We start from the raw sequence: 176,131 nt of genomic DNA on the forward strand, positions 1-176,131 counted from the left end.
GTCCGATGCTGGTGACTTCACCGCTGTCGTCGACGCGCACGGGCACGGCTTCCACGTACAGGATCGGCATGCGGGCTCGCGCCAGCTCGAGCTCGTCGGGAGTCAGCCAGCCGGGCGTGGTTTCGGTCGTGTCAGGCATTGCCCGATCGTACGGTCAACACCCCGGCATCGGCCGCGTGTCTCACCAGGTCAGACGCAAGTCACACCCAGGACATGTGATCGGCCGCCCGCTCGGTCCGCTTTCCCGCACCGGCGAAATCAGGTCGGTGACGGGAAGGCGACGGTCGGGGAACGGGACGGGACGGACGATGCCGGGGAACGGGACCGGAAGGCGACGGTCGGGGAACGGGAGGGTCAGGTGACGATGCGGTACCGGTGCTCCGGACGCCCCGTCGCCCCGTACCGGAGCTCCAGCCGCACCATGCCCTCCTTGACGAGGTAGGACAGGTACCGCTGGGCCGTCGCCCGGGAGACCCCGGTGAGTTCGGCCGCCTCGGCCGCCGACACGGGACCGCGGGCGGAGAGCAGCGCCTGGTGGACGAGGGTCAGGGTGGGCGCGGAGTGCCCCTTGGCCGGCACCCGCGGGACGGCCGGCGGCCGGGTGGCGCTGAACAGGGCGTCCACATCGGCCTGCTCGGTCTCGGCGGCCGGCCCCAGCGCGTGCACCCGGTGCTGGAGTTCGCGGTAGGCGGTCAGGCGCCCGCAGAGGTCGGGCGAGCCGAAGGGCTTGACGAGGTATCCCACGGCGCCCAGTTTCATGGCGGTGCGGACCGACTCGATGTCCCGGTCCGCTGTGATCATGAACGCGTCCGGCCGGGAGCCGCCCTCGTCGCCGGTGAGCCGGCGCAGCACATCAAGACCGCTGCCGTCCGGCAGGAAGATGTCGAGCAGCAGCAGGTCCGGATGCAGGGTGCGCACCGCCTCCAGGGCGTCGGCCACCGTCGCCGCCTCGCCGACCACCTCGAAGCCCTGGACCCGGCTCACGTACTCGCTGTGGATGTGGCTCACCCGGAAGTCGTCGTCCACGACCAGGGTTCGGATCATCAGCGGTCGCCTCCCACCGGCAACGCCGTTGTGAACAGTGCGCCCTGCGGTGCGGGGGCCGTCTCCGGCAGCGGCAGGACGACGGTGAAGACCGCGCCCGGGCCCTCGCTGACCGAGACGGTGCCACCGTGCCGCTGCACCAGCCGGTGCACCAGGGCGAGCCCCAGGCCGCGCCGGGCGGTGCCCCGCTCGGGCCGGGTCGACCAGCCGTCCTCGAAGATCGCCTCGGTGGCGCCCGGCGGGACCCCCGGCCCGGTGTCCGCCACCCGCACGGTCACATGGTCGGGGGCCTCGGTGAGGGTGAGCCGCACCTGGCGGCCGCCCGCCGGGGGCGGCCCGTCCGCCGCGGCGTCGACCGCGTTGTCCAGCAGGTTGCCGACGATCGTCAGCAGCCGGCGCAGATGGGGTGAGTCCTGGCCGAGCGCGGAGTCGTCGTCGAGCACGATCCGCACGCCGCGTTCGGCGGCGACCGTGGTCTTCGCCACGACCAGTCCGACCATCAGCGTGTTCCCGATCCGTCTGCGCACCGACTCGGTCAGCGCCTGCCCGGCGCCGGCCGACCCGACGGCGAACTCGTAGGCCGCGTCGTGGTCGCCGATGTCCAGCAGCCCGGCCAGCGTGTGCATCCGGTTGGTGAACTCGTGCTGCTGGGCCCGCAGCGCGTCGGTGAGACCCCGTACCGAGTCCAGCTCGCGCAGGAGTCCGATCAGCTCGGTGCGGTCGCGCACGGTGACCACCGCGCCGAGTTCGCGGCCGCGCAGCGTGACCGGCATGCGGTTGACGACGAGGCAGTGCTCGTCGGTCAGGACGCTGACGTCGGTGCCGCTCAGGGTGCCGTCCAGGGCACGCCGCAACCGGCCGTCGGGCAGCACCTCCTCGAGCCTGCTGCCGAGCGCGGTGCCGAGCCCGAGCAGCCGCCGGGCCTCGTCGTTCACCACGGTGACCCTGCCGTCGGGGTCGAAGGCGACCACACCCTCCCGGATGCCGTGCAGCATCGCCTCGCGGTCCTGGAAGAGTCCGGCGATCTCCTCCAGTTCCAGGCCGAAGGTGGTCCGCTTCAGCCGCCGCGCCAGCAGATACGCGGCCGCCGAACCGAGCGCGGTGGCGATCGCCGCGTACAGGCCGAAGGTCGGCAGCTCACGCCACAGCTCCCCCAGCACGTACCGCTCCGGGAGCCCAGCCGACACCTCGCCGACCAGCTTGCCGGACGGCCCGTACAGAGGAGCCTTGGCGTTGGCGGACCGCCCGGTGGCGCCCTGGTCGCTGCCGACGCGCGGACGGCCGTCCAGCACCTCGATGGGCTCGTGCACCGGCTCCCCGATGAGCTGCGGCATGGGGTGCGAGTGACGGATGCCGTGCAGGTCGAGCACGACGACGTACGACGCCCCGGAGGCCTTCCGGATGCGCTCGGCGGCGGTCTGCACCACGCCGTTGTCGGTGCCGTTCGCCATCGCCTGACGGATCTGCGGCTCGGCGGCCGTGGTCCGCGCGATGGCCAGCGCCCGCTGCTCGTAGGAACGGTCGAGCTCGCCCCGCTGTGCGAAGGCGGACAGCACGAAGCCGATCACGCCGGTGAGACCGAGGATGAACAGCTGGTTGGCGAGGATCCGGGCGGAGAGCTTCCCTCTGCCGCCGCGGGTGATCCAGGTACGGATAGGCATCACAGACGCCTCTTTGCCCCTGTCGTACGTCGTGCCGGGTCCGGCCCCTGCGCCGGACCCGCGTGGCGCGATTGTGCCTGATGGCCGAAATCCTGCCCAGCCCCGTTTCACTGAGCAGAACGAGCAGAACCCCGGGTTACGCGGCTATCGCGGGATACCTGTGAAACAGCGACGTAACACCGGGTGGCCTCTAGCGTCTGCCTTCACCCGCTCCCGACGAGGTGCGGAACTCGACCCGACGAGGTGTGGAACCCGCCCCTCGAGGCGTGGAAGGAGACGGCCCCCCATGGCTTCGCGAAACGATGTCGCGAAGAGCCCGATCACCGGTACGGCGACCGCAGGCGCAGCAGCGCGTGAGGATGCGCGCATCGAGATCTCCGGGCTCACCAAGCGATTCCTGACCCCTGCCGGTGAGGTGTTCACGGCGCTGCAAGACGTGTCGTTCACCGTGGAGCCGGGCCAGTTCTGCGCGGTGGTCGGCCCCACCGGCTGCGGCAAGTCGACCACCTTGAGCATGGTGTCCGGGCTCGACCGGCCCAGCGAGGGCTCGGTCAAGGTGGGCGGTCGTGAGGTGGACGGCATCACCGACGGCGTCAGCTTCATGTTCCAGGCCGACGCCCTGCTGCCCTGGAAGACCGTCCTCGGCAATGTGCTGATGGGTCCGGTCTTCCGTGGCGTGCCCAAGCAGCGGGCCCAGGAGCAGGCTCGTGACTGGCTGCGCCGGGTCGGCCTCTCGGGCTTCGAGGACCGCTACCCGCACCAGCTCTCCGGCGGTATGCGCAAGCGCGTGGCGATGGCCGCGGCCCTGATCAACGAACCCAAGATCCTGATCATGGACGAGCCGTTCGGCGCCCTCGACGTGCAGACCAAGGCGATCATGTCGACCGAGCTGCTGGCCCTGTGGGAGCAGATCCGACCGTCCGTCGTCTTCATCACCCACGACCTCGACGAGGCCGTGGCACTCGCCGACCGCGTCGTCGTCATGACGTCGAGCCCCGGATCGGTCAAGGCGGTCTTCGACATCGACCTGCCGCGCCCGCGCGGCTCGGTCCAGGAGATCCGCTTCGAGCCCCGCTTCATCGAACTGCAGCACCAGATCTGGGACACGCTGCGCGAGGAGGTGGAGCGCGCCTACGCACGCACCGCAGGAGGTAAGGCATGACCACGACGTCCACCGCTCCCGCCGCTCCGGTCAGCGGCGGTCAGGTATCGGCCGCTGCCGCCGCCAGAAGCGCCGTACGACGCCGCGTCGCGCTGGTCTGGGCGGGCCGCATCGGCCTTGCGGTCGTCGTCATCGGCGGCTGGCAGGCGTTCACCACGTGGGGGATCGTCGACCCGTTCTTCTTCGGGCAGCCGTCGGGCATCGCCAAGCGGCTGGCCGACCTCTTCCAGCACGGCACGGAGTTCGGGTCCTTCTACTCGAACATCTGGACAACGATCCAGGAGGCGCTCGTCGGCTTCGCCCTCGGGTCCCTCACCGGGGTGATCTTCGGTGTGGCGCTGGGCCAGAGCCGCTTCCTCTCCGACGTGCTCGGCCCCTACATCAAGATGGTCAACGCGATCCCGCGCATCGTCCTCGGCTCGATCTTCATCGTCGCCTTCGGCATCGGCGTGACCCCGAAGATCCTGCTCGCCGCGGTCCTGGTGTTCTTCATCGTCTTCTTCAACGCCTTCCAGGGCGTCCGCGAGGTCGACCGCAACATCCTCGCCAACGCCAAGGTGCTCGGCGCCTCGCAGATGCAGATAATCCGCCACGTCATCGTGCCGTCCGCGCTCACCTGGATCATCGCCAGCCTGCACAGCGCCTTCGGCTTCGCCATCGTCGGCGCGCTGGTCGGCGAGGTGCTGGGCGCACAGAGCGGCCTCGGCCTGGTCATCAAGACCGCCCAGAACAACTTCGACCCCGACGGCGTGTTCGCGACGATGCTCGTCATCTCGGTCATCGTGCTCGGTGCCGAGTGGCTGATCGGCAAGCTCGAGCACCGGCTGCTGTCCTGGCGCCCCCCGGCCCCGTCCGAGGCGTCGAACGCCCTCTGAGTCCGTCCCCGCCCCCTCCCTCCGCTCGTCCCTGTCCCACCCAGAAAAGGAAAGTGGCCAGCCATGTCACGACGATCCGCCACCGTCACCGCCTCCCTCCTCACCGTCCTCGCCCTCGGCACGGCCACCGCCTGTTCCAGCGGCTCCCACAGCGGCTCCCAGAGCGTCGGCAGCTCCGGCGGCGTGCCCACGGTGAAGCTCATGGTCGGCGGTATCGACAAGCAGATCTACCTGCCCTACCAACTCGCCCAGAGCCTCGGTTTCTACAAGAGGTACGGCGTGAATGTCGAGCTGAGCACCGAGCAGGACGGCGGTGTCGGCGCCGAGGAGGCCATGGCCTCGGGGCAGGTGGACATGGCGGGCGCCTGGTACAACCACACGATCGAGTTCCAGGCGAAGGGCAAGGCGGTCGAGGACGTGGTCCAGCTCTCCGGCGCGCCGGGTGAGCGTGAGATGTGCACCAAGAAGTCGGGCGTCACCTCGGCCGCCGACTTCAAGGGCAAGACCCTCGGCGTCACCGACCTGGGTTCGGGCACCGACACCCTCACCCAGTTCCTGGCCGCCAAGAAGGGCGTCAAGACCAGCGACTTCCACCGGATCGGGGTCGGCGCCGGCTCCACCGCCATCGCCGCGCTGCAGAACGGCAAGGTGGACTGTGTGATGACGACACAGCCGACGGTCGCCGCGATCGAGAAGAAGGGCGTCGGTGCCTCCGCGATCGACCTGGCCACCACGCAGGGCGCCACGGCGGCGATGGGCGGTGCCTTCCCCGCGGCCAGTGTGCTCGCCCGCACCGACTGGGTGAACCAGAACAAGGCCACCGTGCAGAAGGTCGTCGACGCGCTCGTGGCCACCATGCATTGGATCAACACGCACAGCGCGGCCGACATCGCCGACAAGCTGCCTCAGTCGTTCGTGCAGAACCAGCTCGTGACCAAAGCCGACTACATCGCGGCCCTGACCGAAGACAAGGGCCAGTTCCTCCCGGACGGCATCATGCCGGCCGGCGGTCCGAAGACCTCACTGGCGACGGAGAAGTTGGTCGGCAACGTGAAGGGGTCGGTGGACCTCAGCAAGACGTTCACCAACGAGTTCGCCGTCCAGGCCAACAAGACCGAGGGCTTCAAGACCACCACGACCCCCGCGGGGGCGGACGGCTGAGCCTCCGGCACTGATACGACGTCGCCCCGCCTGTCCGCACCAGCGGCAGGCGGGGCGGTGCCATGTCACACGGCGGCCGAGTCGCTCCGCACATCGCGTCGCGAGACCGCCAGATAGGCGACGAAGCCGAGGATGGCGACCGTCCAGGAGAGGGTCACCGGGCCGAGGCCCCAGTCCAGGCCGCCGCGGTTGTACGGGAGGGCCATCCAGTCGGCGAGCGACGCGCCGAGGGGGCGGGTGACGACGTACGCGGACCAGAACGCGGCCACCGCGCCCAGCAGTCCCGCGCGGTGGGCGACCGCCGGCACAGAGATGGCGACGGCGTACAGAGCGACGGACCCCAGGTAGCCGAGGCCGATCGTGGCGCTCAGGTCGCCCGCGGCCGTGCCGAGCGCGAACGTGGCGAGCACGGCAGCCCAGTAAAACGTCTCGCGGCGCCGGGTGGAGATGCTGTGGATGGACAGGGTCCGCTCGCTCGCGTACCACAGGGCGAACACGGCGGCCAGCGCCACCAGGAACAGCGGCGTCGAGAGGGTGTAGGGCACGCCGAGACCCACGTGCAGGACGTCGGCGGCCATCGTGCCGAACACGCTGACCATGACAATGGCCGTCCAGTAGACCCAGGCCACGTACCGGCGGACCGCGAACTGCAGGACCAGGGACCCGAGGAAGGCGACGGTGCCGAGACCGACCGCCGGGATCGGGCCGAGCAGACGGGCCAGGTAGTCGGAGGCGGTCTCGCCCATTCCGGTGGTCAGAACCTTGATGATCCAGAAGTAGACGGTGACTTCCGGGACCTTGTTCGCCATCCCGCGTATGCGGGCGCGGGGATGGGCGGGGGGTCGGTCGTCAAGGACGTGCTCTGTGCTCATGGCAGGCACGATGACATGGGGAACTGCTGATTCCACAGGGCCCTTTGCCATTGTTTTGGATCTTCTGGTGCAGGCGTTGCCGAACAGGCCGGAAACCGTCGAGCCGCCCCTCCCGATAGGGAAGAGCGGCTGCGGTGTGGTGCCACCCGCTGCGGCTCATGCCACGCACGGGCAGCCGCTACAGAGGTCGGCCGATCACGCCGGAGGCCGGGGGAGAAGCTCGACGAAGGTGGTGCACGTCCCGAGCGGTTCCGTCGCTGGGCAACTGGCCTCGAACACTCTGCCGTTCGCAGTCAGCACGGTGACGTACACCACGTTGGCGCGACTCGACAGTGTCGCGTCGATCACGTTGCTCGGTCCTACCGGTTGCCAACCGCCGATGACGACCGGGTTTCCGCTCGGCGGAGTCTCCCGGACCGTCAGGACGTACGTCTGCCCGTTACAGATGACCGAGACGAACTTGTCAGGATCTTGAACTGTCGAGTCGATGTCGAAGCACCCCGAGCCCGGCACGGGCGGCTTCGGCTTCGGACACTTGTCCTTGTCGTGGTCGCCGCTGGGCATGCCCGTACGGTGCTCGCAGTCGTCGCCGCCGAGCGCTGTGTTCCTGTGCGCTGTGTCGCCGTGTCCGACAGCCGCGGCGGGAGTGGCGAGTCCGACCGCCATGACGAGCGCGAGCGAGGCGAGCTTGCCGGCCTTCCTGTACCTCTGACGCACCATCGGGCTGAGGGAGAAAGGCGTCCTGCCTTCAGGACTCATGTATGTGCTCCTTGCTTGAACGGTCCCGGGTGGTTCCCCGAATCCGGAAGGAGCTTGGCCCGCCCACGCGGCGGCCCTCGGCACACCCTGCCGTACGGGCCCGTATATCAGCAAGTCGGACCACCGGAAGTGCCCCGGTTGGGGGAGCCGCTCCGCGAAACGCGTCTCTCTCACACTGCGGACTCCCCTCTTGACGCGGGCCGCGGCCGGATCGACACTCCAAGGAGATTTCCTAGTGGACAGGTAGGGAAACATGGGGCGCCTGAGGCCGGTCATCAGCCGTGTTCGTCGCACGCGCCGGCAGTCCCTCCTGCTGACCTCCCGCCGTCACATCGATCTGCTGCGCGTCTGCAGCGCGAGCAGCCGCCGGCGCTGAGACCGGCGGAGCCACGCCGCGCCACCCCGCGCCCCCGCCATCCCGCGCCCCCGCCATCCCGCGCCGGGGAGCGCCGCCTGCCCGCGGGCCACCGCCCCCGCACCCTCGCGTCCCAGAACCCCGGGAGAGACATGTCCGCCCATGCCCTGACCGCACTCCCGTCCGCACAGCCGGTCCCCGCCTTCCGTGGCCGGATCGGCTGCGACGCGCGCAGCGGCCACTACGCCGTGCCGCGCCGCTACCGTCTCCACCTGTCCCTGGCGTGTCCGCACTGTCTGCGGATAGCCATCACGCACAGCCTGCTCGGCCTCGACGACGTCTGTCCCGTCACGCTGCTGCCCGCGGTGCCCGACGGACCCGGCGGCGAGTACTCCGCGCTGCGTCCGCTGTACGAGGCCAGTGCCCACCGCTACCCCGGAGCCGCCCTGGCACCGGTGCTCAGCGACGACTGGTCGGGCCGGATCGTCAGCACCCACGCCCCGGACATCATGCGCGACCTGGCGCGGCACTTCGGCACGGACCGCCCCGCGCTGTATCCGCAGGGGGCGAACGCCGAGATCGAGGGCGTCCAGCGGCTGTGCGAGCAGGGCATCGACGCGGCCGCCCAGCGCGCCGGACGCGTCGACGCCGACACGGAGGAACGGGAGGCCGCGCTCACCTCGCTGTTGTGCACCCTGCGGTCACTGGAGGGACGGCTCGCCCGTCAGGAGTACCTGCTCGGTGACCGGCTCACCGCAGCGGACGTGGAGTTGTGGGTCAGTCTGGTGCAGCTCGACACCGTGCACCGCTGGCACCTGGACGCCGCCGCGGTGCACCGCATCGCCGACCACCCGCACCTGTGGGCGTACGCCCGCCGACTGGCCGCCCACCCGGCCTTCGGTCCGCACCTCGACCACGCCGGTATCGCCCGGCGGCATCACGCGCACTGTCGGGGACTGGAAGCCGCGGGCGCCGCGGTGCAGATCCTGGACTGGGCCTCGCACGTCCCCAACGGCGCGTGCAGCGGGACGAGTTGAGAGGGAGAACGGCGCCGCTGGGTAAGTATCACCTGGTGGACGGACGTTGACATCGCTTGCGGCGCCTGTATTGACTTACGGCCACAAAGGTCATGAGCGTCAGCGACAAGCCCTGGCTGGCTGACCGGCAACCCTCGCACCGCGGTGGGGTGCCCCAGGTGACGACCCGACCGGATGACGTTTCGGTAAGCGCGTGGCCCCCCGGGCCGGAAAACGACGGAGACAGTGATGTACGCAGCCTCCAGGACAGCCGCAGTGCGGCTGCGTGGCTGCGTCCTGCTGTGCGCCAACCGTTCCGTCGACCTGCTCCGCGTCAACAGCGCGCTGTGTACCACCCCGGGCTCTGCCCGCTGTCGCGGCTGACGGCCTTCTGAATCCCTGACGCGCACCGCCGCCGCGGTGTGCCCTCGTTCCGTCCCACCCCCGGTGCACTCACGCTTCACCAGCCTCGTCACGCCGCGGCCCGCGCCGCCGGGCGGTGCCGTGGCGAGCCGCCCGGGGCGTCCGACTCCGCTGGAGCCTGTCATGAGTGAACCCCCCGGAGCTGCCGTGTCCCTCGCCCCGGCGCCGCCCGACGAATACACCGCGGTCAAGCCCCCCGCGATCCAGCGGGTACTGCCCCTGCGGCGGCCGGGCCGCTGGATCGCCACGGCGATCGTGCTGGTCCTCGTGGCCCAGTTCGTCCACGGCCTGGTGTCCAACCCGTTCTACCAGTGGAACCGCTTCGCCTACTGGTTCCTGCGTCCCACCCTCCTCGACGGGCTGCTCATCACGCTCGAAGTCACCGCGCTCAGTGCTGTGTTGGGCCTGCTCGGCGGAATCGTGCTCGCACTGGCCCGGCTCTCGAAGAGCCCGGTCCTGCGCGCGGTCAGCTGGACGTACGTGTGGGCGCTGCGCTCCATACCGCTGATCGTGGTGCTGATCTTCCTCTACAACTTCAGCGCCCTGTACAAGACGCTGAGCGTCGGCGTGCCCTTCGGCCCGGCCTTCTTCAGCTTCGACGAGTCCAAGCTCGCCACCGACATGGTCGTCGCCGTCGTCGGACTGAGCCTGAACGAGGCGGCGTACGCGGCGGAGGTGGTCCGTGGCGGCATCCTCTCGGTCGACCAGGGCCAGCACGAGGCGGCCGCCGCGCTCGGCCTGCCGAAGGGCCACCAGTTCAGGCGGATCGTTTTTCCGCAGGCCCTCAGGTCCATCACCCCGAACTACGTCAACCAGCTGATCGGCCTGATCAAGAGCACCTCACTGGTGTTCTATGTGTCGCTGCTCGACCTGTTCGGCTCCGCGCAGACCATGGGCAGCACCTACCCCGGCGACATCGTGCCGCTGCTGCTGGTCGTCACCGTCTGGTACCTGATCCTGACGAGCCTCGTGTCCGTCGTCCAGTTCTACGTCGAGCGGTACTACGCCCGCGGTGCCACCCGCGCACTGCTGCCGACCCCGTTGCAGAAGCTCCGCACCGGTCTCGCCGAGCTGCGGGCCCGTGCGCGCAGGGAGGCCGCCGTATGACCACCGACACGCTTCAGACCCGCCCCGCCGCCATCCAGGTGCACGACGTGCACAAGGCGTTCGGCGCCCACCAGGTGTTGCAAGGCGTGGAGTTGACCGTGCGGCCGGGCGAGGTGACCGTGATCCTCGGCCCGTCCGGCTCCGGCAAGTCCACCCTGCTGCGGGTGATCAACCACCTGGAGAAGCCCGACCGCGGCTATGTCAGCGTCGGCGGCGAACCCATCGGCGTGCGCCGGCACGGAGCCCATCTCAAGGAGCTGAGCGAGCGGGTCATCCTGGGCCAGCGCAGCCGCATCGGGTTCGTCTTCCAGAACTTCAACCTCTTCCCGCACCTGACCGTGCTGGAGAACGTGACAGCGGCGCCGGTGGCGACCGGCAAGCTGACCAAGCAGGAGGCCCGGGACCTCGCCCTCGACCTGCTCGGCCGGGTCGGACTCGCCGACAGGACCGGCGCCTACCCGCGGCAGCTGTCCGGCGGCCAGCAGCAGCGCGTCGCCATCGCCCGCGCGCTCGCCCTGCGGCCCGGCGTCATCCTCTTCGACGAACCCACCTCCGCCCTCGACCCCGAGCTCGTCGGCGAGGTGCTGGCCGTGATCAAGGACCTGGCCGGCGGCGGCACGACGCTGGTCATCGTCACCCATGAGATCGGCTTCGCCCGCGAATGCGCCGACCGGGTGATCTTCATGGACGACGGCCGGATCGTCGAACAGGGGCCGCCCGCCGATGTCCTGGACAACCCCAAGCACGAGCGGACCCGGGACTTCCTGAGCAAGGTGCTCTGAACCCGCCGGTTCCGCGTTCCTCCCCACAGCCTCCCCCCACGCCCACGCCCACGCCCACACCTCCACCGCTCACCGGCCTCAATGGGCTCGCGAAGCCGCTGGCCGACGCCGTCAACCACCTGATCAAGAACGGCCAGTACGCCAGGTGGCTCGCCGCCTGGAACCTCTCCAACGAGGCCGTCGCCAAGTCCGAGGTCAACCCGCCCGGGCTGCCGCTCGACAACTCCTGACCGAAGGGATTCCCGGAGTGCGGAACAGACGGCGGAGCGGGGCTGTTGTCGTCGACGACGAGCTGCGCGCCACGACGGCCGTACGGACGGAGGTGCAGGACGTGACCCGTACCGTGCACGCTCGCGTCCTGAACCCGTCCCGCCGTCCGCTTCTGCACTCCCGGGCCCACATCGATCTGCTGCGCGTGGCCGGCGCGCTCTGTTGCTCCTGACCGTCCCCAGCCCTCGGCCGGGGTACCCCCCATCTAGCCGCGCCCGCCCTCCGCCGCGCGCGCTCGCGTCGGCCGGCCATCTCGTACGGACTTCAGGAAGGCACCCACTCGTGTCCTCGACTTCCCCTTCCCCCTTGCACCTTGCCGTCGCCCTGGACGGCACCGGCTGGCATCCCGCCTCCTGGCGCGAGCCCGTGGCCCGGCCCCGGGACCTGTTCACGGCCGGATACTGGACCGACCTGATCACCGAGGCCGAAGGCGGTCTGCTCGACTTCGTGACCATCGAGGACGGGCTCGGACCCCAGTCCTCCCACTTCCTCGACCCGGACGAGCGCACCGACCAGGTCCGCGGACGCCTGGACGCCGTGCTCATCGCCTCCCGTGTCGCGCCACTGACCCGGCACATAGGGCTGGTGCCGACCGTGGTGGCCACCCACACGGAGCCGTTCCATATCTCCAAGGCGATCGCCACTCTGGACTACGTCAGCACGGGCCGTGCGGGCCTGCGCGTACAGATCACCGCGCGTCCGAACGAGGCCGCGCACTTCGGCCGCCGCACGATCCCGAGGATCGACGCCTACGACAGCCCCGGCGCCCAGGGCGTCGTGACCGACCTGTTCGACGAGACCGCCGACTACGTCGAGGTCGTCCGGCGCCTGTGGGACAGCTGGGAGGACGACGCCGAGATCCGGGACGTCGCCACCGGCCGCTTCATCGACCGGGACAAGCTGCACTACATCGACTTCGAGGGCAGATTCTTCAGCGTCAAGGGACCGTCCATCACGCCCCGACCGCCGCAGGGCCAGCCGATCGTCACCGCTCTCGCCCACCAGACCGTCCCCTACCGGCTGGTGGCCCGCCAGGCGGACGTCGGCTACGTCACCCCGTACGACGCCGACCAGGCCCGGGCGATCGTCGCCGAGATCCGCGCCGAGCAGGAGACGGCGGGCCGTGCCGAGGAGCCGTTGCACGTCTTCGGCGACCTCGTGGTCTTCCTGGACGACGACCCGGCCAGGGCCGCGGCCCGCAAGCAGCGCCTGGACGATCTCGCCGGACACGAGTACACCAGCGACGCCCGCGTCTTCACCGGCACCCCCGCTCAACTCGCCGATCTGCTGGAGGAGTTGCGGTCCGGAGGGCTGACCGGCTTCCGGCTGCGCCCCGCGGTCGTCGGCCATGACCTCCCGGCCATCACCCGGGGCCTGGTCCCCGAGCTCCAGCGCCGTGACGCCTTCCGCCGCGCCTACGAGTCCGACACCCTGCGCGGACTGCTCGGGCTCGCCCGCCCCGCCAACCGCTACTCCGCAGCCGTCACCGCCTGAGCCGGAGGGACCGCAGACCATGAGCAAGCCGCTGAAGCAGATCCATCTGGCCGCCCACTTCCCGGGCGTCAACAACACCACCGTGTGGAGCGACCCGGAGGCCGGCAGCCACATCGAGTTCAGCTCCTTCGTCCACTTCGCGCGCACCGCCGAGCGGGCCAAGTTCGACTTCCTGTTCCTCGCCGAAGGCCTGCGCCTGCGCGAACAGGGCGGGAAGATCTACGACCTGGACGTCGTGGGCCGCCCCGACACCTTCACCGTGCTCGCCGCCCTGGCCGCCGTCACCGACCGGCTCGGCCTGACCGGCACCATCAACTCCACGTTCAACGAGCCCTATGAGGTGGCCCGCCAGTTCGCCAGCCTCGACCATCTCTCCGGCGGACGCTCGGCGTGGAACGTCGTCACCTCCTGGGACGCCTTCACCGGCGAGAACTTCCGCCGCGGCGGCTTCCTGCCACAGGAGGACCGCTACTCCCGGGCCAAGGAGTTCCTGGCCACCGCGAACGAACTCTTCGACTCCTGGCACGGCGACGAGATCCTCGCCGACCGGGCCACCGGCACCTTCCTGCGGGACGCCAAGGCCGGCGCCTTCGTCCACCAGGGAGAGCACTTCGACATCCACGGCCGGTTCAACGTCCCGCGCAGCCCGCAGGGCCGCCCGGTCGTCTTCCAGGCGGGCGACTCCGAGGAGGGCCGCGAGTTCGCCGCGTCCAGCGCCGACGCCATCTTCAGCCGGCACGCCACCCTGGAGGCGGGCCAGGCCTTCTACGCGGACGTCAAGGGCCGTCTTGCCAAGTACGGTCGCGGACACGACCAGTTGCTCATCCTGCCCGCCGCGACCTTCGTCCTCGGCGACACGGACGCGGAGGCCGAGGATCTGGCCCGCGAGGTGCGCCGGCAACAGGTCAGCGGTGCGACGGCGATCAAGCACCTGGAGTTCGTCTGGAACCGGGACCTGTCGGCGTACGATCCGGACGGCCCGCTGCCCGACATCGACCCGAACGTGAGCGAGGAGCACATCTCCCGCGGCCGTGCGCAGGTGCGCATGTACCGCGACCCGCTGGCCACCGCCCGCGAGTGGCGGGAGCTCGCCGCCGCCAACAACTGGTCCATCCGCGACCTCGTCATCCACACCGGAAACCGGCAGACCTTCGTCGGCTCCCCGTCCACGGTCGCGAAGACCATCAACGAGTTCGTGCAGGCCGATGCCTCCGACGGCTTCATCCTGGTCCCGCACATCACCCCGGGCGGCCTGGATCCGTTCGCCGACAAGGTCGTCCCGCTCCTGCAGGAGCAGGGAGTCTTCCGCACCGACTACGAGGGCACGACCCTGCGCGACCACCTGGGGCTCGCCCACCCCGACACCGGGGCGCCCAGGGAGCGGGCGGCGTCGTAAGCGTGCCGCCCCGCGGGTCACTCCGTCCACCACGCGCGACCGCCCCGGCCGGATCGGATCCGGTCGGGGCGGTCGTCACGCGGACAGGGCTGCCGTCCTACGCGAGCGACGCCAGTGCCTCGTTCCAGGTCGCCGACGGGCGCATGACCTCGGCGGCCTTCGCCGGGTCGGGCTGGTAGTAGCCGCCGATGTCGGCCGGCTTGCCCTGGACGGCGATCAGCTCCTCGACGATCTTCTGCTCATTGGCGGCGAGCGTCTCGGCGAGCGGCTGGAAGGCCTTGGCCAGCTCGGCGTCGTCGGTCTGCCTGGCCAGCTCCTGCGCCCAGTACAGGGACAGGTAGAAGTGGCTGCCGCGGTTGTCGATGCCGCCGACGCGACGGGTCGGGGACTTGTCCTCGTTGAGGAAGGTCGCCGTGGCGCGGTCGAGGGTGTCGGCCAGCACCTGGGCACGGGCGTTGCCCGTGACCTTCGCGTACTGCTCGAAGGACGGCACCAGGGCGAAGAACTCACCGAGGGAGTCCCAGCGCAGGTAGTTCTCCTTGACCAGCTGCTGGACGTGCTTCGGGGCGGAGCCGCCGGCGCCCGTCTCGAACAGGCCGCCGCCCGCCATCAGCGGGACGACCGACAGCATCTTGGCGCTGGTGCCCAGCTCCAGGATCGGGAACAGGTCGGTCAGGTAGTCGCGCAGCACGTTGCCGGTGACGGAGATGGTGTTCTCGCCGCGGCGGATGCGCTCCACCGACAGCTTGGTCGCCTCCACGGGGGACAGGATCCGGATGTCCAGGCCCTCGGTGTCGTGCTCGGGCAGGTACTGCTCGACCTTGGCGATCAGGTTCGCGTCGTGGGCGCGGGTCTCGTCCAGCCAGAAGACGGCCGGGTCGCCGGTGGCGCGGGCGCGGGTGACGGCCAGCTTGACCCAGTCCTTGATCGGGGCGTCCTTGGTCTGGCAGGCGCGGAAGATGTCACCGGCGGAGACGGTCTGCTCGATGACCACGTCGCCGTTGCCGTCGACCAGGCGGACCGTGCCCGTGGCCGGGATCTCGAAGGTCTTGTCGTGGCTGCCGTACTCCTCGGCCTTCTGCGCCATGAGGCCGACGTTCGGAACCGAGCCCATGGTGGCCGGGTCGTAGGCGCCGTTGGCACGGCAGTCCTCGATGACGGCCTGGTAGACGCCCGCGTAGCTGGAGTCCGGCAGCACCGCGAGGGTGTCGTGCTCCTGGCCGTCCGGGCCCCACATGTGGCCGGAGGTGCGGATCATGGCCGGCATGGAGGCGTCGACGATCACGTCGGACGGGACGTGCAGGTTGGTGATGCCCTTGTCGGAGTCGACCATGGCCAGGTCCGGGCCCTCGGCGAGCTCGGCGTCGAAGGAGGCCTTGATCTCCTCGCCGTTCGGCAGGGCCTGGAGGCCCTTGAAGATGCCGCCCAGACCGTCGTTCGGGGTCAGACCGGCCGCGGCGAACGTCTCGCCGTACTTCGCGAACGTCTTCGGGAAGAAGGCGCGCACCACGTGACCGAAGATGATCGGGTCGGAGACCTTCATCATCGTGGCCTTCAGGTGAACGGAGAACAGGACGCCCTCCTCCTTGGCCTTGGCGACCTGCGCCGTGAGGAACTCGCGCAGGGCGCCGACGCGCATCACGGAGGCGTCGACGACCTCGCCCTCGAGGACCGGCACGGACTCGCGCAGCACGGTGGTCGAGCCGTCGTCGCCCTTCAGCTCGATGCGCAGCGAACCGGGCTCGGAGATCACCACGGACTTCTCCGTGGAGCGGAAGTCGTCCACGCCCATCGTCGCCACGTTCGTCTTGGACTCGGAGGTCCAGGCGCCCATGCGGTGCGGGTGGGTCTTGGCGTAGTTCTTGACCGAGGCGGGGGCCCGGCGGTCGGAGTTGCCCTCGCGCAGGACCGGGTTCACGGCGGAGCCCTTGACCTTGTCGTAACGGGCGCGGATCTCCCGCTCCTCGTCGGTCTTCGGCTCGTCCGGGTACTCCGGCAGCGCGTAGCCCTTCCCCTGCAGCTCGGCGATGGCCGCCTTCAGCTGGGGTACGGACGCCGAGATGTTCGGCAGCTTGATGATGTTGGCCGCGGGGGTCTTGGCCAGCTCGCCCAGCTCCGCGAGGTGGTCGCCGATCCGCTGGTCCTCGGTCAGGTACTCCGGGAAGACCGCGAGGATGCGCCCGGCCAGCGAGATGTCGCGGGTCTCGACGGCGACACCCGCCTTCCCGGCGTAGGCCTTGACCACCGGCAGGAAGGAATACGTCGCCAGGGCCGGGGCCTCGTCAGTGTGCGTGTAGATGATGGTCGAGTCAGTCACCGGGTGCTCCGCTCCACGTCTGCAACATTGCTCGACATCAAGATATCTCGTGCGCGGCCCCCGCTCGACAGTGGCCTGCGCCACGGACGCCCCCGGTGTCCGATCAGGAGGCCCCCGCCACCTCGCGTTCGATCCACCGGCAGATCACGTCCACCACATAGGCGTGCTCCGCGCGGCTCAGTTCCCGCCCCTTGGGGATCCCGTGCCAGCGCTGAAGGCAGGTGCGGCAGCAGGTCGCGGTCGCGTGCTGGGCGACGAAGACCGGGTGGCCCCGGTAGGGGGTCTGCTTGCCGTCCTTGTACGGTTCGGCCGGCGCCAGACGCCCCGCGACGAGGTCGTAGGCGTGCCACCGGATCGTGGAGGGGCCCTTGAGTCGGGCGGTGGCCAGGTCGCGCCCGCGCAGGTGGAACTTCGCGCGGAACGGATGGCGCGCGACGGCGTCCAGCTTCTGGTCGAGCGAGCGGGCCGTCGAAGCCGGAGTCGGGGTGTCGGGGTCTGGCGAGGACATCATGCTCTTTCGAGCATAGAGCCGCGGCTTCCCCGACTCCGGCCCGGCCGGGCCTAACCGGCCTCCGACACCCTGTCCTCGCCGCTGCGCTGCGGAGGGATGACGGCCGAGCCCTGCTGGAGCGCCACCGTCCGCGTCGGCGCCGGAATGCGGATGCCCTCGGCCCGGTACCGCTGGTGCAGGCGCTTGATGAACTCGTGCTTGATCCGGTACTGGTCGCTGAACTCGCCGACGCCCAGGATCACCGTGAAGCCGATCCGGGAGTCGCCGAAGGTGTGGAAGCGGACGGCAGGCTCATGGTCCGGGACCGCTCCGGTGATCTCCGTCATCACCTCGGCGACGACCTCGGTGGTGACCTTCTCGACGTGCTCCAGATCACTGTCGTAGGCGACGCCGACCTGGACGAGCACGGTCAGCCGCTGCTCGGGACGGGTGTAGTTGGTCATGTTCGTCTTGGCGAGCTGACCGTTGGGGATCACGACCAGGTTGTTCGAGAGCTGGCGCACGGTCGTCTGCCGCCAGTTGATGTCCACCACATAACCCTCCTCGCCGCTGCTCAGCCGGATGTAGTCGCCGGGCTGGACGGTCTTGGAGGCGAGGATGTGGACGCCCGCGAACAGGTTGGCGAGGGTGTCCTGCAGGGCCAGTGCGACCGCCAGACCGCCGACACCCAGGGCGGTGAGCAGCGGCGCGATGGAGATGCCCAGGGTCTGCAGCACCACAAGGAAGCCGATGGCCAGGACCAGGATCCGCGTGATGTTGACGAAGATCGTGGCGGATCCCGCGACTCCGGAACGGGACTGCGTGACCGTCCGCACCAGGCCCGCGACCACCCGCGCGGCGGAGAGGGTGACCACGAAGATGAGCAGCACGGTCAGGGTCTGGTTCACGTGATGCTGGACCGTCCGCGTCAGCGGCAGTACCGCGGCCGCGGCCGCCGCGCCGCCCGCGATCGCCGCCCACGGCACCACCGTGCGCAGCGCGTCCACGATCACATCGTCACCGCTCCAGCGGGTGCGCTTGGCATGCTTGGCCAGCCAGCGCAGCAGCGTGCGCGACAGGAACGCCGTCAGGAAGCCCGCGGCCAGGGCGATCCCGCCGATGATGAGGTCGTCCAGCGTCACGGCGCGGTTCACCGGTCACCTCCCGCACGAAAGGAAAGGCCCCCGGGCCGGAAGTGCTGAATCGTCACCTTGCCACCTGCTCGAATCACGGATTGCACGATCGTGTCCGGACAGATGTTCACTGTCCGGAGTGAGGATTCATCCTGCCGCATCACGGTGACGTCCCCTCACCGGGACGTCGGGAAGCGGCCATTGGCCTCGCGACGTGCGCGCGGTGTCACATGTCCGAGAACGATCCGTGCCGCCCCGCCCCGGCCGCGAACCGCGCCGCGCCCTGAAGGCCCTGGGCCAGTACGTCCACGCCGTGCCGGAGTTCGGCACGCAGGGCCGCCCGCTCGTCCAGCCCTTCCTGGTCGAGCACCGAGGCCCGGTCGCCGCGCAGGCAGGCCTGGGGGAAACGGGCGATCGCGGCGGCGAGCTCCTCCGCCTCGGCGCGGGCACGCCCCGTCGGTACGACCCGGTTGGCGAGGCCCATCTCCTGCGCCTCCCGGGCCGGGACCGGACGGCCGGTGAGGATCATGTCCATCGCCCGGCTGGTGCCGATCAGCCGCGGCAGCCGGACCGTCCCGCCGTCGATGAGCGGCACGCCCCAGCGGCGGCAGAACACCCCGAACACCGCGTCCTCCTCGGCCACCCGCAGGTCGCACCAGAGCGCCAGTTCGAGACCTCCGGCCACGGCGTGCCCCGCGACCGCCGCGATCACCGGCTTGGACAGCCGCAGCCGGGTCGGGCCCATCGGACCGTCACCGTCCTCGGTGACCCGGTTGCCGCGCCCGGTGCCGACCGCCTTGAGATCGGCGCCCGCGCAGAACGTCCCGCCCTCGCCCCACAGCACCGCCACCCGCGCCACCTCGTCCGCCTCGAACTTGCGGAACGCGGCGGCCAGTTCGGTGGCCGTCGGTCCGTCGACCGCGTTGCGGGCCTCGGGGCGGGAGAGGACGACCGTGAAGACGTGTCCCTGACGTTCGACGCGGACCGGCATCGACTGCCCCTTTCGGACGGCTCCTGGGAGGACGGGAGAGGCTCCCGAGGTTACTCCCGGGTACGGCCGGCGTCCCTCGGTCAGATCAGCAGAGTTGGGCCGCCGTCCCCGGTCAGATCACACGAGAACGGCCGACGCCCTTCGGCCAGCACCCGGGCTCGGCCGATGTCCCCCGGTCAGATCACCCTCAGCCGCACCAGCGCCCCCAGGGTCAGCGCCCCCGGCAGCAGCGGCAGCCACACCGTGATGATGCGGTACGCCAGAACCACCGCCGTCGCCACGGCCACCGGACCGCCCGCCGCGACCAGGGCCACGACCAGGGCCGCCTCCACCGAACCGATGCCGCCCGGGGTGGGCACCACGGCGACCGCGACCGTCGCCGCCAGATATGCCACCACCATGTGCACGGGCGCCACCGGGAGCGACAGCGCCCGCCCCACCGCGGCGAGCCCGGCCGCCTGCAGGGTGGGAAAGGCCAGCGAGCCACCCCACAGGGCGAGAGCCCGGGCGGGACGGGTGTGCACCGAGCGGGCCTCGCAGAGCGCGGTACGCAGGAAGGACCACACCGCCGTCCGTACCCTCCGCACCAGCAGCAGCACCGCCACCGCCCCGCACACCACCCCGGCCGCCGCGAGCAGGAGCGGCCCGGTCGCCGAGGCGGGTACCAGACCGCCGAGGTGGAGGGCGTCCGGGAAGGCGACCAGCAGCACCAGCAGCAGGCCGACCCGGGTGACGGACTCGGCGAGCAGGTACAGCGCGAGCGCCGCCGAGGAGCGGGCGAGCGGCACCCCGCACACCGTCATGAACCGCAGGTTGACCGCGCCGGCGCCGAGACCCGTGGGCAGCAGGTGGTTGGCGGCGCCCGCCGCGAACTGGGTGGCGAGCAGCCGGCGCAGAGGCAGCCGCTGCACCACCGCGCCCTGCCGGGTGAGGGCGGCCGCGACCCAGGTGAGAGAGGTGGCGCCGGCGGCGGCCACCAGCCACGGCCACTCGGCTGCCCGAAGATGGCCGAAGCCCTCCGCCAGCACCGAGCGGTGCCGCACCGCGACCACCGTCACAAGGACGAGCGGGAGCAGGCAGAGCACCTGGCGGACCGGAACACGTCTGGGGAGTCCCTGGGGGAGACGCAGGACAGTCACACCGGCAGAGGGTCTCCGCACCGCACCAACGCGAGGTTGCGTGCGCGAGGACAGCGGCTGACACGCCGGGCAAGGCACGGGAGAGCCCGCGTGCCGCTCATTGACCTCAACGAAGCTCGAGGTTCTACCGTCATTCCCATGAGCATGGAGACCACCGCCTGGCAGCAGCTGCACAGCGTCATGACCGCGCAAGCGGAGCACCGCCCCCTCGCCCGCGCCACACTGCGCCGCATCGGCGCCTTCGCCCGCCCGCACCGGCGCCGCATCGCGCATTTCGTCGTGGTGAGTGTGCTGACCGCACTGCTCGCCGTCGCCACGCCCGTGCTCGCCGGCCGCGTCGTCGACGCGATCGTGTCGCACGGCGACCGCGGCACGGTCGTGCGGCTGTCGACACTCATCGCCCTCATCGCGCTCGCCGAGGCGGCGCTCGGGATCCTCGGCCGCTGGCTCTCGGCCACGCTCGGCGAGGGTCTCATCCTCGATCTGCGGACGGCTGTGTTCGATCATGTGCAGCGCATGCCGGTCGCGTTCTTCACACGTACTCGTACGGGGGCGCTCGTCAGTCGTCTCAACAACGACGTCATCGGCGCCCAGCGGGCCTTCAGCAACACGCTGTCCGGGGTCGTCGGCAACGTGGTCACGCTGCTGCTCACGCTCGCCGTGATGCTGACCCTGTCCTGGCAGATAACCCTGCTCGCGCTGGTGCTGCTGCCGGTCTTCGTGGTCCCGGCCCGGCGGACGGGCCGCCGCATGGCCCGGTTGCAGCGGGAGGCCGCGGGTCTGAACGCGGCCATGGGCACCCGGATGACCGAGCGGTTCTCCGCGCCGGGCGCGACGCTGGTGAAGCTCTTCGGGCGGCCCGCGGAGGAGTCCGCCGAGTTCGCGGCGCGGGCCCGACGGGTGCGGGACATCGGGGTGCGTACGGCGATGGCGCAGTCCGCGTTCATCACCGCACTCACCCTCGTCTCGGCCCTGGCGCTCGCGCTCGTCTACGGCCTCGGCGGCTGGTTCGCCCTGCGCGGTTCGCTTCAGGCGGGGGCGGTCGTCTCCCTCGCCCTGCTCCTCACCAGGCTGTACGCGCCGCTCACCTCTCTCGCCGGGGCGCGCGTCGAGGTCATGAGCGCCCTCGTCAGCTTCGAGCGCGTCTTCGAGGTGCTGGACCTCGAGCCGCTCATCGAGGACCGGCCGGACGCCCGGAAGGTCCCGGACGGACCGGTGGCGGTGGAGTTCGAGGGTGTCCGCTTCGCCTACCCGGCGGCCGACAAGGTCTCCCTCGCCTCCCTGGAGGAGGTGGCGACCCTGGACACGCGGGGCGGCGCCGACGTCCTGCACGGGATCTCCTTCCGCGCCGAACCCGGCCAGACCGTCGCCCTCGTCGGCTCCTCCGGCGCCGGCAAGTCGACCATCGCCGCCCTGCTGCCCCGGCTCTACGACGTGGACGAGGGCGCCGTCCGCGTCGGCGGCGTGGACGTCCGCGACCTCGGCGCCGCGTCGCTGCGCGCGACCCTCGGCATGGTCACACAGGACGGGCACCTGTTCCACGACACGGTCCGCGCCAACCTGGTGCTGGCCCGCCCCGAGGCCACGGAGGATGAGCTGTGGGACGTGCTGTGCCGGGCCCGCCTCGAGGACCTCGTACGCTCCCTGCCCGACGGGCTCGACACCGTCGTCGGCGAGCGTGGCTACCGCCTCTCCGGCGGCGAGCGCCAGCGTCTGACCATCGCGCGCCTGCTGCTGGCCCGGCAGCGTGTCGTCATCCTCGACGAGGCCACCGCCCACCTGGACAACACCTCCGAGGCGGCCGTCCAGGAGGCCCTGACGGAGGCCCTTCAGGGCCGTACCGCCGTCGTCATCGCCCACCGCCTGTCCACCGTGCGGGCCGCCGACCTGATCCTCGTGGTCGAGTCCGGGCGGATCGTGGAGCGGGGCACGCACGAGCAGCTCCTCGCGGCGGGCGGCCGGTACACCGAGCTGTACCGGACCCAGTTCGAGAGGGCGGTCCCGCCGATGGAGCCGCGGACCGGGACGCGGACGGAGACAGCGGCGCAGACCCGGCCGGAAACCGCGGCGGAAGCCGTGGCCTAGGACCGGCGGGGTTCCAGGGGCGGTGCCGGGAGCCGTCGCGGTGGGCATCCGGCCCGCCGTGACCGTAGCGTGAAGGGGCGGCCACCAGGGGAGGGGCGGGAAGGGAGACGGTGACGATGCCGGACATCGACTACGCGGCCCTGTTCGCCGCCACACCGAGCCCCTACCTGGTGCTGGGAACCGACCTGGTCATCGTGGAGGTCAACCAGGCGTACCTGGACGCGACCAGGCGGACCCGCGAGGACCTGATCGGACGGCACGTCTTCGACGCCTTCCCCGACAACCCGGACGACCCCGACGCCGACGGGGTGCGGAACCTGAACGCCTCGCTGCACCGGGTCCTGATCACCAGGCAGTCCGACACCATGGCGCTGCAGAAGTACGACATCCCCATCATGGGCCGCCCCGGGGTCTTCGAGGAGCGGTGGTGGTCCCCGATCAACACGCCGATCCTCCGGTCGGACGGCAGCGTCGGCTCGATCATCCACCGGGTGGAGGACGTGACCGCGTACGTCCAGACCCACGGTGCGCGTCACTGGGGGATGTCGGACAAGCTCACCGAGCGCGAGGCGCTGGAGGCCGAGCTGTACGCACGGGCGCGCGAGCTGCAGCGGCTGAACGAGGAGCTGCGCCAGGCGCACCGGCGGGAGCGCGTGGTGGCCCTCACCCTGCAGGAGGCCATGCTCCAGGCCCCCGACCTCGCCCACCACGAGAACGTCGCCGTGCGCTACCTGCCCGCCACCGGATCGCTGAACGTGTGCGGCGACTGGTACGACCTGGTCGACCTGCCCGACGACCGCTTCGCGGTGGCCGTCGGCGATGTCGTCGGCCACGGCCTGGAGGCCGCCGCGGTCATGGGCATGCTCCGCAGCGCGCTCAGCGCGGCCACCCGTGCCCTGGAGCGGCCCGCCCAGGCCCTGGAGGTGCTGGGCCTGTACGCCCGCTCCGTCGAGGGCGCGCTCAACACCACCGCCGTCAAGGTGATGGTCGAGCCCCGCAGCCAGCTGCTCATCTACAGCAGCGCGGGTCACCCGCCTCCGGTCCTGGTCCATCAGGACGGCTCCTGCGAGTTGCTGGACCGGGCCACCGACCCACCGCTGGGCGCCCGGCCCCAGCATGTGCCCCGGCCGCAGGCCGGCCAGACCTACCTCCCCGGCGACACGCTCGTCCTCTACACCGACGGACTGATCGAACGCCGCGACCAGAGCATAGAAGCGGGCCTGAACCGCCTGAAGGACGTCCTGTGCCGCCAGTGCTCCCTCAGTCCGGAACGCCTCGCCGACGCCCTGCTGGCCCGGCTGGGCGTGGCCGGCGGGGCCCGCGACGACATCGCCCTGGTCGTCGTCCGGCTGTGACCCTCCGGCCCAGAACCTGGCGGATGCGGCGCCGAGGGCCCTGTGTCGAGAAGTGAGGACCGGGTACTCAGACGGGCACGGAAGGGCTGCCCGGGAGCGACGGCACCGGGCACTGCCCGGGACGGCAATGGAGTGGCCATGACACAGCACGGGGATCACGCGACCCCTGCCCGGCGATCGGAGGTGCGCGAACTGCGTCCGGCGACGACGAATTCCGAACGGTCCGGCGCGGAGCCGGGCGAGCGGCAGCAACTGCCGCACGACCGTCACCAGGCGATCCTCGAGGCGACCAAACGGGTCGGCGCCGTGCTCAAGAGCAAGGGGCACACTTTCGCGCTGGCCGGAAGCGTGGCCGTCTACGCCCACGGCGGCAGCCAGAACCTGCAGCACGACGCCGACTTCTGCGTGCGGCCCGAGGACGCCGAAGCGGTGGCGGACACGCTGAGCGAAGCCGGTCTGACCGTCTACCGTCCGCCGGAGGACTGGCTGCTCAAGGCCAAGTGCTTCGACCAGGACATCGACGTCATCTTCGAGTTGGCGCACCGGCCCGTCACCACGGACATGCTCTCCCGTGCGCAGGAGCTCTCCGTCGCCTCGGTGCGCATGCCCGTGCTCTCTCCCACGGACCTGCTGTGGAGTCTGATCGCCGCCTTCTCCGAGCACCACTGCGACTTCGGCGCGGTGCTGCCCGTCGCCCGCGCGCTGCGCGAGAAGGTCGACTGGGAGCGGGTGCGGCAGGACTGTGGCGACGAACCCATGCCCGCCGCCTTCTTCTTCCTCCTCGAACGCCTGAACGTCATCGCCCCGCGCAAGGAGGCACCATGACCCAGCACGGCTCAGAGCAGGCACCACCCGGTGCCGCACCCGCTCTGAACACGGAGTACCGCGTCGCCCACCTCCTGGAGCACCTGGCCGGGGGGCACCCCGGTGAGCTGGGGGTCCGGGTCGAGGTGCGCGGCGAGGCGGTGCTGCTGACCGGCACGGTCGCCTCCGCCCAGTGCCGTGACGAAATCCTCGGCATGGTCCGCGAGGAACTGGCCGGCATCCCGGTCCACTACGACATCGTCGTCGCGGACACCTCGTCCCCCGACCATGCGGAGGAGCTCACATGATCCGCGTGGCAGCCGTCGGGGACATCCACATGGGGGCCGACAGCCGGGGAGTGCTGCGGCCGGCGTTCGAGTCCCTGCCCGAGTGCGCAGACCTGCTGCTGCTGGCCGGGGACCTCACCCGCCACGGGACGCCGGAGGAGGCCCGCGTGGTGGCCGGGGAGATCCAGGACCTCGCCGTCCCCGTCGTGGCCGTGCTCGGCAACCACGACCACCACGACGAGCGTCCGGACGAGGTCACCGCCATCCTCCGGGAGGCCGGGGCGTGGGTCCTCGAGGGAGAGGGAGCCGTCGTGGAGGCCGGGGGCTCGCGCGTCGGCGTGGCCGGCACCAAGGGGTTCTGCGGCGGATTCGTCGGCCGCAGCGCCGGGGAGTTCGGTGAGCCGCTGATGAAGGAGTTCGTGCGGACCTCGCGCCGCTCGGCCGACGCCCTGCGCAAGGCGCTGGAGGAGCTGGACGGGCAGGGCTGCGACGCCCGGATCGCCCTCACCCACTATTCGCCCGTGCCGGAGACACTGGCCGGCGAACCCCTGGAGATCTATCCGTTCCTCGGGACCTATCTGCTGGCCGAGGCGATCGACACGGCCGGCGCGGACCTCGCGGTCCACGGACACGCGCACGCCGGCACGGAACACGGCATGACCACCGGCGGCGTCAAGGTGCGCAATGTCGCCCAGCCGGTCATCGGGCGTGCCTTCCGCGTCTACCACCTGCGGACGCGGGAACCGGTAGGCGCCGGCGCCGCCGGCTGAGCACCGGCCCGGGGCCTCTCTGCCTGCCGTCCGGGGGCTGCGCGACACCCCCGGACCGGCAGTGGCGCCGGCAGTCCCGCCGGGGCGTCGGGCGCCACCGACGTGCCGTGCTACGCCTTCGGCCGGCGGGCCGTCGTCCGCGTCACGGTCTCCGGTCTCTTGTGGGAATCGGTCGCCATCTCCTCGGAGTCGAGTATGTGTTCCCCATACAGATCGTGCAGCCAGTTGGCCTGGTAGATGGTGTCGAGATAGCGCTCGCCGAGGTCCGGAGCGATGGCGACCGCGGTGAGGTCCCGGGTGTCGTGCCGGGACAGCCAGTCCAGGGCGCCGCTGACCACCGTCCCGGTGGAGCCGCCGAACAGGAACCCGCGCCGGGCCAGCCGGTGGCAGGCACGGATGGTGTCCGCCTCCTCGACCCGGATCACCTCGTCGACGTACGACTCGTCGAGCAGCGGCGGGCGCATGCTCATGCCGAGGCCGGGGATCATCCGGCGGCCCGGTTCACCGCCGAAGGCCACCGATCCCACCGCGTCCACCGCGACGATGTGCACCGGGCGGTGCCACTGGCGGAAGTAGCGCGCGCAGCCCATCAGCGTCCCGGTGGTGCCCGCCCCGACGAACAGCACGTCAAGGCGCGGGAACTGGGACGCGATCTCCGGAGCCGTCTTGCGGTAGTGCGCGCGCCAGTTGCCCGGGTTGGTGTACTGGCTGAGCCACACGTACCGGTCGTCGGTGTCGCACAGCGCGCGGACGTACTCGATCCGCGCGCCGAGGAACCCGCCGTTGGCGTCCAGGTCGGAGATGATGTGCACCTTGCTGCCCAGGGCCTCCATCAGCAGCCTGGTCGACAGGTTGCAGCGGGAGTCCGTCACACACAGAAACCGGTAGCCCTTGCTCGCGGCGATCATGCTGAGCGCCACGCCCAGGTTCCCCGACGAGGACTCGACCAGTATCGAATCCGGCGTCAGGAGACCGTCCCTCTCGGCGGCTTCGACCATCTCGGTCGCGGCCTTCAACTTGATCGAACCGGCGAAGTTGAAGCCCTCGCACTTCAGATAGAGGGGGCGGCCGAAGATCGACCGCAGGTCGACGTACAGCTGGCTCTCGTTGAAGGCATGGGGAGCGGAGATGACAGGCACGGTGGCCTCCTGATGCCAGGGCTGAGGGGTGCCTTCAGCCGTAGCGGCGCAGATCGTGGAAGAAGTGGTCGATGAGGTGGAGGTGTCCCGAGCGCGCCACTTCGTCGTAGACGTACTTGCCGACGGCGAGGTCGAGGACGCCGAGTCCGAACGGCGAGAAGATCACCGTCCGGTCGTCCGGCAGGGTCACCCGTCCGGTCATGACGTCGTCGAGGGTGCCGTCCAGGAAGTCGCGGCCGCCCGTGAGCTGCTCGGTCAGATGGGGTGAGGTGTCGGCTTTCAGACAGTGCTCGACGTCATCGACGACGTTGGCGGACGCGAGCAGGACCTCGGGGGCGAGGTCGCGCAGGGACACGTGCAGCACCAGGGGGTGGTGCGAGAACCAGGCCGGGTCGGTGACGTGGGGCTTACCGGCGACGGTGGCGAAGACGACCAGGTCGCTGGAGCGGATCAGCGCCTCGGCGCTGTCGTGGAACGTGACCTCGCCGGTCGCGTCCGCCTGCTCCAGGTAACCGCGGAAGCCGGCCGCGCTGTCGGCGGACAGGTCGTACAGGCCGATCGTGTCGAAGGCCCAGCCGGTGCCCGCCAGGAAGGTGTGGATGTAGCGGGCGATCAGGCCGGTGCCGAAGAAGCCGACCCGCCTCGGGCGGGACCGGCCGCGGCTGAGCCGGTCGGCCGCCAGCGCCGCGGACGCCGCGGTCCTGGTGGCGCTGATGATGGAACTCTCCAGGCAGGCGAACGGGTAGCCGGTCTCGTGGTCGTTGAGGATGAGCACCGCGGAGGCCCGGGGCAGTCCGGAGGAGACGTTGGCCGGGAAGCTGGAGATCCACTTCATGCCGTCCACACGGTTCGGTCCGCCGATGGAGGCCGGCAGCGCGATGATCCGGGAGGACGGACGGTCGGGGAAGCGCAGGAAGTACGACGGGGGATTGACCGAGTCCCCGGCGCCGTGCAGCCGGTAGGTGGCCTCGACCAGGTCCACGATCTGCTGTTCGCGCCCGTCGAGTGCCTGCCGCACCTGCGCGCCGGGGATCACCGCGAAGGTGGGCGCTGCCGTGTGGTCGGGCGTGGGCTGGGCGGCGGGGGACGACAGAACGGTCATCGCCGGGTCACCTCCGGGCTCGGGCAGCAGTCGGCCAGGCGGCGCGGCTCGGCCATGGCGACCAGCACCTGACGGTCCCCGGTGTAGGCCTCCCTGCTGTGTGCGGTGCGGATGTTGTCGACCAGCATCACGTCGCCCGCCTGCCAGGGCTCCCGACGCGTGTGCTGCTCGTAGATGGTGTTGAGCAGGTCGACGACGTCCTCTCCGATGGGACTGCCGTCGCCGAAGCGGGTGTTGAACGGCAGCCCGTCCTCCCCGTACTCGTCCACCAGGTACTCGCGCACCTCCGGCGCGAGCGTCCATTCGTTGAGGAAGGCGATCTGGTTGAACCAGCAGCGCCGCCCGGTGACCGGGTGCCGCACCACGGCGGCGCGCCGCTGCCGGGTGCGCAGCGAGCCGTCGGGCAGCCAGTCGGTGTCGATGGCGTTCTCGCGGCAGTAACGCTCGATGGCGGTCCGGTCCTCGGTGCCGAACGACTCCGTCAGGGACGCCCCGATCTCGTCGTTGTAGCTGCGGGTGAGCAGCCAGCCCTCACGCTCGAACCGCTCGCTGATCTCGGCGGGCAGTGCCCGCAGTACCTCTTCGGCGTCGGCCACCGCGGTCGCCCCACCCTGAGCGGGCGCGGTCAGGCACGCGAACAGCATCAGGCCGGGGCACTGGAGGGTGTAGCTCAGCTCGTGGTGCATGCACATCGGCTGGTTGGCCGGCCAGGTCGCGGAGGAGTACAGCCGGGGGCCGTGGGTCTGCCGGGGCGCGAAGGCCTCCCGCTCCGTCATCAGTTCCCCGGCCAGCGCGGTGAACACGGCGCCGACGCGTTCCGTCTCCTTCAGCCCCAGGCCGCGGACGAGCAGTGCGCCGTGCTCGGCGACCCGCGTGCGCAGCGCTTCCCGGTTCTCGGCCGCCCAGCTCACCGCGTCACCGGGGGTCTCGACGCACAGGATCGGCGGTTTGCCCGGCTGCAGTGCCACTTCGGGCAGTGAGGCCAGGGACGATGACGACATCTCTGTTCTTCCTTTCGGTTGCCCCGCACGAAGGCCGGGGAGGCAGGGGCTGACGGGGAGGCAGGGACTGACGGGGAGGTAGGGGCTGACGGGGAGGTAGGGGCTGACGGGCAGGTAGGGACTGACGGAGAGACAGGGCTCATGAGGACGACAGCAGTTCGATCGCACTCAGAACGGCGCCTGCCGCCGCGTCCGGGCGGGTGCGCGGGAAGTAGTGGCCGCCGTCGGGCAGTTCCCGCAGTTCCACACGCTCGGCCAGCAGCTGCCAGTCGCGGTACCGGTCGCGGTAGTCCGCCGTGTTCGGGTCGTCGGCGGCGACGACCACGGTGACCGGCGCGGACAGCCGCACGGCGGGCGGGGCTTCCAGAGCGTCGGTGAAGTAGTGGTGCGCGCCGATGCAGTCGTGCCGGTAGGCGGCGCCGACGTGCTCGGCGTGCTGCGCGCTCAGTTCACCGAGTTCGGTGTAGCCGCTGTCCGCGCTCAGCCGGGCGGCGATCTCTGTGTTGCTCCGCCCCGTCAGCTCGGTGACGGCGGCGCGCCGCTCGGCCGCGGTGCCGAGCAGTTGGGCACCGAGGAACACCCGCGCCACGTCCACTCCCCGCTCCCGCAGTCTCCTCGCCGTCTCCAGTGCCAGTGCGGTGCCCGAGGAGTGGCCCCACAGCATGACCCTGGTCAGGCCACGCCCGGCGAGCTCGGCGACGACCTGCTCGGCCACCTCGGCGATCGGTGCGAACGGTTCGCTGGTGGCGGCCAGGTCGTGACCGGGCAGTTCGACGGCGTACACCGCGGGCCCGCCGTCCCCCAGGGCACCGGCCATGGGACGGAAGTTGACCGCGTTGCCGCCCGCGTACGGGAAACAGACCAGGGCGCACTCCGGCACACCGTCCGGCTGCGACAAGGGCTGCAGCAGCTCCGGGCGTTGGGGGGCGGCGGCGCCGTCGAGGAGCGCGGCGAGGTCGGCGAGCACCGGGTGCCGGGTGATGTCCTTCAGGGACACCGCGCGGTCCAGGGCGATGGTGAGCCTGACCGCCGACAGGGACGTGCCGCCGGAGTCGAAGAAGTGGTCCTGGCGGCCGATCCGGTGCTCGGGGACGCCCAGCAGCTCGGCCCAGGTCGCCGCCAGCTTCCGCTCGGTCGGGGTGCGTGGGGCACGGTCCTCCTCCCCGGCCCGGTCGGCGTCCGCGGCCGGCTCGGTCCGTTCGGCGAGCGCGGTCAGGGCCTTCCGGTCGATCTTGCCGTTGGCGGTCAGCGGCAGGCTGTCCTGCCAGTGGAAGGCCGTCGGGACCATGTAGGCGGGCAGTACGGCGCCCAGCGCCTCGCGCAGCGCCTCCGTCTGCTGGCGCCGGCCGGTGTAGAAGGCGATCAGGTGCGTGCTGCCACCGGCCAGTTCCGCGGTGACCACCGCTCCGTCGCGTACCCCGGGCACCCGCAGCAGCGTGTTCTCCACCTCGCCGATCTCGATGCGGAAACCGCGGATCTTGACCTGGTTGTCCCGGCGGCCCAGGAACTCCAGCTTGCCGTCGGGATGCCAGCGCCCCCAGTCACCTCCGAGGTAGAGGCGCTCGCCGGGCCGGTACGGATCCAGCAGGTACGCCTGGCCGGTCCGCTCGGGGTCGTTGACGTACCCCCGCCCCACGCACACCCCGGAGAACGCGATCACCCCGGGCGCGCCCAGCGGCACCAGCGACAGATGCTCGTCGACGACGTAGACGCGTACGTTGCTGACGGGGCGCCCGAGCAGTACCCGTTCGGGCACCCGGTGCAGGACCTCGTGGTTGGTGTCGTCCGAGGTCTCGGTCAGCCCATAGGCGTTGAGCAGCTTGATCCCCGGCTGGATCGCGAACCAGCGCTGCACCAGCTCCCGTTTCAGGGCCTCACCGGTCACCGACACACACGTCAGGTCCGGCAGCTCGCGGGGATGCCGCTCCAGATACGACACCACCACCTCCAGATAGGAGGGCACGACCTGGACCACCCCGACCCGGCCGCGGACCAGGGTGTCGACGAACCGCTCCACATCCACGACCACGTCCTGCTCGACCAGCAGCGTCCGCCCGCCGACCAGTAGCGCGGACAGCAACTGCCACAGCGAGATGTCGAAGCACTGCGGGGCCGTCTGCGCCACCACCCGCCCCTGGCCGATCCCCAGATCCTCGATCTTGGCGTGGAGGTGGTTGAGCATGCCCGCGTGCTCGCACATCGCCCCCTTGGGCTCGCCGGTGGAGCCGGAAGTGAAGTAGATGTACGCCAGCTGGCCGGCGCTCACCTTCACGCCGAGGTCGTCCTCGGCATGCTCCTCCGCGTACGCCGTCTCGACCAGCAGCTTCTCGACGCCCGGCAGTGTGGCGAGGGCCTGGTCGAGGGTGTGGGTGCTGCCGGACTCGGTGAGTACCAGCCGGCAACCGGCACGCGACAACGTCGTCCCGATACGGCCCGCCGGGAAGTGCGGCTCGATCGGCAGGTAGACGCCTCCGGCCTTGAACACCGCCAGCACCGACGCCAGCCAGTCGAGATCGCGTTCGGTGACCACCGCCACGACGTCCTCCCGGCCGAGTCCACGAGCCAGAAGGGCCCGTGCGAGCCGGTTCGCACGCGCGTTCAGCTCCGCGTACGTCCACTGGCGGTCGCCGTGCACCGCGGCCACCGCCTGCGGGTGGGCCCGTACCCGCTGCTCGTACAGCTCGTGCGCCCGGATGTCGGGCAGGGCCCGGTGCGGTCCGGCCAGTCCTTCGAGCTGGTACAGCATCTCCTGCGCCGACAGCAGGCTCTGCCGCGCGTGCCCGGCGTCCGGGTCGGCCGCGATCAGCCGCAGCGCGGTCAGGTGGTAGCCGCCGATCCGGGCCGCGCACTCGGCGTCCAGGACGTCCGTGCGGTACCGCACCCGCACCACCGGCCGCCCGCCCCGGTCACTGAAGCCGACGCCCAGCACCGCGTCGTCGGCCGGCCCGTGCCCGACGCCCGTGGGGTCGAACACCACCTCGTACGACGGCTCGGAGAGCCCCAGCTCCCGGCGCAGCGCGTCCACCGGGAACTCCCGGTGAGCCAGCACCTCGGCCTCGACGCGATGAGCGGAGAGCACCAGTTCGCGCCACGACCCGGGGGCGACCGTCAGACGGCACGGCAGCGGCCCGCCGGCAGCCCCGACGGCGTAGCCCGTCACCACCTCGCGCTCACCCGACAGCGCGGCCAGCACCTTGGCGTGCGCCGCCAGCAGCACCGAACTCACCGGAACCCGCAGCACGTCCGCCAGTGCGCGCACCGCTGCGGCGATGTCGTCCGGCAGCACCGTCTCCTGCTCGGCCGCACCCGCCACCGGCTCCCGCACCCAGCGGGGTACCGCGGTGAAACCGCCGGCGGTCAGCACGCCGCGCCAGTACTCCCGGTCCGCTTCCACGAGCGCTCCCATCGATCGGTCTTCCTGAAGTTCCTCAACTCACAGTCGTGGCGGCGCCGTTCACCGAGGGCGTGCCCGGCGCCGTCGTCGATCCGCTGCCGCCGCCCGGCGCAGGGGACAACTCGACGGCTGGGTTCCCGCCCCACAGGGCGTTCGGGGGGACTTCCTCGCCCTTCATGAGGAAGGAGTCGGGAGCCAGGACGGCGCCGTCGCCCAGCGTCACGCCGTAGTGCACATGGGCGCCGACCCCGAGGGTGCAGCCGGCACCGAGCGCGGAGTGGTCGGACTTGAACGTGCCGTCCTCCTGCGAATGGCACTGGATCTTGGAGCCGGCGTTGAGCGTGCAGTCGTCGCCGATGGCGGCGAGCGTCCGGTCCGTCACATACAGGCCGTCGTCGAAGACCCTGCGCCCGATGCGCACCCCCAGCAGCCGCCAGATCACGTTCTTGAAGGGGGTTCCGTTGAAGACGTTGAGGTGTGCCGACGGCACCTTCCACAGGCGCTCCTGGTACCAGAAATCCCGGTCGTAGATGGAGCACAACTGGGGACGGAGCGGACGGAACAACGTGAAGCAGCGCTCCACCAGGACCCAGTAGAAGGCGGTGAACGCGAGCGTGAGCGCCAGATAACCGGAGATCACCACATAACCCAGCACTCCGTACAGGTCGGCGGAGGCGAGAGCGAACGCCGTGAGCACAAAGGTGTGCAGCCAGCGCACGAACAGGAACAGCGCCATCGAGCGGAGGTTGTAGCGGTTCTTCGCGCCCAGCCGGCGGCGCAGTTCGTCGCCGGTTCTGAGATGGTCGAACCGGGTGTCGCGCTCCACCGTCCGCGGAATCTCGAAACAGGGGGAGCCGAGCAGTCCGACGCCTTCGCGGACCTCTCCGTCGAGCGGGACCATGACCTTCGTGGCGAGCAAACAGTTGTCGCCCGTTCTGGCCCCCGCCGGATACACGATGTTGTTTCCGAGGAAGTTGCGCGCGCCGATCGACGCCCGGGATACCCGGAAGGAGGTGCTGGAGAAGTCCGCATTGAGGATGGACAGCCCGTCGGCCACCATCGTGCCGCTGCCGACCGTTGCCAGGTACGGGGTCTCGTGCTGCACTTCGGTGCCGAAGTTCGACCCGGTCTGCTCGACACGGGACAGGTCGTATCCGAGGCCCAGCAGGTAATGGACGATGTAGGAACTGTCACCGAACAGCCAGGCGAAGAACTTGATGTTCGTCATCCCGGAGATCGTCCGGAACGCGGCGTAGTGGAAGCCGTAGAGCGGATACACCGTGTCGGGCTTGACGGCCAGGTGCAGCAGACGCGGCACGGCGAACAAGGCGGCGAGGCCCACCACGACGAAACCGAAGAACAGCCCCAGTGACAGCAGCAGTGTGTCGACGGCGAACTCCGTCGTCAGGATGCCGACGTCGTCCGGGTTCAGCCGGTCGTCGAGCACGGGGATCCAGGTGAAGAGCATGTACAGACCGCCGACCGCCAGCGGAATGTACAGCAGGAACAGCTGGAGCAGGCTGACGAGGGCGAACCAGGCCCGGCGGGGAGTGCCGCACCGGGCCGGCGCGACCCTGACGTGGTCGATGTCCGTGGGCTGGGCCGGTGACCCGTGACGGCGCTCGCCCGCCGGGACGGTCTGGCCGCGGTACAGGGCGGACGCGTGGCCGAGCTGGGCTCCGTCGCCCATCGACGTGTCGATGTCGAGCACGGTCTTCGAGCCGATGTACACGTCCCGGCCGAGGGTGATGCGGCCGGTCTGGATGCGACCGGCGTGCGCCCGGTAGCAGAGGAGGAAGGCGTCCTTGCGGATCACGGATCCGGCGCCGATCGTGAGCAGGTCGGTGCAGACCGGCACGGACCGGGAGAGGATCGTGACGCCTTTGCCGATCCGTGCGCCGAGCGCCCGCAGGTACATGACGTACAGCGGATTCCCGACGAAGAGAATCATCGGATTGGCGTGGAGCAGCGCCTTGACGACCCAGAAGCGCAGATAGGCCAGGCTCCAGACGGGGAACTCACGGGGTTTCCAGCGACCGATGAGAACCCATTTGGCGACGATCGGGAACGCGCACAGGGCCAGGAAACCGAGACCGCCGAAGACGACCGAGCGAAGATAGACGTCGGCCACGCCCGAACCGTCGGAGACCCAGTCGTAGCCCTTGGCCGCGACGAGTCCGGTGACGAAGGAGTAGCCCAGGAAGAACAGCAACTGGAGTGTGCCGCACAGGACATAGCGCGGCGTACTCCCCGGAGTCGGTGCCGGCATCCGTGCCGGTGGTGTCGTCGGCGTGGGGGAGTCGGCGGGAGCCGGTGCGGCGTCCGTGAGGGCCGCCGCCAGAGAGCGGACCGTGGGGTTCTGGTAGATGTCCTTCATCGAGACGGACGGAAGGTCCGGGCGCTTCCTGACCCGTGCGCAGAATTGCGCCATGACCAACGAATTGGCGCCGAGATCCTCGAAGAAATGACTGTCGGCCGATACGCTTTCGATGTCGACGACCTCGGCCAGAACTTCGGCGAATTTCCTCTCGGTGTCCCTCGCCGGGCCGGCGCCGCCGCGCCGGGCGATCGCGGGTTCGTCCTGACCGAGGACGAGCGCCTCGGCAGACCTGTCTACCATTCAAGCTCCTTGAGGAAATCCGACCACCACCGGCCACGGGTGACCGGTCCGGTGTCTTCCGTGCTCGGCAGTGCCCGGACCGAGCAATCCGGAAGCCACGGTGTCGCGCACTCTTATCTGATCACGGCTCCACGCGCTTCAGTTTGTGTCGGACATACTCAAGTTGCCACTCGTATTCGATCGCGACGAAACGACAGTGGCGCTGAACAGGGCAGTGTTCCTTTTCCGTACCCCGGTGGGGTGAGTGACAAGTCACCCGTATGGGTGTTCACCCTGGCGGGGCGTGGCAGGGGTGGCGAGTGACCGGTCCGATCCGGTTGTGTGCAGGTGATTGCGGGATCGTGACGGCGCCGTCATACGGCCGACCGGGTAGGGTCACGCCGCCGGACATCGGGAGGTATCACCTTGCCGGGCCGCAGCGGTGGTTCGCGGCCCGGGCCCGGCTTGCGGGGTGGCGTGCGGCGGACGTGCGCGCGCAGCTGCTGCTCGATCGCTCCGGTGGCGGCCACGACCCGCATGTAGGTGCGCAGCCCGTCCGGCAGCAGTCCGCCGCCATCCGTCGACGCGTCGGCGGTGAAGAACCGGCACCGCGCCGGGCGGAGTCTCCGCGTCACCCCTCCACCTGCGCCGCTCGCCCGGACCGGTCGGTCACCGTGACCACGGCGACCAGAGCGGCCAGCAGCAGTCCGGCGACGAGGGCCGGTGCCGGGGAGCAGGCGGCCGCCAGGACCGCGACCGCGCAGGCGGGGAACAGAAGCCGTTCGAGTCCACCACGTCGGTGTGGCCGGACATGGACGGCCCACACCGTGATCAGGAAGATCGCCACCGGGACGGTGACGGCCGCACCTGCCGCCGGTGCGGAGACATCGGTGCGCCGCGTCACCAGCTGGGCGTACGCCGCCAGCCCGGCTCCCGAGGCGGTCGCCGAGGCGAAGATCAGGTAGTGGCCGTACGCCCAGGTGAACCTCCTGCGGTGGGCCTGGTGCGTGGTGGCGAGCAGTGTGTGCGCCGGCCGGGTGAAGTACAGCCACCACATGGCGAAGACCATGAGCAGACCGCCCGCCGCCAGGGCGTACAGCGCCCACGCGCTGTGGTGCCGGTCGAACGCGTCCCGTACCGCCGTGGTGGCGGCCGCGACGGACTCACCGAGCACGATGAGGGTGAACAGCTCGTAGCGCTCGGCGATGTGATGCGGGTGCCACGGCGTCATACCGGCGGACTGCGCCCACACCGGGACCGAGACCTCCGCGACGATCATCACGATAATGCCGGGCAGCCGCGCCGGTGCCGGAACCAAGAGCAGCCCCACCCAGCCCGCCTGGCAGGCCGTCACCCCGGTCGCGAACCGCAGAGCGGTCCGCCGCCGGCGCCGATCCGATCGGGCGGCCCGCAGCCACAGAGCGGCCAGCGTCACACGCAGCACCACGTATCCCAGTGTGATGACGCGCAGATCACCGTCCTCGAACGCCCGCGGTACGCCGGCGGCGAGAACGAGGGACCCGGTGATCTGGATGAGCACCGTCAACCGGTAGGGGACGTCGTCCGGGTCGTAGGCGGAGGCGAACCACGTGAAGTTCATCCACGCCCACCAGATCGTGAAGAAGACCAGGGCGAAGCGCAGGCACCCGCCGGTGTAGTCCCCGGCGGTCACCGCCGTGTTCAGGCTGTGGGACGCCTGGGCCACCGCGATGACGAAGCAGAGGTCGAACAGGAGCTCCAGGGATGTGGCGGTCCGGTGCGGCTCACCCGGGTCCCGGCCCGGCATACCGGCGCCCGGCCCCCGCCCCCACCGCATCGGCCGGTGGGCCGAGCGGGGACCGCCACGGGGACCGGAGGCGCCACTCGGCGCCGGGCTCCCGGAGCGGCTCCCACGGCTGTTCATCCCTGTCCTCGTCGCTCGTCGGGCCGGCGCCCGGCGTGGGGCCCAGGACGAGGCCGGCTGCCGCGCCCGGTGCGGTGTGGGCGGTGCGTTCCGTTCAGGAGCGGACCAGGGGGGTGTCGACCAGGTGCTCCGCCAGGAACCAGGCCTGTAGCTCACCGGTGCGGATCACCTGCGACACCAGCAGGTCGTTGGTGCCGTCGTCGCCCAGCTCGGCGGTCCGGGCAGCCGCGTCGTGCGCGTCTGCCAGGATGGTCTCGTGGGCCTCCAGCAGCCGGGACAGCATGGCGGGGACCTCCTCGACGCCGTCCGGCGGACGCGGAATGGAGGTGATCTCCGCGACGTGCCGGGGGTCGCCCACCGCGACGCCGCCCAGGGTCTGGACCCGCTCGGCGATCGTGTCGACGAGCTCCAGCTGTTGCTCCGCGTGCTTGTCCAGCAGCAGGTGCAGCTGGTAGAAGGTCGCGCCGCGCAGCAGCCAGTGGTGCTTCTTGTAGAGGCTGTAGAGGATCTGGGTGTCGGCCAGGGCCTTGTTCAGGCGCTGGCAGGAGTACATGCGCGCGTCGTAGGACAGCGCGACGGGGAACTGCTTGACGGTCCCGAACTCCTGGATGACCTCGCCCTTCTGATGCAGCCACGGCTGGCTGCTCGTGGGATGGGAACCGGTGGTCATGACGTGCCTCCTGCGATGCGGTGCCGTGAATACGCGGCCGACGTTAGAGGCGGGAACGGGGGACGGGTTGCCCGGGAGCGCACGGCGAGGTGCCGCTGAGCGCACCGAGTCCGTGGTGGGACCAGAGGGTAGGGGTGCCGGGTGTCACTCGCTGCCGGCCGTGAGCCTGGCGACGACGCCGTCCAGGTCGATGTGACGGTGCTCGGTGCCCGGCGGCACCATCGTGTCGGTCCGTCGCAGAAAGGCTGTGACCGCACGGATCCCGACCTCGAGGACCGCCGCCCCGGTCCGCGTCCTGAGCAGGATGCGGAGCGTGTCCGGGTGGCACCGGTGCGGCGGGATCACCACCACCTCCCCGATCCCCTCGGACCGGCGAAGACCGTCCGCGAGGAGCGACCGGGCGAACACCCAGTCGACGGAGGAGGCGCCGGGGGTGCCCAGCGACAGGCGCACGGCATACGGGTCGCTCATGTCGTAGCGGAGCTCGGCAGGGAGTGGTACCGGTGGTTCGTCGGCCACGGAGACGATGATCTCGGTCCTGTGGACGACCGACCTGTCGTCCGAGGTACCGGGGAGAGGGTGTCTCATGCCGCCCCCTGTCTACGACTGTGCGTGCGGTTGCGTTCGTCAGCGGGATCTGACGGTTGATGGTGGCGATCACCGTAGGGCAGGGCCGGGGGAGCGGCTTGCCGAGGAGCGCACGGGGTCTGGTCCGAAGAAGAACCCCGTGCGGCACTTCGGTCCGGGCGGTGCGGCGCCCGTCACTCGGCGTCGTGTTCGGGGCTCCGCGCGGCGCGGCGGTGTTCGGTGGTCCAGTAGAGGAGCGCCAGGACCGGCAGGGCCGCACCGAGGGCGGTGACCGCGTCCCAGCCGCCGGCGCGGTAGGCGATCGAGCCGAGCTGGGAGCCGAGGGCGCCACCGAGGAAGAAGGTGGCGATGAAGGCACTGTTCAGACGTGCCCGGGCGTCCGGGTCGAGCTGGTAGACCGTGTGCTGGCCGAGGATCAGGGTGGTCTGGACGGCCATGTCGAGGACGACGGCGGCGAGGGCGATCAGCACGACGCTGTGCCCGCCGAAGCCGGCGAGCGCGAAGGCCAGCGCGGCGGCGGCGAACGCGGCACCGGTCATGCGCCGGGTCAGCCCGTGGTCGGCCCAGTGCCCGGCCAGCGGGGCGATGGCCGCACCGGCGGCTCCGACGAGGGCGAAGATGCCGACGCCGACGGGGGAGTAGTGGAAGCGGGGGCCGGTGAGGACGTAGGAGACGGTGGTCCAGAAGGCGCTGAAGGCGCCGAACATCGCCGCCTGGTACAGGCCGCGGCGCAGCAGCACGGGATGCCTGCGCACGAGTGCGGCGGTGGAGCGCAGCACGTGGTGGTACGGGACGGTCGTGGTGGGGGCGTGTTTGGGCAGCGCGGCACGCAGGGCCACGGCCAGCAGGGCCATCAGGGCTGCGGAGCCGAGGTAGACGACGCGCCAGCCGGCGACGTCGGAGACCAGGCTGCTGAGGGTGCGGGAGAGCAGGATGCCGGTGAGCAGGCCGCTCATCACCCGGCCCACGATCCGCCCCCGGGCGTGGTCCGGGGCGAGGCTCGCGGCGAACGGAACCAGGATCTGGGCGACCACGGACGTGGCACCGCTGATCAGGGAGGCGGCCAGCAGCATCGGGAACCCGGTCGCGAGGCCGGCCGCCACCAGCGCGAGGGTGGTGACCGTCAGCAGGACGGTGATCAGGCCGCGCTTCTCCAGCCGGTCGCCGAGCGGCACCAGGAAGAGCATGCCGATCACATAGCCGATCTGGGTGAGCGTGATCAGTGTGCCCGCGGTGGCCGTGCTGATGTGGAAGACGTCCCGCAGGGACGACAACAGGGGCTGCGCGTAGTACAGGTTGGCCACCGTCATGCCGGAGGCGACGGCCAGCAACGCGATCAGCCAGCCCGGCACACCGTGCGCGGGTGCGGCACTGGTGACCTTGGACGGAGTCCGGAGGCCGGAGGACTGGGACACGGGGACCTTCTTCGGGACGGGGAGCCGGCGGGGCCGGCTCGGAAGGACGCCTGGCGGTGATCGAGCAGCTTCCTCGGTGCTCTCACGGGGGCGTAAGCGTTCGCCCGCTCCTTTTGCTTCCCCATCCGTCGTGATGGTTCCGGATGGCGGTCATCTTGTTCGGAGATGACCGCCCGGGAGGACCGTCGACCACGCCTACCGGTGCCGTACCGGGTGCCCGCTCATGACCGAGACCCGGTTGAAGGCGTTGATGGTGACCGCCACCCAGATCACGGCGGAGATCTGGTCGTCGGTGAGGACCTCCCGGGCGGTGCCGTACGCAACCTCCTGCGCGGTGGTGTCGGCGGGGTCCGTGGTCGCCTCGGCGAGCGCGAGCGCCGCGCGTTCGTCGGGCGTGAACAGTTCGGTGTCCCGCCAGGCCGCCAGCACACCGAGGCGCTGTGGGGTCTCACCCGCGCGCAGGGCGGCGTTCGTGTGTACGTTGAGGCAGTACGCGCAGCCGTTGATCTGCGACACACGCAGATTGACCAGTTCCACGAGCGTCCGGTCGAGCCCCGCCTCGGCGGCGACCGCCCGTACGGCTTCGGAGGTCCGCACCAGCGCCTGATAGGCGGCGGGGCTCTGCTTGTCGATGAAGATCCGCTGGATCGCGGACCCGGTGGGGTGGGTGCTCAACCTGGGACTCCTTCGGGGGCCGCTGAGGCTCCCTGCCTGTTGGTGTGCGCGGTGCCGGCGCCCTATGATCGGGCGTGGTAGTTGAATATAGAACAAAATGGCGGGCTGGAAGGCGGTCCACGGTGAGCAATGTCGAGACGAAACCGATGGAGCTGCGGTGCGGCGCATCGGTGGACGACGAGCGTCCGGCCACGACGCCACGGGTCGACGTACTGACCCCACGCGATGTGCCCCTGGGCGGCCCGCGGGCGATGACCGTGCGGCGCACCCTGCCGCAGCGTGCCCGGACCCTGATCGGGGCCTGGTGCTTCGCGGACCACTACGGGCCCGACGACGTCTCCGAGTCGGGCGGCATGGACGTCGCCCCACATCCCCACACCGGGCTGCAGACGGTGAGCTGGCTGTTCAGCGGCGAGATCGAGCACCGGGACAGCCTGGGCAGCCACGCGTTCGTACGGCCGGGCGAGCTGAACCTCATGACGGGCGGGTACGGCATCAGCCACTCGGAGGTCTCCACCCCGCGGACCACGATCCTGCACGGCGTCCAGCTCTGGGTTGCGCTGCCGGACGAGCACCGCGACACCGCACGGGACTTCCAGCACCACGTCCCCGAGGCCGTACGGATCGACGGGGCCGAGATCAGGGTCTTCCTGGGTTCCCTCGCCGGGGCCACCTCGCCGGTGCGGACCTTCAGCCCCCTGCTCGGCGCCGAGATCGTCCTCGAGCCGCACGCGGCCGTCACGCTCGCCGTGGACCCCGACTTCGAACACGGCCTTCTCGTCGACCAGGGAGACGTCCGTCTCGCCGATGTCCTGCTGCACCGCGCGGAGTTGGGCTATGCGCACCCGGGCACCGACACGCTGACGCTGACGAACGAGTCGGACGACATCGCACGGACGGTGCTGCTCGGCGGAACTCCCTTCGAGGAGGAGATCGTCATGTGGTGGAATTTCATCGGGCGGAACCACGAGGACATTGCCAAGGCCCGGGAGGAATGGCAGAACTCCTCGGACCGCTTCGGCGTCGTGGAAGGATATGCGGGAAACCGTCTTCCCGCCCCCGCCCTGCCGAACGCCGTCATCACGCCGCGCAGAAATCCGCCGCGTCACTGAACCCCACCCTGAAAGGCATCCCATGAGCCAGTCTTCCGCCGCTCCCGTCGTCGAGCGGATAGACGCGAAGAACCGCTACGAGATCCTGGTCGACGGCACGCGCGCCGGGCTGACCGCCTACCGCGACCGCGGTGACCAGCGGGTCTTCTACCACACCGAGGTCGACGACGCCTTCGCCGGCCAGGGCCTGGCCTCCCAGCTGGTCCAGCAGGCGCTCACCGACGTGCGCGCCTCCGGGAAGCGGATCGTGCCCGTCTGCCCCTACGTGGCCAAGTTCCTGAAGAAGCACGAGGAGTTCGCCGACATCACCGACCCGGTGACGCCCGACGTCCTGCGCTGGCTGGACACGGAACTGGGCTGACGCCTCGCGCACCCGGCCCGGCCGCCGCTCACGGCGGCCGGGTGTGCGAGCAGCGCACCGCCTCTGTTCCCACAGTGCACGATGGCGGCCTTCCGCTCGCCTTTCCGTTCCCACCGCGGTCGGTCTCACAGCAGTTGCATTTCCCCGCGTGACGTTCCCCGTGAACGCCACGCTTTCGTGTTTTTTGCGGGAATCGGCCGGGCGAGAGCAGTAATGCAGTCGGCGAACTCGGCGGCTCTCCGTTCTCCCTGCCGACGGCCCCTCCACCCGACGGCCGACGAGGACCGGCACCGGCCAGTCACCGAAGGGTGCGCTACCGGAACCGATCTCGTGCGCTGACGGTCAAGTACCGCTCACCCGCGCTGACTAACGTCGTCCGGGCGCGACGCGGGCACCGCCGTGCCCGCGTACGGCCGCGCCCGCCCCCGAGCAGGAATCCGAGGAGTGCCATGGCCAAGCAGACCATCGCCGAACAGTACGTCGACCTGATGGCCCGGGCCGGTGTTCGCCGTATCTACGGGGTGGTCGGGGACAGCCTGAACCCCGTGGTCGACGCGGTGAGGCGGCACGACGCCGTCGAGTGGGTCCAGGTCCGGCACGAGGAGGTCGCGGCGTTCGCGGCCGGGGCGGAGGCCCAGCTCACCGGCCGGCTGGCCGCCTGCGCGGGCTCCTGTGGACCGGGCAACCTCCATCTGATCAACGGCCTGTACGACGCCCACCGTTCGATGGCGCCGGTGCTCGCCCTGGCCGCCCACATCCCCAGCGGCGAGATCGGCACGGGCTACTTCCAGGAGACGCACCCCGACCGGCTGTTCGCCGAGTGCAGCCACTACTCGGAGCTGATCTCCTCGCCCCGCCAGATGCCGCGTGTGGTGCAGAGCGCGATCCAGCACGCCGTCGGCCGGCGCGGCGTCTCCGTCGTGGCCCTGTCCGGCGACACCGCCGCCGAGGACTCCCCGGACGCCGCACCCGAACTCGCCATGCCCCTGGACCTGCCCGCCATCCGCCCCAGCGATCAGGAGATCACCCGGCTCACCGAGCTGGTGGACGCCGCCGAACGCGTCATGGTGTTCTGCGGGCGCGGAGTCGCGGGCGCCCACGCCGAGGTGATGGCCTTCGCCGAGAAGGTCAAGGCACCGGTGGGGCACGCCCTGCGCGGCAAGGAGCACATCCAGTACGACAACCCGTACGACGTCGGCATGTCCGGGCTGCTCGGCTACGGAGCCGCGTACGAGGCCATGCACGAGTGCGACCTGCTGCTGCTCCTCGGCACCGACTTCCCGTACACCGACTTCCTGCCCCGTCATGTGCGCACCGTCCAGGTCGACGTGCAGCCCGAGCGGCTGGGCCGGCGCACCCAACTCGACTTCGCCGTCTGGGGAGACGTCCGCGAGACCCTGCGGTGCCTGACCCCGGCGGTGCGGGAGAAGCACACGCGCCGGTTCCTCGACCGGATGCTGGAGCGGCACGCCCACGCGCTCGAGGGCGCCGTGAACGCCTACACCCGCAACGTCGACAGACACACCCCCGTCCACCCCGAGTACGTGGCCTCGGTGCTCGACGAAGAGGCCGCCGACGACGCGGTGTTCACCGTGGACACCGGGATGTGCTGTGTGTGGGCGGCGCGTTACCTCACACCGAACGGCCGCCGCCGCATCCTCGGCTCGTTCGTGCACGGCTCGATGGCCAACGCGCTGCCCCAGGCCATCGGCGCACAGTTCCTCGACCGCGGCCGGCAGGTCGTCTCCCTCTCCGGTGACGGCGGGTTCTCCATGCTCATGGGCGACTTCCTCACCCTCGTCCAGTACGGGCTTGCGGTGAAGGTGGTCGTCTTCAACAACTCCTCCCTCGGCATGGTCGACCTGGAGATGATGGTCGACGGACTGCCCCCGCACGCCACGACCTACCCGCACACCGACTACGCGGCGATCGCCACCGCGGCCGGGGCGCGCGGCATCCGGGTGGAGAAGCCCGCCGAGGTGCGCGACGCGCTGCGCGAGGCCTTCGCCCACGACGGACCGGCGCTGGTCGACGTGGTCACCGACCCCGCGGCGCTGGCCGTGCCGCCGAAGATCACCGCCGAGCAGATCAGCGGCTTCGCGCTGTCCGCGAGCCGGACGGTCCTGACCGGGGGCGTCGGACGCATGGTGCACCTGGCCCGGGCCAACCTGCGTAACATTCCCCGCCCGTGACACCGAGGCGCGGGCCCGTTCCGCGCGTCAGGCCCGATCCGGCACGACGGGTCCCGAACCGGCCGCGAAGGCGTGGGTGACCTCCGGCCGGGTGCCCGCAACGAGCAGCGCGCGGGCCCGCTCCTCGTGGCGGCGGTCGGTGACCGTGAGGCGGCTGTGGTGCTGGGCGAGGTGTTCCGCCCAGGAGGCCACCAGGTAGTTCTCGACGAACCGCTCCGGGTCGTGGCCGTCCTGGAAGAGACCCCACTCGAGGGCTCCCGTACGGCGCCTGGACCGGGCGACATGGCTCATCCGGTCCGTGAACTCGGCGCGGTGGTCCGGGGCGGCCCGGTAGACGACCGAGACCAGCACCGGGCCGTCACTCTCTCCGGGTTCGAACACCAGCGGGGAGCGGGCCAGTGGTCGGACAACGAGGGGTCGATGCCCTCCTCGTCGTGCAACGGCCACCGCCGTACGCTGGCCGCGCTCAGCAGCATCAGGGCACCTGCGGCCAGGAGGGCGGCCGTGAGCCCGAGCCAGTCGGCCACCGCGCCCCACAGGGGTGCCGCCAGCGCCTGACCGCCCTGGAAGACCAGGAGGTAGACGGCGAGTCCGCGCGCCCTCACCCACCTGTGCGGGAGGACATGCCCCGCCAGGTGGGTGCGGTCGAGTGAGACGCCAGGAGTCACCGACCGCCGAGTGTCGACTGCGAGCGCACCGGTCGTGGTCCGCCGGCGCACCGGCCCGGGCCGGCGCCGCGTCCGTGCTCCTGTGCGGCGGGGCCGCTGCGGGACGGGCAGCCCTCAGGACTCCGACCGGGTCCAGGGGGCGCCGCCGGCCGAGAGGCGGTGAGTGGCCACGGAGGTGAGCGCGAGGAGCAGCAGGGCCAGGCCCAGGGTGAGCACGAGGTGACCGTGCAGCAGCAGTCCGGTTCCGACGAGGGCGCCGAGGAACATCGCCAGCACGGACAGGATCCGGCGGCCGGGCCGCGGTGCCGCGCCGCCGGCCGGGGTGGAGTCGGCGGCCAGCCCCGTCAGGGTCAGGGTCAGCACGGTCGTGGTGAGGTCCGGGACGCCCAGGCGCCGGGCGACAGCGTTCTGCAGGCCCATGCCGAGCCCGAGGAACACGATCAGTGTGTACTGGACGCCGGTCGTGACCCGGCCGCCGGTGACCGCGGCGACGGCCACGGTGACGGCGACCAGGACCGTCTGCAGGGCGGTCGCCGTCTTCAGCAGATTCCCGCGGTGGGCCGCGAACCTCGTGCCGACCCGGCCGCCGGCGAGCGCGCCGAGGAGGAACGCCGTCAGCGAGACGACGGAGGCGAGTGCGGACAGGTTGGCGGCGCCCGCCAGCGCGAACCCCAGGAACACCACGTTGCCGGTCATGTTGGCGACGAAGACGTGCCCGAGCGCCAGATAGCTCACCGCGTCGACCAGGCCGGTGACCACCGTCAGCGTCAGCATCAGGGGAGGCAGAGGCCCGTGGCGGTCCTCCGCGGGCGGCACGAGCGTGCGGACCGCGTCATTCAGCAGCCTGCGCATAGGGCTTCCTTTCCGGTGCGGTGGGCGTGCGGTGCAGCACCACGCGGGTGAGCAGTCCGCTCACCGGGCCGATCACGACGGCCGGCAGGACCACCCACAACGGCCAGGGCGTGACGCCCAGCGCGTGGTCCAGGGACCAGCGGCCGGGCCCGGTGAGGGTCAGCGCCGCAGCGATGGCGACCAGGACCATCGGGTACTCGTAGCCGTCGTTCTGCACCCACAGGCCGTGGGACCACTTGACCGTGCCCGCGACCGTCATCACGCCCATGGCGGCCATCGCCGCCAGGGGTGTGAGCAGCCCGGCGGTCAGGAACAGGCCGGCCCCGATCTGACTGGCCCCCGCGACGACAGCGGTCAGCAGGCCGCCGCGGAATCCGTCGTGGCGGAACTCCTCGGTTCCGCCGGCCAACCCGTGGCCCCCGAGGTGGAAGCTCACCTTCTGCACTCCATGACCGGCGATGAGGAGTCCCGCCACCAGTCGCAGGAGCAGCAGTCCAGCGTTCATCTCGTCCTGCCCCTTCCTGACTCGGTCCCTGACTGCTTGCGTGCTGAGTGGATCAGCCGGCGGCGTGGGCGCCGATGACGGCCTGCGCGTAGACCATCCCGAGGCCGTAGGCGCCGCCGTGCTCCTTGACCACGTCGCCCACTGCGGCGTACGTCTCGGTGCGAGCCCAGTCGCGCTGGAGCTCCAGGAGCACCTGCACCCAGGTGACCGGGACCGCTCCGGCCTGGATCATGCGCTGCACGGCGTGTTCGTGGGCCTGCGGGGTGACGCCGCCGGAGGCGTCGGTGACGACGTAGACCTCGTAGCCCTGGGCGAGCGCGGAGAGCGTCGGCAGGACGATGCAGACCTCGGTCCACAGACCGGCGATGACGAGCTTCTTGCGGCCGGTCGCCTTGACCGCCTCGACGAAGTTCAGGTCCTCCCAGGCGTTCATCGTGGTGCGGTCGATGCTCTTCTGCTCGGGGAAGACCTCCGCCAGCTGCGGCATGATCGGGCCGGAGAATAACTCGGCGGCCACGGTGCTCAGCACGACCGGGACGTCGAAGGCCTTGGCGGCCTTGGCGAGGCCCACGGTGGAGTTGATGATGGCGGTGCGGTCGCCGCTGCCGGTGCCGAAGAACATCTGCGGCTGGTGGTCCACGAACAGCACCGCGCAGTTGTCCGGGGTGAGCAGGTCGGGGCTGGGGGCCGCGGTGACATCGGCGATGTTGACCATGGGAGTGCCTTTCCGTGAGTGAGACGCGGACGGGCGTCCGTGTCGGGCAGGCGCCGTCCTGGGAACGGGCCGGTGGTGGGGTGGTGTCCCGGGAGGGGCGGCTCGGGGGCCGGGCCCCTCCCGGGAGCTCTAGTGCTGTGGCCGGAAAGGTTCACCGGCTCGCGACGCCCGGCACGGCACCTCGCCGCGTTGTCGCATCGCCCGAGTACATCCGGTACGCGGGCGACGCTCCGCCTTGCGATGCACCGCACCGGACGCCGCGAGCTTTCCGGCAAACCATTCCGGCCACAGCACTAGCCCGCAGTCGACGCGTGCACGCCCTCGATCTGCGCGGCCACGGCCGAAGCGACTGGCCGGGTGTGTACTCGCTCGATCTGATGCGAGCCGATGTGCTCGGCTTCCTGGACGCGCTGGGTCTCGGCACGGTGGAGCTGATCGGGCACTCTCTGGGCGGGGTGGTGGCCTACCTGCTCGCCCAGGACCGGCCGGGGCGGGTGAGCCGGCTCGTCCTGGAGGACGTACCGGTACCGCGCCCCCGTCCGGCCCGACCGCCCCGGCCCGGCCGGACGGCGACCTGACCTTCGACTGGGAGGTCGTGACGGCCGTCAGGCCGCAGCTCGACACCCCGGATCCCCGCCGGCTCCAGCGGCTCGGGAAGGGCCGGCGATCATCAGACGATCGGCGGCCCGGCCGAAGTTCAGCTCCTCGGCGACCGCGAGGAAGTACCGCAGCCGGCGCAGTTCCACGCTCGTCATGCTACGTCGGTGGGAGGCTGCGCCTACCAGCAGGGAGGCAGCCGGTCGTGGCGTCGCCCTGGTGAGGGCCCCAGCATGGGATCACGGAAACGCACCGGGGCGCCGAGTGGCCCCGGCGCGCCCACCCTGCTGGAGAGTGATCATGCGAGAGCCGGGCTTGAACGAACTGCGCCCCAGCCGCTCGGCAGACCCGAGGCACGCGTCATGAGCGTGCGCACCCGGCGTCCCTCGTCCGCCCGACCAGGCACACCCCTGCTCTCGCCCTGGGCCCATGTCGCGCAGGCCGCCGCAGCGCTCGCCGCCGGCATGGGGGTCGGCCGGTTCGTCTACACGCCGATCCTCCCCCTCATGCACAGCCGGGCCGGGCTGTCCGCCGCCGCGGGCGCGAACCTGGCCACCGCCAACTACGTCGGGTACCTCCTCGGTGCCCTGGCCGGCATCCTGGCCCCCGCGCTGGTCCGCTCACCCCTTGCCCTGCGCGGGTCTCTGGTCGCGCTGACCCTCACCCTGGCCGGAATGCCCACCACGCACAGCACCGCCGCGTGGCTCGTACTGCGGCTGCTCGCCGGGATCGCCAGCGCCCTGATCTTCGTCATCGCGGTGAGTTCCCTCCTCGGCCACCTCCGGGACCACCCCGCGCACCTGCCGGGCTGGGCCTTCGGCGGAGTCGGGGCGGGCATCGCCCTGTCCGGGCTCATGGTGCTCGCGCTACGCACCCTCGCCGACTGGCGGGCCGCCTGGTGGGCCGCGGCGGCACTCGCCGCCGTCCTCGCCGCGGTGTCCTGGAACCTGCGTCCCGAAGAGGCTCCGGCGCCCGGCCTCACGCGACCCGGCCGGGAACGCCGGGCAGTCGCCGATGCGGCTCAGCCCGCGGGGACGGCTCCGGCCGCGCGGCCGGGGAGGCGTCCGCACCGCTGGTTCGGCGTGCTCTTCGTCAGCTACACCCTCGAAGGCGTCGGTTACATCGTCGCGGGCACCTTCCTCGTCGCCGCGATCGAGCAGAGCTCACCGGGCTGGGCCGGCAGCGGTGCCTGGGTGCTGGTCGGACTCGCGGCCGTCCCGTCCTCGGCGCTGTGGGCCCGCCTCGGGCGGCGCTGGTCCCGCCCCGGTCTGCTGCTCGCCGCGCTCGTGATCCAGGCGGCCGGCATCGCCCTGCCCGCCCTGCTCGGGTCGGTGGTGGCGGCCCTGGCCTCCGCGGTCCTGTTCGGCGCGACCTTCATCGGCGTCAGCACCCTGGCCCTGGCCACCGGCGCCCACCTGCGGTACCCGCGCTCCGTGGCGCTGCTGACCACCGGGTACTCCGTGGGCCAGATCGTGGGCCCCCTGGCCGTCGCCCCGTTGCTCCACCACGGCTACCGCCAGGCCCTGCTCCTGGCCGCCGTCGTGGTCCTCGCCGCCGCCCTCGCCGCGGGCGTCCTGCGCATCGGCTTCCCGCAGCACCGGGCGGTCGTACGGGGCAGCGCCCCGGGAGACAGGCGCGCCGCGGCGGACCCCGCACCGGCTTCGACGGACCGTCACTGACGCAGCCGCGCTACTGTCGGGCTGTCGGGACGGCCGCTCAACGACTTACCGCCACCGAAGCCACTGACGGGGAGCCGCACATGACCACTGCACGGGACCTGCTGATCGTCGCCCTGGACGCGGCACCCGGCCGTTCCGCCGAACCGGGCGATCTCTCGCTCGCGCTCGCGGGAGCGGAGTTGCTGGACCTCCGGGACGCCCGGGCACTCATGCTGGACGGAGACCTCGTCGTGCCGGGCGATCCGCCGGTGACCGACGACCGCCTGGTGCGGGAGGCCGCGGCGTCACTCGTCCGGCAGACGCCCCATGAATCGGTCGAGGACTGGCTCTGGCGCCGGGGGCGTGATCTGTCCTCGGCGTATCTGGCCGCCTTCGAGGACGAGGGACTGCTCAAGCGGCAGCGCCGCCGCCTGCTGCCGTCCTGGACCGGTGAGGCGGTGCTGGCCGACTCCGCCGCCCGGCGGCGGGCGGCGGACCGATGGGCCGAGGACGAGCCCGTGCTCGCCGCTCTCGCGACGGCCATCGGGATCCGTGAGACACCCGCAGGAGACCTGCCGGACGAGACCGACGAGGCGGTGACGACGGTGCTCGCCGCCGTCGACGACGCGGTGACGGAACTGACGGCCGTACGACAACGACGAGCCATCGAGAAGGCGGCCTTCGACAACATCTGGAGGGGGAACTGACACGGACGCGGGCCGCCCGCCCGTCCGTTACGGGGCCCCGTCGCCGAGCGGCTGGGACAAGGCCGCCTTGACCTGCCTCGTCCGCTCGTCGGCGAGGACCTCGACCCGGTTGTCGGCCAGCGCCCGCATGGTCTGCTCGGCGACGTCCTCGGCGCGGATCTTCGGCGCGTCCGTCCAATTGGCCAGGTCCGTGTCCACGAAGCCCGCGTGCACCCCGACCACCAGGGTGCCCTGGTCCCGCAGCCCCTCGCGCAGCGCGCTGGTCAGCGACCACTGCGCCGCCTTGGAGGCCGCGTAGCCGGGCCAGCCGGGCCGGCTCGCCCAGGACGCCACCGACAGCATGTTCACCAGGGCGCCGCCCCCGTTCCGCGCCAGGACGGGCGCGAAGGCACGGGCGACGGCCCAGGTGCCGAAGAAGTTCACCTCCATCGCCTCACGGGCGCCGTCGAGGGAGCCGTCGAAGAGCTTGGTGCCCCAGCCGCCCACACCGGCGTTGTTGATCACAATGCTGACGTCACCCGCCGCGATGGCGGCCGCGGCGACCTCTTCATGCCGGGTCACATCCAGACGCAGCGGCGTCACGTCCGGGTCCTTCACGCTCTCCGGGTCGCGCGCTGCCGCGTAGACCTTGACGGCGCCGTGGTCGAGCAACGCGCGGGCGAACGCCCTGCCGATGCCGCGGTTCGCGCCCGTGACCAGGGCCACCGATCCGGCGATGTCCATAGCTCCTCCTCATGCCGTGGGACGGGACTCGTACGTCCGCCGACGCGCACCATCGCCCCGGGCCGTCCTTCCCAGGGGAGGGCGTCAACTCGCGGTCAGCGCCGGGTCGTTCGGGTGTTCGCTGAGGGGCGTCGTCTCGACCGTCATCCAGGGTGACAGCGGGAGCGCCTCCAGGACGGCCCCCAGTTCGGTCGTGTCCTCGGCACGCCACAGACCCAGTGCCCGCCCCTGGCCCGGTAGCTGCCACAGTCGTACGAGATGCCCCTGGGCGGCCAGTTCCCGCGCGCGGACCGCCTCGGCTTGCGTGGCCGAGTCGATCACCTGGGCGGGTGTGCCCTCGGCGGCCGAGCGAGTGAAGTGGACCAGGAATTCCCGCCCGCCCGCTCGTCCGGGCGCCGCCGGGGAGGGGTCGTTCGGGTGCGGTGACAGCGGTGCGGCCTCGTCCGTGCGCCACACGCGCAGCGGCATCGAGGCCAGCACCTCCTCCAGCCGGGTGTCGTCCTCGGCGGCGAACAGCCCCAGCGTGCGCCACTCGCCGGGCCGGAGCGGCGGACGCCACAGGCGGAGCAGGTGTCCCTGTGCGGCCAGCTCACGCGAGTGCGCGGCCTCACGGGCGCGGATGTCCGCGACGGCTTCCTCCGGTGTGCCCTCGGGGACGTGGGTGGTCATCGTGACGAGGTATTCCATGGCGTGACTCCCGCTGCGGCTCGCTGTGCCCCCCGCATCACCATCACGCGCGGCGCGGCGACGCGCACCCTTTCCGGGCGCGGTCCGGATCCGGTTCCACACGCCGGCATTACCGGTCAAGGTGGTGACGTAATCCTCATCGGAGTCGCCATTGAGGCCACGGCCGCCTGAGCCGGGGCCCGGCCCGTCGGGGTCACCGGGCGCCGCGTCCCAGAACGCGCTTCGGGCGTACGGGAGCCGAGTCCCGTACGCCCGAAGCCTCCGCCTCAGCGCCTCAGCGCCTCAGCGCCGAGAGGCTCATCCCTCGTCCTTCTCCACCGTCACCTTCTCCGGCCGCGGCGGCGCGAACCCGTTGACCCCGGCCGTCCCCGTGCCGGCCGCGGGCGTGCCGTTCTGGTTCATCGAGGACAGCAACTGGCGGGCGAGCCCCAGGCCGGTGCCGCCCATCGTCAGGGCCTTGGCGAACATGTCGGCCATGCCGTCCGCCCCGTTGAGCAGCACCATGTTGTCGACGTTGCCGAACGCGGACGCGCCCGCCTGGACGATCTCCGGCCACTTCTCGGCGAGTTGCTGCGCCACCACGGCCTCCTGGTTGTCCGCGAGGGCCGCGGCGCGCGCCTTGATGGCCTCCGCCTCCGCAAGGCCCTGGGCGCGGGTCGCCTCCGCCGCGGCCAGACCCTTCGCCTGAGCCGCGGCCGCCTCGGCCTCACCGGTCGCGCGGGTCGCCTCGGCCGCCGCCGCACCGCGCGTCTTGGTCGCCTCGGCCTCCGCCGCCGCGGCCGTCTTGACCCGCGTCGCCTCGGCCGCCGCCGCCAGCTCGGTCTCCTTCGCGTTGGCCTGCGCCGCCGAGATCCGCACGTCACGCTCGGCCTCGGCCAGCGTGCGCTTCTCGTAGGCCTTCGCGTCCGCGGGCTTGCGGACATCGGCCTGGAGCTGCTGCTCGCGCCGGTGCGCCTCCAGCTCCGCGACCCGGGTCTCCTGCACCACGACCTCCTGGCGGGCCGCGGCATCCGCGAGCGGACCGGCCTGCCGCGCCTTCGCGGCCGCCTTGTCCCGCTCGGCCTGGTAACCGGCCTGCAGGATCTCGCTGTCCCGCGTCGCCTCCGCCATCCGCGCGAACGACTGCTGCTCCGCCTCGGTGGCGAGACGGTTCGACTCCGCCTGCGCGATGCGCGCGTCCCGCTGCACCGCAGCCGCGTGCGGCGCCGCCAGGTTCCGGATGTACCCCGTCGGGTCCTCGATCTCGTGGATCTGCAGCGAGTCCACGATCAGACCCAGCTTCTCCATCTCCGTACCGCAGGCGGCCCGGGTCTGCCCGGTCAGCTTCTCCCGGTCACGGATCATGTCCTCGACCGTCAACCCGCCCACGATGGACCGCAGATGACCGGCGAACACGTTGTGCACCCGCTCCGCCATCAGCTTCTGCTGGTCCAGGAAGCGGCGGGCCGCGTTGGCGATCGACACGAAGTCGTCGCCCACCTTGAAGATGACCACGCCCCGCACCTTCAGCGGAATGCCCTGATGGGTCACGCAGTCCACGTGCAGTTCCGTCTCGTTGAGGTCGAGCGACAACTTGCGCACCGCCTGCACGCCCGGCAGGACCAGCGTGCCGCGCCCCGTGACGATGCGGAAGCCCATCCCTTCCTCGAGACCCTCCGTCCGATGCTTCGAACCGGAGATGATCAGTGCTTCGTTGGGCTCCGCGACACGCCACATGAGCTTGAAGATCCCAACGATGACAAACAGCGCGAGGACGACAGCCCCCGCGACGACGCCGATGACCATCGGCATACGCCCCCTTTGCCTGGTGCCGGGTCGGCACCGAACGAAGGCGAGTGTGCGCCTGCGCAAGCCCGGGGTGAAGACACTGACGGAACCTTGTTGCAATCTTGACGCCTGCGCCTCTCACCTGCGGTGGGAGCGGCTCAACTGTCGTACATGGCCTCGACGTAGACGGTTCGGGGCGGCAGATACTCCACCACCATCACCACCGCGCCCCGCTCGATGCGGCCCGTCCCGTCCGCGGGATACGCGAGGAAGTGCTCGGCCCCGCCGCGCACCCGGACCATCACCTCGCCGACCAGTCCGGGCCCGACGGTACCGGTGACACGTCCCATCAAGCCGACCATCGGCGCATCGTCCATGGTCACAGGGTACGGTCCGCACGCTCCTGCGTCGCCGGCGCGTCCAGGGCGACCGCGCACCGCGGCCACCGTCCGTCCCGGCGCCGGTCCGCCTCCAACTGGGCCGCCAGCGACACCCCGAGCAGCGGCCGCCGCACCCCGTCCCTTGTGGGAGGGGTGGTCGGTGCCACGAGCCACCCCGGGAACGCGCGGTGTGAGCGTTCTGCGAAGATGCGGTACGTCATGGTGCAGATACCGAAACAGCCCGTCCCTTCGTCGCCCGCACCACCCGCCGTGCCGACGAGTGCCGATGTGGCACGCCTGGCCGGTGTCTCGCGCGCGACCGTCTCCTACGTCCTCAACAACACCAGCGCCGTACGCATCAGCGAACCAACCCGCCGCCGTGTCCACGAGGCCGCCAAGGAGCTGGGGTACGTCCCGCACGCAGCCGCCCGCTCCCTGCGCGCCGGACACAGCCGCATGGTGCTCATGCCCTCCCCGAACGTGCCGGCGGGCCCGCTGTACAGCCGGTTCCTGAGCGAACTGCAGTGGGCGCTCAGCCGGCTCGACTACACGGTCGTGCAGTACGGCGGCATCGGCCTCGACCGCGACGAGGCGGCCCGTGCCTGGGCGGAACTGCGACCCGTCGCGGTCATCGTGCCCGGCGGCGGCCTCGGCCCGGAGGGCGTCCACGTCCTCAAGCGCTCCGGGGCCCGCGCCGTCGTCACCCTCGGCTCCGAACGCGTCGAGGGCGCGCACGCGCTGCTCCTGGACCAGGACGGGGTGGGGCACAGCGCCGGGGTCCATCTGCTGGCCCGCGGTCGCCGCCGCGTCGGTGTGGTCATGCCCGAGGAGCCCGGTCTGGAGTTCTTCTCCAGGCCCCGGCTCGAAGGTGTGCGGCGCGCCCTGGAGGGCACCGACGCGACCGTCACCGAGCTGCCGCTCGCCTACGAGGAGGACTCCGCCGCCCGGCTGGCCGGGCGCTGGCGCTCCCTGGGCCTGGACTCCGTCTTCGCGTACAACGACGAGTACGCGATGCTCCTGATGCGTGCTCTTCAGGACGAGGGCGTGGACATCCCGGAGGAGACGGCCGTGGTCGGCGCCGACGACCTGATGCTCGGACGGCTGCTGCGCCCGCGGCTGAGCACCGTCCACATCGAACTGCCGTCCGGACGCGACCTCGCCGAGCTGGTCGACCGCGCGGTGCGCGATCCTGGAGGTGTGCCCGAGGTGCACGAGGTGTTCGGGGCACGGATCGTGCACCGCGAATCGAGCTGAGCACGCGGGTCGGGGACCTCCACGCGCGCCGTGCGCCCCGCCCGGTGCCGGATCGGAGAGCCGTCATGCTGCTCGACACGCGGACCTGGCAGCCCCGGCCGCTGACGGGCGCCGAGTACACCGTCACCGAGCCCGCCACCGGTGATGCGCTCGGCGTCGTCACGCTCGCCTCCGAACAGGACGTCGAGACCGCCGCCCGGGCCGCCGTCACCGCCCAGGGCGCCTGGGCGAGGGCCCCCTACAGCGTGCGCGCCGCCGTGCTCCGCCGGGCCGGCGACCTGTTCGCCGCGCACACCGGCGAACTGCGCGACTGGCTCGTCCGCGAGTCCGGCTCCGTCGCGGACAAGGCCGGCTTCGAGCTGCACGTCGCGGCGCAGGAGTGCTACGAGGCGGCGGCCCTCGCCTCCCACCCGGCGGGGCAGGTCCTGCCCTCGGAGGCGCCCCGGCTGTCGTACACGCGCCGTGTCCCCGTCGGTGTGGTGGGCGTGATCGCCCCGTTCAACGCGCCGCTGATCCTCGCGGTCCGCTCCGTCGCACCGGCGCTCGCCCTCGGCAACGCCGTCGCGCTCAAACCCGACCCGCGCACCGCCGTCTGCGGCGGTCTCGCCGTGGCCGCCGTGTTCGCCGAGGCGGGACTGCCCGGGGACCTGCTGCACGTCCTGCCCGGCGGATCCGACGTGGGCCAGGAACTGGTCGCCGACCCGCGCGTCCCGGTGATCTCCTTCACCGGGTCGACCGTCGCCGGTCGCGCGATCGCCGAGGCCGGCGGACACCACCTGAAACGGGTCCACCTGGAGCTCGGCGGCAACTCCGCGCTGATCGTCCTCGAGGACGCCGATCTCGACACCGTCGTCTCCACCGCGGCCTGGGGTTCCTTCTTCCACCAGGGCCAGATCTGCATGACGACCGGTCGCCACCTCGTCCACGCGTCCCTGTACGAGGAGTACGTCGAGCGGCTCGCCGCCAAGGCCGACACGCTCACCGTGGGTGACCCGTTCCGCGAGAAGGTGCACCTCGGCCCCGTCATCGACGCGAGCCAACTCGCCCGGGTCCACGGGCTGGTGGCGGCCAGCACCGCCCGCGGCGCGAAGCTCGTGGCGGGCGGCACGCACCGCGGCCTGTTCTACCGGCCGACGGTGCTGGCCGGAGCCGACGACACGACACCGGCCTACACGGAGGAGGTCTTCGGGCCGGTCGCACCCGTACGCCCCTTCACGACAGCGGAAGAGGCCGTCGCCCTCGCCTCCGCGGGGCCGTACGGCCTCTCCCTGGGCATCGTCACGCGGGACGCCGCGCGCGGCCTCGACCTGGCCGAGCGGATCCCGACGGGCATGGCCCACATCAACGACCAGACCGTGGGCGACGAGGCGGTCGCGCCCTTCGGCGGTCTCGCCGCCTCCGGCACCGGCGCGCGCTTCGGCGGTGAGGCCAATCTCGACGCCTTCACCCACCTGCGCTGGACCACGGTGCGCGGGGAGGTGGCGACGTACCCCTTCTGACCAGCCTGCGGGCAGCCTTCACTCGCCGTTCTGCTCGGCGGTGGCCTGCTGCTCGGCCACCGCCTTGCGGACCTCGTCCATGTCCAGCCTGCGGGCCTGCCCGATCACGTCGTCCAGGGCGGCCTGCGGCAGGGCGCCCGGCTGCGCGAACACGGCGACCCGGTCACGGACGATCATCAGCGTCGGGATCGACTGGATGCCGAACGCCGCCGCGAGTTCGGGCTGCGCCTCGGTGTCCACCTTGCCGAACACCAGGTCGGGGTTCTCGTCGGCGGCCTTCTCGTACACCGGCGCGAACTGACGGCACGGCCCGCACCAGGACGCCCAGAAGTCGATCAGGACGAAGTCGTTGTCCTGGACCGTCTGGTCGAAGTTCTCCTTGGTGAGCTCCACGGTGTTGCTCATGGCGTATCCCTCTTCCTGATGTCGGGCCGAGCCGCTGTCGTCAACTGTCACACTTGGTCACGTATTCCGCGCCCTACCCGTGTGGTCACCGGGCACACCACCCACCAGACTGTCCCCATGACGGAAACGGAATCCATCGCGTACGACGTCGTGGTGCTCGGAGCCGGGCCCGTGGGGGAGAACGTCGCCGACCGCACCCGTGCGGCCGGCCTGTCCACCGCGGTCGTGGAGAGCGAGCTGGTCGGCGGCGAGTGCTCCTACTGGGCGTGCGTCCCCAGCAAGGCACTGCTGCGCCCGGTGATCGCCCGCGCCGACGCCCGCCGCATCCCCGGCCTCGCCCGGCTCGCGCAGGGCCCCCTCGATGCCGCCGCGGTCCTCGCGCACCGGAACTACGAGGTCGGGGACTGGAAGGACGACGGGCAGGTCTCCTGGCTGGACGGCATCGGGGCCGACCTGTACCGGGGCCACGGACGGCTGGACGGGCCGCGCAGGGTCACGGTGACCGGCCCGGACGGCGAGCGGCACGTGCTGACCGCCCGGCACGCGGTGGCTGTGTGCACCGGCAGCGACGCCCAGCTGCCCGACCTGCCCGGGATCGCCGAGGTGAACCCCTGGACCAGCCGTGAGGCGACCAGCGCCCAGTCCGTCCCCGGCCGGCTGATCGTCGTGGGCGGCGGTGTGGTGGCCTCCGAGATGGCCACCGCCTGGCAGGCCCTCGGCTCCCAGGTCACCGTCCTGGTGCGCGGCAAGGGCCTGCTGCCGCGCATGGAGCCGTTCGTCGGGGAGCTGGTCGCGGAGGCGCTCACCGAGGCGGGCGCGGACGTGCGCACCGGCACCTCGGTGGAGTCGGTACGGCGCGAGGGCGACACCGTCGTGGTCGTCACGGACGCCGGCGACCGCCTCGAGGCCGACGAGATCCTCTTCGCCACCGGCCGGACCCCGCGAACCGGCGACATCGGCCTCGACACGGTCGGCCTGGAGCCCGGCTCCTGGCTGCCGGTCGACGACACCCTGCGGGTGTCGGGCAGCGAGTGGCTGTACGCGGTCGGCGACGTCAACCACCGCGCCCTGCTCACCCACCAGGGCAAGTACCAGGCGCGCATCGCGGGCGCGGCGATCGCGGCCCGCGCGGCGCACGTCCCGCTGCTGGAGACGGACCGCTGGGGCGCCCACTCCGCGACCGCCGACCACGCGGCCGTTCCGCAGGTGGTCTTCACCGACCCGGAAGCGACGGCCGTGGGCCTGTCACTGGCCGAGGCGGAGCAGGCGGGCCGCCGGGTGCGCGCCGTGGACGTCGAGTTGTCCTCGGTGGCGGGCGCGAACCTGTTCGCCGACGGCTACCGCGGCCGCGCCCGCATGGTCGTCGACCTGGACAGCGAGACCCTGCTGGGCGTCACGTTCGTCGGCCCCGGCGTCGGCGAACTCATCCACTCCGCGAGCATCGCCGTCGCCGGCGAGGTGCCCATCGACCGTCTGTGGCACGCGGTGCCCTCGTTCCCGACGATCAGCGAGGTGTGGCTGCGGCTGCTGGAGGCCTACCGAGGCTGACACCGCAGGCCTCAGTCGGGCAGCGTGAATCCCAGTTCTCGCGCTGCTTGTTCCGGCGTCGGCCGACCCCACCGCGCCGCCACCGCCTCGTTCGACGACAGCGAGCGCAACTCCGCCCGGTCGAGGTAGAGCGTGCCGTCCAGATGGTCCGTCTCGTGCTGGACGATGCGCGCCGGCCAGCCCGTGAACTCCTCGTCCACGGCGGCCCCGTGCTCGTCCAGCGCCCGCATCCGCACCCGGGCGTGCCGGGCGACCACGGCCTGCCAGCCGGGCACGCTCAGACAGCCCTCGAAGAACGCGGCGCGCCGGGTGCCGACCGCCTCGTACGACGGGTTGACCAGCACCCGGAACGGCTGCGGCACCCGCCCGCGCGCCACCCGGACCTCCTCGGGGACAGGCGCCGGGTCCTCGATGACCGCGATCCGCAACGGCACCCCGACCTGCGGCGCGGCGAGACCCACGCCCGGCGCCGCGTGCATCGTCTCCCGCAGGGCCTCGACGAAGCGGGCCAGCAGGGCGGGGCCCAACTGCCCGTCGAACGGCTCGGCGCCGGAGCGCAGCACCGGATGACCGGCGGCGACGATCGGCAACGGGCCACCGGCGGCGAGCAGTTCCTCGACCTGCTCGGCGAAGGGCCTGGGATCACGTGGAGATGCCATCGCGCCAGCATGCCACGCCCCCGTCGGCGGCCCCGTGTGGCGCACACCACGTACTCCTGCCGGAACTCGGCCCTGCCCCGCTCCGACCTCTGGACCGCCACCGCTGAGAAACGAGCCCTCGGAGAGGCCCTCACGGGCCGCGCAACCGGCGCGGTTGGTTGAACATTTTCCACGAGCTTCGGAGGGGGCGTGTCTATGCGGCCGTGAGTTCGGCCGTCGCGCGCTCGAGCACCAGCGACAGTACGCGTCCGGCCGCCTCCAGGTCCTCCCGCGGGATGTCCGCGTAGAGCCGCGAGGCGATCTCCTGGCCCGCGGCCTGGATGCCGTCGAACCGCTCCCGGCCGCGGTCCGTGAACGAGACCCGGCCGTCCGTGGACACCTGGACAAGCTCCTCGGCGATGAGCTCGTCGACGGCCGTGCGGACGGTCTGCTCATCGGTGACCTTGAGTGCGTCGGCCACCAGGGCCGTGAGCGAGCCTCGCTCGACGTCCCCGCCGTTGTCCGCGAGCGTCCGCAGCGCGGCCGACTGGGTGAAGCCGGTGCCGGTGCGGGCGAGTGCGCGCTCCAGCAGGGCGCGGCTCGCGTAGTGGGTGAGGCCTACCAGCCGGCCGTTGACGAGGGGTCCGGGCTGCGTCATGACTGCTCCTTGTCGAGGTTCGTGGCGGCGGACGGGTCGAGCGGTGCGTCGAGCAGGCTCCGCAACTCGTCCATGAAGTCCTTCGTGCGGGCGCTGTGGGGTCCGCCGAGTGGCTGGAGAAACTGTTCGTGGAGCCGCTGGACGACCTGGATCGCCTGCCGTGCCACCTCCTGCCCGCGGGTGGTGAGCGAGAGCTGCACGGCCCGCGGGTCCGCCGGATCGCGGGTCCGGTCCACGAGGCCGGCCGTCTCCAGGGTGCGAGCGAGTTTCGAGACGTAGAGCGCCTCGAGCCCCGTGTGGTCCGCGAGCTGCCGCTGGCTGGGGCGCCGACCGGTGCGGTGCATGCCCGACAGCGTCGCCACCAGCGAATACTGGGCGTGGGTCAGGCCGAGCGGTGCGACCGCGCGGTCGACGGCCACGCGCCATTTCGTCGACAGTCGCCAGACGAGGAAACCGGGCGTCGCGCCCTCGGATGCCGTACTCATGGGCCATACTGTACATGGCTACTGTAGCCATGGCTACTGTTGTTCCTGTTCCGTGTCCGACGGGCGAGGGAATCGGCGACTGCCGTTCGCCTGGCTACGCGGAGCGTTCGGCGAGCGCTTCCACGGCCGCCGCGACCTGGTGAGGGCTGGAGATCATGATCAGGTGCCGGGCTCCGGGGATGAGCGTGGGCGGGGGTGCGCCGATGCGTCGGGCCGTCTGCTGCGGCGTCTGTGGGCTGAACACGTCGTCCTGCGCGCCGAACACGACCGACTTGGGGAGGGGAACGGCGGCGAGCCGCGCGACCTGGTCGGCGGGCAGGCCGGGCACGCCTTCGCCGAGCATGCTCCACAGAGCGTCCTCGGCACCCGGAACCCGGAGCGGCCGGCGCCACTGATCCAGTCCGGCGGCGTCCAGACGGGGGCAGGCAGGTCCGCACTGGGCGTCGTAGACGGAGCGGACCAGCCGGTCGGCGTTGAGTCCGAGCCGCAGCAGGCTGGTGCGATAGGGGTCGAACAGCAGGTACTTGAGGGCCGGTGGGGGACCGGCGCCGGTGTCCAGGGCGTCCCCGTCCAGCAGCATCACAGCCCCGACCCGTCCCGGGGCGCGCAGAGCGGCCTGGGCGACCACGGCGGCTCCGCTGGAGTGCCCCACCAAGAGGGGGCGCTTGCCCGGTCCAGCGAGGTGCATGGCGTCGAGGAAGCCCAGCAGTTGCCGGGTGAAGTGGTCGACGGTGTAGGGGCCGCGGCGTTCGCTGTAGCCGTCTCCGGTCAGGTCCAGGGCGTACACGCGGTGATGGCGGGCGAGCAGCGGCGCGAGCCGTGACCAGGTGTCCACCTGCTCGAAGGCGCCGTGGACGAGGACGACCGGCGAGCCCGTGCTGCCCCATGTCCGGTAGCGGGTCCGGACGTCGGCCGCCTGGACGTATCGGAGCCCTCCGGGAGGCACGGCACGTCGTGCGGTCACCGCGTTGTAGACGAATGAGGCCGATGTCAGGACAACCAGCAGGACGGCGCAGCTCAGCGCCAGGCGCCGGAACCACCGCCCCAGCCGTCGACGGCGCCGAGGCGGCCCGCCGTCGCCCGTGCCTTCGCGCTGCGGCGGCGCGGGGTCGAGCCGCTCGGCCCGGCGGTCGGTACGCACGTCAGTCTCCTGTCCGCCTGGCGGAAATGCGCGACGGCGGTCGCTGCCGCGGAGGTGCGGACGTTCGACACGTCCACACCTCCGTCCTGGGTGACAGGATCGCGTCCCGCATGACCGGGATCATCCCCCCAGGGGTGGCGATGCGCGTACTGCGGGGGGAGCAGGGAGACCTGTGCGGTGCCTTGCGCAGGGCCGTATCGGCGCGAGCAAGGCGTACTCGGGCGAGCGCGACGGGGCGCAGCCGGTCAGGAAAGACTCCACTGCTGGCTCGTCGCACCCGTGCCCGTCTCCTGCTCCACCGCCGTTCCCTGGGTGGTCGAGGCGCCCGCCACGCCGATGTTCAGGTCGCTGCCCACGCCGGCGAGCATGTAGGTGCTGCCGGTGTAGCTGCCGACCAGGTCGAGGAACCATTGCTGGTTGCTCCCGCCGTTGCAGGTCCACTGCTGCAACTGCAACCCGGTGGTGGCCGACCGGCTCCCCACGTCCAGGCACAGACCGCTCTTCACGCTCTTGAGGGTGTAGACGTTGTCCGCCACCCGCGTGAGAGTCCACTGCTGGTTGGCGCCGCCGTTGGACGGCCACTGGATGATCTGGGCGCCGTTCGCCGTGGAGCCGCTCGACACGTCCATCAGCAGGGAGCTGTTGGCGTTCTTCAGGGTATGGACGCCCTCTGCCGGGATCCCGCTGCCGGGCGACCAGGTGCCGGCGGCGGTGTCCAGGGACCAGGTGGGGTACTGGCCGAGGTTGACCGTCGTCCCGCGGATGGTGAGCGGGAGCCAGATCAGTTTCGAGGCCCCCAGGTTGGAGGGGTCCCAGCGGTCGCCGGCATAGATGTAGGTGGTGCCGGAGGTGCCCTGGACGGTGATGACGTTCGCCGTCTGGCTGCCGTAGGTGCGGGTGCCGGGAGCGGCGAAGTTCCGGAACGCCGACCAGGGTCCTGCCAATGACGTGGCGGTGGCGTAGATGTTGTCGTTCAGGTTCCAGCCCGTCAGGTGGGAACCGAACACGTAGTAGGTGCCGCCCACCTTCACCATGGCGGGCGCCTCGACGCTGCCGCTGCTGCCGCCGCTGCCCAGCACCGCCACCGCGCTGTCCACGGACAGGTAGTCGGCGGACAGCTTGTCGATGCGCAGGCCGTTGTTCCGGTCCTCGCTCAGCAGGTACGCGGTGCCGTCGGTGTCCTGGAACAGCCCCAGGTCACGGCTGAGGTTGCCCAGGGGCCGGAAGCTCCCCCGGTAGGTGTAGGGCCCGCACGGTGTGCTGCTGGTGGCCACCCCGACCTTGGCCTCGGAGTAGTTCGTGCTGTCGATGTGCATGTACATCACGTACGTGCTGGTCGAGGCGTTGTAGATGACCTTGGGCCGCTCCACGATGCGGCTCGGGCCCAGGTCGCCGCCGCTCTGCCTGCTCAGGGCCTGGCCCTGATACGTCCAGTTGGCGAGGTCGGTCGAGGTGTAGCAGGTGATGTCCTGGAACGACGTGTCCGCCGACGTCTCGCCGGTCTTGTCCTCGCCGAAGCCGTACCAGGTGCTGCCCACCTTGATGATGCCGAGGCCGTGCAGCTGAAGCGCGTTCCCGTTCTGGTCGGTGCGTGCGGCACCGGTGGTGAACGACACGGTGGCCGCGTGCGCCTCGGCCGCCGGAAGCAGCAGTGCCGCCACGGCTCCGAGAAGGGTCAGAAAGGCGGCGGCTCTGCGCCGCAACCGGTCGGCGGGTCGACGGGGTGCTCCCTTGGACATGCTTCGCCCCTCTCTTCAGGTGCCAGGCGGGGCCCATGAGAGTCGGGTGCATCAGGCGGCGTCAACAGGCGCGTTCGATTTTGTTGATTCTTGACTGAGAGAGTAAGGGGTGAGGGAGGCTCGGAAGAGGCGAATGTGTCCCGACTGTCCGAGATTTCGGTCAATCGGGAGGTGTGTGCGAAGGGTTGACCTTTCGGTGGGCCAGGCATTAGAAACCTAGTCCATCGTCGGAATCTGTTGCTTGCTGATCGGCTTTGTTCGGTAGTTCGTTTCCCTGTGACGAGGAGCTCCCCATGAACGTTGCCGGACGTCAGGAACCCTCCCGCCGCGGGATCCTCAAGGGCGCCGCCGTCACCGCCGCGGCGGCCGCGCTGGGTGCCGGCGCCGTGTACCCGGCGGAGGCCGCCGACGCCTCGGTCACCGCGACCTCGCTCGACGGCACGACCACCCTCACGATGTCGCTGATCGGCGGTGCGCTCCGGTGGTCTGCCAAGCGCAACGGCACGGCGGTGATCGACACCTCCGCCATGGGCCTGCGGCTGAGTGACGGCACCACCCTCGGCACCGACGCCGTCCTGACGAGCTACCAGCACTGGCACGTCGACACCACCTGGAACCCGGTGTACGGACGCAACGCGACCGTCGCCGACACCTACCAGGAAATGCGCTGGAACCTGCGCGACACCCGCACCTCCGTCAACTTCGGCGTGCAGATCCGAGCCTATGCGTCGGGCGTCGCGTTTCGCTATGTCCTGCTCGACTCGGGCACCGCCACCATCGCCGACGAACAGACGACGTTCGTCTTCCCCGACGGCACGCTCGTCTACAGCGCACGGGACGAGGACCCCTACAACCCGGTCGCGCCCGGTTCCATCCCCTCCACCGGCACCTCCAGCACCGACACCGGTCCGCTGACCGACCTGCCGCTGACCGCCACCCTCTCCAGCGGCCTGATCGCCTGCATCTGCGAGTCCTCCCGGCTCAACTATCCGAGACTGATGCTGAGTTCGGTCGCCGGGCAGGCCAACACCCTGAAGACCTACCTGACGGAGCACACCGCCCGCGGCTCCGGCACGGTGCAGACCACCTCCACGGTCACCACCCCGTTCACCACCCCCTGGCGAGCGGTGGTGATCGGCTCGACCCACGCGGAACTGGTCGACAACGCCGAGCTGGTGCTCAACCTGTCCCCGGCCAACGCCCTCGCCGACACCTCGTGGATCAAGCCGGGCAAGGTCTTCCGCTGCAACCTGACCACGGCAGACGGCACGGCGGGGGTCGACTTCGCCGTCGCCCGAAATCTGCAGTACATCGAGTACGACTCCGGCTGGTACGGCCCCGAGCGCAGCACTACCGACGCCACCAAGTCGATCTCCGCCATCGACCTGCCCACGGTGATCTCCTACGCCACCGGCAAGGGCATCGGCGTCATCCTCTACGTGAACCCCCTCGCCCTGTCCGACGCGGATTCACTCTTCGCCCTCTACCAGAGCTGGGGCGTCTTGGGCGTCAAACTGGGCTTCATCAACGACGGCACCCAGGCGATGACGAACCAGATCACCACCTGGGCCAAGACGGCGGCCAGGCACAAGCTGCTGATCGACACGCACGACGACGTACGGCCGTTCGGCTACGAGCGGACGTACCCCAACTGGATCAGCATGGAGGGTGTGCGGGGCAACGAGCACTTCCCGACCGCCACCCACAACGTCACCCTGCCTTTCGCGCGCAACGTCGGCGGGCCGATGGACTACACCATCTGCTACGGGCAGTCCCGCGACCAGACCACCAACGCCCACCAGATGGCGATGGCGGCCGTCTACTACCAGCCGCTGAACTTCCTGTACTGGTACGACGCCCCGTCCAAGTACGCCAACACCGCCAACTGGCCGGGCCTGCCGTGGTTCGACGCCATTCCCGTCACCTGGGACCAGAGCAGGACGCTGACCGGCTCCATCGGCCAGTACGTCGCGGTCGCCCGCCGCAGCGGCGCCACCTGGTTCCTCGGGGCGATGACCAACGAGACCGCCCGCACCCTGTCGCTCCCGCTGTCCTTCCTCGGCAGCGGCACCTACACGGCGACGATCTACGCCGACGGCACCCCGGGAAGCAGCCCGTACCAGACACCGGTCGTCGTCAGTACGCGGACCGTCACCTCGGCGACCACACTGAGCGTGTCGATGGCCCCCGCGGGCGGCCAGGCCGTCGTGTTGAACCCGAGTTGAGCGGCCCCGGACCGTCGGCGCCTCAGAAGGCCGTATGGGCGAACCAGCGGTCGAGTACCGCGGCCTCTCCCGAGACGTCGAAGGCGTCCTCCTGGTACGACCGTCGCCCGTAGAGCAGCAGCAGGAGGTCCGCCGCCTGCCCCCGCACCGCCGCCCGCGCCTCGGACGGCGCGGACTCGGCCGCTGCGCGGGGCAGCAGGCGGAAACCGCCGGGCTCCAGTCGCACCCGCCACTCCTCGCGGGTTTTGCCGGCAAGGTCCGCGCATTGGAAGGCGATGACCTCGCCGTCGCCGTGCAGCTTGGTCACGGCCGGCGCGAAGAGACCCGCATAGGGCAGGTTGACGAGGAACTCGTCCACACAGTCCGCCGCCAGTACCGCGTCGATCGCCGACTCGAGGCCGACGGCGCGCTCCGCGTCCACCCGGTGCACCAGCGTTTCACACAGCATCCGGCGGGCCCAGAACCGCGCATGCCGGTCCTCACCCCAGGCCCACATCCCCGCCTGAGGATCCGTGGCCCGCAGCACCTCGGCCACTGCGGGCACGCCCGCCGCCACCCAGTCGGCGTACTCCTCCGCCTGGTCCGGCAGCCCGAGCTCCACGTCGCGGCTGCGCGGAGGCTCCTGCACCAGCCGGGTCAGCAGTGCGCAGAACCAGCGCTGCAGCGACCCGACATGCCGGGTGAGTTCGGCCAGCGTCCAGTCGGGGCAGGAGGGCACGGTGGTCCCGGGCTCCGCACCTCTCACCACCTCGGCGAAGCGGAGCGTCTCCCGCTCGATCGCCTGCCGGTAGGTGTCGTAGGGCAGAGGGTGCCCTGCCGGGCTCGTCGTCCCCATGTGCTGCCGCCCCTTCGCTTCCCCAGTCGGATTGCCGGGATCAGTGTGAAGGCTGGAGTCCACTCGAAGGCAAATCCGCGCGGTGTCCGGGCGAGCGACTGACGGGTCCGGATGAGGGTACCGGTCAGGCCGTCAGGTATCGGCAACCGGACGTTCAGTCGGTCTGCGCGGACTGACCCGGGAGCGGGTGCTGGCCACCGGCGCGCGCCTGCTCGACCTCGGCTTCTTCCGCGTGGGAAGCGAGCGCTACGCGGACATGAACAACACCTACGGCGTGACCACGCTGCTGCGCCGGCACGCCAGGGCCTCACGGGGACGCATCGTCTTCAGCTACCCGGCCAAACACGGCAAGGAGCTGATACAGGCGGTGGGGGACGACGCCATACTCCGTGCGCTCACCTCCCTGCGGCGGCGGCGCGGGGGAGGCGACCGGCTGCTGGCCTACTGGGAGCCGCCCAGCTGGCACGAGGTCTCGGGCGACGACCTCAACACCTATCTGAAGGAAGTCAGCGGCGTGGCCGTCACCGCGAAGGACTTCCGTACCTGGCACGCCACCGTCCTGGCCTCCGTCGCCCTGGGGGTCTCCCGGCCCGCGGCCCGCAGCGAGGCCGGGCGACGCCGGGCGATCGCCCGTGCCGTCAGGGAGGTCGCCGACTACCTGGGCAACACGCCGGCAGTCTGCCGCGCCTCCTACATCAACCCCCGCGTGATCGAACTCTTCGAGGAGGGCACCACCATCGCCCCCTGTCTGGACCGGCTCGGTGACGAGGGCGCGTTCGGTGTGCCGGCGACACAAGGGGCGATCGAGAAGGCCGTCATTCACCTGATCAGGACGAGTCGCCCTCCCGTCGGCAGTGGGGCGGACCTGATCTAGTGCTGTGGCCCGGGCCGCCGACCGCTGCAGGCGTTTTGCCAGGTGGTGCACGGGTACTGCGGGCGGGGGTGCCGAACGGGAGGAGTCCGGATGAATCCGCTGTGCGTGGCCCGGGCCCGGGCATGCCGTACGGGCGCGGCCACGGCGGTGACGCTGCCGGCCATCGACCTGGTGCACGTGCCACGGGGCCGGACCCGCAACAAGGAACGGTGACGTGCCGGGCACGCCTGCGCCCCACGTCGGCCGGGGACGCGACGGGCGCGTACGGCTGCGGTTCGAAGGGTGGATCGCGGGGATCGGCACGTCGTCGGGTACGCGGGTGGTGGTGGGGCACTGGGTCCGGTCGCCGTTCGGTCCGTTCAGCGACGTGATGCTCGAGCGGAAGGGCGGACACCGCGTCCTTCTCGCCCCGTCCGCGCAGACGGCGCGCTTCGTCGCCGACACCTACGTCTTCGACGAGGTTCGGGTCGTACCGGTCGGGGTGGAGGCCGGCCGTGGGGAGTGCACGGTCGCGGCCCCACCGCTCGACCTCCGCTTCGTCACCGGCCGGAGAGGCCCCATGGGCCTGCTGCTCAAAGCCGTGCCCGGTCCGCTCGCCGCCCGTCCGGCCTGGGCCGTACTGACGGCCCCGGCGGCCAGGGCGCTGCTGGGGGCGCGGACCCACGGCAGCGCGGGCGCCGGCCGGTACGAGTGGTACGGGGCGAAGGACCTGCGTCCTGTCATCGAGGCCCGCGCCGTCTACGAAGGCGCAGATCTCGGCTCCCTGGTGCCGGTCGAACCCGCCGTGCGGTTCGGGTTCGGCTCGACGCCCCGCAGACCGTGCGTGGTGAGCGTCACGACCACGGTGGCCGTCCCTGAGAACCGGCAGGCGGCTCCCGTACGGTGACCTGGCCGGGAGCCGCCCCACCGGGTCAAGGTGTCGGTGGCGTCTGCGCCCGTCCCGCGCTCGGCGGGCGACACGGCGCCACGTCAAGTCCCTTCGCGCGTAACGGATGAGTGAGGACCGCGAGTGCCGCGAGGTCGCGGTCCTGGCGGCCCTCAGCCCGGTCGCGGACAGATGTGGGGGATATCTCGTCACGATGACGCATCCCCATGTCAGCGTGCCGGAATGACTGGTTCCGAGCGCCTCCGGACGGCCCGCTGCACAGCGGAACGTCCTGGTCTCAGCAGCGACGTACTAAAGTTGACCGCTTGTTTGGAGCTGGACCGGAAGATCCCCAGGCATCCCTGCGGCCCACCAGCGCCCGGAACACTCCGGGAACGACATGTGAGGACCCGATGGCAGCCCTCCGGCAAGGCCCCGCAGTCGTCCTGTCCGACGACGAGATGCGCGCCGAGTTCGGCGACCTCGCGCGCTTCACCGCCGCACCCGCCGCCGCGCCGCGGACGCTCGTGGACATCCTCGACGCCTCCGTGCGGGCGTACCCCGACGAGCCGGCCCTCGACGACGGCCGTCGTTGCCTGACCTACCGCTCCCTCGCCGTCGAGGTCGACAACTTCCGCCGGCGCCTCGCGGACGCGGGGGTCGGTCTCGGCGACCGGGTCGGCGTGCGCGTCCCGTCCGGCACCAACGACCTGTATGTGGCGATCCTGGCCGTGCTCGCCGCGGGTGCCGCCTACGTTCCCGTGGACGCGGAGGACCCGGACGAGCGGGCCGAGTTGGTGTTCGGTGAGGCGCAGGTGCGCGCGGTCGTGGGCGCCGGCCACCGGATCACCGTCAGCGGCACGTCCGACGTCCCCGCCGCCCGCCCCGGCGTCGAGCACGACGCCTGGATCATCTTCACCTCGGGCTCGACCGGGAAACCCAAGGGCGTCGCCGTCAGTCACCGCAGTGCCGCCGCGTTCGTGGACGCCGAGGCCGACCTCTTCCTGACGAAGGAACCGATCGGGCCCGGCGACCGGGTCATGGCGGGCCTCTCCGTGGCTTTCGACGCCTCCTGCGAGGAGATGTGGCTGGCCTGGCGCTACGGGGCCTGCCTGGTGCCCGTACCGCGCGCGCAGGTGCGCAGCGGCGCGGACCTCGGCCCCTGGCTGGTCGAGCAGGAGATCACCGTCGTCTCCACGGTGCCGACGCTGGCCGCGCTCTGGGAGCCGGAGGCCCTGAACGACGTGCGCCTGCTGATCTTCGGCGGCGAGGCCTGCCCGCCCGAGCTGGCACAGCGGCTGGTCACCGAGGGACGCGAGGTCTGGAACACCTACGGGCCGACCGAGGCGACCGTGGTGGCCTGTGCCTCGTTGCTCACCGGCGAGGAGCCGATCCGGATCGGGCTGCCCCTGAACGGTTGGGAACTGGCCGTCGTGGACGACGCCGGGCAGCCGGTGGTGATGGGGGAGAGCGGCCAGTTGGTGATCGGCGGCGTCGGCCTCGCCCGGTACCTCGACGCCGAGAAGGACGCCGAGAAGTACGCGCCTGTCGTCTCCCTCGGCTGGGAACGTGCCTACCGCAGCGGGGACCTCGTCCGGGCCGAGCCGGAGGGCCTGATCTTCCTCGGGCGCGCCGACGAGCAGATCAAGCTCGGCGGGCGGCGGATCGAACTCGGCGAGGTGGACGCGGCCTTGCAGGCCCTGCCCGGGGTGGCCGGCGCCGCCGCGGCCGTACGGACCGCGCGCAGCGGCAACCAGCTCCTCGTCGGCTACGTCGTCACCCAGGAGGGCTGGGACCACACGGCCGCCGTCGAAAGGCTGCGTGCCGAACTGCCCGCCGCGCTCGTCCCGTTGCTCGCACCCGTCGACGACCTGCCGACCCGCACCTCCGGCAAGGTCGACCGGGGCGCGCTGCCCTGGCCGCTTGAGGGCGTGGAAGGCCCCGCCGCCCAGCTGTACGGCACGGAGGCCTGGCTCGCCGAGCAGTGGACCGAGGTCCTCGGCATCCCGGTGACCGGCGCATCCGACGACTTCTTCGCGATCGGCGGGGGCAGCCTGGCCGCCGCCCAGCTCACCACCCGGCTGCGCACCCGCTATCCCAGCGCGGCCGTCCTCGACATCTACCAGCAGCCCAGGCTGCGCGAACTGGCCCGCCACCTGGAGGAGTCGGCACAGGACGACGGGGCGCGGCGCGTGATCGCTCCTGTGCCCGCGCGGGCCGGGGCACTCCAGCTCCTCCTGCTGATCCCCCTGTTCACCGTGCTGGGGCTGCGCTGGACCGTGGCGCTGGCCGCACTCGGCAACGTCCTGCACTGGTTCGGCCCGTATCCGTGGGCGCCGACGACCTCCTGGTGGGCCGTGGCGGCCGGGGCGCTGCTGTTCTTCAGCCCGCCGGGGCGGCTCGCGATCGCCGCGGGCGGCGCCCGGCTGCTGCTGCGGGGTGTCGAGCCCGGCCGGTACGCCCGCGGCGGCGGAGTGCACCTGCGGCTGTGGGCCGCCGAACGGCTCGCCGAGTTCAGTGGGGCCACCTCGCTGACGGGCTCGTGGCTGGAGCGGTACGCCCGGGCCCTGGGCGCCAAGGTCGGTGCGGACGTGGACCTGCACTCGCTGCCACCGGTGACCGGCATGCTCAAGCTGGGCCGGGGCGCCGCCGTCGAGTCCGAGGTGGATCTGGCGGGCCACTGGCTGGACGGCGACCTGCTGGAGATCGGCCCGGTCAAGGTGGGGGCGCACGCCGTGGTCGGCACGCGCAGCATGCTCTTCCCGGGCGCGCGCGTCGGCAAGCGCGCCGAGGTCGCGCCCGGATCGGCCGTCGTCGGGCAGATCCCGACCGGTCAGCGCTGGGCGGGCGCGCCCGCCGTCAAGCTCGGCAGGGCCAAGCACAACTGGCCCAAGGAGCGTCCGCACCGCGGTACGGGGTGGCGGGCGGTGTACGGCGTCACCGGCTTCGCGCTGACGGCCCTGCCGGTGCCGGCGGGGCTGGCCGCGCTCCTGGTGGCGCACCTCTTCGTCGACCCGGCCGCCGGTCTCGGCGCGGCCCTGCGGGGCGCCGCCGTGGCACTGGTGCCCGCGACGCTCGCCTTCGGTCTGACGTACGCGCTGTCGCTTCTGGTCGCCGTACGGCTGACGAGTCTCGGGCTGCGCGAGGGCACACATCCGACGCACAGCCGGACCGGCTGGCAGGCCTGGACGGTCACCCAGCTGATGGACCGCTCGCGCGAGATGCTCTTCCCGCTGTACGCAGGACTGGTCACTCCGGTGTGGCTGCGGCTGCTCGGGATGCGGATCGGGCGGGGCGCCGAGGTGTCGACCGTCCTGGCGCTGCCGAGTCTGACCACGGTCGGCGACGGGGCGTTCCTCGCGGACGACACGCTGACCGCGCCGTACGAGTTGGGCGGCGGCTGGGTGAGGATCGGGCGCGCGGAGATCGGGCGGCGGGCGTTCCTCGGGAACTCCGGGATGACCGCACCGGGCCGCAGCGTGCCGGACGGCGGGCTGGTCGGTGTGCTGTCGGCGACGCCGAAGAAGGCCAAGAAGGGCAGCTCCTACCTGGGCCTGCCGCCGGTGAAACTGCCGCGCGCGGTGTCCGACGGGGACCGGAGCCGCACCTACGAACCGCCGGCCCGGCTGCTGTGGGCGCGCGGGCTGGTGGAGTTGTGCAGGATCGTGCCCGTGTTCTGCTCGGCGGGGCTCGCCGTGCTGACGGCCGCGGCGCTCAGCGCGCTGGGCGGCTGGGCCTGGCTGCTGTGCGGGGCGGTGCTGCTGTGCGCCGGGCTGGTGGCCGGTGCCGTGTCCGTCGTGGCGAAGTGGCTGCTCGTGGGCCGCCACCGGGCCGGGGAGCACCCGCTGTGGAGCTCGTTCGTCTGGCGCAACGAACTGGCGGACACCTTCGTCGAGGTCGTGGCCGTGCCGTGGCTCGCCGGTTCGGTGCCGGGTACGCCGTTGACGACCCTGTGGCTGCGCGGGCTCGGCGCCCGGATCGGCAGGGGAGTGTGGCTGGAGAGCTACTGGCTGCCCGAGACGGACCTGGTGACGCTGGGGGACGGGGCCACGGTCAACCGAGGCTGCGTCCTGCAGACCCACCTCTTCCACGACCGGATCTTGCGGACGGATACTGTGGTTCTCCGTGAGGGCGCCACGCTGGGTCCTGGCGGAATCGTCCTGCCCGGCAGCACGGTCGGGGCCCGTACCACGCTGGGTCCCGCCTCCCTGGTGATGGCGGCGGAGTCCGTGCCCGACGACACCCGCTGGCTGGGCAACCCGATCGAGGCATGGCGTCCCCGGAAGCGAGCGACGTGAACCGTATCGGGCCCAAGGACGGGGCACCGGCACGACGTACGAGCACAGCGCAGGGAGCAGACGCACCAGTGAGCCCTCAGCAGAAGGCGGAAGCAGACCCGTACTTCCCCGACCACGGCGACCCCCGCTACCGGGTGCACCGCTACGAGCTCACACTGGACTACCGCCCCGGCCCCAACCGGCTCGCCGGGGCGGCGCGTCTGAACGCCATCGGGGGCCGGGCCCCGCTCACCGAGTTCCAGCTCAACCTGGCCGACTTCCGCGTCGGCCGGGTCAAGGTCGACGGCCGGGCGGCGCACTACACGCACCGCGGCGGCCGACTGCGCGTCCGCCCGTCCAAGCCGGTCCGGACCGGTGCCGCGTTCACCGTCGAGGTGCACTGGTCCGGCAATCCCAAGCCCGTCAACACCCCCTGGGGCGGCGTCGGCTGGGAGGAACTGCAGGACGGGGCTCTGGTGGCGAGCCAGCCGGTCGGGGCACCCTCGTGGTACCCGTGCAACGACCGCCCGGCGGACAAGGCGTCCTACCAGATCTCGGTCACCACGCCGTCGGCGTACTCGGTGGTGACCGGCGGGCGACTGCTGACCCGCACGACGAAGGCGTCGACGACGACCTGGGTGTACGACCAGCCCGCGCCGACCTCCAGCTATCTCGTCGGGCTGTCGATCGGCAGGTACCAGACCGTGCTGCTGGGCGATCCGGGCGAGGACGGTGTGCCACAGCATGCGCACATCCCGGCGCCCCTGCTCCCGCGGTTCTCCCGGGACTTCGCGCGCCAGCCGGCCATGATGGCCCTGTTCCAGGAGCTGTTCGGTCCCTACCCGTTCGGCGAGTACGCCGTGGTGGTGACCGAGGAGGAACTCGACGTCCCCGTCGAGGCGCAGGGGTTGTCGCTGTTCGGCGCCAACCACGTGGACGGCGCCCGCGGTTCCGAGCGGCTGGTGGCGCACGAGTTGGCGCACCAGTGGTTCGGCAACAGCGTGACCGTCGCCGACTGGCGGCACATCTGGCTCAACGAGGGCTTCGCGAAGTACGCGGAATGGCTCTGGTCGGAGCGGTCCGGAGGACCCACGGCCGATCGACTGGCCGCGACGGCACACCGGAAGCTGTCCTCGCTGCCCCAGGACCTGCGACTCGCCGACCCCGGCCGCAAGCGGATGTTCGACGACCGCCTCTACGAACGGGGCGGCCTGGTGCTGCACGCGGTGCGCTGCGCGCTGGGCGACGAGTCGTTCTTCAGGATGCTGCGCGGCTGGGCCGGCGTGCACCGGGGCGGGACCGTGACGACCGACGCCTTCACCGCCCACGCCGCACGGTTCGCGTCCCGGCCCCTGGACGACCTGTTCCATGCGTGGGTGGAGGAGACGGCGCTGCCGCCGCTGCCGATCCCCGAACACCCGGTGCCGATGCGTCCGTCCTACCCGCCGAGCAACGCCGGCTCCGTCTGAGGCGGGTCGGCCGCCGGCCCTTCAGCCGTCGATGCGGACGACGTCCGGAGCGGCCGAACCGTTGTCCGCGCGTTCAACTCCTTGCCGCTCGACCGGCGTTCGGAGCCTTTCCTGTTTCATCTCTTGACGCTCCTGGTCCAGACCTTTAGATTCACTGACCGCTCACCGTTCCATGAATGCGCTCGACTTTCAGCCTTGTGAACGCAGGGTGGTGCTTCGGGGACGCAGCTCGATGCCGCACAAGCGCAGCCTCGTGCTCCGCCCCCTGCCCACCGCCTCCGAATGGCCGTACCCCGCACGGCCGGACGCCCCCCACCATCAGCCGCGTAGTCGGCACAGGAGGACCCGTGTTCAGCCTCTTGCGCACCACCCGAACGCACCACCGCAGAACCGCTCCCGCCGTCCGCCCCTGGGCGGCCGCCGCCCTGGTCGCTGCATCGGCCGCGTCCCTGCTCACCGCCCTGCCCGCCCAGGCGGTCACCGCCACGTCCACCTCGGCGGCACCTGCCCGAGCCGCTGCCGCGCAGGCCGCGGCCCTGCCGTCCGGCTGGGCGACCGTCGTGAACGCCGGAAGCGGCAAGTGCCTGGACGCCAAAGGCGCCGGAACCGCCAACGGAACCGCCGTGCAGCAGTACAGCTGCAACAGCACCGGCGCCCAGCAGTGGAGTTTCGCTTCCACCAGCGACGGCTACGTGCGCGTCGACAACCGCAACGACGCGAACCAGGTCCTGGACGTGACCGACGTGTCCACCGCCGACAACGCCCTGGTGCAGCTGTGGACGTACGGCGGCGGTGACAACCAGCAGTGGCAGGCCGTCGACGAGGGCGCGGGGGCCTACCACTTCGTCAACCGGCACAGCGGCAAGTGCCTGGACGTCCCCTCCGCGTCGACCGCGGACAGCGTCCAGCTGCAGCAGTACACGTGCAACGGCACCGCGGCCCAACGCTTCCAGGTGACACCCCTCTCCACTTCGCCGAGCGACGTGGACCTCGGCCCCAACGTCGTCGTCTTCGACCCCTCCATGTCGTCCTCGTCCATCCAGAGCAGACTCGACTCGGTCTTCAAGCAGCAGGAGACCAACCAGTTCGGCTCCCAGCGCTATGCCGTGCTGTTCAAGCCGGGCACGTACAGCAACGACGTCAACGTCGGCTTCTACACCCAGGTTCTCGGGCTCGGCCTGTCACCCGACGCCGTCACCGTCAACGGCGCGGTGCACGCCGAGGCCGACTGGTTCCAGGGCAACGCCACTCAGAACTTCTGGCGCGGCGCGGAGAACCTCTCGGTCAACCCGGCCGGCGGCACGGACAGGTGGGCGGTCTCGCAGGCCGCGCCGTACCGGCGGATGCATCTGCGGGGCAACCTCCAGCTGGACGACGGTGGTTGGTCCAGCGGCGGACTCATCGCCGACAGCAAGATCGACGGGCAGGTGCGCTCGGGGAGCCAGCAGCAGTGGCTGACCCGCAACTCGCAGCTCGGGAACTGGACCGGCTCCAACTGGAACATGGTCTTCGTCGGCAGCCAGGGCGTGCCGGCCACCAGCTTCCCCAACCCCCCGTACACCACGGTGGACCAGAGCCCGGTCAGCCGCGAGAAGCCGTTCCTGTACGTGGACGCCTCCGGCGCCTACCGCGTGTTCCTGCCGTCCCTGCGTACCAACTCGACGGTGACCAGCTGGGCGAGCGGCAGCGCTGCCGGAACCTCCCTGTCCCTGGACCAGTTCTTCGTCGTGAAGCCCGGTGCGACCGCCGCACAGATCAACGCGGCGCTGGCAGCCGGCAAGAACCTCCTGGTCACCCCCGGCGTCTACCACCTCGACCAGACGCTGCAGGTGACCCGCCCCGGCACGGTCGTCCTGGGACTGGGCCTCGCCACCTTCGTCCCAGACAACGGCATCACCGCCATGACCGTCGCGGACGTCGACGGCGTCAGGATCGCCGGCCTGCTCTTCGACGCGGGAACGACCACCTCGCGGACGCTGCTGGAGGTCGGGCCGACCGGATCCACCGCCTCTCACGCCGCCGACCCGACGTCCCTGCACGACGTCTACTTCCGGATCGGCGGCGCGGCCGTCGGCAAGGCCACCACCAGCCTCGTGGTCAACAGCGACGACGTCATCGGCGACCACATGTGGCTCTGGCGCGCCGACCACGGCAGCGGCGTGGGCTGGACCAGCAACACCGCGGACACCGGACTCGTCGTGAACGGCGACAACGTCACCATGTACGGCCTGTTCGTCGAGCACTACCAGAAGTACCAGACGATCTGGAACGGCAACGGCGGCCGGACGTACTTCTTCCAGAACGAGATGCCCTACGACCCGCCCAGCCAGGCCGCCTGGATGAACGGTGCGACACAGGGCTACGCGGCCTACAAGGTCGCCGACTCGGTGACCAGCCACCAGGCGTACGGTCTCGGCAGCTACTGCTACTTCAACGCCGACCCGAGCGTGACCGCCGAGCACGCCATCGAGGCGCCGAACAACGCGAACGTCCGCTTCCGGGACATGGTGACCGTCTCCCTTGGCGGCACCGGCACCATCCGCCACATCGTCAACGACCGTGGCGGGCCGTCCAACCCCAGCACGAACGTGGCCGATCTGGTCGCCTATCCGTGAGCCCGGCCTGACCGTACGGCAGCGGTGCCTCCCGTCGTGAGCGTGCGGCGGGAGGCACCACTGCCGTCTGCGGGCGTACCGGACGGCTCGAGGGTGACCGGTTCCGGACGGCGGCCGGTGGCCGATCAGCGGGCCGCGCCTCCCGGACGGCGGCCCCGCGGTTGCGGGCCGCCGCTCGACGCCGTGGACTTAACTGCGTGGGGCGCCCGCAGCCCCGCCGACCGGGTGTGGAGGAGACATGATCGTCGCTGCGGGGGCGGTGGCACCCGGGGGCGGCGCGCCGTGCTGAGTGTGCTGCTCGCCGTCCTGGCGGCGATCGCGAACGCCCTGGCCTCCGTGCTGCAGCGCAAGGCGGCACGCGACCGCCCGGAGAGCGAGAGCCTGAGCTGGCGGCTCGTACGGCACCTGTTGCACCGGCCGGTGTGGTTCGCCGGCGTCCTGTCGATCATCGCCGGATTCCTGCTGCAGGCCGTGGCCTTGGGCAACGGCCAGATCTCCGTGGTGCAGCCGACGCTGGTGCTGGAACTGCCCGCCACCCTGCTGCTGGCATCGCTGGTGTTCAGGAGCCGGCTGGGCGTCCGGGAATGGGGCGCTTCGGTGCTGATGGCCGCCGGCCTGGCCGGGCTGCTGTTCTCCCTGTCCCCCTCGCCGGGCTCGGCCGCCCACGCCACCGCTCTGAGGTGGGCGTTCGCCTCGGGAGTGAACGTGCTCCTGGTAGCCGCCATGGTGGTGTGGGCCCGCCTCACCGGCCCCGGGGCCCGCAAGGCGGCCCTCCTGGGCGTGGCGACCGGGTGCGGCTTCGGGTTCACCGCCGCGCTGATCAAGGGCATGACGGAGACGTTCACCCACGGCATCGGCGCGCTGTTCACCAGCTGGCAGCTCTACGCCATGATCGTGGCCGGCGCCGGCGCGATGTTCCTGCTGCAGTCCGCGATGCACGCCGGACGACTGCTCGCCAGCCAGCCCGGGCTGACGATGTCCGACCCGGTCGTCGCGATCCTGTGGGGCGTCTTCGTCTTCGGCGAAGCGGTCCGGGGCGGCGTCTACACCATCTTGTCGGTCGCGGGGGCAGCCGTCGTGGCCGTCGCCGTGACGCTGCTGACCCGCTCCCCCCTGCTCGCCGGCCAGACCGGTCGCGGAGAAGAAGGGCATCCCCGTGGCGAGGCCGACACGGAGACGGAATAGCGTCCCCGAGCTCTCACCCGAGGCCGGCGAAGGGGTCGCTCGGCTCCCAGGCGGCGGGCAGGACGACGTCGACGCCGGCACGGCGCGCCAGGGGCAGCAGTCGGCTCATGGTGGTGTCGAGGTCGTCGAACAGGTAGGGCAGCGGGCGCAACGGGCGCCCCAGACCGGTGAAGAAGTCGTCCCAGTGGACGAGGACGACACGCCGCGCTCCGGTGGCGGTGACGACCTCGTCCCAGTACGCCTGGAGGAACGCGGCGGGCTGCTTCCCAAGGTTCCCGATGCCCAGATGGACGACGTCGGCCCGGTGGCCGCGCAGGGCGCCGGGCCGGTGGTTGGCGCTGGCGTGCAGCAGCAGTCGGCCGCGGGGATGGGCGACCAGCACGGAGTAGACGGTGCCGGTCTTCCAGGCCCGGGCGCGGGCCGGCGGGACGAGGGGCCGGTCGATGCTGCCCGGGTAGTGGTCACCGGGGCTGTGCAGGGAGGTCAGGAAGGTCAGGTCGAAGGCGCCGTAGGTGAGGGTGTCACCGTCCTCCACGATCCGCAGCGAGCGTGCGGGGACCCCCAGACCGCGCCCGACGTTCGCGGTGGACCGCGACCCGACGAGCTCGGCACCGGTCTCCAGCGCCCACAGCGGGGCGTCGAGGGCGTGGTCGTAGTGGGAATGCGCGCACACCACGGCGGCGAGGGTGTCCACGCCCAGTCGCTCGATGGCCGCGCAGACGAGCCTGCGGTCGGGCGCGATGCGGCCCAATGCCACGCGCAGCAGGCGGGGCCGGGTGACGAACCCGTCCATGAGGACACGGGTCTCACCGTCCGACAGCAGGACGGAGCTGGTGCCGAGGAAGTGGGCGGTCAGTCCGTCGTGCGGGAGTGCGGCACGCTGCAGATACGGCAGGTAGGGCCGCAGGCTGGGGCGGCTGATCGGTGTCTTCACCCGGTCATCCTCGGGCGTGTTCGGCCCCGGGTGCCAGCCCCGGTGCCACTGAGGTCGGGCAACCGGGTAAGGGGACCTTGTGCGGTGAGCGCCCGGGGCGAGATCCGCCCTCACATGGCGCGGTCGCCGAACTGTTCCAGGAGGACGTCGACCGGCGTGGGATCCGTCGCGGCGGACGGGCCGTCGTGGACGTCGTGGAGGGCCTGCTCCGCCCAGATCACCTTGCCCTGGGACGTGTAGCGCGTCCCCCACCGCTGGGCGAACTGCGCCACCAGGAACAGCCCCCGCCCGCCCTCGTCCGTGGTCGCCGCCCGCCGCAGCCGCGGCGAGGTGCTGCTGCCGTCCGCCACCTCGCAGATCAGGCAGCGCCCGTACAGCAGCCGCACGGTCACCGGTGGCGACCCGTGCCGGATCGCGTTCGTGATCAACTCGCTGACGATCAGCTCCGTGGTGAACCCGATCTCCTCCAGCCCCCACTCCCGCAACTTGTCCCTGCACCGCGTCCGGACCGAGGGCACCACCGCCGGGTCCGTCGGCACGCTCCACTCGGCCAGGCACGAGCGTGGGAACAGCCGGGTCTGCGCCACCAGCAGGGCGATGTCGTCGGCGGGTCGCGCCGGCCCCACCGCATCGATCACCGCCTGGCACGCCTCCTCCGGACTGCGCCTTCCGGCAGCGTCCAGCGCCCGGCGCAGCCGATCCAGGCCGACGTCGATGTCACGGGCGCGTTCCTCCACCAGACCGTCGGTGTAGAGCACCAGTTGGGAACCCTCGCTCAAACGCAGCTCGGCGGTTTCGAAGGGGTAGCCGCCCAGGCCGAGCGGTGCCGACGCCGGTACGCCGGGACAGGTGACGGTTCCGTCCGGACGCACCACCACCGGTTCGGGGTGTCCGGCGCGGGCCATCGTGCACGTCCCCGTCACCGGGTCGTAGATCGCGTACAGACACGACGCTCCCGTCACCCCCTCGCCCTCATGGCCGTCAGCGGCCTCGGCGGCGCCCTCCTCGTTGTCCATGCGGGCGACCAGGTCGTCCAGGTTCCCGAGCACCTCGTCCACGGGGAGGTCCAGCGTCGAGAAGTTGTGCACCGCGGTGCGCAGCCGCCCCATCGTCGCCGCCGCGTGCAGTCCGTGACCGACGACATCGCCCATCGCCAGCGCCACACGTGCGCCCGGCAGCGGGATGACGTCGAACCAGTCCCCGCCCACCCCCGTCGCCGCCGGCAGATACCGCCAGGCCACCTCGAGCGCGTCCTGCTCCGGTTGCGCCCGCGGCAGCAGGCTGCGCTGCAACGTCACCGCCATCTCGTGCTCCCGCGTGAACCGCCGGGCGTTGTCGATGGCCACCGCCGCCCGCGCGGCCAGCTCCTCCGCGAAGTACAGGTCGTCCGGCTCGAACGCGGGGGAGTCCTTCGTCCGGTAGAAGTTCGCCACGCCGAGCGGCACGTTCCGCGCCTGCAACGGCATGGTCACCAGCGAATGCAGCCCGAGTTCCAGGGCCGTGCGGGCGCGTTCCGGATCCTGCTCCCGCCAGCCGTGCGCCTGCCGCAGGTCCGGCTCCACCATCCCCCGACCCTCCTGGAGCGCGTGCATCTGCGGGGTCCCCGGCGAGAACGTGATCACCTCGCCGATCCGATACACCGGCATCACCTGCCCGTCCCCGCTGATCGCCGTACGCCGCAGATGCCGCCATCCCTCCGCCGTCGGCTCCCAACCGCGCAGCACGGCATCCAGCAGATCCACGGTGACGAGATCGGCGAACTGCGGCACCGTCACGTCCGCCAGCTCCTGCGCCGTACGCCCCACATCGAGCGTCGTCCCGATCCGCAGCCCCGCCTCGTACAGGAGCTTCAGCCGCTCCCGCGCCACCTCGGCCCGTCCCGAGACCGCAGCCAGCTCCGTGGTGTCCCGCAGCGTCACCACGTTGCCTCCCGGGCCCCCGTGCGGGAACGTGGGCCGCTTGTTGACCGCCAGCAGCCGGTCCTCCGCCAGATACACCTCGTCGGTCACCGCGTCCGGCGAGATCAGCAACCGCGTGATCTGCTCCGGCAGCCCCAGCTCCCGCACCGGGCGTCCCTGCGCGTCGGCCGGCAGGCCCAGCAGCCGCCGCGCCTCGTCGTTGGCCAGCAGCAGCCGCCCGTCGGGGGTGGTGATGAGCACCCCTTCCCGCACCGCGTGCAGCACCGCCTCGTGGTGCTCGTACAGCCGCGTCAGCTCCACCGGGGCCAGGCCGCGGGTCTGCCGCAGCAGCCGCCGCGACGCCAGCGTGGTCCCGGTCGCGGCCAGTGCCAGCGCCGCAGCGCCGCTGCCGACGATGATCGGCAGCTGCGGCATCCACAGGCGTGACACGTTCTTGACCGTGATCCCCGCCGAGACCAGGCCGACGACCGTGCCGTGCGAGTCGTTCACCGGGACCACCGCCTGCACGGCCGTGCCCTTGCCGGCGGGAAGGGGCGGCCCACCGACCTGCTCGATGACGGTACGGCCTTGCAGCGCCGGCTTGATGTCGCCGACGAACTTCTTCCCGATCTCCTTCGGGTAGGGGTACGTATAACGGATCCCCTTCGTGTCCGTGACGACCATGAAATCCACGTCCGCCTTCTTGCGCGCCGCTTCCGCACGCGGCTGCAGGACCGCCGACGGGTCCCGGCTGCGCAGCGCCTCGGCCACACCGGGCGCGTTCGCGAACGACTGCGCCGCGACGACCGACACGCGACGCCCCTGCTGCAGCGCGTCCCGCGCCGCCTGGAGCACCACGCTCGCCATCGCGGCCAGGACCAGCAGCACCACGATCACGATCTGAAGGAGGAACACCTGCCCGGCCGCGCTGTGAGGGTTCAGCACGGAAGCGCGACGCTCATGCGCGCGTCCGGTGGGTGGTGGCCGCGCCTGGGTCCGGTCTCGTCCGAAACGTACCCTCATGTTCCCTTCATAGCACCGCTGCGCGTACCGGGACCGATCGATCTGAAGCCGTCAGCGTTCTCTCTCCCACACCTCGGGGCCACCGCCGTGCCACTCGATCAAGGGCGAGTCGGCCACATCCACCTCGTCCACACCCTCCAGCCCGGCGTGCTGCAGGAAGACCGTCAAGTCATGCAGCGAATAGGCGGTGCCGAGAATCTCACCGTCCGTGCGCACACGCCGGCCGCCGCTCTCGCCCGGCGGGTACACGATCACTCGACGCTCGGCCATGGCACCAGCCTCGCCCCCGGGGGCCCGGCCCGCATGCCGGGCTACTCCGCGCACGGCCCCGGGCCCTGTCGTCCCGGCGTGTCGAGCGGGCGGCCGTGGGCACTGGGAGACGATGGGACTTCCTCGGACAGCCGGGCCGGGGCCGGAGAGGCAGGGGCCGCATGGAGCAGGGGGTCACACCGGAGGGAGTCGGTGACGGGACGGGGGCGGTCGCGTCCGGCGTCGGACACGCGCCCCGGCGAAGCGGCGCCGTCGACACGCGACGGCGCATTCCCCGCACCGACGCCCTGCTGAGCGATCCGCGTCTGGCGGAGGCAGTGGGCCGGCTGGGACCGCGCGTGGTGAAGGCAGCCGTGCGGCAGGCGCAGGAGCAGGCACGCGGCGGCGGCATCCCGCCGGAGCGGGTGCGGGACGCGGCCCTCGCCCTGCTCCCGGGCACCGCCGGCGGGCTGCGCCCGGTGATCAACGCCACCGGGGTGGTGCTGCACACCAACCTCGGCCGGGCGTCGCTGTCGGTCGCCGCCCGGCAGGCGGTGCTGGAGGCAGCCGGGCCCACGGACGTCGAACTGGACCTGTACACCGGCGTCCGGGCCCGCCGCGGTCGCACGACTCTGAAGGCGCTGTGCGACCGGGTGCCCTCCGCCGCCGCGGCGCACGTCGTCAACAACGGAGCCGCCGCGCTGGTCCTCGTAGCGACCGCGCTCGCCGCCGGCAAGGAGATCGTCATCAGCCGGGGGGAGATGGTGGAGATCGGCGACGGCTTCCGGCTCCCGGACCTTCTGGTCTCCACCGGGGCCCGGCTCCGCGAGGTCGGCACCACCAACCGCACGACCGCCGCGGACTACGCCGCCGCGATCGGACCTCAGACGGGGTTCGTGCTGAAGGTGCACCCCTCCAACTTCCGCGTCACCGGTTTCACCCGCGCCGCCGATGTCGGCGAACTGGCGCCGCTGGGCGTCCCGGTGGTCAGCGACATCGGCTCCGGACTGCTCGCCCCCCACCCGCTGCTGCCCGAGGAACCCGACGCGGAGACCCAGTTGCGGGCAGGCGCCGCACTTGTCACCGCGAGCGGCGACAAACTGCTGGGCGGCCCGCAGTGCGGACTTCTTGTCGGCGACGCGGAGTTGGTCCGCACGGTCTCCCGGCACCCCCTGGCCCGCGCCCTGCGCGTGGACAAGCTGACCCTGGCCGCGCTCGAGGCCACGCTCACCGGCCCGCGGACCCCGACCGCCGCCGCCCTGGCCGCCGACCCCGAACAGCTGATGGCCCGCGCCGAGGCGCTCACCGAGGCGCTGAGCGCCGGCGGCATCGACGTACACGCCGTCGACAGTGCGGCGACCGTGGGGGGCGGCGGCGCGCCCGGGGTGTCGCTGCCCAGCGCCGCCCTGTCCCTCCCCGAGTCCTATGCCGCCGCGCTGCGCACCGGCGCCGTTCCCGTCGTCGGGCGTCTGGAGGCGGGGCGCTGTCTGCTCGACCTGCGGACGGTGCCACCGGAGGACGACGAGCGGCTGGCCGGGGCCGTGCGGTCGGCGGCGGGGAGGTAGGCGCCATGCGGGTGCTGGCCACCGCCGGGCATGTCGACCACGGCAAGTCCGCTCTGGTGCGGGCGCTGACCGGGATGGAACCCGATCGCTTCGAGGAGGAGCGGCGCAGGGGGCTCACCCTCGACCTCGGTTTCGTGTGGACCCGGCTCGGCACGGACGGGGAGCATCTGGCCTTCGTGGACGTCCCGGGCCACGAGAAGTTCGTCGCCACCATGCTGGCCGGCGTGGGACCCGTACCCGCCGTGCTGTTCGTCGTGGCAGCCGACCAGGGCTGGCAACCCCAGTCCGAGGAACACCTGGCGATCCTCGACGCGCTCGGGGTACGGCACGCCGTACTCGCGGTGACCCGCAGCGACCTGGCGGACCCCGAGCCCGTGCGCGCCGACGCGGTGAAGCGCCTGGCCGCCACCTCGCTCGGCACCGTGCCGTCGGTGGCGGTCAGCGCGGTGACCGGCACCGGACTGGACGAACTGCGTGCGGAACTGGCCGGGTTGGCGCGATCGCTGCCGGTGCCGCCCGCGGACGCGGACGTGCGCCTGTGGCTGGACCGCGCCTTCACCGTACGCGGCCACGGCACCGTGGTGACCGGCACGCTCGGCGCGGGTACCCTGCGCGCCGGCGACCGGCTCGTGACGGGCGACGGCCCGGCCCTGCTGAAGGTGCGCGGGCTGCAGTGCCTGCACGAGGAACGGTCCGCCGTCAGCGGTGTGGCGCGGGTGGCGGTCAACGTGCACGGCTCCGTGGACGGTGCGCTGCGACGGGGGCAGGTGCTGCTGACACCGGACCGCTGGCTGCTCACCTACCTGATCGACGTACGCGTCACCGGCGAACCGGTCGCCGATCTGCCCCGCACGGTCACCCTCCACATCGGTACGGCCGCCGTCCCTGCGACGGTCCGCCCACTGGGCGAGGACACCGCGCGGCTGACCCTGAACCGGTCCCTGCCCCTGCGCGTCGGGGACCGGGCCGTGCTGCGGGAGCCGGGCGGGCAGCGCATGCCGTGCGGGGTGACCGTGCTCGACGTACGCCCCCCGCGACTGGCCCGGCGTGGCGCGGGACGTTCCAGGGCGGCGGAACTGGCGGCCATGACCGGCCGCCCGGACGGTGCCGCGGAGCTGCGGCGCCGGCGGCTCGTCCGCCGCTCGGAGCTGCTGGCGATGGGAGTGCCGCCGCCCACGGCGCCGGTCGCCGGGGAATGGCTGGTCGACGAGACCCACTGGGCGGCACTGCGGGAGCGCCTGGCCGCCGAGGTGCAGCGGTACGCCGAGGAGCACCCGCTGGAACCGGGCCTGCCCACCGAGGCGGCCCGGCGCCTGCTCGGCCTGCCCGACCGGACGTTGGTGGACGCGCTCGTCGGGACACCGGGTCGGTCCCGGCTGCTGCGCCGCAACGGCCGGCTGTACGGTCCCGGCAGCCTCCGGCCGACCCTGCCCGAGCCCCTCCGGGCCGCCGTCGACGCCGTACGAAGTGAGCTGACGCGGACGCCGTTCCGCGCGCCGGAGGCCGACCGGCTGAAGGAACTCGGGCTCACCCGCAAGGCGGTGGCCGCCGCGGTCTCGGCGGGGGCACTGCTGGCGGTGACCGACGGCATCGTGCTGCTGCCGGGAGCGGACGCCCGGGCCGCCGACGTCCTGCGTCGGCTGCCCCAGCCGTTCACACTCAGCGAGGCCCGCCGGGCCCTGGACACCACGCGCAGGGTGGCCGTGCCGCTCCTGGAACTACTGGACGCGCAGGGACACACCGAGCGGGTGGACGACCAGCGCCGACGCTGCCGGCCCGATCCGGGCAGCGGAGGCGGACGGGAATCGAACCCGCCTGCCCGAGATCCTCGGACACCTCGGTTTTGAAGACCGGGAGGGCCACCAGGCACCCACACGCCTCCACCGCTCGCCAGGCTAGTGCCCCAGGAGACAGGTATGACACCGACCCGCCAAGAGACGGTCCGCCTCACGCAGTTCGCCCATGGCGGCGGCTGCGCCTGCAAGATCCCGCCCGGAGAGCTGGAGGAGGTGGTCGCGGGGCTGACCGTGCCACCGCTCGCCGGGGGCGACACCCCGCTGCTGGTCGGCCTCGCCACCGGCGACGACGCGGCCGTGGTCACCCACCGGGGAACGGCGATCGTCTGCACGGCCGACTTCTTCACCCCGGTCGTGGACGACCCCTACGACTGGGGGCGCATCGCCGCCGCCAACGCCCTGTCCGACGTGTACGCGATGGGCGGCCGCCCCGTGCTCGCCGTGAACCTCCTGGCCTGGCCGCGCGACCGGCTCCCGTTCGACCTGGCCCGCGAGGTGCTGCGCGGTGGACTGGACGTCGCCACCGAGGCGGGCTGCCACGTAGGCGGCGGGCACAGCGTGGACGACCCGGAACCGAAGTACGGCATGGCCGTCACCGGTGTCGCCGACCCCGAGCGGCTGCTGCGCAACGACGCCGGCCGGCCCGGGCTGCCGTTGTCGCTGACCAAGCCCCTGGGCATCGGTGTGCTCAACAACCGGCACAAGGCCACCGGCGAAAGGTTCGAGCAGGCCGTCGCCACGATGGCCGCTCTCAACCGGGACGCGTCCCGGGCCGCCCTCGCCGCCGGAGTCGCCTGTGCCACCGACGTCACCGGCTTCGGCCTCCTCGGCCATCTGCACAAGCTGGCGCGGGCCTCGGGTGTGACCGCCGTGGTCGACACCTCCGCCGTGCCCTACCTCGACGGAGCCCGCGAGGCCGTACGGGACGGATACGTCAGCGGCGGCACCGAACGAAACCTCGAATGGGTGGCGCCCCACACCGACTTCGGGGACACGGACGCCGACACCCGGCTGCTGCTGGCCGACGCGCAGACCTCCGGCGGCCTGCTCGTCGCCGGGGAGGTCCCCGGCGCGCCGGTGATCGGGGAACTCGTGCCGCGCGGCTCGCACTCGGTGGTACTGAAGTGAGCTCCGCGAGGGTGGCTCAGACCTCCGTACCGGTGTGGTCGTCGATGCCGGCCCGGGCCCGGTAGGCGCGCACCAGCTCGACGGCCGCCGGGCCCCTGGGACGGCGGCCGGGCCGGATGTCGACGGCGAACGCCTTCGTCTCCTGGATATGGGTGTTGGGGTCCAGGGACATGTGCACCAGCTCGTTGGCCGCGTCGCCCGTGGTGTAGCCGTTCGGCCCCCAGTGGTAGGGCAGACCGACCTGGTGCAGGGTGCGGCCGTGCACGGTCAAGGGCGGCACCCGGTCGGTCACCAGCACCCGCGCCTCGATGACGTTCCGGGCGCTGACGATCGTCGCCCACCCGGTGTGCTCCAGGCCGCGCTCGGCGGCGAGTTCGGGTGACACCTCGCAGAAGAACTCCGGCTGCAACTCGGCCAGGTAGGGCTGCCAGCGGGACATACCGCCCGCGGTGTGGTGCTCGGTGAGCCGGTAGGTGGTGGCGACGTACGGGAACACCTCCGTGCCCGGCTCGTCGCCGCTGGGCTGGTAGCGGTTGTCCGGGTGCGTCGGCAGCAACTGCCGTACGGGATTGCGCTGCTGGTGGTACAGCAGGTTGGTGAAGGGCGAGTCCTGCGGCTCGTAGTGCGTGGGAAGAGGCCCGTCGGTGAGCCCGGACGGCACGAACAGCCAGGCCTTGCCGTCGGCCTGCATGATGAACGCGTCGGTGCCCGACAGCGCCTCGGCGCCCGTGGCGTCCGGCGGGGGCTGGTGATGAGGGGACTTGTTGTTCGCGAAGTCGGGGATGTCGTGGCCCACCCACAGCGCCTTGTCCTCGTCCCACCACACCAGTGCCTTGCGCTCGCTCCACGGCCTGCCGTCCGGGTCCGCGGAGGCGCGGTTGTACAGGATGCGGCGGTTGGCCGGCCACGCCCAGCCCCACTCGTTCGCCACCCAGTTCTGCTGCTTGCCCGGCTTGCGGCGGGCCGCCTGGTTCACGCCGTCGGCGTAGACCCCGCAGTAGATCCAGCAGCCGCAGGCGGTGGAGCCGTCGTCGCCCAGTTGCTCGTAGGAGGCCAGCGGGTTGCCCTCGGCGTCGTAGCCGTTGATCTCCGCGAGGACCGCCTCCGCCTCCGGTTCGGCGTTCTCTCCCTTGGTGGGGTAGTCCCAGGTCAGGTCCAGCACCGGGCGGTCCATCCCGTCGGCCGACCCGGCGAGCTTCTCCCGGATGATGCGGCCGAGGTGGTAGGTGAACCACAGGTCGCTGCGCGCCTCGCCGGGCGGCTCGACGGCCTGGTGGTGCCACTGCAGCAGACGCTGGGTGTTGGTGAACGTGCCGTCCTTCTCGGTGTGCGCGGCGGCCGGCAGGAAGAACACCTCGGTGCGGATGTCCTCCGTGCGCAGCTCACCCGTCTCGATCTCCGGGCCGTCCTTCCACCAGGTGGCCGACTCGATGAGGGAGAAGTCGCGTACGACGAGCCAGTCGAGGTTGGCCATGCCGAGGCGCTGCATCTTGGAGTTGGCCGAGCCGACCGCCGGGTTCTCGCCCATCAGGAAGTAGCCCTTGCAGGTTCCCTCCAACTGGGCCATCACCGTTTCGTAGGTCGAGTGGGAGCCCGTCAGGCGCGGCAGATAGTCGAAGCAGAAGTCGTTGTCGGGCGTCGCGGCGTCGCCCCAGTAGGCCTTGAGCAGGCTCACCAGGTACGAGCGCATGTTGCCCCAGTAGCCCTTGTGCGCCGCCTCCGCCTCGATGAAGGCGTCGAGGTCCTGGTTGTGGTGCGCGTGCGGCATCGGGATGTAGCCGGGCAGCAGGTTGAACAGGGTGGGGATGTCGGTCGAACCCTGGATGGAGGCGTGTCCGCGCAGGGCGAGGATGCCTCCGCCCGGACGGCCGATGTTGCCGAGCAGGCTCTGCAGCACGGCGGCCGTGCGGATGTACTGGGCACCGACGGTGTGCTGCGTCCAGCCGACCGCGTAGGCGAAGGCGGTGGTCCGCTCGCGTCCGGAGTTCTCCGTCACGAGTTCGCACACCTGGCGGAACAGGTCCTGCGGCACTCCGCAGATCCGCTCGACCATCTCCGGTGTGTAGCGGGCGTAGTGGCGCTTGAGCACCTGGAAGACACAGCGCGGGTGGGTCAGTGTCTCGTCACGCTCGGGCTCACCCTCCGGGATCGCGGCGCCGCCCGAACCGTGGGCCTCACCGCGCGCCGCCTCCGACACCGAGCGGCCGCCACGCGTGCGCTCCTGGTACTCCTGGTCACGTTCGCCCGAGGCCGCCTGGATCTCCGTGCCCTCGTACTGCCAGCTGCTGTTGTCGTAGCTGCGGCTGTCGGCGTCCAGACCCGAGAAGACGCCGTCGAGGTCCTCGGTGTCCCGGAAGTCCTCCCGCAGCACCACCGGCGCGTTGGTGTACGCCACGATGTAGTCCCGGAAGTACTTCTCGTTGCTCAGGACGTAGTTGACGATCCCGCCGAGGAAGGCGATGTCCGAGCCCGCGCGCAGCGGCACATGCAGGTCGGCCAGCGCACTGGTGCGGGTGAACCGCGGGTCGACGTGGATCACCTTCGCTCCGCGGGCCTTGGCCTCCATCACCCACTGGAACCCGACCGGATGGCACTCGGCCATGTTCGAGCCCTGGATGACGATGCAGTCGGAGTTCTGCAGGTCCTGCTGGAAGGTGGTCGCGCCGCCGCGGCCGAACGAGGTTCCCAGACTGGGAACGGTGGAGGAGTGTCAAACACGCGCCTGGTTCTCGATCTGAATCGCTCCCAGGGCGGTGAACAGCTTCTTGATCAGGTAGTTCTCTTCGTTGTCGAGGGTCGCCCCGCCGAGGCTCGCGATGCCGAGCGTGCGCCGGGTGCGGGTCCCGTCGACCTCCCACTGCCAGCCGGCCCGGCGCGCCGCGATCACCCGGTCGGCGATCATGTCCATCGCCGTGTCGAGGTCGAGACGCTCCCACTCGGTGCCGTACGGGCGCCGGTACAGGACGTGGTGCTCGCGCGCGTCGCCGGTGGTCAGCTGCAGGCTCGCCGCGCCCTTCGGGCACAGACGGCCGCGGGAGATGGGGGAGTCGGGATCACCCTCGATCTGTGTGACCCGCTCGTCCTCGACATAGACGTTCTGGCCGCAGCCCACGGCGCAGTACGGGCAGACCGACTTGACCACCCGGTCGGCGGTGGCGACCCGGGGCGTGAGCCGCGCGCTGGCGGCGCTCTTGGCGGCGGCCCCGCGGCCCAGCGGGTCGCTGCCCTTGAGCTGGCGGTAGACCGGCCAGGAGTCGATCCATGTGCGTACGCCCATGTCTGCTACTCCTCCCGCTCGGTTCCTCGTCGTGCGGCCTCCCAGGCGCGGACGACGCCGGACCCCAGACGTTCCCGGTCCGCCTGCGGGAGATTCTCCCGCAGGCGGGCGAACACGGCATCCTCGAACGCCACGTGTCGGCGGAGTCGGTCCACGAGTTGCTCGACCAGGTCGTCGAACTCCTCGGTGTCCGGGGACGCCTCGCTCAGGGCCGCGAGGGTGCCGGTGCCCTCCCGCTCCTGCTGCAGTCCCTGATCCGCCAGATGGTCCCCGTCGTCGAGCGCGTCCCGTACGGCCGGCCAGAGGTGGCGCTGCTCGGCCGGCTCATGACTCTGCAACGCCTCGGTGATCAGACCGACGAGGGACCCCCTGCGCGACCGCTGGGTCTTCGATCCGCCCTTCTTGACGCCCGGCAGCGCCTGCACCTGCTTCAGCAGGGCCGTCACCCGGTCGTGGTCACGCGTCAGCACCGTGGTCAGCTCGTGCACGTCACCGGGGGCCCGCTCGCCCTGCGGGCGGAGGTCCCGCTGTTCGGCGGCCCGCCGCAGCTGCCGGTCCGCGGCGGCGCGGTCCTTGACCCACTGGCGTACCGCTTCCTTGCCGGTGGGATTCTGCATCGGCGGGTTGGACAGGTGCTGGGTGGACTCCCTGGGCATGCCCGGGCGGTGCTGCTCCGCGGTGGTGAGGGTGTCGCCGCCGTCCGCGGGCAGCCCCGTCGCGATCAGGAAGGCCTGCCCCGCGGGTATGCCGAGCCGCCGGCCGGCCTCCTCGTAGTCGAGGCCGTCCGAGAGCAGGTCCAACACCTGGCTCCGGCTGGGCATGACGTCCATCTCCTTCCGGCCCGGTGGTGGTCCTGGGTACCCTCCCCGCGGTCGGCGAAACGGCCGTCCTGCCGGGCGCCGGACCGTCAGCGACCGCGGGCTTCCAGCCGTTCCCGCTGCGGTACGACCGTGTACTTGGGGTCCTCGGCGGACACCACCCCGGCCTGGAACACGGCGAACCGCAGGGCCGCCGAGCCGGCCAGCAGCGCCGCGCCCGCCGTCGCCGACAGACGGCGGTCCGGACGCCGGTCCGCCAGGGCCGCCAGCGCGGCGCCGCCCGCCGTGAGCGCCTCCGCGCAGCGCAGCAGCGTACGGGGCCTGCCCTGCTCGTACGGTTCCGCCGCCAGGCCCGTGCGCCGCTTCATCAGCCGGAAGGCGCCGAGCTCCAGGGCGGCACCCAGCACCGCCATACGGCGCGCGGGCCCCGCCTGCGCCGTCGGGGCGCCGACCAGGCCCAGTCCGGCCGCCGCGCTCGCGGCGGACCCAGCGAACACGAACGGCATCTCGCGGTAGCCCTCGTGCCACGCGGGCACCGCCGTGTCGGAGATCAGGACGGCGGTGTAGGTGGCGACCGCCGGCCCCAGGACGGCCGCGCCCGCCGTGGCGGCGGCCCCGGCCAGGCGGTAGCGGCCCGCGACGTCGGTGGCCGCGGCGGCCGCCGTCAGCGGCGCGTAACCGGCGAGCAGCCAGGAGCCGACGCTCATCGGTGAGGTCGGCTTGAAGACGCGGAGCATGTTCACGAACCGGGCCGGGCGTCCCAGGTCGTGCACGAGCGCGGCCAGCGACAGTGAGATCGCGCCCGCGGCGCCCAGCTTCGCGGTACGGGCCAGCACCGGCCGCCCGGTGGCCTGGCTCCCGGCGGCGAGCAGCGACGACGCGCCCGCGAGGCCGCCGAGGTAGAGGTAGCCCGCGATGTCGAGGGGTTTCCAGACCGGCTTGTTCAGGATCGCTTTGCCGTAGTACGAGGAGAACCGCGCCTCGGGCACCATGGACCGCTCGCCGCGTCCGCGGCGTCGCCGACGGCGTCCGGTGTGCGCGCCGGTGAGAGCCTCGCGTCCGGGGCGGGCCCCCTCCACGCCGTCGCGGGTGACGTCCGATCCGGTCATCGCGGCCTCCTGGCGAAGCTGAGGGCGGCCAGCGCCGCGAGCGATGCGGCGGCCGCCGCCGCGTGCCGCCACATCGAGGGCAGATCCCGGGTGGTGACGACCGGGTCGGGCGGCAGACCGTAGACCTCCGGCTCGTCCAGCAGCAGGAAGAACGCACCGTCGCCGCCGACACCGTCCTCGGGGCTCTCCCCGTACAGGCGGGCGTCGGTGACCCCGGCGGCGTGGAGTTGGGCGACCCGCGTGGCGGCGCGTTCGCGCAACTCGTCGAGCGGGCCGAACTGGATGGAGTCGGTGGGGCAGGACTTGGCGCACGCCGGTTCCATCCCGACGCCGAGCCGGTCGTAGCACAGGGTGCACTTCCACACCCGCCCGTCCTGGGGACGCTGGTCGATGACGCCGTACGGGCAGGCGGGCACGCAGTACCCGCAGCCGTTACAGATGTCCTCCTGGACCACCACCGTGCCGAACTCCGTCCGGAACAGCGAGCCGGTCGGGCACACGTCGAGACAGGCAGCGTGCGTGCAGTGCTTGCAGACGTCCGAGGCCATCAGCCACCGCAGTTCGATGCGTCCGTCCGGGGACACGGGCGAGATCTCCCCGGCCGGTGCGCCGGCGGGTGCGGAGCCGGGCGTGGGCGCCGTGGCTCCCGGCCCGGGGGAGGAGGCGGAGGTGCCGAGGCTCCGGGCGGCGTCGAAGACGTCGACGTCCTGGTGACCGGCACCGGGCTCCTGACCGCCGAGCGGTTTGCGCTGCTCGATGAAGGCCACGTGCCGCCAGGTGTCCGCGCCCAGCCCTTGGGTGTTGTCGTAGGACATGCCGGTCAGTTCCAGGCCGTCCTCGGGTACGGAGTTCCACTCCTTGCACGCCACCTCGCACGCCTTGCAGCCGATGCACACGGAGGTGTCCGTGAAGAATCCCATGCGTGGCGGGGTGTCGGTGTAACCGGCCGCCTTCGCCACGTCGGGTTGCGGACCGAAGAGCAGGTTGGCGCGCACGGCATCCTCGCCTGCCCCGCCGGCCTCCGCGGCGCTGCCACGCGTCATGCCCCAACCTCCTAGGCCCTGTGGTCATCGGCGCCCGTCGAGCTCGGCGCTCACTCGCTGTTCGAGCCTGGCACGAGTCCCCCGGGCGCGCTCGCCGGAAACGCTCTCGGGGGACTCCGTTCCGGCGGCGTCGCGTGAGTGGGCGGCGGCTGCCGCGCGGTAGAAAGGGCGTATGCCGCAGCGTGAGAGCTCCGGGCGGGCCGTGGACGACGTCGATGCGGTGACCCACGCCGTCATGACCGCGTCCCGGCTGCTGATGGGAATCGCCGCTTGTTTCCTCGCGCAGGTCGAAAAGCCGGTGACCCTCCCGCAGTTCCGGATGCTGGTGGTGCTGTCCACCCGGGGGACCACCAAACTGGTCACGATCACCCTGGCCGATGACGGCCCGATCCCCCCGGCGCCGCGCGGGCGGAGGTCAGTTGGCCGACGGGCTGGGCGTGGGGGCGGCCGTGTTGATGTTCAGGTCCGGGCGCGGAGTGAGGACGACCATCGGCTCCCCGGGCTGGGGCGCCGGCGGCGTGAGCTGGTCCTTGGGGAGCTTGGGCGGGGTCGTCTGCTGGAAGTTGGCCTGGTCGAAGTTGACCGTGCCCGTCTTCTCCATCATGGTCAGGTGGTCCAGGACGGTGTCGTTGGCCAGGTCGGCGAGCTGACGCACCAGCGTGTTCTTGGTGGTGGCACGGACCTTGGCGATCACCGGGAAGATCTGGCCGTGGGTCACCCGCATGATGTTGGCGGCGGTGGAGTCGAACTCGTTGCCGTTCGCGGCCTGCGCGGTCGCCACGAACTGCTGCTGTTGCGGTGTCGCCCGGTTGGGCAGGGTGATGCCCAGCACTGGGGCTATCCTGCGGCACATCTCGTCGAGTCCGGCGTGCCCGACGATCAGGTGCTTGCCGGCTTCCCGCATCTCCGGCGACGAGCCCTTCTGCAGCGAGATCTCGCCCAAGGGGTACTCCCACAGCCCCGCGGAGCGCACCTTGACGACGAAGTCGCGGTCCGACTCGGTCAGCGGCCCGTACTGGGTGTTGGCGATGACACGGTCCGGAGAGCTGGACGTGGTCTGGACCCCGAGCATGGCGGGGTAGGCGAGGGCGGTGAGGGTCAGGCCCAGCGCCCCGGCCACGAAGAGGGTTCCTGCGATGTTGCGGGATATGGGCATGCTGCCTCCATGCGCGAGCGGCTTCTACAGCAGGAAGTACGGAGGCGCCAGCCGCATCGATCATTGCTTTGGGAAAAACTTGTTCAGGCCCCTGTGTCGTGCATCACAGGGGAAGGTGTTGCGGGAGATGTGCTCAGCGTGTCATGCGGGAGACAGCCGCGATCAGGCCGGTGATGCCGAGGAGGGCGCAGGCGCACGCCGCGTGGGCCTTGAACAGAGCGCGCCGCAGTGCGGCGTACCGGGCCTCGTATTCGTCCCGCAGCTCCCGGGCGCGCCGGGCGATGGTGGCCAGCGTCTGACGGGTGATGTCGAGACGCTGGCTGACGTAGTGGTGTACCAGGTCCTCGGCCTGTGCGCTCGTCAGCCACGGGAGCCGGGCGCACAGGGCCTCGGCTTCGCGGTGCGCCCTGTCGTACTCGGCGTGGGCGAGCAGGTAGCCCTCGACTTCGGCGGCGAGCGCGGGGCCCTCGGCCTGCGGTGCCCTGTCGTCCGGTGCCGGGCTCACCGCGGGGGCCCCTGGTGCCCCGGTGCCTCGATGACGTCGCGCTTGCCGGTGTAGGTCACGTAGTCGACCTCGGCCAGGTCGGGGTGGTGCAGGTCGAAGGCGGGGGACTCGGAGCGGATCCGGGGCAGGGTGGTGAAGTTGTGGCGCGGCGGTGGGCAGGAGGTCGCCCACTCCAGCGAGCGGCCGTAGCCCCAGGGGTCGTCGACCTGGACGCGCTCGCCGTACTGCGCGGTCTTCCACACGTTGTACAGGAACGGCAGGGTGGACAGGCCGAGCAGGAAGGCGCCGATGCTCGAAACGGTGTTCAGCCAGGTGAAACCGTCGGCGGCCAGATAGTCGGCGTAGCGGCGGGGCATGCCCTCCGCACCGAGCCAGTGCTGGACGAGAAAGGTCATGTGGAAACCTACGAACAGCGTCCAGAAGTGGATCTTGCCGAGGCGTTCGTCCAGCAGTGTGCCGGTCATCTTCGGCCACCAGAAGCTGAACCCGCCGAACATCGCGAACACGATGGTGCCGAACAGCACGTAGTGGAAGTGCGCCACCACGAAGTACGAGTCGGTGACGTGCCAGTCCAGCGGCGGGGAGCCGAGGATGACACCGGTCAGTCCGCCGAAGAGGAAGGTGACGAGGAAGCCGGCCGCCCACAGCATCGGTGTCTCGAAGGACAGTGAGCCCTTCCACATGGTGCCGATCCAGTTGAAGAACTTCACCCCCGTCGGTACCGCGATGAGATAGGTCAGGAACGAGAAGAACGGCAGCAGCACGGCCTGGGTCGCGAACATGTGGTGTGCCCACACCGTGACCGAGAGACCGGCGATGGCGATGGTCGCGCCCACCAGTCCCAGGTAGCCGAAGATCGGCTTGCGGGCGAAGACCGGGATGATCTCACTGATCACGCCGAAGAACGGCAGGGCCAGGATGTAGACCTCGGGATGGCCGAAGAACCAGAACAGGTGCTGCCACAGGATCGAGCCCTCGACGGCCGGGTCGAAGACGTGGGAGCCGAAGCGCCGGTCGGCCTCCAACGCCAGCAGCGCTGCCGCGAGGACGGGGAAGGCGAACAGGACGAGAACCGAGGTCAGCAGCACGTTCCAGGTGAAGATCGGCATCCGGAAGATCGTCATGCCGGGGGCGCGCATGCACACGATCGTGGTGATGAAGTTGACCGCGCCGAGAATCGTGCCGAACCCGGACAGCGCCAGCCCCATGATCCACAGGTCGCCACCGATCTGGCTGGTGCGCTCCACGCCGCTGAGCGGTGTGTAGGCGGTCCAGCCGAAGTCCGCAGCGCCGTTGGGGCTGAGGAAGCCGCTCATCGCGATCAGGGCACCGAAGAGGAACAGCCAGTACGACAGCATGTTCAGCCGCGGGAAGGCCACGTCGGGCGAGCCGATCTGCAGCGGCATGACCGCGTTGGCGAAGCCGGCGAAGGTGGGGGTGGCGAACAGCAACAGCATGATCGTGCCGTGCATCGTGAACAGCTGGTTGTACTGCTCCTTGGACACGATCTGCAGGCCCGGGCGTGCCAGCTCCGCCCGGATCAGCAGCGCCATGACCCCGCCGATCAGGAAGAAGACGAACGACGTGATCAGGTACAGGTGCCCGATCTTCTTGTGGTCCGTCGTCGTCAGCCACGCCACGACCACGCGGCCCGGGTGGCGACGCCCCTCGACCGGTACGAGCGTGACCGGCTCCGTCTGTGAGGTCATCGAAACAGCTCCAGATACGGGAAATGCGGCGAATGAGAATTACCCGGTCAAAGATCCCGTAACGGTGCTTGATGCGCACGCGCATGGGGGCTGAATGGCTCGTCGTGTCGGACGCGGGCGCGTGCGTCCGCCGGTCAGGGCGCGGTCGGTGAGGCCGGCGTCCAGTGGCGGGTGCATGCCACCTGACCTATCCTCACAAGCAGGACGACGTGAGGTGCGGGCGGATGCCCGGCGGAGCGCACGAGGCAGACCATGGGAGTCGTGGCCCGCGTGGACGCGTACCAGCGGCGCCACCGCTGGGCGGGGCTGCCGCTCGCCGTGCTGTACAAGTTCTACGACGACCAGGCGACCTATCTCGCCGCGGTCCTCACCTACTACTCGTTCCTGTCACTGTTCCCGCTGCTGCTGATCCTCGTCTCCGTCCTCGGCACCCTGCTCAGTGGCAACCCTCAGTTGCGGGAACGCGTGCTGAACTCCGCGCTCGGCGAGTTCCCCGTCATCGGCGACCAGCTCGGCGAGAACATCCACTCCTTCCACGGCAGCGGCGTCGCCCTCGTGGTGGGCGTGCTGGGCAGCCTCTACGGCGCCCTGGGCGTGGCCCAGGCCGCACAGCACGCGCTGAACAAGATCTGGGCCGTGCCACGGCACGCCCGCCCCGATCCGTTCCGGTCACGGCTCAGGGGCCTGCTGTTCCTGTCGATCCTCGCGCTCGGGCTGTGCCTGACCACGGCGCTGTCCGTCGCGGAGTCGCGGGCGAGTGTGTTCGGCGCCCGGCTGGAGACCGGCGTCAGAGTCGCGGCCGCGGCCGCGGCCATCGTCCTCAACGCGGCCCTGCTGCTGCTCATGTACCGGACCCTGATCCGGCGCCGGCTGCCGCTGCGCCGTCTGTTCGGCGCCGTCCTCGGCGGCGCGTTCGCCTGGCAGCTGCTGCAGTGGGGCGGCTCGTACTACGTCAGCCAGGTGCTGCGCGGCGCCACGTCCACCTACGGCCTTTTCGGCATCGTCCTGGGTCTGCTGGCCTGGCTCTACCTCGGCGCAGTGATCTTCCTCATGACGGCCGAGGTCAGTGTGGTCCGGATCATGCGGCTGTGGCCGCGCAGCCTGCTGACCCCGTTCACCGACCGGGTGCAGCTCACTTCGGCCGACCGGCGGGCCTACGAGTCGTACGCGGCCACCGAGGCCTTCAAGGGCTTCCAGAAGATCAGGGTCCGCTTCGGTCCGCCCCCGCGCCCGCCCTCCGGCGACCCTCCCGAGGAAGAGGGCTGACCACTGCGTGGCGGCCATGAAGGGCGGCGTGTCATGTCCGTGGCACGACACGCCGCGGTGATGTGACACTCCCGGGTGGCCGCGTCGCGGTGCTGTTTACGCAGAGCCCGGGAGGGTCACTCATCGTTGCGGCAGAGGTGCGTGGCTAGGGAGCGGGCATGGCGTTGGTGGCGGATTTCGTGTTGCAGCGGCTGCGCGAATGGGGTGTCGGGCGGGTCTACGGCTATCCGGGTGACGGGATCAACGGGCTGCTCGGAGCCTTCGACCGGGCCAAGGGCAGCCCGGAGTTCATCCAGGTCAGGCATGAGGAGATGGCCGCGTTCATGGCGTGCGCCCATGCCAAGTTCACCGGTGAGGTCGGCTGTTGCGCGGCCACCTCCGGTCCCGGCGCGGTGCACCTGCTCAACGGGTTGTACGACGCCAAGCTGGACCACCAGCCGGTGGTCGCGGTGGTGGGTCAGCAGAAGCGGCTCTGTCTCGGCTCGCACTACCAGCAGGAGATCGCTCTTGAGCGGCTGTTCGCGGACGTCTCCGAGTACTGCCAGATGGTCGTGGAGCCGGCGCAGGCGCGGCACGTCATCGACCGGGCGTTCAAGACCGCGCTGACCACCCGGGGCGTGGCCACGATCATCATTCCCGAGGACGTGCAGGAGGCGGAGGCCCAGCCCTCGCCGCCCAAGATGCATGGCGCCGTCTTCTCCAGCGTGGGCTGGAGCCGCCCCCGGGTGCTGCCCGACGAGGGCGAGCTGCGCAAGGCGGCCGACGTCCTGAACTCCGGCAGCAAGGTCGCCATGATCATCGGTCAGGGTGCGGCCCACGCCGAGAGCGAAGTCGTCGAGACGGCCGAACTGCTGGGCGCCGGGGTCGCCAAGGCGCTGCTGGGCCGCGAGGTGTTGCCGGACGACCTGCCGTTCGTCACCGGCCCCATCGGCCTGCTCGGCAGCAAGGCCAGCGACAACATGATCCAGGGCTGCGACACCCTGCTGATGGTCGGCACCAGCTTCCCGTACGCCGAATGGCTGCCCGACGAGGGCCAGGCCCGCGGCGTCGAGATCGACATCGACGGGCGGATGATCGGCATCCGCTACCCGATGGAGGCCCACCTCGTCGGGGACTCCAAGGAGACGCTCAAGGCCCTCCTGCCGCTGCTCAAGCGCAAGGAGGACCGCAGCTGGCGGCAGCAGATCGAGAAGGATGTCGCCGAGTGGAACGCGGTCTGCGAGAAGTGGTCCGACCAGCACTTCGGCGGGAAGATCAACCCGCAGGCCGTCGCGGCCGAGCTGTCGCCCCGGCTGCCCGACAACTGCATCCTGACGGCCGACTCGGGTTCGGGGACGAACTGGTGGGCGCGTCATCTGAAGCTGCGCAAGGGGATGCAGGCCTCCTTGTCGGGCACGCTGGCCACGATGGGGCCGGGGACGCCGTACGCGATCGCCGCGCGGTTCGCCTATCCGGACCGGCCGGTGATCGCGTTCGTCGGCGACGGCGCGTTCCAGATGAACGGCATGAACGAGATGATCACCATCAAGCGGTACCTGGACCGGTTGTCCGGGCCCGCGCCGTTCGTCTTCTGCGTGTTCAACAACCAGGACCTCAACCAGGTCACCTGGGAGCAGCGGGCCATGGCCGGGGACCCCAAGTTCCCGGGCTCGCAGTACATCCCGGACGTCCCGTACGCGAAGTACGCCGAACTCCTCGGCCTGAAGGGCGTCTACTGCGACAAGCCGAAGAAGGTCGGCGCCGCCTGGGACGAGGCGCTCGCCGGCGACCGGCCGGTGGTGCTGGAGTTCAAGGTGGACCAGGAGATCGCGCCGATCCCGCCGCACATCATGACCGAGCAGGGGAAGAAGGCCGCCAAGGCCGCCGTGCACGACCCGGAGAGGGTGGGCATCGCGACCAAGGGCGTACGCCAGAAGCTCGCCGAGTACGCCGAGCGCCTCCCCGGACGCCACCATGGGGACTGACACCGGGGCCCCCGGGTCCGCGGGCCCGGCGCCGGGCGAGTGCCGTGTCGACGCGGTCGACGTGCACGCCTTCGAGGTGCCCACCGACGGCCCGGACGGCAAGGAGCAGGACGGAACGCTGGACTGGGAGTCCACCACGGTCGTCCTGGTCCGGGTCCACGCCGGCGGGCGGACCGGACTGGGGTACACCTACGGGGACGTGTCGGCCGCCTCGTTCGCCGAGTCCAAGCTGGCGCCGGCGATCAAGGGCCAGGACGTGGCCTCGCCGCCGGCCCTGTGGCAGCGGATGGGCGTGCGGATCCGCAACGCCGGACGCCCGGGCGTCGGAGCCATGGCGGTGTCCGCCGTCGACGTGGCGCTGTGGGACCTCAAGGCGAGGCTGCTGGGGCTCCCTCTGGTCCGGCTGCTCCCGGTCTACCACGACCGCGTGCCCGTCTACGGCAGCGGCGGCTTCACCAACTACTCGCTGGACCGCCTCACCGACCAGCTCACCGGATGGGTGGACCAGGGCATCCCCCGCGTCAAGCTGAAGACCTCGCGGGACCCCGAGCGCGACCCGCAGCGGCTGACCGCGGTGCGCAAGGCGGTCGGCGACGAGCCGGAGCTGTTCACCGACGCCAACGGGGCCCTCGGCCGCAAGGAGGCGCTCTACTGGGCGCGCCGCTTCCACGACGAGTGGGACGTGCGCTGGTTCGAGGAACCCGTCAGCTCCGCCGACCTCGAAGGACTGCGCCTGCTGCGCGAGCGCGGTCCGGAACGACTGGAGATCGCCGCGGGCGAGTACGCCTACACGATGCGGGACTTCGTCAACCTCGTGGAGCGTCCCGCCGTGGACTGCCTCCAGGCGGACGTCACCCGCTGCGGCGGCATCACCGGCATCCTGGAGGTGGCCGGCCTCTCGGCGGCCCATGACCTCGACCTGTCGGCGCACTGCGCCCCGGCGGTGTCCGCGCACGCCTTCTGCGCCGTCCGACGGCTGCGGCACCTGGAGTACTTCCACGACCACGTACGCGTCGAGGACCTGCTGTTCGACGGCACCCTGTCGCCCGCGGACGGCGCGCTGCGACCGGACACCGGCCGTCCGGGGCTCGGGCTGGACGTCAAGTGGGCCGACGCCGAGCCGTACCGCGTGTACGGGGTGCGGCCGGCCTGACCAGACTCGCTGAGGAAAGGTGAGGATCCGACGGCGAAGGCACGCCGGGCGACGAGAACATGAACGCGGAGGACATCCAGGAGCTGCCGCGTCTCGGCGGCGGCTCCTGGCTGCTGGTGCAGTTCGGCGCGGCCACCGCCGAGGAGTCCGTCGACCAGGCGCACCGCTGCCTGCGGGGGCTCACCGAGGACAAGGCGGTATGACCGGGACCGTATCCGGGTCGCCAAGAGCAAGACGCGCGCAGGGGACGGCAGGCCCTGCACGTGGCCGAAGTGATGAAGATCGCCCGCGACAGAGGCGCCCGTGCCATCACGCGGCGGCCCGAGTGCGGTGCCGCCCCGAGGCCGGCTCCGCCCTGGCGGGAACGGCACTGCGGGTCGCGGCGGCGGCCGCGGTGGTGGCCGCCCTCTCGGCAGCCGGGGTCCGTGCGGTGCGCCGCTGAGCCGCGGTGCGTGCGGGCCGGGCCGGTCACCGCTCGCACGCGTCGCCGGTACGGGCGGACCGGGCACCTGCTTGACGTGTGGCCGGTACGGTCGGGCCGGTCACCGCTTGACGCGCGGCCGCCAGTGGTGTTCGCGGAACCAGCGGCCGAACAGCGCACCGCCGTAGACCACGAACCCGACCCCGGTCAGCCAGGACTCCAGGACGAGGACGACCCCCAGCGGTCCGTAACTGACCGCGTTGCTGACGATGAGCGGCGTGAAGACGAGATAGGAGAAGACCCGCAGACCGATCAGCCCGACCACGGTGGCGAGCGCGCCCGGCAGCAGGTCTCGCCAGCGGACCTGACCGCCCAGGAGGAAGCGCTGGCCCCACCAGAAGAACAGCACGCCGGTCGCCAGGGACGCCACGACCCGCAGCCATCCGTGCAACGCCAGACGTGTCTGCACCTCCTGGTACAGGTAGGCGGTGAGCACGATCAGCCAGGTGGCCTGGCGCCAGATGCGGTGCCACGGGCCGGGAGGCAGGTTCCAGATCCGCTCGTACCCGTTCTGGACGCTCCCGCCGAAGGACACCCCGAACACGGCGAGCAGAATCCCGCCCCACACGCTGGTCGCGCTGATCACCTTGCGCGGCGCGGTGGTGATGTCGGTGACCACGTGCGCGGACCGGCCGGACAGCCCCATGCCGTCGACCAGCCACGTCGTGAAGCCGCCGTGCGCCAGGGGGTCGGCGGCCGCCACCACGATGAGCAGGGGCGCCAGCGTCACCAGAGCCAAAGTGGCGAAGCCGAGGGCGCGGTGCATCAGCTCCAGTTCGCGGCCGCGCCGGACCAGGTCGTACGTCTTGAGCCGGTCCCACATGTGGTTCACGGCCTGTCGGATCAGTTTCACGGCCTGCTCCGCGATCATCCTCCCGCTCCTTGGGTGCCCCGCCGATGCATGACGGGTGATCGAGGGGCGGGGGGACAAACGTGGGAGGGTACGAGCGGACCCGCTGTGACCTGACGGGTTTCCCCCGGATCACAGCACCTTGCGCTGGACCAGGGCCGCGAGGGCCAGGGCGCCCGGGAGCAGCGGCAGCCAGACCGTCAGGACCCGGTAGCCGATCACGGTTGCGGTGGCCAGGTCCACCGGTGCGCCGTACGCGACCAGGGTGACCACCAGCGCCGCGTCGACCGGGCCGATGCCGCCCGGCGCGGGGACGGCCCCGGCCGCCGAGCTCGCGGCGAGGAACGCGAAGATCATCTGTGGCCAGGACACGGTCAGGCCGAGCGACGCACCGACCGAGGCCACCACACTCGCCTGGAGCACCGGGGCGGCGGCAGAGCCGCCCCACAGGGCGAGGACCCGGGTCGGCCGCGTGTGCAGCAGCCGCGCGTCGGTCAGGGCGGTGCGGGCGAAGCCGAGCGTCGCCCGGCGCAGCGGACCTACAGCCGTCAGGAGCACGGCGGCCGTGCCGAGACCGAGGGTCGCCCCTCCGGCCATCAGGAGCAACGTCCCCTCGTCCGGGACGAGTCGGCCGAGCCTCAGCATCTTGGGGAACGCCAGGACGAAGACCAGGAGCACCAGCGTCTTCGCGATCGGTTTGACCAGTGAGTACAGGGCGAGGGAAGCGGTGGCCCGGGCGAGGGGAATGCCGCGGGCCTGCAGGAACCGCAGGGTGACGGCATGGGCGCCGATGCTCGCCGGCAGCACGTGGTTGGCCGCCCCGGCGGCGAACTGGGACGCGAGCAGCGGCAGCGGCGGAAGCCGCTCCGGTACGGCGCCCTGGCGGACGCACGCCGCGGTCACCCAGCCCAGGCAGGTGAACAAGACACCGGCCAGCAGCCACCAGGGGTCGGCGGAGGCCAACCGTGCCGTGCCGTCGCGCACGGCACGCCAGTCGGCCACCGCCCACGCCCCGATCAGCAGGAGCGGGACCAGGCTCAGGACACGGCGGGCGAGCCGCGCGTACGAAGGTGAGCGAACGGGGGCGGGGAGCGGTCGGGAGAGGTCGTCGAGCGGGAGCAGGGACACGGCGCACATCGTCCTTCCCCATCACTCCCGCGGCTACGCGGCGGACGGACGCAAGGCGAGGCAGGGGGACGCGAGCAACGTTCCCGCCCGGTGTGACGGCACGGTGTCCGGGAGGGGAAGGTCCGTCGGCGGGCGGACGACCGGCCATCGGCGGGTGGACGACCGGCCATCGGCGGGTGGACGACCGACCGAGGGCCCGCCGTCCCGCGCCCACGGCGTCCGCCGTCACTTCGAACCGGAGAACCGGGCGAGCGGACCCTTGTGCCGGAGCACGGTGTAGCCGATGCCGAGCCCCAGAGCCACCGGTGGCTCGAGAGCGCCCACGACGGCCAGCGCGCCGAGACCCACGTACAGGGGCAGGCCGTGCGCGGCGGGCAGGACCCGGCGCGCGGCGGCCACAGGAACCGCCACGGCGTTGACCGCCCAGGTGGCGGCCTCCTCGAGCGAGGGCACGGTCAGCGTGATCGTGCGCCCGCCGGAGGCGGCGGGCGGCTTCCTCTCCGGCCGTCTCACGGCCGACTGTCGCAGGACCGGCCGAGTCGCGACGGCCTGCCTCACGGTCGCCTGTCCGGTGGTCGCCTGTCGCGCTGCGGCCTGTCCGGTGGTCGCCTGTCTCGTCGTCGGCCGTTTCGCCGACGACTGTCTCGCGACCGGCCGCGTCACGGACGACTGTCGCGCGGACGACCTCGTCGCCTGGCTCGTCGCCTGTCTCGTCGAGCGTCTCGTCGACGGTGTCGCGGCCGCCTGTCCTGTCGTCGCCGACTGTCTCGTGGTCGGCTGTGTCGCGTTCGGCTGTCCGGCGACCGGCCGTCGCGCGGCCGACGAGGCGCCGGAGCGCTGCCTCGTGCGCGCCGCGGCGACGGGCTGCCCCGCCTTCGTGCTGCTCGTCACCGTGCGTCTCTGAGCGGTCTTCACCGGGCGCTTCTGCGTGGACTTTCGCGCGGTCTTCGGCGTGGTCACGGTTCACATCCGTTCGTGGGTCCGGGACATAGCCCCCCACCGAGGCAGACGGTACCGGCGTGGAAAGGGGCCTGCGAGCCGGGAAGCCGTTCGGCTCAGCCCACCGGGCGGACGCTTCCGGTGCGCGCGATGATCGGATCCGTACGAGGACCGGCCCGCTCGGGAGGTGGCACGGATGTCGCTGCTGTCAGGGACGCGCCTGCCACTGCCGGGCCCGCTGGCCGACGGCCTGGCCGCCGGTGCCCGGGGTGCCGCGGAGGCGGCCGTGACGTTGCTCGGCCTCGACCGGCGGGATGTGTGGTCCCGCCCCGGCCGCTGCCACATCCAGCTCCGCGGCGTGCACGGTCCCGGCGGTATGCGGGTCGGCCGGATGGTGGAGCGCGCTCTGGAGGAGCATCCCGGGGTGCTGTGGGCGCGCGTGAACGCACCGGCGGAACGGGTCGTCGTGGAACTGGCCTCGCCGCCGCCGTCGCGGCAGGAACTGCTCCGGATCGTCGCCCACGCCGAGGCCCACGGAGCCGCCGCCACCGCGCACCCCGGCGAGCACGACGAATGGTGCCCCGGGCCGCGCCACCCCTGCGAGGCGCCCCGCAGCCGGCCCGCACTCCCGGTCCTCGCCGCGGACATCGCGGGCCTGCTCCTCACGGTCGCCACCCGTCTGTCGCCGTGGACACCGCTGCCGGCGGAGGTGGGGGCGCTGGCCACCGCGGTCCAGTGCCACCCCTGGCTGCGCAGGCTGGTCACATCCGGCCTCGCGGAACTGGAACGCCCCGAGTCGGTGGTCTTGACGGTCAACGCGCTCGTCCAGGGCCTGGCCACCCGTGGCGGAGGACTGATGCTCGACGCCGCGCAGCGCATCGCGCAGTGGCGGGAGGCGAACGCGACCCTCGAGGCGTGGGCGGACGCGGAGCCGCGGCTGGTGCGGGGACCGGAGCACGCGCAGGCCGAGCCGGTCGTCGTGGAACGGCCTCGAGCGCACCGCGACGTGACGGCACGTTACGCCGAACGGGCCCTGGGGGCGGGCGCCGCCGTGGGCGCCCTGACCGCGCCGTACGCGGGTCCGCGGCGTGCGCTCGCGGTGGCGCTGGCCGGGATGCCGAAGGCTCCCGAGGCCGGGCGGGAGGGCTTCGCCACCAGCCTCGGCCGGTTCCTCGCGCTGCGCGGTGTCGTGGCGATGGACCGCGGTGCGCTGCGCCGCCTGGGCCAGGTGGACACCGTGGTGCTGGACGTGGACGTGCTGCGCGGCGGGCGGTACGAGCTGACCGATCTGGTGCCGCTGGACGGCGCCGACACCGAACAGTGTTCCGACCGGCTCTTCGCCCTGTTCGACCCCGCCGCGCCGATACGGGTCCGGCGCGACGGCGAAGGCTGGGTGCTCGGCCCGCTGGAGGATCTCGAGCCGGCCGGCCGCACCGGGCGCCCGGCCGCCGAGCGGCTGCTGTCCGGGGGCAGCGAACGGGTGCTGGGACTCGTCCTGCGGCGCCGTCTGATGGCCGTCGCCGGCGTGGCGACGCAGACCCTTCCGGGCGCGCAGGCCCTGGCCGCGGCCGCCCGCCGCTCCCAGATCCGGGTCGTCCTCGCCGGCGACCGGACCGACCCGCGGCTCGGCTTCCCCGACGCGACGGTGCCCTCAGGGCGCCACCTGGTGGCGTCGGTGCGCGCCCTGCAGGCGGACGGCGCGGTGGTGCTGCTGGTGTCGGGGAACCGCCGGGCGCTCGCGGCGTCGGACTGCGGTATCGGCGTGCACCGGGACGGGCAGCCGCCGGCCTGGGGCGCCGACCTGCTGGTCGGCACCGATCTGGAGTCGGTCGCGCTGATCCTGTCCGGCGTCGGCGTGGCCCGCCGGGTCGACCGGGACAGCGCCGTGCTGTCCACCGGCGGCAGCGGCATCGGCGCCGTGGCGGCGTTGCGGGCACCGGCCGCCGAGGCGTGCTCGCGCGGACAGGTGGCGTGCAACACGGCCGGGGCGATCGCCTTCTGCCTGGGCGTCTGGCGCGCCCGGCAACTCTGCTCCCGCCCCGTCACCCCCTCCGTTGCGACCATCCCCTGGCACCTGATGCCGCCCGCGCGCGTCCTCGAGAGGTTGCGGACCTCCGCCGACGGGCTCTCCCCGGAAGAGGCCGCCGCGCGGGCCAAGGGCCCCTCGGGGACGGGTGCCGCGCCGCACACCACCCTGCTCTCCGCGTTCGTCGAGGAACTGGCCAACCCGCTGACACCGGTGCTCGCCGGCGGGGCCGCCCTGGCCGCCGCCGTCGGGTCCGGTGCGGACGCCGCACTGGTCGCCGCGGTCACCACCACCTCGGCACTGGTCGGCGGTGTGCAGCGGGTCCGCACCGAGCGTGCCCTCGCCGAGCTGACCGCCCGCTCCGCGGTCGGGGCCAGGGTGCGGCGCGGGGGCGTCGAGCGGTTGGTCACCGCCGAGGAGCTGGTCCCGGGGGACGTCGTCGTGCTGAGGCCGGAGGACGTGGTGCCGGCCGACTGCCGGCTGCTGCACGCCGAGGGTCTGGAGGTCGACGAGTCGTCACTGACCGGCGAGTCCCTGCCCGTCGCCAAGACCCCGGCCCCCGTGGTCGCCGCGCAGCTCACCGAGCGCTCCTCGATGCTGTACGAGGGCAGCACCGTCTCCGCCGGCGAGGCGGTAGCCGTGGTGGTGGCCACCGGCGCGGCCACCGAGGTGGGGCGCACCATGGCCACGGCGCGGGAGGCCGCACCGGTCACCGGCGTCGAGGCGCGGCTGTCGTCGCTGACCAAGGCCAGCCTGCCCGTCGCGACGGCGTCCGCGCTGGCGGTGGCCGGGGCGGGACTGATGCACGGGCGCCCGCTCGCCCAGAGCCTCGCCTCCGCGGTGAACCTGGCCGTCGCCTCGGTCCCCGAAGGGCTGCCGTTCCTCGTCAACGCCGCCCAACTGGCCTCCGCGCGCCGCCTGGCCGAGCGGGGCGCCCTCGTCCGCAACCCGCGCACCATCGAGGCACTCGGCCGGGCCGATGTGCTCTGCTTCGACAAGACCGGCACCCTCACGGAGGGCAACCTCCAACTCGTCGCGATCAGCGATGGAGAGCGGACCATGTCCATGGACCGCTTGGGCGCGCGGCACAAGGCGATCCTGTCCGCGGCGCTCCGGGCCACCCCCGCCGCCCGGCAGTCCGCGCCGATGGCCCACCAGACCGACCGGGCGGTGGACGCGGGGGCCCGGCGGGCGCGGGTGTCGGTCGGCCGCGGCGCGCCCGGCTGGCGGCGCACCGGCACTCTGCCCTTCGACCCGTCCCGGGCCTACCACGCCACGGTGGGCCGCACTGCGGGCTCCGCCCTGCTGAGCGTCAAGGGCGCCCCGGAGACCGTACTGGCCCGTTGCCGGTGCAGACGACGGAACGGGACCGACAGCGCGCTCGACGACGCCGGGCGCAGGGCACTCGCCCGGGCCACGGAGGAGCTCGCCGGCGCGGGCCGCCGCGTCCTCGCCGTGGCCGAACGCACCCTGGGCCAGGGCGAGGAGCTGACCGACGACGCGGTGCGGGAGCTGGTCTTCGTCGGCTTCGTCGTCCTCGCCGACCCGATACGCGCTTCAGCCGCGCCGGCCACCGCCCGGCTGCGCGCGGCGGGCGTGCACACCGTCCTGCTCACCGGGGACCACGCCGCCACCGCGGAGGCCATCGCGGCCTCCGTCACCGGCGAGCCGCACCAGAAGGTCCGCACCGGGCCGGAGTTGGAGGCGCTCGACGACGACGAGCTCGACGCGCTGCTGCCCACGGTGGACGTGATCGCGCGGTGCACCCCGCACCACAAGGTCCGTATCGTCGAGGCGTTCCAGCGGCTCGGCCGCGTGGTGGCGATGACCGGCGACGGCGCCAACGACGCCCCGGCCATCCGGCTCGCCGACGTCGGCATCGCCCTGGGGCGGCGCGGCACGCCCGCGGCGACGGCCGCGGCCGATCTCGTCATCGGGGACGACCGTCTGGAGACGATCGTCGCCGCGCTCACCGAGGGCCGGGCGATGTGGACCTCGGTCAGGACCGCACTGGCCATCCTGATCGGCGGCAACCTCGGCGAGGTCACCTTCGGCGTGCTCGCCTCGGCCGTGGCGGGCAGCTCACCGCTCAGTGCCCGTCAGATCATGCTGGTGAACCTTCTCACCGACCTCGCCCCGGCACTGTCCATCGCCGTCCGCACGCCGGCCGACAGCACGGGGGAGCAGCTGCTCCGGGAAGGACCGCACCAGTCGCTGGGTACCTCGCTCACCCAGGAGATGGTGCAGCGCGGGCTCACCACGGCGCTCGGCGCGGGACTGGCCTGGACGGCCGCCCGGTTCACCGGTACGCGCCGCCGGGCCGCCACGGTGGCGCTGGTGGCGGTGGTCGGCACCCAGCTCGCCCAGACCCTCACCAGCGGCGGCGCGGACCTCCAGGTGCTCGCCGCCACCCTCGGTTCGGCCGCCGTGCTCGTCGGCATCGTCCAGACCCCGGGCATCAGCCGGTTCTTCGGTTCCACTCCGCTCGGCCCCGTCGGCTGGTGCACCGCTGTGGCGTCCATCGCGACCGCCACGCTCCTCCACGGGACGCTGAAGCCGCTCTCGCAGCGCCTGGTCGATGCGGGATGGCTGCCCGCCGGGGGCGAGGACGCCGGGGCGGAGGCGCCCGGGGAGGTCGCGCCCGTGCCGGTGGCCGCGGCGCTGACGGCCTGGCTGAGCGGTGCGCTGTCCCGTCTGGGGCTGCCCGTACCCGGGGCGGGCGCTGTCGTCGCGTGAGCGAGAGGCCGGTCCCGTGTTCCCGTCACTCCTCGGGCGCGTCCTCGTCCGCCCGGTACGTCTTGGTCCAGGTGGCGCCACAGCGGCAGCGGGACGACTCGATCAGCTCGCCGTTCTCGCTCACACCCAGACCGTGTCCGATGCGCACGTGAACGTGTTCACCCACGGCGCGTCTCCTCTCGCTGACGGAAGCCGGCGGAAAAGCCATTGAACGAGATACGGCGGCGGGGAGTAAGAGCGCGTTCGCATGGTGAGACGTCTCGAGAAAGGTACGGATTGCTCCCGGACGTCCGAATGGAAGGGAGGAGAAGTGCCATGGCACGGATACCCGTCCACGGAGACGGTCCGGAGAGCTGACCGCAGGACCCCGCGGCGGACCGCGCCGACGTGGGTTGCGGCCCCTGCCGTACGGGCGTTTTCTGGAAGTGTCCGGCGGTGAAAGAGCGCGAACGGGGCCACGGCAAAGCCCGAGGGCCCGCGCCTGTAGTGCCTCCCCCGGTAGCGGCTCCGTCCCGCCACCGTCAGCCGGCGTTCGACGCGGAGGTGACGCAGGTGAAAGCCGTCGTCTACGAGAAGCCCTTCAGCGTGGCTGTGAGGGATGTCCAGGATCCCCGGATCGAGCACCCGAACGATGTGCTCGTACGGGTCACGTCCACCGCGATCTGTGGTTCGGACCTGCACATGTACGAGGGCCGCACGGCGGCCGAGTCGGGCATCGTCTTCGGACACGAGAACCTCGGCATCGTCGAGGAGGTCGGCAGCGGCGTGACCTCCCTGGCCGAGGGTGACCGGGTCGTGATGCCCTTCAACGTCGCCTGCGGATTCTGCAAGAACTGCCTCGCCGGAAAGACCGGGTTCTGCCTCACGGTGAATCCCGGATTCGCCGGCGGCGCCTATGGATATGTGGCGATGGGCCCGTTCATCGGTGGTCAGGCGGAGCGGCTGAAGGTGCCCTACGCCGATTTCAACTGCCTGAAACTGCCGCCCGGTGAGGAGTTCGAGACCGATTTCGTCCTGCTCGCCGACATCTTCCCGACCGGTTACCACGGATGCGAACTCGCCCAGGTGTCCCCCGGTGAGAGCGTGGCCGTCTACGGTGCCGGTCCGGTGGGTCTGATGGCCGCCTACTCCGCGTTGCTGCGCGGGGCGTCGAAGGTGTTCTCTGTCGACCGGGTGCCCGAGCGGCTCGCCAAGGCGGAGCAGATCGGGGCCATCCCCATCGACTTCACCAAGGGCGACCCGGCCGAGCAGATCAAGGAACAGACGAACGGAGAGGGCACCGACAAGGGCGTGGACGCCGTCGGCTACCAGGCCCAGGCGCACGACGCCAGTCATGAGGAACCCGCCATCGTCCTCAACGAGCTCGTGGAGACGGTGCGGCCCACCGGCATGCTCGGTGTCCCGGGCCTGTACGTGCCCTCCGACCCCGGCGGGCCCGACGAGCACGCCAAGCGGGGCCAGTTGCTGGTCTCCATCGGCCGGATGTTCGAGAAGGGTCAGCAGATGGGCACCGGCCAGTGCAACGTCAAGCGGTACAACCGTCAGCTGCGTGATCTGATCATCGCGGGGCGGGCCAAGCCCAGCTTCGTGGTCTCCCATGAACTGCCGCTGGACCAGGCGCCGCAGGCGTACGAGAAGTTCGACAAGAGGATCGAGGGCTACACCAAGGTGGTGCTGCACCCCGGTCACGCCCTCGCGGCCTGAGCGACGGGTCCGGGCGCGCACAGGCGCCCGGACCCCGTCAAGGTGCTGCCCGAGGCCTCCGCCCAAGCTCCGTGAGCCAGGGCGTGCTGCACCACGCCCACTGCCGCCGTCATCACCGCGCCGCACGCCCTCCACACCTGAGCCGCTAGGAGCCGGTTCCGGTGCCGGTGGTGCCAGTCCCGGTGGTGGTGCCGGTGGTGGTGCCGGTCCCGGTGGTGGTGCCGGTCCCGGTGGTGGTGCCGGTGGTGGAGCCAGTCGCGGTGCCGGTCCCGGCGGCGCTGCCCTGATCTTCCTGCCTGGGAACTTCTCCCGGAACGCGGACCGGTGGCGACGCGGCCCGTAGATCCTCGACCGCGTGCTCCGGGAGGCTTCCGTCCGCCTCCCGCCGCTGCTCATGCTCCTGGCTCAGGACGTCCAGGACGGCGGAACCGTCGATGGTCTCGCGGGTGACCAGCAGGCCGGCGAGCCGGTCCAGGGCCCGGCGGTGCTCCCGCAGCAGCCCCGTCGCCCGCTCCTCGGCCTCGCGCAGCAGGCGTGCGGCCTCCTGGTCGATGATCCGCTGGGTCTGTTCCGAGTACGGCTGCCGGATCGAGTCCTCCGGGGTCTCGCCCAGGTAGTGCGGGCCGGCGGCGGCGTAGCCGACCGGGCCGAGCGCCGGGGACAGGCCGAAGTCCCGCACCATGCGCGTGGCGATCTGGGTGGCCCCGGCCAGGTCGTTGGCGGCGCCGCTGGAGCCCGCGCCGAAGACCACCAGCTCCGCCGCCCGGCCGCCGAGCCGCACCGCGAGCAGATCCGTCAGGTAGGCCTCGCTGTACAGATGGCGTTCGGCCTCGGGAAGCTGCTCGGTCACCCCGAGCGTCATGCCCGACGGCAGGACGGTGACCTTCGCGACGGGGTCGGCGTGCTCGCACAGCGCGGCGACCAGGGCGTGCCCCGACTCGTGGACGGCGACCGAGTGGCGCTCCTCGGGCAGCAGGGCGTTGGACGCCTCGCGACGGCCCAGCAGCACCCGGTCGCGCGCGGCGTCCAGATCGTGCGCCTCGATCAGCACGCGGTCGGCCCGTACGGCGTTGATGGCGGCCTCGTTGACCAGGTTCGCCAGGTCCGCGCCGGAGAAGCCGGGGGTGGCACGGGCGACCGTGACGAGGTCGACGTCGGCGGACAGGATCTTGCCCCGGGCGTGCACGGTCAGGATGGCGGCCCGCTCGGCCTGGTTGGGCAGGGGGACCGTGACCTGGCGGTCGAAGCGGCCCGGTCGCAGCAGGGCCGGGTCCAGCGCCTCCGGCCGGTTGGTGGCGGCGAGCACGACGATGCCGGTGGACTGGTCGAAGCCGTCCAGCTCGGCGAGCAGCTGGTTGAGGGTCTGCTCACGTTCGTCGTTGCCGCCGATGTGGCCGCTGCCCGAGCGACGCGCGCCCACGGCGTCCAGCTCGTCGATGAAGATGATCGACGGCGCGCGCTTGCGCGCCTCGTCGAACAGGTCCCGCACCCGGGAGGCGCCCACGCCGACGAACATCTCCACGAACGCGGACCCGGTCACCGACAGGAACGGCACGTCGGCCTCACCGGCGACGGCACGTGCGAAGAGCGTCTTGCCGGTGCCGGGCGGCCCCACCATGATCACTCCGCGGGGTCCCTTGGCACCGGCCGCCGCATAGCGCATGGGGTTGCGCAGGAAGTCGACCACCTCGCTGATCTCCTGCTTCACCCCGTCGTATCCAGCCACGTCGTCGAACCGGGTGGTGGGCCGCTCCGCCTCGATGATCTTCGCCCGGGACCGGCCGATGGCGCTGAGCCCACCGGTCACCGAGCGCGCGGCGCGGCGCCCGAACCACCAGAAGGCGCCGACCAGGAGCAGCAGCGGGAGGAAGGCGACGAGGAACGACAGGAACGGGTTGCCGCCGCTCCTGCTCTGCGAGGCGGTGATCTGGACGTGCTTGGCCTGGAGCTGCTGCTGCAGCGACCCGGTCCCCAGCGCGGTGGGCAGCTGGGTGGTGAACTTGGTGCCGTTCTTCAAACTGCCGCTGACCGCCCCCTTGTCGTTGATGTCGACCGTCTTGACCTGCCCGGCACCGACCTTGGCGGTGAAATCGCTGTACGTCAGGTGGGCCGGCGGGGTCCCCGACGGGGCGCGCACCAGCATGATGACGACCAGGAAGGCCACCCACAGCAGCGGGACGATCCACCACTGCCGGCCCCCCGGCGTGGGCCGCTGGTTCCCGGGCGGCCTCGGCGCGTCCCGGGGCGGCCCGGACTTGGCCGGTGGCGTGAGATGCCGGTGCGGCATCCGCACTCGCGTGATCACCACGCACCGCCTCCTCCCACCTGTGCGATGACACCCGGTGCCCGGCGGCGGGGCATTCCCGGGTCACTTCTCATGGTCTCTCGCCCAGCCCCGGAACGGCGCGCGGCCGGGTCAAGTCGGCGGCGAATCCGGAGAAGGAAGAATTGCCGGTCGGTGTAGCCGGCATCAACAGTGGCCGGTCCCATGCGCCTTCGTGTTCCTGTGCGCCCCCCGGGAAAAGCGAGCGGGAAGCGGGCAGCGGGTTGGACTGGGCAGGACAGGACTCATGCTCCACGTCCGAGGAACGTTCACCGATTTCGGCGAGTATGGACGGTGGCCACTGCGCCGGGCATATTCCCATTCGTCGGTCACGGTATCACCCTGTTCCGGAACCCACTGGCCTTTCTGAATTCCGTTTCCAGTTACGGGGATCTGGTCGAGATACGCCTCGGTCCCCAGCGTGCCTGGCTGGTGTGCCACCCGGAGCTGGTGCACCGGGTCCTCATGGACGCCCGCACCTTCGACAAGGGCGGTCCGCAGTACGACAGGCTGCGGCCGCTGATGGGCAACGGCCTGGTCACCTGCGCCCACGAGGACCACCGACGGCAGCGCAAGCTGATCCAGCCCGCCTTCCACCCGGCCCGGATCACCGACTACGCGCGGGTGATGGGCGAGGACCCGACCGTGACCGCGCGCCCTCACCCCACGAGCACGTCCGCCCAGCGGCTGGTCCCGCCCGGGCGCGTGTGCACACCGCACCGCGCCGACAGCGTGGTGACGATGTCGATGCCCCGGCCGTGCTCGTCCGGGTCGACCTCGCAGGTCGTATGCGCGGGCCCCGTGTCGGTCACGTCGACCCGTACGGCACCGTGTCCGTCCACCAGGATCCGTGACACTCTGAGCGTGGCCGGGGGCAGGGCGTGCACGAGCGCGTTGGTGAGCAGCTCCGAGGTCACGAGGAGCACGTCGTCAGCGGCGTCCTCGGGCACGTTCCAGCGGGTGAGGAGCGCCTGTACGCGTCGGCGTACCGCTGAGACGGCCCTGGGCGCGTACGGCAGCGGAAAAACGTGTTCCACCTCCGCGCACGGCGCGGCGTTGAGCTGCGCTGTGATCATGGGCCTTCCTCCTCCGGGCAGCGCCCTCGGCAGGGAGCCGGGCGTGATGGAACGCTAGGGACGGAAATGCCGCCGGTCAATGAACTGCGGTCGGCATTGCCGAACACAAGTCTTTAATCGGGACAAATCGGGACTATGATCGCTTCATGGCAGGCCCGGTCCAGTCCATCGAGAGGGCGGCGGCGATCTTGCGCCTGCTCGCCGCCGGCCCCCGTCGGCTCGGACTCGGCGAGGTGGCGTCCTCGCTGGGCCTGGCCAAGGGCACCGCCCACGGCATCCTGCGCACCCTGCAGCACGTCGACTTCGTGGAGCAGGACGCGACGACGGGAAAGTACCAGCTCGGGGCGGCCCTGCTGCACCTCGGCACCAGCTACCTGGATGTGAACGAGCTGCGGTCGCGCGCCATCAACTGGGCCGACGCCCTCGCCGCCCGCAGCGGGGAGGCGGTCCGCCTGGGCACGCCCCTGGAGGGCAAGGTGCTCGTGGTCCACCACGTCTTCCGGCCGGACGACACGCTCCAGACCCTGGACGTGGGCGCGCTGCTGCCGCTGCACGCCTCCTCGCTCGGCAAGGTCCTGCTGGCTTTCGGGGCCGCACCCCTGGAACCCCTGCTGGAGACCGGGCTGGAGGCGTACACCCGGCACACTTTGGTCCTTCCGGAGGACCTCACCCGGGCGCTCGGCGAGATCCGGGAGCTCGGCTGGGGCGCCGAGGTGCAGGAGATGAGCGTCGGCGAGGGCGGGATCGCCGCGCCGATCCGGGGGCACGGCGGCCTGGTGGTGGGCGCGATCGGCCTGTCCGGCCCAGTCGAGCGGATCTGCGACACCAAAGGCCGGCCCCTGCCGGCCCTGATCACCTTGCTCCGGGAGGCCGCGCGGGCGATCTCCAGAGACCTGGGCGCGGCCCGCTGGTAGGTCCGGGCACCCCGGCGACGCATGGGAAGGCAGGCCCGATCATGGTTGAACGGTATGTGGTGTCCATCGACCAGGGCACCACGTCCACGCGGTGCATCCTGTTCGACCACCGCGGGCGGCTGGTGTCGGTCGCCCAGAGGGAGCACCAGCAGTACTTCCCCCGGCCCGGTTGGGTGGAGCACGACGCCGTGGAGATCTGGCGCAACCTGCAGCGCGTGGTGCCCGAGGCGCTGGCCAACGCCGGTATCGACCCGGGACAGGTCGCCGCCATCGGGATCGCCAACCAGCGCGAGACGACCGTCCTGTGGGATCCACGCACCGGGGCCCCGCTGGGACGGGCGATCGTCTGGCAGGACACCCGTACCGGCCCGATGGTCGAGGACCTCATCGAGCGGCCGGGGGAGGAGTTCTTCCTCGACCGCTGCGGCCTTCCCCCCTCCACCTACTTCTCCGCGCCCCGGATCCGCTGGCTGTTCGACAACGTCGAGGGCCTCGAGCGGCGGGCCCGGGCCGGCGAGGTGCTGTTCGGCACCATCGAGAGCTGGCTGATCTGGAACCTGACCGGCGGCACCGACGGCGGTCTGCACATCACCGACGTCACCAACGCCAGCCGCACCATGCTGATCAACATCCGGACGCTGACCTGGGACCAGGAACTGATGGAGTTCTTCGGGGTGCCCCGCCCGATGCTGCCGGAGATCCGCTCTTCCGCCGAGATCTACGCCGAGGCCCGCTCGGTACTCCCGGGCGTGCGCATCACGGCCGCCCTCGGCGACCAGCAGGCGGCCCTGTTCGGGCAGACGTGCTTCTCGCCCGGCGAGGCGAAGTGCACCTACGGCACCGGCAGCTTCCTGCTGATGAACACCGGTACCGACCTCGTGCGGTCCCGGCACGGGCTGCTCACCACCGTCGCGTACAGGATCGCCCCCCATCCCACGGTCTACGCCCTGGAGGGCCCGATCGCCGTCACCGGCTCCCTCGTCCAGTGGTTCCGCGACCGTCTCGGCCTGATCAACAGCGCACCCGAGATCGAGACCCTGGCCCGCACCGTCGAGGACAACGGCGGCTGCTACATCGTCCCCGCGTTCTCCGGCCTGTTCGCCCCCCACTGGCGCAGCGACGCACGTGGCGTCATCGTCGGCCTCACCTCCTACATCACCAAGGGCCACCTGGCCCGGGCCGTCCTGGAGGCCACCGGCTGGCAGACGCGGGAGGTCGTCGACGCGATCAACGCGGACTCCGGGCTCGCCCTGAAGCAGCTCAAGGTGGACGGTGGCATGACCTCCGACAACCTGCTCATGCAGTTCCTGGCCGATGTGCTCGACGTTCCCGTGGTACGGCCGATGGTCGCCGAGACGGTCTCCCTCGGCGCCGCCTACGCCGCCGGACTGGCCTCCGGCTACTGGCCCGATCTGGAGGTGCTGCGCCGCAACTGGCACCGGGCCGCCCAGTGGCTGCCCGACATGGACCCCGAGCGGCGGGAGTGGGAGTACGAGAACTGGCAGCGGGCCGTCGAGCGGTCCCTGGGCTGGGTCCGGCCGCCGAGACGCTCCTCGTGACGGGGCGACGGCTCCAACCGTGCGGCAGAGCCGCCCGCTCAGGTCCGGTGTCCCCGCAGGAGCGCACGGAACCGTCGGCGTGCGCCCTCTTCGGCGAGGCCGGCGGGGCGCGGCGGTTCGGTCTCCGCGTCGACCACGAACTCCACGACCACGGGCCGCCGCGCGGCGAGAGCGGCGTCCCAGGCGGCGCCGATGTCCTTCGGGCGGTAGCAGTGGACGCCCTCCAGACCGAGCAGGCGGGCGTACCCGGCGTAGGGCACGTCCGGGACCGAGGAGGTGCCGCTCAGCCGGGGATTGCCGGTGGCCGCCCGCCGGTCCCAGGTGGCCTGGTTGAGGTCGCGGTTGTTGAACACGCAGAAGACCAGCGGGGGGCCGCCGGACAGGCGGTCCAGATGGTCCTTGACGGTGATCATCTCGGTCATCCCGCTCATCTGGAAGGCACCGTCGCCCACGAAGGCGATGACCGGCCGGTCGGGATACGCGAAGCGGGCCGCCAGGGCGTACGGGACGGCGGTGCCCATGGCCGCGTGGTGACCCGAGAGCGCCGTGCGCATGCCGGAACGCAGGTGGAGATGGCGCGCCCACCACACGGTGCCGACGCCCGCGTCGGCCGTGAGCAGCGCACGGTCGGGGAGCCGGTCGGATAGCTCGGTGACGACGGAGGCCGGGTTGATGAGGTGACCGAAGTGCTGCCGGGCCTCGGTGCGCCGCTTCCCGTGCCAGGTCCGCACGCTCTTCTCGACGCTTCGGCGCCAGGCGCGGTTCTTCTTGTGGTGCAGCAGGGGCAGCAGCGCCTCGAGGGTCGCCTTCGGATCGCCGACCAGACGCACGTCCCCCGGCCTGCACGGAGCCGTCACGCCCGCCTCCGGGTTGATCTCGACGCTCCGCACCGCCCACCGGCCGGACGGCAGCCAGGCCTCACGTGGCCCCGCCCCGACCAGCAGCAGGGTGTCGCAGGCACGCACCAGCCTCTCGCTGGCCGGACTGGCGACGCGGCCCGCCGGACCGGTCACGTACCCCAGGTCGTCGGGGAGAACGTCCAGCGCCAGCAGCGCCTTCGCCACCCCGGCCCCGAGCAACTCGGCCGCCCGCTCGACCTCCGCCCCCGCCTGAGCCGCGCCCCGCCCGATGACCATGGCCACCTTCCGGCCCTCGTCGAGAATGCCGGCCGCACGGCGGAGCTCCCCCTCCTCCGGCATCAGGAGCGGCCGGCCCCGTCCGAGCGCGAGGACGTCCGCCGGAACCGCCGTCCCGGCCGACGGCGGGGCCTGCTGGTCCAGGACGTCGGCCGGCAGGATCACCACGGCGACACCGCGCCGGGCCGACGCCGTCCGGAAGGCTCGGTCCAGGACGGGCTCCGCCTGGTCCGGAGAGACGACCACCTCGCAGGACTCCGACACGTCCGCGCACAGCCGGTCCAGGTGCACCGCCTGCGGCCGGCGTGCCCCCGGGCCGGTCCGCGGCACGTCGCCGAGCAGGGCCACCACCGGCTGCCGGTCCAGCCGGGCGTCGTACAGGCCGTTGAGGACCTGCACGGCCCCCGGCCCGGACGGCGCGAGGCAGCAGCCGACCGTCTCCGTGAACCGCGCGTGCCCGCAGGCCATGAAGGAGGCGGCCTCGCCGTGCCGTGCCTGGACGAACTCCGGCTCCCCGCCCGCCCGGCGGAAGGCCTCGAGCAATGGGTCGGCGCCCTGCCCCGGATAGCCGTACACCCGGACGACGCCCCAGGCGCGCAGGCGCTCCCGTACGACTTCCGAAACCAGGGCCATGAGTCCTCCCGCACATGTGCTGTGACCAGACCTGCCCCGGGCAGGCCGCCCCCCGACCGCCACGGGGGCGAATCGGCCCCGCTGGACCGCTTTTTCCACCCATTGGCGCAGGTCCCCCAGGAGTGCCCGGTCACCGGCGGACACCGGACGCGGGCACTCGGACGGCGCAGCCGGCGTTTCGCCGGCGCCCCGACAGGACACGGCTGTGTCGATCGAAGCGGACGGCTGCCCGGGAGGACGAGCGCGTGCCGGCGTCAGAGGAAGAGCGGTCCAGCGAGGCGGAGCACCGCGGAGAGCGCCTGGTGTCCGTGCTGGACCGGCGCATGCCGCTGCGGACCCTGGCACAGGAGTACCTCCGCAAGGCCTTCCCCGACCACTGGTCGTTCCTGCTGGGCGAGATCGCCCTCTACAGCCTGCTGGTCCTGATCGTGACCGGCCTCTACCTCACGCTCTTCTTCCACCCGGACATGACCGAGAGCGTGTACACGGGCTCCTACGCCCCGCTGCGGGGCACCCGGGCCTCCCAGGCCTACATCTCGACGCTGTACATCAGCTTCGACGTCCGCGGCGGACTGCTCATCCGGCAGATCCACCACTGGGGAGCGGACGTCTTCGTCGCCGCCATCGGCTGCCATCTGCTGCGGATCTTCTTCACCGGCGCCTTCCGCCGCCCCCGTGAGGTCAACTGGATGATCGGGGTGACGTTGTTCCTGCTGGCCCTGCTCGAAGGGTTCTGCGGCTACTCCCTCCCGGACGACCTGCTCTCCGGCACGGGGCTGCGCACCTCGCAGGGGATCGTGCTGTCGATCCCGGTCGTCGGCACCTATCTGAGTTTCTTCGTCTTCGACGGCCAGTACCCGGGGCACGCCATCATCTCCCGGCTGTTCATCGCGCACGTCCTGCTGGTCCCCGGCCTGCTGCTGCTCCTGGTGCGGGTGCACCTCGGGCTCGTGGTGAAGCTCAAGCACACCCACTGGGCCGAGCCGGGCCACACCAACCGCAACGCGGTCGGCAAGCCGCTGTTCCCCCAGTACGCCGCCAAGTCGGCGGGTCTGTTCTTCGCCGTCGCCGGTGCCCTCACCCTGATGGCGGCCCTGTTCCAGATCAACCCCATCTGGGACTTCGGGCCCTACCGCACGGACCACGTGTCGCTGGACTCGCAGCCCGACTGGTACGTCGGATATCTGGAGGGCGCCCTGCGGCTGATGCCCGCCTGGGAGATGAACTTCGCCGGCCACACGATCGCCTGGGACGTGTTCCTGCCCGGGGTGGCGCTGCCCGCCGTGCTGTTCGGGGTCCTCTACTGCTATCCACTGTTCGAACGCTGGCTGACGGGACCGTCCCACGAGCACCACCTGTGCGACCGGCCCCGCAACCAGCCCACGCGCACGGCGCTCGGCGTGGTGGGCGTGACGGTCTACGCGGTGCTGCTGATGGCCGGCGGCCAGGACGTGCTCGCGTACGTCTTCCATGTTCCGGTCGAGTACCTGACGTACGCCTTCCGCACCCTGCTGTTCGTCGGGCCCCTCTTCGCCTACTGGGCGACGCGGCGTCTGTGCCTGGGGCTGCAGGCGGCGGACCGGCGCAGGCTGCGGGAGGGAGGGGGCACCGGGGACGTGCGGCGGACCGCGGCGGGCGGCTACCGCGAGGGCCGGACGCCGCTCCCGGCCGAGGAGGCGTACCGGATCCTGGTGCGCGACACCCCCCGCCCCAGGGCGCACGGCACGGAGGTGTGGCGGCTCTTCCGCCGGCACCGGGTGCGCAACCGGCTGAGCGCCTGGTACTTCGGCGACCGCGTCGAACTGCCCGCCGGCGAGTGGCAGAGGCGGGCGGTACGGGCCGTGACCGCCGACCCGGAGGAGGCAGAGAAGGCCCACAGCGGCTGAGGGCTCGCGGGTCACCCGGTGCGCCGCAGCTCCCGAGCCTCCTCGGCGTGGATCCACCGCCAGGTCACCGTCAGCGCCGCGAGGCCGACCGGCAGCATGGACACCACCATGGCGAGACCCGCCGCGCTCTCACCCGCGGCGATCAGCCCCACGGCGGGCAGGTCGAGCAACGGCATGGACAGGTAGAGGTACAGACACCTGCCGGGGTCCGTCAGACGGTGCCGGGTGCCCACGACCGGCAGCCAGAACCACAGCGCCGCCACCACCACGGCAGCCTCCCACCAGGCCATGGGCCCCGGCGGCCGGGCAGCGCCGGTGTGCGCGAGCGTCACCGTGGCGTGCAGCACGAGGAAGAACGGCAGCGCGGCCCCGGCGGGCAGCGACAGGCGCCACCAGACCGGGTGCCGCCGGGTCGCCCGGATGACGGCCGGGACCAACGCGGAGACCGACAGCCCGGTCACCGCCATGCTCCACACGGGGCCGGCCATCGCGTGCCCGGTCACGCCTCATCCCTCGCCCGGTGTGGAGGCGGCCCGTAGGGCCAGGGCGGCGGCCACCCCCAGCAGCGGGACGGCCACGACCAGCAGCCACAGGCCGTACACGGCGGAGAGCACGCCCAGGGTGATCCCCGCAGCCGCGGGCGGGACCGCCGCCGCGCCGCCCCGGGGCAGCCGGTAGCGGGTGTGCTCCTCCGGCCCGGCCTCCGAGGAGCCGAGCACGAGCAGTGCGGCCAGCTCGAGCACCGCCACCACCGAGCCCCACAGCCAGTAGACGAGGCTGGCCTCCCCGTAGACGGCGAGGACCGCGAGCAGCACGCCGTTGAGCAGCCCCCACCCCGCCACCACGACCGCCGCCGCATGCCGTTTCACCCGCGGCTCCCGGACAGCGCCGCCCGGTCGTCCGGCTCCCCCCGCCCCTCCCGCAGCGTCAGCAGCGGGGCGTGACCCTGCACGGGCGGCACCGGATACTCCGGCGTGAAGTTCGTGGCCGGCGGGGGCGAGGAGGTGGCCCATTCCAGGGTGTTGGCACCCCACGGGTCGGGCGGCGCGGGCACATGGCGGCCCAGCGAGCGCTTGCGCAGCGTCCACAGCACATTGACGACGAACACGACCATGGCCGCCGCCAGCACGGCCGCTCCGCAGCTGGCGAGCAGGTTGAGCAGGCTGAATCCGTCGAAGGGCGCGTAGCTGACGACGCGGCGCGGCATGCCCTCGTAACCGAGGGCGAACATCGGCAGGAAGGTCAGGTTGGTGCCGATCACCAGCAGCACGAAGTGCAGACGGCCCAGGCGCTCGACCAACTCCACACCGGTGGCCTTCGGGAACCAGAAGTAGACGGCCGCGAACAGCCCGAAGGCGCTGCCGGCGAACAGCACGTAGTGCAGATGGGCCACCACGAAGTAGCTGTCCGTCAGGTGGTAGTCGAGGACCGGGGTGCCGACCATGATCCCGGTCAGGCCCCCGATCAGGAACTGCGGCAGGAAGGCGAGGGCGAAGAGCATCGGGGTGCGGAAGACCAGCCGGCCGCCGAGCACCGTGCCGATCATGGCGAAGTACTCCACGCCCGCCGGGACCAGCAGGCTGATCGACGTCAGGGAGTAGTAGTCGTTCGAAACCTGTCCGGTCGCGAACATGTGGTGGGCCCACACACTCATCGACAGGGCGGCGAACACCAGCAGGGACAGGACCGTGCCCTTGTAACCGAAGAAGGCCCGCCCGGAGAAGACGGCCAGTACCTCGGCGACCGCCCCGAGATAGGGGAAGAACATCACGTACACGACCGGGTGGCCGTAGAACCAGAACAGGTGCTGGTAGCCGATGTTCCACGCGTTCGCGTGGAAGACGGACGGGTCGGCGCGGCCCGCGGCGAGCAGGGCCATCGCGGCCAGGAGCGAGGGGAAGGAGCCGATGACCATCAGGCAGCTGGCGACCATGGACCAGGTGAAGACGGGCATCCGCAGCATGGTCATCCCCTGGGTCCGCTTGCGCAGCGCTGTCCAGAGGACGGTCCAGCCCATGAGGATCATGCCCGTGGTGGAGAGCACCACGCCGACGATCCACAGGTCGGGTCCCACGCCGGGGGAGAAGTCGCTGTCGGCCAGCGGCGGATACGAGAACCAGCCCGAGCTGGCGCTGCCGTTGGCGGCGGCGAGACTGACCAGCACCAGGACGGCCCCGCACACGTAGAGCCAGTAGCCGAGCAGTGTGGTGCGGGGCGCGGCGATGGCCGGGGCACCGATCTGCAGCGGGACCAGGTAGACGCCGATCCCGAGGGCGAACGGCGTGATGACGAGGTAGATCATCCCCGAGCCGTGCAGGGTGAACAGCTGGTTGTAGGTGTGCGGCAGCACCAGGTCCAGTTCCGGCTGGGCGAGCTGACCGCGCATGATCAGGGCGAAGACGCCCATCACCAGCAGCAGCACCAGCGAGGTCGCGACGGTCAGCAGACCGATCCGCTTGTGGTCGGTGCTGGTCGCCCAGCCGAGCCAGTTCCCCGCCGGCACCTCCTTGGACCCGCCCGGCGCCTGAGCGGTCGTCATGCGGGCGTACCGCCCGCCGGCGCCCCCGCGTGCTGTGCCAGCCACTTGTCGTACGCCGCGGGCGAGACGGCCTTGAGCCAGAAGTCCATCGTGTGGTGGCGGTCCCCGCAGAACTCCCCGCACCGGCCGATCCAGCGGCCCTCGCGGTCCACGGTGAGGGTGACGGTGTTCACGTGGTGCGGGAAGATGTCCCGCTTGTAGCGGAGATCGGGCACCCACAACGAGTGGATGACGTCCGGTGAGGCCATCCTGAACCTGATCGGCCGTCCCGTCGGCACCACGAGAGTCGGCCGCCTTCCCGCCCGGCAGTCGGCACTCACCCGGAGCGGCTTGCCGGCCTGCGGGTAGTCGAACCGCCAGCACCACTGGAACGCGGTGACGGTCACCTCGACCGGATCGCCGTGCGCCGCCGCCCGGTGCTCCTCGTGATTCTGCCGGGCCGTGTAGACCACCAGGAAGGCCGCCACGGCGACCAGCGCGGCGACGTAGAAGGCTTCGGGGCGGGTGTGTTCGAGTCGGCGCGAGGGGTGGCGCCGGGCTCCCGACCGGCGTCGTACCACGGCGAGGAACACCAGCAGCGTGACGACGGCGAACACGAAGGCGGCGAGGGCGGACTCGAGGGCGAACACCGTCCCGAAGAACTGCCGCGTGGTCATGGTGCTCCTGTTGTGTCGCGCCGGACGCGTGAACAGGAACGGACATTACGGGCGAACGGAGCTCTCCAGCCAGGTGACACACCGTACGCCCACGGTTCAGCGGGGGTGCCGGGAGCCGCGCCGGAACCCAACCATCCGCCAGATCCTGACCTCGCGCATGATTCCGGGCATCTCCCTCACCAGCAGGGTCAGCGCCACGCCGCCCACGATCAGCGCCTCCGCCATCAGCACTCGTCTGGCCGTCATCTTCCGCACTCCTCACTCGTCGTGTGTACGGCCGCGCCCGAGTCGGGCGCGGCCCTGACCGGTACCTCACCCGGGGGAGAGGCTCGGCATCATCTTCATGATCGCGTCGTGCTTCTTCCAGTGGACCCCGGTCGAGCGCCGCGCGTCCGCGGTGCCGTCCTTGTGGTGTCCGGGCTGGCGGTTGTAAGGGCCCTTGTTCCCCTGGTGCAGCCCGGTGACGTGCCGGGGCGTATAGGTCTTGACCTGCGGTCTGCCTACTCGGATCCTGCCCATCGTCAGCTCCTTGCCGCGTCCTGCGGTTGTTCGGTCAGCTCCTCGAAGAACCGCTCGACGGCGGGCCACACCCGGCTGCCGCCGGACATGCCCCGCCACTCCCGCCGGACGAGCGCGACCATTCGGAAGCAGTCGTCCACGGGCACGATCCAGTGGTGCTTCGCGGAGCGTGCGGTGTTCACCAGCAGTGCCTCCACCTCCGGTGCGAGACCGGCGAGCGGGGGACACCGGGCGACCACGTCACGCCAGGCCCCCGCGTCCGCCTCCCAGCGGGTGGCGCCCGCGGGGCTCGGGTAGTGCGCGCTCACGGTGCCGTCCGAGTGCCGTACGAAGAACGCCAGCCCCACCGGGACGCCGAGTTCCCGGGTGTCCACCTCGGGCAGTCGCACCCGGCGCCGAGGCACCAGCCGGTACCGCCCCTCGCTCGCCTCCTCCTCCACGAAGAGCAGGGAGCAGGGTCGGCACGCGCACAACACCTCCTCCTGCCCAGTGTCGTACAGGTGCCGGTGCTCGGGCTCGACGTCGGTGCCGCACAGGTCGCACGGCTCCGCGTCCGGCCGCCGCCCGGCGGCCGAGCGGATGACGCGGGCCAGCGCGCCGGTGGTCACGACCGCTCCCCGGCGGACACCGTGCGCACGGTGAGCGTGTCGACCGGGACGAAGGCGGGGGGCCTCGCGTCGTCGCCCGGCGCCCGTTCGACGCCGGAGAGTTCGGGTGCCAGGGCGAGCACGGCCTCGCGGACCGCCTCCTCCAGCGCCGCCGAGGAGGATCCGCACCCCTTGGCGGCCAGCCGCACCCGGGCGACCCCCTCCTCGACGCCCGCCAGCTCCACGTCCCCGCCCCGCTCCCGCACCGCCGGGCGCAGCCCGTCGACGGCGCGGGCCGCCCGGACCTCGGGTGGCTCGGGGTGGATGTCGTGCAGCACCAGGAGATGACCGACGAGGTCGTCAGCGGCCATGCGGCCGGCCAGGGCGGGGTCGGCGGCGTCCAGGACGCGGGCCAGGGCCTCGCCGTAGAGCTCGGTGAGGGTCCGCACCGCCTCGATCGCCGTCCCGGTCATCGGGCCCGGAGCGCCTTCGAGCTGCTCGAGCAGTCCGTCGAGGCGGGAGAGCCGCTCCACGACCGCCGCCTCGTCGAGCCGCGCGGAGTCATCCATGAGCCGCTCCGAACATCGGCGAGTGCAGCTTGGTCAGTGTGTTGCCCTTGCCGAGGTACATGTGCACACCGCAGGGCAGACAGGGGTCGAAGCTGCGGACGGTGCGCATGATGTCGACGCCCTTGAAGTCCTCCGGGCCGTTCTCCTCGAAGATCGGCTGGCCCTGCACGGCGTCCTCGTACGGGCCGGGGGTGCCGTAGTGGTCCCGAGGGCTCGCGTTCCACGGGGTGGGCGGGTACGGGTGGTAGTTCGCGATCTTCTTGTCCTTGATCACCAGGTGGTGGGAGAGGACACCCCGCACCGCCTCGTGGAAGCCGCAGCCGATCGCCTCGTCCGGCACCTCGTAGTTCTCGAAGACCTTGGTGTCACCGCTGCGGACCTGTTCCATCGCCCGCTCCAGGAAGAAGAAGGCCATGGCGGCGGAGTAGGCGACGAAGTACGGGCGGGCCCGGTCCCGTTCGATCGTGTTGCTCCACTGGGGGATCTTCCACTCGAACGTCATCTCCGGCAGCTTCTCGCTCTTGGGCAGCGAGATGCGCACGCTGTGTCCGGTGGCCTTCACATACGGCGTGTCGACCAGCCCGTTGAGCGCCGTCGACCACAGCCGGGCGAGCGGGCCGCCACCGGTGTCCAGCGCCAGGTGCTGGGCGCTGTTCTTGTCGTACCAACGCGGGCTCATCACCCAGCTGTAGTTGCCCTCGAAGTTCCGCTTCTGCGGCACCGGCACCGTCGTCTGGTTCCACGGGTGGCGCATGTCGACGGCGTTGCCGAGCGGGTCGTGGGTGACGAACGGGTCCTCGTTCACCCAGTCCTCGTAGTAGGAACTGCCCAGCAGGATCCGCATGCCCAGGTTGATGTCGACCAGGTCGTTGGTGACGAGACTGCCGTCCACGATGATGCCCGGGGTGACGAACATCGCCTTGCCCCAGTCGTTCATCGTCTCGTAGCGGTAGTCCACGACGTCCGGGTTCTGCCAGGCACCCCAGCAGCCGAGCAGGATCCGGCGGCGGCCCACCTCCTCGTAGCCGGGCAGCGCCTCGTAGAAGAAGTCGAAGACGTCGTCGTTCATCGACACGGCCTGCTTGATGAAGTCCAGGACCCGCAGCAGCCGGGAGAGGTAGTCGGTGAACGTGGTCGGCTGCGGCATGGTGCCGACCCCGCCCGGATACAGCGTGGACGGGTGCACATGGCGCCCCTCCATCAGGCAGAACATCTCCCGGGTGATCCGGCTGACCTTGAGCGCCTCCTTGTACAGCTCGCCCTCGAACGGGTTGAAGGCGCGCATGATGTCGGCCACGGTCCGGTAACCGTGGATGTAGCCGTTGCGGGCCTCCGTGCGCTCGGCCCGGGCCAGGAGGGTCGGGTTGGTGGCCTTGACCATGGCCTCGCAGAAGTCGACGAACACCAGGTTGTCCTGAAAGATGGTGTGGTCGAACATGTACTCGGCTGCTTCGCCCAGGTTGACGATGGTCTCCGCCAGTCGCGGCGGCTTGACGCCGTAGGCCATCTGCTGGGCGTAGTTGGAACACGTCGTGTGGTTGTCGCCGCAGATCCCGCAGATGCGCGAGGTGATGAACCCCGCGTCACGGGGGTCCTTGCCCTTCATGAAGACGGAGTAGCCTCTGAAGAGCGAGGACGTGCTGTGGCACTCCACCACCTCGCGGTTGGCGAAGTCGATCTTCGTGTAGATGCCGAGATTGCCGATGATCCGGGTGATCGGGTCCCAGGACATGTCCACGATCTGCGCGGGCTTCCGCCCCGCGGCCCGCGCTTCGGTTGCCGTCATGTCCGTGCCTACCTCGCTCTCTCTCGCTGTCGCCGGTGCCCGTCGGGGCGCCAGTACGGGTCGTAGCCGCTCGTCAACTTGTCCCTGTTGTGGCGCCACTTGGGCTCGCGGTTGACGGCCATGTTGGTGATGCCGCGCAGCCGCCGGATCACGGCCCCGTAGGGCCTGATCACGGCGGACGAGAGGGTGCCGCCCGTGGGCTCGTCCATGAACGGCATGAAGGCGTCCGGGAACCCGGGCATCGTGCAGCCGATGCAGATGCCCCCGACATTCGGGCAGCCGCCGATGCCGGCCATCCAGCCGCGCTTGGGCACGTTGCAGTTGACGACCGGGCCCCAGCAGCCGATCTTCACCTGGCACTTGGGGGAGTTGTAGTCCTTGGCGAAGTCGGCCTGCTCGTAGTAGGCGGCGCGGTCGCACCCCTCGTGCACCGTCTTCCCGAACAGCCACTGCGGGCGCAGCATGTGGTCCAGCGGGGGCGGCGGCGCCGACCCGGCCGCGTGGTAGAGCACCCAGGTGAGGGTCTCCATGAAGTTCTCCGGCTGGATCGGGCAGCCCGGCACGTTGACGATCGGAAGCGCGCCCTGCGACTTGAAGTCCCAGCCCAGGTAGTCCGCGAGGCCCATGCAGCCCGTGGGGTTGCCCGCCATCGCGTGGATCCCGCCGTACGTGGCGCAGGTGCCGGCGGCGACGACCGCCCAGGCCTTGGGTGCGAGGTTGTCGATCCACCAGTTGAGGGTGAGCGGTTCGCCGGTGTCCTGGTCGTTGCCGAACGACGTCCAGTAGCCGTCGCCCTCGATGATGTTCTGGTTGGGGATCGAACCCTCGATGACGAGGATGAACGGCGCCAGTTCACCGCGAGCCGCCGCGCGGAAGGGGGCGAGGAAGTCCTCGCCGCCCAGGCTCGGGGAGAGCACCTTGTTGTACAGGTTCACCTTCGGCAGGCCCGGCACGAGCCCGGCGACGATGTCCTCGATCGCCGGCTGGCCGGAGGCCGTCATCGAGACGGTGTCCCCGTCGCAGCTCATGCCCTCGGAGATCCACAGGATATGGACCTCGTCGAAGCCGTTCCTCTGTTCAGCCCTCGTGGGCTGCTGGCTGACCTCCGTGGTGCCGCTTTCGACGGTCATGTCCTCGGCCTCCCTTGCAGTCGGTCCCTAAGGCGGTCGTAGGCCGCGGCCACCGGTCCGGCGAAGGCCAGGGCGGGAGGCTCGTCGGGCGCGTTGGGGTGCGGCCGGGTCGGGGCGGTCTGCTTGGACCGGGCCAGGAGTTTGCCGAGCCGCAACAGCTCCTCCTCCGAGACCGCGTCGCGGAGCAGGGGCATCAGCTCGCCCTCCTCCTCGCGGATGTGCTCCTCGACCTCGCGGCGCAGTTCGTCCATGAGCTCGCTCGTGCGTCCGTCGTCCCCGGACTGCTTGTCCAGGGCCAGGAGGGTCTCCTTGACCGCCCTGTGCTCGCTCAGGTGCTCGCGGATGCGCTGGTCCCCGTCCGACAGGACCTTCTTGGCCAGCGGGTAGACCATCAGCTCCTCGAGCGCCGCATGCTTGGACAGCTCGCGGACCAGGGTTTCCACCACGGCCCGGCGCTGGGCTGCGGAGGCGGCGGCGTGGTAGTCGCGGAACAGTTGCTCGACCATCCGGTGGTCGTGCATCAGCAACTCGATGGCGTCCATTACGGCCTTCCTGGTCGGGGACGGTGGCGGCACAGAGGTGGGGCGGATCCGCCGGCTAGGAGGCGGAAGAGGGGGACGGGGCCGGGGAGGGGGCGAGGGAGCGGATGGCGCCGTGCAGCCGGGCGAGCATCTCCGGCGGCATGGTCTCCACCCGGTCGAGGATCCGCGCTGCCCGCGGGTCGGTGGCGCGTGCCTCGCGTTTCTCGTCGTCCGTGAGCAGCAGCGTCCGCAGGGTGAGGATCTCGTCGATCTCCGCGGCGTCGTGCAGGTCGCCGGGGCTCTCCGGGGCCACCTGCGGATGGTCGGGCAGGATGATCGGCGAGGACAGGACGAGCGAGTCGGATCCATCCGGACCCGCGAGAACCGGGAAGGTGTACAGGTTGCGGCACTCCCTCACGTACGGCGCGACGTCCTCGGGCGGGTCGATCGAGGAGTAGAAACCGAGCCCCTCACCGCCGACGAAGGTGTGCGCCGCGATGAGCGAGTGTCGAAGGGCCTCGTCGCGGGGAGCGTCGGGCGGCGTCGCACGGCCGGTGTTCTCGGTGCGGACGCGCAGGCGGTACAAGGAGTCGGCTCCGGCGACGGGTTCGAGGTGCAGCGTGGTGCGCGCCTCGATGGGGGAGCGGCGGCGCACCAGGCGCCCCGCGTCTGCGGGCAGGGGCTCGCTCTCGTGGCCGCCGGGAGCGCCGAAGGCGAACTCCGCGTCGTGAGCGAGGAGTTCGGCGAGTGGAGCGGTCAGGTCCCTCTCGCGCGGCATCGCCTCGTCGAAGGACAGATGGACCGTACCGGCGGTCTCCAGTGAGTCCACGGGCGTGTAGTGACCGTCCCCGTCCCGTCGCTCCACGCCCCGGTACTGCATCTGCAGATAGCGCACGCGCACCCGTACCACGGCGCCGGGCCGCGCGCGCAACAGGCACTCGGTCTGCTGCTGCCAGGACTCCACGGACCCCGAGACGCCCGGCGTCACCGGGCCGTGGGCCTCGGCCCAGGCGCGGGGGGCGAGGATGCCGAACTGCCAGCGCACCCGGTTCTTGGCCGACGAGCGGCGGTACGGGTAGAGCAGGTATCCCTCGTAGAGGACTGCGTCGGCCACGGCGCACGCCTCTTCGACCGCGGAATGCACGCTCACGGTTTCGCCCAAGGGGTCGCTCACCGTAACTCCTCACTGACCAGCTGTGCGTATTGCAGTGGTTTACAACGATCACACCTTTTCTTGCGATAGGCGCGTATTGAGCGCGGATGGGTGAGTGGCGCGTCGACGGGGACGGGGAGTCGTCGTGTCGGCACGGTCTGAGCGGGTACTGCGGGGAGATGACTGACGGCCGTCGGCCCCGGCGGGACCCCGATGCGGAACGAGACGGAGGCGGCAGCGATGCGGATGCAAGGCGACGACTCGGCGGAGGGCAGGAGCCGAGTGGGCGATGCGGCGGCGCGGCTGGCCCAGGACACGGCGCAGCTCGCTCGCCACGAGATGCTCGCGGTGCAGAGCGAGGTCAGGGCGGCGCTGCGCCGGATCGGAGCGGGGGGCGCGCTGCTGGGCGCGGCCGGGATCTGCGGCCTGCTGGCCCTGTGGTCGGCCCACGAGACGGCCCTGCGGACACTGGAGTCGGCCCTGCCGGGCGCCCGCGCGTCGGCGGTACTGACCTGCGCCTACGCCACGGGCGCCGCAACGCTGGGCGTCGCGGCACGCAACCGGGTACGCGCCGCCGGCCAGGCGTCGGCGGACGCACTGGACCGGGCCCGGGAAGCCGTTCCGACGGGGACGCGGAGGGGCGAGGGGGACAAGGGGGGCGACTGAAGCGCGGGGGAAGTACGGGCCGGTGGACTTCAGTGGCCCGCAGCGCGGGATGCGGTGAGCCGGCACGGGCGCCGCAACGGGGCGAGCCGCAGGACTCGGTCGCGCCGGGCGTTGGGCCGTTCGGGTGGTCGCGTGGGAGTCGGTGCGGCGCGTATGCAGGGCCGGAGCGCGTGCGGGGTGTCGGGGTGGCAGGCTGCGGGGTCGGGCCGGGGCCGTCCGGGTCAGAGGGGGTCCGACAATACGCCTCGCGCGCCCGGCGGGAATCGTCAGACACCCCCCAGCCCCGGCCCTGCCGGGCGGCACCACGCTCGCGCGCCGTGTGGGCCGTCGGTCCATGGACGGCGCGTACGGAAGGAAGGGGTGTCCGTGGAGATGATCCCGGTCGACTCCGAATCGGCTAGCTCCGGTACCGCGTTCACCGAGCCCGCGTACCGGCGGGCGCGAGCCGCGCAGGGCGGCAGCGCGCCGGTCGGTGACGCGACCGCCTGGGACCTGTTCCGCATGGCCTTCGCCTCGGTCGCCCCGCCCGGCGCCACCCGCCCGCCCACCACGGGCGGCGGCTGCCGGCGCCCGTGACCACGGGCCGTGTCGGTCACGTCCGGCCATGACCACTTTCAGGCGCCCTCGCGCAGGGCGTCCGAGATGGGCTTGGCGCCGCCGTGCGTGGTGAGTCCGCCGTCGACCGGGATCTCGGCGCCGGTGATGAAGGACGCGTCGTCGGAGAGGAGGAAGGTGACGAGCGGGGTGATGTCGTCGACGGTCCCGGTGCGGCCGAGTGGTGTCCCGAGGAGGTTGGCCTCGCGGAACGCGGGCGCGGCGGAGGCGGTCATCTCGGTCTCGATGAAGCCGGGATGGACGCTGTTCACGCGGGTACCGCGCGGTCCCAGTTCCATGGCGGCGGTCCTCGACAGGCCGCGCAGGGCCCACTTGCTGGCGGTATAGGCGACGGGGTAGTGGGCGGTCAGGGCAGCCGACGAACCGACGTTCACGATCGACGCCCCCGCCCGCATCAGCGGCACCAGGTGCTGGATGCCGAGGAGCGGCCCGGTGACGTTGACGGCGTGGACGCGGGCCATGTCCTCGGGGCGTACCTGGTCGATACGGGCGCGCCAGGTGACGCCCGCGTTGTTGACCAGGCCGTGCACCTGCCCGTACGTCTCGCGCAAGTCGGCGGCGAGGCGGGCCCAGTCCTTCTCGCTGGTGACGTCGAGGCGGCGGCAGCCGGGGGCCTCCGTGACGTCGGTGGCGATCACACGGGCACCCTCGCGGTTCAGCGCCTCGGCCTCCGCGGCGCCCTGGCCTCGGGCCGCGCCGGTGACCACGACGACCTTGCCCAGCAGCCTCTTGGAGCGGAGGTCGGTCACGGTCGCTCCCGCGGGCGCAGCCGCGCGGCCTCGACCGGCACCGGGGCGGGGCCGGCCACCACGGTGTTGGAGACGCTGCCGATGCCTTCGACGGTGAGCGTGACCATGTCGCCGGGCTTCAGCGGCGGCGGGTCCTGCCTGCCGCGCACGCCCCACAACTCGGCGAGGCAGCCGCCGTTTCCGCAGGTCCCGGAACCGAGCACGTCACCGGGACGGACCACGGTGCCGCGCGAGGCGTACGCGGTCATCTCCTCGAAGGTCCAGCTCATGTTGGACAGCAGGTCCTTGCCCACGACCTCGCCGTTGATCTGGGCGGTCAACGCAAGACGCGCCGTGGATGGGCCGGGGCGGGTGCAGGAAGGCAGTGGGCACCTCCGGGCCGCGAATCCGGCGCTGTTCCTGCAGGGTGGAAGCGGCAACGGTCTGCCACTCTTGGACGTGTCCCGGTGGCTGGGGCACAAGGGATCAACGAGACGGCGGACACGTACGGGCACCTCACCCGGACGCCACCGGCCGGCGGTCAAGGTGATGGACGTGCGGGTGCGCTGACCCGGCACCCGTGCTGACCCGGTGCGGCATGATCCGGCGTTTTCGCAAGTCGGAGGGTGGTTTGGTATGTGCGGTCGCTATGTCTCCACCCGCGGCCCCCAGGATCTCGTACGGCTCTTCAGGGTCACCGACTGGGACGAGGGGGAAGACCTGCCGCCGAGCTGGAACGTCGCTCCGACGGACCACGTGTGGGCGGTTCTCGAACGCGCACCTCGCGGCGCGGGAGCCGTCCGGCGGCAGTTGCGCTCGCTGCGCTGGGGCCTGGTGCCGTCCTGGGCGAAGGACCCGAAGATCGGCGCCAGGATGATCAACGCGCGGATGGAGACGGTGCACGAGAAGCCCGCCTTCCGCCCGGCCTTCCTCAGGCGGCGCTGTCTGCTGCCCGCCGACGGCTTCTACGAGTGGCAGCAGGTACCGGCCGATGGCAAGGCCAAGGCCCGCAGACAGCCGTACTTCATCAGCCCGCAGGACGGCCAGGTCATGGCCCTGGCGGGGCTGTACGAGTTCTGGCACGACCCGTCGGCGGCCGAGGAGGACGACTCCGCCTGGTGGACGACCTGCACCATCCTGACCACGGAGGCCACCGACGCCGCGGGCCGCATCCACCCCCGGATGCCGCTGGCCGTCGCCCCCGGCCACCAGGACGCCTGGCTCGACCCCGCGCACCAGGACCCGGCACGGCTGCACGCCCTGCTGAGCCCGCCCGCGGACGGCCGACTGGACGCCCGCCCCGTGTCCGCGGCCGTCAACGACGTCCGGAACAACGGCCCACAACTGTTGGAGCGAGTCGAGGCATAGGCTCCGACGACACGACGCCCGTCGGCGCATTCGCTCGTATGCTGGTCCCCGAATCGCTCAAACGAACATTCAAGGGCGGGGAGGCCTCATGCGTGAGCCGGTCGATCTCAGGCGTCGGCGGATCCTGGCCGCGGTGCAGGCGCGCGGTGCCGCGCGGGTGCGGGACCTCGCCGCCGAGCTCCAGGTCTCCGTGGTGACGATCCGCCGGGACGTGGAGGAGCTGACCCGTGAGGGGAAGCTGCGGCGAGGTCACGGGGTGGTCCGCTCGACGCTTCCCGCCCAGGAGGTGCCGGGCACCCCCGTCGCGGACGGGGACACCGTCGCCGTGGTGGTGCCCGAGCGGCACTCGTACCTCTACGAGACCCTGCACGGCGCCCGCACCGCGCTGGAGGAGGCCGGCCTGCGCATCGCCCTGCACATCGCGCCGCAGGTGCCCGGAGCGGAACGCCCGCAGGTGGAGCGGGCGTTGGCGGAGGGCGTGCGCGGTGTTCTCCTCGCGCCGCGGTGGCGCACTCCGGAGGCCGAGGAAGCCGACCACGAGTGGCTCGCGGACCTGGGCGTGCCGACGGTGCTGATGGAACGGCGGCCCCGCAAGGGCAGCGCCCTGCACGCGATGGACTCGGTGTGCTCGGACCACTGGTACGGCGCCCATCTCGCCGTGCAGCACCTGGTGGGTCTCGGGCATCGGCGGATCGTCTTCGCGACACGTGACGACAGCCCCACCGCGCGCACCCTGCGGGCCGCCCTGGGCGAGGTCGCCGAGGCGCATCCGCTCGTCGCGGAGTGGGCCTGGGCGCTGAGCTCGCCCGCGGCAGGGGAGGACGGGCCGACGGACCTGGCCGCTCTGCTGCGCAAACTCGGAGCCACCGCGGCCGTGCTGCACGGCGACGTCGACGCCCTGATGCTGGTTCAGCAGCTCGCCGAGAACGGTGTGCGGGTCCCCCAGGACTGCTCGGTCGTGGCGTACGACGACGTGGTGGCAGGGCTCGGCACCCCACGGCTGACCGCCGTCTCGCCGCCCAAGGGCGAGGTGGGCCGTGTCGCCGCCGAACTGCTGCTGCGACGGCTCGAGGGCTCCGGCAACGGCGCGCTCCGTTCGGTGCAGCGCATCGAGCTGTTGCCCACGCTGACGGTCCGCGACTCCACCGGTGAGCCTCCCGCGCCAGGAAATGAGCGTTTGACCGTTTAATTTTCTTCTGATCGATCTCTTGACCGTTTTTTGTTGCGGCATGAGGATTCCCGTGTCTCGAACAGGTCGTGTCCGCACGGACACCAGCAGCCGCGGGAGGCACCATGCCTGGTCGACAGAGCCGTCGATCCGTGCTCGCCGCGATGGCCGCACTACCGCTGACAGGAGCCGTGAGCGCCTGCAGTGGCACGGCGGGTCCCCCGTCGCGCGGCACCGGCAGGACCATGCGCATCACCTTCTGGTCCGCCCTGCGCGGCAGCCAGGAGGTGGTGGACGCGTTCAATCGCACGCACGACCGCATCCAGGTCGACTTCCAGCAGATCCCCTCCGGAGGACAGGGCGGCTACGCCAAACTCAGCAACGCCGCCCGGGCCGGCAATGCGCCCGACGTCGCCACCATCGAGTACCCGCAGGTCCCCGGCTTCGCCATCGACGGCGTCGCCCGTGACATCACCGCGCTCGTCAGCGACACCCTGCGCGCCAAACTGCTCCCGCAGGCCCTCGGCCTGACCACGTTTCAGGGGCGGGTGTTCAGCGTCCCGCTCGACGTCGAGCCGATGGTCATGCACTACCGGACGGACCTGTTCGAGCAGTACGGACTCCAAGTGCCGCGTACCTGGGACGAGTTCGCGGACCTCGCCCGCACCGTCAGGCGCAAGGCGCCGCGACGGCGGCTGGTGCTGTTCCCCACCGACGGGGCCACGCAGTTCGCCGCGTACTCCTGGCAGGCCGGCGCCCACTGGTTCGACACCTCCCACGGCGCCTGGAACGTCTCCCTCGCCGACGCCCCCACCCGGCGCATCGCGGCGTACTGGCAGCGGCTGATCGACGACGACGTGGTGTTCATGAACGCCGTCGAGAGCCGGCAGTCCGACGCGCAGATCGGCAACGGACTGGTCCTCACCCGGCTGAGCGGCGCCTGGGACGCCGGTGCCCAGATGAAGGCGCGGCCCGCACAGAAGGGCCAGTGGCGGATCGCCCCGCTGCCCCAGTGGGACACCGGCCGGCCCTACGTCGGCACGCACGGCGGCTCCACCTTCGCCGTCACCAAGGACAGCAGGCACCCCGAGGCCACCATGGAGTTCATCGAGTGGCAGGTCTCCCACCCGGACGCGCTGCGCGCCCGCCTCTCCAGCGGCACCAGCAGCCAGTACCCCGCGGCCTCGACCCTCGTCGCCGTGGGACGCGCCGCCTTCGACCGGTCGTACTACGGCGGCCAGGACATCTACCGCCTCTTCGAGCAGGAGGCCCACAAGATCCGCGACGGCTGGGTCTGGGGACCCCGGATGACCGCCACCGGGAGGGTGATGCAGGACTCCTTCGCCCGCGTCGGCGCCGGCCAGGGCACCCTCGTCGACGCCGTGCGCGCGGCTCAGGACGGCACCATGCCCGACCTGAAGGCCCTGGGCCTGTCCACCACCCAGCACAGCACCTGAGCCGCCCGAAAGGCAGGTGATGCCCCATGACCGCGACCACCCCGCACGCCCGGGCCACCACACTCCGCACCGCCGCCCCGGCCACCACCGGCCGCACCCGCAGGGCCGCCAGGCGCCGTCAACTCGCCGCCTGCGCCGTCCTGATGGCGCCCTTCTTCGCCCTGCTCGTCACCGTCTTCCTGATCCCCGTCGGCACCGCTGTCTACCTCAGCTTCTACAGTGACGACCACCCCGGTCTCGGCTTCGGCTCCGGCCGCACGGTCTTCGTCGGGCTGCGCAGCTACGCGGCCGTCCTCACCGACCCCACCTTCCTGTCCGGGCTCGGCACGGTCGCCCTGTACTGCCTGGTCTACATCCCCGTCATGGTCGTCGGCGCCCTCGCGCTCGCGCTGCTGCTGGACTCCGGCGTGGTACGCCTGCGCGCCTGGGCCCAGCTCGGGCTCTTCCTGCCGCACGCCGTGCCCGGCATCATCGCGGCACTGATCTGGCTCTACCTCTACACGCCGGGCATCAGCCCCGTCATCGCCCTGTTCGCCAAGGCCGACATCACCATCGACTTCCTCGGCCTGCACACCGTGCTGCCCTCCATGGTGAACATCGCCCTGTGGAGCCACCTCGGCTACAACATGGTCGTCTTCTACGCCGCCCTGCAGGCCGTGCCCCGCGAGGTGATCGAGGCGTCCGTCGTCGACGGCGCCGGACCGGTGCGCACGGCCCTGCAGGTCAAGACGCCCCTGGTGCGCGCCTCCATCGTGATGGTCGCCATGTTCACCCTCATCTGGGGGCTGCAGCTGTTCACCGAGCCGATGCTGCTCAGCCAGTCGTCACCGATGATCAACTCCCGCTTCTCGCCGAGCATGTACATCTACGACGCGGCCTTCACCCGCAACAACTACAGCCTGGCGGCGGCCGCCTCCGTCGTCCTGCTGCTGTGCACCATCGCCCTGTCCTACGGCGTCACCCGCGTCACCAGCCGCTCCACGACCGCCGAGGAGGCCCGATGAGCGCCGCCGGCACCACCCTCCCACGCCACCGGCTGGTCGGCCGGGCCACCGTCAACACCGTCGTCGCGCTGTCCGTGCTGTACACCCTGCTGCCCGTGCTGTGGCTGGTCCTCGCCGCGGGCAAGACCAGGGACGCGCTGTTCGGCAGCAATCTGCTGTCCCTGAAGGACTTCTCCTTCCTGACGAACCTGCACGACCTGTTTTCCATGGACGACGGTCAGTACGGCCGCTGGTACCTCAACAGCCTGCTCTACGCGGTGGTCGGCGCCGCGCTCGGCGCCCTGATCAGCGTGGCCTGCGGCTACGCCTTCGACAAGTACCGCTTCCGGCACAAGGAGAAGCTGTTCGGCCTGGTCCTCGCGGCGGTGATGGTCCCGCAGACCGTCCTCGCGCTCCCGCTGTACCTGATGGCCTCCGGCGCCGGCCTGGTCAACACCTTCTGGGCGGTGTTCATCCCGGTCCTGTTCAACCCGTTCGGCGTCTACCTGGGTCGCATCTTCAGCCGGGGCTACGTGCCCGACGAGGTCCTGGAGGCCGCGCGGATGGACGGCGCCGGCGAGCTGACCACGTACGTCAGGGTGGCGCTGCGCATGCTCGGCCCCGGCCTGGTGACCGTGTTCCTCTTCCAGCTCACCGCCATCTGGAACAACTTCTTCCTGCCCATGGTGATGCTGTCGAACCAGGACCTGTATCCGGTCAGCCTGGGCCTGTACACCTGGAACAGCTCGGCCTCCGTGTCACCCGAGTACTCCCCCGTGGTGATCATGGGCTCGCTGCTCGCCGTCCTCCCGCTGATCCTCGCCTTCGCCCTGCTGCAGCGCTTCTGGCGCGGCGGACTGACCGCCGGCGCCGTCAAGTAGCCCTTCTCGCAGGAGTTCCCCGAACAGCCCCTCCCGTCAGGAGTTCTCCGACCGACATGACCGTCTCGACGCCGGGCCCCGGCTTCCGCCCCCGTGCCGCCCTCGCCATGTCCGCCAAGGCCGCCGCGGCCGTCCTCGACCCCGAGTCGCTGGACGCGCTCGCCGCGCTCTGCGACCTCGCCCCGCCGCCCGTCCTGGACGACTTCACCACACCTCGGGCCCGGGCCGTCCTCGCCGACGTCGACCTGCTGGTCACCGGCTGGGGCTGCCCCCCGCTCGACGAGGACGCGCTCGCGGCGGCGCCCCGGCTGCGGGCGGTCGTGCACACCGCGGGCAGCGTCCGCGGCCACATCACCGACGCCTGCTGGGAGCGCGGCATCGAGATCTCCTCCGCCGCCTCCGCCAACGCCGTCCCGGTCGCCGAGTACACCCTCGCGATGATCCTCCTCACCGGCAAGCACGTCCTGGAACGCGCCTGCGCCTACCGCGCCTCCCGTACCCGCGACGACTGGCTGCGTACCCCCCGCACCATCGGCAACCACCGCCGCACCATCGGCATCCTGTCCGCATCGCTCACCGGCCGCCGCGTCATCGAGTTGCTCCGCCCGCACGACCTCCACGTCCTCCTGCACGACCCGTACGTCACCGATGTCGACGCCGCCGAACTCGGCGTGGAGCGCGTCGAGTTGGACGAGCTGTTCGCCCGCAGCGACACCGTCAGCGTGCACACTCCGCTGCTGCCGGCCACCCGTGGCCTGGTCGGCCGCGAACTGATCGAGTCGATGCGCCCCGGCGCCGTCCTGATCAACACCGCCCGTGGCGCGGTCGTCGATCAGGACGCGCTCACGGATGCCGCCGCGGCCGGCCGTATCCGGGCCGTCATCGACGTCACCGACCCCGAAGTCCTGCCGGCCGGGCACCCGTTGTGGGACTGCGACAACGTTCTCATCACCCCCCACCTGGCAGGCTCCCAGGGCAACGAGTGGCACCGCCTCGCCGACCTCGCCCTGGCGGAGACCGCGCGGTGGGCTTCCGGCGCCGGCTTCCTGCATCCGGTACGACGCGAAAGGCTGGCATTCCAGGCATGAGCACCCCCGCCACCCTCTTCGAACTCCCCCCTGAGAACCACGAGTCGAGCCCGTACACCGGATACGCGCGGGCCCACTGGGAAGCCGTCGCCGACGGGCTGCTGGCGTCCGCGTGGCGCTGGAGCACACCGGGCTGCGCCCTGCTCGACCTGCCCGGGCGTCCCTCACGCTCGGGAATGCGCTCCGACGGACTGGAGGGCTACGCCCGCACGTTCCTCGCCGCCGCCTTCCGGGTGGCGGGCGCCGCCGGGGACGACCCGCACGGCTGGCTGGAGCGGTACGCGCGCGGCCTCGCCGCCGGCACCCGCACCCCCGGCCGCGACGACACCGAGTCCTGGCCGCTGATCCTCGACCACGACGTGCAGGGCCAGCCGATGGTGGAGTCCGCGTCGGTCGCGCTCGGCCTCAGGCTGACCGCGCCCTGGCTGTGGAAGAACCTCGGCGCGGACGCCCAGGACCGGGCGGAGGAATGGCTGCGCGGGGCGCTGCGCCACACGCCCGCACCCAACAACTGGTACCTCTTCCCGTACACCGTCGCCGGGTTCCTGGAGTCGGTCGGCCGCGGCGACGCGGAGACGGCCGCGGCACGGCAGCGGGCGCTGGACCTGCTGGAGGAGTGGTACCGGGGCGACGGCTGGTACGCGGACGGGGACGGCCGCGCCTTCGACCACTACAACGGCTGGGCCCTGCACCTGTACCCGGTGCTCGACGCGCACCTCGCCGGGGACGAGGACTCGTCCGCCCGCTACGGGGCGCGGCTGCGGGAGCACCTGGACGGCTTCTCGCTGATGTTCGGCGCGGACGGCGCGCCTTTGCACTTCGGCCGGTCGCTCGCGTACCGCTTCGCCGCGACGGCCGCCGTCGGCCTGGGCGCCCTCACCGGCCACACCCCGCTGAGCCCGGGCACCTCCCGGCGCCTGGCGAGCGGCAGCCTGCGCTACTTCCTGGAGCACGGCGCACTGACCGAGGACGGGCTGTTGAGCCTCGGCTGGCACGGCCCGCACGAGGCGACCCTGCAGACCTACTCGGGTCCCGCGTCCCCGTACTGGGCGTCGAAGGCGTTCGTGTCCCTGCTGGCACCCGCCGGCCATCCCCTGTGGACGGCCCGTGAGGAGCCCGCGCCGGCCGAGGAGGCCGACCGGGCACTCGCCCTGCCGGCGCCGGGGCTGCTGGTGCAGGCCACCCGGGCCGACGGGATCGTACGGCTGCACAACCACGGCAGCGACCATGTGCGGCCCCACGAGGGCGAGTTCGCCGCCGAGGACGATCCGCACTACGGGCGCCAGGCGTACTCCACCCGCACCGGGCCCACGGCCCTCGGGAACATCCCGGACAACCACCTGTCCGTGGAGGTCAAGGGACGGGGAAGCGTACGCCGCCGGATCCGCCCTCTGGGGGCGGGCCACGGCGACGGCTGGGGCTGGGCCGCCTCCTGGCACCGGCCGGTGTTCGCCGCCGGGCCGCCGATGGTGCCCGGCCTGAGGGTGGAGAGCGTGACGGTGGTCCGCGGACGGTACGAACTGCGTGTCCACCGCGTGGTCGGCGCCCCGGACGGCGCCCGGGTCACCCACACCGGCTGGGCCACCGGCCCCGAGCAGCCGGTCGTCTCGGCGCTGCACGGGCTCCACGGCTGGGACGAGGGCCCGGAGCCTATCCCCGCGCCCGGCGGCACGGCCTACGCCCACTGGGCCCGGGTCCCCCGGCTCACCGGTCGGGCCGGCGGCACCACCGTGCATGTATGCCTGGCGAGTCTCACCGCGGAACCCGACCCGGCGCCCCTGGCGGAGGCGGTCGCCGACGTGAGGGCCGACGACGACGGCGTCGAGGTGACGTGGGCCCACGACGGGGCGCGGTCCCGGGTCGGGTTCCGGCCGCTCGGCGTCTCGCTCCTTCAGTGAGTGACGGGCCGTCAGCCGATGTGGTAGCTGTCCCCGTACACCTTCCAGTCCAGCGGCGGGTCGAGGTTCAGATTGCCCTTGCGCAGGAACACCCGCTGCTCGGTCTCGACCCGGCTGGTGTCGCTGTGGGCCTCCTCCTGCTTCATGGCCCACGCCCGCGCGTCGAGGAAGGCGTTCAGGTAGGCGACCTCGCCGCCGCCCTGCGCCGGCGGCTTCGCCGTGCGCAGGGCCCGCTTGCGGATGTTGCGGAAGCTCGTCGGGTCGTCCCCGTCACCGTGCATCACGATGGCGTCGTAGTACGTGAACTGCCCCAGGACGCCCAGCCCGTCCGCCTTGCCCTGCCGGACGGCCGGGTTGAAGTACACCCGGTCGCGTTCGTCGTTCTGAGCCTGCTGGAACGCCGTGTCCTGCGCCGCCCTGCGCCAGTCCTTGGGGAAGTTCGGGTCCAGTCCGTCGTGGGAGTCGCTGCCGTTCACCCGGCGCAGTGCCGGCAGGTACTTGGCGAGGACGTTGCCGGGCTCGCGGTCGGTGTAGAGCTGGACGAGGTCCAGCATGTCGCCGGTGCCGGAGCAGAATCCGATGATGCCGGCGGTGTAGCCGCGGCCGTCGCCGATGTCCTCGATGTACTTGTACTGGGCCTTCCAGTCGAGGGAGGAGTTCTCCGCGCTCGAGACCAGCTCCATGGCGATCTCCTTCTTCGCGGGGTCGTCGAGCCCCACGGCCTTCGCCGCCTCGGGGGCCGCCGAGGCGGGCGGGGCGTCGAGGAGCGGGACGGCCGCCAACGAGGCGCCCAGGAAGGCGAGGACGGCGCGACGCGAGGTGCCGGCGGGGCCTGCCGCGTCATGGTTCCGATGCACCACAGGGACTCCAAGTGAAGGTGGGGGGTGGGAACTTGGGTCGTACACTGTTAGGAAGGTTTCCTATCAGAGGGAGGCGAGTGCAGTCACCCGTGCGGTGGGCAAGTTCCTGGTAAAGAGCGGGAGATGAGCGGGAGGTCTCCTCAGGGCAGCGGCTGCTCCGCCCAGATGACCTTGCCCCGGGGCGTGTAGCGGGTGCCCCAGCGCTCGGTGAGCTGGGCGACGAGGAACAGGCCGCGCCCGCCCTCGTCGGTCATCGCCGCGTACCGCAAGTGGGGTGAGGTGGTGCTGCCGTCGAATACCTCGCAGATCAGGCTGCGGTCGTACAGCATGCGGACCCGCACGGGCGCGCTGCCGTACCGGATCGCGTTGGTGACCAACTCGCTGAGGACGAGCTCCGTGGTGAACGTCAGCTCTTCCAGACCCCACCGCGCCAGCTGCCGGGTCACCGACGCGCGCACCTCGCCGACGGCCGCCGGGTCCGTCGGCACCGGCCACTCGGCCATCCGGTCGGCGGCGAGGGCCCGGGTGCCCGCGACGATCAGGGCGATGTCGTCGCTCGGCCGGTCCGGCAGCTCCGACTCCAGGACGGCCCGGCAGGTGTCCTCCGGGGACGGCCCGGCTCCGGCCAGCGCGGCGCGCAGCAGCTCCAGACCGTCGTCGATGTCCCGGCCCCGGTCCTCGACCAGTCCGTCGGTGTACAGCACCAGCCGACTGCCCTCCGCCAGCTCAAGGTCGGCCGTCTCGAACGGAAGCCCCCCGAGGCCGAGCGGGGGACCGGCCGGAACGTCGGGGAACTCCACACTGCCGTCGGGCCGGATCACGGCCGGCGGCGGATGGCCGGCCCGGGCGACGGTGCAGCGCAGGGAGACCGGGTCGTAGATCGCGTACAGACAGGTCGCGCCCGTGACGGGGGCGCTGCCCGGATCGGCCGCCTCGTCCTGGTCGATGCGGCCGACGAGCTCGTCGAGCAGCCCGAGGAGTTCGTCGGGCGGCGGATCGAGCGCGGAGAAGTTGTGCACCGCGGTGCGCAGCCGCCCCATCGTGGCCGCGGCGTGCAGCCCGTGGCCCACGACGTCGCCCACCACCAGGGCCACCCGGGCACCGGACAACGGCAGTACGTCGAACCAGTCACCGCCCACTCCTGCCTGCGCCGGAAGGTACCGGTAGGCGATGTCCAGGGCTCCCTGCTCGGGCAGCGTCCGCGGCAGCAGACTGCGCTGCAGCGTCACCGCCATGCTGTGCTCGCGGGTGAAGCGGCGGGCGTTGTCGATGGAGACCGCGGCGCGGGCGACCAGCTCCTCGGCGAGGGCCAGGTCCTCCGCGTCGAAGGGCTCCGGCTTCTCGCAGCGCCAGAAGTTGACCAGGCCCAGGATCAGGGACCCCGCCCGCACCGGCACCGTGATCAGCGAATGGATCCCGTGCTCCACCACCTGAGCGGTCCGCTCCGCGTCCTGTGCCAGCCAGCCCGGAGCCTCGCCGAGACGGGGCTCGAGGACGGCCCGCGCGCCGCGCAGCCCCTCCGCCTGCGGAGAGGACTCCACCCACTGGATCCGCTCGCCCACCGAGTACAGGGGAGTGTCCTTGCGGACACCGCTGAACGCCGCACGGCGCAGCTCGTTCCCCGCCTCCGGCTCCTCACCGTCCAGCACGGCGTCGAACAGGTCCACACTGGCGAAGTCCGCGAACCGGGGGACGGCCAGCTCGGTCAGCTCCTCGGCGGTACGTGTCACATCCAGGCTGGTGCCGATGCCCAGACCGGCGTCGTAGAGCAGGCTGAGGCGTTCCCGCGCCACCTCGGCCCGGCCGGACAGGGCACGCAGCTCCGTCGAGTCGCGGAGCGTCGCCACGCTGCCGGGCGGACCGCCGTCCACATCGGTGGACCGCTGGTTGATGGCCAGCAGCCGGTCCCCGACCAGGTGCACCTCGTCGGTGGCGACCCGTCGGGACGCCAGGAGGGCGGCGGTCTCCGGGGGGAGGCCGAGCTCGGACACATGGCGCCGCTCGGCGTCCTTGGGCAGGCCGAGCAGGCGGTGCGCCTCGTCGTTGGCGAGCAGCAGGTCGCCGTCTTGGCCGAGGATCAGCACCCCTTCCCGTACCGCGTGCAGTACCGCGTCGTGGTGCTCGTACATCCGGGTCATCTCGCGCGGCCCCAGGCCGTGGGTCTGGCGCAGCAGCCGCCTGCTGACAAGTGCGGTGCCCGCCGTGGCCAGGGCGAGGCCCACGGCCGCGGCGGCCAGGACCAGCGGCATCTGCCGGTTCGCCGCGCCGCCCACATGTTCCGTCGTGACACCGGCCGCCACCAGGCCCACGACCTTGCCGTCGGGCGCCCTGACGGGCACCACCGCCTGCACCAGCCGCCCGATCGTCCCGTTGATCTCCTCGATCTCGGTGCCCCCGGCCAGCGCCGGCTGGATGTTCCCGACGAACTTCTTGCCGATACGGTCCGGTTTCGGATGGGTGTAGCGGATGCCGTCGGTGTTCATGACGACGATGAAGTCGACCTTCGTGGCCTTACGGGCGGCCTCGGCCCGCGGCTGCAGCACGGCCGTGGGGTCCGGGCTGTCCAGCGCCTGGACCGTGCCGGGCGCGTTGGCGAACGCCTCGGCCACGGCGAGGGAGCGATTGCGGGCCTCCTGCGTGGTGTCGTGCCGCACCTGCAGCAGCAGCGCCGCCGCCGCCGCGACGACCAGCAGCAGCACGATGACGACCTGCAGGACGAAGACCTGTCCGGCGACGCTGCGCCCGCTCAGCGCCGCGCGCAGTCCCGACCGGGACCGCCCCGCCTCCTGCTCGCGGCGGGCGAGCGAACGGCGCGCCGCTCGCCCCGGTCCCTGCTCGGACGCCCCTGGAGCGCGGTCGTGCGCTGGTGCGCGCACACCGCTGGGACGACGGGGCGAACGGGTACCGGGTCGACCCGGAAGCCGGACCATGTGCCATGTCTACACTGCCGCGACCCGGGAGGCGAGAGGCGTCACACACGGTGGCGGTTCCGGTGCGGTTCCCGTGACCTGTCCGCGGCCGAGTGGTGGCCCCGATACCCGCCTTTCGAGTGAACCTGCCGCCTGTCTGCGGGGGCGGCCCACGGGTGTGGCCGACGATCGCAGACGGCCGGGCACATCTGTCCGTACCGTCGTCCGCCGGGAGTACGCCGTGCACATTCTGCTCGTGGCCAGCGCGTTCAACAGCCTCACCCAGCGCGTCCATGCCGAACTGCGCGACCGCGGCCACACCGTCGCGGTGGAACTCGCCCTGCCCGACGGTTCGTTGACCGAAGCGGTACGGCGGCACGCCCCCCACCTCGTTCTGGCGCCCCTGCTGAAGACGGCGGTCCCCCGCGAGGTGTGGTCGGCGTACCCGTGCTTCATCGTCCATCCGGGCCCTGTCGGCGACCGAGGGCCGTCCTCCCTCGACTGGGCCGTCCAGGAGGGCGCCGAGCGCTGGGGCGTGACGGTTCTCCAGGCGGAGGAGGAGATGGACGCCGGTGACGTGTGGGCCTCGGTCGCCTGCCCCCTCCCGCCGCTGTCCAAGAGCGACCTGTACCGGGGCGAGATCGCCGACGCGGCCCTCGCCGCCGTCCTCCTCGCCGTCGAGCGCTTCGCCTCCGGGACCCACACGCCCGTGCGGCAGGACACCTCTCGGCCCCGTCCGTATCTCGACCAGAGCGCGCGGCGCATCGACTGGGACACCGACACGACCGACACCGTCCTGCGCAAGCTGCGCGCCGCCGACTCCCAGCCCGGCGTGCTGGACGTGCTGCTCGGCGAGGAGTGGTACCTGCACGGCGGCCACCCCGACAACGGTCTGCGCGGTGCCCCCGGGGAGCTGCTCGCCACCCGGGCCGGGGCGATCTGCCGGGCGACACGCGATGGCGCCGTGTGGATCCCCGAGCTGCGACGGCGGCGCCGCCCCGGGCAGCCGCGCTCGGTCAAGCTCCCCGCCGTGCAGGCCCTCGGCGACCGGTTGCCCGGGCTGCCCGAGCTGCCCGTGCCCCCGGGCGCGCGGTGGCCCACCTGGACGGACATCCGCTACCGCGAGGAGGGCGGCGTCGGCTCGCTCTCCTTCTCCTTCCCCGGCGGCGCGATGAGCACCACGCAGTGCCGACGACTCCTGGACGCCTACCGCCAGGCCTGCGCGCGCCCCACCTCGGTGCTGGTGCTCGGCGGGCAGCGGGACTTCTTCTCCAACGGGATCCACCTGGGCGCCATCGAGGCGGCCGAGGACCCGGCGGCCGAGTCGTGGGCGAACATCAACGCCATCGACGACCTGGTCGAGGCGGTCCTGACGACCACGGACCGGCTGGTGGTCGCCGCACTCGCGGGCAACGCGGCGGCGGGCGGCGTGATGCTGGCCCTGGCCGCCGACGAGGTGTGGTGCCGCTCCGGCTGCGTACTGAACCCGCACTACCGACTGATGGGCCTCACCGGCTCGGAGTACTGGACATACACGTTGCCCCGCCGGGTGGGCGCCGCCGCGGCCGACCGCATCGTGCGCGAGGCGCTGCCGATGAGCGCCGCCGGCGCCCTCGGTGTCGGGCTCGTCGACCGGGTGATCGAGTGCGCGCCGCAGGACTTTTCCGCGGAGGCCGGCCGGCTGGCGGCGCGGCTGGCGTCGCTGCCGGGGACACGGGCACGGATCGCGGCGAAGAAGGAGGCACTGGAGCGCCAGGAGAGCACCGAGCCCCTGTCCGCCTTCCGGGAGCGGGAGCTGGCCGCGATGCACCGCGTCTTCCACGACCCGGACGCCCCCTACCACGCCCTGAGACGCGCCTTCGTCCGCAAGGAGAAGCCGTCGTGCACACCCCCGCACCTGGCCCAGGCCACCGGAGCCCGCACCACGGTTGAAACCGTCCGGTCCGGCACTCCCGCCGACGAGCACACTCCCTGGCCGGCACCACCGGAAGGAGCGCCATGAGCGTGACCGCGTTCGCGCCGCAGACCGAGGCCCGCTTCGCCCTCGCCCGGAAGGTGGCGGACGCCGTTCTCTTCGAGGGCTGCACGCTCCACCCGTACCGGGCCTCCGCCCCCGGCACCCACCTGCGGAGGCAGTGCGGGGTGCTCGTACCGCCCGCCTGGGGCGCGGGCAGCGAGGAGTACGACTTCCAGCACACCGAATGCCTGATGGAGCCGGGGCCCGGCGCCATCCTCGCGGTGGAGCTGCGCTTCCTGCGCGCCCGGCACCGCACGGTGCAACGGGCGTGCCCCGACGGTGAGTTCGAGACGGTATCCGAACTCCGGCTGGGCGAAAGGCTCCTGGTGTGCTGCGACGAGGGCACCGAGGAACGCGTCGAGGCGACCGTCACCGTGGAGGAGCTCACCGAAGGTGACGGGGTCATCGTCGCCTTCGGTCGCCGCGCGGGGGAGGAGATCGAGCAGATCCTCGACGGGGACGGCCGGGTCGTCGGCCGTACGGTCCGCCGGGGCGAGGAGATCCGCGGTCTGCTGCGGCTGTCGGCACACCGGCTCGAGGGGCCCTGCCCGGTCCTGCGACTCACCGCCGTGGTCGAGAACACCAGCGTCTGGGCGCCCGAGGCCGGGGAGAGTGCCGACCGGGGCGCGGCGCTGCCGCACTCCCTGGTCTCCACCCATCTGCTGATGGGGCTGAGCGCCGGCTCCTTCCTGTCGATGAGCGATCCCCCCGAATGGGCCCGGGCCGCGATCGCGTCCTGCCGCAATCTGCACACCTGGCCCGTGCTCTCCGGTGAACCCGGACGCGCCGACGTGATGCTGTCCTCACCGGTCATCCTGGAGGACCACCCGAGGATCCACGCGCAGGGCGTGCCGCCCGCGGACAGGCCGTGGCGGGACCCGGCGGGCGAGCCCGGTGGCGAACCGGAGGGCGGGCGCATCGTGGTGAACGGGCGGCCGGTGGGTCCCGGAAGTCGGGTGCGGCTCAACCCGGGGCTGCGACGCACCGACGCCCAGGACGTGTTCCTGCGGGGCCGCCCCGCGACCGTCGAGGCCGTGCGCCACGACGTGGACGGCTCGGTCCACCTGGCGGTGACCGTGGACGACGACCCGGGCGCCGACGTCCGCCGCGAGCGCGGAACCTTCCACTACTTCCGGCCCGACGAGGTCACCCTGCTGGAGGACCACGTATGAACGGCACCGTCCTCGTCGCCGGCATCGGGAACGTCTTCCTCGGGGACGACGGCTTCGGCGTGGAGACCGTCCGCGCGCTCACCCGGCGCGAACTGCCCGCGCACGTCGAGGTGGTGGACATCGGGGTGCGCGGAGTGCACCTCGCCTACCAGCTCCTCGACGGCTACGACACCCTGATCGTGGTGGACGCCACCGCACGCGGGGAGGCCCCCGGCACCCTGTACGTCATCGAGCACGAGGACACGGGCGCCGACGATCTTGAAGTGGCCGTGATCGACGGCCACCGGATGACCCCCGACGCCGTACTCGCCCTGCTGAACGCCCTGTGCGCCGGAACCGGAGCCGAGCCGCCCCGCCGCACGCTGGTGGTCGGCTGCGAACCGGCCTCGATGGAGGAGCGCGTCGGACTCAGCCCACCCGTGTCCGCCGCGGTCCCCGAGGCCGTCCGGCTGATCGAGCAGATGTTGTGCGGCGAACGGCGTACGCCGCCGGGCGGCGACGGCGTGCCGGTCCACGGGCCGGGGGTGGCTCACCTCTAATGGTTCCCGGCGGGCCGCGCACGCGGTCCCCGTCCCCACGGGGCGGGGGCCCCGGCCCTCGCCGGGACGGAGACCCATGCACGAGATGTCCATCGCGCTGGCGGTGATCGGCCAGGTGCAAGAGGCGGCCGAGCGGGCCGGTGACGTCACGGCGGTGCGTTCGGTGCGGCTCCAGGTGGGCGAACTCGCCGGTGTCGTACCCGACGCCCTGTCCTTCTGCTTCGAACTGGCCTGCGCCGGGACCCTGCTGGAGGGCGCCGAACTCGTCACCGACGAGGTGCCGGGGCGGGCCCGCTGCGTGCCGTGCGCACACGAATGGGCCGTCGGCATGCCGCCCCTGCTGAGCTGCCCGCGGTGCGACGGCGCCGCCATCGACCTGCTGTCGGGCCGCGAACTGCAGATCGTCAGCGTGCACTGGGAGGACGCCCGGACGCACGCACCCACCCGCGAAACCGTCCCCGAGGAGCGCTGAACCATGTGCCGAGTGGTCGACCTGCAGCAGGCCGTGCTCGCCAAGAACGACCAGGCCGCGCGCACCCTGCGCGCGGAGCTCGCGGCCCGCGGCACCACCGTGGTCAACCTGCTCTCCAGCCCGGGCAGCGGGAAGACCGCCCTCCTGGAACGCGAACTCGTCCTGGCCCGGGAGCGGTCCGTGCCGGTCGCGGCGCTCACCGCCGACCTCGCCACCGAGAACGACGCCACACGACTGGCGCGTTCGGGCGTGCCGGTCAAGCAGGTCCTCACCGACGGGCTCTGCCATCTCGAGGCCGACATGCTCGCCCGCCACCTTGAGGGATGGCTGCCGGAGGGGACCCGGCTGCTGTTCGTGGAGAACGTCGGCAACCTCGTCTGCCCGGCCTCCTACGACCTGGGGGAGACCCTGCGCGTCGTCCTCGCATCGGTGACCGAGGGCGAGGACAAGCCGCTGAAGTACCCCACCGCCTTCGGCCTCGCCCACCTGGTGGTGGTCACCAAGACCGACATCGCCGAGGCCGTCGCCTTCGACCTGGCGGCGTTCCGCGCGAACGTCGAACAGGTCAACCCCGGTGTGGAGGTGCTGCTCACCTCCGCGCGCCGGGGCCTGGGGCCCGGCGCCCTGCTCGACCGGGCGCTGGCCGCCGCGGACGGCGCGCCCGTGCACACACCCGTCATGGCCCGACCGTCCCACGGCCACACCCATGACGACGCGGACCGCGCCGGCGCTCTGGCGCAGTCCCGCTCGTGAGCGCTCCGCCCCCGACGGCCGTCGCCGTCCAGGCGCCGCTGCGCCGCAGGGTCACCGTGCGGGGCGTGGTGCAGGGCGTGGGCTTCCGGCCGTACGTCCACGCCCTCGCCACCTCCCTCGGCCTGTCGGGGCATGTGACGAACACCCCGGAGGGTGTCGTCGTGGAGGTCGAGGGGACCCCCGCGGCCGTCGGCCGGTTCTGCGACCGCATCGCCGAGGACGCCCCACCGCTGGCCCGCATCGAGCGCGTCGACCACCAGGACGTGCCCGCCACCGGCGACACCGCGTTCACCATCCTCGCCTCCCGCACGGACGGCCCCGCGGGCACCCTGATCCCGCCCGACACCGCCACCTGCGCCGCCTGCCTGCGCGAACTCGGGGACCCGGCCGACCGGCGCCACCGCCACCCCTTCATCACCTGCACGCACTGCGGCCCCCGGTTCACGATCGTCACCGGCCTGCCCTACGACCGGGCGGCGACCACCATGGCCGGCTTCCCGATGTGTCCCGACTGCGCCCGTGAGTACGCCGATCCCGCCGACCGCCGCTTCCACGCGCAGCCGGTCGCCTGCCCCGCCTGCGGGCCACGCCTGCGGCTGCTCGTCCGCCCCCGGGACGGCGACGGCCCGCCGCGACCGGTCACGGACACCGACCCGGTCGCCGGGGCGCGCCGACTGCTGGCGTCCGGCGCGATCCTCGCCGTCAAGGGCCTGGGCGGCTACCACCTGGCCTGCGACGCGACGGACTCCGCCGCCGTCGCCCGGCTGCGCAGCCGCAAGGCCCGCGGGGACAAACCGTTCGCCCTGATGGCCCGGGACACGGACGACATCGCGCACCTGGTGCGGCTCACCGACGAGGAGCGGAGCCTGCTCACCGGCACCGTCCGCCCCATCGTGCTGCTGCGCCGCCTGACGCCCGCCCGTGGAGGCCGCCTTCGGCCCGCCGACGCCGTCGCACCCGGCAGCCCCGATCTCGGCGTCATGCTGCCGTACACCCCCGTGCACCATCTGCTGCTCGGCCTGCCCGGCGACGGCGACGGCCCGCGACTGCTCGTCATGACGAGCGGCAACGTCTCCGGCGAGCCGATCGTCACCGACGACGAGGAGGCGCTCGAACGCCTCGCGCTCCTGGCCGACGCCTGGCTCACCCACGACCGGCCCATCCATGTGCCGTGCGACGACTCCGTGGTGCGCGTGTGCGACGGCAGACCGCTGATCGTGCGCCGCGCCCGCGGCTACGCCCCCCTGCCGCTGACCCTTCCGGTGCCCGTCCGCCCGGCCCTCGCCGTCGGCGGCGACCTGAAGAACGCCTGCTGCCTCGGCGAGGGCCGCCGGGCCTGGCTGTCCGCCCACGTCGGCGACATGGACGACCTCGCCACCCAGCACGCCTTCGAACGCGCCGTCGCCCAACTGGAGTCGATCACCTCCGTGGGGCCCCGCCTGCTCGCCGCCGACCGGCATCCCGCCTACCGCTCCGCCCGGTGGGCCGCCCGGAACGCGGCGGGCCGACCCGTCGTCCGTGTCCAGCACCACCACGCCCACATCGCCGCCGCCATGGCCGAACACGGGCTCGACGGCACCAGGCCGGTGCTCGGCGTGGCCTTCGACGGCACCGGCTACGGCGACGACGGAGCCGTATGGGGCGGGGAGTTCCTGCTCGCGGACTACGACGGATTCACCCGCGTCGGGCACCTCGCCTATGTGCCGCTGCCCGGCGGCGACGCCGCGGTGCACCGGCCGTACCGCATGGCGCTCGCGCATCTGCGCGCCGCCGGCCTGGACTGGTCCGCGAAGCTGCCCTGCGTGGCCGCCTGTCCGCCGGACGAACGCGGGGTGCTGGCGAGGCAGCTGGAGCGGAACCTGAACTGCGTTCCCACGTCCAGCATGGGCCGGCTGTTCGACGCGGTGTCGTCCCTCGCCGGCGTCTGCCACCGGGCGGGGTACGAGGCCCAGGCCGCGGTCGAGCTGGAGGCCGCCGCGCTGCGGGCGCCGGCCGGGGACACCTCCGCGTACGCGTTCGCCGTACGGGAGCCGGGGAAGGGCGGCGGCCCGGAGGGGGTCGGCGGCCCTGAGAGGGCCGGCCCGGTGCGGGCCGACCCGGCGCCCGTTCTCGCCGCGATCGTCGACGACCTGCGCGCGGGCACAGGACCGGAGCTGGTCGCGGCCCGTTTCCACCGGGCCGTCGCCCGTCTCGTGCAGCGCGTCTGCGCGCTCGGGCGGGAGCGACACGGAGTGGACACGGTCGCCCTGACCGGCGGCGTGTTCCTCAACTCCCCGCTCTCCTCGGCCTGTGCGGGCGCCCTGGCCGCGGACGGCTTCACGGTGCTGCGCCACCACCTGGTCCCGCCGGGCGACGGTGGCCTGGCCCTCGGCCAGCTCGTCGTCGCCGCACGTGCCGGGGCGGCCCCCGACTGACCCACCGTCCCGGCAGCGCCGGGCGACGCACCACCCACAGCGAGGAGAGGCCCATGTGCCTGGCGGTACCCGGCAGAGTGCTGGACATCGAGGAACGTGACGGCACCCGGATGGCCACCGTCGACTTCGGCGGTGTGGTCAAGGAGGTGTGCCTTGAGTACCTGCCCGACCTCCAGGTCGGCGAGTACGCCATCGTCCACGTCGGCTTCGCCCTGCAGCGCCTGGACGAGGAGTCGGCGCGGCAGACGCTCGAGCTGTTCGCCGAACTTGGCATGTTGCAGGAGGAGTTCGGCGACCCCTGGGAAATGGCCGCGGAGGCGGGCGGGGCGCTGCCGCCCGCGCGCGAGGAGGCGCGGAAGCAGTGAAGTACATCGACGAGTTCCAGGACCCGGATCTGGCACGCCGGCTCCTCGACGAGATCCACGCCACGGTGACCAGGCCCTGGGCGCTGATGGAGGTCTGCGGCGGGCAGACGCACAGCATCATCCGCCACGGCATCGACCAGCTGCTGCCCGACCAGGTCGAACTGATCCACGGGCCCGGCTGCCCCGTGTGCGTGACCCCGCTGGAGGTCATCGACAAGGCACTGGAGATCGCCTCCCGCCCCGAGGTGATCTTCTGCTCCTTCGGCGACATGCTCCGCGTGCCCGGGACCGGACGGGACCTGTTCCAGGTACGGGGTGAGGGCGGCGACGTACGGGTCGTCTACTCCCCGCTCGACGCCCTCAGGATCGCCCAGCAGAACCCCGGCCGGCAGGTGGTGTTCTTCGGCATCGGCTTCGAGACCACCGCGCCCCCCAACGCGATGACGGTGTATCAGGCGCGCAAGCTCGGCGTTCCGAACTTCAGCATGCTGGTCTCCCATGTGCGCGTGCCGCCCGCCATCGAGGCGATCATGCGGTCCCCGCAGTGCCGGGTGCAGGGCTTCCTGGCCGCGGGGCATGTGTGCAGCGTGATGGGGATCGAGGAGTACCCCGAACTGGCCGAGCGCCACCGGGTACCGATCGTGGTGACGGGGTTCGAACCCCTCGACATCCTGGAGGGCGTGCGCCGGACCGTGACCCAGCTGGAGCGCGGCGAGCACACCGTCGACAACGCCTACGCGCGCGCGGTCCGCCCCGAGGGGAACCCGGCCGCCAAGGCGATGCTGGAGGACGTCTTCGAGGTCACCGACCGCTCCTGGCGCGGCATCGGCGTGATCCCGGACAGCGGCTGGCGGCTGTCCGCCAAGTACCGCGACTACGACGCCGAGCACCGCTTCTCGGTCGAGGGCATCCGGACCGAGGAGCCGGCCGCGTGCCGCAGCGGCGAGGTCCTGCAGGGCCTGCTCAAGCCGCGCGAGTGCGAGGCGTTCGGCACCGTGTGCACCCCGCGCACCCCGCTCGGCGCCACGATGGTCTCGAGCGAGGGCGCCTGCGCCGCGTACTACCTCTACCGGCGCCTGGACACCACCTCTGCGGCCCGGGAGGCGACCTGCGTTGTCTGACGCCATCGATCTGACCGCGCCCCTGCCGGACCCGGCGGCCTGGACCTGCCCGGCCCCGCTGCGCGACCAGTCCCGCATCGTGATGGGCCACGGCGGGGGCGGGGCACTGTCCGCGGAACTGGTCCAGGACGTGTTCGCGCCCGCGTTCGGGGGCGAGGTGCTGCACCGGCTCGGCGACGCCGCCGCCCTGTCGCTCGGCGGCCTGCGCCTGGCCTTCTCCACCGACTCCTTCGTGGTGCGGCCGCTGTTCTTCCCCGGCGGCAGCATCGGCGACCTCGCCGTCAACGGCACCGTCAACGACCTCGCCGTCAGCGGGGCCAGGGCGGCCTACCTCTCCTGCGGATTCATCCTGGAGGAGGGTGTCGAGATCGAGACGGTCACCCGGGTCGCCGACGCGCTGGGCGCAGCCGCGCGGGCGGCCGGGGTCGAGGTGGTGACGGGGGACACCAAGGTGGTGGAGGCCGGCCACGGCGATGGCATCTACATCAACACGGCCGGGATCGGGCTCATCCCGGCGGGCGTCGACCTGCGGCCGCAGCGGGTCGTCCCCGGTGACGTCGTGATCGTCAGCGGTGCGATCGGCGTGCATGGTGTGGCGATCATGAGTGTGCGGGAGGGGCTGGAGTTCGGCGTGGAGATCGTGAGTGACTGCGCGCCGCTCGGCGGACTGGTGGACGCCATGCTGGCCGTCACCCGGGACCTGCACATGCTGCGGGATCCCACGCGCGGCGGGCTGGCGGCCGCCCTGAACGAGATCGCCGCCGCCGCGGGCGCCGGGGTCGTCATCGAGGAGCGCAAGGTCCCCGTCCCGCCCGCCGTCACCAACGCCTGCGCCGTGCTGGGCCTGGACCCCATGTACGTGGCCAACGAGGGCAAGCTGGTGGCGTTCGTGCCCCGTCAGCACGCCGACGCGGTGGTGGACGCGATGCATGCGCATCCGCGTGGTGCCGAGGCCACGATCATCGGCGAGGTGGTCCGGGACCATCCCGGCATGGTGGTGGCCCGTACCGGGCTGGGGGGTACTCGCGTGGTGGACATGCCGCTCGGGGAGCAACTTCCGCGGATCTGCTGACCGGAGGGCACCAAGGGGATCCACACGCTGGTGGACGGGGACGCCGCCGGGTTCTGTGACCCGGCGGCGTCCTTCTTCTTTGTCCCGACCCTCATTCCCTTTCCGTGCCGGGCGACGATCGATAAGTGATTTCCGTAGATGCTGCAAGCGGTTTCAGGAATTCGGTAAAAATTACTCGCGGTATCGGGTGACAGAAGGCGGCAAGAGGGAGCGAACAACAGCAAGAGTTACGTTCCGGACACTCGGAAAGACCTTCGTTGAAGGTTTGAACGTGACTCGATGTCCTTCCGTATTCGATGGCGTGACCAGGGATCCCGTTACCGTCACCGTCGCATATCAGGTGATGCCGGGCCGCGAGGCCGGTTTCCACTCGTGGGGATGGTCCCTGCTGCGTGCGACCGCGCAGCAGCCTGGTTTTCTCGGTGGTGGGGTGCCCGTCGACGGAGAGGCGGACTGGCATGTGATCTACCGCTTCGGGGCGAGGACTCCGTCCGTGCCTGGGAGAACTTGCCCGGGCTCTCGGCAGCCTCAATCCTCTCATCCGCACTCTGCTGCTGTGTGTGACGGCCCTCGTCACATGGATTCTGATGCCACGGCTCCAGCGTTCTTCAAGAAATGGCTGTATCCGCCGCTTCAGGCGCTCCGTGGACGGCACAAGCGGCGGACCGCTTGAGGCCTGGGAACGACGCAAGGGAGGTGGGCGGGTGAAGACCCTGCTCATCGACAATCACGACTCGTACACGTACAACCTGTTCCAGCTGCTCACCGAGGTCAACGGCGAGCAGCCCGTGGTGGTCCTCAACGACACCCCCGCCGACGCCGTGCCGGACCCGGGGGAGTTCGACAACGTGGTGATCTCGCCGGGCCCCGGACACCCCGCCGAACCCCGGGACTTCGGCATCGCCGCCCGGATCGTCGCCGACTCCCGCGTCCCCGTGCTCGGGGTCTGCCTCGGCCACCAGGGCATTGCGGCGGGGGAGCGGGGCGGCATCGCGCCCGCACCGCAGCCCCGGCACGGGCACCTGTCCACCGTCCGGCACGACGGCCGGGACCTGTTCCACGGACTGCCGCAGAACTTCACCGCCGTGCGCTACCACTCGCTGGTCGTCACCGAGCCGCTGCCGGACACGCTGGAGGCCACCGCCTGGGCCGAGGACGGTGTGGTGATGGGCCTCAGGCACCGCACCCGGCCGTTGTGGGGCGTGCAGTTCCACCCGGAGTCCGTGCTCACCGACTACGGCCACCGCATGCTCGTGAACTTCCGCAACCTCACCGCCGAGCGAGCCCGCAGACCCCGTACGAAGAACACCACCATTCCCCGTTCCGCGGCCATCCCCCGCCCCCGCCGCGCCACGCCCCCCGCCCACCGGTTGCACTACCGCCGCCTGGCCGGCGCCGTCGACACCGAGGCCGCCTTCGCCCGGATGTGCGCGGACGCCCCGCGCGCGTTCTGGCTCGACAGCTCGCGCGTCGAGCCCGGCCTTGCCCGCTTCTCGTTCTTCGGTGACGGCACCGGCCCACTGGCCGAGTTCGTGCGCTATGACGTCGACGCCGGCGTGTGCGAGGTCGAACGGCCCGGCCGGCCCCCGCGCAAGGTGCGCGCGAGCGTCTTCGACTACCTCAAGCGGCAGCTCGCGACCCGCCGCGTCGACGCCACGGGACTGCCCTTCGACTTCACCGGCGGCTATGTCGGCTACTTCGGCTACGAGACCAAAGCCGACTGCGGCTCCGTCAACCGCCACCGGGCCCGGACCCCCGACGCCTGCTGGCTGTTCGCCGACCGCCTCGTCGCCGTGGACCACGAGGAGGGCGCCACCTACGCGGTCTGCCTCGCCGAGGACACCCCCCAGGCCACGCGGGAGGCGACCGACTGGCTGGACGCCGCGACGGCCCAGCTCACCTTCGTCTTCGGCCCGTCGGGACAGGACACGGCGACCGAGCCGCCGGGTGACGAGCCCGGCCCCGACCCCACCGCCGCCGAGCCGTGGCTCGTCCGGGACCGTGCCACCTACCTGGCGGACGTCGAGGTCTGCAAGGACGCGCTCCGGGCGGGCACCAGCTACGAGGTCTGCCTGACCGACGCCGTGCGGTTACCGGCACCGCGCGACCCGTACGCCTTCTACCGGGCACTGCGCCGGGTCAACCCCGCCCCCTACGCGGCGTTCCTGAGGTTCGGCGACCTGGACGTGGCCGGCTCCTCACCCGAGCGGTTCCTGCGGATCACCCGGGACGGCGTCGCGGAGGCCAGACCCATCAAGGGCACCGCCCCCCGTGGGGAGAACCCGGCGCAGGACGCACGGCTGCGGCACTCGCTGGCCGTGGACGACAAGACCCGAGCCGAGAACCTCATGATCGTCGACCTGTTCCGCAACGACCTCGGCCGGGTCTGCGAGACCGGATCCGTACGGGTCACCCGGCTCATGGCCACCGAGACGTACGCCACCGTGCACCAGCTGGTCTCCACCGTCGAGGGGCGGCTGAGCGAGGGCACGGACACCGTGGACTGCGTCCGCGCCTGCTTCCCGGGCGGCTCCATTACCGGCGCGCCCAAGCTGCGCACCATGGAGATCATCGACGGCCTGGAGACCGAGGCTCGCGGCGTGTACTCCGGCGCCCTCGGCTACTTCGGCTGCTGCGGCGGCGCCGACCTGAGCATCGTCATCCGCACCGCCGTCATCGCCGGCGACGAGCTGCACCTCGGCGCCGGCGGCGCGATCGTCCTCGGCTCCGACCCGGCCGCCGAGTACGAGGAGATGCTGCTGAAGACCGCAGCCCCGATGCGCGCCTACCGGGAGCACACCGTCGTCCCGGCCACCGAGGAGGAGCCGGCCTCATGACCACACCCCGGGCCACGCTGATTCCCGCCGACGCCGAGGTGCCCGGCAACCTCGCGGCCCAGCTCGCCGCGCTCGCCGAACGGCGCGCGAGGACCGACCGGCCCGCCTTCCACCAGGGGCCACCGCACCTGGACCCACGGCCAGGTGCACGACCTCGCGGCCCGCGCGGCCACCGTCCTCGCCGACCACGGAGTCGGCCCCGGCGACCGGGTGCTGCTCGCGCTGCCCGACTCCGTCGCCTGGGTGACGGCGTTCCTCGCCACCGCGCGACTCGGCGCCATCGCGGTCCTGGTCCCTTTCACACCGAGCCCTTGTACACCTCCTTCACGTTCGGGCGCGGCGCGGGGCGATGGCGGGCGGCCGGGCCCAGCGCGAAGGTGTGCAGCAGGTTCTCCGTCGTCCGGGTGACGAAGGCGCGGGTGCGGACGTCCATGCCGTGGTCGCGGCCCCCGTCCGGGGTGCCGGCCATCAGGGCCTCCACCCAGCGCATGGTGCCGGTGGCGAAGACCCCCGCCCCGCTCGACACCGCGTAGTACGCCGAGTCGCTGGTGCTGCGCCGGCCGTTGCACACCAGCGGCGAGTGGGCCGTGATCTCCAAGGGCTCCGGGACGGGGGCGCCCGGGGTGACCCGGTCGTACTCCACACCGACCAGATGACCGAAGCCGTCTCCGGGGCGTACCCCCGTCCCCTCGTACAGCCAGTGGTCCGCCGCGTGCACGACGTACGGCGCGTCCGTCGGGTAACCCTCGTACAGCACGCCCGTCATCGACGACTCCGGGTCGGCCCCCGGGGACTGACGGAAGTCCGTCGTCACCAGCGTGGGATGGGTGGTGAAGCAGGGATCCGCGCGGAAGGAGGACTTGTAGCAGACCACCGTACGGTCGGCCCGCGCCTCGCTCTGCTCCAGCCGGACCCGGCGGAAGCAGGTGTTGGCGCCGAGGAAGGCCACGTTGGTGCCCTCGTCGCGGGCCCGGGTGACGTGCCGGCGCTGCTCCGGGGTCCAGTACTCGTCGTGACCGAGACAGATGACGGCCCTCGCGCCGCGCAGCACGCCCGGGTCGCGGTGCACGTCCATCCCGGTGGTGTAGGCGAGGGGAATGCCGAGCCGTTCGGCCAGCACCACCGCCGCCCGCTCGTACACGAGGAACTTCTCCGCGCCGCTGGAGTCGTAGGGCCGGTCGAAGCTGACGGCGAGGGACCGGGCGGCATAGGCACCGGAGGGACCCTCGTAGAGGCTGTAACCGCCCCACCGGTTGTACGCCTGCCAGGTCGCCGGGGCGTGCATCAGCACCGTACGGCCCGCGCCCCGCGTGGAGCGCACGATCAGCGGGACGTACCGCTGGTGGCCGTCCTCCGCCTCCAGCCGCAGCAGATACGCGCCCTCGGGCCACCCCGCCGTGCTGAAGGCGAGGGTGCGCCTCCAGTCGGCGCGGACGGTGCGGGTGTCGGATGCGAAGCGCGGCTCCGGCTGGACGCGGCCCGGTATGCGCCCGGAGGACCAGACCAGCCGGGCCTCGGCCCCGCCGTACCAGCCCACGCGGAAGGCCGAGACGCGGAAGGACGACGCGGTCGTCGACACGTACAGACCGCACTCCTCGCCCGGGGCCACGCTCACCCGGTCCGCGTACCCGACGACGGCGGTCGCGGGACCTTGGGAGCGGATACGCCAATCGGGCGTCCCGGCGCGGTCACGCTCCGCCTCGGGGCGGTGCGAAGCGGCCGACGGCGGATGGTCGTGCGCGGAAGGGGCCGGGTCGCAGGCGGCGGCCGCCGAGGCGAGCCCGGCGCCCGCGCACGCTTCCAGGAAGGTTCTGCGCCGCAGCCCCGGTATGTGCTCCGTCCCGTGCCGCGGCACCTCTCGCTGGTCAGGGCCCACATCGCCTCCCGTCGTCGCCTCCCGTGCCTCCGGCTCGGGAGCCCACCGCTCCCTCCGCGAGTCAGCGTGGCACAGCAGGCAGGGGCGTGCCTCAAGGAGGCGCCGGGCGCAGCGCCTGCAGCACCGCCCAGGCGACGGACACGAACGGCACGGCCACCACCGCGCCGACCACACCCGCGACGATGCTGCCCGCGAGGACGGAGACGGCGACGACCAGGGGATGCAGGCGGACGGCCCAGCTCATCACGAGCGGATGCAGGACGTGCCCCTCGATCTCTCCGATGACGACGATGAGGAGCACCACGGCCGCCGCCGTGATCGGACCGCGCCCGGCCAGGGCGACCACGGTGGCCACGGCGAGCGCGACCGGCGAGCCGACCAGCGGCACGAACGTGGCGAAGAACTCCAGCAGGGTGAGCGGCAGCGCCAGCGGCACCCGAAGCAACAGCAGGACGATGCCGACGAGGATGGCGTTGGTACCGGCCACGATGATGATGCCCCGCGTGTACCCGGCGAAGGTCCGCCAGGCCGCGTGCCCCGCCCGGTCCCACGCCGGTCGGGCACCCCTGGGGAGAAGCTGGTCGCGCACCCAGGACCACAGGCGTTCGCCCGAGTGGAGGAAGAAGACGGCGAAGAACAGTGCGAGGGCGAGTCCTGTGATCAGCTCGACGACCCGGCTCAGGCCGCTGAGGGCGCTGCTGAACAGGGCCGCCCGGTGGGACGAGAAATAGGAGCCGATCTGGTCCTGCAGATGCGAGAGACTCTTGTGACTGAGCCGGAACGGCGGGCGCTCGAGCCATTGTTCGATCCTGTTGATGCCGCCGCGGAACTCCCCGGTCAGTTTTCCCCACTCGCCCGCCACCGCCTCACCCACGAGGGCGAACAGGGCGAGCAGGAGCAGCAGGCTCCCGACGAGGGAGACCGCGACGGTCAGGGGCCGTGGCAGCCAGCGGCCGAGCAGGTCGGCCAGGGGGCGCAGCACCGAGGTGATCACCAGTGCGAGGAACAGCGAGACGGCGATGAGCTGGAAACGGCCCAGAATGGTGAAGATGCCGTAGACGACGAGCCCGACGGCGATCAGGCGCCAGGCATAGGCGGCGGCGATGCGCAGCCAGGGAACGACACGCTCGGCCGTGGGCACCCGTTCGGCGGTCCGCACGTGCGGAGGGAGACGCACGGACGGAGACGGCCGGCTGCCCCGTACGACAGCCGTCCTGCGCCGCCCCCGCCCCGTCCCGCCCGCGTTCGCCACCACACCTCCCGCGCGCCGACCGCCGGTCACCTGCTGAAGTCAGTAGGCACCAACCGCACACGGACCGCCACACCACGCGCCCGCACCGCCGACGCGGTGGCCGCGCCCCGCGCACACCGCCGACGGGTCACTCCGAGTGAGCGTGAGAGCCCGCCGTCCGGGCCGAAAGTCAGTAACCTGAGGGCGGGAGAGTCGCCGTTGACCCGCACCCTGTCTGTGCGATCCGTCCGGAGGAATCGATGAGCGGGGAAGCGCGCGGGCGGTCCGAGCAGCACCTGCCCCAGCTGCGGCTTGATGAGCTGCTGGACGAACTGCAGGCCCGCATCGACGCGGCACGCGGCACCCAGGACCGGGTGCGGCGCCTCCTTCAGGCCGTCCTGTCGGTGGGACGCGAACTCGATCTGGCGCAGGTGCTGCGCAGCATCGTCGAGGCGGCCGTGGTGCTCGTCGACGCCGAGTACGGCGCGCTGGGCGTCATCGGCGACGACCTCACGCTCTCCCAATTCCTCACCGTCGGCGTCAGCGAGGACGCACGGACCAGGATCGGGGCGCTGCCCAGCGGGCACGGCATCCTCGGCGAGCTGATCCGCCATCCGGAGCCGCTGCGCCTGTCCGAGATCTCCGACCACCCGGCCTCCTACGGCTTCCCGGCCCACCACCCGCCGATGCACTCCTTCCTCGGCGTGCCGATCAGGGTCCGCGACCAGGTGTTCGGCAACCTCTACCTGACCGAGAAGCGCGGTGCCGAGGAGTTCGACGCCGAGGACGAGGCCGTGCTCTCCGCCCTGGCGGTGGCGGCCGGCGTCGCCATCGAGAACGCCCGGCTGTACGAGGAGACACGGCTGCGTGAGCGCTGGGTGAGAGCCAGCTCCCAGGTCACGAGCGCCCTGTTGTCGGGTGCCCCGAGCGCGGACGTGCTGGAGCTGATCGTCGAGCAGGCGCGCCGGATCGCCTCCGCAGAGGTCGGCATGATCGCGGAACGGGTGCCCGGGGAGGACGTGCTGCGCCCGCTGCTCGCGGTCGGGCTCGAGGCCGGCAGGCGCCGCGGCCTCGTGATGTCCCGGCAGGACGGTTTCGTGGAGGCCGCGCTGAGCACCGCCGAACCGGTGGTCAGCCCCGACATCCGGCACGACCCCCGGATCGACCCGGACTCGGCGCTGTGGGCCGGACTCGGACCCGTGGTCGGCGTACCGCTGGTGGCGAGCGGCAAGTCCATCGGCGTCCTGGTGCTGGGGCGCACCGCGGGGCGCACCCCGTTCATGGACACCGACGCCGGCCCGCTGCTCGGCTTCGCGGGGCAGGCGGCGCTGGCGCTGGAGCTGGCCGAGCGGCGCCGGGACGCCGAGCAGATCACGCTGCTGAAGGACCACGACCGGATCGCCCGCGATCTGCACGACCTCGCGATCCAGCGGCTGTTCGCCGCCGGCATGACCCTGCAGAGCACCCAGCGCTTCGTCGACCACCCCGAGGCCGCCGAGCGGCTCTCGCGGGCCGTCGACGACCTCGACGAGACCATCAAGATCATCCGGTCCACCATCTTCGGGCTGCGCGCACACGGCGACCGGCGGCGGGAGGAGTCCGGGCTGCGCGGACGGGTGTCGGAGACGGTGACGGCGTCGGCCGACTCGCTCGGTTTCACGCCCGCCCTGCGTATCGAGGGCCTGGTGGACACCGACGTGCCGGGCGGCGTCGCCGACGATGTGACCGCCGTGCTCGGGGAGGCCCTGAGCAACGCGGCCCGGCACTCCGGGGCACGGTCCGTTGACGTCCACCTGCGGCTCGGCGGGGGCGAGCTGACCCTCACGGTGGCCGACGACGGCTGTGGCGTGCCGGCCGGTGCCGTCCGCAGCGGCCTGCGGAACCTCGAGGAAAGGGCCGTCGCCCTCGGCGGCACGCTCGGCGTGGGGGAACGCCCGCAGGGCGGCGGGACACGGCTGGTGTGGCGTGTGCCGGTGCGGCCGGGGGGTGAGTGACGGTGCGGCTCGGCGGGTGACCGGCGGTGCGGCCGGGGGGTGAGTGACGGTGCGGCGTCCCGAAGTGCCTGCGGCACCACTCAGCGGGCGGTGCGTTCCACCGACTCGGACGGTTGCAGATGGGTGGCGAGGACGGCCGCCTGGACGCGGCGCTGCACGCCCAGCTTGGCCAGCAGCCGCGAGATGTGGTTCTTGACCGTCTTCTCCGACAGATAGAGCCTCTTGCCGATCTCCCGGTTGGTCAGCCCGTCCCCGATCAGCGTGAGGATGTCACGCTCGCGCGGGGACAGGCTCGCCAGTTCGGGTGACAGGGCCGGCTGCTCGGCGGGGTCGGCGCGCAGCGAGTGCATCAGCCGCGCGGTCGTCGCCGGGTCGAGCATCGACTGGCCGGAGGCGACGGTGCGGACCGCGGACACCAGGTCGGAGCCCCTGATCTGCTTCAGGACATAGCCCGAGGCGCCCGCCATGATCGCGTCGAGCAGCGCGTCCTCGTCGTCGAACGAGGTCAGCATCAGACAGGCCAGCTCCGGCATGTGGCTGCGCAGCTCGCGGCAGACGGTGATGCCGTCGCCGTCCGGCAGGCGCACATCCAGGACGGCCACATGCGGCCGCACCGCCGGACCACGGGCGAGCGCGTGTTCGACGGTGTCGGCGTCCCCGACCACCGAGATGTCGGGTTCGGCGTCCAGCAGGTCGGCCAGGCCGCGCCGTACCACCTCGTGGTCGTCCAGCAGGAACACCCGGATCGGGTCCTGCTCGCTGAAGGTGCGCGCCTCGGCCATGACGACTCCTCGTTCCCGTGTCGAACCTCTGCCGAAGGACGGACCACGGGCCGCCCACTGTCGACGATCATCACGCGCCCCGCCCGCACGCACTAGGGCCGACCGGCCCCACTCACCGACGCGCGCCCTTTCCGGCCCGTCGCGGACCGGCAGCCCCGCCGGCGCGCCGTCCTCCGGAGGGGACCGTCCCGGTCACCACGCCCTTGCCGGGCCCGCGTCAGCCGAAGGTGCCGCTGCCGTAGGGGGCGTACAGGTCCAGCAGCCGGGTGCGCTCCGAGCCGAGGCGGTGGGACAGGATGCCGCCCATCCACTGGGCGACGGCGAAACCGAGCACCGGATCGTCCTGGCACATCGAGCGGACCGCCGCGGCGTCGAACTCGTACGCCCGCACCGGCGTCGTCGTCTCCGCGCCCAGGTGCCAGGCGTGCGGGCCGAACAGCCAGGACCATCCGAGCAGTTCGTCGTGCCCCAGGGTCTCGATGACGGCGGCGCGGCGACCGGGCACGTGCAGGTCGAGGTCGACGGTGCCGGACCGGATGATCCAGAACCGGTCGGCGCGTCCGCCCTCCTCGCACAGGCGCGTTCCTTGCGGGAAGGACACCTCACGGGCGGTACGCATCAGCCGCTCGCGGTGCGCGAGGGCCAGCGCACGCAGCATGCTGGTCGTGGGGGGAGCGTTCATCACGGCCTCCAGGGGCGGCGTGGGGACCCGACGCTCCCAGCGTGACCCCGCCTCCCGTCCCCGGTCCATGGGCCACCCGGCCCCCCGGCCGGGACGTCCGGCACCGCGCCGGCGACCCCGGCCACCTGTGGCCATGCGCCCCGGCAGGGCCTTGGAAGGTGACGGGCCGGGTGTGGGGACGTTGGGCCGTTGGGCCCCCTGATGGGTCCCTGCGGCCCCTGCGCGCGACGCCGTTCCCGCGCCAGGCTCGACGCAGGAACAGCAGAGCCATCGACAGGAGGTGCGCACCATGGCCCGGCCCGTCACCGCGGGAGTCGACGCGTCCGGCGAGAGCCTCGCGGCCGCCCACTGGGCCGCCCGGGAGGCGCTGCGCCGGGGTGCGCCGCTCCACGTCGTCCACGCCTGGAGGCGGCAGCCGCTCCCGGCGCCGTCCGGCGGGTGCGGGGACGACCGGCGCGCGGTGGGGGAGCAGACCCTGGAGCGGGCCGTGCGCAGCGTTCGCGCCGCGCATCCGGGGCTGGAGGTGGAGGCTCTTCTGCCCGAAGAGTCCCCGGTGACCGCGTTGCTCGCGGCGGCCGCAGATTCGGAGATGCTGGTGCTCGGATCCCGTGGTCTGGGCCGCGTCGCCGGGTTCGTGGCCGGCTGGGTGTCCCAGCGTGTCGTCGCCAGGGCATCGCGCCCCGTGGTGCTCGTACGCGCCGGTGAGACCTCCGCCGACGAGCACCTGCCTGCCCTGGACGGCGTCTCCCCCGAGGAGATTCCCGAGATCCCCTACCGCGACGTCGTGCTCGGGCTGGACCCGCGGCACCCGCTCGACGAGCCGCTCGAGTTCGCCTTCGACTCGGCCCGCCGCCGCGGCACCGCGCTGCACGTGGTCCACGCCGTCGGTGACGTCCATGCGCACGCGGCCGGCGGACCGGAGGTGCTGGCCGAACAGGAACACCTCGTGAACGCCGCGCTGCGACCCTGGCGCGAGAAGTTTCCCGGGGTCCCGGTGTCCGAGACCGTCTCCACGGGCCGCCCCGCCCCGCAGCTGGTGCGTGCCTCCACCCGCGCCTGTCTCGTCGTCGTGGGGCGCCGGACGCGGGACGGCCTGATCGGCCCGCACATCGGCTCCGTCGCGCACGCGGTGCTCCACCATGTGGCCTGCCCGGTCGCCGTCGTCCCACATGCCTGACACCGGGCGGCGGTCAGGCCCCGCTGCACCGTGCCGCCCGCCCGGTCGCCGTCGCCCCTCGGCGGGACGGGGCCGGCGGCGTTCGTATCCCCGCACAACGGGTACCCCAGCCCGCCGCGCCCGATGAACCCCCCGACAACGTGTGGAGTCACCGATGCCCGACGCCGAGCACCCCGGCACCGTACTGACCGACGAGGAACTGCACACCCTCGACGCCCACTGGCGGGCCGCCAACTACCTGGCCGCCGGTCAGATCTACCTGATGTCCAACCCGCTGCTGACCGAACCCCTCAGGCCCGAGCACATCAAACCCCGCCTCCTCGGCCACTGGGGCACCTCGCCCGGGCTCAACCTCGTGTACACCCACCTCAACCGCGTCATCAAGGCGCGCGACCTGAACGCCCTGTGCATCTGGGGACCCGGGCACGGCGGACCGTCCGTGTTCGCGGGCTCCTGGCTGGACGGCAGCTACAGCGAGACCTACCCGGACGTGACACGGGACGCGGAAGGGATGGCGAAGCTGTTCAAGCAGTTCTCCTTCCCGGGCGGCGTACCCAGCCATGTCGCACCGGACGTGCCGGGCTCCATCCACGAGGGCGGCGAACTCGGCTATTCGCTCGCCCACGCCTATGGAGCCGCCTTCGACAACCCGGACCTGGTGGTCGCCTGCGTGATCGGTGACGGCGAGGCGGAGACCGGACCGCTTGCCGCCTCGTGGCACTCCAACAAGTTCCTCGACCCCGTCCACGACGGCGCGGTCCTGCCGGTCCTGCACCTCAACGGCTACAAGATCGCCAACCCGACCGTCCTGGCCCGGATCCCCGAGCCCGAACTCGACGAACTGCTGCGGGGATACGGCCACGAGCCGATCCACGTCAGCAGCGACGACCCCCTGCAGGTGCACCGCGCCATGGCGGAGGCCTTCGACGCCGCCCTGGACCGCATCGCCGAGCTGCAGCGCACAGCACGCGAGGACGAGACGGCCGAGCGGCCGCACTGGCCGGTGATCGTGCTGCGCACCCCCAAGGGCTGGACCGGGCCCGCCGAGGTGGACGGCAAGCCGGTCGCCGGGACCTGGCGCGCCCATCAGGTGCCGCTGGCGGGCGTGCGCGAGAACCCCGAGCATCTGCGCCAGTTGGAGGCCTGGCTGAAGTCGTACCGGCCCGAGGAACTCTTCGACGCCGACGGCCGCCCGCGCGCCGACGTGCTCGCCTGCGTGCCCTCCGGTGCCCACAGGCTCGGCGCCACCCCGCACGCCAACGGAGGGCTTCTCGTGCGGGGCCTGCCCATCCCGTCCCTGGACGACTTCGCGGTACCCGTCGAGAAGCCGGGCTCGGCCCTGCACGAACCCACCCGCGTCCTCGGCGGCCTGCTGCGACAGATCATGAAGGACACCGCGCAGCGGCGGGACTTCCGCCTGGTCGGCCCGGACGAGACCGCCTCCAACCGGCTGCAGGCCGTCCTCGACGCCAGCGGCAAGGCCTGGCAGGCTCAGGTGCTCCAGGTCGACGAACACCTCGACCGGCACGGCCGTGTCATGGAGATCCTCTCCGAACACCTCTGCCAGGGCTGGCTGGAGGGCTACCTCCTCACCGGCCGCCACGGACTGTTCTCCTGCTACGAGGCGTTCGTGCACATCGTCGACTCGATGGTCAACCAGCACATCAAGTGGCTCAAGACCTCCCGGCGGCTGCCCTGGCGCGCGCCCATCGCCTCCCTCAACTACCTGCTGACCTCGCACGTGTGGCGCCAGGACCACAACGGCTTCTCCCACCAGGACCCCGGCTTCGTCGACCACGTCCTCAACAAGAGCCCGGAGGTGGTCCGGGTCTATCTGCCGCCGGACGCCAACACACTGCTGTCCGTCGCGGACCACGCCCTGCGCAGCCGCGACTACGTCAACGTGATCGTGGCGGGCAAGCAGCCGTGCTTCGACTGGCTGTCCCTGGACCAGGCCCGCGCCCACTGCGCGCGCGGCGCCGGGATCTGGGACTGGGCGGGCACCGAGAACGGCGGTGCGCCCGACGTGGTCCTCGCGTGCGCCGGAGACGTGCCGACGCGGGAGGTGCTGGCCGCCGCGCAGCTGCTGCGACGGCACCTGCCCGAACTCGCGGTCCGGGTGGTCAACGTGGTCGACATGGCCCGCCTGATGCCGCGCGAGGAACATCCGCACGGCATGACGGACTTCGAGTACGACGGCCTGTTCACCGCCGACAAGCCGGTGATCTTCGCCTACCACGGCTACCCGTGGCTGATCCACCGCCTGGCCTACCGCCGCACCGGCCACCGGAACCTGCACGTGCGCGGCTACAAGGAGGCCGGGACCACGACCACGCCTTTCGACATGGTGGTCCGCAACGACCTCGACCGCTACCGCCTGGTCATGGACGTCATCGACCGCGTCCCCGGCCTCGCGGTGCGTGCCGCCGGCGTGCGTCAGCAGATGGCCGACGCCCGCACCCGTCACGAAGCGTGGATCCGCGATCACGGTACGGACATGCCGGAGGTCGCGGACTGGGCGTGGGCGTCCTGACCCCACCTGATCCACGGCCGGTGACCTCCGGAAGACCAGGATCTCGCCCGGTTTCGGCGGTGGCGGGCAGAGGCAGGGGCGCGCAGAGGGGTACTCGAAAGGCCCGTTCGCCTCTGTTCGTGCGGTCCGCTCGGGCCCGGCCGGTGATCGGGGGCCGACCGGCCCAAGCGGATCCCCCCAAGGTGGGACAAGCTGGATGTGATGGGGGAATCCGGCTCAACGCCGGATGTACCGCCGTACCGGCTTCCGGACGGTCCCCGGGCCCCGGCCCGGGGGGAGGAAGGAAGGATCGTCATGAAGGGCTTCGTCTTCCACGGCCCCGGAAAGTCCGCCTGGGAGGAGGTCCCGGACCCGGACATCAAGGAATCCACCGACGCGATCGTGCGCGTCGAGACCACCACCATCTGCGGGACGGATCTGCACATCCTCAAGGGCGACGTGCCGGAGGTGCGCCCCGGCACGGTGCTGGGGCACGAGGCGGTCGGCGAGATCGTGGAGGCCGGACGGGACCTGCACGCCGTACAGCCGGGGGAGCGCGTCCTGGTCTCCTGCATCACCGCCTGCGGCCGGTGCGGCTACTGCTGGGAGCGGACGTACGGCCAGTGCCGCGGCGGCGGAGGCTGGATCCTCGGGCATGTGATCGACGGAACGCAGGCCGAGTACGTCCGGGTGCCCCACGCCGACCTGTCCGTGCACCCCCTGCCCGGCGCGGTCGACAGCAAGGACGCCGTGCTGCTCGCGGACATCTTCCCCACCGCCTACGAGGTGGGCGTGCTCAACGGGCACGTCCGCCCCGGGGACAGCGTGGTCGTCGTCGGAGCCGGCCCCATCGGACTCGCGGCGATCGCCACCGCCCGGCTGTTCGCCCCCGAGCGGATCGTCGCCGTGGACCCGGCCGCGATGCGGCTGGACGCCGCCAAGGCGCTCGGCGCCGACGCACTGGCCGACCCCGTCGACGCCCAGGAGCTGATCGCCGACCTCACCGACGGACTGGGTGCGGACGTGGTCATCGAGGCGGTCGGCGTGCCGGAGAGCTTCGAGCTGTGCACACGTGTGGTACGGCCCGGCGGGCACATCGCCAACATCGGCGTGCACGGGCGGCCCGTGACCCTGCACCTGGAGGACCTGTGGAGCAGGAACGTCACCATCACCACCGGCCTGGTCGACACCTACTCCACGCCCACGCTGCTGCGGATGGCGGCCGTCGGCCGGCTGCCCACCTCGTCGCTGGTCACGCACACCTTCCCGCTGGAGCGGATGGAGGAGGCGTACGACGTCTTCGGCCGGGGCGCCGACACCGGCGCGCTGAAGGTCGTACTGGGCGGGGAGCAGCACGAAGTCGTCGCCGTCCGGGCGACCTGACGGAAGGAAGTGCGGGCCATGGCCACACACGCATCGCCGGACGCGGTGGAGGGTCACCAGGGTCACCACTCACCAGGAAATCTCGGACGCCGGATCGCCCTGCGGCGCGAGGAGCTCGGACTGTCCCGCAAGGAGGCGGCGTGCCGGGCCGGCATGGCCTCGAGCTATCTGCAGTACCTGGAGGAGCAACCCACCGCCGCGCCCGGCGTCAGCACCCTGCTGAGGCTGGCCGGGGCACTCGAGACCACCGTGCTCGAACTCACCGGTGGGGACGTCGACCTGCCGCCCGGCCTCGGGCAGGCCGGAGGACACCCGAAGTTCACCGAACTCAGTATCCGGGAGTGCCGGGACCTGCTGTGCACGCACGGCGTGGGGCGGCTCGCGGTGCCCACGGAGTCGGGGCCGGTGATCGTCCCTGTCAACTACGGCGTCGTCGGCGACTCGATCGTCTTCAGGACCAGCCCGGAGGCCGTGCCCTCACAGGCCGCCGACTCCCAGGTGGCCTTCGAGGTCGACCGCATCGACGGATCGTTCAGCCAGGGCTGGAGCGTGCTCGTGTGCGGACGCGCCCGCACCGTGACGGACCGCGACTCCGTCCGGCGACTGGAGGAGCAGGCGTACAGCACACCCTGGGCGGGCGGGCAACGGGACCTGTGGATCCGTATCGATCCCCACAGAATCACCGGACGGCGCATCACCGTGTGAGGGCCGGCGGCCCTCACCCGGACGGTCCGGCCGGCGGCCCTCGCCCGGACGTCTGTCGCACCGATCGGAGGACACCATGCACGGCACCCCCCACCTCGTCGGCGACGTCATGACCCGCAGGGTCGTCGCCGTCGGACACGCGGCGACGTTCAAGGACATCGTCAAGGCCATGGAACAGTGGAAGGTCAGCGCCCTGCCCGTCCTGCAGGGGGGCAACCGGGTCGTCGGTGTCGTGTCCGAGGCCGACCTGCTGCGCAAGCAGGAGCTCGACGACGGTGAACCCGGCCGGTACGCGTCGCTGGAGCGGGCGGCCGACCTCGCCAAGGCCGGCGCGGTGACCGCCGAGGAGCTCATGACCACGCCCGCCGTCACCGTCCACGCGGAGGCGACCCTCGCCCAGGCCGCCCGGACGATGGCCCGGGCCAGGGTGAAACGTCTTCCGGTGGTCGACGACGAGGGCACGCTGCTCGGCATCGTCAGCCGCTCCGACCTGCTCAAGGTGTACCTGCGCGACGACGAGGACATCGCCGAGGAGATCCGCCGCGAAATCGTCGCCCGTGTGTTCCCCGCCCCGTTGGAGCCGGTCCGCGTGGAGGTGCGGGACGGCGTCGTGCGGCTCACCGGCCGCGTCCGCGACACGGGTCTCGTGCCCGTCACCGCACGGCTGGTGCGGGGCGTCGACGGCGTGGTGGACGTGGACTGCGCGCTCATGGGGCCGCCCCGGGTTCCCGACCTCGAGGCCGACTTCCCGCACGACGAGGTGTCGCCGTGGCCGCGGAGAGCCGGCAGCGTCAGATGACGCGCCCCGAGAAGGTGACGACCGATGGCGACGACCTGTCGTACGGCGGGGACCAGGGTGTGGCTGTGGCGCTGGCGGCGCAATCCGCTGCTGCGGCGCAGCGACCGCTTCGAGGCCTGGATCGTCCTCGTCACCTGGTTGCTGGTCCTGCTGGCCGGGGTGCTCGCGGGACGGGCGGCGGCGGGGGCCGTGGAACACGGTCTGGCCGTGCGGGCCGCCCACTCCCACCCGGTTCAGGCGGTGCTGACCCAGGACGCGGCGGGAACCACGGAGGACGTGCACGCCTACGGCGACGGCGGCGTGTGGGCGAACGTTCGCTGGAGCGCACCCGGCGGCCCGCACTCGGGTCTGGCGAAGGTCGAGCCCGGGCTGAAGGCGGGAGACCCGGTCACCGTGTGGACGGACGACGCCGGGAACCTGGTGTCCAAACCGGCCACCGGCGCCGAGACAGGGCTGCAGGCATCGCTCGTCGGCACGATCGTCGGATGCGGTGCCGCGGGTGGGGTGCTGGCCTGCGGGTGGCTGGTGCGCGGGCGCCTGGAGCGGCAGCGCATGGAGGAATGGGCCCGGGAGTGGGAGTGTGTCGGGCCGCAGTGGCGGTAGGGGCCTGCTGAGGCGCTCGGTGGGGGGTCAGCCCGCCTCGTCCCCGGAGAGGTGGCAGTCCACGTCGACCACACCCTCCACGGCCCGCGCCAGCCGGGCGGCCATGGGGATCATGGTCGTGTCGCTCACCGTCCCCGTGAGGGTGACGACACCCTCGGCGACGATGACGTGGATCGGCTCCACGGGTGCGGGGAAGAGGACGTCGACGATGTCGCGGCGTATCTCGTCTGCGATGTCGTTGTCCTCCCGCAGGAACACCTTGAGCAGGTCGGCGCGGCTGACGACGCCCTCGAGCAGCCCCTCGTCGTTGACCACGGGGAGCCGCTTCACCTTGCGCAGGGCCATGATGCGAGCGGCCTGGGCGAGGGTCGAGTCGGCGTGCACGGTGACCGCCGGAGCGGTCATCAGCTCGCCCGCGGTCACCGCCTCGGCCTTGGCCAGGTCGGACACGCGCCGCACCTGCGTGTAGGGGTCCGGATCGCTGTCGCGGAACTCCTCCTTGGGCAGCAGGTCGGCCTCGGAGACCACGCCGACCACCCGGCCCTCGCCCTCCAGCACGGGCAGCGCGCTGACCTTCCACTGCTCCATGAGCTTGACGATGTCCTTGAACGGGGCGTCACGGCCGACGGCGACGGCGGTGTGCGTCATCACGTCGCTGACGACGTGCGGGCCGACGGTCACGGTTCCTCCTCGGGGTCGGACGCCATCCCCGGCGGTCGGGCACCTGCTCTCAGGGACTGCCGCTGCCGTGGGGGCCGTACAGGTCGAGCAGTCGGATGCGGGCCGCGTTCAGCCGGTGGGCGAGGACCTGACCCACCCAGACGGCGACGGCACGCCCGAACTCGGGGTCCTCGGCGCACATCGCCCGCACGGTCACCGCGTCGAACTCGTACGCCCGCACCGGGGTCATCGCCTCGGCGCCCAACTGCCAGACATGCGGTTCGAAGTGCCAGGACCAGCCGACCAGCTCACCGTGGCCCAGCGACTCGATGACGGCGGGTCGGCGGCCGGGCACATGCACGTCCAGGGCCACGGTCCCGGTCCGTACGATCCAGAACCGATCGGCCCGCCGACCTTCCTCGAAGAGCCGGGTCCCCTCGTCGAAGGAGACCTCGCGGGCGATCCGCATCAGCCGCTCGCGGTGCTCGGCGGGAAGGGCCGCGCCCACGGTGGTGACAGAGGCCATGGCTTCACCGTCCTTTCGTTCCTGCCGCCGGGAAGGCGGGGCAGTCCGCACTCGGCGTCGGGACTCCACAGGACGCATGACGGGCGGGAAGGACCCATCCGGTTCTCTCGGATCCTGATTGCGCGGTGCGCGGCCGTCAGCCGCTTCCCCGCGTCTTTCGCAGGTCCTTCCCGTCACCACCAGCACACCACGCACCCCCCGCGACCACCAGGGCCGATCGGCCCCATGGCCCTCCGAGTACGCGCGGGAGGCCCGTCACGGTTCGGCAGGGCCCGCCATCTGGACGATGTCCTCGGAGGCGACGCCGTGCAGCCGGATGGCGAGGTCCTCCAGCGCCCGGCTGGCGGCGAGCTCGTCGCCGATCTCGGGAATCGGCCGGTCGACGGGGTTGCGCCGGGCCGCGCCTCTGCCGGCGACGGTCGACGCGTCAGGCGTCGTCAGCACGGCCCGGGCGTGGGTGTCGTCGCCGTCCTCGGTGATGTAGATGTCCACGGTCCACTGCTTGGCTTCCATCGGGATCACTTCCCCGCACCACGAGGTGTTCGTCCCTCTTCTTCGGCTTCTTCCAGCCTGCGCCTGTCTCCAGGCCCGGTCCACACCGGCGTGCCGCGGTCTCGGGCCGCACCTGTGACAGACCACACCGTTTGATGGGCTCCCTATGTGATTGGCGCCATTTCTCCGGTTCCGTCCGCCCGGTAGCGTGACGCCGATGTCAGCCGATCTGTCCCCCGTCATAGCCGCCACCACCCAGTGGCTGCTGCGCTCCTACCCCGGGACCGGAGGAGCTCTGGACGCCGCCCTCGCCGAGGCCCAGGCGTCCCAGGCCGTCATGGTCGCCGCCTGGCTGCGCTACCCCACCGAGGCCGACACGGCCCTCGTCGTGTTCGTCGGACCCGGCGGCTCCGACCGCCTGGACTGGCTGACCGGAGCTGAGGCGGCCACCGTCGACGAGGCCGACGCCGGCTGGCGGACCTGGGTGGACGAGGTGGTCGCGAGCTGGGCGGCCTGCCTTTTGACCATGCCGTCCCTCGCCCACGACGCCGTCGTGGCACTCGACGGCAGCGAGCACGTCGGGGGGCTGGTGTTCGACTTCCGCAGGCTCACCGACCCCGGTGAGCAGGACCGCCGGGCGGCGCCCCTGCTGCGCCACCCCGACCTGCTGGCGCCGCTCGCCGGCCTGCACCGGGACTCCCTCGTGAAGCGACTGCACGGCGAGCCCGTGGACGAGGGCGGCCACCTCGGGGACCCGGTCGCCGGCTGACGCGGGTGTGTCGCGAGAGCGCCGGGTGACTCGGCGCCCCGACGACCGGACGGCACGGGATCGCCGCCCTCTGAGGCGCCCGCACCCGTCGCCCCCCGACCTGCCGACCGCGGGCGAGGGCCACCGTGTCCAGGCGGGCGGCTCCCGTGTTCAGGCGGTCGGCTCCGTACTCAGGAGGAGCGGCCGCGGCCGGTGACGAAGTCGCGGACCCGGTCGACCAGACCCGTCCCCGGCGCGAGCAGCTTGTTGAGCGGCGGCGTGTCGGGAGCCGCCGGGTGGGGGCGCGTGGGGGCCGTCTTCTTGGCGGTGCGGATCTTGTCGCCGAGCTGGTCGAGCATTTCCTGGCCGCAGGCCTGCCGCAGCTTGGGGAAGAGGTTGTTCTCCTCGTCCTGGACGTGGGAGGTCACCTCGTTCTTCACGGTCATGAACGTCCGGTCGAACTCGGGGTCCTCCACGGAGCACCCCTCCAGCTGTTTGAGGGCCTTCTCCACCCGCGCGTGGTCGGCGAGCTCCTTGTCGGCGATCGCGCCGCCGCCCTCGACGTGCTCCCGCACCGCCGGGTACAGGTACTGCTCCTCCGCGACGGAATGCCGTACGAGTTCGATCGTCATCTCGTCGGCCAGCTTGCGGCGGTCCTTGTGGCCGCTGGGCAGCGACTCGATCCGCTGGAAGAGGCTTTCCACCTCCCGGTGGTCGGTGGTGAGCTCGGCGATGACGTCGCCACCGTGTGCCATGGCGGCCTCCCTGTGACGTGGCTGATGTGTGGGGCGGACGGCTGCTGGGGCTGCCGGTCGCAGCCCTGCACCGCCCGGACATCATTTCCCTGGACAAACGGGGCGTTAACGGCACCCGGCGGTAGTTCCCGGAACGGCCGAACGACGGGGAGCGCGACGTCACTCGAAGCGTGAGGTGTCGCCGGCTCCCCTGCGTACGATCTCGGGCTCGCCCCCCGAGAAGTCGATGACCGTCGTCGGTTCGGTGCCGCAGTCCCCGGAGTCGACCACGGCGTCCACGACGTGATCGAGCCGCTCCTTGATCTCCCAGCCCTGTGTCAGCGGTTCTTCCTCGCCCGGCAGGAGCAGGGTGCTCGACAGCAGTGGCTCGCCGAGCTCGGCCAGCAGCGCCTGAGCCACCACGTGGTCGGGGATGCGGACCCCGACCGTCTTCTTCTTCGGGTGCAGCAGCTTGCGCGGCACCTCGCGGGTCGCGGGCAGGATGAAGGTGTAGCTGCCGGGCGTCGACGCCTTGATCGCGCGGAACACGTCCTTGTCCACGTACACGAACTGGCCGAGCTGCGCGAAGTCCCGGCACACCAGGGTGAAGTGGTGGCGCTCGTCGAGATGACGGATCGTCCGGATGCGCTCCATGCCGTCCCGGCTGCCCGGCCGGCACCCCAGCGCGAAGCAGGAGTCCGTCGGATACACCACGAGCGCACCGTCACGGATGCTGTCGGCGACCTGGCCGATCGTGCGCGGCTGCGGGTTGTCGGGATGAACGTCGAAATACTTCGCCATCCGCCGAGTGTCGATCACGTGGGGGCGCGCTGTCCACGCGACGGGGCCTGCGACGGATCGGCGGGGTCGGTCCGGGATCCCGCCGCCCGAGCGCGCCGCCCTGAGGTTGGCCTTGTTCACCTGGTCCCCGCAGGTCGCCACGGAGCACCAACGGCGGTGCCCGCCACGGCTGGTGTCCGCGTAAGCCGCCGGGCGGCGGGGTGTGCCGCCCGGCAGGGGTTCGGCTCGCCGCGGCGGTCAGGCGGGGGCCGCGACCGGCTCGCGTCGTCCGGTCCTCGCGGCCTCCCGCTCCCGCCCCGTGGCGTCCGCCGTGAGCGGCAGTGCGCGCGGGAGGGGGCGCGTCTCGCGCAGACGCGGCGCCGGGGCCACCGGCACGAGCGGAGCGGGATCGCCGGCCCGGGCCCGTTGCGAGAACCAGATGATCTTTCCGCCGGCGTCGGTGGCGCAGCAGCCCCAGCCGTTGCTCAGCGCCGCGATCTGCACCAGGCAGCCGCTCGGCGCGTAGTGCGGCCGGATGTCGCGCTCGCTGTCCTGGACGGCGGTGATCAGATGGTGACCGTTCCACCACATCTCGATGGTGGTGTTCTTGTCCGCGGCGTGGGCGTCGATCGTCCGCAGCAGCGCTTCGGCGCACTGGCAGACGGGTTCGACGAGGATCTCCAGATCCCAGTAGCGGAGGTGGGCGGCCAGGATCCGCCGGACCTGCCCGATCCGCTCCGGGCTGACCTCGACGTCGAGGTGGTAGTAGCAGGGCGCTGCGGTCTTCATTGTCGTTGGCTCCTCACCGGCGAAGCTCTCGCTCCTCCTCGCCCCTGTGGGCCGGGCCCCGATCACGAAGCGTGAGCGGTCGTCGCTCTCGAGTCAGTCCCAGAGTGCGAGCACTACTCCATTCGTGCAACAGGAAGCCCTCCAGCCTCAGTGGTTGAATCCTGAACAGGACGCTGAGTGATGATCCGTGCACCATAGGTGAAACACTCAGCGCCGAGAGCGGAGGTGACCGGTGCCATGCCCCTGCCGGCCAGAGCCGAGGTCGCCAGACATCTCGAGCGGTATCGGGAGTGGGAGCGCCTGATGCTCGCGTCCCCCGACAACCGGGAGGTGCGCGGCACCTTCGAGCGCACCGGCTACAGCCTGTGCGTGCTCATGGGGAAGCGCTGCGCACGCGAGGCAGCCGACGCCGCCGAGCTGTATCTCCGCACGCACAGTGAGCAGACCGCACGCCCATCCCCGGCAGCTTCGGCGGACGGGTAGGCCAGACGCCGTACGCAGCCCTGGACCCATGACCGCAGAGTCGGCGCCCACCGAGCTCGACGACGGCGAAGGAGGCGAGGACGGATGGAACCGCAGGCCGCGCACCGGGACGGGGCGAGCCCTGTCGCCGGAGGCGCGAGGGCCTCGATCGGACGCATACCGATCGTGGACGTCCGTCCGGCCGTCGACGGTGGCCGACGCCCCGCCAAGGCGGTGGAAAGGGAGACCTTCCAGGTCACCGCCACGGTCCTCGGTGAGGGACAGGGCGCGATCGGCGCCAACGTCGTCCTCTGCGACCCCGAGGGCCGCCCCGGCCCGTGGACGCCGATGCGCGAGTTGGAGCCCGGCAGCGACCGATGGGGCGCCGAGGTGACCCCGCTGTCGGTCGGCCGCTGGACCTACGCCGTCGAGGCATGGAGCGATCCGGTCACGACCTGGCGCCGGCACGCCCGGATCAAGGTCCCCTCCCGCATCGACGTCGCCCTGGTCCTGGAGGAGGGCGCCGACCTCCACGACCGCGCGGCCGGGGGAGTGCCACAAGGACCGCGGCGGGACCTGCTGCGCGCGGCAGCCCGCGCCCTGCGCGACGAGTCCCGCCCACCGGTCGCCCGTCTCGCGGCGGCGTTGACTCCTGAGGTGGGTGCGGTGCTGGCCCGGTATCCGTTGCGTGAGTTGGTGACGTGTTCGGATCCGTTGCCGTTGGTGGTGGAGCGGGAGCGGGCGTTGTTCGGGTCGTGGTACGAGTTCTTCCCGCGTTCGGAGGGGACTTCCCGGCGGCCGCACGGGACGTTCCGTACGGCGGCGCGGCGGTTGCCGGTGATCGCGGGGATGGGTTTCGATGTGGTGTATCTGCCGCCGGTCCATCCGATCGGGACGACGTTCCGCAAGGGGCCGAACAATTCGTTGTCGGCGGGGCCGGGGGATGTGGGGGTGCCGTGGGCGATCGGGTCGCCGGAGGGCGGTCATGACGCGGTGCATCCGGATCTGGGGACGATCGAGGATTTCGACTGGTTCGTGGGGCGGGCGCGGGATGTGGGGCTGGAGGTGGCTCTGGATTTCGCGTTGCAGTGTTCGCCGGATCATCCGTGGGTGGACAAGCATCCGGAGTGGTTCAGGCATCGGCCGGACGGGTCGATCGCGTATGCGGAGAATCCGCCGAAGAAGTACCAGGACATCTATCCGATCCATTTCGATGCGGACATGGACGGGCTGGTGGCGGAGACGCTGCGGGTGTTGCGGTTCTGGATGGGGCATGGGGTGCGGATCTTCCGGGTGGACAATCCGCACACCAAGCCGGTGGTGTTCTGGGAGCGGGTGATCGGGGAGATCAATGCCGCGGATCCGGATGTGATCTTCCTGGCGGAGGCGTTCACGCGGCCGGCGATGATGCACACGCTGGCGAAGATCGGGTTCCAGCAGTCCTACACGTATTTCACGTGGCGGAACTCGAAGCAGGAGCTGACGGAGTATCTGAGTGA

At 71.7% G+C, this 176,131-nt stretch carries 152 protein-coding genes, 1 tRNA gene, 7 pseudogenes and 1 riboswitch (1 of these 161 running past the window's edge); of the genes and pseudogenes, 76 read left to right on the forward strand and 84 right to left on the reverse strand.

Annotation, left to right across the window (positions count from 1 at the left end; translation table 11 throughout):
• From ACZ7L1_RS12935 to ACZ7L1_RS12945, 3 genes are all read right to left on the reverse strand, one after another.
• A protein-coding gene (locus ACZ7L1_RS12935) for an NUDIX hydrolase family protein (protein WP_200422004.1) crosses the window boundary here: on the reverse strand, positions 1-139 show its start. 398 nt of this gene lie to the left of the window's left edge; the window shows 139 of its 537 coding nt (coding positions 1-139); its start codon is at positions 137-139; its stop codon lies beyond the left edge, outside the window.
• A 215-nt stretch (positions 140-354) separates the two neighbouring features.
• A complete protein-coding gene (locus ACZ7L1_RS12940) occupies positions 355-1,044 on the reverse strand; it encodes a response regulator (RefSeq protein ID WP_471436671.1) in 690 nt (229 codons plus the stop codon).
• The gene (locus ACZ7L1_RS12945; protein WP_471436673.1) at positions 1,044-2,705 is read right to left on the reverse strand and encodes an ATP-binding protein; all 1,662 of its coding nucleotides are present in this window, start codon (positions 2,703-2,705) and stop codon (positions 1,044-1,046) included. The genes ACZ7L1_RS12940 and ACZ7L1_RS12945 overlap by 1 nt, the downstream gene beginning before the upstream one ends.
• A 286-nt stretch (positions 2,706-2,991) precedes the next feature.
• Here ACZ7L1_RS12945 and ACZ7L1_RS12950 point away from each other — a divergent pair, with 286 nt between their 5' ends.
• From ACZ7L1_RS12950 to ACZ7L1_RS12960, 3 genes are all read left to right on the forward strand, one after another.
• The gene (locus tag ACZ7L1_RS12950; protein ID WP_471436675.1) at positions 2,992-3,867 is read left to right on the forward strand and encodes an ABC transporter ATP-binding protein; all 876 of its coding nucleotides are present in this window, start codon (positions 2,992-2,994) and stop codon (positions 3,865-3,867) included.
• On the forward strand, positions 3,864-4,742 hold the full coding sequence (locus ACZ7L1_RS12955; RefSeq protein WP_471436677.1) for an ABC transporter permease: 879 nt from the start codon (positions 3,864-3,866) through the stop codon (positions 4,740-4,742). The genes ACZ7L1_RS12950 and ACZ7L1_RS12955 overlap by 4 nt, the downstream gene beginning before the upstream one ends.
• Before the next feature lie 63 nt (positions 4,743-4,805).
• On the forward strand, positions 4,806-5,903 hold the full coding sequence (locus tag ACZ7L1_RS12960) for an ABC transporter substrate-binding protein (RefSeq protein ID WP_471436679.1): 1,098 nt from the start codon (positions 4,806-4,808) through the stop codon (positions 5,901-5,903).
• Positions 5,904-5,968: 65 nt separating this feature from the next.
• Here the strand turns inward: ACZ7L1_RS12960 and ACZ7L1_RS12965 are convergent, their stop codons facing one another.
• Both ACZ7L1_RS12965 and ACZ7L1_RS12970 read right to left on the reverse strand, forming a co-directional pair.
• Positions 5,969-6,775 carry a COG4705 family protein gene (locus ACZ7L1_RS12965; RefSeq protein WP_471436681.1) on the reverse strand — a complete coding sequence of 269 codons (807 nt, stop codon included), beginning with the start codon at positions 6,773-6,775 and terminating at the stop codon, positions 5,969-5,971.
• Between the two features lie 195 nt (positions 6,776-6,970).
• A complete protein-coding gene (locus tag ACZ7L1_RS12970) occupies positions 6,971-7,534 on the reverse strand; it encodes a hypothetical protein (RefSeq protein ID WP_471436683.1) in 564 nt (187 codons plus the stop codon).
• A gap of 507 nt (positions 7,535-8,041) precedes the next feature.
• On the opposite strand from ACZ7L1_RS12970, the gene ACZ7L1_RS12975 reads away from it, so the two are divergent.
• From ACZ7L1_RS12975 to ACZ7L1_RS13005, 7 genes and pseudogenes are all read left to right on the forward strand, one after another.
• Positions 8,042-8,926 carry a glutathione S-transferase C-terminal domain-containing protein gene (locus ACZ7L1_RS12975; RefSeq protein ID WP_471436685.1) on the forward strand — a complete coding sequence of 295 codons (885 nt, stop codon included), beginning with the start codon at positions 8,042-8,044 and terminating at the stop codon, positions 8,924-8,926.
• 88 nt (positions 8,927-9,014) lie between these two features.
• Positions 9,015-9,124: riboswitch (SAM riboswitch) on the forward strand.
• 327 nt (positions 9,125-9,451) lie between these two features.
• A complete protein-coding gene (locus ACZ7L1_RS12980) occupies positions 9,452-10,435 on the forward strand; it encodes an amino acid ABC transporter permease (protein ID WP_471436687.1) in 984 nt (327 codons plus the stop codon).
• Positions 10,432-11,217 carry an amino acid ABC transporter ATP-binding protein gene (locus ACZ7L1_RS12985; RefSeq protein WP_471436688.1) on the forward strand — a complete coding sequence of 262 codons (786 nt, stop codon included), beginning with the start codon at positions 10,432-10,434 and terminating at the stop codon, positions 11,215-11,217. Before ACZ7L1_RS12980 ends, ACZ7L1_RS12985 begins: the two co-directional genes overlap by 4 nt.
• Positions 11,218-11,297: 80 nt before the next feature.
• A pseudogene (locus tag ACZ7L1_RS12990) lies at positions 11,298-11,447 on the forward strand (ABC transporter substrate-binding protein); the annotation flags it as partial.
• A gap of 17 nt (positions 11,448-11,464) precedes the next feature.
• The gene (locus ACZ7L1_RS12995) at positions 11,465-11,659 is read left to right on the forward strand and encodes a putative leader peptide (protein ID WP_471436689.1); all 195 of its coding nucleotides are present in this window, start codon (positions 11,465-11,467) and stop codon (positions 11,657-11,659) included.
• 110 nt (positions 11,660-11,769) lie between these two features.
• Positions 11,770-12,981 carry an LLM class flavin-dependent oxidoreductase gene (locus ACZ7L1_RS13000; RefSeq protein ID WP_471436691.1) on the forward strand — a complete coding sequence of 404 codons (1,212 nt, stop codon included), beginning with the start codon at positions 11,770-11,772 and terminating at the stop codon, positions 12,979-12,981.
• A 19-nt stretch (positions 12,982-13,000) separates the two neighbouring features.
• On the forward strand, positions 13,001-14,377 hold the full coding sequence (locus tag ACZ7L1_RS13005) for an NtaA/DmoA family FMN-dependent monooxygenase (protein ID WP_471436693.1): 1,377 nt from the start codon (positions 13,001-13,003) through the stop codon (positions 14,375-14,377).
• Between the two features lie 97 nt (positions 14,378-14,474).
• Here ACZ7L1_RS13005 and ACZ7L1_RS13010 read toward each other — a convergent pair whose 3' ends face one another.
• From ACZ7L1_RS13010 to ACZ7L1_RS13030, 5 genes are all read right to left on the reverse strand, one after another.
• Positions 14,475-16,694: an NADP-dependent isocitrate dehydrogenase gene (locus tag ACZ7L1_RS13010; protein WP_471436695.1), complete on the reverse strand. Its 2,220-nt coding sequence runs from the start codon at positions 16,692-16,694 to the stop codon at positions 14,475-14,477.
• 103 nt (positions 16,695-16,797) lie between these two features.
• On the reverse strand, positions 16,798-17,205 hold the full coding sequence (locus ACZ7L1_RS13015) for a DUF4186 domain-containing protein (RefSeq protein ID WP_471436697.1): 408 nt from the start codon (positions 17,203-17,205) through the stop codon (positions 16,798-16,800).
• A gap of 50 nt (positions 17,206-17,255) precedes the next feature.
• Positions 17,256-18,338, reverse strand: coding sequence for a mechanosensitive ion channel family protein (locus ACZ7L1_RS13020; protein WP_471436698.1), 1,083 nt, complete (start codon positions 18,336-18,338; stop codon positions 17,256-17,258).
• 205 nt (positions 18,339-18,543) lie between these two features.
• The gene (locus ACZ7L1_RS13025; protein ID WP_471436700.1) at positions 18,544-19,308 is read right to left on the reverse strand and encodes a crotonase/enoyl-CoA hydratase family protein; all 765 of its coding nucleotides are present in this window, start codon (positions 19,306-19,308) and stop codon (positions 18,544-18,546) included.
• A gap of 176 nt (positions 19,309-19,484) precedes the next feature.
• A complete protein-coding gene (locus ACZ7L1_RS13030; RefSeq protein WP_471436702.1) occupies positions 19,485-20,447 on the reverse strand; it encodes a lysylphosphatidylglycerol synthase transmembrane domain-containing protein in 963 nt (320 codons plus the stop codon).
• 144 nt (positions 20,448-20,591) lie between these two features.
• Here ACZ7L1_RS13030 and ACZ7L1_RS13035 point away from each other — a divergent pair, with 144 nt between their 5' ends.
• The 5 genes from ACZ7L1_RS13035 to ACZ7L1_RS13055 all read left to right on the forward strand — a co-directional run bounded on the left by ACZ7L1_RS13035 (position 20,592) and on the right by ACZ7L1_RS13055 (position 25,748).
• On the forward strand, positions 20,592-22,532 hold the full coding sequence (locus ACZ7L1_RS13035) for an ABC transporter ATP-binding protein (RefSeq protein ID WP_471436940.1): 1,941 nt from the start codon (positions 20,592-20,594) through the stop codon (positions 22,530-22,532).
• 116 nt (positions 22,533-22,648) lie between these two features.
• Positions 22,649-23,887 carry a PP2C family protein-serine/threonine phosphatase gene (locus ACZ7L1_RS13040; protein ID WP_471436703.1) on the forward strand — a complete coding sequence of 413 codons (1,239 nt, stop codon included), beginning with the start codon at positions 22,649-22,651 and terminating at the stop codon, positions 23,885-23,887.
• A 138-nt stretch (positions 23,888-24,025) separates the two neighbouring features.
• Positions 24,026-24,712, forward strand: a complete 687-nt coding sequence (locus ACZ7L1_RS13045) for a nucleotidyltransferase family protein (RefSeq protein WP_471436705.1) — start codon at positions 24,026-24,028, stop codon at positions 24,710-24,712.
• The gene (locus ACZ7L1_RS13050; protein ID WP_471436707.1) at positions 24,709-24,999 is read left to right on the forward strand and encodes a BON domain-containing protein; all 291 of its coding nucleotides are present in this window, start codon (positions 24,709-24,711) and stop codon (positions 24,997-24,999) included. The genes ACZ7L1_RS13045 and ACZ7L1_RS13050 overlap by 4 nt, the downstream gene beginning before the upstream one ends.
• Entirely contained in the window at positions 24,996-25,748 is a 753-nt protein-coding gene (locus ACZ7L1_RS13055) for a metallophosphoesterase family protein (protein WP_471436708.1), read from the forward strand. The genes ACZ7L1_RS13050 and ACZ7L1_RS13055 overlap by 4 nt, the downstream gene beginning before the upstream one ends.
• 110 nt (positions 25,749-25,858) lie before the next feature.
• Here ACZ7L1_RS13055 and sbnA read toward each other — a convergent pair whose 3' ends face one another.
• From sbnA to ACZ7L1_RS13110, 11 genes are all read right to left on the reverse strand, one after another.
• Entirely contained in the window at positions 25,859-26,887 is a 1,029-nt protein-coding gene (sbnA, locus tag ACZ7L1_RS13060) for a 2,3-diaminopropionate biosynthesis protein SbnA (protein ID WP_471436710.1), read from the reverse strand.
• 34 nt (positions 26,888-26,921) lie between these two features.
• Positions 26,922-27,989 (reverse strand): 2,3-diaminopropionate biosynthesis protein SbnB, encoded by a 1,068-nt coding sequence (gene sbnB / locus ACZ7L1_RS13065; RefSeq protein WP_471436711.1) that lies wholly within the window; start codon positions 27,987-27,989, stop codon positions 26,922-26,924.
• Positions 27,986-28,990 carry a TauD/TfdA family dioxygenase gene (locus ACZ7L1_RS13070; protein WP_471436713.1) on the reverse strand — a complete coding sequence of 335 codons (1,005 nt, stop codon included), beginning with the start codon at positions 28,988-28,990 and terminating at the stop codon, positions 27,986-27,988. Before ACZ7L1_RS13070 ends, sbnB begins: the two co-directional genes overlap by 4 nt.
• Before the next feature lie 139 nt (positions 28,991-29,129).
• Entirely contained in the window at positions 29,130-32,396 is a 3,267-nt protein-coding gene (locus ACZ7L1_RS13075; protein ID WP_471436715.1) for a non-ribosomal peptide synthetase, read from the reverse strand.
• Between the two features lie 22 nt (positions 32,397-32,418).
• Complete coding sequence (locus ACZ7L1_RS13080; protein ID WP_471436716.1) at positions 32,419-35,004, reverse strand: Pls/PosA family non-ribosomal peptide synthetase; 2,586 nt, start codon at positions 35,002-35,004, stop codon at positions 32,419-32,421.
• Positions 35,005-35,357: 353 nt separating this feature from the next.
• The gene (locus ACZ7L1_RS13085) at positions 35,358-35,618 is read right to left on the reverse strand and encodes a hypothetical protein (RefSeq protein WP_471436718.1); all 261 of its coding nucleotides are present in this window, start codon (positions 35,616-35,618) and stop codon (positions 35,358-35,360) included.
• Positions 35,615-36,769, reverse strand: coding sequence for a low temperature requirement protein A (locus tag ACZ7L1_RS13090; RefSeq protein WP_471436719.1), 1,155 nt, complete (start codon positions 36,767-36,769; stop codon positions 35,615-35,617). Before ACZ7L1_RS13090 ends, ACZ7L1_RS13085 begins: the two co-directional genes overlap by 4 nt.
• 211 nt (positions 36,770-36,980) lie before the next feature.
• Entirely contained in the window at positions 36,981-37,556 is a 576-nt protein-coding gene (locus ACZ7L1_RS13095; protein WP_471436721.1) for a Dps family protein, read from the reverse strand.
• A gap of 144 nt (positions 37,557-37,700) precedes the next feature.
• Positions 37,701-38,144 carry an SsgA family sporulation/cell division regulator gene (locus ACZ7L1_RS13100; RefSeq protein WP_471436723.1) on the reverse strand — a complete coding sequence of 148 codons (444 nt, stop codon included), beginning with the start codon at positions 38,142-38,144 and terminating at the stop codon, positions 37,701-37,703.
• Between the two features lie 173 nt (positions 38,145-38,317).
• Positions 38,318-39,496 carry an MFS transporter gene (locus ACZ7L1_RS13105; RefSeq protein WP_471436942.1) on the reverse strand — a complete coding sequence of 393 codons (1,179 nt, stop codon included), beginning with the start codon at positions 39,494-39,496 and terminating at the stop codon, positions 38,318-38,320.
• A 258-nt stretch (positions 39,497-39,754) separates the two neighbouring features.
• Positions 39,755-40,234, reverse strand: coding sequence for a carboxymuconolactone decarboxylase family protein (locus ACZ7L1_RS13110; RefSeq protein ID WP_471436724.1), 480 nt, complete (start codon positions 40,232-40,234; stop codon positions 39,755-39,757).
• Positions 40,235-40,356: 122 nt separating this feature from the next.
• Here ACZ7L1_RS13110 and ACZ7L1_RS13115 point away from each other — a divergent pair, with 122 nt between their 5' ends.
• The 3 genes from ACZ7L1_RS13115 to ACZ7L1_RS13125 all read left to right on the forward strand — a co-directional run bounded on the left by ACZ7L1_RS13115 (position 40,357) and on the right by ACZ7L1_RS13125 (position 43,899).
• Positions 40,357-41,346, forward strand: coding sequence for a pirin family protein (locus ACZ7L1_RS13115; RefSeq protein ID WP_471436726.1), 990 nt, complete (start codon positions 40,357-40,359; stop codon positions 41,344-41,346).
• Positions 41,347-41,368: 22 nt separating this feature from the next.
• The gene (locus ACZ7L1_RS13120) at positions 41,369-41,707 is read left to right on the forward strand and encodes a GNAT family N-acetyltransferase (RefSeq protein WP_388996318.1); all 339 of its coding nucleotides are present in this window, start codon (positions 41,369-41,371) and stop codon (positions 41,705-41,707) included.
• 449 nt (positions 41,708-42,156) lie between these two features.
• Positions 42,157-43,899: a pyruvate dehydrogenase gene (locus ACZ7L1_RS13125; RefSeq protein ID WP_471436728.1), complete on the forward strand. Its 1,743-nt coding sequence runs from the start codon at positions 42,157-42,159 to the stop codon at positions 43,897-43,899.
• A gap of 27 nt (positions 43,900-43,926) precedes the next feature.
• On the opposite strand, the gene ACZ7L1_RS13130 is transcribed toward ACZ7L1_RS13125, so the two are convergent.
• The 5 genes from ACZ7L1_RS13130 to ACZ7L1_RS13150 all read right to left on the reverse strand — a co-directional run bounded on the left by ACZ7L1_RS13130 (position 43,927) and on the right by ACZ7L1_RS13150 (position 46,639).
• A complete protein-coding gene (locus tag ACZ7L1_RS13130) occupies positions 43,927-44,280 on the reverse strand; it encodes an MFS transporter (RefSeq protein WP_471436730.1) in 354 nt (117 codons plus the stop codon).
• The gene (locus ACZ7L1_RS13135; RefSeq protein WP_471436732.1) at positions 44,187-44,618 is read right to left on the reverse strand and encodes an MFS transporter; all 432 of its coding nucleotides are present in this window, start codon (positions 44,616-44,618) and stop codon (positions 44,187-44,189) included. Before ACZ7L1_RS13135 ends, ACZ7L1_RS13130 begins: the two co-directional genes overlap by 94 nt.
• Before the next feature lie 63 nt (positions 44,619-44,681).
• Positions 44,682-45,419: a YoaK family protein gene (locus ACZ7L1_RS13140; RefSeq protein ID WP_471436734.1), complete on the reverse strand. Its 738-nt coding sequence runs from the start codon at positions 45,417-45,419 to the stop codon at positions 44,682-44,684.
• Complete coding sequence (locus ACZ7L1_RS13145) at positions 45,400-45,924, reverse strand: DoxX family protein (protein WP_471436736.1); 525 nt, start codon at positions 45,922-45,924, stop codon at positions 45,400-45,402. Before ACZ7L1_RS13145 ends, ACZ7L1_RS13140 begins: the two co-directional genes overlap by 20 nt.
• 52 nt (positions 45,925-45,976) lie before the next feature.
• Entirely contained in the window at positions 45,977-46,639 is a 663-nt protein-coding gene (locus tag ACZ7L1_RS13150) for a hydrolase (RefSeq protein ID WP_471436737.1), read from the reverse strand.
• Positions 46,640-46,950: 311 nt separating this feature from the next.
• Here ACZ7L1_RS13150 and ACZ7L1_RS13155 point away from each other — a divergent pair, with 311 nt between their 5' ends.
• Positions 46,951-47,217 carry an alpha/beta fold hydrolase gene (locus ACZ7L1_RS13155; RefSeq protein WP_471436738.1) on the forward strand — a complete coding sequence of 89 codons (267 nt, stop codon included), beginning with the start codon at positions 46,951-46,953 and terminating at the stop codon, positions 47,215-47,217.
• Positions 47,218-47,292: 75 nt separating this feature from the next.
• Here the strand turns inward: ACZ7L1_RS13155 and ACZ7L1_RS13160 are convergent.
• Positions 47,293-47,394 (reverse strand): annotated as a pseudogene (locus tag ACZ7L1_RS13160) (LysR family transcriptional regulator); the annotation flags it as partial.
• A 204-nt stretch (positions 47,395-47,598) separates the two neighbouring features.
• On the opposite strand from ACZ7L1_RS13160, the gene ACZ7L1_RS13165 reads away from it, so the two are divergent.
• Together ACZ7L1_RS13165 and ACZ7L1_RS13170 are read left to right on the forward strand one after the other, a co-directional pair.
• Positions 47,599-48,915, forward strand: a complete 1,317-nt coding sequence (locus ACZ7L1_RS13165) for a YbfB/YjiJ family MFS transporter (RefSeq protein ID WP_471436740.1) — start codon at positions 47,599-47,601, stop codon at positions 48,913-48,915.
• Between the two features lie 80 nt (positions 48,916-48,995).
• The gene (locus ACZ7L1_RS13170) at positions 48,996-49,601 is read left to right on the forward strand and encodes a GPP34 family phosphoprotein (RefSeq protein WP_471436742.1); all 606 of its coding nucleotides are present in this window, start codon (positions 48,996-48,998) and stop codon (positions 49,599-49,601) included.
• 27 nt (positions 49,602-49,628) lie between these two features.
• Here ACZ7L1_RS13170 and ACZ7L1_RS13175 read toward each other — a convergent pair whose 3' ends face one another.
• From ACZ7L1_RS13175 to ACZ7L1_RS13195, 5 genes are all read right to left on the reverse strand, one after another.
• Positions 49,629-50,324, reverse strand: coding sequence for an SDR family oxidoreductase (locus ACZ7L1_RS13175; protein ID WP_471436744.1), 696 nt, complete (start codon positions 50,322-50,324; stop codon positions 49,629-49,631).
• A gap of 84 nt (positions 50,325-50,408) precedes the next feature.
• Entirely contained in the window at positions 50,409-51,011 is a 603-nt protein-coding gene (locus ACZ7L1_RS13180; protein ID WP_471436746.1) for a muconolactone Delta-isomerase family protein, read from the reverse strand.
• Between the two features lie 297 nt (positions 51,012-51,308).
• On the reverse strand, positions 51,309-52,802 hold the full coding sequence (locus ACZ7L1_RS13185; RefSeq protein WP_471436747.1) for an SPFH domain-containing protein: 1,494 nt from the start codon (positions 52,800-52,802) through the stop codon (positions 51,309-51,311).
• Positions 52,803-52,936: 134 nt separating this feature from the next.
• Positions 52,937-53,155 (reverse strand): hypothetical protein, encoded by a 219-nt coding sequence (locus ACZ7L1_RS13190; RefSeq protein ID WP_471436749.1) that lies wholly within the window; start codon positions 53,153-53,155, stop codon positions 52,937-52,939.
• Positions 53,156-53,157: 2 nt separating this feature from the next.
• Complete coding sequence (locus ACZ7L1_RS13195) at positions 53,158-53,325, reverse strand: hypothetical protein (RefSeq protein WP_471436751.1); 168 nt, start codon at positions 53,323-53,325, stop codon at positions 53,158-53,160.
• A gap of 52 nt (positions 53,326-53,377) precedes the next feature.
• Between ACZ7L1_RS13195 and ACZ7L1_RS13200 the strand changes: the two genes are divergently transcribed.
• The gene (locus ACZ7L1_RS13200; protein WP_471436753.1) at positions 53,378-54,412 is read left to right on the forward strand and encodes a LacI family DNA-binding transcriptional regulator; all 1,035 of its coding nucleotides are present in this window, start codon (positions 53,378-53,380) and stop codon (positions 54,410-54,412) included.
• Positions 54,413-54,477: 65 nt separating this feature from the next.
• Positions 54,478-55,911 (forward strand): benzaldehyde dehydrogenase, encoded by a 1,434-nt coding sequence (locus tag ACZ7L1_RS13205; protein ID WP_471436755.1) that lies wholly within the window; start codon positions 54,478-54,480, stop codon positions 55,909-55,911.
• 18 nt (positions 55,912-55,929) lie between these two features.
• Here the strand turns inward: ACZ7L1_RS13205 and trxA are convergent, their stop codons facing one another.
• A complete protein-coding gene (gene trxA, locus ACZ7L1_RS13210) occupies positions 55,930-56,367 on the reverse strand; it encodes a thioredoxin (RefSeq protein ID WP_471436757.1) in 438 nt (145 codons plus the stop codon).
• A 66-nt stretch (positions 56,368-56,433) separates the two neighbouring features.
• Here trxA and ACZ7L1_RS13215 point away from each other — a divergent pair, with 66 nt between their 5' ends.
• On the forward strand, positions 56,434-57,864 hold the full coding sequence (locus tag ACZ7L1_RS13215) for a dihydrolipoyl dehydrogenase family protein (RefSeq protein WP_471436758.1): 1,431 nt from the start codon (positions 56,434-56,436) through the stop codon (positions 57,862-57,864).
• 11 nt (positions 57,865-57,875) lie between these two features.
• Here ACZ7L1_RS13215 and ACZ7L1_RS13220 read toward each other — a convergent pair whose 3' ends face one another.
• The 5 genes from ACZ7L1_RS13220 to ACZ7L1_RS13240 form a co-directional block, all read right to left on the reverse strand.
• Positions 57,876-58,523, reverse strand: a complete 648-nt coding sequence (locus tag ACZ7L1_RS13220; protein ID WP_471436760.1) for a peptide deformylase — start codon at positions 58,521-58,523, stop codon at positions 57,876-57,878.
• 193 nt (positions 58,524-58,716) lie between these two features.
• Positions 58,717-59,160: a MarR family winged helix-turn-helix transcriptional regulator gene (locus tag ACZ7L1_RS13225; RefSeq protein ID WP_471436761.1), complete on the reverse strand. Its 444-nt coding sequence runs from the start codon at positions 59,158-59,160 to the stop codon at positions 58,717-58,719.
• Positions 59,157-59,645, reverse strand: coding sequence for a MarR family winged helix-turn-helix transcriptional regulator (locus ACZ7L1_RS13230; protein ID WP_471436763.1), 489 nt, complete (start codon positions 59,643-59,645; stop codon positions 59,157-59,159). The genes ACZ7L1_RS13225 and ACZ7L1_RS13230 overlap by 4 nt, the downstream gene beginning before the upstream one ends.
• Positions 59,646-59,739: 94 nt before the next feature.
• The gene (locus ACZ7L1_RS13235; protein WP_471436765.1) at positions 59,740-60,786 is read right to left on the reverse strand and encodes an alpha/beta fold hydrolase; all 1,047 of its coding nucleotides are present in this window, start codon (positions 60,784-60,786) and stop codon (positions 59,740-59,742) included.
• 245 nt (positions 60,787-61,031) lie between these two features.
• On the reverse strand, positions 61,032-62,525 hold the full coding sequence (locus ACZ7L1_RS13240; protein WP_471436767.1) for an RICIN domain-containing protein: 1,494 nt from the start codon (positions 62,523-62,525) through the stop codon (positions 61,032-61,034).
• A gap of 293 nt (positions 62,526-62,818) precedes the next feature.
• Between ACZ7L1_RS13240 and ACZ7L1_RS13245 the strand changes: the two genes are divergently transcribed.
• Positions 62,819-64,750, forward strand: coding sequence for a glycoside hydrolase family 97 protein (locus ACZ7L1_RS13245; RefSeq protein WP_471436769.1), 1,932 nt, complete (start codon positions 62,819-62,821; stop codon positions 64,748-64,750).
• A 22-nt stretch (positions 64,751-64,772) separates the two neighbouring features.
• Here ACZ7L1_RS13245 and ACZ7L1_RS13250 read toward each other — a convergent pair whose 3' ends face one another.
• Positions 64,773-65,585, reverse strand: a complete 813-nt coding sequence (locus tag ACZ7L1_RS13250) for a maleylpyruvate isomerase family mycothiol-dependent enzyme (protein WP_471436771.1) — start codon at positions 65,583-65,585, stop codon at positions 64,773-64,775.
• Between the two features lie 172 nt (positions 65,586-65,757).
• Between ACZ7L1_RS13250 and ACZ7L1_RS13255 the strand changes: the two genes are divergently transcribed.
• From ACZ7L1_RS13255 to ACZ7L1_RS13285, 7 genes are all read left to right on the forward strand, one after another.
• Positions 65,758-66,459: a hypothetical protein gene (locus ACZ7L1_RS13255; RefSeq protein WP_471436943.1), complete on the forward strand. Its 702-nt coding sequence runs from the start codon at positions 65,758-65,760 to the stop codon at positions 66,457-66,459.
• 90 nt (positions 66,460-66,549) lie between these two features.
• Complete coding sequence (locus ACZ7L1_RS13260; protein ID WP_471436772.1) at positions 66,550-66,672, forward strand: hypothetical protein; 123 nt, start codon at positions 66,550-66,552, stop codon at positions 66,670-66,672.
• A gap of 1 nt (position 66,673) precedes the next feature.
• Positions 66,674-67,345, forward strand: a complete 672-nt coding sequence (locus tag ACZ7L1_RS13265) for a hypothetical protein (protein ID WP_471436774.1) — start codon at positions 66,674-66,676, stop codon at positions 67,343-67,345.
• Positions 67,346-67,737: 392 nt separating this feature from the next.
• Positions 67,738-71,622, forward strand: coding sequence for a Pls/PosA family non-ribosomal peptide synthetase (locus ACZ7L1_RS13270; RefSeq protein WP_471436776.1), 3,885 nt, complete (start codon positions 67,738-67,740; stop codon positions 71,620-71,622).
• Positions 71,623-71,690: 68 nt separating this feature from the next.
• Positions 71,691-73,070 (forward strand): M1 family metallopeptidase, encoded by a 1,380-nt coding sequence (locus ACZ7L1_RS13275; protein ID WP_471436778.1) that lies wholly within the window; start codon positions 71,691-71,693, stop codon positions 73,068-73,070.
• 425 nt (positions 73,071-73,495) lie between these two features.
• The gene (locus tag ACZ7L1_RS13280) at positions 73,496-75,685 is read left to right on the forward strand and encodes an RICIN domain-containing protein (RefSeq protein ID WP_471436944.1); all 2,190 of its coding nucleotides are present in this window, start codon (positions 73,496-73,498) and stop codon (positions 75,683-75,685) included.
• Positions 75,686-75,967: 282 nt separating this feature from the next.
• A complete protein-coding gene (locus ACZ7L1_RS13285; RefSeq protein WP_471436780.1) occupies positions 75,968-76,870 on the forward strand; it encodes a DMT family transporter in 903 nt (300 codons plus the stop codon).
• Between the two features lie 13 nt (positions 76,871-76,883).
• On the opposite strand, the gene ACZ7L1_RS13290 is transcribed toward ACZ7L1_RS13285, so the two are convergent.
• The 3 genes from ACZ7L1_RS13290 to ACZ7L1_RS13300 all read right to left on the reverse strand — a co-directional run bounded on the left by ACZ7L1_RS13290 (position 76,884) and on the right by ACZ7L1_RS13300 (position 80,995).
• Complete coding sequence (locus ACZ7L1_RS13290; RefSeq protein WP_471436782.1) at positions 76,884-77,804, reverse strand: MBL fold metallo-hydrolase; 921 nt, start codon at positions 77,802-77,804, stop codon at positions 76,884-76,886.
• Between the two features lie 110 nt (positions 77,805-77,914).
• Positions 77,915-80,725, reverse strand: a complete 2,811-nt coding sequence (locus ACZ7L1_RS13295; RefSeq protein WP_471436784.1) for a SpoIIE family protein phosphatase — start codon at positions 80,723-80,725, stop codon at positions 77,915-77,917.
• Positions 80,726-80,776: 51 nt separating this feature from the next.
• Positions 80,777-80,995, reverse strand: a complete 219-nt coding sequence (locus ACZ7L1_RS13300) for a hypothetical protein (RefSeq protein WP_388999637.1) — start codon at positions 80,993-80,995, stop codon at positions 80,777-80,779.
• A gap of 161 nt (positions 80,996-81,156) precedes the next feature.
• Between ACZ7L1_RS13300 and selA the strand changes: the two genes are divergently transcribed.
• Both selA and selB read left to right on the forward strand, forming a co-directional pair.
• Entirely contained in the window at positions 81,157-82,539 is a 1,383-nt protein-coding gene (gene selA / locus ACZ7L1_RS13305; protein WP_471436786.1) for an L-seryl-tRNA(Sec) selenium transferase, read from the forward strand.
• A 5-nt stretch (positions 82,540-82,544) separates the two neighbouring features.
• Positions 82,545-84,293: pseudogene (gene selB, locus ACZ7L1_RS13310) on the forward strand (selenocysteine-specific translation elongation factor); the annotation flags it as partial.
• 34 nt (positions 84,294-84,327) lie between these two features.
• On the opposite strand, the gene ACZ7L1_RS13315 reads toward selB, so the two are convergent.
• Positions 84,328-84,421, reverse strand: a tRNA-Sec gene (locus tag ACZ7L1_RS13315).
• A 34-nt stretch (positions 84,422-84,455) separates the two neighbouring features.
• Here ACZ7L1_RS13315 and selD point away from each other — a divergent pair.
• Complete coding sequence (gene selD / locus ACZ7L1_RS13320) at positions 84,456-85,463, forward strand: selenide, water dikinase SelD (RefSeq protein WP_471436788.1); 1,008 nt, start codon at positions 84,456-84,458, stop codon at positions 85,461-85,463.
• 16 nt (positions 85,464-85,479) lie between these two features.
• Here selD and fdh read toward each other — a convergent pair whose 3' ends face one another.
• From fdh to ctaD, 7 genes are all read right to left on the reverse strand, one after another.
• Positions 85,480-88,740 carry a formate dehydrogenase gene (gene fdh / locus ACZ7L1_RS13325; RefSeq protein ID WP_471436790.1) on the reverse strand — a complete coding sequence of 1,087 codons (3,261 nt, stop codon included), beginning with the start codon at positions 88,738-88,740 and terminating at the stop codon, positions 85,480-85,482.
• Positions 88,741-88,745: 5 nt separating this feature from the next.
• Positions 88,746-89,561 carry a hemerythrin domain-containing protein gene (locus tag ACZ7L1_RS13330; RefSeq protein ID WP_471436792.1) on the reverse strand — a complete coding sequence of 272 codons (816 nt, stop codon included), beginning with the start codon at positions 89,559-89,561 and terminating at the stop codon, positions 88,746-88,748.
• Between the two features lie 86 nt (positions 89,562-89,647).
• The gene (nrfD, locus tag ACZ7L1_RS13335; protein ID WP_471436793.1) at positions 89,648-90,667 is read right to left on the reverse strand and encodes an NrfD/PsrC family molybdoenzyme membrane anchor subunit; all 1,020 of its coding nucleotides are present in this window, start codon (positions 90,665-90,667) and stop codon (positions 89,648-89,650) included.
• Positions 90,664-91,710, reverse strand: a complete 1,047-nt coding sequence (locus ACZ7L1_RS13340) for a 4Fe-4S dicluster domain-containing protein (RefSeq protein ID WP_471436795.1) — start codon at positions 91,708-91,710, stop codon at positions 90,664-90,666. Before ACZ7L1_RS13340 ends, nrfD begins: the two co-directional genes overlap by 4 nt.
• Positions 91,711-92,125: 415 nt before the next feature.
• Entirely contained in the window at positions 92,126-92,866 is a 741-nt protein-coding gene (locus ACZ7L1_RS13345; RefSeq protein ID WP_471436797.1) for a DUF4142 domain-containing protein, read from the reverse strand.
• A 133-nt stretch (positions 92,867-92,999) separates the two neighbouring features.
• Positions 93,000-93,371 (reverse strand): hypothetical protein, encoded by a 372-nt coding sequence (locus tag ACZ7L1_RS13350; RefSeq protein ID WP_471436798.1) that lies wholly within the window; start codon positions 93,369-93,371, stop codon positions 93,000-93,002.
• A complete protein-coding gene (gene ctaD / locus ACZ7L1_RS13355) occupies positions 93,368-95,080 on the reverse strand; it encodes an aa3-type cytochrome oxidase subunit I (RefSeq protein ID WP_471436800.1) in 1,713 nt (570 codons plus the stop codon). Before ctaD ends, ACZ7L1_RS13350 begins: the two co-directional genes overlap by 4 nt.
• 252 nt (positions 95,081-95,332) lie before the next feature.
• Here ctaD and ACZ7L1_RS13360 point away from each other — a divergent pair, with 252 nt between their 5' ends.
• From ACZ7L1_RS13360 to ACZ7L1_RS13375, 4 genes are all read left to right on the forward strand, one after another.
• On the forward strand, positions 95,333-96,346 hold the full coding sequence (locus tag ACZ7L1_RS13360) for a YihY/virulence factor BrkB family protein (RefSeq protein WP_471436802.1): 1,014 nt from the start codon (positions 95,333-95,335) through the stop codon (positions 96,344-96,346).
• A gap of 158 nt (positions 96,347-96,504) precedes the next feature.
• Complete coding sequence (locus ACZ7L1_RS13365; RefSeq protein ID WP_471436804.1) at positions 96,505-98,310, forward strand: thiamine pyrophosphate-requiring protein; 1,806 nt, start codon at positions 96,505-96,507, stop codon at positions 98,308-98,310.
• Complete coding sequence (locus ACZ7L1_RS13370; protein ID WP_471436806.1) at positions 98,300-99,463, forward strand: enolase C-terminal domain-like protein; 1,164 nt, start codon at positions 98,300-98,302, stop codon at positions 99,461-99,463. Before ACZ7L1_RS13365 ends, ACZ7L1_RS13370 begins: the two co-directional genes overlap by 11 nt.
• A 59-nt stretch (positions 99,464-99,522) precedes the next feature.
• Positions 99,523-99,666 (forward strand): hypothetical protein, encoded by a 144-nt coding sequence (locus ACZ7L1_RS13375; RefSeq protein ID WP_471436808.1) that lies wholly within the window; start codon positions 99,523-99,525, stop codon positions 99,664-99,666.
• Between the two features lie 339 nt (positions 99,667-100,005).
• Here the strand turns inward: ACZ7L1_RS13375 and ACZ7L1_RS13380 are convergent, their stop codons facing one another.
• From ACZ7L1_RS13380 to ACZ7L1_RS13390, 3 genes are all read right to left on the reverse strand, one after another.
• Positions 100,006-100,767, reverse strand: coding sequence for a ribonuclease BN (locus ACZ7L1_RS13380; protein ID WP_471436946.1), 762 nt, complete (start codon positions 100,765-100,767; stop codon positions 100,006-100,008).
• 159 nt (positions 100,768-100,926) lie between these two features.
• Positions 100,927-101,922, reverse strand: a complete 996-nt coding sequence (locus ACZ7L1_RS13385; protein ID WP_471436810.1) for a lysylphosphatidylglycerol synthase transmembrane domain-containing protein — start codon at positions 101,920-101,922, stop codon at positions 100,927-100,929.
• A gap of 225 nt (positions 101,923-102,147) precedes the next feature.
• Entirely contained in the window at positions 102,148-102,375 is a 228-nt protein-coding gene (locus ACZ7L1_RS13390; RefSeq protein ID WP_471436812.1) for a hypothetical protein, read from the reverse strand.
• Between the two features lie 7 nt (positions 102,376-102,382).
• Between ACZ7L1_RS13390 and ACZ7L1_RS13395 the strand changes: the two genes are divergently transcribed.
• A complete protein-coding gene (locus tag ACZ7L1_RS13395; RefSeq protein ID WP_471436814.1) occupies positions 102,383-102,826 on the forward strand; it encodes a hypothetical protein in 444 nt (147 codons plus the stop codon).
• A gap of 231 nt (positions 102,827-103,057) precedes the next feature.
• Entirely contained in the window at positions 103,058-107,623 is a 4,566-nt protein-coding gene (locus ACZ7L1_RS13400; protein ID WP_471436816.1) for an HAD-IC family P-type ATPase, read from the forward strand.
• A gap of 25 nt (positions 107,624-107,648) precedes the next feature.
• Here the strand turns inward: ACZ7L1_RS13400 and ACZ7L1_RS13405 are convergent, their stop codons facing one another.
• Complete coding sequence (locus ACZ7L1_RS13405; protein WP_471436818.1) at positions 107,649-107,789, reverse strand: hypothetical protein; 141 nt, start codon at positions 107,787-107,789, stop codon at positions 107,649-107,651.
• A gap of 386 nt (positions 107,790-108,175) precedes the next feature.
• Between ACZ7L1_RS13405 and ACZ7L1_RS13410 the strand changes: the two genes are divergently transcribed.
• Positions 108,176-109,327 carry a glutathione-independent formaldehyde dehydrogenase gene (locus tag ACZ7L1_RS13410; RefSeq protein WP_471436948.1) on the forward strand — a complete coding sequence of 384 codons (1,152 nt, stop codon included), beginning with the start codon at positions 108,176-108,178 and terminating at the stop codon, positions 109,325-109,327.
• Positions 109,328-109,472: 145 nt separating this feature from the next.
• On the opposite strand, the gene ftsH is transcribed toward ACZ7L1_RS13410, so the two are convergent.
• Positions 109,473-111,635, reverse strand: coding sequence for an ATP-dependent zinc metalloprotease FtsH (gene ftsH / locus ACZ7L1_RS13415; protein WP_471436820.1), 2,163 nt, complete (start codon positions 111,633-111,635; stop codon positions 109,473-109,475).
• Positions 111,636-111,815: 180 nt separating this feature from the next.
• Between ftsH and ACZ7L1_RS13420 the strand changes: the two are divergent.
• Positions 111,816-112,241: pseudogene (locus tag ACZ7L1_RS13420) on the forward strand (cytochrome P450); the annotation flags it as partial.
• A gap of 68 nt (positions 112,242-112,309) precedes the next feature.
• Here ACZ7L1_RS13420 and ACZ7L1_RS13425 read toward each other — a convergent pair.
• Entirely contained in the window at positions 112,310-112,726 is a 417-nt protein-coding gene (locus tag ACZ7L1_RS13425; RefSeq protein WP_471436822.1) for an ATP-binding protein, read from the reverse strand.
• A 146-nt stretch (positions 112,727-112,872) separates the two neighbouring features.
• Here ACZ7L1_RS13425 and ACZ7L1_RS13430 point away from each other — a divergent pair, with 146 nt between their 5' ends.
• The gene (locus ACZ7L1_RS13430; RefSeq protein WP_471436824.1) at positions 112,873-113,640 is read left to right on the forward strand and encodes an IclR family transcriptional regulator; all 768 of its coding nucleotides are present in this window, start codon (positions 112,873-112,875) and stop codon (positions 113,638-113,640) included.
• Between the two features lie 41 nt (positions 113,641-113,681).
• A complete protein-coding gene (glpK, locus tag ACZ7L1_RS13435; RefSeq protein WP_471436826.1) occupies positions 113,682-115,199 on the forward strand; it encodes a glycerol kinase GlpK in 1,518 nt (505 codons plus the stop codon).
• Between the two features lie 38 nt (positions 115,200-115,237).
• Here the strand turns inward: glpK and ACZ7L1_RS13440 are convergent, their stop codons facing one another.
• A complete protein-coding gene (locus tag ACZ7L1_RS13440) occupies positions 115,238-116,968 on the reverse strand; it encodes a thiamine pyrophosphate-dependent enzyme (protein ID WP_471436828.1) in 1,731 nt (576 codons plus the stop codon).
• A gap of 323 nt (positions 116,969-117,291) precedes the next feature.
• On the opposite strand from ACZ7L1_RS13440, the gene qcrB reads away from it, so the two are divergent.
• Entirely contained in the window at positions 117,292-118,854 is a 1,563-nt protein-coding gene (gene qcrB, locus ACZ7L1_RS13445; RefSeq protein ID WP_471436950.1) for a cytochrome bc1 complex cytochrome b subunit, read from the forward strand.
• Between the two features lie 11 nt (positions 118,855-118,865).
• On the opposite strand, the gene ACZ7L1_RS13450 is transcribed toward qcrB, so the two are convergent.
• The 12 genes from ACZ7L1_RS13450 to ACZ7L1_RS13505 all read right to left on the reverse strand — a co-directional run bounded on the left by ACZ7L1_RS13450 (position 118,866) and on the right by ACZ7L1_RS13505 (position 128,335).
• On the reverse strand, positions 118,866-119,357 hold the full coding sequence (locus ACZ7L1_RS13450) for a hypothetical protein (protein ID WP_471436830.1): 492 nt from the start codon (positions 119,355-119,357) through the stop codon (positions 118,866-118,868).
• A gap of 3 nt (positions 119,358-119,360) precedes the next feature.
• The gene (locus ACZ7L1_RS13455) at positions 119,361-119,723 is read right to left on the reverse strand and encodes a hypothetical protein (protein ID WP_471436832.1); all 363 of its coding nucleotides are present in this window, start codon (positions 119,721-119,723) and stop codon (positions 119,361-119,363) included.
• Positions 119,720-121,393 carry a cytochrome c oxidase subunit I gene (locus tag ACZ7L1_RS13460; protein ID WP_471436834.1) on the reverse strand — a complete coding sequence of 558 codons (1,674 nt, stop codon included), beginning with the start codon at positions 121,391-121,393 and terminating at the stop codon, positions 119,720-119,722. Before ACZ7L1_RS13460 ends, ACZ7L1_RS13455 begins: the two co-directional genes overlap by 4 nt.
• A complete protein-coding gene (locus tag ACZ7L1_RS13465; protein ID WP_471436836.1) occupies positions 121,390-122,049 on the reverse strand; it encodes a cytochrome c oxidase subunit II in 660 nt (219 codons plus the stop codon). The genes ACZ7L1_RS13460 and ACZ7L1_RS13465 overlap by 4 nt, the downstream gene beginning before the upstream one ends.
• Before the next feature lie 96 nt (positions 122,050-122,145).
• Entirely contained in the window at positions 122,146-122,295 is a 150-nt protein-coding gene (locus ACZ7L1_RS13470) for a hypothetical protein (protein WP_471436838.1), read from the reverse strand.
• Positions 122,296-122,361: 66 nt separating this feature from the next.
• Positions 122,362-122,568: a hypothetical protein gene (locus ACZ7L1_RS13475; RefSeq protein WP_471436840.1), complete on the reverse strand. Its 207-nt coding sequence runs from the start codon at positions 122,566-122,568 to the stop codon at positions 122,362-122,364.
• Positions 122,569-122,570: 2 nt separating this feature from the next.
• The gene (locus ACZ7L1_RS13480; protein WP_471436842.1) at positions 122,571-123,176 is read right to left on the reverse strand and encodes a DUF5947 family protein; all 606 of its coding nucleotides are present in this window, start codon (positions 123,174-123,176) and stop codon (positions 122,571-122,573) included.
• A complete protein-coding gene (locus tag ACZ7L1_RS13485; protein ID WP_471436844.1) occupies positions 123,173-123,724 on the reverse strand; it encodes a NifU family protein in 552 nt (183 codons plus the stop codon). Before ACZ7L1_RS13485 ends, ACZ7L1_RS13480 begins: the two co-directional genes overlap by 4 nt.
• On the reverse strand, positions 123,717-125,510 hold the full coding sequence (locus ACZ7L1_RS13490) for a nickel-dependent hydrogenase large subunit (RefSeq protein WP_471436845.1): 1,794 nt from the start codon (positions 125,508-125,510) through the stop codon (positions 123,717-123,719). The genes ACZ7L1_RS13485 and ACZ7L1_RS13490 overlap by 8 nt, the downstream gene beginning before the upstream one ends.
• An 8-nt stretch (positions 125,511-125,518) precedes the next feature.
• Positions 125,519-126,640 (reverse strand): NADH-quinone oxidoreductase subunit B family protein, encoded by a 1,122-nt coding sequence (locus tag ACZ7L1_RS13495; RefSeq protein ID WP_471436847.1) that lies wholly within the window; start codon positions 126,638-126,640, stop codon positions 125,519-125,521.
• Complete coding sequence (locus ACZ7L1_RS13500) at positions 126,637-127,182, reverse strand: hemerythrin domain-containing protein (protein ID WP_471436848.1); 546 nt, start codon at positions 127,180-127,182, stop codon at positions 126,637-126,639. The genes ACZ7L1_RS13495 and ACZ7L1_RS13500 overlap by 4 nt, the downstream gene beginning before the upstream one ends.
• A 55-nt stretch (positions 127,183-127,237) precedes the next feature.
• Positions 127,238-128,335, reverse strand: coding sequence for a hypothetical protein (locus ACZ7L1_RS13505; RefSeq protein WP_471436850.1), 1,098 nt, complete (start codon positions 128,333-128,335; stop codon positions 127,238-127,240).
• Between the two features lie 192 nt (positions 128,336-128,527).
• Between ACZ7L1_RS13505 and ACZ7L1_RS13510 the strand changes: the two genes are divergently transcribed.
• On the forward strand, positions 128,528-128,980 hold the full coding sequence (locus ACZ7L1_RS13510; protein WP_471436852.1) for a phage holin family protein: 453 nt from the start codon (positions 128,528-128,530) through the stop codon (positions 128,978-128,980).
• A gap of 366 nt (positions 128,981-129,346) precedes the next feature.
• Positions 129,347-129,556 (forward strand): hypothetical protein, encoded by a 210-nt coding sequence (locus ACZ7L1_RS13515; protein WP_471436854.1) that lies wholly within the window; start codon positions 129,347-129,349, stop codon positions 129,554-129,556.
• A gap of 38 nt (positions 129,557-129,594) precedes the next feature.
• On the opposite strand, the gene ACZ7L1_RS13520 is transcribed toward ACZ7L1_RS13515, so the two are convergent.
• Together ACZ7L1_RS13520 and ACZ7L1_RS13525 are read right to left on the reverse strand one after the other, a co-directional pair.
• Positions 129,595-130,344 (reverse strand): SDR family NAD(P)-dependent oxidoreductase, encoded by a 750-nt coding sequence (locus ACZ7L1_RS13520; protein WP_471436855.1) that lies wholly within the window; start codon positions 130,342-130,344, stop codon positions 129,595-129,597.
• Positions 130,341-130,676, reverse strand: a pseudogene (locus ACZ7L1_RS13525) (fumarylacetoacetate hydrolase family protein); the annotation flags it as partial. The pseudogene ACZ7L1_RS13525 and the gene ACZ7L1_RS13520, both read right to left, overlap by 4 nt.
• A gap of 283 nt (positions 130,677-130,959) precedes the next feature.
• Here ACZ7L1_RS13525 and ACZ7L1_RS13530 point away from each other — a divergent pair.
• From ACZ7L1_RS13530 to ACZ7L1_RS13560, 7 genes are all read left to right on the forward strand, one after another.
• Positions 130,960-131,691 carry an SOS response-associated peptidase gene (locus ACZ7L1_RS13530; protein WP_471436857.1) on the forward strand — a complete coding sequence of 244 codons (732 nt, stop codon included), beginning with the start codon at positions 130,960-130,962 and terminating at the stop codon, positions 131,689-131,691.
• Positions 131,692-131,779: 88 nt separating this feature from the next.
• Entirely contained in the window at positions 131,780-132,880 is a 1,101-nt protein-coding gene (locus ACZ7L1_RS13535) for a substrate-binding domain-containing protein (protein WP_471436859.1), read from the forward strand.
• A 104-nt stretch (positions 132,881-132,984) separates the two neighbouring features.
• Positions 132,985-134,316, forward strand: coding sequence for an ABC transporter substrate-binding protein (locus tag ACZ7L1_RS13540; RefSeq protein ID WP_471436861.1), 1,332 nt, complete (start codon positions 132,985-132,987; stop codon positions 134,314-134,316).
• A 26-nt stretch (positions 134,317-134,342) separates the two neighbouring features.
• Complete coding sequence (locus ACZ7L1_RS13545) at positions 134,343-135,320, forward strand: carbohydrate ABC transporter permease (protein ID WP_471436863.1); 978 nt, start codon at positions 134,343-134,345, stop codon at positions 135,318-135,320.
• Positions 135,317-136,180 (forward strand): carbohydrate ABC transporter permease, encoded by an 864-nt coding sequence (locus tag ACZ7L1_RS13550; protein ID WP_471436865.1) that lies wholly within the window; start codon positions 135,317-135,319, stop codon positions 136,178-136,180. The genes ACZ7L1_RS13545 and ACZ7L1_RS13550 overlap by 4 nt, the downstream gene beginning before the upstream one ends.
• A 56-nt stretch (positions 136,181-136,236) precedes the next feature.
• The gene (locus ACZ7L1_RS13555) at positions 136,237-137,268 is read left to right on the forward strand and encodes a hydroxyacid dehydrogenase (RefSeq protein ID WP_471436867.1); all 1,032 of its coding nucleotides are present in this window, start codon (positions 136,237-136,239) and stop codon (positions 137,266-137,268) included.
• Positions 137,265-139,166 carry a DUF2264 domain-containing protein gene (locus ACZ7L1_RS13560; protein ID WP_471436868.1) on the forward strand — a complete coding sequence of 634 codons (1,902 nt, stop codon included), beginning with the start codon at positions 137,265-137,267 and terminating at the stop codon, positions 139,164-139,166. Before ACZ7L1_RS13555 ends, ACZ7L1_RS13560 begins: the two co-directional genes overlap by 4 nt.
• Before the next feature lie 11 nt (positions 139,167-139,177).
• Here the strand turns inward: ACZ7L1_RS13560 and ACZ7L1_RS13565 are convergent, their stop codons facing one another.
• Together ACZ7L1_RS13565 and ACZ7L1_RS13570 are read right to left on the reverse strand one after the other, a co-directional pair.
• Positions 139,178-140,026: a chitosanase gene (locus ACZ7L1_RS13565; protein WP_471436870.1), complete on the reverse strand. Its 849-nt coding sequence runs from the start codon at positions 140,024-140,026 to the stop codon at positions 139,178-139,180.
• 140 nt (positions 140,027-140,166) lie between these two features.
• Positions 140,167-142,956: a SpoIIE family protein phosphatase gene (locus tag ACZ7L1_RS13570; protein WP_471436872.1), complete on the reverse strand. Its 2,790-nt coding sequence runs from the start codon at positions 142,954-142,956 to the stop codon at positions 140,167-140,169.
• A gap of 220 nt (positions 142,957-143,176) precedes the next feature.
• Here ACZ7L1_RS13570 and ACZ7L1_RS13575 point away from each other — a divergent pair, with 220 nt between their 5' ends.
• The 11 genes and pseudogenes from ACZ7L1_RS13575 to ACZ7L1_RS13625 all read left to right on the forward strand — a co-directional run.
• Complete coding sequence (locus ACZ7L1_RS13575; RefSeq protein WP_471436874.1) at positions 143,177-144,937, forward strand: enoyl-CoA hydratase-related protein; 1,761 nt, start codon at positions 143,177-143,179, stop codon at positions 144,935-144,937.
• A complete protein-coding gene (locus tag ACZ7L1_RS13580) occupies positions 144,934-146,124 on the forward strand; it encodes a hypothetical protein (protein ID WP_471436876.1) in 1,191 nt (396 codons plus the stop codon). Before ACZ7L1_RS13575 ends, ACZ7L1_RS13580 begins: the two co-directional genes overlap by 4 nt.
• A complete protein-coding gene (locus ACZ7L1_RS13585) occupies positions 146,121-146,663 on the forward strand; it encodes a hydrogenase maturation protease (protein ID WP_471436878.1) in 543 nt (180 codons plus the stop codon). Before ACZ7L1_RS13580 ends, ACZ7L1_RS13585 begins: the two co-directional genes overlap by 4 nt.
• A 76-nt stretch (positions 146,664-146,739) precedes the next feature.
• A complete protein-coding gene (hypA, locus tag ACZ7L1_RS13590; RefSeq protein ID WP_471436880.1) occupies positions 146,740-147,135 on the forward strand; it encodes a hydrogenase maturation nickel metallochaperone HypA in 396 nt (131 codons plus the stop codon).
• Positions 147,136-147,138: 3 nt separating this feature from the next.
• The gene (gene hypB / locus ACZ7L1_RS13595; protein ID WP_471436882.1) at positions 147,139-147,888 is read left to right on the forward strand and encodes a hydrogenase nickel incorporation protein HypB; all 750 of its coding nucleotides are present in this window, start codon (positions 147,139-147,141) and stop codon (positions 147,886-147,888) included.
• The gene (gene hypF, locus ACZ7L1_RS13600; RefSeq protein ID WP_471436884.1) at positions 147,885-150,302 is read left to right on the forward strand and encodes a carbamoyltransferase HypF; all 2,418 of its coding nucleotides are present in this window, start codon (positions 147,885-147,887) and stop codon (positions 150,300-150,302) included. Before hypB ends, hypF begins: the two co-directional genes overlap by 4 nt.
• A gap of 53 nt (positions 150,303-150,355) precedes the next feature.
• Positions 150,356-150,667, forward strand: a complete 312-nt coding sequence (locus ACZ7L1_RS13605; RefSeq protein WP_103845253.1) for a HypC/HybG/HupF family hydrogenase formation chaperone — start codon at positions 150,356-150,358, stop codon at positions 150,665-150,667.
• Positions 150,664-151,788 carry a hydrogenase formation protein HypD gene (gene hypD, locus ACZ7L1_RS13610; protein WP_471436886.1) on the forward strand — a complete coding sequence of 375 codons (1,125 nt, stop codon included), beginning with the start codon at positions 150,664-150,666 and terminating at the stop codon, positions 151,786-151,788. Before ACZ7L1_RS13605 ends, hypD begins: the two co-directional genes overlap by 4 nt.
• Positions 151,781-152,860: a hydrogenase expression/formation protein HypE gene (gene hypE / locus ACZ7L1_RS13615; protein ID WP_471436888.1), complete on the forward strand. Its 1,080-nt coding sequence runs from the start codon at positions 151,781-151,783 to the stop codon at positions 152,858-152,860. The genes hypD and hypE overlap by 8 nt, the downstream gene beginning before the upstream one ends.
• 704 nt (positions 152,861-153,564) lie before the next feature.
• Positions 153,565-155,697 (forward strand): aminodeoxychorismate synthase component I, encoded by a 2,133-nt coding sequence (pabB, locus tag ACZ7L1_RS13620; protein ID WP_471436890.1) that lies wholly within the window; start codon positions 153,565-153,567, stop codon positions 155,695-155,697.
• Positions 155,694-155,991 (forward strand): annotated as a pseudogene (locus ACZ7L1_RS13625) (AMP-binding protein); the annotation flags it as partial. The gene pabB and the pseudogene ACZ7L1_RS13625, both read left to right, overlap by 4 nt.
• A 4-nt stretch (positions 155,992-155,995) precedes the next feature.
• On the opposite strand, the gene ACZ7L1_RS13630 reads toward ACZ7L1_RS13625, so the two are convergent.
• Entirely contained in the window at positions 155,996-157,573 is a 1,578-nt protein-coding gene (locus tag ACZ7L1_RS13630; RefSeq protein ID WP_471436892.1) for a N,N-dimethylformamidase beta subunit family domain-containing protein, read from the reverse strand.
• Between the two features lie 91 nt (positions 157,574-157,664).
• Positions 157,665-158,828, reverse strand: a complete 1,164-nt coding sequence (locus ACZ7L1_RS13635; protein ID WP_471436952.1) for an AI-2E family transporter — start codon at positions 158,826-158,828, stop codon at positions 157,665-157,667.
• Positions 158,829-159,064: 236 nt separating this feature from the next.
• On the opposite strand from ACZ7L1_RS13635, the gene ACZ7L1_RS13640 reads away from it, so the two are divergent.
• Entirely contained in the window at positions 159,065-160,798 is a 1,734-nt protein-coding gene (locus tag ACZ7L1_RS13640) for a GAF domain-containing sensor histidine kinase (protein ID WP_471436894.1), read from the forward strand.
• Positions 160,799-160,878: 80 nt separating this feature from the next.
• Here ACZ7L1_RS13640 and ACZ7L1_RS13645 read toward each other — a convergent pair whose 3' ends face one another.
• Both ACZ7L1_RS13645 and ACZ7L1_RS13650 read right to left on the reverse strand, forming a co-directional pair.
• On the reverse strand, positions 160,879-161,580 hold the full coding sequence (locus ACZ7L1_RS13645) for a response regulator (RefSeq protein ID WP_471436896.1): 702 nt from the start codon (positions 161,578-161,580) through the stop codon (positions 160,879-160,881).
• 217 nt (positions 161,581-161,797) lie between these two features.
• Positions 161,798-162,262: a cyclic nucleotide-binding domain-containing protein gene (locus tag ACZ7L1_RS13650; RefSeq protein WP_471436898.1), complete on the reverse strand. Its 465-nt coding sequence runs from the start codon at positions 162,260-162,262 to the stop codon at positions 161,798-161,800.
• Between the two features lie 289 nt (positions 162,263-162,551).
• Between ACZ7L1_RS13650 and ACZ7L1_RS13655 the strand changes: the two genes are divergently transcribed.
• The 6 genes from ACZ7L1_RS13655 to ACZ7L1_RS13680 all read left to right on the forward strand — a co-directional run bounded on the left by ACZ7L1_RS13655 (position 162,552) and on the right by ACZ7L1_RS13680 (position 169,441).
• Positions 162,552-163,439 (forward strand): universal stress protein, encoded by an 888-nt coding sequence (locus ACZ7L1_RS13655; RefSeq protein ID WP_471436900.1) that lies wholly within the window; start codon positions 162,552-162,554, stop codon positions 163,437-163,439.
• Positions 163,440-163,593: 154 nt separating this feature from the next.
• Positions 163,594-165,972: a phosphoketolase family protein gene (locus ACZ7L1_RS13660; protein ID WP_471436902.1), complete on the forward strand. Its 2,379-nt coding sequence runs from the start codon at positions 163,594-163,596 to the stop codon at positions 165,970-165,972.
• A 294-nt stretch (positions 165,973-166,266) separates the two neighbouring features.
• Positions 166,267-167,334, forward strand: coding sequence for a zinc-dependent alcohol dehydrogenase family protein (locus ACZ7L1_RS13665; protein WP_471436903.1), 1,068 nt, complete (start codon positions 166,267-166,269; stop codon positions 167,332-167,334).
• An 18-nt stretch (positions 167,335-167,352) separates the two neighbouring features.
• Complete coding sequence (locus tag ACZ7L1_RS13670) at positions 167,353-168,039, forward strand: helix-turn-helix domain-containing protein (RefSeq protein WP_471436905.1); 687 nt, start codon at positions 167,353-167,355, stop codon at positions 168,037-168,039.
• 76 nt (positions 168,040-168,115) lie between these two features.
• Positions 168,116-168,838: a CBS domain-containing protein gene (locus ACZ7L1_RS13675; RefSeq protein ID WP_471436907.1), complete on the forward strand. Its 723-nt coding sequence runs from the start codon at positions 168,116-168,118 to the stop codon at positions 168,836-168,838.
• A 24-nt stretch (positions 168,839-168,862) separates the two neighbouring features.
• Complete coding sequence (locus tag ACZ7L1_RS13680; protein ID WP_471436909.1) at positions 168,863-169,441, forward strand: Rv1733c family protein; 579 nt, start codon at positions 168,863-168,865, stop codon at positions 169,439-169,441.
• 27 nt (positions 169,442-169,468) lie between these two features.
• On the opposite strand, the gene ACZ7L1_RS13685 is transcribed toward ACZ7L1_RS13680, so the two are convergent.
• From ACZ7L1_RS13685 to ACZ7L1_RS13695, 3 genes are all read right to left on the reverse strand, one after another.
• The gene (locus tag ACZ7L1_RS13685) at positions 169,469-170,089 is read right to left on the reverse strand and encodes a CBS domain-containing protein (protein WP_471436954.1); all 621 of its coding nucleotides are present in this window, start codon (positions 170,087-170,089) and stop codon (positions 169,469-169,471) included.
• An 82-nt stretch (positions 170,090-170,171) separates the two neighbouring features.
• Positions 170,172-170,627, reverse strand: a complete 456-nt coding sequence (locus ACZ7L1_RS13690) for a Crp/Fnr family transcriptional regulator (protein WP_471436911.1) — start codon at positions 170,625-170,627, stop codon at positions 170,172-170,174.
• A 255-nt stretch (positions 170,628-170,882) separates the two neighbouring features.
• On the reverse strand, positions 170,883-171,140 hold the full coding sequence (locus ACZ7L1_RS13695) for a DUF1876 domain-containing protein (RefSeq protein ID WP_471436912.1): 258 nt from the start codon (positions 171,138-171,140) through the stop codon (positions 170,883-170,885).
• A 196-nt stretch (positions 171,141-171,336) separates the two neighbouring features.
• Here ACZ7L1_RS13695 and ACZ7L1_RS13700 point away from each other — a divergent pair, with 196 nt between their 5' ends.
• Positions 171,337-171,888: a hypothetical protein gene (locus tag ACZ7L1_RS13700; RefSeq protein WP_471436914.1), complete on the forward strand. Its 552-nt coding sequence runs from the start codon at positions 171,337-171,339 to the stop codon at positions 171,886-171,888.
• A gap of 170 nt (positions 171,889-172,058) precedes the next feature.
• Here ACZ7L1_RS13700 and ACZ7L1_RS13705 read toward each other — a convergent pair whose 3' ends face one another.
• From ACZ7L1_RS13705 to ACZ7L1_RS13720, 4 genes and pseudogenes are all read right to left on the reverse strand, one after another.
• On the reverse strand, positions 172,059-172,622 hold the full coding sequence (locus tag ACZ7L1_RS13705) for a hemerythrin domain-containing protein (RefSeq protein ID WP_471436916.1): 564 nt from the start codon (positions 172,620-172,622) through the stop codon (positions 172,059-172,061).
• Positions 172,623-172,781: 159 nt separating this feature from the next.
• A complete protein-coding gene (locus tag ACZ7L1_RS13710; RefSeq protein WP_471436918.1) occupies positions 172,782-173,402 on the reverse strand; it encodes an L-threonylcarbamoyladenylate synthase in 621 nt (206 codons plus the stop codon).
• A 108-nt stretch (positions 173,403-173,510) separates the two neighbouring features.
• Positions 173,511-173,618 (reverse strand): annotated as a pseudogene (locus ACZ7L1_RS13715) (CGNR zinc finger domain-containing protein); the annotation flags it as partial.
• A gap of 21 nt (positions 173,619-173,639) precedes the next feature.
• Positions 173,640-174,170 carry a pep a2 gene (locus ACZ7L1_RS13720; protein WP_471436920.1) on the reverse strand — a complete coding sequence of 177 codons (531 nt, stop codon included), beginning with the start codon at positions 174,168-174,170 and terminating at the stop codon, positions 173,640-173,642.
• A 237-nt stretch (positions 174,171-174,407) separates the two neighbouring features.
• Here ACZ7L1_RS13720 and ACZ7L1_RS13725 point away from each other — a divergent pair, with 237 nt between their 5' ends.
• Positions 174,408-174,653, forward strand: coding sequence for a DUF5133 domain-containing protein (locus ACZ7L1_RS13725; protein ID WP_471436922.1), 246 nt, complete (start codon positions 174,408-174,410; stop codon positions 174,651-174,653).
• Positions 174,654-174,737: 84 nt separating this feature from the next.
• The coding region (locus tag ACZ7L1_RS13730; protein ID WP_471436924.1) for a maltotransferase domain-containing protein at positions 174,738-176,131 on the forward strand (1,394 nt) is incomplete at its 3' end.

Source organism: Streptomyces sp. NPDC107546, from assembly GCF_055639175.1.

Coding starts and splice junctions, on each gene's coding strand:
- ACZ7L1_RS13170 (WP_471436742.1), top strand. CDS start 48,996: ATGACCACTGCACGGGACCTGCTGATCGTCGCCCTGGACGCGGCACCC.
- ACZ7L1_RS13230 (WP_471436763.1), bottom strand. CDS start 59,645: ATGAGTACGGCATCCGAGGGCGCGACGCCCGGTTTCCTCGTCTGGCGA.
- ACZ7L1_RS13090 (WP_471436719.1), bottom strand. CDS start 36,769: ATGCCGGGCCGGGACCCGGGTGAGCCGCACCGGACCGCCACATCCCTG.
- ACZ7L1_RS13055 (WP_471436708.1), top strand. CDS start 24,996: ATGATCCGCGTGGCAGCCGTCGGGGACATCCACATGGGGGCCGACAGC.
- ACZ7L1_RS12945 (WP_471436673.1), bottom strand. CDS start 2,705: ATGCCTATCCGTACCTGGATCACCCGCGGCGGCAGAGGGAAGCTCTCC.
- ACZ7L1_RS12985 (WP_471436688.1), top strand. CDS start 10,432: ATGACCACCGACACGCTTCAGACCCGCCCCGCCGCCATCCAGGTGCAC.
- ACZ7L1_RS13475 (WP_471436840.1), bottom strand. CDS start 122,568: ATGGGCAGGATCCGAGTAGGCAGACCGCAGGTCAAGACCTATACGCCC.
- ACZ7L1_RS13080 (WP_471436716.1), bottom strand. CDS start 35,004: ATGGTAGACAGGTCTGCCGAGGCGCTCGTCCTCGGTCAGGACGAACCC.
- ACZ7L1_RS13500 (WP_471436848.1), bottom strand. CDS start 127,182: ATGGACGCCATCGAGTTGCTGATGCACGACCACCGGATGGTCGAGCAA.
- ctaD (WP_471436800.1), bottom strand. CDS start 95,080: ATGACCTCACAGACGGAGCCGGTCACGCTCGTACCGGTCGAGGGGCGT.
- ACZ7L1_RS12975 (WP_471436685.1), top strand. CDS start 8,042: ATGTCCGCCCATGCCCTGACCGCACTCCCGTCCGCACAGCCGGTCCCC.
- ACZ7L1_RS13570 (WP_471436872.1), bottom strand. CDS start 142,956: ATGGTCCGGCTTCCGGGTCGACCCGGTACCCGTTCGCCCCGTCGTCCC.
- ACZ7L1_RS13340 (WP_471436795.1), bottom strand. CDS start 91,710: ATGACGCGTGGCAGCGCCGCGGAGGCCGGCGGGGCAGGCGAGGATGCC.
- qcrB (WP_471436950.1), top strand. CDS start 117,292: ATGCCGCTGCGGACCCTGGCACAGGAGTACCTCCGCAAGGCCTTCCCC.
- ACZ7L1_RS13180 (WP_471436746.1), bottom strand. CDS start 51,011: ATGGAATACCTCGTCACGATGACCACCCACGTCCCCGAGGGCACACCG.
- ACZ7L1_RS13495 (WP_471436847.1), bottom strand. CDS start 126,640: ATGACCGTCGAAAGCGGCACCACGGAGGTCAGCCAGCAGCCCACGAGG.
- ACZ7L1_RS13400 (WP_471436816.1), top strand. CDS start 103,058: ATGTCGCTGCTGTCAGGGACGCGCCTGCCACTGCCGGGCCCGCTGGCC.
- ACZ7L1_RS13150 (WP_471436737.1), bottom strand. CDS start 46,639: ATGGTCAACATCGCCGATGTCACCGCGGCCCCCAGCCCCGACCTGCTC.
- ACZ7L1_RS13665 (WP_471436903.1), top strand. CDS start 166,267: ATGAAGGGCTTCGTCTTCCACGGCCCCGGAAAGTCCGCCTGGGAGGAG.
- ACZ7L1_RS13650 (WP_471436898.1), bottom strand. CDS start 162,262: ATGAACGCTCCCCCCACGACCAGCATGCTGCGTGCGCTGGCCCTCGCG.
- ACZ7L1_RS13725 (WP_471436922.1), top strand. CDS start 174,408: ATGCCCCTGCCGGCCAGAGCCGAGGTCGCCAGACATCTCGAGCGGTAT.
- ACZ7L1_RS13530 (WP_471436857.1), top strand. CDS start 130,960: ATGTGCGGTCGCTATGTCTCCACCCGCGGCCCCCAGGATCTCGTACGG.
- ACZ7L1_RS13240 (WP_471436767.1), bottom strand. CDS start 62,525: ATGTCCAAGGGAGCACCCCGTCGACCCGCCGACCGGTTGCGGCGCAGA.
- ACZ7L1_RS13690 (WP_471436911.1), bottom strand. CDS start 170,627: ATGGCCTCTGTCACCACCGTGGGCGCGGCCCTTCCCGCCGAGCACCGC.
- ACZ7L1_RS13675 (WP_471436907.1), top strand. CDS start 168,116: ATGCACGGCACCCCCCACCTCGTCGGCGACGTCATGACCCGCAGGGTC.
- ACZ7L1_RS13225 (WP_471436761.1), bottom strand. CDS start 59,160: ATGACGCAGCCCGGACCCCTCGTCAACGGCCGGCTGGTAGGCCTCACC.
- ACZ7L1_RS13710 (WP_471436918.1), bottom strand. CDS start 173,402: ATGGCGAAGTATTTCGACGTTCATCCCGACAACCCGCAGCCGCGCACG.
- ACZ7L1_RS13175 (WP_471436744.1), bottom strand. CDS start 50,324: ATGGACATCGCCGGATCGGTGGCCCTGGTCACGGGCGCGAACCGCGGC.
- ACZ7L1_RS13185 (WP_471436747.1), bottom strand. CDS start 52,802: ATGCCGATGGTCATCGGCGTCGTCGCGGGGGCTGTCGTCCTCGCGCTG.
- ACZ7L1_RS13025 (WP_471436700.1), bottom strand. CDS start 19,308: ATGCCGGTCCGCGTCGAACGTCAGGGACACGTCTTCACGGTCGTCCTC.
- ACZ7L1_RS13555 (WP_471436867.1), top strand. CDS start 136,237: ATGACCGTCTCGACGCCGGGCCCCGGCTTCCGCCCCCGTGCCGCCCTC.
- ACZ7L1_RS13345 (WP_471436797.1), bottom strand. CDS start 92,866: ATGCCCATATCCCGCAACATCGCAGGAACCCTCTTCGTGGCCGGGGCG.
- ACZ7L1_RS12940 (WP_471436671.1), bottom strand. CDS start 1,044: ATGATCCGAACCCTGGTCGTGGACGACGACTTCCGGGTGAGCCACATC.
- ACZ7L1_RS13220 (WP_471436760.1), bottom strand. CDS start 58,523: ATGGCATCTCCACGTGATCCCAGGCCCTTCGCCGAGCAGGTCGAGGAA.
- ACZ7L1_RS13680 (WP_471436909.1), top strand. CDS start 168,863: ATGGCGACGACCTGTCGTACGGCGGGGACCAGGGTGTGGCTGTGGCGC.
- ACZ7L1_RS13140 (WP_471436734.1), bottom strand. CDS start 45,419: ATGCGCAGGCTGCTGAATGACGCGGTCCGCACGCTCGTGCCGCCCGCG.
- ACZ7L1_RS13660 (WP_471436902.1), top strand. CDS start 163,594: ATGCCCGACGCCGAGCACCCCGGCACCGTACTGACCGACGAGGAACTG.
- ACZ7L1_RS13200 (WP_471436753.1), top strand. CDS start 53,378: ATGGTGCAGATACCGAAACAGCCCGTCCCTTCGTCGCCCGCACCACCC.
- ACZ7L1_RS13125 (WP_471436728.1), top strand. CDS start 42,157: ATGGCCAAGCAGACCATCGCCGAACAGTACGTCGACCTGATGGCCCGG.
- ACZ7L1_RS13260 (WP_471436772.1), top strand. CDS start 66,550: ATGAATCCGCTGTGCGTGGCCCGGGCCCGGGCATGCCGTACGGGCGCG.
- ACZ7L1_RS13645 (WP_471436896.1), bottom strand. CDS start 161,580: ATGGCCGAGGCGCGCACCTTCAGCGAGCAGGACCCGATCCGGGTGTTC.
- ACZ7L1_RS13430 (WP_471436824.1), top strand. CDS start 112,873: ATGGCAGGCCCGGTCCAGTCCATCGAGAGGGCGGCGGCGATCTTGCGC.
- ACZ7L1_RS12970 (WP_471436683.1), bottom strand. CDS start 7,534: ATGAGTCCTGAAGGCAGGACGCCTTTCTCCCTCAGCCCGATGGTGCGT.
- ACZ7L1_RS13545 (WP_471436863.1), top strand. CDS start 134,343: ATGACCGCGACCACCCCGCACGCCCGGGCCACCACACTCCGCACCGCC.
- selD (WP_471436788.1), top strand. CDS start 84,456: ATGACACCGACCCGCCAAGAGACGGTCCGCCTCACGCAGTTCGCCCAT.
- ACZ7L1_RS13695 (WP_471436912.1), bottom strand. CDS start 171,140: ATGGAAGCCAAGCAGTGGACCGTGGACATCTACATCACCGAGGACGGC.
- ACZ7L1_RS13040 (WP_471436703.1), top strand. CDS start 22,649: ATGCCGGACATCGACTACGCGGCCCTGTTCGCCGCCACACCGAGCCCC.
- ACZ7L1_RS13605 (WP_103845253.1), top strand. CDS start 150,356: ATGTGCCTGGCGGTACCCGGCAGAGTGCTGGACATCGAGGAACGTGAC.
- ACZ7L1_RS13490 (WP_471436845.1), bottom strand. CDS start 125,510: ATGACGGCAACCGAAGCGCGGGCCGCGGGGCGGAAGCCCGCGCAGATC.
- ACZ7L1_RS13245 (WP_471436769.1), top strand. CDS start 62,819: ATGAACGTTGCCGGACGTCAGGAACCCTCCCGCCGCGGGATCCTCAAG.
- ACZ7L1_RS13250 (WP_471436771.1), bottom strand. CDS start 65,585: ATGGGGACGACGAGCCCGGCAGGGCACCCTCTGCCCTACGACACCTAC.
- ACZ7L1_RS13015 (WP_471436697.1), bottom strand. CDS start 17,205: ATGATGTCCTCGCCAGACCCCGACACCCCGACTCCGGCTTCGACGGCC.
- ACZ7L1_RS13380 (WP_471436946.1), bottom strand. CDS start 100,767: ATGTGGGACCGGCTCAAGACGTACGACCTGGTCCGGCGCGGCCGCGAA.
- ACZ7L1_RS13070 (WP_471436713.1), bottom strand. CDS start 28,990: ATGTCGTCATCGTCCCTGGCCTCACTGCCCGAAGTGGCACTGCAGCCG.
- hypB (WP_471436882.1), top strand. CDS start 147,139: ATGTGCCGAGTGGTCGACCTGCAGCAGGCCGTGCTCGCCAAGAACGAC.
- ACZ7L1_RS13045 (WP_471436705.1), top strand. CDS start 24,026: ATGACACAGCACGGGGATCACGCGACCCCTGCCCGGCGATCGGAGGTG.
- ACZ7L1_RS13440 (WP_471436828.1), bottom strand. CDS start 116,968: ATGGCCCTGGTTTCGGAAGTCGTACGGGAGCGCCTGCGCGCCTGGGGC.
- ACZ7L1_RS13215 (WP_471436758.1), top strand. CDS start 56,434: ATGACGGAAACGGAATCCATCGCGTACGACGTCGTGGTGCTCGGAGCC.
- sbnB (WP_471436711.1), bottom strand. CDS start 27,989: ATGACCGTTCTGTCGTCCCCCGCCGCCCAGCCCACGCCCGACCACACG.
- ACZ7L1_RS12950 (WP_471436675.1), top strand. CDS start 2,992: ATGGCTTCGCGAAACGATGTCGCGAAGAGCCCGATCACCGGTACGGCG.
- ACZ7L1_RS12960 (WP_471436679.1), top strand. CDS start 4,806: ATGTCACGACGATCCGCCACCGTCACCGCCTCCCTCCTCACCGTCCTC.
- ACZ7L1_RS12955 (WP_471436677.1), top strand. CDS start 3,864: ATGACCACGACGTCCACCGCTCCCGCCGCTCCGGTCAGCGGCGGTCAG.
- ACZ7L1_RS13470 (WP_471436838.1), bottom strand. CDS start 122,295: ATGACGGCCAGACGAGTGCTGATGGCGGAGGCGCTGATCGTGGGCGGC.
- ACZ7L1_RS13300 (WP_388999637.1), bottom strand. CDS start 80,995: ATGGCCGAGCGTCGAGTGATCGTGTACCCGCCGGGCGAGAGCGGCGGC.
- ACZ7L1_RS13510 (WP_471436852.1), top strand. CDS start 128,528: ATGCGGAACGAGACGGAGGCGGCAGCGATGCGGATGCAAGGCGACGAC.
- ACZ7L1_RS13050 (WP_471436707.1), top strand. CDS start 24,709: ATGACCCAGCACGGCTCAGAGCAGGCACCACCCGGTGCCGCACCCGCT.
- ACZ7L1_RS13560 (WP_471436868.1), top strand. CDS start 137,265: ATGAGCACCCCCGCCACCCTCTTCGAACTCCCCCCTGAGAACCACGAG.
- ACZ7L1_RS13375 (WP_471436808.1), top strand. CDS start 99,523: ATGAACGCGGAGGACATCCAGGAGCTGCCGCGTCTCGGCGGCGGCTCC.
- ACZ7L1_RS13270 (WP_471436776.1), top strand. CDS start 67,738: ATGGCAGCCCTCCGGCAAGGCCCCGCAGTCGTCCTGTCCGACGACGAG.
- ACZ7L1_RS13330 (WP_471436792.1), bottom strand. CDS start 89,561: ATGCCCAGCCGGAGCCAGGTGTTGGACCTGCTCTCGGACGGCCTCGAC.
- ACZ7L1_RS13095 (WP_471436721.1), bottom strand. CDS start 37,556: ATGACCACCGGTTCCCATCCCACGAGCAGCCAGCCGTGGCTGCATCAG.
- ACZ7L1_RS13005 (WP_471436693.1), top strand. CDS start 13,001: ATGAGCAAGCCGCTGAAGCAGATCCATCTGGCCGCCCACTTCCCGGGC.
- ACZ7L1_RS13670 (WP_471436905.1), top strand. CDS start 167,353: ATGGCCACACACGCATCGCCGGACGCGGTGGAGGGTCACCAGGGTCAC.
- ACZ7L1_RS13035 (WP_471436940.1), top strand. CDS start 20,592: ATGGAGACCACCGCCTGGCAGCAGCTGCACAGCGTCATGACCGCGCAA.
- ACZ7L1_RS13655 (WP_471436900.1), top strand. CDS start 162,552: ATGGCCCGGCCCGTCACCGCGGGAGTCGACGCGTCCGGCGAGAGCCTC.
- ACZ7L1_RS13535 (WP_471436859.1), top strand. CDS start 131,780: ATGCGTGAGCCGGTCGATCTCAGGCGTCGGCGGATCCTGGCCGCGGTG.
- ACZ7L1_RS13585 (WP_471436878.1), top strand. CDS start 146,121: ATGAACGGCACCGTCCTCGTCGCCGGCATCGGGAACGTCTTCCTCGGG.
- ACZ7L1_RS13100 (WP_471436723.1), bottom strand. CDS start 38,144: ATGAGACACCCTCTCCCCGGTACCTCGGACGACAGGTCGGTCGTCCAC.
- ACZ7L1_RS13205 (WP_471436755.1), top strand. CDS start 54,478: ATGCTGCTCGACACGCGGACCTGGCAGCCCCGGCCGCTGACGGGCGCC.
- ACZ7L1_RS13120 (WP_388996318.1), top strand. CDS start 41,369: ATGAGCCAGTCTTCCGCCGCTCCCGTCGTCGAGCGGATAGACGCGAAG.
- ACZ7L1_RS13640 (WP_471436894.1), top strand. CDS start 159,065: ATGAGCGGGGAAGCGCGCGGGCGGTCCGAGCAGCACCTGCCCCAGCTG.
- ACZ7L1_RS13365 (WP_471436804.1), top strand. CDS start 96,505: ATGGCGTTGGTGGCGGATTTCGTGTTGCAGCGGCTGCGCGAATGGGGT.
- ACZ7L1_RS13295 (WP_471436784.1), bottom strand. CDS start 80,725: ATGAGGGTACGTTTCGGACGAGACCGGACCCAGGCGCGGCCACCACCC.
- nrfD (WP_471436793.1), bottom strand. CDS start 90,667: ATGACCGGATCGGACGTCACCCGCGACGGCGTGGAGGGGGCCCGCCCC.
- ACZ7L1_RS13425 (WP_471436822.1), bottom strand. CDS start 112,726: ATGATCACAGCGCAGCTCAACGCCGCGCCGTGCGCGGAGGTGGAACAC.
- ACZ7L1_RS13460 (WP_471436834.1), bottom strand. CDS start 121,393: ATGACGACCGCTCAGGCGCCGGGCGGGTCCAAGGAGGTGCCGGCGGGG.
- ACZ7L1_RS13685 (WP_471436954.1), bottom strand. CDS start 170,089: ATGACGCACACCGCCGTCGCCGTCGGCCGTGACGCCCCGTTCAAGGAC.
- ACZ7L1_RS13075 (WP_471436715.1), bottom strand. CDS start 32,396: ATGGGAGCGCTCGTGGAAGCGGACCGGGAGTACTGGCGCGGCGTGCTG.
- ACZ7L1_RS13700 (WP_471436914.1), top strand. CDS start 171,337: ATGTCAGCCGATCTGTCCCCCGTCATAGCCGCCACCACCCAGTGGCTG.
- ACZ7L1_RS13485 (WP_471436844.1), bottom strand. CDS start 123,724: ATGGATGACTCCGCGCGGCTCGACGAGGCGGCGGTCGTGGAGCGGCTC.
- ACZ7L1_RS13540 (WP_471436861.1), top strand. CDS start 132,985: ATGCCTGGTCGACAGAGCCGTCGATCCGTGCTCGCCGCGATGGCCGCA.
- ACZ7L1_RS12965 (WP_471436681.1), bottom strand. CDS start 6,775: ATGAGCACAGAGCACGTCCTTGACGACCGACCCCCCGCCCATCCCCGC.
- ACZ7L1_RS13465 (WP_471436836.1), bottom strand. CDS start 122,049: ATGACCACGCGGCAGTTCTTCGGGACGGTGTTCGCCCTCGAGTCCGCC.
- ACZ7L1_RS13580 (WP_471436876.1), top strand. CDS start 144,934: ATGAGCGTGACCGCGTTCGCGCCGCAGACCGAGGCCCGCTTCGCCCTC.
- ACZ7L1_RS13705 (WP_471436916.1), bottom strand. CDS start 172,622: ATGGCACACGGTGGCGACGTCATCGCCGAGCTCACCACCGACCACCGG.
- ACZ7L1_RS13550 (WP_471436865.1), top strand. CDS start 135,317: ATGAGCGCCGCCGGCACCACCCTCCCACGCCACCGGCTGGTCGGCCGG.
- ACZ7L1_RS13145 (WP_471436736.1), bottom strand. CDS start 45,924: ATGAACGCTGGACTGCTGCTCCTGCGACTGGTGGCGGGACTCCTCATC.
- ACZ7L1_RS12980 (WP_471436687.1), top strand. CDS start 9,452: ATGAGTGAACCCCCCGGAGCTGCCGTGTCCCTCGCCCCGGCGCCGCCC.
- glpK (WP_471436826.1), top strand. CDS start 113,682: ATGGTTGAACGGTATGTGGTGTCCATCGACCAGGGCACCACGTCCACG.
- ACZ7L1_RS13370 (WP_471436806.1), top strand. CDS start 98,300: ATGGGGACTGACACCGGGGCCCCCGGGTCCGCGGGCCCGGCGCCGGGC.
- ACZ7L1_RS13190 (WP_471436749.1), bottom strand. CDS start 53,155: ATGGACGATGCGCCGATGGTCGGCTTGATGGGACGTGTCACCGGTACC.
- ACZ7L1_RS13165 (WP_471436740.1), top strand. CDS start 47,599: ATGAGCGTGCGCACCCGGCGTCCCTCGTCCGCCCGACCAGGCACACCC.
- hypA (WP_471436880.1), top strand. CDS start 146,740: ATGCACGAGATGTCCATCGCGCTGGCGGTGATCGGCCAGGTGCAAGAG.
- selA (WP_471436786.1), top strand. CDS start 81,157: ATGGAGCAGGGGGTCACACCGGAGGGAGTCGGTGACGGGACGGGGGCG.
- ACZ7L1_RS13360 (WP_471436802.1), top strand. CDS start 95,333: ATGGGAGTCGTGGCCCGCGTGGACGCGTACCAGCGGCGCCACCGCTGG.
- ACZ7L1_RS13720 (WP_471436920.1), bottom strand. CDS start 174,170: ATGAAGACCGCAGCGCCCTGCTACTACCACCTCGACGTCGAGGTCAGC.